Annotated in this window: 142 protein-coding genes, 1 rRNA gene, 1 pseudogene and 1 riboswitch (1 of these 145 cut by a window edge); of the genes and pseudogenes, 43 read left to right on the forward strand and 101 right to left on the reverse strand. The window is 65.6% G+C overall.

Annotated features, from left to right (window positions below):
* The 5 genes from KW843_RS16190 to maiA all read left to right on the forward strand — a co-directional run.
* On the forward strand, positions 1-260 hold the 3' end of the coding sequence (locus KW843_RS16190) for an NAD(P)/FAD-dependent oxidoreductase (protein ID WP_218296173.1). Its footprint begins 1,018 nt before the window's first position; the window shows 260 of its 1,278 coding nt (coding positions 1,019-1,278); the start codon falls outside the window, past its left edge; its stop codon occupies positions 258-260.
* A gap of 72 nt (positions 261-332) precedes the next feature.
* On the forward strand, positions 333-1,040 hold the full coding sequence (locus tag KW843_RS16195; RefSeq protein WP_218296174.1) for a fumarylacetoacetate hydrolase family protein: 708 nt from the start codon (positions 333-335) through the stop codon (positions 1,038-1,040).
* A gap of 31 nt (positions 1,041-1,071) precedes the next feature.
* Entirely contained in the window at positions 1,072-2,196 is a 1,125-nt protein-coding gene (locus tag KW843_RS16200) for a cupin domain-containing protein (protein ID WP_218296175.1), read from the forward strand.
* Positions 2,197-2,293: 97 nt separating this feature from the next.
* On the forward strand, positions 2,294-3,295 hold the full coding sequence (locus KW843_RS16205) for a tripartite tricarboxylate transporter substrate binding protein (RefSeq protein ID WP_218296176.1): 1,002 nt from the start codon (positions 2,294-2,296) through the stop codon (positions 3,293-3,295).
* Between the two features lie 2 nt (positions 3,296-3,297).
* Positions 3,298-3,936 carry a maleylacetoacetate isomerase gene (maiA, locus tag KW843_RS16210; protein WP_218296177.1) on the forward strand — a complete coding sequence of 213 codons (639 nt, stop codon included), beginning with the start codon at positions 3,298-3,300 and terminating at the stop codon, positions 3,934-3,936.
* 3 nt (positions 3,937-3,939) lie between these two features.
* Here maiA and KW843_RS16215 read toward each other — a convergent pair whose 3' ends face one another.
* On the reverse strand, positions 3,940-4,926 hold the full coding sequence (locus KW843_RS16215; RefSeq protein WP_218296178.1) for a 2Fe-2S iron-sulfur cluster-binding protein: 987 nt from the start codon (positions 4,924-4,926) through the stop codon (positions 3,940-3,942).
* Between the two features lie 97 nt (positions 4,927-5,023).
* On the opposite strand from KW843_RS16215, the gene KW843_RS16220 reads away from it, so the two are divergent.
* Positions 5,024-5,953 (forward strand): LysR family transcriptional regulator, encoded by a 930-nt coding sequence (locus tag KW843_RS16220; RefSeq protein WP_218296179.1) that lies wholly within the window; start codon positions 5,024-5,026, stop codon positions 5,951-5,953.
* A gap of 157 nt (positions 5,954-6,110) precedes the next feature.
* On the opposite strand, the gene fusA is transcribed toward KW843_RS16220, so the two are convergent.
* The 13 genes from fusA to KW843_RS16280 all read right to left on the reverse strand — a co-directional run bounded on the left by fusA (position 6,111) and on the right by KW843_RS16280 (position 23,551).
* Positions 6,111-8,144 (reverse strand): elongation factor G, encoded by a 2,034-nt coding sequence (gene fusA, locus KW843_RS16225; protein WP_218296180.1) that lies wholly within the window; start codon positions 8,142-8,144, stop codon positions 6,111-6,113.
* A gap of 707 nt (positions 8,145-8,851) precedes the next feature.
* Positions 8,852-10,504: a CorA family divalent cation transporter gene (locus tag KW843_RS16230; protein ID WP_218296181.1), complete on the reverse strand. Its 1,653-nt coding sequence runs from the start codon at positions 10,502-10,504 to the stop codon at positions 8,852-8,854.
* A gap of 286 nt (positions 10,505-10,790) precedes the next feature.
* Complete coding sequence (locus KW843_RS16235; protein ID WP_218296182.1) at positions 10,791-12,323, reverse strand: RimK family protein; 1,533 nt, start codon at positions 12,321-12,323, stop codon at positions 10,791-10,793.
* 1 nt (position 12,324) lies between these two features.
* Positions 12,325-13,437 (reverse strand): peptidase C39 family protein, encoded by a 1,113-nt coding sequence (locus KW843_RS16240; RefSeq protein WP_218296183.1) that lies wholly within the window; start codon positions 13,435-13,437, stop codon positions 12,325-12,327.
* Complete coding sequence (locus KW843_RS26810; RefSeq protein ID WP_255594773.1) at positions 13,434-13,556, reverse strand: hypothetical protein; 123 nt, start codon at positions 13,554-13,556, stop codon at positions 13,434-13,436. The genes KW843_RS16240 and KW843_RS26810 overlap by 4 nt, the downstream gene beginning before the upstream one ends.
* An 81-nt stretch (positions 13,557-13,637) precedes the next feature.
* A complete protein-coding gene (locus KW843_RS16245) occupies positions 13,638-13,985 on the reverse strand; it encodes a hypothetical protein (protein WP_218296184.1) in 348 nt (115 codons plus the stop codon).
* A gap of 191 nt (positions 13,986-14,176) precedes the next feature.
* Positions 14,177-14,881 carry a two-component system response regulator KdpE gene (kdpE, locus tag KW843_RS16250; RefSeq protein ID WP_255594774.1) on the reverse strand — a complete coding sequence of 235 codons (705 nt, stop codon included), beginning with the start codon at positions 14,879-14,881 and terminating at the stop codon, positions 14,177-14,179.
* Entirely contained in the window at positions 14,853-17,648 is a 2,796-nt protein-coding gene (locus KW843_RS16255) for a DUF4118 domain-containing protein (protein ID WP_218296185.1), read from the reverse strand. Before KW843_RS16255 ends, kdpE begins: the two co-directional genes overlap by 29 nt.
* A 59-nt stretch (positions 17,649-17,707) precedes the next feature.
* Positions 17,708-18,280, reverse strand: a complete 573-nt coding sequence (gene kdpC, locus KW843_RS16260) for a potassium-transporting ATPase subunit KdpC (protein ID WP_218296186.1) — start codon at positions 18,278-18,280, stop codon at positions 17,708-17,710.
* A 10-nt stretch (positions 18,281-18,290) separates the two neighbouring features.
* Positions 18,291-20,384 (reverse strand): potassium-transporting ATPase subunit KdpB, encoded by a 2,094-nt coding sequence (gene kdpB, locus KW843_RS16265; protein WP_218296187.1) that lies wholly within the window; start codon positions 20,382-20,384, stop codon positions 18,291-18,293.
* A gap of 9 nt (positions 20,385-20,393) precedes the next feature.
* Positions 20,394-22,199: a potassium-transporting ATPase subunit KdpA gene (gene kdpA, locus KW843_RS16270; RefSeq protein WP_218296188.1), complete on the reverse strand. Its 1,806-nt coding sequence runs from the start codon at positions 22,197-22,199 to the stop codon at positions 20,394-20,396.
* A 1-nt stretch (position 22,200) separates the two neighbouring features.
* Positions 22,201-22,299, reverse strand: a complete 99-nt coding sequence (gene kdpF / locus KW843_RS16275) for a K(+)-transporting ATPase subunit F (RefSeq protein WP_218296189.1) — start codon at positions 22,297-22,299, stop codon at positions 22,201-22,203.
* A gap of 277 nt (positions 22,300-22,576) precedes the next feature.
* Positions 22,577-23,551 (reverse strand): magnesium and cobalt transport protein CorA, encoded by a 975-nt coding sequence (locus KW843_RS16280; protein WP_218296190.1) that lies wholly within the window; start codon positions 23,549-23,551, stop codon positions 22,577-22,579.
* A gap of 182 nt (positions 23,552-23,733) precedes the next feature.
* Here KW843_RS16280 and KW843_RS16285 point away from each other — a divergent pair, with 182 nt between their 5' ends.
* Positions 23,734-24,444: a TorF family putative porin gene (locus KW843_RS16285; protein WP_218296191.1), complete on the forward strand. Its 711-nt coding sequence runs from the start codon at positions 23,734-23,736 to the stop codon at positions 24,442-24,444.
* A 156-nt stretch (positions 24,445-24,600) separates the two neighbouring features.
* Here KW843_RS16285 and KW843_RS16290 read toward each other — a convergent pair whose 3' ends face one another.
* The 3 genes from KW843_RS16290 to KW843_RS16300 all read right to left on the reverse strand — a co-directional run bounded on the left by KW843_RS16290 (position 24,601) and on the right by KW843_RS16300 (position 28,727).
* Positions 24,601-26,733: a TonB-dependent siderophore receptor gene (locus KW843_RS16290; protein WP_218296192.1), complete on the reverse strand. Its 2,133-nt coding sequence runs from the start codon at positions 26,731-26,733 to the stop codon at positions 24,601-24,603.
* Between the two features lie 174 nt (positions 26,734-26,907).
* Positions 26,908-28,440 (reverse strand): PepSY domain-containing protein, encoded by a 1,533-nt coding sequence (locus KW843_RS16295; RefSeq protein ID WP_218296193.1) that lies wholly within the window; start codon positions 28,438-28,440, stop codon positions 26,908-26,910.
* The gene (locus tag KW843_RS16300) at positions 28,437-28,727 is read right to left on the reverse strand and encodes a hypothetical protein (protein WP_218296194.1); all 291 of its coding nucleotides are present in this window, start codon (positions 28,725-28,727) and stop codon (positions 28,437-28,439) included. Before KW843_RS16300 ends, KW843_RS16295 begins: the two co-directional genes overlap by 4 nt.
* Before the next feature lie 1,398 nt (positions 28,728-30,125).
* Between KW843_RS16300 and KW843_RS16305 the strand changes: the two genes are divergently transcribed.
* Entirely contained in the window at positions 30,126-32,945 is a 2,820-nt protein-coding gene (locus KW843_RS16305; RefSeq protein WP_218296195.1) for an IPTL-CTERM sorting domain-containing protein, read from the forward strand.
* A gap of 346 nt (positions 32,946-33,291) precedes the next feature.
* Here the strand turns inward: KW843_RS16305 and KW843_RS16310 are convergent, their stop codons facing one another.
* The 4 genes from KW843_RS16310 to KW843_RS16325 form a co-directional block, all read right to left on the reverse strand.
* Positions 33,292-33,933, reverse strand: a complete 642-nt coding sequence (locus KW843_RS16310) for a glutathione S-transferase family protein (RefSeq protein ID WP_218296196.1) — start codon at positions 33,931-33,933, stop codon at positions 33,292-33,294.
* A gap of 387 nt (positions 33,934-34,320) precedes the next feature.
* Positions 34,321-36,579 carry a heavy metal translocating P-type ATPase gene (locus KW843_RS16315; RefSeq protein WP_370628512.1) on the reverse strand — a complete coding sequence of 753 codons (2,259 nt, stop codon included), beginning with the start codon at positions 36,577-36,579 and terminating at the stop codon, positions 34,321-34,323.
* A 467-nt stretch (positions 36,580-37,046) separates the two neighbouring features.
* Positions 37,047-37,607, reverse strand: a complete 561-nt coding sequence (gene cueR / locus KW843_RS16320; protein ID WP_370628508.1) for a Cu(I)-responsive transcriptional regulator — start codon at positions 37,605-37,607, stop codon at positions 37,047-37,049.
* A 103-nt stretch (positions 37,608-37,710) separates the two neighbouring features.
* Positions 37,711-37,902 carry a heavy-metal-associated domain-containing protein gene (locus KW843_RS16325; RefSeq protein WP_218296197.1) on the reverse strand — a complete coding sequence of 64 codons (192 nt, stop codon included), beginning with the start codon at positions 37,900-37,902 and terminating at the stop codon, positions 37,711-37,713.
* Between the two features lie 183 nt (positions 37,903-38,085).
* Between KW843_RS16325 and KW843_RS16330 the strand changes: the two genes are divergently transcribed.
* Positions 38,086-40,494: a heavy metal translocating P-type ATPase gene (locus KW843_RS16330; RefSeq protein WP_255594776.1), complete on the forward strand. Its 2,409-nt coding sequence runs from the start codon at positions 38,086-38,088 to the stop codon at positions 40,492-40,494.
* 267 nt (positions 40,495-40,761) lie between these two features.
* On the opposite strand, the gene KW843_RS16335 is transcribed toward KW843_RS16330, so the two are convergent.
* On the reverse strand, positions 40,762-42,189 hold the full coding sequence (locus KW843_RS16335; RefSeq protein WP_218296199.1) for a PLP-dependent aminotransferase family protein: 1,428 nt from the start codon (positions 42,187-42,189) through the stop codon (positions 40,762-40,764).
* A gap of 128 nt (positions 42,190-42,317) precedes the next feature.
* On the opposite strand from KW843_RS16335, the gene KW843_RS16340 reads away from it, so the two are divergent.
* The gene (locus KW843_RS16340; protein ID WP_218296200.1) at positions 42,318-43,601 is read left to right on the forward strand and encodes a hydroxymethylglutaryl-CoA reductase, degradative; all 1,284 of its coding nucleotides are present in this window, start codon (positions 42,318-42,320) and stop codon (positions 43,599-43,601) included.
* A 91-nt stretch (positions 43,602-43,692) separates the two neighbouring features.
* Positions 43,693-44,685, forward strand: a complete 993-nt coding sequence (locus KW843_RS16345; RefSeq protein WP_218296201.1) for a tripartite tricarboxylate transporter substrate binding protein — start codon at positions 43,693-43,695, stop codon at positions 44,683-44,685.
* Between the two features lie 258 nt (positions 44,686-44,943).
* Here KW843_RS16345 and KW843_RS16350 read toward each other — a convergent pair whose 3' ends face one another.
* From KW843_RS16350 to KW843_RS16360, 3 genes are all read right to left on the reverse strand, one after another.
* Positions 44,944-46,491, reverse strand: a complete 1,548-nt coding sequence (locus tag KW843_RS16350) for an AMP-binding protein (protein ID WP_218296202.1) — start codon at positions 46,489-46,491, stop codon at positions 44,944-44,946.
* Between the two features lie 24 nt (positions 46,492-46,515).
* Positions 46,516-47,526 (reverse strand): tripartite tricarboxylate transporter substrate binding protein, encoded by a 1,011-nt coding sequence (locus KW843_RS16355; protein ID WP_218296203.1) that lies wholly within the window; start codon positions 47,524-47,526, stop codon positions 46,516-46,518.
* 95 nt (positions 47,527-47,621) lie between these two features.
* Entirely contained in the window at positions 47,622-48,548 is a 927-nt protein-coding gene (locus tag KW843_RS16360; protein WP_218296204.1) for a LysR substrate-binding domain-containing protein, read from the reverse strand.
* A 171-nt stretch (positions 48,549-48,719) separates the two neighbouring features.
* On the opposite strand from KW843_RS16360, the gene KW843_RS16365 reads away from it, so the two are divergent.
* Both KW843_RS16365 and KW843_RS16370 read left to right on the forward strand, forming a co-directional pair.
* Positions 48,720-49,736 carry a polysaccharide deacetylase family protein gene (locus tag KW843_RS16365; RefSeq protein WP_218296205.1) on the forward strand — a complete coding sequence of 339 codons (1,017 nt, stop codon included), beginning with the start codon at positions 48,720-48,722 and terminating at the stop codon, positions 49,734-49,736.
* Positions 49,737-49,752: 16 nt separating this feature from the next.
* Complete coding sequence (locus tag KW843_RS16370) at positions 49,753-50,667, forward strand: enoyl-CoA hydratase (protein ID WP_218296206.1); 915 nt, start codon at positions 49,753-49,755, stop codon at positions 50,665-50,667.
* A gap of 310 nt (positions 50,668-50,977) precedes the next feature.
* On the opposite strand, the gene KW843_RS16375 is transcribed toward KW843_RS16370, so the two are convergent.
* The 16 genes from KW843_RS16375 to KW843_RS16450 form a co-directional block, all read right to left on the reverse strand.
* Positions 50,978-52,174: a M24 family metallopeptidase gene (locus KW843_RS16375; protein WP_370628509.1), complete on the reverse strand. Its 1,197-nt coding sequence runs from the start codon at positions 52,172-52,174 to the stop codon at positions 50,978-50,980.
* 30 nt (positions 52,175-52,204) lie between these two features.
* Complete coding sequence (locus KW843_RS16380) at positions 52,205-53,176, reverse strand: tripartite tricarboxylate transporter substrate binding protein (RefSeq protein WP_218296207.1); 972 nt, start codon at positions 53,174-53,176, stop codon at positions 52,205-52,207.
* A gap of 145 nt (positions 53,177-53,321) precedes the next feature.
* Positions 53,322-53,774 (reverse strand): TetR/AcrR family transcriptional regulator, encoded by a 453-nt coding sequence (locus KW843_RS16385; RefSeq protein WP_255594777.1) that lies wholly within the window; start codon positions 53,772-53,774, stop codon positions 53,322-53,324.
* A 718-nt stretch (positions 53,775-54,492) separates the two neighbouring features.
* On the reverse strand, positions 54,493-55,122 hold the full coding sequence (locus KW843_RS16390) for an EthD domain-containing protein (protein WP_218296208.1): 630 nt from the start codon (positions 55,120-55,122) through the stop codon (positions 54,493-54,495).
* A 27-nt stretch (positions 55,123-55,149) separates the two neighbouring features.
* Complete coding sequence (locus KW843_RS16395; RefSeq protein ID WP_218296209.1) at positions 55,150-55,845, reverse strand: EthD domain-containing protein; 696 nt, start codon at positions 55,843-55,845, stop codon at positions 55,150-55,152.
* 22 nt (positions 55,846-55,867) lie between these two features.
* A complete protein-coding gene (locus KW843_RS16400) occupies positions 55,868-57,031 on the reverse strand; it encodes an NADH:flavin oxidoreductase/NADH oxidase (protein ID WP_218296210.1) in 1,164 nt (387 codons plus the stop codon).
* 17 nt (positions 57,032-57,048) lie between these two features.
* Positions 57,049-57,981: a DMT family transporter gene (locus tag KW843_RS16405; protein WP_255591052.1), complete on the reverse strand. Its 933-nt coding sequence runs from the start codon at positions 57,979-57,981 to the stop codon at positions 57,049-57,051.
* 15 nt (positions 57,982-57,996) lie between these two features.
* Positions 57,997-59,268: a fumarylacetoacetase gene (gene fahA / locus KW843_RS16410; protein WP_218296211.1), complete on the reverse strand. Its 1,272-nt coding sequence runs from the start codon at positions 59,266-59,268 to the stop codon at positions 57,997-57,999.
* Positions 59,269-59,274: 6 nt separating this feature from the next.
* On the reverse strand, positions 59,275-60,594 hold the full coding sequence (gene hmgA, locus KW843_RS16415; protein ID WP_370628510.1) for a homogentisate 1,2-dioxygenase: 1,320 nt from the start codon (positions 60,592-60,594) through the stop codon (positions 59,275-59,277).
* A gap of 129 nt (positions 60,595-60,723) precedes the next feature.
* A complete protein-coding gene (locus KW843_RS16420; protein ID WP_218296212.1) occupies positions 60,724-61,686 on the reverse strand; it encodes an MBL fold metallo-hydrolase in 963 nt (320 codons plus the stop codon).
* 32 nt (positions 61,687-61,718) lie between these two features.
* Positions 61,719-62,429: an ABC transporter ATP-binding protein gene (locus KW843_RS16425; protein WP_218296213.1), complete on the reverse strand. Its 711-nt coding sequence runs from the start codon at positions 62,427-62,429 to the stop codon at positions 61,719-61,721.
* Positions 62,430-62,444: 15 nt separating this feature from the next.
* Positions 62,445-64,223: an ATP-binding cassette domain-containing protein gene (locus tag KW843_RS16430; RefSeq protein WP_218296214.1), complete on the reverse strand. Its 1,779-nt coding sequence runs from the start codon at positions 64,221-64,223 to the stop codon at positions 62,445-62,447.
* Positions 64,220-65,143, reverse strand: coding sequence for a branched-chain amino acid ABC transporter permease (locus tag KW843_RS16435; protein ID WP_218296215.1), 924 nt, complete (start codon positions 65,141-65,143; stop codon positions 64,220-64,222). Before KW843_RS16435 ends, KW843_RS16430 begins: the two co-directional genes overlap by 4 nt.
* Before the next feature lie 58 nt (positions 65,144-65,201).
* Positions 65,202-66,398, reverse strand: a complete 1,197-nt coding sequence (locus tag KW843_RS16440) for an ABC transporter substrate-binding protein (protein ID WP_218296216.1) — start codon at positions 66,396-66,398, stop codon at positions 65,202-65,204.
* Between the two features lie 73 nt (positions 66,399-66,471).
* Complete coding sequence (locus KW843_RS16445) at positions 66,472-67,248, reverse strand: SDR family NAD(P)-dependent oxidoreductase (RefSeq protein ID WP_255594778.1); 777 nt, start codon at positions 67,246-67,248, stop codon at positions 66,472-66,474.
* A gap of 27 nt (positions 67,249-67,275) precedes the next feature.
* On the reverse strand, positions 67,276-69,033 hold the full coding sequence (locus KW843_RS16450; protein WP_218296217.1) for an FAD-dependent oxidoreductase: 1,758 nt from the start codon (positions 69,031-69,033) through the stop codon (positions 67,276-67,278).
* A 149-nt stretch (positions 69,034-69,182) separates the two neighbouring features.
* Here KW843_RS16450 and KW843_RS16455 point away from each other — a divergent pair, with 149 nt between their 5' ends.
* Both KW843_RS16455 and KW843_RS16460 read left to right on the forward strand, forming a co-directional pair.
* Entirely contained in the window at positions 69,183-69,986 is an 804-nt protein-coding gene (locus KW843_RS16455) for an IclR family transcriptional regulator (protein ID WP_218296218.1), read from the forward strand.
* Between the two features lie 159 nt (positions 69,987-70,145).
* A complete protein-coding gene (locus KW843_RS16460; RefSeq protein WP_218296328.1) occupies positions 70,146-70,976 on the forward strand; it encodes an IclR family transcriptional regulator in 831 nt (276 codons plus the stop codon).
* A gap of 40 nt (positions 70,977-71,016) precedes the next feature.
* On the opposite strand, the gene KW843_RS16465 is transcribed toward KW843_RS16460, so the two are convergent.
* Together KW843_RS16465 and KW843_RS26815 are read right to left on the reverse strand one after the other, a co-directional pair.
* Positions 71,017-71,583: an IclR family transcriptional regulator gene (locus KW843_RS16465; RefSeq protein WP_255594795.1), complete on the reverse strand. Its 567-nt coding sequence runs from the start codon at positions 71,581-71,583 to the stop codon at positions 71,017-71,019.
* 39 nt (positions 71,584-71,622) lie between these two features.
* Positions 71,623-71,841: pseudogene (locus KW843_RS26815) on the reverse strand (helix-turn-helix domain-containing protein); the annotation flags it as partial.
* Positions 71,842-72,024: 183 nt separating this feature from the next.
* On the opposite strand from KW843_RS26815, the gene KW843_RS16470 reads away from it, so the two are divergent.
* From KW843_RS16470 to KW843_RS16480, 3 genes are all read left to right on the forward strand, one after another.
* On the forward strand, positions 72,025-73,215 hold the full coding sequence (locus tag KW843_RS16470; protein ID WP_218296220.1) for an ABC transporter substrate-binding protein: 1,191 nt from the start codon (positions 72,025-72,027) through the stop codon (positions 73,213-73,215).
* Between the two features lie 111 nt (positions 73,216-73,326).
* The gene (locus tag KW843_RS16475) at positions 73,327-75,039 is read left to right on the forward strand and encodes an FAD-dependent oxidoreductase (protein WP_218296221.1); all 1,713 of its coding nucleotides are present in this window, start codon (positions 73,327-73,329) and stop codon (positions 75,037-75,039) included.
* Position 75,040: 1 nt separating this feature from the next.
* Entirely contained in the window at positions 75,041-75,247 is a 207-nt protein-coding gene (locus KW843_RS16480; protein WP_218296222.1) for a DUF2783 domain-containing protein, read from the forward strand.
* A 215-nt stretch (positions 75,248-75,462) separates the two neighbouring features.
* Here KW843_RS16480 and glmS read toward each other — a convergent pair whose 3' ends face one another.
* Positions 75,463-77,370 (reverse strand): glutamine--fructose-6-phosphate transaminase (isomerizing), encoded by a 1,908-nt coding sequence (glmS, locus tag KW843_RS16485; RefSeq protein ID WP_218296223.1) that lies wholly within the window; start codon positions 77,368-77,370, stop codon positions 75,463-75,465.
* A gap of 139 nt (positions 77,371-77,509) precedes the next feature.
* On the opposite strand from glmS, the gene KW843_RS16490 reads away from it, so the two are divergent.
* Both KW843_RS16490 and KW843_RS16495 read left to right on the forward strand, forming a co-directional pair.
* Entirely contained in the window at positions 77,510-77,998 is a 489-nt protein-coding gene (locus KW843_RS16490; RefSeq protein WP_218296224.1) for an Lrp/AsnC family transcriptional regulator, read from the forward strand.
* 195 nt (positions 77,999-78,193) lie between these two features.
* Positions 78,194-79,252, forward strand: coding sequence for a diguanylate cyclase (locus KW843_RS16495; protein WP_218296225.1), 1,059 nt, complete (start codon positions 78,194-78,196; stop codon positions 79,250-79,252).
* A 37-nt stretch (positions 79,253-79,289) separates the two neighbouring features.
* On the opposite strand, the gene KW843_RS16500 is transcribed toward KW843_RS16495, so the two are convergent.
* The 3 genes from KW843_RS16500 to KW843_RS16510 form a co-directional block, all read right to left on the reverse strand.
* A complete protein-coding gene (locus tag KW843_RS16500) occupies positions 79,290-80,132 on the reverse strand; it encodes an ATP-binding protein (RefSeq protein ID WP_218296226.1) in 843 nt (280 codons plus the stop codon).
* Positions 80,129-81,559 carry a bifunctional UDP-N-acetylglucosamine diphosphorylase/glucosamine-1-phosphate N-acetyltransferase GlmU gene (gene glmU / locus KW843_RS16505; protein WP_218296227.1) on the reverse strand — a complete coding sequence of 477 codons (1,431 nt, stop codon included), beginning with the start codon at positions 81,557-81,559 and terminating at the stop codon, positions 80,129-80,131. Before glmU ends, KW843_RS16500 begins: the two co-directional genes overlap by 4 nt.
* Before the next feature lie 92 nt (positions 81,560-81,651).
* Entirely contained in the window at positions 81,652-82,410 is a 759-nt protein-coding gene (locus tag KW843_RS16510) for a Crp/Fnr family transcriptional regulator (protein ID WP_218296228.1), read from the reverse strand.
* Positions 82,411-82,559: 149 nt separating this feature from the next.
* On the opposite strand from KW843_RS16510, the gene KW843_RS16515 reads away from it, so the two are divergent.
* Positions 82,560-82,958, forward strand: coding sequence for a BLUF domain-containing protein (locus KW843_RS16515; RefSeq protein ID WP_218296229.1), 399 nt, complete (start codon positions 82,560-82,562; stop codon positions 82,956-82,958).
* A 51-nt stretch (positions 82,959-83,009) separates the two neighbouring features.
* Here the strand turns inward: KW843_RS16515 and fabF are convergent, their stop codons facing one another.
* Positions 83,010-84,284 carry a beta-ketoacyl-ACP synthase II gene (gene fabF, locus KW843_RS16520; protein WP_218296329.1) on the reverse strand — a complete coding sequence of 425 codons (1,275 nt, stop codon included), beginning with the start codon at positions 84,282-84,284 and terminating at the stop codon, positions 83,010-83,012.
* Between the two features lie 228 nt (positions 84,285-84,512).
* Between fabF and KW843_RS16525 the strand changes: the two genes are divergently transcribed.
* The gene (locus KW843_RS16525; RefSeq protein WP_218296230.1) at positions 84,513-85,109 is read left to right on the forward strand and encodes a TetR/AcrR family transcriptional regulator; all 597 of its coding nucleotides are present in this window, start codon (positions 84,513-84,515) and stop codon (positions 85,107-85,109) included.
* 136 nt (positions 85,110-85,245) lie between these two features.
* Here the strand turns inward: KW843_RS16525 and KW843_RS16530 are convergent, their stop codons facing one another.
* Positions 85,246-85,626, reverse strand: a complete 381-nt coding sequence (locus KW843_RS16530; protein WP_218296231.1) for a DUF2917 domain-containing protein — start codon at positions 85,624-85,626, stop codon at positions 85,246-85,248.
* Positions 85,627-85,731: 105 nt separating this feature from the next.
* Entirely contained in the window at positions 85,732-86,271 is a 540-nt protein-coding gene (locus KW843_RS16535) for a DUF2917 domain-containing protein (protein WP_218296232.1), read from the reverse strand.
* A 132-nt stretch (positions 86,272-86,403) separates the two neighbouring features.
* On the opposite strand from KW843_RS16535, the gene KW843_RS16540 reads away from it, so the two are divergent.
* On the forward strand, positions 86,404-87,399 hold the full coding sequence (locus KW843_RS16540) for a LysR substrate-binding domain-containing protein (protein WP_218296233.1): 996 nt from the start codon (positions 86,404-86,406) through the stop codon (positions 87,397-87,399).
* A gap of 97 nt (positions 87,400-87,496) precedes the next feature.
* Here the strand turns inward: KW843_RS16540 and tyrS are convergent, their stop codons facing one another.
* The gene (gene tyrS, locus KW843_RS16545; RefSeq protein WP_218296234.1) at positions 87,497-88,729 is read right to left on the reverse strand and encodes a tyrosine--tRNA ligase; all 1,233 of its coding nucleotides are present in this window, start codon (positions 88,727-88,729) and stop codon (positions 87,497-87,499) included.
* A 202-nt stretch (positions 88,730-88,931) separates the two neighbouring features.
* Between tyrS and KW843_RS16550 the strand changes: the two genes are divergently transcribed.
* Together KW843_RS16550 and KW843_RS16555 are read left to right on the forward strand one after the other, a co-directional pair.
* On the forward strand, positions 88,932-90,299 hold the full coding sequence (locus KW843_RS16550) for a M23 family metallopeptidase (protein WP_218296235.1): 1,368 nt from the start codon (positions 88,932-88,934) through the stop codon (positions 90,297-90,299).
* A 36-nt stretch (positions 90,300-90,335) separates the two neighbouring features.
* A complete protein-coding gene (locus KW843_RS16555; protein ID WP_218296236.1) occupies positions 90,336-91,448 on the forward strand; it encodes an anhydro-N-acetylmuramic acid kinase in 1,113 nt (370 codons plus the stop codon).
* Between the two features lie 39 nt (positions 91,449-91,487).
* Here KW843_RS16555 and mdtD read toward each other — a convergent pair whose 3' ends face one another.
* The 7 genes from mdtD to KW843_RS16590 all read right to left on the reverse strand — a co-directional run bounded on the left by mdtD (position 91,488) and on the right by KW843_RS16590 (position 97,901).
* Positions 91,488-92,909, reverse strand: a complete 1,422-nt coding sequence (gene mdtD / locus KW843_RS16560) for a multidrug transporter subunit MdtD (RefSeq protein WP_218296237.1) — start codon at positions 92,907-92,909, stop codon at positions 91,488-91,490.
* A 118-nt stretch (positions 92,910-93,027) separates the two neighbouring features.
* Positions 93,028-93,393: an iron-sulfur cluster insertion protein ErpA gene (gene erpA, locus KW843_RS16565; RefSeq protein ID WP_008907234.1), complete on the reverse strand. Its 366-nt coding sequence runs from the start codon at positions 93,391-93,393 to the stop codon at positions 93,028-93,030.
* Between the two features lie 60 nt (positions 93,394-93,453).
* Positions 93,454-93,852, reverse strand: a complete 399-nt coding sequence (locus tag KW843_RS16570; protein ID WP_218296238.1) for a polymer-forming cytoskeletal protein — start codon at positions 93,850-93,852, stop codon at positions 93,454-93,456.
* Positions 93,853-94,036: 184 nt separating this feature from the next.
* Positions 94,037-94,747 carry a DUF6776 family protein gene (locus KW843_RS16575; protein ID WP_218296239.1) on the reverse strand — a complete coding sequence of 237 codons (711 nt, stop codon included), beginning with the start codon at positions 94,745-94,747 and terminating at the stop codon, positions 94,037-94,039.
* 165 nt (positions 94,748-94,912) lie between these two features.
* Entirely contained in the window at positions 94,913-95,305 is a 393-nt protein-coding gene (gene rpsI / locus KW843_RS16580; RefSeq protein ID WP_005798582.1) for a 30S ribosomal protein S9, read from the reverse strand.
* An 11-nt stretch (positions 95,306-95,316) separates the two neighbouring features.
* A complete protein-coding gene (gene rplM, locus KW843_RS16585; protein WP_008907237.1) occupies positions 95,317-95,748 on the reverse strand; it encodes a 50S ribosomal protein L13 in 432 nt (143 codons plus the stop codon).
* A gap of 194 nt (positions 95,749-95,942) precedes the next feature.
* Positions 95,943-97,901, reverse strand: a complete 1,959-nt coding sequence (locus KW843_RS16590) for a serine/threonine-protein kinase (protein ID WP_218296240.1) — start codon at positions 97,899-97,901, stop codon at positions 95,943-95,945.
* A gap of 306 nt (positions 97,902-98,207) precedes the next feature.
* Between KW843_RS16590 and KW843_RS16595 the strand changes: the two genes are divergently transcribed.
* The gene (locus tag KW843_RS16595) at positions 98,208-99,095 is read left to right on the forward strand and encodes a 23S rRNA (adenine(2030)-N(6))-methyltransferase RlmJ (RefSeq protein WP_218296241.1); all 888 of its coding nucleotides are present in this window, start codon (positions 98,208-98,210) and stop codon (positions 99,093-99,095) included.
* A 9-nt stretch (positions 99,096-99,104) separates the two neighbouring features.
* Here KW843_RS16595 and KW843_RS16600 read toward each other — a convergent pair whose 3' ends face one another.
* The 5 genes from KW843_RS16600 to KW843_RS16620 all read right to left on the reverse strand — a co-directional run bounded on the left by KW843_RS16600 (position 99,105) and on the right by KW843_RS16620 (position 104,407).
* Entirely contained in the window at positions 99,105-99,698 is a 594-nt protein-coding gene (locus KW843_RS16600) for a septal ring lytic transglycosylase RlpA family protein (protein WP_218296242.1), read from the reverse strand.
* A complete protein-coding gene (metF, locus tag KW843_RS16605; RefSeq protein WP_218296243.1) occupies positions 99,698-100,549 on the reverse strand; it encodes a methylenetetrahydrofolate reductase [NAD(P)H] in 852 nt (283 codons plus the stop codon). The genes KW843_RS16600 and metF overlap by 1 nt, the downstream gene beginning before the upstream one ends.
* Positions 100,546-101,544: a TlyA family RNA methyltransferase gene (locus tag KW843_RS16610; protein ID WP_218296244.1), complete on the reverse strand. Its 999-nt coding sequence runs from the start codon at positions 101,542-101,544 to the stop codon at positions 100,546-100,548. The genes metF and KW843_RS16610 overlap by 4 nt, the downstream gene beginning before the upstream one ends.
* Positions 101,545-101,656: 112 nt before the next feature.
* On the reverse strand, positions 101,657-103,093 hold the full coding sequence (gene ahcY, locus KW843_RS16615) for an adenosylhomocysteinase (RefSeq protein ID WP_218296245.1): 1,437 nt from the start codon (positions 103,091-103,093) through the stop codon (positions 101,657-101,659).
* 74 nt (positions 103,094-103,167) lie between these two features.
* Positions 103,168-103,247: riboswitch (S-adenosyl-L-homocysteine riboswitch) on the reverse strand.
* Positions 103,248-103,309: 62 nt separating this feature from the next.
* Entirely contained in the window at positions 103,310-104,407 is a 1,098-nt protein-coding gene (locus KW843_RS16620) for a DUF2855 family protein (protein ID WP_218296246.1), read from the reverse strand.
* A 78-nt stretch (positions 104,408-104,485) separates the two neighbouring features.
* Between KW843_RS16620 and KW843_RS16625 the strand changes: the two genes are divergently transcribed.
* From KW843_RS16625 to KW843_RS16635, 3 genes are all read left to right on the forward strand, one after another.
* The gene (locus tag KW843_RS16625; RefSeq protein ID WP_218296247.1) at positions 104,486-105,148 is read left to right on the forward strand and encodes a TetR/AcrR family transcriptional regulator; all 663 of its coding nucleotides are present in this window, start codon (positions 104,486-104,488) and stop codon (positions 105,146-105,148) included.
* 83 nt (positions 105,149-105,231) lie between these two features.
* Positions 105,232-106,014, forward strand: a complete 783-nt coding sequence (locus KW843_RS16630; protein ID WP_218296248.1) for an SDR family oxidoreductase — start codon at positions 105,232-105,234, stop codon at positions 106,012-106,014.
* A 146-nt stretch (positions 106,015-106,160) separates the two neighbouring features.
* On the forward strand, positions 106,161-107,789 hold the full coding sequence (locus KW843_RS16635; RefSeq protein ID WP_218296249.1) for a peptide chain release factor 3: 1,629 nt from the start codon (positions 106,161-106,163) through the stop codon (positions 107,787-107,789).
* Positions 107,790-107,808: 19 nt separating this feature from the next.
* Here KW843_RS16635 and KW843_RS16640 read toward each other — a convergent pair whose 3' ends face one another.
* Positions 107,809-108,165 (reverse strand): hypothetical protein, encoded by a 357-nt coding sequence (locus KW843_RS16640; protein ID WP_218296250.1) that lies wholly within the window; start codon positions 108,163-108,165, stop codon positions 107,809-107,811.
* A 78-nt stretch (positions 108,166-108,243) separates the two neighbouring features.
* On the opposite strand from KW843_RS16640, the gene KW843_RS16645 reads away from it, so the two are divergent.
* Positions 108,244-109,101: an HAD family hydrolase gene (locus KW843_RS16645; RefSeq protein ID WP_218296251.1), complete on the forward strand. Its 858-nt coding sequence runs from the start codon at positions 108,244-108,246 to the stop codon at positions 109,099-109,101.
* A gap of 219 nt (positions 109,102-109,320) precedes the next feature.
* On the opposite strand, the gene KW843_RS16650 is transcribed toward KW843_RS16645, so the two are convergent.
* The 3 genes from KW843_RS16650 to KW843_RS16660 all read right to left on the reverse strand — a co-directional run bounded on the left by KW843_RS16650 (position 109,321) and on the right by KW843_RS16660 (position 112,739).
* A complete protein-coding gene (locus tag KW843_RS16650; RefSeq protein WP_218296252.1) occupies positions 109,321-110,838 on the reverse strand; it encodes an NYN domain-containing protein in 1,518 nt (505 codons plus the stop codon).
* A 285-nt stretch (positions 110,839-111,123) separates the two neighbouring features.
* Positions 111,124-112,086, reverse strand: a complete 963-nt coding sequence (locus tag KW843_RS16655) for a tripartite tricarboxylate transporter substrate binding protein (RefSeq protein ID WP_218296253.1) — start codon at positions 112,084-112,086, stop codon at positions 111,124-111,126.
* 221 nt (positions 112,087-112,307) lie between these two features.
* Positions 112,308-112,739, reverse strand: coding sequence for an Lrp/AsnC family transcriptional regulator (locus KW843_RS16660; RefSeq protein WP_218296254.1), 432 nt, complete (start codon positions 112,737-112,739; stop codon positions 112,308-112,310).
* 122 nt (positions 112,740-112,861) lie between these two features.
* On the opposite strand from KW843_RS16660, the gene ctlX reads away from it, so the two are divergent.
* Positions 112,862-113,845 (forward strand): citrulline utilization hydrolase CtlX, encoded by a 984-nt coding sequence (ctlX, locus tag KW843_RS16665; RefSeq protein ID WP_218296255.1) that lies wholly within the window; start codon positions 112,862-112,864, stop codon positions 113,843-113,845.
* A gap of 34 nt (positions 113,846-113,879) precedes the next feature.
* Here ctlX and KW843_RS16670 read toward each other — a convergent pair whose 3' ends face one another.
* The 3 genes from KW843_RS16670 to uvrA all read right to left on the reverse strand — a co-directional run bounded on the left by KW843_RS16670 (position 113,880) and on the right by uvrA (position 121,004).
* Positions 113,880-114,236 carry a hypothetical protein gene (locus KW843_RS16670; protein WP_218296256.1) on the reverse strand — a complete coding sequence of 119 codons (357 nt, stop codon included), beginning with the start codon at positions 114,234-114,236 and terminating at the stop codon, positions 113,880-113,882.
* A 232-nt stretch (positions 114,237-114,468) separates the two neighbouring features.
* Positions 114,469-114,969 (reverse strand): hypothetical protein, encoded by a 501-nt coding sequence (locus KW843_RS16675; protein WP_218296257.1) that lies wholly within the window; start codon positions 114,967-114,969, stop codon positions 114,469-114,471.
* A gap of 167 nt (positions 114,970-115,136) precedes the next feature.
* The gene (gene uvrA / locus KW843_RS16680) at positions 115,137-121,004 is read right to left on the reverse strand and encodes an excinuclease ABC subunit UvrA (RefSeq protein WP_218296258.1); all 5,868 of its coding nucleotides are present in this window, start codon (positions 121,002-121,004) and stop codon (positions 115,137-115,139) included.
* 184 nt (positions 121,005-121,188) lie between these two features.
* On the opposite strand from uvrA, the gene KW843_RS16685 reads away from it, so the two are divergent.
* Both KW843_RS16685 and KW843_RS16690 read left to right on the forward strand, forming a co-directional pair.
* Entirely contained in the window at positions 121,189-122,304 is a 1,116-nt protein-coding gene (locus tag KW843_RS16685) for an ABC transporter substrate-binding protein (RefSeq protein WP_218296259.1), read from the forward strand.
* 140 nt (positions 122,305-122,444) lie between these two features.
* Positions 122,445-123,569 carry an ABC transporter substrate-binding protein gene (locus KW843_RS16690; RefSeq protein ID WP_218296260.1) on the forward strand — a complete coding sequence of 375 codons (1,125 nt, stop codon included), beginning with the start codon at positions 122,445-122,447 and terminating at the stop codon, positions 123,567-123,569.
* 117 nt (positions 123,570-123,686) lie between these two features.
* Here the strand turns inward: KW843_RS16690 and KW843_RS16695 are convergent, their stop codons facing one another.
* The 7 genes from KW843_RS16695 to KW843_RS16725 all read right to left on the reverse strand — a co-directional run bounded on the left by KW843_RS16695 (position 123,687) and on the right by KW843_RS16725 (position 129,353).
* The gene (locus KW843_RS16695; protein ID WP_218296261.1) at positions 123,687-123,881 is read right to left on the reverse strand and encodes a hypothetical protein; all 195 of its coding nucleotides are present in this window, start codon (positions 123,879-123,881) and stop codon (positions 123,687-123,689) included.
* Positions 123,882-124,023: 142 nt separating this feature from the next.
* Positions 124,024-125,685 carry an MFS transporter gene (locus KW843_RS16700; RefSeq protein WP_218296262.1) on the reverse strand — a complete coding sequence of 554 codons (1,662 nt, stop codon included), beginning with the start codon at positions 125,683-125,685 and terminating at the stop codon, positions 124,024-124,026.
* A gap of 173 nt (positions 125,686-125,858) precedes the next feature.
* On the reverse strand, positions 125,859-126,512 hold the full coding sequence (locus KW843_RS16705; RefSeq protein ID WP_218296263.1) for a 2-hydroxychromene-2-carboxylate isomerase: 654 nt from the start codon (positions 126,510-126,512) through the stop codon (positions 125,859-125,861).
* Entirely contained in the window at positions 126,509-126,784 is a 276-nt protein-coding gene (locus tag KW843_RS16710; protein WP_218296264.1) for a DUF1289 domain-containing protein, read from the reverse strand. The genes KW843_RS16705 and KW843_RS16710 overlap by 4 nt, the downstream gene beginning before the upstream one ends.
* Positions 126,781-127,308 carry a YbaK/EbsC family protein gene (locus tag KW843_RS16715; protein ID WP_218296265.1) on the reverse strand — a complete coding sequence of 176 codons (528 nt, stop codon included), beginning with the start codon at positions 127,306-127,308 and terminating at the stop codon, positions 126,781-126,783. The genes KW843_RS16710 and KW843_RS16715 overlap by 4 nt, the downstream gene beginning before the upstream one ends.
* A 26-nt stretch (positions 127,309-127,334) precedes the next feature.
* Positions 127,335-128,243 carry a hydroxymethylglutaryl-CoA lyase gene (locus KW843_RS16720; RefSeq protein ID WP_218296266.1) on the reverse strand — a complete coding sequence of 303 codons (909 nt, stop codon included), beginning with the start codon at positions 128,241-128,243 and terminating at the stop codon, positions 127,335-127,337.
* A gap of 198 nt (positions 128,244-128,441) precedes the next feature.
* Positions 128,442-129,353: a LysR family transcriptional regulator gene (locus KW843_RS16725; RefSeq protein ID WP_218296267.1), complete on the reverse strand. Its 912-nt coding sequence runs from the start codon at positions 129,351-129,353 to the stop codon at positions 128,442-128,444.
* A gap of 88 nt (positions 129,354-129,441) precedes the next feature.
* Here KW843_RS16725 and KW843_RS16730 point away from each other — a divergent pair, with 88 nt between their 5' ends.
* From KW843_RS16730 to KW843_RS16740, 3 genes are all read left to right on the forward strand, one after another.
* Positions 129,442-130,422, forward strand: coding sequence for a 3-hydroxyacyl-CoA dehydrogenase family protein (locus KW843_RS16730; protein ID WP_218296268.1), 981 nt, complete (start codon positions 129,442-129,444; stop codon positions 130,420-130,422).
* Positions 130,419-131,255 (forward strand): 3-keto-5-aminohexanoate cleavage protein, encoded by an 837-nt coding sequence (locus tag KW843_RS16735; protein ID WP_218296269.1) that lies wholly within the window; start codon positions 130,419-130,421, stop codon positions 131,253-131,255. The genes KW843_RS16730 and KW843_RS16735 overlap by 4 nt, the downstream gene beginning before the upstream one ends.
* 88 nt (positions 131,256-131,343) lie before the next feature.
* The gene (locus tag KW843_RS16740; protein ID WP_218296270.1) at positions 131,344-132,396 is read left to right on the forward strand and encodes a tripartite tricarboxylate transporter substrate binding protein; all 1,053 of its coding nucleotides are present in this window, start codon (positions 131,344-131,346) and stop codon (positions 132,394-132,396) included.
* A 19-nt stretch (positions 132,397-132,415) separates the two neighbouring features.
* Here KW843_RS16740 and KW843_RS16745 read toward each other — a convergent pair whose 3' ends face one another.
* From KW843_RS16745 to KW843_RS16780, 8 genes are all read right to left on the reverse strand, one after another.
* Positions 132,416-132,883, reverse strand: coding sequence for a DUF3592 domain-containing protein (locus tag KW843_RS16745; RefSeq protein WP_218296271.1), 468 nt, complete (start codon positions 132,881-132,883; stop codon positions 132,416-132,418).
* A 41-nt stretch (positions 132,884-132,924) separates the two neighbouring features.
* Positions 132,925-133,845 (reverse strand): glyoxylate/hydroxypyruvate reductase A, encoded by a 921-nt coding sequence (locus tag KW843_RS16750; RefSeq protein ID WP_218296272.1) that lies wholly within the window; start codon positions 133,843-133,845, stop codon positions 132,925-132,927.
* A gap of 63 nt (positions 133,846-133,908) precedes the next feature.
* Positions 133,909-135,936: an acetyl/propionyl/methylcrotonyl-CoA carboxylase subunit alpha gene (locus KW843_RS16755; protein WP_218296273.1), complete on the reverse strand. Its 2,028-nt coding sequence runs from the start codon at positions 135,934-135,936 to the stop codon at positions 133,909-133,911.
* 2 nt (positions 135,937-135,938) lie between these two features.
* Positions 135,939-136,658, reverse strand: a complete 720-nt coding sequence (locus tag KW843_RS16760) for a DUF4126 domain-containing protein (RefSeq protein WP_218296274.1) — start codon at positions 136,656-136,658, stop codon at positions 135,939-135,941.
* Positions 136,659-136,814: 156 nt separating this feature from the next.
* Entirely contained in the window at positions 136,815-137,594 is a 780-nt protein-coding gene (locus tag KW843_RS16765; RefSeq protein WP_218296275.1) for an enoyl-CoA hydratase/isomerase family protein, read from the reverse strand.
* On the reverse strand, positions 137,591-138,100 hold the full coding sequence (locus KW843_RS16770) for a DinB family protein (RefSeq protein ID WP_218296276.1): 510 nt from the start codon (positions 138,098-138,100) through the stop codon (positions 137,591-137,593). Before KW843_RS16770 ends, KW843_RS16765 begins: the two co-directional genes overlap by 4 nt.
* A gap of 17 nt (positions 138,101-138,117) precedes the next feature.
* A complete protein-coding gene (locus KW843_RS16775; protein ID WP_218296277.1) occupies positions 138,118-139,725 on the reverse strand; it encodes a carboxyl transferase domain-containing protein in 1,608 nt (535 codons plus the stop codon).
* 22 nt (positions 139,726-139,747) lie between these two features.
* Entirely contained in the window at positions 139,748-141,484 is a 1,737-nt protein-coding gene (locus tag KW843_RS16780; protein ID WP_218296278.1) for an AMP-binding protein, read from the reverse strand.
* A gap of 209 nt (positions 141,485-141,693) precedes the next feature.
* Here KW843_RS16780 and KW843_RS16785 point away from each other — a divergent pair, with 209 nt between their 5' ends.
* A complete protein-coding gene (locus KW843_RS16785) occupies positions 141,694-142,704 on the forward strand; it encodes an AraC family transcriptional regulator (protein ID WP_255594798.1) in 1,011 nt (336 codons plus the stop codon).
* A 116-nt stretch (positions 142,705-142,820) separates the two neighbouring features.
* A complete protein-coding gene (locus KW843_RS16790) occupies positions 142,821-143,501 on the forward strand; it encodes a glutathione S-transferase family protein (protein WP_218296280.1) in 681 nt (226 codons plus the stop codon).
* Between the two features lie 57 nt (positions 143,502-143,558).
* Here KW843_RS16790 and KW843_RS16795 read toward each other — a convergent pair whose 3' ends face one another.
* Genes KW843_RS16795 through KW843_RS16810 form a run of 4 tightly spaced genes read right to left on the reverse strand, consistent with a single transcriptional unit; the run spans position 143,559 to position 146,875 of the window.
* Positions 143,559-144,977, reverse strand: coding sequence for a patatin-like phospholipase family protein (locus KW843_RS16795; RefSeq protein WP_218296281.1), 1,419 nt, complete (start codon positions 144,975-144,977; stop codon positions 143,559-143,561).
* 27 nt (positions 144,978-145,004) lie between these two features.
* Positions 145,005-145,658, reverse strand: coding sequence for an HAD family phosphatase (locus KW843_RS16800; RefSeq protein ID WP_218296282.1), 654 nt, complete (start codon positions 145,656-145,658; stop codon positions 145,005-145,007).
* Positions 145,659-145,708: 50 nt separating this feature from the next.
* Positions 145,709-146,161, reverse strand: a complete 453-nt coding sequence (locus tag KW843_RS16805) for a YchJ family protein (RefSeq protein ID WP_255591056.1) — start codon at positions 146,159-146,161, stop codon at positions 145,709-145,711.
* Between the two features lie 15 nt (positions 146,162-146,176).
* The gene (locus tag KW843_RS16810) at positions 146,177-146,875 is read right to left on the reverse strand and encodes a DUF4197 domain-containing protein (RefSeq protein ID WP_218296283.1); all 699 of its coding nucleotides are present in this window, start codon (positions 146,873-146,875) and stop codon (positions 146,177-146,179) included.
* 132 nt (positions 146,876-147,007) lie between these two features.
* On the opposite strand from KW843_RS16810, the gene KW843_RS16815 reads away from it, so the two are divergent.
* Positions 147,008-147,487 (forward strand): DUF421 domain-containing protein, encoded by a 480-nt coding sequence (locus tag KW843_RS16815; protein ID WP_218296284.1) that lies wholly within the window; start codon positions 147,008-147,010, stop codon positions 147,485-147,487.
* Between the two features lie 74 nt (positions 147,488-147,561).
* On the opposite strand, the gene KW843_RS16820 is transcribed toward KW843_RS16815, so the two are convergent.
* Entirely contained in the window at positions 147,562-148,629 is a 1,068-nt protein-coding gene (locus KW843_RS16820) for a hypothetical protein (RefSeq protein WP_218296285.1), read from the reverse strand.
* A gap of 183 nt (positions 148,630-148,812) precedes the next feature.
* Here KW843_RS16820 and KW843_RS16825 point away from each other — a divergent pair, with 183 nt between their 5' ends.
* The 3 genes from KW843_RS16825 to KW843_RS16835 are packed head-to-tail and all read left to right on the forward strand — an operon-like array spanning position 148,813 to position 151,466.
* Positions 148,813-149,466, forward strand: coding sequence for a response regulator transcription factor (locus tag KW843_RS16825; protein ID WP_218296286.1), 654 nt, complete (start codon positions 148,813-148,815; stop codon positions 149,464-149,466).
* Between the two features lie 21 nt (positions 149,467-149,487).
* Positions 149,488-149,682 (forward strand): hypothetical protein, encoded by a 195-nt coding sequence (locus KW843_RS16830; protein WP_218296287.1) that lies wholly within the window; start codon positions 149,488-149,490, stop codon positions 149,680-149,682.
* Complete coding sequence (locus KW843_RS16835) at positions 149,679-151,466, forward strand: hybrid sensor histidine kinase/response regulator (protein WP_218296288.1); 1,788 nt, start codon at positions 149,679-149,681, stop codon at positions 151,464-151,466. Before KW843_RS16830 ends, KW843_RS16835 begins: the two co-directional genes overlap by 4 nt.
* A gap of 64 nt (positions 151,467-151,530) precedes the next feature.
* Here KW843_RS16835 and KW843_RS16840 read toward each other — a convergent pair whose 3' ends face one another.
* The 10 genes from KW843_RS16840 to KW843_RS16885 all read right to left on the reverse strand — a co-directional run bounded on the left by KW843_RS16840 (position 151,531) and on the right by KW843_RS16885 (position 161,142).
* On the reverse strand, positions 151,531-152,661 hold the full coding sequence (locus KW843_RS16840; RefSeq protein ID WP_218296289.1) for an acyl-CoA dehydrogenase family protein: 1,131 nt from the start codon (positions 152,659-152,661) through the stop codon (positions 151,531-151,533).
* 42 nt (positions 152,662-152,703) lie between these two features.
* Complete coding sequence (locus KW843_RS16845; protein WP_218296290.1) at positions 152,704-153,372, reverse strand: SDR family oxidoreductase; 669 nt, start codon at positions 153,370-153,372, stop codon at positions 152,704-152,706.
* Positions 153,373-153,459: 87 nt separating this feature from the next.
* The gene (locus tag KW843_RS16850) at positions 153,460-154,092 is read right to left on the reverse strand and encodes a pyridoxamine 5'-phosphate oxidase family protein (RefSeq protein WP_218296291.1); all 633 of its coding nucleotides are present in this window, start codon (positions 154,090-154,092) and stop codon (positions 153,460-153,462) included.
* Positions 154,093-154,105: 13 nt separating this feature from the next.
* The gene (locus KW843_RS16855; RefSeq protein WP_218296292.1) at positions 154,106-155,161 is read right to left on the reverse strand and encodes a DUF695 domain-containing protein; all 1,056 of its coding nucleotides are present in this window, start codon (positions 155,159-155,161) and stop codon (positions 154,106-154,108) included.
* A gap of 46 nt (positions 155,162-155,207) precedes the next feature.
* On the reverse strand, positions 155,208-156,401 hold the full coding sequence (locus tag KW843_RS16860) for an acetyl-CoA C-acyltransferase (protein ID WP_218296293.1): 1,194 nt from the start codon (positions 156,399-156,401) through the stop codon (positions 155,208-155,210).
* 55 nt (positions 156,402-156,456) lie between these two features.
* The gene (aceK, locus tag KW843_RS16865; RefSeq protein WP_218296294.1) at positions 156,457-158,262 is read right to left on the reverse strand and encodes a bifunctional isocitrate dehydrogenase kinase/phosphatase; all 1,806 of its coding nucleotides are present in this window, start codon (positions 158,260-158,262) and stop codon (positions 156,457-156,459) included.
* 48 nt (positions 158,263-158,310) lie between these two features.
* Entirely contained in the window at positions 158,311-158,970 is a 660-nt protein-coding gene (can, locus tag KW843_RS16870) for a carbonate dehydratase (protein ID WP_010466789.1), read from the reverse strand.
* Between the two features lie 34 nt (positions 158,971-159,004).
* Positions 159,005-160,195 carry an isovaleryl-CoA dehydrogenase gene (locus KW843_RS16875; RefSeq protein WP_218296295.1) on the reverse strand — a complete coding sequence of 397 codons (1,191 nt, stop codon included), beginning with the start codon at positions 160,193-160,195 and terminating at the stop codon, positions 159,005-159,007.
* 41 nt (positions 160,196-160,236) lie between these two features.
* The gene (locus tag KW843_RS16880) at positions 160,237-160,698 is read right to left on the reverse strand and encodes a PaaI family thioesterase (protein ID WP_218296296.1); all 462 of its coding nucleotides are present in this window, start codon (positions 160,696-160,698) and stop codon (positions 160,237-160,239) included.
* A gap of 48 nt (positions 160,699-160,746) precedes the next feature.
* Positions 160,747-161,142, reverse strand: coding sequence for a MerR family DNA-binding transcriptional regulator (locus KW843_RS16885; RefSeq protein ID WP_218296297.1), 396 nt, complete (start codon positions 161,140-161,142; stop codon positions 160,747-160,749).
* 125 nt (positions 161,143-161,267) lie between these two features.
* Here KW843_RS16885 and KW843_RS16890 point away from each other — a divergent pair, with 125 nt between their 5' ends.
* Positions 161,268-162,347 (forward strand): MBL fold metallo-hydrolase, encoded by a 1,080-nt coding sequence (locus KW843_RS16890; protein WP_218296298.1) that lies wholly within the window; start codon positions 161,268-161,270, stop codon positions 162,345-162,347.
* A gap of 299 nt (positions 162,348-162,646) precedes the next feature.
* Here the strand turns inward: KW843_RS16890 and rrf are convergent.
* Positions 162,647-162,759, reverse strand: a 5S ribosomal RNA gene (gene rrf / locus KW843_RS16895).
* Between the last annotated feature and the right edge of the window lie 2 nt (positions 162,760-162,761).

A 162,761-nucleotide genomic window follows, 5' to 3' on the forward strand; every position in this document is an offset into this window, starting at 1 on the left:
TGCCCTGGTTCTGGTCCGACCAGTACGGCATGAATCTGCAGATCTACGGCGTGCCAACGCCCGCGCACCGTGTGGTGCAGCGCGGCGACCAGGCCAGCGGCGGCTTCGTGCTGTTCTACCTGGCCGGCGACGTGGTCCAGGCCGCCATCGGCCCCAATGCGGCGCGCGACCTGCGCTTCGCGCGCCGGCTGATCGAGCAGCGCAGGCCGGTCAATGTTGAGCGCCTGGCGGACCTGGGCACGCCGATGTCCAAGCTGTGAACCAGGCGCCCGTTGCTTACTGCCCAAGGCCTGAACCCACCCCACCACCACTTTCAAAAAAGGGAAACCCCGATGACCTCCACCACCTATCTCTGGACTCCACCGCCGGTCTATGCGCTGCCGGTGCGTGGCCGAAGCGAGCGCCTGCCCATCCAGCGGCTGTTTTTTGTCGGCCGCAACTACCACGCGCATGCGGTCGAGATGGGGCGCCCGGTCGACAAGTCGGTCGAGGTGCCTTTCTACTTCACCAAGGCACCGTCCACACTGGTCGAGTCCGGTGCCACCGTGGCCTACCCGCCGGGCACCCAGGACTACCACCACGAAATGGAACTGGTGGTGGCCATCGGCGCGCCCGGCTTTCGCGTGCCCGAGGCCGAGGCTCCGCGCCTCATCTACGGCTATGCCTGCGGCCTGGACATGACGCGCCGCGACCTACAGCTGGTGGCGCGCGAGAAAGGCCGGCCCTGGGACCTGGGCAAGGACGTGGAGCAGTCCTCCGTGGTCTCGGAGATCGTGCCGATGCAGCAGGCCGTCCTGAGCCAGGGCGAGCTGGCGATGTCGGTCAACGGGAAGGTACGCCAGAAGTCCGACCTGTCCAAGCTGATCTGGAACATCCCCGAGCTGATCGCCGACCTGTCCAGGTTCTACCACCTGCTGCCCGGCGACCTGATCTTCACCGGCACGCCCGAAGGCGTGGGCCCGGTGCAGCCAGGTGACCGCATCGACGGCCAGATCGACGGCGTGGGCAGCATCGTGCTCCACGTCGGCCCTGCGGAGTGACACAACGATGAATCAAGGAGACAAACCCACCATGACCACCGACCTGACGCCTTCCCCCGTGCGGCTGCATGCCGTGGCGGGGCGGGGCCAGCCCGACCCCACGCCCGCGCTGGAGGAGCTCTACCGAGGCTTCGAGCAGGAACTGCTGGTGCCGCTCTGGACCGAGATCGGCGACCTGATGCCCCGGCAACCCCAATCCAAGGCCGTGCCACACCTGTGGCGCTGGGACCGGCTGAAGGCACTGGCCGCGCAGGCCGGCGAGATCGTGCCCGTGGGCCGCGGTGGCGAGCGCCGCGCGATCGCGCTGGCCAACCCGGCGCTGGGCGGCCGTCCGTTCGCCACGCCCACGCTGTGGGCCGCCATCCAGTACCTGATGCCGGGTGAAGATGCTCCCGAGCACCGGCACACGCAGCACGCCTTCCGCTTCGTGGTGGAGGGCGAGGGCGTCTGGACGGTGGTCAATGGCGATGCGGTGCGCATGTCGCGCGGCGACTTCCTGCCGCAGGCAGGGTGGAACTGGCACGCCCACCACAACGCCGCCACCGAGCCCATGGCCTGGATCGATGGCCTGGACATTCCGTTCTCGTACTACACCGAGAGCCAGTTCTTCGAGGTCGGGCGCGAGCGGATTTCGCCCGCCGAGCGCACCACGGCGGAGCGTTCGTACTCCGAAAGGCTCTGGGGCCACCCCGGCTTGCGCCCCGTCTCGATGCCGGGAGCGCAGCCCGCCACCCCGCTCCTGGCCTACCGCTGGGTGGACACCCACCGCGCGCTGGCCGATCAGCTCGCCCTGGAGGCCGAAGGCCAGGCCGGCACGCTGAGCCCGGGGCATGCGGCGGTGCGCTTTACCAACCCTGCCACCGGCGGCGACGTGCTGCCGACGATGCGCACCGAGATGCACCGCGTGCGCGCGGGCGGCGCGACGCGCGTCCATCGCGAGGTGGGCTCGTCCGTGTTCCAGGTGTTCGACGGCAGTGGCTCCGTGACCGTGGGAGAGCGCACCTGGCACATGGCGCGTGGCGACTTGTTCGTGGTGCCGTCGTGGCAGCCGTTCTCGGCCCAGGCATCCGCCTCGGGTGCGCTCGACCTTTTCCGTTTCAGCGACGCGCCGATTTTCGAGGCGCTGCACGCCCACCGCGCCCAGACCACCGGTTGAGCCGGAGGCCTCCGGCCCGCATGCCGCGCTTGCCCACCCCACCGATCAGCCACGAAACAACAGGCCGATTCCGGCCCAATGACAAGGAGACATAGCCATGACCACAGCCATCCGTACTTCCATTTCCCGCACGGCCGCTGCGCTTTGCGCCTGGGCCCTGCTGACCGCTGCGGGCTTGCCCGGCGCAGCGGCGCAGACATACCCCGCCAAGCCCGTGCGGTCCGTCGCGCCGTATTCCCCGGGCAGCGGCCCGGACGCGGTGATGCGCATCCTCAGCGAGAGGTTGTCGCGCCACTGGGGCCAGCAACTGGTCATCGACAACAAGCCGGGCGCCAACGGTTTCATCGCCATTAGCGACGCCAAACGCGCAGCGCCTGACGGCTACACCGTGCTGCAGGTGGACAACACGCACATGGCCTTGCAGCCGCATGTGTTCAAGCAACTGCCCTACGACCCGCTGAAGGACTTCGAGCCGGTGGCACCGGTGTACTTCACCAACTTCTTCGTGGTGGTGGCGGCCAATTCGCCGTGGAAAGACGTGGGAGACCTGATCAAGGCAGCCAAGGCGGCACCCGGCGAGATCACCTATGGATCATGGGGCATCGGCAGCGTGGCCCACGTGGGTGCGGCGATGCTCGAAGCCGCGACCGATACGAAGATGATGCACGTGCCCTACAAGGACATGGGGAACGTCTACACCTCCGTCGCCACCGGTGACATCAAGTGGGCGTTCGGCACGGCGGCGACGGCCGGACCGATGTACCAGGCCAAGAAGGTGAAGTTCCTGGCGCTCGCCGCACCCAAGCGTCTGGCGGGCTTCACCGATATCCCGACCGTCGGCGAGGCGGGCGGGCCGGCGGGGTTCGAGGTGAAGACCTGGGTGGGTTTGTTCGCTCCTGTCGGCACACCGAAGGCGGCGATCGAGAAGATCAATGCCGATGTGGGCAAGGTGCTCGCGACCGCCGAGGTCAGGGAACGCCTGGCGACGTTCGGATTCGAGCCCTACATTGGCCCGCCGAGCGAGCTGATCCGCGCCATCGAACGCGATTCGCGCACGTTCGGTGATGTCGTCAAGCGCGCCAAGATCGCTCTGGACTGACCATGAAGCTCTACACCTTCTTCCGCAGTGGAACGTCCCACCGCCTGCGCATCGCGCTGAACCTGAAAGGCCTTTCGTACGAGCAGGTCGCGGTCGATCTGCGGCGCGAGGAGCATCTGGCGCAGGCCTTCAAGGCGATCAATCCACAGCAGTTCGTGCCGGTCCTGGAGACGGACGACCGCCTGATGACCCAGTCGCCGGCGATCATCGAATGGCTCGAAGAGCGCCATCCGAGTCCGCCGCTGCTCCCCACCGATGCCGCAGAGCGTGCCCAGGTGCGCGCACTCGCGGCCATCGTGGGCTGCGATATCCACCCGGTCAACAACCGGCGCATCCTGGAAGCCTTGCGCCACCGTTTTGGCGCGGACGAGGCAGCCGTGAACGACTGGTGCGGCACCTGGATCGGCGCGGGCTTCGACGCCATCGAAACACTGCTCGCGAGCGACCGGCGGCGTGGCGACTTCTGCTTTGGCAAGCACCCTACGCTGGCCGATGTCTACCTGGTGCCGCAGGTGGAGAGCGCGCGCCGCTTCAAGGTCGACCTGGCGCGCTGGCCGCGGGTGCAGGCGGTGGACCTGGCCTGCGGGCAACTGGACGCATTCCGGCAAGCCGCGCCCAGTGCGCAGCCCGATGCGGGCTGAACCTCAGTCGCCCTGCATGTAAAAGGCCTCGGCATGGATGTGGGCCGGCTCCATGCCCTTGCCCAGCGCCACCAGCGTGGTCGTCTCCACCATCGGCGGTGAGCCGCACAGATACGCATGCCAGCCGCGCAGGCTGGCGTGGTCCTGTTCGATGGCCTGGGTCACCAGCCCGCGCCGCTGCGCCGCAGGGTCCGCGCCCGAGGCCATCACCACATGCAGCTGCAGCGCAGGGTGTGCGTGGCGCAGCTGGTCCAGCCAGGTGAGGCCGTACAGCTCGCGTGGCGAGCGCACTCCGAAGTACAAGTGAATGGGGTTGCGCATGCCGGCGGCCACGGCGCCACGCACCACCGAAAGCACCGGTGCCAGCCCCGTGCTCCCCGCCACGCACAGTATCGGCCCGGTGTGCTGCTGGCGCAGATAGGCTGCACCCAACGGCCCGCTGACCTTGACGGCATCCCCTGCCTTCAGTTGATCCGCGATGTAGCCGCTGACCCGGCCCCTGGGCATCAGCTGCACGTGGAACTCCAGCAGCTCTTCGCCCGGCAAGCTCGCCATGGAATAAGGACGCACGTGGGCCGGCGTGAAAGCGATCTGCGCGTACTGGCCCGGTGAGAATGCGATCGGCTTGCTAACCTTGAGCAGCAGGCGCCGGATGTCGACCGCCAACGGCTCGATGGCCGCGACAGTGGCCTTGGCCACACGCGCCCGGTGCACCACGGCCTCCTCGGGCGCCGGCACTTCGATCGTGCAGGCCTCGGTCACATAGGTCTGGCAGGCCAGCACGGCACCGTCCATGCCGTCCAGCGGGCGCTGCTGCTCACGCCCCCCATCGAACACCTCGCCATCGAGCACCCGGCAGCGGCAGATACCGCAGCGGCCGGAGAGGCAGGAGTAGGACATCGGAACCTGCGCCGCGCGCAGGGCGTCGAGCAGATTCACGCCCGGTGCGGCACGGATCACGCGGTTAAGCGGCTGAACAAGAATGTCCATGGCGGGCGGGCTGCGAGATCATTCATGCGATTGTGCATAAGAATCATCGGCTGCAATACCATTGCCGCTTCATATCACCCGCACTGATGGAGTGGCGATGGAGTTATCTGACATCGATCTGAACCTGCTGGTCTTGTTTCAGCAACTCATGGTCGAGCGGCGCGTGTCCAAGGTGGCCGACAACATGGGCCTCACCCAGCCTGCCGTCAGCAATGCGCTGGCCAAGCTGCGCCGAATCTTCGGCGACGAGTTGTTCCTGCGCACGTCGGGCGGCATGGTGCCCACGCCCTTTGCCGAACAACTCGGCGAACCGGTCGGATACGCGCTGGGCATGATCCACAGTGGACTGAACCAGCGCATGCAGTTCACGCCAGCCACGCTCAAGCGCACCATCACCATCGGCATGACGGACATTGGAGAGATCGTCTTCCTTCCAGCGCTGCTGGAGCGCCTGGGGCGGGAAGCGCCCGGTGTGACGCTGAATACCGTGCGCAACAACGCGACCAATCTGCGCGACGATATGGAGTCTGGCAAGGTGGACCTGGCCATCGGTCTGCTGCCCCAGCTCAAGGCGGGCTTCTTCCAGCGGCGGCTGTTTCGCCAGCGCTATGTGTGCCTGTTCCGCAAGGGCCACACGCTGGACCGGCCGAAGCTGCTGCTCGCCGACTACAAGGCGGCGGAGCACCTGGTGATCGTCGCCGCGGGCACGGGGCATGGCAAAGTCGACGAGTTGATCCAGAAGGCCGGCATCGACCGCCTTGTGCGGCTGAGCGTGCCGCACTTTGTCAGTGTGGGCCACATCCTGCAAGGCACGGCGCTGGTGGCGACGGTGCCCGAGCTCCTGGCACTCAAGCTGGTCGAGCCCTTCGGGCTGACATTGCGCACGCACCCGGTCAAGTTGCCCGAGGCACCGATCAGTGTGTTCTGGCATGCCAAGGTGCATCGCGAACCAGTGAACCAGTGGCTGCGTGGCATGGTGTTCGAGCTGTTCGGCGGCGATCGCGCTGATGGCAGCGGGTCGCCGTGACCGCCGACAGTCTGGGGCCGTCCACAAGCTCGCTCCTGAACCGACGCCGCCATCCAGGCTCCCATCGCAGACAAAAAAAGGGGCGCAGACATCCGTCCACGCCCCTCCCGTCTTGCGCTGCCAGGCCATCGATTCCGGCCTATCGCGCTGATTCAATTCACGGCACCAACGCAGCCATCTCCCCCGCAGGCACCACCCCATAGTGGTCCAGCTGCATCGAGTACTGCGCACGGCCCGAAGACAATGCGCGCAGGCTGCCGATGTAGCCGAACATCTCTTTCAGCGGTACCTCGGCCTCGACCGTGGCGGCATTGCCGCGCTGGCCCTGGCCGCGCACCACGCCACGGCGACGGTTCAAATCGCCGATGCTGTCGCCCAGGTACTCGGCCGGGGTGATGACCTCGACGGCCATCACGGGTTCGAGCACCTGGGGCCCGGCCTTGGCAAACGCTTCGCGGAAGGCGGCCATGGCCGCCAGCTCGAAGGCCAGCGTGGACGAGTCACGCTCGTGGAAGCTGCCATCCACCAGCGTGGCCGCGAAGTCCACGGCGGGGAAGCCCGCCACCACGCCCGTGAGGGCGGCGCGGCGGATGCCGGCCTCCACCCCAGGGATGAACTCGCGCGGCACGGCGCCGCCGACGATGCGACTTTCAAAGCGGATGCCTTCGCCCCTTGGCAGGGGTTCGAGCAGCAACCTCACCTCGGCGAACTGGCCGGGGCCGCCCGATTGCTTCTTGTGCACATGGTGTACCTCCACACTCTTCGAAATGGTTTCACGGTAGGCCACCTGGGGGCGGCCGACCGACACGTTGACGCCGTGGCGTGCGCGCAGCTTCTCGATCGAGACCTCGAGCTGCAGCTCGCCCATGCCGGACAGAATGGTCTGGCCGGATTCGGCATCGTGCTGCAGGCGCAGGCTCGGGTCTTCGCGCAGCAGGGACTGCAGGGCCTTGGACAGGCCTTGCTGGTCCGCGCTCGCCTTGGGCTCGATGGCCACGTGGATCACCGGCTCGGGCACACTGATCTGCTCCAGCACCACGGGGTGGGCCGGATCGCTCAGGGTGTGGCCCGTCAGCGTGTCCTTGAGGCCGACGACGGCGGCGATGTCGCCCGCCACCAGCTCGTCGCGCTCGATGTGCTTGTCGGCATGCACTTCGTACAGGCGCGACACGCGCTCGGTCTTGCCCGTGCTGGTGTTGAGCACCACGTCGCCCCGGCCCAGTCGGCCGCTGTACACGCGCACGAACACCTTGGCGCCATGGTCGTCGGTGACGACCTTGAACGCCAGGGCCTTGAACGGGTCCGCAGCGGTCTCGCCGCCTTCGCGCACGATGTCGTCCGGAGAGGGCAGGTAGTCCACCACGGCGTCGAGCAAAGGCTCCACGCCGCGGTTCTTGAAGGCCGAGCCGGCCAGCGCGGGCACGAAGGTGCCTGCCAGCACGCCCTTGCGGAGGGCGGCATGCAGCACGTCCACAGCGACCTCTTCGCCGTTCACGTAGGCCTGCAGCGCGGCTTCGTCCTGCTCCACGGCGGCCTCTACCAGGCGGGCGCGTGCGCGCACGGCTTGCTCGAGCAGCTCGGCGGGCACGTCGGCTTCGCGGTAGGGCGCACTCGCGTCGTCCTTGTCCCAGATGCGGGCGCGCAGGCTCAGCAAGTCCACCACGCCACGGAAGTCGCCTTCCGCACCGATGGGGATCTGCAGCGGCACCACGCGCACGCCCAGGCGTTCTTCCATCATGGCCACGACGCGGTGGAAGTCCGCACCCACGCGGTCGAGCTTGTTGATGAAGGCGATGCGCGGCACGCGGTACTTGTCGGCCAAGCGCCAGTTGGTCTCGGTCTGCGGCTCCACGCCTGCCACGCCGTCGAACACGACGACCGCGCCATCGAGCACACGCAGCGAGCGGTTCACCTCGATGTTGAAGTCGATATGCCCGGGCGTGTCGATCAGGTTGATCTGCGTGCCCTTCCAGTGCACGGTGACGGCCGCGCTGTTGATGGTGATGCCGCGCTGTTGCTCCTGTGGATCGAAGTCCATGTGGGCCGTGCCGTCGTGCACTTCGCCGATGCGGTGGCTCTCGCCGGTGTAGAACAGGATGCGTTCGGTGGTCGTGGTCTTGCCCGCATCGACGTGGGCGATGACACCGAGGTTACGCAGATGGGCATTGCTGGTGTTGCGTGAATTTCTCATGGCGAATCTTTCAATCTCTTGCGGCTGCGCCCGGCTCTGCGAGCAGCTGCCGCCTGGTTGGCTATCTGCCAGCCCAGGCGAGATGGATTCGCCTTCAGGCTAGCGTTGAATCGGTGTTGTGCTGTCGCCGAAGCCCGGGCGCACGGAACTCAAGCTCCGGCGGCCGGGAATCGTGGCAATCAACTTGTCGTAGGTACGCATAGGTTGGGTGGTGAGAAAGTCTGAAAAAACAAAAAACCCCGGAGGTGGAGCCTGCCGGGGTTTTATGGACCGGAAGGCGCACAGCCCTCCGACACGCGATCGAGGGGCGCAACTAGGGGGTGAACGATGCCTTGATCACGTTGGTGAGAATTTTCATAAGACCGAATTATCCTCCTCGCACAGAGAGCTTGCAAGCGACCTGGCTGCCTGCCTGCGCCTGCCGCCTCCGGCTCGGGCAAAGAACTGGCTGTTGCCTGGCCGCACGGCGTTCGAAACCTGCACACGGCAGGGCCGAATCGACGTTACAGGCACAGCGGGCGGCAGGACGGCGCAACTGAATCTTGCGTGCATGCCTGTCACTGCATCGAAGGTGGATGACCGCTGTAGGCCACACAGCGACTGCCGTCACGCGCGATTTTCCAACGGATGGGTGCCATCGGCGACAACAGTCACTGCCTGGTCAAAACTCGGCGATGAACGGCCAGCAGGGGCATGGGCAGCACACCTCATTCTCCTGTGCGCCGCCACACCAGCCCCAGCGCCTTGACTTTCTGCCAGGCACTGGCGCGTTCGTCCGAAAGCACGTCCAGAAAGTCCGACAGGCGTTTGGACTTGACCATGGTGTAAACCGTCAGCAAGGTGGTCAAGGCAAACACGACGGCAAAAATCCCCAGCTTGCGGGCCGGGGGAGCATCGGCCTCGGCCAGCAAATTCATGCCCAGGAAGCCCGTGGTCACGGTGCCGATCAGGCCAAAGATGGTCACGACCGTCAGCCTGACGACGGTGTTGGCCTGGCGGCGCAGGCTGTCCGCGTCCAGGTACTGGTTCATTTCGCCAATGCGCTCCTTGACCTCCGTGTACAGCGGGTCCAGCCCGAGGTGGTTGGCGCACATGCGGAACAGGGCACGCACCTGGGCCTGTTCGGACACCTCGTGGAACCAGTAGCGGTGCGTGAAGCGCAGAAAGCCGGCAAAGCTGTCACGGATCGTGCGCTTGAAGCGGCGCACGCTGGCGGCGTCGGCAATGTCCAGGTTTTTCAGTGCCTCGGCCAGCCGGTCCGAGAACATCAGCAGCGCCGCTTTCTGGAAATGCGCAATCAGGAACAACAAGAAATGCTGGTGCCGGAACTGCGCCAGCACCCCCCGGTCGCGGCAGACAAAAAACGGGCTGTGGGCATCGCCCAGCACCAGCAGCGAATGGCCGCTGCAAAGATACCGCGTGTTGGGAGCCGCGCCACTGTGGCTCCAGAATCGGTCGTAACAAAACCGCTTTTCGAAGTCGGCCAGATGCTCTTCGGCATAGGGCAGGCTGGCGTCGTCGCTGGAGGTGGCCGCCCCGGTCACCAGGCCGAGGCGGACGAAGTCGCTGCGGCTCAGTGCGCGCGGGTTGTCCAGCGCCAGGAACGCCAGTTGCGGCATGCGGTAGTACTCGATCTGGCGATAGCGCAAGGGACCGCTGCGCTCCGAATGGTCGCTCACCAGGGGCTCCAGCAGCCAAGCCCAATGGGCGGCGATGCGCGGGGCGCGGTGGCTGCTGACATGGGCCATGAAGAGGTCGCGCTGGTTGGCGTCGGACTGGGCCAGCACCTGCCCCGCGGCGTCCAGCCACTCGGCGCTGTACAGGCAGTGCTGCGCATGGCCCTTCGCATCCCAGCTGGCGGGGTAGCCGCGGCCAAAGCGGTACAGCAGTTCCTGCGCCTGGGCCAGCGCCAGGTCGCGGGCGCTGACCTCGACATTGAGCAGCACCAGATCCAGGTCGAGGAAAAAGTAAAGGTCCACATGGACGATGTCGAGCGTGATCGGCGGCGCACCGGGGTGCAGCACCGCCCGCACGGCACTGACGTCGCTGCGCCGGAATACCCGCATCGGTGAACCTGCGGCGCTGCTGCCTTTCTGGCTGCGCCCCTCGCCGTACAGGAAGCGCTGCACGTAGGGCAAGAAGGTCACGAACTCGTTGTAGTGGCGCTCGTGAAAACGATCGCTGTCGCCCGTGAATTCATCCACCACCTCGCGCCAGGGCGAGGCCTCGCCCATGTCCGCCAGCACCTGCCAGGGCTTGGCGTGCCGCCCCTCGGAACCCCGCACCGGCATCAGGCGCAGGGGCCACAACAGGACCTGGCGCAACTCCCGCACGCAGGCGGGATAGGACTCGGTTGACATGCAGTGGCCTTTCGTCTGGTTCGTGATGCCGAGCAAAACACTTGCGGCGTGGGCACCGTGCGCCGACTGGCGGTTCATTCAGCCGTCATGGCGTGGGCGCCAGCGCCCATTTCACGTGGTGCAGCCAGGAAATCAATCCCGGATTTCCTCGCGACCTGCCGCAAACCGGGCTTCGGAAACCATGCTAACCAAAACAGCGGAGGATGGGTCCACCGCATCGGCGATCGGCCCATTTCCGAGCAGGCCCGCCGTCCGTAAAAAAACCGCCAAATGTTCCCGCGTCGAACTACCCAGGCGTCACCGCGTCAGGTTGCAAACGAGACGCGCTGCCACGCTGCGCAGTGGATGTGAATCGGCGTTCCACCTGCAGCAGGAAGTGCGAGAGCAAAGTGGAATACAGCTTGTCGCCCAATGCCGCATCTTCCATGCCAACATCGAGATTGGGGTTGTCGTTGATCTCGATGACATAGACACCAGAGCCCGTGGCCTTGATGTCCACCCCATAAAATCCATTGCCAACCAGGCGCGCGGAATTGACGGCTGCCGCCAGCACCTCTGTGGGCACATCTTGCAGCGGTACGCCCTGCACCCGCCCCTCCGTGTACTTGCCATTTGCTGTGTGCTGCAGTATCTGCCAGTGCCCATTGCACATGAAGTACTTCGCCGCGAAGACCGCTTGCCCCGCCAGAACCCCCACGCGCCAGTCAAAGTCTGTGTACATGTACTCCTGCAGCAGGATGATTTCCGATTCCCTGAGCATGCCTTTCGCAATGTCCTGGAGATGCTCAAAGCTCTCCGCCTTCTTGACACTGCGGCTGAAAGCACCATCCGGTACTTTCACCACCACGGGGTAGTCCAGCGTGTGCTCCAAGCCGGCCAGCGTGCGCCGGCTGGCCATGCGCGTCACCGGTGTGGCAATGGCATGCTCGCGCAGAAGCTCCGCCAAAAAGGCTTTGTTCGTGCAGCGCAGGATGGACACGGGGTCGTCTATGACCGGCATGCCCTCGGCGACAGCCTTTCTCGCAAACTGAAAGGTATGGTGCGTCACCGCGGTGGTTTCCCGAATGAACAGCGCATCGAACTGGGTCAGGCGGGAGAAGTCCTTCTTCTCGATAAGTTCCACCGCAATTCCCATGTCCTGCCCCACATCAACCAACTTCTTGAGCGTCCTGAGACTGGACGGAGGAAGCGGGTCATCCGGATCGTGCAGGACCGCGAGGTCCATCCGGGGCAGGGGCATGGCGACCATGGGGCGCCAGCTGCGCCGCGTGTACTGGCGGAGCGCTCGAACAAAGACCTCATCGCGCGCAGGCTCGACATCGCGAAGGTCCAACGCCTGTATTCCGCCGAGCTGCCAGTTTGCGGACTGCTCCTGCCGTTCGAGGGTGATCTCCATCAATGGACAACGGAACAGTTCAAAGCTCTTTCGAGCCAGCGGCGCCAGCACGGGGTCCTCCATGACCCCGAAGAACACATGCAAGGTCAGTGTATTCACGGAGCCGGGGATTTCCTTCAGCGGACCGACCAGTCTATTGAGCTGCACGAACGCTTCATCAGGCTGCATTCGCTTGCGCTGAAGGCTGAGTATGGTGTCCACGCTGGGGGTGACCCGGTCGCCACGCGCCTCCGCCAGCAGGGAGCAGTAGTAGCCCATGCTGAGGTAGCCATAAGTCCGGCAAAGGTTCGTGACCTTGCGAAAACGCCCCCGGGCATCCGGCTCCTCCGCCACGAATTGATCGGCGGTGATGACTCTGATCTCGGGCTCGCTCCATCGAAAGTCTGCGAGCTTCTCCACCACGATCACATGTTCTGAAGACAATTTATTTCTTTCCGGAGATGACGACCGCGGCAGTGCGCCTGCGGCGCCCGTACTTGGCGATCTTCTTGAATTCACCAAAGCTGATGGACACTCCGCCGTCCGGGTCACTGGAACGCGCCATAGGGTCCAGAAGGCGAAAAACCGCGCCGTCAAAGCCGGTGATTACCACCCAATGTGGCGTTTTCTCCCGGTGAAGCCGCCACAGACTGATGAGGACAATGGGCAGGCTTCCCATGCGCAATTGCTCAATCACGCTTTCGGGAGAGACGGGCCGGGCATGGACAGGAACGCGGTGAGCCTCCAGTTCCAACCGGAAGTCGTTTTCCACCAGCTGGATGACGTCTTTCTTGAGAGGGTCGCGCACACTGTCCATGAAGAGTGATGCGCCAGCCGCTGCATAGACCGACACGTCAAAGCCGCGGCGCAATGCCGCATGCGCAAGTCCGAAAGGACCACACCCACCATGGCCCGCCGCCATAAAGACCGTTGTGGCCTCACGCCATAGGCGGATTTCGGCGGCTTGATTGACAGGGATGGACGGGTCCACGGCAGACATGGCCATCAGCAATGCGCAGGGCCCACAGGTGAAATCCAGCGTCTGGGCGTAGTGCCGCACCCGAGAGGCGTTCCCTTCTCGCGCCCGCGCGTCGTCGAAGAGATCCTTCTGAAAGCACAAAGCGGCTTCGCCATCGCCGTAGTAGGCAAGCTTGCGGCCCATCCCCACGAATCCATGGCGAAGGAACAAGCGGTGTGCGCAGACATTGGAAGTCCTGCTCTCCAGCCTCAAAACCGCGCACCCGGCTTCTCGCGCGTCCCTGATCGCCGCGGTCAAAAGTTCACCGGCCATGCCGGAACCCCGTGCGGCAGACGCCACAGCGATCGAGTACAGGCGAGCTACAGAGGATCCCTTGCGGCGCAATACCACGCAGGCCCCCTCCAAGACTTCGCTCGATCTGCACACGAGAACGCGGGCCGACGGGCTGGCCAGCATGCGTTGCCAACTTCTGAACGAGATTCTGTCGTTCTCGAAAGCCGCGCGCTCCAGCCGATCGAGCGCGGCCAGATCGCCACGGTTCGCCGGCTCCACCTTGCTCCGATGGGAAGACGGCTTCATCGAAGACCGCGCCCGGATTTGCGCGCGCCCCGGTCAGATAGCTTCAATGCCATCCACGCGACGCCGATCGTAACCAGCAGTACCAGCAGCGCCAGCGACACATGCACCCAGTCATCCATGGATCGACCTTCCGGGATCGCAACGCCTGCGATCCGACAGCCACGCTCCCATGGATGGGGCCCACTGGATGCGGAGCGATGTCAATGGCACGGGAATTCCTCAGCACCAGCGACTTTCACCACGCGGCCAAACTCGGCGTGCGGCAACACGCGCATCACGCAGCACACGGTGTGCAATACATCCTTGCGTTGCACAAGCAAGCTGAGACTTGCCCGCTCGCGGGGCCTGTCCAGACACATTCGGTACCCCCGCAACCGGGCGCCCAGAGCCGAATGAAGTGTCTTTCGCAAGTCCTGTGCGTCGGTGCATGAAGCGACCAGGGGCAGCGCCACCAGAGAGGCCGGACCGTCGCACTCCCCGGGGAAGGGCAGCATGGCCACCCGGTGCAGGCTGATCCCTGCGTATGTTTGCAGCATGTCTTTCGCCACGGGGCCACCTTCAAAAAAAGGGGTAGTGGCATCTGTTGAACATGCACCCAGTCTAGAAAAACTGGTGTAAATCGTTCGTAAAAACTGGGGTTCGAGCCGTCAATTCGTTGTCAAATTCCGCGGCCACATCACGCGACGAGGGAAACGCGCCGGGCGCACCGCTGCAGCCCTGGAGCCCATCGCTTGTGGAGTCACACCGCGAGTCGGTACCCCACTCCCGATTCGGTCAGCAGGTGACGAGGCTGCGCCGGATCTGCCTCGAGCTTCTGCCTGAGATGCCCCATGTAGATGCGCAGGTAGTGGCTCTGGTCCGACCGCATCGGCCCCCACACTTCGCGGAGCAGCTGTTTCTGGGTGATGACCCGTCCCGAATTGGCGACCAGCACCGACAGCATGCGGTACTCGGTCGGCGTCAGGTGGACTTCAACCCCGCCCTTGCGTACCAGCCGAGCGCTGCGGTCCACCTCCACGTCGCCAAAATGAAACGCTGGCTCCACCCCATCCACGGTGAGCCCATTTCCTGTCGCCGCACGCGGACGGCGAAGATTGGCACGCACGCGCGCCAGAAGCTCCCCCGTACCAAAGGGCTTGGTGAGATAGTCATCCGCTCCAGCATCGAGTGCGGAGACCTTGTCGGCCTCATCGGTGCGCGCAGACAGGACGATGATCGGCACGGCGGACCAGCCCCGCACGTCGCGGATCAGGTCAATGCCATCGCCGTCAGGCAACCCCAGGTCCAGCACCAGCAGATCGGGCTGGCGGGTACCCGCCGCAGACAGTCCTTCGCGCATCGTCGCGGCTTCATGAACCTGCCATCCTTCTGCTTCGAGCGCACTGCGAACGAAGCGCCGGATCTGCGGCTCATCTTCAACCACCAGCACGGTACGTATTTGCATCGTATCCCGGGGCGGCAACGCCCCGCTCCATATCTTCCAAATCGGGATCGGGGGGAGGCTCTCGGCGCGGGAGCGTGATGGTGAATTCCGCCCCGCCCCCGGTTGCGCTGGCAGCGGAGATCGTTCCGCCGTGCGCGTGCACCACCGCCTTGCAGATCGCCAACCCCAGGCCCACGCCCGGCGTCGCCGATTCAGCCTGTCCCCGGGTGAATTTCTCGAACAGCAGGTGCTCCTTGCCACGCACAGAGGGTGGCAGGCCAGGCCCGTGGTCCGTCACGGTCAACACCAGACTCCCTTCTGTCGCAAACGCCTTGATGAAAACGGGCGGTGCGCCGTACTTGGCGGCATTCTCAAGCAAATTCACCAGCACGCGCTCAATGAGGACAGGATCGAACTCCACCAGCGGCAAATGGGCGGGGATTTCCGTGCGAACGGTCAACTCCTTCAGCGCGGGCTTGGCGGCGCGTATCGAGGCGCCCACGACTTCCTCGACCGACTGCCAGTCACGCCGCAAGTGGACACTTTGTCCCGAAACATCACTTTCCAGCCTGGCCATGTCCAGCAGGTTGCTGACCAGCGCGTTGAGCTGGTGCGCCTGATGCACGATGGCTTGTGCCACGGCATCGTGCTCCTCCGTCGGCAACCCCTTGAGCGATTCGGCCAGCGTGATCAGCGCCGTCAGCGGTGTTCTCACGTCATGGGAGACAGCGCCCAGCAAGGCATTGCGCAGCCGCTCGGACTCCATGTCCACCACCGCCTTTTGCGCGATGTGGACGTAGTGCACACGTTCGAGCGCGATGGCGATCTGCCGGGCCAGGGTATCGAGTTGCTGAGCCTGCTCCGGAATCAGCAGCCACCTTGGGTGCGCGGGCTCCAGTGCCAGCACACCGCGCACCCTCATGGGCGCCTTGAGGGGGACATAGCGCCATGCCTGCGCCGCCAGAGTGCTCGTGGCCAGCCCCGCGCTCTGTCCTTGCCGCAAGGTCCAGTCGGCCACACTTTTGTCAAATTCCTGCGGCAGATCATCGGGGTAGTGAAGGCGGTCCGACGCGTCCAATGCAACCACCACCGCCCTGCCGCCAAAATGCCCCTGCACAGCCGCCGCGCCGATCTCGATGACCTGGCTCGTCTCCAGGGCCGCCGACAGCTCGCGCGCAAGCTCGAACAGCGATTGGGCCCGGCGCTCCCGGCTGTTGGACACTCCGGCCGCGAACCTGAGGCCGGCTGTGAGCTGCCCCACCAGAAGTCCCACCCCCAGCATCACGGCAAAAGTGACCACGTACTGCACGTCGCTGACCGCGAAAGACAGCCGCGGTGATACGAAGAAGAAATCGAAGGCCAGCACATTGAGCAGTGCGGCCATCGCCGCAGGCACGCGCCCGAATCGCATGGCGACCCCGACAACGCCGACCAGGTACAACATCACGATGTTGGTCAACTCCAGGACGCCGTGCAACAGAGTCGCCATCAACGTGACCGCAATGCTGGCACCGAGCGCCCAGAGGAAGCCCTGCCAGCGCGGGTGTGCGGCCTCGTCGGTTTCCCTGGCCTCAACGCCGACTTTGTGGCTCCAGAGTGCCTGCGGCAACCGCCTCGAACTACCCGCGCGCGCCGTTTCCACGATATCAAGCGAGGGGGCAAGTCCCGCGATTTCCCGGCCCACCTCCCTGGTCGAAGGCCACTTCTGCCACCAGCGCCGCTGCGCAGGACGACCCAGGACCAGAGTGGCGCAATTGAGGTGAAGCGCCTGTGCAGCCAGGGCCGGCGCAACGTGGTCGCCCGTCAGCACTGCCGTCTCGGCGCCCAGCTCCTGCGCCAGTTGCAGCACGGCCAGAATCCTGTCGCGCTGCGGTGCGTCCAGCCTCTGCAGGCGCGGTGTCTCCACGTATGCGGCATGCCACTTCACATTGAGCTGCCCTGCCAGGCGCGCGGCCGCGCGCACGGTCTGCGCGGCATCTTCGTTCGGCCCGACACACGCCAGTATGCTGCCCGAGGTGTTCCAGGCGGCAGACACGCGCTCGCCAGGAGTGCCTGACTGTTCGATCCGCCATCCCAGGACGTCGTCCTCCACATGCTCAGCGGTGCGGCGCAGTGCGATTTCGCGCAGGGCAATCAGGTTGCCCTTGCGGAAGAAGCTCTGGGCCGCACGCTCAGCCTGCTGGGGGACATACACCTTCCCTGCACTCAGGCGGGATATCAGTTCATCGGGGGTGGCGTCGACAAGCACCACTTCGTCCGCGTCGTCCAGCACGGTGTCGGGCACCGTCTCATGGACCCTGATCCCCGTGATCGCACCCACGGTCCCATTGAGGCTCTCCAGATGCTGGACATTGAGCGCAGTCCACACATCGATGCCCGCGGCGAGCAGTTCCTGGACATCCTGCCAGCGCTTGGCATGGCGGGATCCCTGCACGTTGGAGTGGGCAAGCTCATCCACCAGGAGGATGGCCGGCTTGCGTGCAAGGGCCGCGTCCAGATCAAACTCAAGGAGCAGCCGGCCACGGTACTCCACCTCCTTGAGGGGCAATGCATCCAATCCCGCGAGCAAGGCCGCCGTCTCGGCTCTGCCATGGGTTTCCACGACCCCGATCAGAACGTCGCGGCCAGCGCCACGCTCCCGCTGCGCCGCACTGAGCATGGCCCAGGTCTTGCCCACCCCTGCATTGGCGCCGAAGTAGATGCGCAGCTTGCCGCGCGTGGTCTGCTCCTCCTGCGCGCGCAGTTGCGCGATCAACGCATCGGGGTCTGGGCGCTGCATGTCAGCCATGGCGTGCCTGGCTCCAAGCGGGCCCCATGGGCAAGAATGGCAAAAGGCGGGATGCGCTGCTACCGTGCATCATTCAAGGCAAGATTCAGTGCCAGTACGTTCACCCTGGGTTCGCCAAGCAGGCCCAGGAGCGGTTTTTCGGTGAGCTTGTCGACAAGGGCATTCACGCTCGCCACGGGGACGTGGCGGGCCCGCGCCACGCGGGCGGCTTGGTACTGTGCCGCCGCGACGCTGATATGCGGATCCAGACCGCTGGCGGACGCCGTCACCAGGTCCACGGGCACTGGCGCCAGATTGCCGGGGTCGGCCGCGCGCAATGCCTCCACGCGGGCCTTGACCGCATCGTTCAACGCCGGATTGAGGGGCCCCTGGTTGGAGCCTCCCGACGCCACCGCGTTGTAGGGCATGGGCGCCGTGGCCGACGGACGCCCCCAGAAATGCGCGGGATCCGTGAAATTCTGGCCGATCGACGAAGAGCCAACGGCCTGGCCATTGCGCTGCACAAGGCTTCCCGCAGCCTCGTGGGGGAAAACGGCCTGCGCCGCTCCGGTAACGGCCAAGGGGTACAGCAAGCCCGTCAGCGCGCTGAGGGCTACAAACACGACAAGTGCGGGGCGAAGAATGTTTTTCATGGAAGGTTCCTCAAATCAGCCCTACGGCCACCAGTATCCAGTCAATCAGCTTGATGCCGACAAACGGCACGATCAAACCTCCGAGGCCATAGATCGCGAGGTTGCGGCGCAGCAGGGCCGCCGCCCCCACAGGGCGATACCGCACCCCTCGCAATGCCAGGGGGATCAGGAAGACGATCACCAGCGCATTGAAGATCACGGCCGACAAGATGGCAGACGACGGGCTCGCCAGCTGCATGACGTTGAGCGCGGAAAGCTGCGGATAGGTCGACACGAAAATGGCCGGAATGATGGCGAAATACTTCGCCACGTCGTTCGCGATCGAGAACGTCGTGAGAGAGCCTCGCGTCATCAAGAGCGCCTTTCCAGTCTCAACGACCTCCAGGAGTTTTGTCGGGTTGGAGTCCAAGTCGACCATGTTGCCAGCTTCCTTGGCGGCTTGCGTTCCGCTCCCCATCGCCACGGCGACATCGGCCTGCGCCAGTGCCGGCGCATCGTTGGTGCCGTCACCGGTCATGGCCACCAGTCGTCCTTCCGACTGGTACTTGCGGATCAGCGCCAGCTTGTCCTCCGGGGTCGCCTCCGCCAGGAAGTCATCGACCCCGGCCTCCGCGGCGATGAAGGCTGCCGTGAGTTTGTTGTCACCCGTGATCATGACGGTGCGGATGCCCATGCGGCGCAACTCGGCGAAGCGCTCCTTGATGCCGACCTTCACGACATCCTTGAGTTCCACAACACCGAGCACCTGACGCCCTTCCGTCACCACCAGGGGGGTGCTTCCCCGGTACGCCACCTGGTCGGCGGCGGCCGCCACTTCGTGTGGCATGGCGCCCCCCAGCGCTTCCACATGCCGCGCAATGGCTTGCACGGCTCCCTTGCGCAGCATGGTTGCGGTCTGCCCGGACGCTTCGACGGCAGGGAGGTCGACACCGCTCATCCGCGTCTGCGCAGTGAAAGGCACAAGCAGCACGCCCTGCGGATTCTCGTCGGGGGTGCCCGAACGGCGGGCCAGCTCGACGATGCTGCGCCCTTCAGGCGTCTCGTCCGCAAGCGATGCCAGCAAGGCTGCGCGGGCCAGGCGGCCAGGTGAAACCCCTGGAGCAGGCAGGAACGCACTGGCTTGGCGATTCCCGTGGGTAATGGTCCCGGTCTTGTCCAGCAGGAGCACATCGACATCTCCTGCGGCCTCCACGGCCCGCCCCGAGGTCGCAATCACGTTGGCCTGCATCATCCGGCTCATGCCAGCCACGCCAACGGCCGACAGCAGTCCACCGATGGTGGTCGGGATGAGGCACACCAGCAGGGCCACCAGGGCCGTCAGAGAGACGACAGTCCCAGCCGCTGACGCCTGCACGCTGAAGATCGAAAAAGGCAGCAGGGTGACGGTGACCACCAGAAACACAATCGTCAATGCCACCAACAAGATCGTCAAGGCGACCTCATTGGGCGTCTTTTGCCGCTTGGCGGCCTCCACCATTCCAATCATCCGGTCCAGGAAAGACTCGCCTGGATTCACGGACACGCGCACCACGAGCCAATCGGAAAGCACGCGGGTGCCGCCCGTCACGGCGGAGAAGTCCCCACCGGACTCGCGAACCACCGGCGCAGATTCGCCGGTGATGGCACTTTCGTCGACAGAGGCTACGCCCTCGATCACTTCACCATCCAGCGGAATCACATCGCCCGCCTCCACCAGCACCACGTCGCCGCGGCGCAAGTTGGTGGCCTGCTCCGGCAGGAACGCGGAACCATGGACCGGCTCCTTGAGTTTCTTGGCCCAGGTTTCCTTGCGCAATCCACGCAAGGAGGCTGCCTGGGCCTTGCTGCGGCCTTCGGCCAACGCTTCGGCGAAGTTGGCGAACAGCACCGTAAACCAGAGCCAGACGGTGATGGCCAGCACGAAGCCCGGGCGCATGCTCGCATCCGCCGGTGCATTGAGGGCATGCAGCCACAGCAGCGTGGTGAAGATGCTGCCGATGTACACGATGAACATCACCGGGTTGCGCCATTGAACCAGCGGGCTGAGCTTGGCCAGCGCCCCCCAGAACGCTGTCCGGATCAGGACAGAATCCAGCAGAGAAGTAGAAGTATTCTTTTTAGTCATCGGCAAACCTCACTTGGCCCAGAGCATCAGGTGCTCGACCATCGGACCCAAAGCCAGGGCAGGCACGTAGTTGAGAAGCCCCACCAGAAGCACGGTCCCCACGAGAAGAACCACGAACAGCGGCCCATGGGTGGGCATGGTGCCCGCCGTCACCGGCAGGCGCTTCTTCGCGGCCAGCGAACCAGCGATGGCCAGGACGGGCACGATCACTCCAAAGCGGCCAAACCACATTGCCAGCCCCAGCAGTACGTTATAGAACGGCGTATTGGCAGACAGCCCCGCAAACGCGCTGCCGTTGTTGTTGGCGGCGGATGTCAATGCATAGAGGATTTCGGAGAACCCATGGGCGCCAGGGTTGGCAACGCCGGCCTGTCCTGCGCCCGCACTCACGGCAACCGCGGTACCCACGAGCACCAGGATCGGCGTGACCAGAATGGCGACCGATGTGAGCTTCATTTCGCGCACCTCGATCTTCTTGCCCAAATACTCGGGCGTCCGGCCGATCATGAGACCCGCCATGAACACGGCAAGGATGGCGAATACCAGCATGCCATAGAGGCCGGTGCCCACGCCGCCAAACACGACCTCGCCCAGTTGCATGAGAACCAGAGGCACCATGCCTCCCAGAGGCGTGAACGAATCATGCATCGCGTTCACGGCGCCACATGAGGCAGCGGTGGTCACGGCCGCGAAAAGCGCTGACGCGGTGATTCCGAACCGCACTTCCTTGCCCTCCATGTTCCCGCCCGATTGCAGGGTGCTGACGGATTGGTCCACCCCCAGCGCACTCCATTGCGGATTGCCGGCCTGTTCCGCCGCGACAACGGCCACGACGGCCACGACGAACATCACCGTCATCGCCGCCAGGATCGCGACGCCCTGGCGCTGGTCGCCAACAACACGGCCAAATGCGAAGCACAAGGCCGCGGGAATCAGAAAGATCGCCAGCATTTGCACGAAGTTCGTCAAGGCGGTGGGGTTCTCATAGGGATGGGCGGAGTTGGCGTTGAAGAACCCGCCGCCGTTCGTGCCGAGCATCTTGATCGCCTCCTGCGAGGCCACCGGTCCCATGGCCAGCGTCTGGGTCTTGCTGGTCTTGCCCTCCATGACCGGTGCTCCGTCGGCACCTGTCACGGGCTGGCCTGCACCATCCAGCCTGGGCACTTCATAGGCCGTCTGCTCCAGGGTTGCGACCTCCTTGTAGGCGTCAAAATTCTGGATGACGCCCTGCCCGACCAGAACGAGCGCGATCACAAAGGAGGCCGGCACAAGCACCCAAGCCGTGATCCGGGTGACGTCGGTCCAGAAGTTTCCGACATATCCCTGTCCGTCGGTGCGCCGGGCCGCAAAGCCGCGGGCCAACGCGAACGCCACGGCGATACCGGTGGCAGCTGACAAGAAGTTCTGAACGGAAAGGCCAAGCATCTGCGTGAGATAGCTCATCGTGGATTCACCCGCGTAGCCCTGCCAGTTGGTATTGGCAACAAAACTGATGGCAGTGTTGAACGACGAGTCGCCGGATACCGCCCCCATTCCCTGGGGATTGAGCGGCAGCAGGTGCTGCAGGCGCTGCAGGCCATACACCGCCAATGCACCGATGGCATTGAACGCCAACAGTGCCAGCGCATAGCCGTGCCAGTGCATCGACTGATCGGGAGCCACCCCGGCCATCTTGTAGAGCGGTTTTTCGGCCACATGCATCCACCGAGGCAACCGGCCCTCACACAGGGCGGCCAGCCATTTGCCCAACGGCCATGCCAGGACGCCAAGCGCAACCAGAAAGAGCCCGAGCAGGCTCCAGGCAGAGGTTTCCATGTCAGAACTCCTCCGCGCAGATCAGCGCGAACACGAGATAGGCCAGCAAGGCAATGGCCACAAGCGCGCCAAAGCCATAAAGCACTTCGAGGCCGATCATGCGCGCTCACCCTTGGCCGGGCCGAATTTGCCCAGCAAAACCACGGCCTCGGCCATGGCCACCCACAGAGCCGCCAATGCGGCTATCCAGATCATGTCCATCGACAACTCCTGCATCAAAACGTGTGTTTGATTCTCAGGATGTCGCTGTAAAAAGTGTGCACAGACTGGGGAGGTCGCCGTAAAAACGGCGTAAAAATGCGGCCCTTGCGAGGGCCACCGATCTACCGGCGCCTGGCGGCTGGAACCCGCGCCCCGGACGGCTCCGCACCTGTTATCTAGAGCCAGCCCGCCTTGCGAAAGCGATAGTAGAGATAGCAACAGGTGGTGGCGATGAGGGCGATCGCAGCGGCGTATCCGTAGCGCCACTTGAGCTCCGGCATGTGCTCGAAATTCATGCCCCAGATTCCCGCGAACGCCGTGCACACGGCAAACAGACTGGCCCACGCAGCCAGGCGCTTGACGACCTCGCCATCCTCGATGGTGACCATGGACAGATTGACATGGATTGCCGTCCCGATCGTGTCGCGAATGGAGTCGATGGAGGTGTTGATCCGGCCAAGGTGGTCCACCACATCGCGGAAATACTCCTGAGAGCCAGCACAGATTTGTGGCACCCGGCCACCGTGCAGCTTGGCCGCACCTTCCAGCAATGGGGCAACGGCGTGCTTGAGCAGGGTAAGGCGCTGCTTGAGTTCATAGAGCCGCCGGATACTGGTCCGCGCGACACCCTTGGTGAATATCTGTTGCTCGATCGTTTCAAGCTCCACCTCGAGGGCATCGATGATCGGGAAGTAGCGATCGACCACCGCGTCCATCAGCGCATACAGCACAAATCCCGGCCCGCTGCGCAAGAGTTCAGGCTCTCTCTCACAACGCTCCCGCACATCCCAGAAGCCTCGCTCACTGCGGTTGCGCACCGACACCACATAGTTACTGCCCACGAACACATTGAGTTCGCCCAGCCTCGTGACGGTCTCGTGGTCGCCACCCGACTCCAGGAGATGAAGAACCACAAAAAGAGAAGGCCCGTATTCCTCGACTTTGGGCCGCTGATGGCCATGGCGGGCATCTTCCACCGCCAGGGGATGCAGGCCGAACTCCTTTTGCAACTCGTCAAGTTCTTCCGGGGTGGCGTCATGCAATGCCACCCACACGAAGCACCCGGGGAGCGATATGTGCTCACGGATCTCACGGACAGGAATGTCGGCGAGCTTGGTGCCATCCTCATACACGACGCAGTTGATCAACATCACAGCACCTCACGCAACACTGGATGCCGGCGATGTTGCCAGCGCGTCACGGTGTGTGGTTGGCGATTCGTGGCGTCCGTCGGCGCTCGGCAACATTTACGGCTTTGCCCGCATTCTTTACGAACTTTATATGCACGTTTTCCTACGCTTGCACCTTCTTTTGTTTCCGCAGGATTTCCTTCATGGCCTTCTCATGCTCCAAAGTGCTCGCCACTGCGCTCTTCGCCACCCTTCCCGTGCTGGCCAGCGCCCAGCTCACCGGCAACGTCAGCCTGACCACCAACTACAAGTTCCGCGGCCAGGACCAGGACACCTCCAAGGCCAGGGCCGTCAAGCCGGCGCTGCAAGGCGGCTTTGACTATGCCTTTGGTGAATCCGGCTTCTATGTGGGCAACTGGAACTCCAGCGTGGACTGGCTGTCGGGCAACTCGCTCGAATCCGATGTGTACGGGGGCTACAAGTTCAAGGCCGGCGACGCGGACCTGGACCTGGGCGTGCTGACCTACATCTACCCCGGCAACAGCAACGGCAACACCACCGAAGTCTATGGCGCGGCCACGTTCGGCCCCCTGACCGCCCGGTACTCGCACACACTGTCCAAGGACTACTTCGCCTACGCCGGCCCCGGCTTCAAGGGCCGCAACACCGGCTACCTGAACCTGGCGTTCGCGCACGAAGTGGCCCCCAAGATCACGCTGAAGGCGTCCGTGGGTTACACCCGCTTTGGTGGCGACATCACGGCCCCCAACTTCATGGACTACAGCGTGGGCGGTGCCTACGACTTCGGCTCGGGTGTGTCGCTGGGCGCTGCGGTGGCGGGCGCCAGCAAGAAAGAATTCTTCGGCCCCGTCAACAAGTCGCGCGTGATCGTCACGCTCACCAAAGTGCTTTGACTTCCTGAGCGGCATCGCGGCCCAGCGCCTGCCGTTGCCGCGGACGGACAGTACCGGCGAGGACCCACCGCCGCGCCACAAGCGGTCCTCGCCGGTGCTTTCGAAAGTCAGGCCACGCTGAAAGGCGCCATACCTTCGGCGGGCCTGTCCCCAGCATCAGAACGACACGGTCGCAGACACTTTGAAGGTGCGCGGTGCGCCTGGCATCACAAAGCCGTCGCCGAAGATGCCGATCCAGTACTTCTTGTCGGCCACGTTTTCCACGCTGGCGTTGAAGCGCACGGGCATGCTGCCGAACCTGGTGGCGTAGCTGGCATTCAGGTCCAGGCGATTCCAGGAGGGCACGCGCAGCTTGTTGCCCGAATCCGCCCACTGCGAGCTGGTGTGGACCACGCGACCGCCCACCTTCAGACCTTGCACGGGCGTTTGCCAATCCAGGCCGATGCGCGCGCGCAGCTCAGGCGTGCCGTAGGTATCGCGGCCGGTGTTGCGCTGCTCGGATTCGATGTGGGTAACGCCGCCCAGCAGCGACAGGTCCTTGGTCAACATGCCGTACATGCTCCACTCCAGGCCGCGCAGCCGCTGCTCGCCGTCATCGACCATGCGGTTGGCACTGTTGGTGACGAAGGAGGGGCGCTTGATCTCATAGGCGCTGACGGTGTGCGTGAGCGCACCCGCCTGCAGCTTCACGCCCAGTTCGAACTGCTTGGTCTGCTTCGGTGGCAGGGCCTCACCCGTGTTGGCGTAGCCCACTCCAACAATCTGGCCGGGCTCCAGGCCTTCGGTGTAATTGCCAAAGAGCGAGACGGAATCCCCCCAGGGCCGTACCACGGCGGCGAGCATGGGGGAGAAGCGGCTTTCGCTGTATTTTTGCAGCGGCATCTTCACGGTCTGGTAGCGCCCGCCCACTGTCAGCAGCACGGTTTCATGGGCAAAGGCCATGGTGTCGGCGACGGCCAGCGAGCGGTAGTCGTTCACGGTGGTGTAGCCGGTCCACTTGGGCGCTGCGGGAAAGGTGGGCGCCACGGGGTTGTACATGTTGGTGGTGTAGCAGTAGTTGCAGGCGGTGTTGACCGTGCCTTCCTTGTGCTTGAGGACATTGGCCGAAAGCTGCAGGCGGTGCTTGACGCTGCCGGTGTCGAACTTGCCGATCACGCCCGTCTCGGCCGTGCGGCGCTCGGATTCGGTGTGGACGTTGTAGATCGCGCCGCGCGTGGTGCCGTCCGCGCCGGTGACGAAGGCGCGCGTGCCGAACAGCAGGCCGTTGCCCTCGGCCTCGGAGCCACCTATCGCGAAGTACCCTTGCCAGTCGGGCGTGAAGTCGACCTCGGCGCGGGCCAGCGCGCCGCTGTTGTCGTACTGCCCGTGCGTGCCGCGGAACATGTTGGTGTCGCCCTCGGGCGGCGCCAGCAGGCGGCCCACGCCGGGGATCTGGGCGTTGCCCAGAAAGTTGAACATGCCCGGGCTGCCGCCCTCGATCTTGGTGACGCTGCTGTACACGTCCAGCGAGAAGCGCGCGCGGTCGCCCAGGTAGTCCAGCGCCAGAGCCCCCACGCGGCGGGTCTGGTCCTCCTCCTTGGCGCCCATCTCGCCGCTGCCATAGACGCCGTTGAAGCGGATACCCAGGCGCTTTTCATCGCCGAAGCGCTTGCCCACGTCGGCATGGCCCTGCAGGTATGAATGCGTGGCGTAGGTCATCGTCAGGTCGGCGATGGGCTGCGCCAGTGCGCGCTTGGTGACCATGTTGACGGTGCCGGCCACGCTGTTGTTGGGCGGCATGCCCGAGAGCAGCACGTTCGGGCCGCGCAGCACCTCGATGCGTTCGAACATCTCCACCGGCACCGCATTGGCCGGGGCGATGCCGTACAGGCCGTTGGTGGCGATGTCCATCGCGCTCATGTCCAGGCCGCGCAGGTTGAAGTTCTGCAGCAGGTGGTTCTTGTTGGTGATGAAGACGACCGACGAGTCGTTCTCCAGCACGTCCTGCAGCGTGAGGGCCGACCAGTCCTCGGCCAGCTCGCGCGTGTAGGCGTTGACATGCACGGGCGCCTCCAGGATGGACGTGGCGCCCAGGATGCCCAGGCGCGCGCCCGATGCGGCCTTGTGGCCGGGCGCGCGGGTCGGCAGGTCTTCACGTTCGTACTTGCTGCGCACATTGACTTGCTCCAGCGTGGCGGTGGCCGTGCCGCCGTCCGCGGTCTGCCCTGCGACGGAGGCGCTGAAAGCCAGCAGCGCCAGAGCGATGGGAGTAAGCCGGCCGGTGCGGCCAAAGGATGCTTTGTTGGACATTGCTTCTTGCCGTTATTTGATACGAATGAAAATAATTCTCATTATATTTCATGTTGTAACCGACACCCCGCTGGCGACTGAGTACGGTAGGCCTGTTTCTGGAAGTCAAATTGGCCTCCAGCGCTTATGTAGCAAGCGCAGGCAGCTATGAAAATGAAGTGTTGCGCATGCACATCAGGCAGCCACGCCGACCGGATGCACCTTGGCGCGCTGGCGCCAACCCAGCCATCCGAAGAACAGTGCCAGCAGCAGGCAGGTCAGGCCCAGCAGTACCCCGTCCGGACTGGGGTTCAGCACGGCGGCCACGGGTACCAGCGCATTGCAGATCGCCGTGAACCACAACAGGCCGGGCGCAGCGCGTTCCGTGCCGCGCCAGATCGCCCAGGCGATGCAGGCGAGAAACAGCGTGTAGTACACACCCTGGTGGAGCGCGTCGATGTCGCCCACCCTCGGCGCGAACCAGTGCGCCAGGGCAAGCGTCGCGGGTAGCGCCGCAGCGCAGCCCAGGCACACACCCTGCGTGAGCGCGGACACGACACGCACATGGCGCGGCCGCCTCATGGACTGCCCGTCTTGCGGTTTGCGCGCGCGCTGGGTCCGCGTCTCTATCCACAGCAAATTCCCGGTGTAGAACAGCAGCGCACCCGACAGCCCCAGCAGCAGGTACAGGATGCGCACCGTGTCGCCACCATAGCTGCCGAAGTGCAGCGCGAACAGGCTGCTGAGGAGCGCCGTCGACGCATAGCCGCTGGCACCCGGCAGATAGTTGCGATCGTAGATTTCGCCGCTTCCCAGGTTCACGAAAGCCAGGCCGTAGCGCGAGGCGCGCTGGAAGTGCCGTTCATCCACGCCCCCCACCAGCCCCACGGGGCCGCTGGGGAGCATCACGTAGTCCAGGCCCAGGGGCGCAAATCCCGGCGCCTGCTCCTGTACGCGGCGCATGATTTCGCTCGGAGGCAGCCAGTCTGCGCGCGCCACCTGCGGCGGCTTGACACTGTCGCGCGCGACGGTGGCGCGCAGGCCTTCCTGATAGACGAACTTGTCCTGCGCCAGGTAGACCATGTCGTGTAGCCCGAACACGGCGGCGCTCAGTGCGATGACAAGGTGAAACGGCAGGCTGGCCACGCCCAGCAGGTTGTGCACATCCAGCCACATGCGCTTGAGGTTGGATCCCAGGCGCAGATAAAACAAGTCCTTCACCAGCGAAGGCAGCAGCACCACGATGCCTGACACCAGGGCCAGCGCATAGGCCAGAGACACGAGGCCGATCAGCGGCTCGGCCAATTCCAGCGGAATGGGCAGGCCACCCTTGCGATGCAGGTAGTCCACAAAATTGCCGCTGGTGTCGTCCTCGCGCGGCATGGAGTGCATGCGGTGCAATTGACCATCGTTGCCCAGTTGCCACCACACCGCGTCCTGGCCGCGCACCATGTGCGCAAGCGCGGGCTGGGTGTGGTCCGCACTGGGCCAGCGCAAACGCACGCGGCCCGTGAAGTCCGGGTTCGCGTCGAGGAAGACTTTGGCCAGCGCGTCGCCGTCATTGCTGATCGCACGGGATACGGCGGCCGGTGGCTGGGTCCAGCGGGTGATCTCGGCTTCCAGCATCGAGAACGCGCCAGCGTAGAAGGCGACGTACAACACCAGCCCGCAGAGGATGCCAACCCAGGTGTGAACCGCCAGGTAGTCGCGAACGGTCTGCGCCTTCATTGCAATACCTTCCAGGCGGTGAAAGCAGCTGCATTGGCCAGCAGGAAAACTGCCAGGCATTGCCGGCGGCTTCGGGCCAGGAATGCCGCGCACGGCACGGCCGCCCACAGCAGGACCGCCAGCCACATGGCAATTTGGTCGCGTACCGGCACATGGCTTGGCAAGAGCCCGCCGTACATCAGCAGCCAACTGAGCCACAGTGCCAATGGAAAGCCAAGAAGAAAACCCGTCAATCCCTTGAAGAGCAGATGACGGGGCGCTGCGTCGGGATCTTTGCGACGACTCATCGCACAGCTCTTTTGGAAGCGCCACGGCGCCTGGCCTGGCAGTAGCTCAGGCAGGGTATCGCCAGCATGGCCACCCCCAACACGAAGGCGATGGACACGGCCAGCCCCATGCCACTGGCGTGGATGCCACCTACAGCGACCAGCGCCGCCGCCACTCCCAACGCTGCGTACGGCCACCTCTGGTGCGACCCGTCCGCACGGGGAGTGGCGCGCAGAACCAGCCAGCCACACGCAAAGGTCAGAAGAATACCGATCAACATGTATGCAATTGAGAATAAGAATTGCTACCAATGTTAATCGGTCCCCGTGAACGCCCTGAACAGGTGCCACCACAGGGCGCTTTTCGACCCGAAAACCCGTGCCCATGCCGTGTTCATCGCCCCCGCACACAGCTCTGCGAGAGGCCCAGCCACAAGGCTTGATCACCTTCCGCGTGAATGAACCTGGCAGCACACGCCACGCCACCGAATGGAAGGCCGCATGGGGAAGGGGGCCGGTATCGAGCACATCCGGCGGTTGCCCCCGTTTGCTTCAGTGCAAAGGACTTCATCTGCGGCATGGGGGGCGCCGCACTGCCGGGGGCACCGAAGTGCAATACGTCCGTTCACAGGTGGGGCTCGCCGCACGTAGCGCAGGCATGGCCCCCATCGATCAGGCCGTGATCGAGATTGCAAACAATAGTCAATTCTCGGATTTTTGATTTATGGCGAGTTACCGTATGTGACATGAGTATTGGGCAGCTGGAGCAATTTGCCCCAACGTCCTATTTCGCCATGTCACAAAAATCGCTCGCCCCACTGATTGCACGGTTGCCTTTGCATGGGCACCTATGCGGTGCCTTGCTTGACAGCACATGACGGCTTGAAATCGCCGTGCGTGGCGGCCTGAAGAGCTGCGTCGCAGGAAGGCGCACCTGCAGTCCCCGCATCAAACCGCTGATGAGCGAAATGCCGGCGGAAATTTACTCGAGACCGTGCCGAGGGGGGTGGCTCGGCAGTGAGGTCCGCGTCCTGGCGTTCGGATGCTGTCGCACCTGCGCTGCACAGCGTCCAATCGGCGCGCTGTAGCACTTGTCGGCCACGGGTTGGGCCTGGAGGGCTGACCGGGAAACCCCGGAGGCGCCGGTTAGTTATCTGCAGATTGGCTAGTCCATTGGCGTTGGCAAGACCCTGCATCGTTTTCGGCGTATCGAATCTCGACGTGATTTCCGCACTGCCGTAACGCGCTGATTGTCCTTTGTGTGATGCCGCAGGCACTGCGCCCACTTTGGACAGTGGGCTGGATTTTTTCGCTGGGCCCCTCGTTTCATGACGCGGACCCACGATCCGAAAGTTGTTTGTTGTATGTCTGCTCACTGCTTCACCGTTCTGAGCAGCGTTTAAATCCAAAGAGGGAATCGTGTTGAAAAGAACAAATGGTTGGAGAACCATGCATGCCTTGGTTCACAAGTTCCTGCGCGGCGTGGCCGCGATAGGTGTTGGGGGGATGCTTCTGGCAGCGCATCCGGCGCACGCCGAATTCGTCAATGGCGGGTTTGAGGGCGGCACGTTTGGCAGCGAATGGATCAAAACGACTCTGCAGAACAACGGCGTGCCCACAGTTAGTACGCACACCATCAACCCCAAATCCATCAAGGATCTGAATCTTCGGGCCAATGCTGGTGACGCGGGATATGACCCCAATCTCTATACCACCACGGGGACGGCACCAGATGCCACGGACCTGTCCGTGGTGCTGGATGCAGGCGGCGCGGGCGCTCGCAGCCAACAGGATCATCTGCTCACTGGCGCCATCCCCGCTGCCTCCTTGCGCTGGCCCTTTGCTGGCAACAACAGTGCTTTGGTGAATCTGAATCCACTTGGATCCACCCAGGCAACGCGTCATATTGCCAGAAGTGGCAGCCCGACCCTGGGGAACCCGCCCGTGCAGTACACGAGCCATGCTTCCCGTGCCAGCTCCATTCGGCAACGCGCCCAAGTGACGGCTGCCGATGTGGACGCAGACGGCAAGGTACACGTTCGCTTCGCCATGACGCCCGTGCTTGACAACCCAGGATTGATCAAAGTGCTGGGCGGCACCGTGAGTGCTGCTTCCGGCTCCGCCATCGTCACAGGCACGGGGACCAATTTCACGGCCACGGTGAGCCCTGGAAACTATGTGCGTCTTGGCACAAACAATACGGATCGTCAGGTACTTTCCGTTGACAGTGACACGCAAATTACGCTGACCAGCAACGCCATCAACGTGACAAATGGTGCGGTATATGTTTCCAGCGTTTCCGGTGGGCATTTCTCCGAAGAACAGCCCTACTTTGCGGTCGAAGTGCGCAAGATCACGTCGGCCGTGGATTCCACCCCTGTTCCTGTGCCCGGTGCCCCCGCGAGCTCCCCTGGCCAGTTGTTCTTCACCTTCAACTTCTCCAACCAGCCAGGGACCGTGTGGCATGACACCACGAACAACACCCGGAACTACGCCTATTCGGAATTCATCACTTTTGACATAGCCCCCGGCAATGCCAAACTGCAGGTGGGCGACTGGATCGAGCTTGAACTGGTGGCGGCGGGTTGCTCTCCTGGCGGGCACGAAGGCCATGTGCATGTGGACAGCTTTAGCTTCAGGCTCCCCGACGTGTTGTGGGTGAGCGTCTCTGGCCCCGTGTCTGTCAGCAGCGCCAATGGCACTCAGATCACCTACACCTATACCTACACCAACAAGACCAGCGACCCAGTGAGCAACGCCACTGTGACGCCGGTGATGCCGCAAGACAATTCGGCCGTCCCTCAGAACGTGACCTACGTGTCTTCCAGCGGAGGAAACTGCACGCCGGCTTCTGGTGGCGCCACTGCCACACCGCCAACGCCAGGCGGCTCCCTGAGTTGCAACGTGGGTACGTTGGCGCCGGGGCAGTCGGGGTCTTTTACTGTCACCGTAGTTGTTCCCGATGGGGCAATGGGGCCCATCAACAACGGGAACTACACCATCGCGGGTGACGCGGTCGATCCGCTTCCCGGCCCCATGTGGAAAACGGATCTGGTCAGCCCTTCGACGCTCAGCGACATGGACGTGGATGCGGTGACTCTGAACCTGCCACCGACTGCCAATGTAGGCACGCTTTACACCGGCTCGTATACCTGCACCAACAAGGGGGCTGCTGCCGCGGATGTTGCAACATGCGATGCCGCAAACCTGCCCGCAGGCGTGGGCGTCTCGGCATGTACCGTGAGCCCGGCCAATACGCCCTGGACCCAGCCAGGTACCGTGCCTTCCGGAGAGACTGTGACATGTCAAGTTTCTGGAACACCCACCACAACGGGTAGCGTGACCGTGCATGTGACCACCGGGGCCGACAACGATCCGAATACGCTGAACAATGAACGTACCGCCATCATCGCCATCGCTGGTGTTCTACCTACGCCTGACATGGCGATCGACTTGGCAAGTATTCCGCCCTCAGGGACAGTTGGTGTGCCCTACAGCGGTAGCTTCACATGCCAGAACATCGGTGCCGCCACGGCGCTCACCGGCACCATCTGCGCCGTGGGAGGGCTCCCGGCAGGGGTGAACCAAGGGGCCTGCAGCATCAGCACAGGCGGCGCCTGGACCGCCGGAAACGCCGTACCTGCGGGGGCCTTCGTCACCTGTGCGGTGAGCGGCACGCCAACCAGCTCTGGTGGGTTGACCGTGAACGGCTCCACCGGCGCCACGGGCGACATCAATGTCGGCAACAACACAGCATCGAAGCCTGTGTCTATGACGACGGCCCCGGATGTACTGGTGGATGTGAGCGGGTTGCCTGCCACTGCAAGAGTGGGTGTCTCTTACACAGGGAGCTACACCTGCACCAACGCTGGTTCTGCCGATGCGGTGGCCAGCACGAGTTGCTCTGTCGCCGGTCTGCCTCCGGGCCTGTCCACGAGCTCCTGCACGGTCAGCCCTGGGGCCTCGGCATGGGTCGCAGGGAACGCCATTCCCCAAGGCCAGGCGGTGACATGCCAGGTGAGCGGCACCCCCACGACCTTGGGGACGGCTACCGCCAACGGCACAACGGGTGCAGCAGGCGACGGTGATACATCCAACAATACGCAGTCGCGCGTCATCGCCGTAGAAGCCAATGCTCCGGCATCGATTCCCACGCTCTCGGAATGGGGACTTGTCATGCTGTCCAGCTTGATGGTCATGATGGGCCTGATCCGTCGCAAGCGCGCGCTCGTCCCGTAGTAAATGGATTGCGTTAGGCGGTCGTCATGGTGTCCACCAATCGATAACGGTGGACACCATGGACGCGTTCAAGCTGCAATTCCTTTTCAATTGCGAAATATGTCGCCCAACTGCGCGTCCTCACTTCGGTCGGCTGCGCGGACGTCCGCTGTTGCCACGGCAGGCACGGTGCGAAGCCGACAAGCAATGTGCGCAGACCGCATAGGGCCGCGCCAAGCAGTCACACGGGCGCGCTGCCGGTGGATGCCCGTCAGCTGAGGCATATGCGCGTGAACGCAACGCGCGGGCACGCCATCCGGTTGCGTCCATTGCAGCGGCTTTTCATGGTGGCGCTGCCAGGGCCAGATCAAGGCGCAGCGGACAGCAGTTCGCGAGGAGGCTGCCAGCCCGGCAGTTGCTGGATTCGACGCAGCCAGGCACGCACGTGTGGCGGAACATCGAGCCCCACGTCATCCGCCCAGAACAGGTAGCCGCAGAGCGCGCAATCAGCGACCGATAGTTGCTCGTCGAGGATGAATGCGCGTCCGTCGCTCAGCTCGGCCTCAAGCCGCGCTATGTCGCGCAGATAGCGCGCCAGCAGCCATTCCGGTGTGCCGCCGGGATACTCCTGCGGGGCAAACTGGCGGGCAAACCGAACATGTGGCAGCGACAGGCCGAGACGATTGGCTTCCCAGAACAGCCATTCACGCACACGCGCCATGCGCTGCGGGCTCTCGCCACCCAGGCGCTGCAGGCGCTCTGCCAGCAGGCACAGAATGGCGTTGGACTGCACAAAGCTCTCCGCTCCCCACACCAGGAGCGGTACCTCATTGAAACGCGCCAGGCTGCGAAATGGCTCCGGTCGTTGTTCAGGCGACACAAAGATGTCGATATGGACATAGTCATGCTCAACCTGCCCAAACACCAATGCCAGGCGCACCTTGTTGCTATGGCCAGATTCACGGTTGCCGTAGAGGGTGATGCCGGTTGGTGTGAGCGGGGGCGTCATATCGGGTTCCTGGGAGGTATCCATCTGGGAGTCATTCTCTGTAGAGAGCATACGAGACGACCCCGTCATGCCGGATGCGGCATGTGGGCGCCGTCAGGACCACATGATTGGCCGTTCACCGCTCACCACTCATCGCAATTGGCATTGAATGCGAGTCGGCAAAAAGCCGCGCAAGCGCATCGATCAACTCGGGCCCATGGCCCACCGAGCCCCCCGGAGCGGCACCGCAGACGGCTTCCATCACCGTCGTGGTGCCCGCCAGACCGAAGCCGTCGGAAACGGGCCTGCGAGCACCGTGCATGCTGACAGGATGCCGGTTTCCTTGCTGCCTTGCGGAAATGCCGGCCAGGGACCTCCTCAGATCAACTCGGTGCCTGCGGGTCCATCTCAGCCCTTGCGAAGCCGCAGGGCGTTGGTGATCACCGAGGCAGAACTCAGGCTCATCGCCAGGGCCGCGATCATCGGCGACAGCAGCCAGCCGGTGAAGGGATACAGCAGTCCTGCCGCAATCGGTATGCCCAGCGCGTTGTAGAGGAAGGCGAACATGAGATTCTGCTTCATGTTGCCCACCGTCGCCTCGGACAGTTCCCGCGCTGTGGAAATACCCCGCAGATCGCCCTTGACCAAGGTGACCTGTGCGCTGTTCATCGCCACGTCGGTGCCGGTGCCCATCGCGATCCCCACATCCGCCTTGGCAAGGGCGGGCGCGTCGTTGATCCCGTCCCCCGCCATGGCGACAACACGGCCTTCGGCCTGCAGCCGCGACACCAGGGCCAGCTTGTCCGCAGGCTTGACCTCGCCATGGACCTCATCAATCCCCAGCTTGGCCCCCACCGCCTTGGCGGTGGTCATGCCGTCGCCCGTGGCCATGACAATGCGCAGTCCCGCCGCGTGCAAGGTCGCCAGCGCTTCCGGCGTGCTGGCCTTGATGGCATCCGAGACCGCCAGCAGGCCTTGAAGCTGGCCATCGGCCGCCAGGTACATCACGCTGGCGCCTGTGGCGCGCAAGGCCTCTGCCTGCGCAAGCAGCGGATCCGCAGAAACGCCCACCTGCTCCATGAGGACCGTGTTTCCCAGGGCGATCTGGCGCCCGCCGACCCGTCCGCGTACGCCGATGCCCGACCCGGACTCGAAGTCCTCGGGCTTGTCCAGGGCCAGCCCCTTGGCGCGGGCCGCCTGCACAATGGCGTCGGCCAGCGGGTGCTCGCTGCCTTGGTCCAGGCTGGCAGCCAGACGCAACACTTCGTCGTTGGATATGCCGGGCATGGCCACCACACGCTCGAAGGAGGGTTTGCCCTCTGTGAGCGTGCCAGTCTTGTCCACGATCAGCGTGTCCACCTTGCGCAGGTTCTCGATGGCTGCCGCGTCCCTGAACAGCACGCCACGGGTCGCCCCCCGGCCCGTGGCCACCATGATGGACATGGGTGTTGCCAGGCCCAACGCGCAGGGACACGCGATGATCAGCACGGCCACGGCATTGACCAGGCCATAGACCCACCGTGGCTCAGGACCGAACAGGCCCCACGCGAAGAGCGTGAGCAACGCGATACCGACCACGGCCACCACGAAGTACCCCGCCACCTGGTCCGCCATGCGCTGCATGGGGGCCCGTGAGCGCTGTGCCTGGGCCACCATCTGAACGATCTGGGACAGCATGGTGGCGGAGCCGACCCGCTCCGACCGGATCACGAGCGCTCCGTTGGTATTGAGCGTGGCACCGATGACCGCATCCCCGGGCCCTTTGACGATGGGCACCGGCTCGCCAGTGAGCATGGCTTCGTCCACGGCGCTGCTCCCCTCGACGACCACGCCATCCACCGGCACCTTCTCCCCGGGGCGCACGCGCAGCAGGTCACCCACATGGACGTGGGACAGCGGCACGTCGCTCTCCTGGCCGTTGGCGTCGATGCGCCGCGCCGTCTTGGGTGCCAGGCCCAACAGCGATTTGATGGCGGCCGAGGTCTGGGAGCGCGCTTTCAGCTCCAGCATCTGGCCGAGGAGCGTGAGCGAGATGATGACGGCCGCAGCTTCGAAATACACCGCCACGCGCCCCATGGCCTGGAACGAGGCGGGAAACACCCCCGGCGCAACGGTCGCGACCACGCTGTAGACGAAAGCGGCACCGGTGCCCAGGCTGATCAGCGTCCACATATTGGGGCTGCGGTTCACGACCGACTGCGCACCGCGCACGAAGAAGGGCCAGCCCGCCCACAGGACGATGGGTACCGTGAGGACCAGCTCAATCCAGCTCTGAGTCGCCATCTCGAACCACTGCAACCGGTGCCCAAGCATCGCCAGGACAGCGACCACTACTGTGAGAGGCAGCGTCCACCAGAAGCGATGCCGGAAATCCACGAGTTCCGCGTTTTCTCCCTCATCGAGCGTAGGCAGCATGGGCTCCAGTGTCATGCCGCACTTGGGGCAGTTCCCCGGGTGGTCCTGCTGCACCTCCGGGTGCATGGGACAGGTGTAGATCGTGCCGGGTTGCGCCGCTGCGGGCTTGGGCTGAGGGGCACGGTCGCTCCGCGGCGTAGACAGGAATTTTTGCGGCGCTTCCACAAAGCGTGTTTTGCACTTGACGCTGCAAAAGTAGTAGCGATGTCCTTCGTGCTCTGCCGAGTGATGCGACTGGTCCGTCACCTCCATGCCGCAGACTGGATCTTTCAACCCTGTTGATGGCGCAGGTGAATGCCCGTTATGGTCTTCGCGGTGTTGGTGTCCGTGGACCACATGATCGTGCGGTGCTGCAGCTGGCATGGATGGCCTCCCTATCGATGTGTTGAAAGTCTGCCGAGGTTATTTTTTGTCCGATTCTTCTCCAGGCGCTGTGTGGTGGGTTCGTTGTTCATGGCGTTCTCCAAGAAGTCCTCAAGATGGTGCGAGACCTTGTTGGAACGTTAAGGCTTGACACGGTGGGAATGTCAAGCGCCCACAGCGGCCGCCCTTGAGATCCAGTTCATGGTGATCGATGAGGGCTGCAAGACGGTCGTCAGCGCCATGGAGCCTGCCAGGCAAGCCGGTGCGTGAGGCCGCGCCGCACAAGAAGGCCCTGCCACGGTCGGCCACCATCGCGGCACAAGGCGATGGTTCCATGGTCCCACCCGCGGCCCGGTTCAGTGCCCCCCTCGATGTACGTGGACACCTCGCATCCACGTCATGAGATCCAGATGACTGTTCGTCGGCGCGTGGGTCGCTTCAAGGTGTGTTCTGGACGCCTTGGCTCCGCGCCGAGTGGGCTTGACGAAACTGGCGCTGTGGTTGGGCTTCGACGGACTGTCCGCCGCCAAGTTGTCCAGGATTGCGCAATGCGCATGGTCGTCGCCAGCGCACACAGAAACCAACTGCTCCAACGCCGATTTCATCTCGACAATCTCCCGCAGCTTCTCCTCCAGATCCGCCAGATGGCGCTCGGCAATCGCTTTCACCTGCCGACTGGTGCGGTGCGTGTCGCCCCATTGGCCGATCAACTCCGCAATCTGTGGCATGGAGAATCCGAGGCGGCGCGACTGCCGGATGAAACGCAGTACCGAAACTTCGCGCTCACCGTACTTTCGATAGCCAGACTCGCTGCGCTCGGCTTCTGGCAACAATCCTGTTTGCTCGTAGTGGCGGATCATCTTGGCCGATACGCCTGCCGCCTTGGCTGCATCGCCGATGTTCATGAGTGTGGTCATGGATGCTCCTGTGCAATGGAATAACCCGGTAGCCAGGACTTTCCTCCTTGCCACCGTGTCAATGTCAAGTTCCCCGGACGTTCCTTTTTTTGTCCGGACCGAATCAGGCGGGTGGGTATCCGGCCTCGGTCAGTGCCTCGGCCAGTGTCTTGCGGTCTTCCGCGCTTTGCACCGTGACCATCCGCCTGGACATGTCCACCCGCACCTTGCAGTCAGGGTCTGCCATCTGCAGCGTCTGGTTCACCATCCCCGCACAGTGTCCGCAGGTCATGTCGGGAAGTTGGAATTCGTGCATTTTTCACCTCTGGGGAAAAGTTAAGAGGTGCCCAGTCTCCGGTTTGCCACAGGGGCAAGGTCAAGTGGCCGGATGGTGGCCTGTCCAAGACATGCTGACTCGTTTGCGTCTCCCACCGTGTCAACCCTGAAAGTCCGGGCTGTGCCGGATACCGCCGGAGTTGAACACCACTTGGAGATTGCCATGAATACCCCCGTGAATGAAGCGGCCTCGTCCGCCGCCCTGTCGAGCGCACACCTGAATCTCCCGATTCTGGGCATGACCTGCGGCTCCTGCGTTGGGCGGGTTGAAAAGGCACTGAAAGCCGTACCCGGTGTCCGCGAGGTGACCGTGAACATTGCCACGGAGCGCGCCACCGTGGTGGCCGCCGCCACAGTGGCAGTCACTGCTCTGGCTGCGGCCGTGCAAAAGGCGGGATACGCAGTGGCGGAGGAATCCATGGAGTTGTTGATCGGCGGGATGACGTGCGCTTCGTGCGTTGGACGTGTCGAAAAGGCGCTGAAGGCCGTGCCTGGCGTGAAGCATGCCGAAGTCAATCTGGCCACCGAGCGTGCGCAGATTCGTTTCGATGCAGGCTTGCCACCCGAACGTCTGGTAGCCGCCGTTGCAAAGGCGGGCTATGAGGCCCAGATGGTGGATGCGAGCACTCCGGCTGAACCCGCGAATCAGTCTGCGCCTTGGTGGCCGGTCGCGCTGGCGGGGGGCCTGTCCGTTCCTCTGGTGTTGCCCATGGTGGGCATGCTGTTCGGCCAAGACTGGACACTCAACGGCTGGATTCAACTCGCCTTGGCCACGCCAGTGCAGTTCTGGCTGGGAGCGCGGTTTTACCGTGCCGGCTGGAAGGCGCTGCGTGCAGGGGCAGGAAACATGGATCTGCTGGTGGCGCTGGGTACGTCGGCCGGGTACGGCTTGAGCCTGTATCTGTTGTTCAAGCACGCCGAGCACGGCACCCCCCACCTGTATTTTGAAGCCTCCGCAGTCATCGTCACGCTTGTCCTTCTGGGGAAGTGGCTGGAGGCCCGGGCCAAGCGGCAAACCACCGAGGCCATCCGGGCGCTGCATGCGCTGCGCCCGGAGATTGCGCGCGTGCGCACTGATGCCGGTGACATCGATCTACCGCTTTCACGTGTGAAAGTAGGTGATACGGTGGTTGTTCGTCCAGGGGAAAGAGTCCCGGTGGATGGCGCCGTGATCGAAGGCGCCAGCCAGGTGGATGAGTCATTGATCACCGGGGAGAGCCTGCCCGTGGCGAAGCACGTCGGTGACAAGGTGACGGGGGGCGCAGTGAACGCGGAAGGCTTGCTGCTGGTGCGCACCACCGCCATTGGCGCTGAGTCAACCCTGTCGCGCATCGTGCGCATGGTCGAGTCGGCACAGGCCAAGAAGGCGCCCATCCAGCGGATAGTGGATGAAGTGAGTGCGGTCTTTGTGCCCGTGGTGCTCGGCCTTGCTGCCATCACACTGATGGGCTGGGGCTTCGCCACTGGCCACTGGGAGCAGGCGATCCTCAATGCCGTCGCGGTACTTGTCATTGCGTGCCCTTGTGCGCTCGGCTTGGCGACTCCCACCGCGATCATGGCGGGCACCGGTGTAGCAGCACGCCACGGTATTCTGATCAAGGATGCCGAAGCACTTGAAGTTGCCCACCGCATCGACACGGTGGCGTTCGACAAGACCGGCACCCTGACCGAGGGCAAGCCCACCTTGACGGCAGCGATACCCGCCGAAGGCCACCAGGATCAGCTGCTGCCGTTTGCGGCCGCCATTCAGAACGGCAGCGAGCATCCGCTGGCGAAGGCGGTGATGGATGCAGCGCGCATCCAGGGCGTGATCGTGCCTCGGGCCACCGAGGTCACTGCCGTGTCTGGCAGAGGTATGTCTGCTGTCGTCAAAGGACGCCAGATCCGCCTGGGAAGCACGCGTTACATGGATGAGCTAGGCGTCAACACGGCCAGCCTGACGGTGACCGCCGCACAGATGCAGCACGAAGGCCGCACTGTGTCCTGGTTGGCCGACGTGACCGATGCGCCAGAAGTGGTGGGACTCTTGGCGTTTGGAGACACCGTCAAGCCCAGCTCCCAACAGGCCATTGCCCAACTGCACCGCCTGGGCATCCAGACCGTCCTGGTCACCGGGGACAACAAGGGAAGCGCAGGCGCGGTGGCCCGCGCCTTGGGCATCGATCAGGTTCGCGCCGATGTGCTGCCGGAAGGCAAGGCGGATATCGTGGCCCAGCTCAAGGCCGGTGGCAGACAGGTGGCGATGGTGGGTGACGGGATCAACGACGCGCCCGCTCTGGCGGCTGCAAACGTGGGAATTGCCATGTCCACGGGCACGGACGTGGCCATGCATGCGGCGGGGATCACGCTCATGCGCGGAGACCCTGCGCTGATCGCGGATGCCATCGATATCTCCCGGCGTACCTACGCAAAGATCCGTCAGAACCTGTTCTGGGCATTCGCGTACAACGTGGTCGGGATTCCCCTGGCGGCATTGGGACTGCTGAATCCCATGGTGGCCGGAGCTGCCATGGCCCTGAGCAGCGTGAGTGTGGTGACCAACGCTCTCATGCTACGGTCCTGGAAGAAGTGAGGAACGACCACGGCAGAAAAAGAACCGCAGGCGCTGAGCCACCCCACCCTCGGTGCCTGGCCACCAGATATCGATCTGCCCGGAGTTCTCCCAGGCATCGCCCCCTCATGCCGAGGTAGCGCATGGTCGATTCCAGCCTGGAGTGCCCGGCACCGACAAGTGACTACCTATCTCTCGCTCAGTTTAGATATGCGTCGTTTGAGAGCCCAAACGACGAAAGCACAACGATTGAAAACCTGCAGCAAGGCTCTTGAGCATCGTGGGACGCTAGGAGGAGCCCAATTGCACCAGCGCGTTTTGGAGGGCTGTTCTGAACCTCGGGTCCATCACCGCCCCCACGTTATAGCGTGACCATGGCGAGGTCGCGGAGGTGTCAACGCTGAAAATCCTGCCCGGAGCCAACCGGATGTTGTGTGGGCGCAGCGAATCTGCAAGGGTCATCGAATCATCCACCCCGGGCATGGATACCCACAGGTAGAGGGACTGGGCGTTCTTTGCGAAGATGTTCGCTCCTACAGATTCGAACAGCGCGCGCGCACCCTCCGTCGCTTCGCCCAGCCGACTGCGCAACCGGGTCAGGTGTCGTTGATAGTGGCCTTCGCTCAACATGACATCGACGGTCCGTTCGCAATACTCAGAACTGCTCACGTGGATCAGCGCTTTCAGATCGGCAAGGTCACTGGCCAAATCCGCGCCGCAAGCAATGAAGCCCACGCGCAGTGCGGCCGAGAATGATTTTGAGAAGCTGCCGATGTAGATCGTGCGCTCGAGTTGGTCCAGAGAAGCCAGGCGTGGCGACGAGGTCGGCTTGAAGTCCGCAAGCGGATCGTTCTCAACGATCAGCAGGTCGTATTTCTGTGCCAGCTGCAGAACGCGAAATGCCTTTGCCGCGGACAGGTCCGAGCCTGTCGGGTTGTGTGCGAGCGACTGCGTAAAGAAGAGCCTGGGCCGCTGGGTGATCAACAACTGCTCCAGGGCCTCCAGGTCCGGTCCATCGTGCAGGCGTGGCACGCCTAGAACCTCAGCACTGGCCATCTTCAACTTGCCGAACAAAGGGTAGTAGCCAGGGTCATCCACCAGAACCTTGCCGCCGGGCGGCACGAAGTAGCGAATAACGATGTCCATCGCCTCATTGGCACCGTGCGTCAGTACGATCTGCCGCGGTTCGGCGCCGATCCCAAAGTCCGCGAGTTTGCGCACCAAATGCTCACGCAGCGGCGCGTACCCGAAGCGGCTGCCATAGCGGAACAAGGAGCCCAGCCCCGTGCGCACGACTTTCTGGTGGTACTTGTCCAGCCTCACATCCGAAAGCCATTCGACTGGCGGGAAGCCATCGGCGATTGCCAAGGCGCCCGGCTCGTTCTTGAGCTGCTCACGCATCAGCCAGACGATGTCCATGGCTCGCCCCAAGCTTCCCGCCTCGTCATCGGCCGCCCTGGAAGGCGGTTTGTCGACCACGAAGTACCCAGCACCGCGGCGGGGTTCAATCAGCCCACGCGAAACGAGCAATTCAAATGCGGTGACCACCGTGTTCTTGGCGTACTTGTGGAGTTCGGCCATCTCACGCAGCGAGGGCAATTTGTCGCCGACCTTGTAGGCACCGTCGCGGATCTGCCGCTCGATGTCGTCGGCGACCGCGACGGGCAAGGTAACCGATCTGGGGCGACGTGTCTGGGAGCTTCCTTCAACTGTCATTGATCAACTATGACACATCGCCGGTCTTTGCCCGGAAAGCAAACTGTTTGGCAAAACTGTACCTTCACTATTTGGTACGGCGGTTTTAAAGTTTGCCCATACCGTATCCACCACCCAGTAGACACCCAATGGTCGATTCACGACTCCCCAATTTCCGCTCACTCACCCCTGCGCAGCGCCTGGAACATGTCGCACGCATCACCAACCTGTCCGAGGGAGACGTCGCGCTCATCAACCAGCCCGGCGCGCTCAGCGTCGAACGTGCCAACGGCATGGTAGAGAACGTCATCGGAACATTCGAACTTCCGTTCGGCATCGGCGGCAACTTCCAGATCAACGGTCGCGATGTCCTGGTGCCGATGGTGGTCGAAGAGCCGTCCGTCGTGGCCGCGGCCTCGTTCATGGCCAAGCTGGCCCGCGACTGCGGCGGCTTCGAAACCTCCAGCACGGGACCGCTGATGCGTGCCCAGGTGCAGGTCATCGGCATCACCGACCCCTATGGCGCCCGCCTGGCGCTCCTGAAGCACCGTGACGAGATCCTGGAGGTCGCCAACAGCCGCGACAAGGTCCTCATCGGCCTGGGCGGCGGCTGCCGCGACATCGAGATCCACGTGTTCCCCGACACGGCCCGCGGTCCCATGGTCGTCATGCACCTGATCGTCGACGTGCGCGACGCGATGGGTGCCAACACCGTCAACACCATGGCCGAATCGGTTTCGCCCCTGGTCGAGAAGCTCACGGGCGGCACCGTGCGGCTGCGCATCCTGTCCAACCTGGCCGACCTGCGTCTGTCACGCGCCCGCGTGCGGCTCACGCCCGAAACGCTCAGAACCAAAGAGCGCAGCGGCGAAGAGATCATCGAAGGCGTGCTCGATGCCTACACCTTCGCAGCCATCGACCCGTACCGCGCGGCCACGCACAACAAAGGCATCATGAACGGCATAGATCCCGTCATCGTTGCCACCGGCAACGACTGGCGCGCGGTCGAGGCCGGCGCCCATGCCTACGCCTGCCGAAACGGACGCTACACCTCGCTGACGACCTGGGAGAAAGACACCCAGGGCGCGCTGGTCGGCACCATCGAAATGCCCATGCCCGTGGGCCTGGTGGGCGGCGCGACCAAGACACACCCGCTGGCCCGGTTGTCGCTCAAGATCATGGGCGTCAGGTCGGCGCAGGAACTGGGCGAGGTGGCCGTCGCGGTGGGCCTGGCCCAGAACCTCGGAGCGCTGCGCGCCCTGGCCACCGAAGGGATCCAGCGCGGCCATATGGCCCTACACGCACGCAACATCGCGCTGGTCGCAGGGGCAACGGGTGACGAGATCGAAGTCGTTGCCAGGCGCATGGCCGCGGAGCACGACGTACGCACCGACCGGGCGGTCGTCTTGCTTGAAGAGCTGCGCCAAAACTAAGACAGCCGCCATTGCCGGCGGGGCGGCTGATTCCGCCGGCCTCGAAGCCAGCCAGACCGTTCACCCATCTCATAACTTGGAGACTATCGACATGACACAACCTCAGGTCAAGCGCCGCACCGTGCTCGGTTCCCTCGGCGCCACGATGTTGTCAACGTGGGCGTGCCCCACGCTCGCACAGGGTGCTGTGTTCCCCCACCGTCCGATCAAGATCATCGTCCCCTGGGCTGCGGGGGGCGGCGGCGATGTGATCGTGCGCCTCATGGGCACGAGTCTTCAGAAGCGGCTCGGCCAGGCCGTCGTGGTTGACAACCGCCCCGGCGCCGTCGGAACCATCGGTAGCGTCGCGGCAGCGCGCAGCCCGGCCGACGGCTACACGCTCGTCTACGGCGGCATGGAGTCGCACACCATCGCGCCCCATGCGATGAAGAAGGCACCTTACGACCCCAAGAAGGAATTTGTTGCCATTGCGCCGCTGGGCTTCTTCCCTGCGGCCTTGGTGGTGAGCGCTTCACACCCAGCCAAGAACCTGAACCAGTTCCTGCAGATGGCCAAGGATGCCAAGACCCCGATGAGCTTCGGCTCGTGGAGCACCGCCACGTCCGGACACCTCATGATGGAGGCCCTGAAGGTGGCCAAGAGCGTCGATCTCCTGCATGTGCCCTACAACGGCACCGCGCCCCTGCTCAATGCCCAGCTGTCTCAACAGGTCGATTGTTCCATCAACGTCCTGTCGACCGTGGAACCCCACATCCGCAGCGGTACGCTGCGCCTGCTGGCGGTTTCAATGCCCCAACGCCTGCCGGAGTTTCCGGACGTCCCGACCTTGAAGGAAATCGGTCTCAATGTCGAACGGGGACCATGGGTGGGAATTTTCGGCCCGGCCGGAATGCCGGAAGACGTCATCTCGCGCGTGCACGAGGCAGTCGACGCCACCCTCAGGGAGCCAGCCATCGTCGAGCAGACCAAGAAGATGTTCTTCGTCGTCGAGCACATGGATCAGCGCGCGTACCAGAACTTCTATTTCAGCGAGATCGATCGCTGGGGCCAGTACGTCAAGACGGCCAAGGTGGCCATCGAGTGACCGTGTTGGCGTCGCTTGACGGCACGACGCTGACCGGACGGGCGACCTGCATCGCCCGGGCTTCGACCGGGTTGTTGCCCGGTCAGGAGAAAGGGTGTGCGCTCCAGGCCGGCCATGCCCGAAAAACGGGGCGCCTGTCGCTGCAGGCTGCGGCTTGCTGAAGCGCCCCGAGGCCGGTCATTCTCGCGTCTATCGGCGTGCGCCTGGCTTACCACCGGCGCACCAAAAAAAAGCCACGGGACGCGAGGCTTGCCCGCGTCAAATCAACCTCGTCTCTCGCTCCCAGAAAGGCGCTCGCAGCTTCTTCTTGTCGATTTTTCCAAAGGGGGTCGTTGGCAGCGCATCTGCGAAGATGATTTGCTTCGGTGCAATCAGCGGCCCCTTGCGTTCCCGCACGTAGGCGATCAGGTCAGCTGCCTCGGCTTCAGCCCCGTCCCGCAACACGACGAACGCCGCGACGGCTTCACCCCACGTGGCATGGGGCACGCCGATCACGGCGGCGGATGCGACAGCGGCATGCGCGGCCAGAACATCCTCGACCTCCCGCGGATAGACGTTCGAGCCCCCTGACACGATCATGTCCTTCTTGCGGTCCACAATCGACAGGCGGCCATGCGGATCGGAAAAACCGATGTCCCCGGTGTGCAACCACTCGCCAGCCAGTGCTTGCCGGGTGGCTTCCGGCTGCTCGAGATAGCCTTGCATCACCGACGGGCTTCGCACGCAGATCTCACCGATTTCGCCCGCCGCCAGCGGCTGATTGCTGTCGTCGAGAATCGCGATTTCGGCCGTCGCCATGGGGTAGCCACACGCTGCCAGGGATGCAGGATCGTCCAGATCATGATCCTTGCGGCGCAAGATCGCGATGGGGGTGCATTCTGTCTGCGCATAGACCTGGGAAAAGACCGGGCCGATGCGTTGAATCGCTTCCCTCAGGCGGTCCGGCGAAATGACGGACCCCGCATAGACCACGAGCTCGAGGCTGTCCAGGTCGAACTCCTCGAGCGGCGCATCCAGAAGCTTGTAGATCATCGTGGGCACCATCAGGGTTGCACTGATGCGCTCGCGCTGGATGATCTCCAGTACCTGGCCTGCGTCGAACTTCTTTATCAAATGGACAGTGCCGCCACGCATCAGCGTCGGTGCAATCAACTGTCCTGTGACATGGCTGATCAACGCGATCGCCAAATATTGCACGCCATCGGGCAGCTCCAGTTCGCTGTTCATGGCGATGGACATCAGCGCGACCTGACCTGCCTCGCGCACGATGGCCTTCTGGCGGCCGGTCGTGCCCCCGGTGAAATTCAACGTGCCGATCTCGGTCGCGATCGCCCGCTCGACCGGTTCGACCTGTTCATGCCGGGCGACAAGCGCCAGAAGATCGGCACCGGGTCCAGCCTCTCCCACGTGGAACACGGAAACGCCCGGGAGCGCCTCGGCGAGTTCATGGGCCCGCATTGTGAATCCATCCGTGTCGATGATCAGGACGGTAGCACCCACGTCGCGGATCTGGGACACCTGGGAGTCCAGCGAACTGAGCGGGTGCAGCCAGCTGGTGGCAGCGCCGAGCCCCTGTGCCGCGACGGACGCGCACCAAGTCTCGTACCTGTTTTCCGTCAGCAATGCGACGCGCGCGCCCCGGCGCATGCCGTGCGAACTCAGCACCGCCTGAACTTTCCCCATGAAATCGATGGCGTCTTGATAGAGAACTGCCAATTCGCCCTGGCGGAAGGCTGTGCGGCCCGGGTACTTGCGCAAGGCACGCAGCACCAACGAGAAGAAGGTGGGGGGGTGATGCAGTTTCATATGGCTAAAAATCCCGATTGGTTCTCAGTCCAGCTTGATCTTGCTGTGCGAGATCAACTCGGCCCAAAGTGCCTGCTCGCGCCCGAGATACTGCGCAAACGCGTCCCTCGATCCACCCACGGGCTCCAGCCCCAGGGCCTCGAGACTGCGCTTGCGGAATCCCGGGTCGGCGAGAACCTTGTTGACTGCGAGATTGACGCGCTCCAAGACCGCCGGGGGCGTGCCGGCAGGAGCGGTCAGCCCGATCCAGTTCTCGCCGGAGAAAGCGAATTTCTGTTCGCTGATCGTCTGCACGCCAGGGAAGAAGTCGGACCGCTTTTCACCCATCACGGCGATCGCGCGCAGCCTTCCGGTTTCGATGTACGGGGCCACCGCGACGTGCGCCAACATCGCGGACTGCACGTCACCCGCCAACAAGGCCTGCATCAACGGCGCCGAGCCGTTGTACGGCACGTGGGTCAGCTGGGTTCCAAACACACGGTTGTACTCGGTCAAGAACACGTGCGAGGTGCTGCCCGTTCCGAAAGTCCCCCAGTTGACCTTCCCGGGATTCGCCTTGTCCAGTGCAGCCAGTTCGCTGAGGTTCTTCGCGCCGACGCCGGAGGAGACCACGATCGCCGCCACCATGTTCGCCATGCGGACCACGGGAACCAGGTCAGTCTTCGGGCTATAGGGCAGCTTCGAGTACAGCTGTGGATTGAGCGACATGATGTCGCCGTTGCTGATGCAAAGCGTGTAGCCGTCGGCGGAGGCCTTCGCACACCGCGTCGTCCCGATGATCCCATTCGCGCCGGCCCGGTTATCGATCACCACAGGCTGCCCAAGCTCCTTGCTGAGCGCCTCCGCCATCGGCCGAGCGAAGTTGTCCAGCACGCCTCCCGGCGGGTACGGCACGACCAGTTGCACCGGCTTCGATGGCCACGCCTGGGAAAATCCACTCTGAAGCGTCAAAGCGAGTACAGCACCTATCGCGACCTTCACGCCATTTTTGATACACATATTCGTCTCCAATTTTGAAGTTGTCAGCAGGCGCACGTGTCCGCCAGACCCGCATATTCGCGAGGCGACGGCCTCCTGGCAATTCACTATTGGAAAACAGCAGTTTCGCCCTGCTTAACCCCCGTAACGTATCAACTCACGGTGCTCTGGCTATCGCGTGCATCCGCGCGCAGCATCTCGACGAATTCACGTGCGAACGGTGGCAGTTCCTCCAATCCTCTGATGCAGATGTACTGGGGTCGAATCGACCACTCGTCCTCCAGGCTCACGATGCGGATGTTCATCGACTTCGCATGGCGTGCGGCTGGCAGATGGGTGAGCACGCCGACGCCGATCCGTGCCTGAACCATCCGGCACAGTGCTTCGAAATTGCCGACTTGGGCACGCAGATTGATGTGTCGCCTGAGCATTTCAGCCTGCTGCAGCAAGAAGTTGTGAAGCGTGCTCGATTGGGAAAGTCCGACGTGGTCAAAATCCAGCGTCTCGGCAAAAGAAACAGAACGCCGCTCGGCCAGAGGATGTCCTGCCGGCACAGCGAGCACCATGTGATCGGTGCGATAGGGAAGAATCTCCAGACCAGTTGTGCCAACGTCTTCGAGGATCACGCCGACATCAACCACCCCTTCCGCAACCGCTCGAACGATGTCGCTTGAAAGGCGTTCCCGCAAGTCGATGCTGGTTCCGGGCCGACTTGCGAGGAACTGCTCGATCACAGGCGGCAGAAATTCACTGATGGCAGTGGTGCTGGCCATGATCCGCAAGCGCCCATCGATGCCGTCGGAGATATCAAGCATCTCGGCACGCAACAGCTCGACCTGCTCCATGATCAGCCGCGCGTGCTTGATCATCGCCTGGCCCGCGGCCGTGAGCGTCAGCCCCTTGCTGGTCCGGTTGATCAGGCGCGTGGCCACCGATTGTTCAAGTTGCTTGATCCGATTGCTCGCAGCAGGCAGCGAGATGTGGACCTGTTCGGCAGCGCGCGTGAGGCTGTTGGTGTCGGCGATGCGCACCATCAGGCGAAGGTCGGCGAGATCGAAGTGGACAGAGCGCCTGGGCATGCCCTGTGGCCGCTCCTGGGGGCGGTCTAGCATGTGGATGACCAAATGCCGTCTTCGACATCCGGCCGCCTGCACTTTTCCATGCTGAAAGTCACCTTTCGTATTGTTGAATAGACGAGCGCCTGTGCAGCGGCGATGCTCGGGGACCGACAAATGATTGGTCCCGACATCATGCATTCCACCCCCGGCATCAACAAGACTCCCCTGCCCGTTTCACCCCTGGGCCGACTGAAGATCGCGATCACGATCGACGACATGCTGCTGCTTCGAGGGGTGCCAATGGCTCCCAGGCACAGTGTGCCATCAAACATTCGCGCGATCATCTCCGCCTTGAAGTCGCATGGCGTGGCCGGGGTTTACCAGTTCTCCAACACCGCCCCGATCGAAGACGACGCGAACTTTCTGGAGGTTTTCGACACGTGGGTCGAGAGTGGCCATCATGTGGCCAACCACACGCACAACCACCCACCACTCAACTGGTTGGACGCAGACACTTACGCCCGCGATATCGAAGAGGCAGAAAAGTACCTTGGCCACTACATCAACCAGGCGCCAAGGCGCTGCTTCCGGTTCTGCATGGATCTGTGGGGCGACACCGCGTGCAAGTGCGGAGCCATCCTGGACAGGCTCGAGGACATGGGCTACACGCCGGTCCCGGTCAGCATCGGATTCCACGACATACGTTGGAATGCGGCGTACTGCCGGGTATTGAAACGCGGTTCGCCCGAGGAGGCGGCGCAGATACGTCGTGCCTATGTGGCCAGCGCGCTGCACGAGTTGCGTGTTCACGCGGCAAACGCGAGGGCGGTGTTCGGCCGCGACCCGATCCACATCTGGCTGATCCATGGCACGTCCATTGCCGCGGACTGCCTGGAGGAAATCCTGGACTGCTTTCGGGCCGCAGCAGTCGATTTTGTTTCGCTGGATGACGCCATGGGCGACCCCATGAACGCCGAGGTTCCTCCACGGATCAGTCCGGAATTCATCTTCCAGGTCGAGAAATGGGCACTTTCGCTGGGCGTCCCCGTCAGCGACCCCATCCCGTCAATCCTCGACGACATCGAAAAACTGCATCCCGCACCGGGCGAAATGCAGGCTGAGATCACCTTGCGGATGCGTGAGCACATCGCATCCGCCACGGGAGCCAAGATACAGCCGATCCCTCTTTACCCCAACCAGCAGCAATAACACAGCAGCCACTTCCATGCAGCCCACATTCTTCGACCCCCACACATACGATGGCGTGCGCTACGAGCACTTCACGCAGGACATCGTGAACATCGCGATGTCGCGACCGGCCGTGCGCAACGCGCAGAACATGGAGATGACGTACGCGCTGAATGCAGCGTTCGACCGCGCCGCGCAGGATGACGCAGTGAAGGTCATCATCCTCTCAGGGGACGGCGATCACTTTTCGGCCGGCCATGACATGGGCGGCGACCACAACAGAACCTGGCGTGACTTCCGCACGGTGGGCACCTGGGCTGCATTCGACGGCCCGGGCGTCGAAGGCCTCTATGGAAGGGAAAAGGAGATCTACCTGGAGATGTGTGAACGCTGGCGCAACCTCGCCAAGCCGACGATCGCGGTGGTGCAAGGGTCTTGCGTGGCCGGCGGTCTCATGCTTGCCTGGTGCTGCGACATGATCGTCGCGGCTGACGATGCCCGGTTTCGCGATCCAACGCTCGAGTTTGGCGTCGCAGGCGTCGAGTTCTTCATGCATCCGTGGGAACTGGGTTCCCGCAAGGCAAAGGAATGGCTGATGACCGGTGACTGGCTGACCGCTCAAGATGCAAAGCAATGCGGGATGGTCAATCAGGTTTTCCCGGCGGGTGCGTTGATGGAAAGCGCGCTGAACATCGCCAAGAAGATCGCCAACAAGGGGAGTTTCGTCCTCAAGGCAGTCAAGGAATCCGTGAACCATGCACAGGATGTCGGAGCGCGTCGCAATGCCATGATGCACGCATTCGGGCTGCACCAACTTTCGCACCACCACAACAAGCAGCAGTGGGGATTGCTGGTGGACCCTCAAGGAATCCATCCGGCTCTTCGCGAGAAAATCCGCGTCCGGTTCAATCTGCCGGCACTGCCCGGCACCAGCGACAACCGGAAATCCTGACCATTGAACGTGCCTTGCCCTTGATCCCGACGTCCTGCCGCCGACGCAGGCGCCGGACCATCTGTTGCGAACGCAGCAATGGCCTCAAGGGCGAGGCGGTGGTGCTTTTCGTCCTTGGGGCCATTCAGTTGCTGCATGCGCGCACCAAGCCAGTGGCCGCCATCTACTCCTGCAACGCTTGACTGGCTGGACGGCTGGACGGCAGGACGGCACTGCGGCATGCCGACTTCCTCGAGCCACCGGGGTAACTACCGGATGGGATCAATTGCGATTCACCGGGCGTGGCGGCTTTGTGTGGTGAGCACCTCCTCTAGCCCACTGTGGCGTAGGCGAGGTCCTTGGGGGTCTTCACCAATACCTCCGGTTCATCACCGACCACTACCGTGTCATCGAGCCTGAAACCGCCCAGGCCATACACATAGAGACCGGGCTCTGATGAGTACACCTCGCCGGCCAGCAGCGCACGGGTATTGAAAGCCATGTCCTCGGGGTACTCATGCAGCATCAGGCCCACGGCATGTCCCGTGCGATGGAACACGTGGTCGGCCAGTCCGGCCATCTCGATCACCGCCAGCGCCGCAGCGTCCATGTCGCACACGCGCCTGCCCGGACGCGCGGCGGCGACGGCGGCATCGGTCGCGGCGCGCGCGGTCTCGAAGCATTGCACCTGCTGCGCGCTCGGCGCGCCGCAGAACCAGGTGCGTTCGTTCTCCACGTAGTAGCCATTCAAGCGCGGCAGCACGAAGTTGACGATGGTGTCGCCCGGTGCAATGCGGGCGCCGCATGAAGCGCCATCGCCGTGCGGCGAGGCCGAGGCGGGGCCGGTCAACGTCCAGCACTTCATGACTTCGAAATCCTCGCCGGGGAACCGCCTCGCGGCTTCCTCTGCCATCAACGCGGCCACGGTGTGATCCACTACCTGGACCAGGGCGCCGGGCTTGTAGAGCTCGCGGTAGCGGTCCTGCGCCCAGTCCGTCAAACTGCCGAGTTCTCGCATGATCTGCAGTTCCTCGGCATGCTTGACCCATCGCAGCGCACGCATCTCGCCGTGGGAAGGGCGCACCACCAGCTCAGGCAAATGGCGCTGCGCCAGCGCCAGCACCGGGTGCGGGAGATCCACCGCTAGCCGAGCACCGGCCAAGCCGTTCGAGTGCAGCAGGCCCGCCACCACCTCGGGCAATTGCGCTGGCAAGGGCAGCCTGTTCGTGATGCGGGGGTGCTCGCTGTAGTAGTGAATGCGGTCAGCGTCCAGCCACAGGCTCTGCTTTTCCAGGCAAAAGCGCAGGTGGTGGGTGGAGAGTTCGTTCATCACCGCGAACGGTGCGCCATGGCGCGGCACAAAAAGGAACACCGGGCGCTCCCAGGGCCAGACGTCAAGCTGGAAGTTGCTCGCATACTGAAAGAAATCCGCAGTGGTGAAAACCAACGCATCAACGCGCAAGCGGTCCATCAGGGCCTGCATGGCTTGCGTACGGGCGTCGCGCACGGTGGTGGTGAGGCGGGGCACGGCGTTCTTTTCCTTCTTCGGGTTGCTTGCTTATTGCGCGATGTCGAGTTTTTTGATGAATGGCCCCCAGGCCGCAGCGTCACGCTGCACCAGCCGCTCGACCTCGGAGGCAGGCGCCGAGATCGGCTCCAGCGTCTGCGCGGCCAGGCGCTCGCGCACCTCAGGGGTCTGGATCGCTTTGTTTATCTCAGTGTTGAGCCTCTGCACGATGGCCGGTGGCGTGCCTGCCTTGGCAACGATCGAGTACCAGCCCGGCACAGCTACGTCATAGCCAAGCTCCTTGAAGGTAGGCACATTTGGAAATGCATCCATGCGCTTGTCACCTGTCACGGCCAGCGCCACCAGCTTGCCGGTGCGCACCAGCTCCGTAATGCCGCCGGGCACGGTCGTCATGACCGGCGTGTCGCCAGCCATCAGGCTGGTGGTGGCGCCCGCGCCGTTGAACGGCACATGCTGTAGCTTCATGCCGCTGCGCTCGGCCACGAGCTCCATCGACAGATGGGTCGAGTTGCCGATGCCTGCCGATGCATAGCTGATCTGGCCCGGTGCTTCCTTGGCCTTCTTCACCAGCTCGGCAAAGCTGCGCACCTGCAGCGTGGGCGAGGCCAGCGTGACGAACTGCGTGTTGGCGAACACGGCCACCCCGGCGAAGTCGCGCGCAGGGTTGTAGCTCAGACGCTGATAGAGATAGGGATTCCAGGCCAGGTTGGACACCCCAGCGAGAAAAAGCGTGTAGCCGTCGGCCGGCTGTCCCACGGTGTAGCTCGCCGCAACACTGCCGTTTGCGCCGGGCCGGTTCTCCACCACCACGCTCTGGCCCAGGCCCTTGCCGAGCTGCTCGGCCAGGGTGCGCGCCAGCACGTCATTGCCCGATCCTGCGGCCTGGGGAACGATGAGCTTGATCGGCCGCGCGGGCCAGGTCTGCGACCACGCTGGCAGCGCCAGCAAAACGCCCAAGGCGACGAGCACTTTCAACCCCGGACGACGGTTCAACGGCTTCATCATCAGCCCCTTTCAAAGAGTATGTACCGCGTGGTACAGATTGCAATGAACCGCATGGTACAGAAATCAAGGGAAAGCGCAAGTGCAAAAAAAGCGCCCGAGCCAGAAGGCGCGGGCGCTAAGCAGAAGGCGGTTCGGGTGGCAGTCAGTCAGGATGAGGCGGCTGCGCGATGAGTTGCGCGAAGTACTTGAGGGCAGCAGTGGTCTCCTTGCGGTCCCCTGTCGCCAGCAGGTCCAGCATCAGGCCACGAAATGTCGCAAGCTGCAGCCTCGCACGCAGCCGGGCCTCTTTCGGGCGCAGACCCAGTTGGTGGATCATCTGGCGTTCCAGGGGTTCCAGCCAACTTGCCACTACGTCCTGTAGGAAATCCGCATGGCGCTCAGGGTTTCGCACTGCTCGGCCATAGAGCTCGAACAGCAGTTGCATCACGGGCAAGTAGCTCTCGGTCGAGAAGCGGTCCCATGCGCGCTCGATGTTGCCTGCCATGCCGAGGTCGTTGCCCAGGATCTCACGGCGCTTGGCCACCTCGTCGCGGCGGATTTCGTGTAGCACACGCTCCCAGAAATGATCGGCCGAACCGAAGTAGTAGATGAGCATGCGGTGGCTGGTACCAAGGTGCGGTGCGATGGCCCGCAATGACCAGTCTCCGAAGCCATGCGTCAGCACATGCTGACCCGCCGCAGCCAGCAACTGACGGGCTTGTTCGCCATCGCGCCTGGAAGGCGGTGTCGCGTTACTCCCGGAATCTTTGGGAGCTTTTCCGGGCTGTGCATTGGCAGTGTGCGAAGGGGGCGTCGTCATGCAGCGCATTTTCGCAGCACGATGGCCACTCTCCTCGTCCGAGTGTTCGCGTTCGCATGCGATCAATCTTGAACGGTGGACCTCCGCTATTGCAGGGAGGCCCAAGGCGCTGCCTGGTAGATTGCCCGTTGAGCGCATAAAGCTGTCGTATGTCAGATGGGGCACAAGCGGCTGCAACCAGCCTGAAGCAGCCCATCCGACTCCCCGCAGACCTTTGCGATCTTGGCCCCAAAAGCGCCTCAACCGAGGCGCTTGGCATTTCGCGACACGGAATTCTTCCGACGGACTTTATGGTTGGAATCAACCCGTATGCGGGCCAATGAAAGTCGATAACAGGACCCCATCATCCATGCGGCTTTTTCCATGGTTGATCAAATGGGTTGTTGTCCTAGAGTCGGAAACACCGCCGAGTTCACCTTCGCACTTGTGCGGCACGCAATCACAGCGGTCAGAGTTCCACCAGGAATGCGGCAAGGAAGCAAGGATTCGCGCACCGGCACGGACAGGTGGCGCCTTACCTGATATGGAGCCGATCGACGAGATAGGCTACGCCATCTGTGGTGTACGTCTCGACCACCCGGCGGAGCCTGGACTCGGGCTCGAAAGCTTCATGAGCCTTCGCGACACTGGCGAGCCAAGCGGAAATGACCCCTGTGGGAGGTACAGGCTCCGCCCAGAGTTTCTCGCGCCGTGCAGTCGACACCGTCCAGTTCAGCACCGAACGCATCCCTGAAGCCTTATCCAGGTCTTGCAGTTCAGACCACAACGCATTGCGCGTCTCTGGCTGCGCATGGAACGGAATGAGCACCTTGGTGCATTGCTCTTGAGGTTCGTCGCCCTGCTCCTCCACAACGCACAACGTCCAACCCCTGAGGAATTGCGGCTCGTCGGCCGGAATGAACTTGGCCCCTACAACTGACGCTTGGGCCTGCCGCATGGCCTCGGCGTCGGAGAAAGACAGTTCGACGACACCATCCACGGTGAAGGCCGGCTCACCATCGCTCGCCCACAAAACCTTGTCCACCCGGTTGTGCGTGTATTTGACAATTCCATTCATCCCGAGTGCAAGCTGCGCATGAGGCCCCGCCCAATATGCACGGAAGTCACTCGTGGCCATACCTTCCCTCTTGGCCAGAAGCGTCATACGTTTCATCATCTGAAGCCCTTACCGTCAGAGAATTTGCCGCTCGGCCACCACAAACGCCGTGATTTCAGACAGAAAAGTCTTGGCATGAGCCATTGTTTCCTTGCCAGCGTCTGAACCGAACGCTGCACCAAGCGTCTCCGCGTCCTTGAACCAAAGCTCGACGATCCCGTCGATAGGAAGATCGCTGTAGGCACAGGGGCGTCCTTTCACTCGTTCCCGTCCAGTGATCACATTCTGGCGGTAGGCGCTGACGCCAGACATCTTGCGAACCAGGTCGCCGTGAGTCTTCCATTCTCGACGGAACTCCTCTTCGCTCAGGGTCGGCAGACGCTTGATGACCGACATGCGCTTTAGGAGTTGGGAGCGCTCTTTCTGTGTAGGCACCGGAATGACCACGGACTGCTCGGCGGTCACGATGTGCAAGTCACCAAGGAAATACTGCTCGTCCTGGATGAGGTCGTTCGCCAAATCGCTATCGCTGAAAGCTCGGTCAGACTGCTTTGCGTCGTCAAAAGACAGTTGCGAAAATCCATCGAAATCCCATGGCCCCCTCGCGAAGTCAATACCTCGCTGCAGTCGATCAACGACGGGGTTTTGCCAATACTCGCGCAAATTGGGCAACTGACTGGCGAGCGCTCCATGGCTATCGCGCCAATATGAATTGAAATCCTCAAAAGTCCAGTCGACTTTTTTTCGGATGAGTCCCATGCGTACCGTCATATGCGTGTCCTTCCCTTTTATGTCAGCTCTGCTGCTCGGCAGCCTCCGCACGTGCTCGCGCCAAGCCGGGTGCACGTTTTGCCAGCCATATGCCATGGCGAATGGGCCAGCGCTGGTAGTTCGAATCCATACCCAATGCACCCGCCGCGTGGTGAGCCCAGTACGGATCGAACAAGGCCTCTCGACCCAAAGCGATCAGATCAGCCTTGCCTTCTTGAAGTACGGCCTCTGCCTGAACCGCATCGACGATCATTCCAACCGCCTGCGTGGGCACATTGGCGCCATGCCGAATGCGTTCAGAGAACGGCACCTGAAAGCCCAGTCCACGTGGCACCGGAAGTGCGCGCGTTTCCTCAGTCAACCCGCCCGATGAGCAGTCGATGACGTCCACGCCGACTTTGACCAACTCGCGTGCGAGGACAACCGAATCCTCCAAGCTCCACCCGTCAACGCTGCCATCCACTGCGGACAGCCTGCAGAAGAGAGGCTTGCTGGCAGGCCAGACAGCCCGCACTCGGGTTGCCAGTTCGACCGCAAGTCTCATGCGGCCATCGAGGCTGCGGCCCCACTCATCGTCTCGGTGGTTTGAGTTCGGGGACAGAAAGCTGGCGACTAGATAGCCGTGACCGAAGTGCAACTCCACGACGTCAAAGCCCACCTTTTCCGCCCGCACTGTTGCATCGACGAAGCGTTGAATCGCGTCCTCAATCTCCTGAGCATCCATAGCTCGGGGCGGGGACCAACCTGGACCTGCAGCGAGCGCGCTGGGGCCGAGCCGCTGCCAAGGCTCTGTGTCGGCTTGCATTTCCGTGTCACTCAATGCCGCACCTCCCTCCCACAGCGGCTGGCTACCCGACTTTCTGCCCGCGTGAGCCAGCTGGACGCCAATTGCACAGTCGTTTGCGTGCACGAAATCGATCACTGCCTTCAGCGGCTCGATTTGGCTGTCATCCCACAAACCCAAATCCGCGGTTCCAATACGGCCACGCGGGTCGACAGCAGTACTTTCCGTCAAGATGAGACCTGCGCCACCGAGTGCGAACTTCCCGAGGTGAACCATATGCCAGGAAGTGGCCCGCCCCGCTTCGGCGGCATGCTGGCACATCGGAGATATGACAACGCGATTCTTCAGCTGCAGCTCTCGAAGCCTCAAAGGCTGAAACAACAGCGGCTCATGGATAGTCATGATGAAATTTGAAAGGCTTAAGAGTTCGATGAAGGCGGCACTGGCGGTCTAGTGCCGAGGAAAGTGCCGGCCATGACTGCGAAAAAGCCCACGAGGTGCCACGTAGTCAAACGCTCGTCCAGCAACATCGCAGCAAAGAGCACGCCGAAAACAGGAACCCAGTAGAGGAAGACCGCTGTGCGTGCTACACCAATAGAGGCAATGGCGCGGTTCCAAAGCAGATTACTCAAGGCCGTGGCCATCACCCCGGAGAACAAGATCAGCGCCCATTGCCACCATCCAGGGAAGATCGCCTCAGGGGCCAAGGAAGGACTTCTGATTGCCGCCTGCAGCACTAGCATCAAAGTACCAACGAGGTAAATGGACCAGCTGATGGTCAAGGGATGTAAAGAGCGGGCAAGGCGCTGCACCAGCGCCCCCCCGGCCGCAAAGCTCACCACCCCCGCCACCAGCATCAGATCGCCAATGCTCGCACTAGACAGTCCGGCGCCGGGGTGACTAAGCACTACAGCAGAAACACCGCCAAAGCCCAAAGCAACACCGAGCAGACGTTGCGGGGTCAGGCGCTCACGGAACATGATCGCGGCAAGCACTGCAGACACCAAGGGGCTGAGAGCCATGATGAGAGCGCCGTTCGTCGCAGTAGACCGCTGCAACCCCTCTGCGAAGAGCAGTTGATTCAGGTAGACCATCAGTACGCCGCACCCAACCAGGGTACGAACTTGCTTCCAATCCAGGCCGGTAACTATCTGGCGTTTCCAGACCAGAATTCCTGACAAGACAGCTAGCGCCACAACCATCCGCAAGGCTGCGAGCATGGAAGTTTCGAAGCTGAGGGTCAGCTGCTTCACCACGGTGACATTGAGCCCCCAGATCGCCATCGCGGCGATGAGGGTCACCTGCACCCCAAGTGCCCGGCGACTCACAGTGCGCGGACTTTCAGGATGCATGGGTTCCGCGCTTCTTCATGACGCCGCGACCGTGCCAGCGCAATCCCCAAACCCAATGCGCACCGCACCTTCGGCTTCGCACCACCCGCGCAGGATCAGCGTATCTCCATCTTCAAGGAAGCTGCGGACCTCTCCGTTGGGTAGTTTGACCGGGTGCTTTCCACTTGTCGTCAGCTCCATCAACGAGCCCGCCTCACTCGGATCTGGGCCAGACAGGGTCCCAGAACCCAACAAGTCGCCAGCCTGCAAGTTGCACCCATTTACAGTGTGGTGCGCTACCAATTGCGCGGGGGTCCAGTACGCCGCTCGACTGGCATTGGTTCTTGAAAGGGGCACAGGGCCCTCGCCCGCGTCGCGCATCGTTTGGGTCTGCAGAAGAACCTCAAGAGATATTGAGAATGCTCCCCTTTTGCGATTGCCGTCACCGTCAAGGTACGGGAGGGGTTGCGGGTCTTCGGGGGGCCGCTCGAACGCTACGCGAAAGGGAGCCAATGCCTCCATGGTCACCATCCAAGGGGACAAGGTACTTGCAAAATTCTTGGAGAGGAAGGGGCCCAGAGGCTGATATTCCCAGCCTTGGATATCACGCGCGGACCAATCGTTGAACAGGGCCACTCCAAAGAGATGAGACTCAGCATCTCCAATCTCGATGGACTCTCCCTGCTGATTGCCTGCCCCTACGAGCCAACCCAGCTCCAGCTCATAGTCCAGGCGCCTGGACGGCCCCAAACCAGGTACAGACATGTCGGGAGCCTTGATCTGGCCACGGGGCCGCTTGAAGGTGACGCCGCTCACACCGATCGAAGATGCGCGGCCGTGATACCCAATGGGTACCCATTTGTAGTTGGGCAGCAATGGGTTGTCTGGACGGAACTGCTTGCCCACCGTGGTCGCGTGGTGAACACTCGTGTAGAAGTCGGTGTAGTCGCCCACACGGCAAGGCACTGTGTACTCGCATTCAACCTGCGGCACCAGGGCGCCCAACCAGGTCGCACGTTGAGGACTTCCGTCACGCAAGCCTTCAGAAATCTTGTGACGCAGGGCCCTCCGATCGCTCATCGAAGCGCCCATGACGAGGTTCATGTCGTCGGTGTCAATCAAACCAGCGGCCCGAAGACCTAAGACCTGATCACCAATGGCCACGCCGATCTTCCAGTCGCCCTGACTATCCACTCGCTTGAATCGCCCGAAAGGCAAGTTCTGCACTGGGAAATCGCAGCCTGCAAGATTGGCCGAATCGACCCAGCTCTTTAGCTTCGGGTCGTGGGTAGCGTCGATGTCATACATAGTCTCTTAACTCCTTCCGGCAGGCTTGAACTGATCCTTGAGACCCGCCCAGCAGTCGGCATAGTCATGATCCAAAGGCGCCTTGCTGAGTGCGAAGGCTGAAGGAATGAAGCGATACCGGCTTTCAAACATGAACGCCAGGGTGTTGTCCAGCTTCTGTGGTGTCAGCTCCACGCTTGAGGCCTTTTCAAAGGCCTCTTCATCAGGGCCGTGCGGCACCATCGCGTTGTGAAGGCTGGCACCGCCAGGTTTGAACCCACCAGGCTTTGCGTCGTACTCGCCGTAGACCAGGCCCATGAACTCGCTCATCAGGTTGCGGTGGTACCAAGGCGGTCGGAAGGTGTCTTCCATGACGAGCCATCGCGGCGGGAATATCACGAAGTCGCAGTTCGCCGTGCCAGGCGTATCGCTGGGCGAAGTAAGCACCGTGAAGATGGACGGATCTGGGTGGTCGAAGCTGATGGAACCGATGGTCATGAAGCTGGCCGTGTCGTACTTCACCGGCGCCAAGTTTCCATGCCACGCCACAACGTTAAATGGCGAACCCTTCGCAGGTGCAATCCAGAAGTGCCCACCAAATTTCTTTATCAGCTCGCAAGAACCTGTTTGCTCTTCGAAGGCAGCAACAGGAGCCAGAAAATCTCGCGCATTCGCAAGCCCGTTCGACCCAATGGGCCCCAGTTCAGGCAAGCGAAACTGCGCACCATAGTTCTCGCACACATACCCCCGCGATGGTCCATCCGGCACTGCAACTTTGAAGACCAAGCCACGAGGCAAGACTGCAATCTCCCCGGGCCTGAGATCCAGGACGCCCAATTCGGTTGTGATGACCAACCGCCCTTGCTGGGGGACGATGAGCAATTCACCATCCGCATTGACAAATGCGCGCCTGTCCATGGACTTGTTCGCCAGGTACACCAAAGAACCAACACCCGCTTGCGCATCCGCGTCGCCATTGGCTGCCAGGGTTCGCATTCCATCAACGAAGTCGATTTCCACGCCCTCCTCGAAAGGAATGGGATGCCAGCGCATTGGCTCTGGTGCGAGGAGCGTTCCGCGATCGCCACCCGTGGTCCACAACGGTTGGTGGTATGCCTTGTAGCGCCCCGCCACCACCGAGGGCTGGCGTCGGTACATCCATGTACGGCGGTTTTCATGCCTCGGCGCAGTGAACGCAGTTCCAGAAATAAGCTCGGGATACAGGTCAAACGGAGCCCTTTGCGGGCTATTGCGCCCCTGAGGCAGCGCGCCAGGCACGGCCTCCGTGGCATGCTCGTTGCCGAAGCCACTTTGATAGCGGCGTTCCGAATTCAAGTGGTCAATCACGCTTTGCTCCTTGACAGGTATTGCGGGCCGGCAAATCCCCAGAATGCAGGGACGGACCGACCCGTCCGCACCGTCCCAAAGGTCGGTCCGAGCCGAGATAACAGATGGTTGGGGACTGAAGGAGAAACCTCAGCCTTCCAGCGTCTTCCACATTTCGATGTCGCGCTCTGCAGTCCAGATGCGTGGATCAGCGTATTGAGTCGCCTCGTCGTAGCAACGGGTTACATCGAACGGCATGCAGTGGTCAAAGATGACCCAGTGACCATATTTGGGCTTCAGCGCTGCGAATGTTTCCTTGTAGATCGTGTTCAGATCCTTGCCCGCAGAGACGCCCTTTCGCACATTCGCATACACGTCGGCAATGAATTCACCTGTCTCTGAAAGACCTTTGGCGACCTCTTCAGGAGTGGTCAGAGCCACTCCGCGTCCTGGCACCAACGCCTTTGGATTGAGGGCAGCAAGATTTTTCAGGGTTTGCGGCCAGTCCTTGAAGTAGGCGTCGCCCGCATAGGGTGTGGCGCCGAACTCGACCAGATCGCCAGACAGCAGAGCACCCTCACCAGGCAGCCACACGACGGTATCGCCTTTGGTGTGACCACGGCCGAGCTGCAACAACTGGACTTCCACCTTGCCAAGCCACAGCGTCATTTTTCCGGTGAAAGTCATCGTGGGCCAAGTCATGCCAGGGGGTACGGTCTCAACTCCCGCGAAGAGACGAGGGAAGCGACCAATTTCGCTGGCCTTGTCCTGCTCGCCACGCTCAACGATCAAATCGTAGGTGTCCTGGCTCGCAAGGATGTGATCTGAGCCGTATGCACTGGCACCGAGCACGCGCACAGCGTGGTAGTGCGTCAGAACGACGTACTTGATCGGCTTGTCGGTCACCTCGCGAATACGGCGGATGACGTCTTGCGCCATGGCCGGCGTGGCCTGTGTATCAGCCACGAGCACTGCGTCGTCGCCAATGATGATGCCGGTGTTTGGATCGCCTTCTGCTGTGTAGGCCCACGCGTGTTCGGATATCTGGCTAAAGGTGACCTTCTTCTCTTCAAGGTCGGCTTGCGAGGCAAACTTCTTGGTTTCTTGGCTCATGGGATATTCCTTCTGAAATAGATTGATGACGGTCAATGTGAGCCGAGGTACGCGGCCTTGACCTTGGGATCGTTAAGGAGTGCACTACCAGTCCCCTCCAAAGTGATGTGGCCAGTCTCGAGCACGTAGGCACGATCTGCGACACCGAGAGCCTGCTTGGCCATCTGCTCAACCAGCAGGATCGTCAGACCCGACTCGCGCAGCTGGCGGATGGCATTGAAGATGTCTTTGATGATCAAAGGCGCCAATCCGAGAGACGGCTCGTCCAGCAACAGGAGCCGTGGCTCACTCATCAGCGCACGCGAGATCGCCAACATCTGCTGTTCACCGCCCGACATGGTTCCGGACAACTGGTTCTGACGCTCACGCAATCTTGGGAAGCGGTTGAACTCTCGCTCGATCGCCGCTTCAATCGCTGCTGGATTGCGCCGGCGGGAGTAGCCGCCCAACATCAGGTTCTCGCGAACTGTCTGGTCGGCAAAGACACCTCTGCCCTCGGGCGACATGGCTACCCCCAGCGCGACGCGCTCGTGTGCTCTGACTTTCGAGACGTCCTTCCCATCAATCTGTATGCTGCCTTCGGCAACGGGTTCCAGCCCGCAGATGCTTTTGAGAAGAGTGCTTTTGCCCGCGCCATTCGCACCGATGATGGTGACCACTTCGCCCTCCCGCACTTCCAAGCTCACGCCTTTGACGGCCTGGATCGCGCCATAGGCGACCTTCACTGAATCGAGTTTCAACATAGGGTGCTTTCCAGATCAGGGGGCGACAAGAGCGTCCACCGGTTCGTCAACGCCTAGGTAGGCCTCGACGACACGGGGGTTGGCTTGCACTTCAGAGGGCTTTCCCTCTGCGATCTTGATCCCGTAGTCCAACACGATCACGTGGTCGGAGATCGACATGACGAGATCCATGTGGTGCTCCACCATCAAGATGGTCACACCGCACTTGCCAATACGGACAAGAAGATCGCCCAACTCCGCTGTCTCTTGTGGATTGAGCCCTGCAGCTGGCTCGTCAAGCAACAGCAGTTGAGGCTCAGTGGCTAGCGCCCGTGCCAGCTCGACACGGCGCTGAAGGCCATAGGGGAGGCTGCCGGCCGGTTGATAGGCCAGATGCAGCAGACCGACCAAATCCAGCAGTTGCAAGGCGCGGGCACGGGTGGCGGCTTCCTGCTTTCTAGCGCTGGGTAGCGCAAACAAGGATGCGAGAAACCCATTCGTCATGCGCGTATGGCGGCCCAGCATGACATTGTCCAGAACCGACAGATCTGCAAACAGCCGCAGGTTTTGGAAGGTGCGCCCCATCCCCATACGACAGATCGCATGCACCGGTCGGCTCGATACCTCTTGGCCAAGAAACTTGATCGAGCCTTCACTTGGATCCAGAAGACCCGTGAGCATGTTGATCATCGTGCTCTTACCCGCACCGTTGGGTCCGATCAGCGCGTGGATATGCCCACGCTGAAGTCGGAAAGACACGTTTTGAGCAGGCCGTACTCCACCGAAGTTTTTGGTGACACCTTGGGCCACCAGCAACTCGCCCTCTCCCTGCGGACCAATGCGCGTCGGAGCTGCGGATTTGATAGGCATGCCAGGGGCAGCCGCCGGCCGGCGGAACCACGTCGAAAGAAGCCCCATGACCCCTCCCGGCATGATGTAGAGCGCAAACAGCAGCAGAAATCCATAGAGAAAGTGCTGGGCTGACGGCCAACGGGCCAGAGCAGCGTCGATCACAGTCAGAACCACTGTTCCAACCAAAGGGCCGTACTGCGAGCCGGCACCACCAAACAGCACCAACAGCAGAATAAAGATCGACAGATGGAATGTGATGAAGTCGGAGTTGATGTACTGGTTCTGTTGTGCCACCAGCGCGCCAGCAATGCCACAGGTAACTGCCGCAACCACAAAGGCTATGACCTTGGCTCGATAGACACGGACGCCCACCGAAGATGAAGCGATCTCATCGGCTTGCAGTGAGAGCAGCGCCCGGCCAAAACGGCCCTGCAAAAGATTGCGCAGCAGCAGATGCGTCACCGCGCACAGGGCGATGCCCAGCCACACCCATTGCAGGGACGTAAGGGGCTGTCCGTTCCAGGTCAGTGGCTTGATGCCGTAGATACCCTGGGCGCCCCCAAAAACGTCAGTCCATTCTCCGACGAGCTTTTCGACAACGATGCCGAACGCCAGCGTCACCATCGCGAGATAGGGTCCTTTGACCCGCAAGGACGGCAGCGCGATCAGCACGCCGCAGATGCCGGAGACAACAGCTGCCAACGACAGCGCGAACCACGGGTTGATCTCCGTGCGCGTTGTGATCAACGCCACCGCATATGCCCCGGCTGCGAACAGGCCAGCCTGGCCCAGTGACTTCTGCCCTGCATAGCCCACAAGCACGTTCATGCCTGCAGCACAGAGGTAATACACGCACATCATGAAAACGATGCGCAGGTAGTAGTCATTTCCCAGAAAGGAAACCAGGCCTGCGAGAACAGCGACGGCAAGCATGACCCCGAAAAGATGTTGGCCGCGCTTCATACCTTCTCCACCATCTGCTTGCCGAAAAGACCGGTCGGCCGGAACGCAAGAACAAGAATGACAAGGGCAAAAACAGCGACCTCGCGCCACTGCGCCGACCACAGGTTCACCAGGGACTCAAGGACGCCGAGAACGAACCCGCCAATCACACAACCACGTGGATTGCTCAACCCGCCGATCATGGCGCCGGAGAATCCCTTCAGCCCCACGGTGAGGCCCATGAAAAGGGATGCCTGCGCAATAGGAGCGAGAAGGAAGCCCGAAAGGCCAGCCAGCGCAGAACTGACAACGAAAGCGCCAATCATCACTGCGTTGGTATTGATGCCCATGAGGCTCGCGACGTTGCCGTTAGCCGCAACAGCCCGCATGGCCTTGCCCACCATCGTTCGGTTCATCACAAAGTCGAAGCCGATCATGATGACAACGGCGACCCCCAACGTGAGCAGCTCCTGCGGTCGCACACCGACTCCCATGAGACGTATGACAGTGTCGCCCACCGGTCCCGGGACGACCACCGGCTTGGGGCCCCAAATGGCCAAGCCGATACTCTGGAGGATGACGCCAAAGCCCAGGGTGCTCATGACCCATGCCATGCCAGGCCGCCCAGCGAAAGGACGTACGCCAATCACATAGAGCAGCCATCCCAAGAAGCCCATCACTCCAAGGGCTGCAACAAGCGCCAACAGCTGGGCACCGGCACCAGGCTGGGCCTGGCCGAACGTAGTGGAAGTCACAGGAAGACCGAGGACGAGGAAGAGCGCGCTCATGCCGATGAATGCACCCGCGGACACGAATTCCCCATGGGAGAAATTCAAGGTCTTGGTGGTTGTAAATGTGATGCTGAAACCCAGGGCTACCAGGGCGTAGGCACCGCCCACGGCCAAGCCACTGAGAATCGCCTGCAAGAGCGCCTCTGTCATTGTTATCTCCGAGATGATTTCCTGGACTGCTTCGCGCAGTCCAGACAAGCGTTGCGCGTTATTGCTTGAAGTCCGCGCTGCTCAGCGAGTTCACGATCGGATCCGCATAGGGCATCAGCTTGCCGTCCTTCCAGCGAATCCAGACCAGGTCTTTGGCTGTCAGAGCCTCATGGTTGGCCTTGCTGAACGGCTTGTCATAAGTCTTGAGTACGCCTTGAACCGGTGCTTTCAGATCTTCCAGCGCGACACGCACAGCCGAGCCATCAAAGCTGCTGGCTTGCTTGGCAGCCGCAGCGTAGAGCTGCACCGAGTCGTAGCCATGCAATGCAAAGGAGAACGAGCCGGGCGCCTTGAGTTTGGCCCCGATGCGATCAAACAGCTTCTGCTGGGAAGGTGTACGCGTCTCGCTCACCGTGCGCATGAAGATTGGCTTCTCGGCAAGCGCCTTGCCTGCCGCATCATAGAAAGTGATGTTGTCGGCAGCCCAGGAGGTCAGCACCAAGGGGAAGTAATTTGTCTTCTCCATGCTGCGAACAAGCTGCGCGATGGGCGTCCCCTGAGCCCAGACCACCACAGTGTCCACGTTCGCGGACTTCATCTTGCTCAGCTGAGACGTCATATCGGTATCGCCCACACCGAAACGCTCAGTCGCTGCAATCTTGATATCTTGCAGCTTCGCGATTTCCTCCATGTCCTTGAGACCGCCCTGGCCATAGCCCGTGGTTTCCGCCATCAGACCGATTACTTTTGACTGGCCCGCATTCTTTTTCACGTAGGCCATCAAGGCCGCTACTTGCTCACGATCCACCATCGAGACTCGGAACATATAGTTGTCCGCACCAGGACTCATGGGCTTGGTGATATCGGTGCCCGAACCCACGTTGCCGATCACAGGGATCTTCTTTTGGTTGGCGATGTGCTTCCAGGCCATCGCATTGCCAGAGTTGGTCGGACCAAAGACCGCAGAGACCTTCTCGCTGTCGATCAATTCGCTCATGTTCTGGATCGACTTTGGAGGCGCAGAGGTATCGTCCCGCGTAACCAGCGTCAGCTTCTTGCCCAGAACGCCGCCTGCAGCGTTGATGTCGGCGATTGCGGCCTCCATGCCCAGAACCGCTGCCTGCCCACTTTGCGCCGATGGGGATGCGGACAAATCTCCGTTGTATCCAAGCTTGATGTCTTGCGCGCTTGCGGTGGCAGCAGCGACAACGCCGGCTGCCAGGATGGCTCGCTTGAAGAGCTTAGGAATACTCATGGCTGTCTCCTTTTTGGAATGGTGAACTCGGTGAGTTCTGGGTTGGAAATCTGGATGGAAACGACTCAAGGACTCAGGAGGCGAGAAACCCGCCATCCACAGGAAGCGTGACCCCCGTCACATAGGAGGCCATGCCGGATGCCAGGAAAACCACGGGACCGACCAATTCTTCGGGCTGGCCGACGCGTGCCATGGGCGTGCGCAGCATGAATTTGTCGAGTCGCTCAGGAGCCTCCCGTGTGTAGGAAGTCATCGGAGTTTCGATGACTCCGGGAGCGATTGCGTTCACCCGAACTCCGTCCTTGGCAAGCTCGACGGCGAGGGCTTGCGTCATGAGTTTGACGGCGCCCTTGGATGGTGAATAGCCCACCACGTTGGGGATTCCAGTGCTCGAGGCAATAGACCCCACATTGATGATCACTCCCCTGGTCTGCTTCAGCGCATCCAGCCATGCATGCGATGGAAGGAAAGATCCCATCACGTTGACATTCAGAGTGCGCTCGAGGTTGGACGCCACCTGGGGGCTGTCCAGCCCCTCGCGAATGATGATGCCCGCGTTATTGACCAGGATGTCGATATTGCCGATTTCAGTGGCCACAGTTTTTGCCAAGGCTTGGCAAGCATCATTGGAGGTCACGTCCAACTTGTACGCGATTGCATCACTGCCAGCGGCCCTGATTTCTGCGGCAACAAGCTTGGCGTTCTCTTCGTTCAAGTCCGTCACGACGACCCGAGCCCCTGCCTTTGCAAGGCCCTTGGCGATAGCCCTGCCATTGCCTTGTCCTGCGCCGGTCACAAGCGCGATGCGTCCATGGAGGACCTTGGGCGCCATGAGTTCAGAGATTTCCATTGCGGTCTTTCTTGGTATGTATTCGATCTATGCTGTTTGGGGTTGCAGGCGCCCAGCAGAGGTCCGATTCGGACTGGCTGTCGGTTCACTTGTTTTCCTTGCGAGCGTCTGACCGACGACATAGCCAAAAGTGAGCGCTGGACCGAGGGTGATGCCTGCGCCTGGGTAGTTGCCGCCCATGATGCTGGCGGCGTCATTGCCAACTGCATACAAGCCCTTGACTGGCTGCCGGTCCTTTGAAAGGACTTGGCAGGACTCATCGGTTGCCAGCCCTGCGAACGTCCCGATTTCACCCACAACTATCTTGATGGCATAGAACGGACCTCTATGGATCGGGGCCATGCAGGGGTTGGGCTTGACCAGCGAGTCGCCCTGATACCGGTTATAGGCGGTGCTTCCCTTGGCAAACTTTGTGTCCACTCCAGACGCGGCATCCCGATTGAAGGCTTCGACCTCTTCTTGGAGGGCGGCGGCTGGAACGCCGATGAGGCTCGCCAGTTCCTGAAGGCTGCTGCCTCGCTTCAAATAGCCACTTTTGAGATGCTTGCCAATGGGCAGAGGGAATGGAGCTACCGCCCCCAACCCATATTCGCGCAGGTGCTCGTGATCACAGACGAGCCAGCAGGTCACTTCGGCGGACCCTTTGCAAGCTTTCACGAGGTCCTGAATGAAGTCGTGATAAGACATCGCCTCGTTGGTAAATCGCCGCCCCCTTGAAGTCACGGCGATCACACCGGGCTTCGCGCGATCGATGAAGTGCGGCATAACTCCCTGGGTGCCATCCTTGCGCTGGACCACCGAGGTTGGACACCAGGCGGCCGCATTCGGGATGCTGGGATCGACCCATCCCCCTACGGATTCGCCGAGGCGCAACCCGTCACCGGTGTTCAGCGCAGGGGACGGAGTGAAGTGCTCTCGGCCGGTTGGCGCATGTGGGAACAACTGCTTGCGACGCTCGATGTCGTAGGGAAAGCCACCACAGGCAAGAACGACGCCTCTGCGCACTCGAACTTCTACTGACTTGCCGTCCCGCACCACAGTTGCACCCACGACCGCATCGCCTTCCACGATGAGTTTTTTGACCGGAGCATTCAGCCACACGGGGATGTTCAGGTCCATGCCGGCCTTGGCCAGCCGACCGGCCAGTGCATTGCCGTTGGTCAGCGTCATCCCACGGCCGTACCTGACAACATCCATGAGATGTCCGCCGAAGCGCTTGGCAACATACAAGAATGACTCGAGCGACTTGAAGGCACGCAAGAAGTGCCACAGCTCCTTACCTGATCCAAGCATCATCCCGAAAACCGTCAACTCGGGCACGGGGGGGGCGAGTTTTGAAACATAGGCTCCGAGTTCACGGGCATCGAATGGGCGGGTCACCATGGAGCGGCCACCTGGCTGGCCGCCGGGGGCCTCTGCGTGATAGTCCGGAAACACTGGCGGCATGTCGAATTGCACGCACGTTTTTTCCGTGAAGAAATCAATGGCCTTTGGCCCGTTCTCGATAAAGGCGTCTACGCGCGCGGGATCGAAATGCGTAGTGGTTTCGTGCTGCAGGTATGCCCGTGCCGCCCCTGGGGGTTCGCTGATGCCTTGCTCCCTGGCGAGCTTTGTCCCGGGAATCCACAACCAGCCACCAGACCGGGCCGTGGTGCCCCCATAGACAGGCGCCTTGTCGACAACCAGTACCTTCAACCCCTCGTACGCAGCCGTCACGGCCGCGGACATGCCGGACGCTCCAGTTCCAACTACCAAAACGTCATAGCTCGTTTCCAGCTCACTCATGGTCATCACTCCTTGGACGTAGGGGCCGCCTTTAGCGACCCAATGACGTTAGTATGGTGCTAATGCATTTTTTATAGACTAATGGTTTACCCCAATCAAATGCAATTGAATGGATCAGATACCATGCATCGACTACGGGGACATCTGTGATGGAAGAAATTGACGTGGCCCCAGACAAGGCGCGCCGAGGCATTCAAGCCATAGAGGCTGGTGGGCAGCTGCTTCTTGCGCTGGAGGCCCACGGGCACCCTCTTCCCCTCAAGAAGCTTGCCTGGGCTGCCAACATGGCTCCGGGAAAGGCACACCCCTACTTGGTGAGCCTCTCAAAACTCGGTCTGGTGACTCAAGACGCCTCAACCGGCCACTACTGGCTCGGTCGTACCGCCATGGAACTGGGTCTCCTGACGCTTCGCACCGTCAATCCCTTGCGCGAAGCCGCACCGCTTGCGGAACTGCTCGCGCAAGAAACAGGGCACAGCGTTGCACTGTCTGTTTGGGGAAATCAAGGGCCGACAGTGGTATCGCTTTTCGATGCGACCTATCCCCTTCATACCAACATGCGTGTGGGGACGGTGATGTCTCTTGCCGGAACAGCAACGGGGCGCTTGTTCGTGGCCTATCTACCTCGACAACTCATAGAAGAGTCACTGCTGGAGGATGACCGTCGCCTGGGCCCAGATATCGCAAAAACCGTTGAGCCGAGCGAACTGCAAGATATGCTCAGCTTGGTGCACGAACATGGACTCTCACGTTCCGTGGATATGCCTACCGTGGGGGTCAGCTCGTTTGCAGCCCCGGTTTTCGACTATTCGGGCAATGTTGTGATGGCGGTCACACTCCTGGGGCGTACCCGGTCATTTGACACAGCCTGGAGCGGAAACCAGGCAAAGGCGGCAAGAGCATGCGGCTCAGCGATCTCCACGCGCCTCGGGAGCCTCCGGCGCGGCGCCTGAGTGCAGAGCAAAAAAATGAACAGACGGAAACAAAAGCCCCATGGCTCCCGATTCAGCGCCGTATTGCGCCTGGTCACAGACATCCTAATGCATAAGCACTAGACTAAAAATTCATCTATGGCAAACGAGACCGCCAAATTTAACTCCAAGGACAAGACCATGGGCGCACTTGATGAAGACGGCAATGAAGGTGGTTCCGAGAAGGAGCGCCGAGGAATTCAGTCTATTGAAGCCGGCGGTCAGTTGCTTCTCGCACTGGGTGCGCAAGGTCGCCCGTTGCCGTTGAGAGAACTGGCGCGAGCTGCCGACATGGCTCCAGGAAAGGCGCACCCCTATCTCGTGAGCTTTGCCAAGTTGGGGCTTGTGACCCAGGAAGCCTCGACGGGGTTCTATTGGCTAGGCCCCACGGCAATGCAACTAGGCCTTGTGACCCTCCGCATGCTCAATCCAGTACGCGAAGCCACTCCCTTCGCCGAGCAGCTGGCGCGGGAAACTGGGCACAGCGTCGGATTGTCCGTCTGGGGAAATCAAGGCCCGACGATGGTCTTCCTCTTTGACGCCATCTATCCGCTGCACACCAACATCCGTACTGGAACGGTAATGTCCCTTGCCGGTACTGCGACTGGTCGATTGTTCGCCGCATACCTTCCCGCGAAACTGATCGAAGAGTCGTTGCTGGAAGACGAGCGGCGCTTAGGGCCGGACATTGCGAAACCCGTCGACACGGAAGAACTGCAGAGAATGTTGATCGAGGTGCGCAAGCATGGGGTATCGCGCTCGGTCAACAACCCCACCCCTGGTGTTTGCTCCTTTGCCGCGCCCGTCTTTGACTATTCAGGCAACATCGTCCTGGGCGTCACGCTCATGGGGCGCTCAAGGTCTTTTGACACGGACTGGAATGGCACCCAAGCCACAGCCGTGCGCGCATGCGGCCAAGAGGTATCCAAACGCCTAGGCGGACCTTCAAGAGCCTCTCTGGATCCGCGCTGACATCCATTGGCCGGGATGGCCTGCCGCTGGCGAGGTTCACCTACGCCTTCCTGAATCCGAGCCTCTGCGAGATAGCGAGGGCACAAGTGCGCAGGGCCACGGCCATCGGACCATTCCAATCAGGGTCAAAGGTACCCGTAGGGCCCATCATCGTGATAGTCAGGGCAATCGCGCCGGAGTAGTCAAAGACTGGTGCCGAGAACGAAACAATCCCCGGCGTTGGATGATTCACCCCTCGCGACATTCCCCGCGCCCTCACCTCCTCGATCAGATCCTCAACCGCCTTGCCATCAAGCGGATGGGCAATGTCAGGGCCCAAACGGATGTAGTCATCCTGAAGCATCCGGTCGATCAATGGCCTTTGCAAATAAGCTGAATACACCCTGCCGGTTGCTGTATTGGCCAGCGACATCACCGTTCCGGTACGGATGTTGGTGTTGATCGGGTACGCAGCGTCGATCAGGCGAACGATGACGGGCCCGAGGTTTCCCCAGACCGCGATCGCAACCGTGTGCCCGGTTTCAGCAGCCAACGCCTCCGCCATGGGCGTCGCTTCGCGAATGGGATTGAGAGTCTGCAGCCCGGTGAGCCCCAATTGGATCGCCATAGGTCCCAGCAAGTACTGACCAGTTACGGGGTCCTGTGCCACGAGCCCGATCTTCCCAAAGCTCACCAAGTAGGGATGGATCTTCCCGGAAGGCATGCTGACAGCCTTGGTCAGGTCCCTGAGGGCCATAGGCCTTGGCTCAGAAGCCAACACCTTCAGTATTTCCCCCCCCACCTCTATTGACTGGATTCCACGGCGCTCACGGCCACTAGGGTGCGACGGACTCAAATCGTCATCTTGCGGGGCAGTCAGTTTCATAGGGCGAAATCATAGGCCCAATCAGACAGGCAGGCGAAATTCAACAATGACTAACGCACTTGCATAGGGTAAATACTAGTTATAGTTTAGCGAGCTAGATAAATACTAGCGTCTGACAGCGCGGAGTGCGTGATTCACATCCGCCAACTCGGCGCATCCGCCCTTTTTCACTCGGAGACAAACATGAGAAACCTTCTGACAGCACGTCGACTGGCCCTTGCGGCAGTTGCATTCGTTTCACTGGCAGCCGCAGCGCAAGACATCAAGCTGGGGTTCAACGGTGACCTGTCTGCCTCGCCATCTGCACAAAGCGGGGCGGCAGGCGTGCTCGGAATTCGCGCCGCTATTGACGACATCAACGCTGCAGGGGGCGTGCTTGGCCGCAAGCTCACACTGGTGATCCGTGACGATCAATCCCAGCCACCCAAATCGATCCAGAACATGAGCGAGTTGATCGACAACGAGAAGGTGGTAGCCGTGCTTGGCCCCACCAACTCTGGGAACGCGATGGCCTGGAAACACATTCCCAATCAGAAAAAAGTTGTCTCCATGGGCATGATCGGCGGCGGAACCGACATCACCAAACCGATGAGCCCGGGTGCTGAAAACTACATGTTCCGCGTCTCCATCGTTGACAGGGAGCAGGTGGTGGGTTTGATGGCCTATGCGAAAAAAGCGGGAGCCAAGAAGCTCGGCCTGGTGGCGGAGACCACGGGTTATGGCCAAGGTGGGCTCAAGGACATGACCGAGATCGCAAAGCTGCAAGGCCTGGATGTCGTTGCCACGGAGAGATTCGCTGTTGGTGACACAGATATGACCTCACAGCTGAGCAAACTCAAAGCAGCAGGTGTGGACACGCTCGTGGTTTGGGCTCAGGGAACGCCCACTGGCCAGCTGGTCCGCAGCATGGAGAAGGTCAACTATTTCCCGAATGTCCTGTCATCCTGGGCCGCAGACAACATCACGTTTTATGACGCGGCGGGCCAAGCCTTGGCCGAAAAGCCAATTTTCATGCGCACCATGGTTGATGCCGTCGCCCCCAAGCAGAAGGCCCTCTTTGAGCGCACCAAGGACAAATTGGCCGCAGCAAGTGCATTTCCGTTCGTCGCCCATGGATACGACGCAACGCTGCTGCTGGTAGCCGCCATCAAGCAAGCGGGCTCCACCGACGGAGCAAAGATGCGCGAGGCACTGGAAAACCTGCAAGCGCCGATCGATGGCATCAAGAAGACTTATGAACGCCCCTTCTCGCCGACAAGTCATGAAGCACTGACCGCTAGCGACTTCGCTTTCGTCAAATGGACAGGGGGCAAGCTCACTCAGGTGAACGATGCAACGACCAAGTTGCTGCAATCGCCTGATTTCAAGCGCTAGATGCCGTCGCAGGCCCCATCGGCAGCTGCTTTGCTGGGGCCTCCGCCTTCGATTGGCTTATCGCGCCTAGGCGCGATGCCACTGGAATTCAGTCCCCCGCAGAAGCACCCAATGAACATCCTCGAACTTCGGCCCGACATGTCAGGGCATGAGATACAGGCACTCAAGTTTGCCTACGAGCCTTCGCCCGACCAGCGCAATGAGCATCCTACGCACCACCCTGTCGTTGTCATCGGCGCTGGGCCAGTGGGTCTCAGCCTCGCCATAGACCTCGCTCAACGCGGACAGAAGGTCCTGCTGCTGGACAACGATGATCGGCTGTCGAACGGATCGCGCGCCATCTGCTTTGCCAAGCGCACACTGGAAATTTGGGATCGATTGGGCGTGGGCGACGCCTGCGTCGACAAGGGCGTCTCGTGGAATGTGGGCAGGCTGTTCCGCGGCAGCGAGCAGGTATACCAATTCGACCTGCTGCCGGAACAGGGCCACGAACGCCCCGCCTTTATCAATCTTCAACAGTACTACGCAGAAGCGTACCTGCTGCAACGAGCAACCGCGCTTCCCAATTTGGAAATCCGCTGGAAGAACGCTGTGGTCGCCTTGGATCAGATAGAGGGCGAAAACGGAAAAGTCATTGTGGGAGTCGATACGCCAGATGGCCCGTATCAAGCGACTTCCGACTATGTCGTCGCGTGTGATGGTGGACGGTCCAGCGTTCGCGCGCTCATGGGTCTTGAGAGCAAGGGGCAGGTATTCCAGGACCGGTTCCTGATCGCCGATGTCAAGATGACTGCGGACTTCCCCGCCGAACGCTGGTTCTGGTTTGACCCACCTTTCCATCCGAACCAGAGCGTCCTTCTACATCGCCAACCCGACAACGTCTGGCGAATCGATTTCCAGCTCGGGTGGGATGCAGATCCAGACGAAGAGAAGAAGTTGGAGCGAATCACTCCGCGCATCAACGCAATGATGCGTCAGGCGCTTGGCCGACAAGTCCCCTTCGAACTGGAATGGGCGAGCGTTTACACGTTTGTTTGTCTACGCATGGAGCGCTTTCGTCATGGCAGAGTGATCTTTGCAGGAGACAGCGCCCACGGAGTTTCGCCGTTCGGAGCCCGCGGCGCGAACTCTGGCATTCAGGATGCGGAGAATCTCGCCTGGAAACTGGACGCTGTCCTCAAAGGGAAAGCGACAGCGCTGGCGGCTGAGGCCCTCCTGGACAGCTACGGCACCGAACGTGAATACGCCGCAGACGAGAACCTGCTGAACTCAACCCGCGCCACCGACTTCATCACCCCAAAAAGCGAAATCAGCAAGCAGTTTCGCGATGCGACCCTTGATCTCGCAACCGAATTTCCATTCGCGCGTCAACTGGTCAACAGCGGGAGACTGTCTGTTCCGGCTACTTTGGAGACCTCGCCTCTGAACACTCCAGACAGCGAGAAATTCGACTCGCCGATCCGTCCGGGTGCCCCTGCCGCAGATGCCCCGATAACCCATGCAGGAAAGACAGAATGGTTTCTGCGGCAATTGGGTCAAGACTTCACATTGGTGGTCTATTCGAATGAAATACCTGCCGACCTTGCTCAAACTGAAGTTGACAAGGTACTGGTGGTGACCGGAGTGACATCACTGCAGGACGGTCCAGGTCTCAGGGTGATCTGCGACAACGAAGGTCTGTTCGCCCGCCGCTACGACGCGCGCCCCGGCAACGCATGGTTGATGCGCCCCGACCAGCATGTATGCGCGCGCTGGCGTGCACCTCGAGCCGCAGACGTCGGGGCCGCATTGCTGCGAGCTCTCGGAAGCCCCATCCAGGACTGATATGAATCTCATCACGACACCGAACTTCGAAGCCGCGGACGAATTCTATGAAAGCTTGATAGAGACGCATCGCGAGCTCGACCTGACGCAGAGCCACGAACTAAACATAAAGCTCGTGCTATTGCTCGCTAACCATGTAGGAAAGCGTGATGTATTGTCGGCCGCACTGACCGCGGCGCGACGCAACACCTGCGCTGAAAAACCATAGGCCAGCGCGATGCGGGGGAAATGGGGTGAAGGTGACCTGCACCGGCCAGGATGGTTGAGGAACTGTTCATCAGCGAGCCCGCGCCGATCGCCATGCGGGGTTGTCCACAACGAGCTACCGGGAACCGCCCAAGATGACCGAGGCAGCTGCCTGGCTGAGCGCGCGCATCGTCGAGCTGGTCTACCAGCGCCGGCGCTTCGGCCAACACCCCGCACTCACTCCACCGTCACGCTCTTCGCGAGGTTCCGGGGCTTGTCCACATCCGTCCCCCGCGCGCAGGCCGTGTGATACGCCAGCAGCTGCAGCGGCACCACGTGCAGCAGCGGGCTCAAGGGCCCGTAGTGCTCGGGCATGCGGATCACGTGGATGCCCTCACTGCTCTCGATGCGGGTGTCGGCATCGGCCAGCACGTAGAGCACGCCCGCGCGGGCGCGCACTTCCTGCATGTTGCTCTTGAGCTTTTCCAGCAGCGCATCGTTGGGGGCCACGGTGACCACGGGCATGGCGCTGGTGACCAGGGCCAGGGGGCCGTGCTTGAGTTCGCCCGCCGGGTAGGCCTCGGCGTGGATGTAGCTGATTTCCTTGAGCTTGAGCGCGCCTTCGAGCGCGATGGGATAGTGCAGGCCCCGGCCCAGGAAGAGCGCGTTCTCCATGCGCGCGAAGTCCTCGGCCCAGCTAATGAGCTGCGGCTCCAGCGCCAGCACGGCCTGCAGGGCCACGGGCAGGTGGCGCATGGCCTTGAGGTGGGCGGTTTCCTGCGCTTCGGTCAGGCGCCCCTTGGATTGGGCCAGTGCCAGCGTCAGCAGGAACAGGCCGGCCAGCTGCGTGGTGAAGGCCTTGGTGCTGGCCACGCCGATCTCCACGCCCGCGCGCGTGATGTAGGCCAGCTTGCATTCACGCACCATGGCGCTGGTGGCCACGTTGCAGATGGTGAGCGTGTGCGCCATGCCCAGGCTCTGCGCATGGCGCAGGGCGGCCAGGGTGTCGGCGGTTTCTCCGCTCTGGCTGATGGTGACGACCAGCGTGCGCGGGTTGGGCACGCTGGTGCGGTAGCGGTACTCGCTGGCCACCTCGACCTGGGTGGGAATGCCGGCGATCTCCTCGAGCCAGTACTTGGCCGTGCAGCCGCTGTAGTAGCTGGTGCCGCAAGCCAGGATCAACACGCTGTCGATCTCCTTGAACACGCGCCAGGCGGCAGCGCCGGGCTGGCCGTGCTGGCCCGCGCCATCGAACAGCTCGGGCACGATGCCCTCCACGCCTTCGAGCGTGTCGGCGATGGCGCGCGGCTGTTCGAAGATTTCCTTTTGCATGTAGTGGCGGTAGGGGCCCAGCTCGGCCGCGCCGCTGTGGGCCAGCACGGTGCGCACGGGGCGCTGCGCCGGGGTGAGCGCCTCGCGGCCCTTGCCCACGATCCAGTAGCGGCCCAGCTGCAGGTCCACCAGGTCGCCCTCTTCCAGGTACACGATCTGGTCGGTGACGCCCGCCAGGGCCATGGCGTCGCTGGCCAGGAAGTGTTCTGAGCCATCCTTGCCCACGCCCAGGATCAGCGGCGAACCCGCGCGTGCGCCCACCACGCGGTGGGGTTCGTCCTTGTGCATCACGGCGATGGCGTAGGCGCCGTGCAACTGGGCAACCGTGGCCTGCACGGCATCGAACAGGTCGCCGCTGTAGTGGCTGTCCACCAGGTGGGCGATGACCTCGGTGTCGGTCTGGCTGGTGAACACGTAGCCGCGCGCCTGCAAGGCGGCGCGCAGCTCCTCGTGGTTCTCGATGATGCCGTTGTGCACCAACGCCACGCGCCCCGGGGTGCCCGCCGCATCGCCCGCGCCGTGGCTGAAATGGGGGTGGGCGTTGTGCACTTCCGGTGCCCCGTGCGTGGCCCAGCGGGTGTGGGCAATGCCGGTGGCGCCATCCACATGGTCGGCCTGCACCTGTTCAAGCAGTTCGGTCACGCGGGCCGTGCTGCGCGCGCGCTGCAGGCCGGCGGGGCGCGCCGCGTCCAGGCTGGAGGCGTGCACGGCCACGCCGCAAGAGTCATAGCCCCGGTATTCGAGCCGCTGCAGGCCCTGCACGAGGATGGGAACGATGTTGCGCGTGGAGACCGCGCCGACGATGCCGCACATGGTGGTTGCCCTGGTTGGAAAGCGATGGGGGCGATGGTAGGCGGCACAGCAAGAAATTAATGATTGATATTCATCTTGTTTTGGACTTTAATTTCACCACCAATCATTGATGAAATTTTCAATCAATTTTACTTAAAATATGGAATCCATAGCACTCGACCTCGTGGATCTGCAGTTGCTCAACCTCCTGCAAACCGACGCCGCGCAAAGCAACCAGTCCCTGGCCGAGCGGGTGCATGTCTCCCCGCCCACCTGCCTGCGCCGGGTCAAGCGCCTGCAGGATGCCGGGCTCATCGAGCGGCAGGTCGCCATCCTGCAGCCCGACCGGCTGGCCGCCCTCCAGGGCCACGGGCTGGCGTGCATCGTCGAGGTGTCGCTGGACCGGCAGGGGGCCGAGCAGCTCGACGCGTTCGAGGCCCGCGCGGTGGCGGACGCCGCCGTGCAGCAGTGCTGGCGGGTTTCGCCGGGGCCGGACTTCGTGCTGGTGGTGCACACACGGGACATGCCCGGCTACCTGGCGCTGTCGCAGCGGCTTTTCACCGGCAACGCCAATGTGCGCAACGTCAAGGCTTTTTTCGCCACCCGCAGGGCAAAATTTGATACAAAAGTGCCGCTATCGCTGGATTGACAAGCGCTATAAGCTATATTTTTCATAGCAATCACCTGCTTGGCGCATCCCCCGCCAGTTCCCCCGCTGGGCGCCATGCCTTGCTGGCCTCTTGCCCCGCGGCAAGGTAAGCTGCCCCAGACCTCCACCCTCCAGCCCGCCGGGCTTCGCGCGGTACCGCATGCCGGCGGGTCCGCCAGAGGCGCACCAGGACCCATGCCCACACCCGAACGCCAGATGCCCCGCCGTATCTACCCGCTCCGGGTCCTGGGCATGGGGCTGGGCGGGATGGTGGTGGGTGTGGTGCTGTGGGAGCGCCAGGCCTCGTTCCCGGCCTGGGCGGCGCTGGTGCTGGCCGCCCTCGTCTGGCCCCATGCGGCCTGCCTGCTCGCGCGGCGCAGCGCCGACCCCTACCGCGCTGAAATCCGCAACCTGCTTGCCGACTCGGCCATGACGGCCGCGCTGGTGCCGCTGATGCACTTCAACCTGCTGCCCAGCGCGCTGCTGGTCACGCTGACGATGGTGGACAAGATCACCACCGGCATCGGCGGGCTCTGGGCCCGGTCCATCCCGGTGATGCTCGCGGCCGGTGTGGCCAGCGCGGTGGCCACCGGCATGCACTGGGCGCCCGAGACCTCCATGCGGGTGATCGTGGCGTGCCTGCCGGTGATGATGCTGCATACGCTGTCGGTCAGCGTGGTGAGCTACCGGCTGATCCGCAAGACCGCGCGGCAGAACCAGCAGCTGGACGAGCTGCGCCGCGTGGACTCGCTGACCGGCCTGTACCGGCGCGGCCACTGGGAGGAACAGGCCGAGGCCGCATTGCGCCACCACCACGCGACCGGCGAACCGGCCTGCATGCTGATGATGGACATCGACCACTTCAAGCACATCAACGACGCCCACGGCCACACCGTGGGCGATGAGGCGCTGCGGGCGCTGGCCCATGTGGTGCGGGGCAATGTGCGCGCTGGCGACTGCGCGGGCCGCTACGGCGGCGACGAGTTCGCCATCATCCTGCCCGGGCTGCAGGCCCGGGACGCGATGGCCATCGCCCAGCGCATCCGCGAGCAGACCGAGGGCACGCGCCTGCGCAACCTGCCGCAGCTGCGCTTTACCAGCAGCATCGGCGTGGCGCCTGCCCAGCGCGGCCACGCCAGCGTGCGCGAATGGACCGATGCGGCCGACGCCGCGCTCTACGCCGCCAAGAACGCCGGGCGCAACCGCGTCTCGGGCGGCCCGGACGCTGCCGCGCCACTGGTGCCCGCCGCGTAGCGCCGGGCCCGCGGCCTGCCCACGGACAACCGCGGCCTCAGGCGCGCGATGGCGCGGCAACGGCAGCAACAGCCGCCGAGCCCGGCCACGCCACCCGCACCGTGCAACCCGCCCCGGGCAATGCGGTGGCCGTGATGGCGCCCCCGTGGCGCTGCGCGATGGCCTGGCACAGCGCCAGCCCCGCGCCCACGCCCTCGAACTCGCTCTCGCGGTGCAGGCGATGGAACACGCCGAACAGGCCGTCGGCGCGCGCAGGATCGAAGCCCGTGCCGTTGTCCTGCACGGTGAACACGACCTGCCCCGCCTGCGCCGCCGCGGGGTCGGATTCGGCCTGCACCGCGATGCACGGCCGCGCGCTGTGGCGCGTGAACTTGAGGGCATTGCCCAGCAATTGCACCAGCAGCTCCTGCAGCAGGGCGGGGTCGGCCTGCAGCGTGGGCAGGCGGGTGGCATCCGCGGTGCGCCAGTCGATGGCGCGGCCCGCCTCGGCGGAGGCCAGGGCGGCACGCGCCCGGACCACGGCGTCCGCCAGCGGCACCGGCTGCAGGTTCAGCGGCGCCCGCTGGGCACGCGCCATCGCGAGCAGGCCGTCGATCATCATCCCCATGCGCCGCGCGGACTGGTCCATGGTGCCCAGAAAACGCAGCGCCTCCTGCACCGCAGCCGACTGCGCGACGTCCGGCGGCAGGTCGCCCAGCACCTCGCGCACCAGCGTGCCGTACGAGGTCACGTGCCGCAGCGGCGCGCGCAGGTCGTGCGAGACGGCGCGCAGAAACTCTTCCTGCGCCGCCGCCATGCCGGCCACCTGCTGCTGGCTGCGTGCCAGCTCGGCGCGCAACAGCTGCAGCTCCTGCCCGGCGGTGGCGTCGGAGGGTGTCATGGCCTGGGCAGCTTGGCGGGGCGCGCCCAGTTGGCGATGCTCACCTGCTTGCCGCGCGCCACGCTGAGGGCGCCCGGGGCCGTGCTCTTGGTGATGGTGCTGCCGCCGCCCACGGTGCCGCCCGCGCCAATGGTGACGGGCGCCACCAGCACGCAGTTGCTGCCCACGTGCACGTCGGCCTCGATCACCGTGCGGTGCTTGTTGGCGCCGTCGTAGTTGGCGGTGATGGCGCCCGCGCCGTAGTTCACGCGCTCGCCCACCGTGGCATCGCCCAGGTAGGCCAGGTGGTTGGCCTTGGCGCCGTCGGCCAGGGTGCTGTTCTTCACCTCGACGAAGTTGCCGATGTGCACTTCGCGGCCCAGCTGCGCGCCGGGGCGCAGGCGGGCGAACGGGCCGATCAGCGCACCCTCGCCCACCGTGGCGCCTGCCTTTTCGCCGTCGATGTGGGTGAAGGGATGGACCACCGCGCCCGCAGCGATGCGCGCGTTGGCGATGCAGCAGTGGGCGCCGATGCTCACGCCCTCGCCCAGCTCCACGCGGCCGGTGAAGACGCAGTTCACGTCGATCTCCACGTCCTGCCCGCACACCAGCTCGCCGCGCGCGCCGGTGCGGGTGTCGTCGCGCACATCGAACCGCGCGGGGTCGGCCAGGCGCACGCCCTGCTCCATCAAGGCCCGGGCTTGGCGCAACTGGTGCGCACGCTCCAGCTCGGCCAGCTGCAGCGGGCTGTTCACGCCCGCCACCTGCAGCGCATCGGTGATGCGGTGGGCCGCCACGGGCACGCCATCGGCCACGGCCATCGCGACGATGTCGGTGAGGTAGTACTCGCCCTGCGCGTTGTCATTGGTCAGGCGGGCCAGCCAGCCGCGCAGCAGGCGCGCGGGCACGGCCATGATGCCGCTGTAGACCTCGGTGATGGCGCGCTGGGCCTCGCTCGCGTCCTTGTGTTCGACGATGCCCCGCACCCGGCCCTGGCCATCGCGCACGATGCGGCCGTAGCCCGTGGGATCGGGCAGCGTGACGGTGAGCAGCGCGAGCTGCCCGCCGGCCGAGGCCGCGACAAGCGCGCGCAGCGTGTCGGCCTGCGTGAGCGGCACGTCCCCCGACAGCACGACCGCCGTGCCGTCGTCGCGCAGGTGCGGCACGGCCTGCAGCACCGCGTGGCCGGTGCCGAGCTGGGGTTCCTGGCGCACGAATTTCACATCCAAAGTGCCCCCAGCGCTTGCTGTGCCTACGCTGGCAGCTTCCACTTCTGTAGCACCATGGCCGGTGATGACGATGGCGCTGCGCGCCTGCAGGTGCGCCGCCTGGTCGAGCACGTGGTGCAGCAGCGGGCGCCCGGCCAGGCGCTGCAGCACCTTGGGAAGCCGGCTTTTCATGCGCGTGCCCTTACCGGCCGCCATGATGAGGATGTCGAGTTGCGTCATGGATCTTCTGGGGGAGATTCGATACCGGGCGGGAAGCCCCGCGCAGGCTGGGCCACGATTATCGGCTGCGCCCGCCCGTGCCCGGCAATCCGCTACAGCAGCGGCATCAGGCGGGGCGGCCTGTCGTAGTACTCGGCGATGCGCGCGAGCGCCCGGGTGTTGAGCAGGCGCAGCCGCCCGTTCCTGATTTCATGCAGGCCCAGGGTGGCCAGCCGCCGCAGGGTCTTGTTGGTGTGCACCAGCGACAGCCCGAGCGCATCCGCGATGTGCTGCTGATTCAGCGGAAACGCCACGGTGCCGTCGGCCTCCACCAGCCCGATGCGGTCCAGCCGCCGGTACAGGTGCATCAGCAGCATGGCCACGCGTTCGGTGGCGTTGCGGCGGCCGGCGGTCAGCAGGTTGTCGTCCACATGGCCCTCCTCGTGCGCCGACAGCCAGGTGATGTCGTAGCCCAGGCGCGGGTGCTCGCGAAACAACGCCCACAGGCTGTCGTTCTGGAACACGCACAGCGCGCAGTCGGTGAGCGCCTCGATGCCATGGGTGGACACCTCGCCAAACTCCTGCTGCAGCCCCACCAGGTCGCCCGGCAGCAGGAAGTTCAGGATCTGGCGGCGCCCGTCGCTCAGCGTCTTGTAGCGAAACGCCCAGCCCGCATACAGCGTGAACAGCCTGGCATTGACCTCGTTCTCGCGCACCAGCGCGCCACCGGCCTCCACGGCCAGGGTGGTGGTGCGAAAGCCTTCTATGAAGTCCAGCACCTCGGGCTTCACCGCCGTGAATGCCCCCGTTGCGCGCAGCCTGCATTCATGGCAGGTGGGCGGGCAGGCATGGGTGGGCAGGCTGGGGTTCATGGCGTGGCGGAGGGTGGGGAGATTTTAGGGACTGCGGCCGGCATTCCAAGGGCTCCACGATGCCACGGCCCCGCCCGGTGGCGCGATAGTTACATGTATGTCTTTTGACATTGCACAACCACCGGGCGCTCCCTACATTGGGATCGTCTATGAAACCCAGCCCCGACCTCTACGAAGTGCTCTACGTGAGCACCCTCGCACCCGACCAACCCACCAGCGTGGTGGCCGAGGTCGCCGGGCGCGCGCGCCTGGTGAACGCGCAGCTTGACATCACGGGGCTGCTGATCTTCGACGGCCAGCGCTTCTGCCAGCAGCTGGAAGGCCCGCAGAAGGCCGTGCTCAAGCTCATCGAGCGCATCCGCAACGACCCCCGCCACATCAACGTCGAGGTGCTGCACAACGGCCCGCTGGCGGCGCGCCGCTTCCAGCAGTTCAGCCTGGCCTTCAGCACGGTGGAGGACGTGGATGCGCTCGCGCGCATGGAACGGCTCGACGGCGAAGCAGCGCTGGCCGCGTTCGAGTCCATGCGCAGCCAGCTCGTCCTCTGACACGCGCCCACGCGCCGGCCCCCATGGGCCCCTGCGGGGGCTGAAGCCGCGTCATGCGGCGTCCGGCCAGCGCCGCAGCAGCAGGCTGGCGTTCACCCCGCCGAAACCAAACCCGTTGAGCATGGCGTGCGTGAGCGCCATCGGCCGGGGCCGCAGCGCCACCATGTCCAGCCCCTCGGCCAGCGCATCGGGCGTGTGCAGGTTCAGCGTGCCCGGCACCACCTGGTCGCGCAGCGCCAGCGCCGTGAAGATGGCCGCCACCGCTCCCGCCGCCCCCAGCAGATGGCCGGTGGCCGACTTGGTGGAGCTGATGGCCACCTGCGCCCCCGCGCCAAACACCCGGCGGATGGCGGCCAGCTCGCCCCGGTCGCCCACACCCGTGGACGTGGCGTGCGCGTTCAGGTGCTGCACGTCCTGGGCCGTGAGGCCTGCCTGCGCCAGGGCGGCCCACATGCTGCGCGCGGCGCCGTCACCGTCTTCGGGGCCCGAGGTGATGTGGTACGCGTCGGCCGACGTGCCGTAGCCCACCAGCTCGGCCAGCGGCCGCGCGCCGCGCGCGAGGGCATGGTCCAGCGCCTCGATCACCAGCATGCCCGCGCCCTCGCCCATCACGAAACCGTCGCGCTGCGCATCAAACGGCCGCGAGGCCTGCTCGGGCGTGTCGTTGAACGCCGTGCCCAGGGCCTTGGCCGCCGCAAAGCCGCCCAGGCTCACGCGGTCAATGGCCGCCTCGCTGCCGCCGCACAGGGCCACGTCGGCCTCGCCGCTGCGGATCAGGCGCGCGGCATCGCCAATCGCCTGGACGCTGGCGGCGCAGGCGGTGACCGGCGCGCCCAGCGGCCCCTTGAGCCCGTGGCGGATCGACACCTGCCCCGCCGCCAGATTGACCAGGAACGACGGCACCGTGAACGGCGACAAGCGCTGCGGGCCGCGCGTATCAGTGGTGCGCACGGCCTCGGCAATCGCGCCAAAGCCGCCAATGCCCGAGGCGATCACGGTGGCCGTGCGTTCGCGCGCCCGCTCGTCGGCAGGCGGCCAGCCGGCCTGCGCCAGCGCCTGCTGCGCCGCGCCCAGCGCAAAGGGGATGAAGCGGTCCATCTTGCGCTGGTCCTTGGACGAGACGACGGCATCCACGTCCCAGCCACCTTCGGGGTCTTGAGCGACATCCGGCACCTGCCCCGCCACCTTGGCGGCAATGCCGTCCGTGACAGCGTCCGGCAGGCGCGACAGGCCCGAGCGCCCCGCCAGCAGGCGCCGCCACACCAGTTCCACACCGCAGCCCAGCGGCGACACCAGGCCCATGCCCGTGACCACGACGCGCCGCATCAGGCCACCGCCTTGTCGCAGCACACACCACTCCACACCTCGGCACCACGGCCGCCATGGATCATCTTCTTCATGGATTCACCTCGTAGACAGATTGGGCGCAGCACCAGGAACCGGTTCCAGGGCACTGCGGCGACGCACGGAAACGATCCGCGCCTTTATGATTGCAGCCGTCATCATAAAGGCATCACCACTTTTTGCGTACGATCGCAATCAATAAGAGGCAGCATGAAGGTTTCCAAAGCACAGGCCGCCGAGAACCGGCAGGGCATCCTCGACGCGGCCTCCCGCCTGTACCGCGAGCGGGGGCTGACCGGCGTGGGCGTGGCCGACATCACGCGCGACGCCGGGCTCACGCATGGCGGGCTGTACCGGCATTTCGCTTCCAAGGACGCGCTGGTGCAGGAGGCCTGTGCGCGGGCGTTCGACTGGTCCATCGCCCCGCTGGACGGCGCCACCCCGAACACCACGGTCGGTGAGCGCATTCAGAGCTACCTCTCGCCCCAGCACCGCGACTCGCCCGGCACGGGCTGCCCGGCCGCCGCGCTGGCGGTGGACGCCGCGCGGGCGGGCTGCGAGCTGTCGGAAGTGTTCGCCCAGGGCATTGAGCGCAACATCGGGCGTTTTGCCCAGCTGCTCTGCGGTGGGGACGCCACCGTGCAGCCCCAAGACCGCGCCCGCGCCATGCAGGTGCTGGCCACCATGGTCGGCGGGCTGGTGCTGGCCCGCGCCACCGCCGCGGCGCGGCCGGCGTTGTCGGATGAAATATTGACGACGTTGCAGGCCCAGTTGATCGGGCTGCTGGGCGACGGCGACGCACGCTGACAACCTGGCGCTCACCCATTGCTATCAAAAAAAGAGCTGCTGGCGCTTGACTATCAAGCGCCAGCAGCTCTTTGAAGCTCTATTGCACACCCGAACACCGGCGGGGCAGGCCCCTCTCCGGATCAGGCCGGAGCCCTCAGGCGCAGCAGGCGGCGTCGCCCCAGGCGGGAGCCCCGTTGCCCACGGATGCGCGGCGCCACCACGATGCAGGGCGGGCACTGGCAGCCTCGCCGCGCACCCAGCGGTACTGCAGGCGGCGGCCGTTCAGGGGTTCCACCACCACCGACTGGCCCGCGGCGACCTGCAGCGACTGGCCGGCGCACAGGAACACATCGCTGCTGTCGCCCAGGCCCTTGCCCAGCGTCACCCAGGCCTGGCCTTCGGCGATGCGCAAGGTCATCGCGGCCCTGGGGACCAGGCTGACGGCGGCGCCAGCGGCCACGGTGCCGGCGCCAGCGGCCGAAGCGCCCACGGCGCGGGAAGATGCGAACAGATGAAGAGCGTGAGAGGTTGTCATGGCATTCTCCGGGTTAACCCTAGTAAGACCGTATGGTGCGCGGCTTGCAGAACAACGTCCAATGAAAAGCACGGCACCGATTGATGCTTTTCCTGCATGTAGTCCTCAAGCGGGCCTGCGCTGTCCCTGTGGCGCTATCCGATTGAGAGCAAAGCGGGCCAGGCCAGCAGCAAACCGCCCGCCCGCGCCCGTCACCTCCGCCAACGCAGCGCCCAGGGCACGCCCGCCCTGCCCCAGGGCATGCCCCAGGTCGCGCAGCGGCTGCACCACGCCACATTCCCAGTCGCGGGCGGCCAGGCTGTGGGGCAGGGTCGTCGCCGGGGCGGCCGCGCCATCCCAGTGGAAGGCCACGGGCTCGGTGCCACCGCCGGGGTTCCAGGCCTCCATCACCACATGCTGGCCCGGCGCGACAGCCAGCTGCTCGCCCGCCCGCAGCAGATGGTCGGCCGTGGCACCGGGCAGGTCCGCCAAAGACCCGCTCAGGGTGAGCCAGACCTGCCCCTGGGCAATCTGCAGCACGCCATGGGTGTGCGGGCGCAGCGACAGCGCCTGGCCCGTGGCCAGTTTCCAGCAACCGGCCGCAGATCGGCCAGCCAGGCTGGCGTGCACGGATTGTTGCGATTCCAGAACGTTGCGGGGGGACATGACAGGCTCCTTGGCTTCGATGAAAAGGTGTTTCGGAGACTGGATAGTGCGCTCGGCGGCACACACAGTCCAATGAAAACGCGGTACGCTATTCATTCCGCCAACGCATGAATCGCATCCAGGACACCTGCCATGGCCTCTGCCGAATACTCCCCTGCCGTCCTTCGTACCCGCCCCGTGGCCACCGGCCATTGGCGCGCCTTTCTCGCCGTGGCCAAGCACCTGAACTTCCGCGCCGCCGCCGACGAGCTGGCGCTCACCCAGTCCGCCGTGAGCCGCCAGATCCAGGCACTGGAAGAAGAAGTGGGCGTGGCGCTGTTCCTGCGCCACACGCGGGCGGTGGAGCTGACCAGCGCGGGCGCGCAGCTGCAGCGCGCCGTGGCCCCGGCGCTTGAGCGCATGGACGCCGCCGTGCGCCTGGTGCGCCAGACGGCCGGGCGCCGCAGTGTGGCCATCACCACCTGGGCCAGCTTCGCATCGATGTGGCTGATCCCGCGCATGGAGGAGTTCCAGCGCGACAACCCGGGCATCGACATCCGCATTGATGCGAGCGACGTGCCGGTGGACCTGGAAACCTCGGACGTGGACCTGGCCCTGCGCTACAGCATGCCGGGCGCGGGCACCCTGGGCGGACAGCGCCTGTTTGGCGAGCAGCTGGCCGTGGTGGCCAGCCCCTGGCTACTCAAGAGCGGCAAGCCCCTGCGCACGCCGGCCGATGTCACCCAGTTCACGCTGATCGAGGCGGGCGACGCGCACCGCAGCCAGCACCTGGAATGGCTCAGCTGGCGCCGCTGGTTCGACGCGCGGGATTTGGCCAAGCTGCAGCCCGAGCGCTGGCTGTATTTCAACTACGCCCACCAGATCGTGCAGGCCGCCCTCGCCGGCCAGGGCCTGGCGCTGGCGCGCATGCCGCTGATTGCCGATGCACTGGCCGCAGGCGACCTGGTGGAGGTGCTGCCCGGCCACCGCATCGACTCCCCGCTGGCCTACTGGCTCATGGTGGGGCCCCGCAGCGCGCAGCGGCCGGAGATCAAGGCGTTTTGCGCCTGGCTGCAGGTGCAGGCCCAGGCCACGCGCGAGGCGATCGGGGATGTGCCGGACCCGGACCTGAACGACAACCTGGACTGACCACAAAAAAAACGCTGAACCCGGCTGGGTCAGCGCTTTTATTTTGATAGCTACTCGCGCTTATTCATCAAGCGCCAGCGGCCAATTTGACTGAAAATCAGGCCAAGGTCACCCGTGCAAACTTGCGCTTGCCCACCTGCACCACGTAGGTGCCGGCGCCGAGCTTCAGGCCCTTGTCGCTGACCACGCTGCCATCCACCCGCACGCCGCCGCCGTCGATCAGGCGGTTGGCCTCGCTGCCGGACGGCGCCAGGTTGGCCTGCTTGAGCAAGGCACCGATGCCCAGCGGCGCACCCGACAGGGACACTTCGGGGATCTCATCGGGCACGCCGCCCTTGCTGCGGTTGATGAAATCCTGCTCGGCCGCATCGGCCGCCGCAGCGCTGTGGAAGCGCGCGGTGATTTCCTTGGCCAGCATCACCTTCGCGTCCTTGGGGTTGCGCCCGCCCGCGATCTCGGCCTTGAGCGCGGCGATCTCGGCCAGGCTCTTGAACGACAGCAGTGTGTACCAGTCCCACATCAGCGTGTCGCTGATCGACAGCACCTTGGCGAACATGGTGTTGGGCTCTTCGGCAATGCCGATGTAGTTGTTCTTGGACTTGGACATCTTGTCCACGCCGTCCAGGCCCACCAGCAGCGGCATGGTGAGCACGCACTGCGGTTCCTGGCCGTATTCCTGCTGCAGGTGGCGGCCCATGAGCAGGTTGAACTTCTGGTCGGTGCCGCCCAGCTCCAGGTCGCTTTTCAGGGCCACCGAGTCGTAGCCCTGCATCAGCGGGTACAGAAACTCGTGCACCGCGATGGATTGGCCGGTGGTGAAGCGCTTGTGGAAATCGTCGCGCTCCATCATGCGCGCCACGGTGTACCGGGAGGCCAGCTGGATCATGCCGCTCGCGCCCAGGGGCTCGCTCCACTCGCTGTTGTAGCGGATCTCGGTGCGCGCGGGGTCCAGCACCATGCTGGCCTGCTTGTAATAGGTCTCGGCGTTCACCTTGATCTGCTCGGGCGTGAGCGGCGGGCGCGTGCTGTTGCGGCCGGAAGGGTCGCCGATCAGGCTCGTGAAGTCCCCGATCAGGAAGATCACCTGGTGGCCCAGATCTTGCAATTGCCGCATCTTGTTCAGCACCACCGTGTGGCCGATGTGGATGTCGGGTGCCGTGGGATCGAGTCCCAGTTTGATGCGCAGCGGCTGGCCCGTGGCCTCCGAGCGCGCCAGCTTCTTGCCCCATTCGTCCTGCGGCAGCAGTTCCTGCACGCCGCGCAGCGAGATTTCAAGGGCCTGTCTTACACCATCAGAGACCGGGGTTGTTGTAACAGCAGATTGATTCATAAGGGTTTTTTGGGATGTCTAGACAGCATGCACCGCTATACTTCAGCCCACATTGCTTGAGGCGGATTCTAGTAGGCCCGCCGTTTCGACCTGTTTTCACGCTGTCGCATGGCCACATGCCTGGCAGCCTGTGTTCCTGGCCTCGCCCCGCCGTCGCAACGGGGGAGTTTCAGGAAGTCACGCTCACCCTGGGGATAGACCTTTGATTCACGGCCTCACTACGGTCCGCACCGCCAGCACCGCTTTGCTTGACCGGCTGTCCCGCACGATCCAACAACATCCCAAACGCATCACCGCCGCTGTCGCAGCCCTGCTGCTGACGGGCGGCGGCGGCGCGTTCGCCGTGGCGTCCTTCGCCCCCGACCCGGCCGAGCTGCCGGTGCGCATGGTGAGCTACCCCGTCGAATCGCTGGCCGAAAACCTCGTGCTGGGCGAGCTCGACGCCCCGGGCTTCTCGCTGTTCCGCTCCGAACAGGTGCGCAGCAGCGACACCCCCGAATCGCTGCTGCAGCGCCTGGGCGTGGCCGACCCGGCCGCCGCCGCGTTCATGCGCGGTGACACTCCTGTCCGACAAAATGTGCTCGGGCGCACCGGCCGTGCCGTGTCGGCCGAGACCACCGACGACCACCGCCTGACCCGCCTGACCGTGCGCTGGGTGCCCGACGACAGCGGCAGCTTCCGCCGGCTCATCGTCGAGCGCAACGGCGACAAATTCAGCTCCCGCATCGAAACCGCCAAGATGACGGTGGGCAGCCGCCTGGCGGGCGGCATCATCCACAGCTCGCTGTTCGCCGCCACCGATGCCTCCAACATCCCCGACGGCGTGGCCGTGCAGATGGCCGAACTCTTCTCGGGCAACATCGACTTTCGCCGTTCGCTGCGCAAGGGCGACCGCTTCTCGGTGGTGTATGAAACCCTGGAAGCCGACGGCGAGCCCCTGTCCAGCGGCCGGGTGCTGAGTGCCGAGTTCGTCAACAACGGCAAGACCCACCAGGCCCTGTGGTTCCAGGAGCAGGGCGCCGCCAAGGGCGCCTACTACACGCTCGACGGCGAGAGCATGCGCCGCGCCTACCTGACCTCGCCGGTCGAGTTCTCGCGCGTGACCAGCGGCTTCAAGATGCGCATGCACCCCATCCTGAAGACCTGGCGCGCTCACCTGGGCACCGATTTCGCGGCCCCCTCCGGCACCTCCGTGCGCACCGTGGGCGACGGCGTGGTCGAGTTTGCCGGCGTGCAGAACGGCTTTGGCAACGTGGTCTTCGTCAAGCACCGCAACCAGCACGTCACCGTGTACGCCCATCTGAGCCGCATCGACGTGCGCCAGGGCCAGTCCGTAGAGCAGGGCCAGACGCTGGGCGCCGTGGGCGCCACCGGCTGGGCCACCGGCCCCCACCTGCATTTCGAATTCCGCGTGAACGGCGTGCACCAGGATCCGCAGACCATCGTCGCCCAGAGCGAAGCGGCGGCCCCCGTCTCGGCGGCCGGGCGACCCGCGTTCGAGCGCCTGGCGTCCAACATGCGCATCCAGCTGTCCGCTGCGGCGCTTGTCGAACAGGCCAGCGCAGACTGAGCCGCTGGCAGCATCCGCGCGCACATCCCCCGGGCCATGTCTGATCTGTACATCGGCCTGATGTCGGGCACCTCGCTCGATGGCATCGACGGGGTGCTGGCGGATTTTTCCGGCCCCCGCATGGTGGTCACGCACCACGCCAGCATGGCGTTCGCGCCGGAGCTGCGGGCGGAACTGCTCGCCCTGAACACCCCTGGCAGCAACGAGCTGCACCGCGCAGCGCTGGCGGGCAATGCGCTGTCGCGCGCGTATGCCGAGGTGGTGCACGCGCTGCTGGAGCGCAGCGGACAGCCGGCCAGCGCCATCCGCGCCCTCGGAGCCCACGGGCAGACGGTGCGCCACCGCCCCCAGGAATTCGACGGAACGGGCTACACCCTCCAGCTGGGCAGCCCCGCCGTGCTGGCGGAACGCACGGGCATCACCGTGGTGGCGGATTTCCGCAGCCGCGACGTGGCCGCCGGCGGCCAGGGTGCGCCCCTGGTGCCCGCGTTCCACCAGGGCGTGTTCGGCCGCGCGGACGAGACCGTGCTGGTGCTCAACCTCGGCGGCATCTCCAACCTCAGCGTGCTGGGTGCCGGGGGGGCCAGCGTGATGGGGTTTGACTGCGGCCCCGGCAACGCGCTGATGGACCACTGGTGCCAGCAGCACACCGGCCAGCCTTTCGATGCGGACGGTGCATGGGCCGCGAGCGGCCAGGTGCTGCCGGCGCTGCTGGCCTCGCTGCTTGACGAACCCTTTCTGCACAAGCCCCCGCCCAAGAGCACGGGGCGCGACCTGTTCAACCCCATCTGGCTCGCGCGGCATCTGCAGCCATGGGCATCGGCGGACCCCGTGGACGTACAGGCCACCCTGACGGAATACACCGCCCGCGCTTGCGCCATCAGTGCCAATAGCTATCAAAATAATAGCAACACCCTGGCGGTGTGCGGTGGCGGCGCCCTGAACACCCACCTGATGGCGCGGCTGCAGGCCGCATGCCCCGCCGTGCGGGTCGTCGCCACCGATGCGCTGGGCCTGCCGGCCCTGCAGGTCGAGGCCGCGGCTTTTGCCTGGCTGGCGCGGCAGGCGCTGCACGGGCAGCCCGGCAACCTGGCCAGCGTCACCGGGGCCGTGGGCGCCCGCGTGCTGGGCGCGGTCTACCCCGCCTGATCCGGGCCGGGCCTGGCGGCCCCTTCCCCGAAACCACCTTCAGCCGTGGTCGGTGGCGTCCGCCGTGGCTGCGGCCCGGCTGCCGGCGCGGTCCTGGGGCGACAGCTGCCAGAAGATGCCCGCCGAGGCCACGGTGATGAGCCCCATGCATGCGAACGTGGCCTGGAACGCCCTCAGCGTCTCCTGGGCGCCGCCGGCAGGGAAGAAATCAGTGAACGCAGCCAGCACCGCCCCTGCGGCCGCCACGCCCATTCCCATGGCCACCATCTGCACCATCGACAGCAGGCTGTTGCCGCTGCTTGCCATGGCATGTTCCAGGTCCTTGAGCGTCACGGTGTTCATGGCGGTGAACTGCAGGGAATTCACGGCGCCAAAGACCGCCAGCTGCGCCACATGCACCCACAGGGGCTGCGTGGGAGCGGCCAGGCCAAAGCTGGCCATCGTGACGCCCACGAGCAGGGTGTTGCCCACCAGCACCTGCCGGTAGCCGAAACGGGTGATCAGCGGCGTGGTGAAGCGCTTCATCGACATGCCGGCGATGGCCACGGGCAGCATCATCATGCCGGCCTGCAGGGGCGAGTAGCCCATGGTGACCTGCAGCAGCAGCGGGACCAGGAATGGCATGCAGGAGCTGCCCAGACGCGAGAACAGGTTGCCCAGCAGACCGATGCGCAGTGTGTCAATGGAAAAGAGCCGCGGCGAAAACAGCGGGTCGGCCCGCCGCGCCGCGTGCAGCCAGTAGGCCACCAGGCTGGCCAGCCCGAAGACCATCAGCACCAGCACGCCCGCCTGGCGCAGCCCCATGCTGGCCAGGCCGTCCAGCGCCAGCGAGAGCGACACCATGCCGAAGGCGAGCATCAGGTAGCCCGCCAGGTCGAAGCGGGGCACGAAGGTCACGGGCTCGCCCGGCATGAAGCGCAGGGTGGCGATGCAGCCCACCAGCCCCACCGGCACATTGATGAGGAAGATCCAGTGCCACGACGCCGCCTCCACGAGCCAGCCGCCCAGCGTGGGGCCGATCAGTGGCCCGATCAGGCCCGGAATGGCAACGAAACTCATGGCCTGCAGGAACTGCTCGCGCGGAAAGGTGCGCAGCACCACCAGCCGCCCCACCGGCAGCAGCAACGCCCCGCCCAGCCCCTGCACCACGCGCGCCGCCACCAGCTGGGTCAGGCTTTGCGCGAGCGCGCAGCACACCGAACCCAGCACGAACAGCACGATGGCGGACAGATAGACGCGCCGTGAACCAAAACGGTCGGCCAGCCACCCGGAAGCCGGTATCAGCATGGCCATGGCCAGCGAATAGGCCACCACCACCGACTGCATGCGCAGCGGGCTTTCTCCAAGGCTGCGGGCCATGGCGGGCAGCGCGGTGTTGACGATGGTGGCGTCCAGCGTCTGCATGAAGAAGCCGATGGCCACCAGCCACAGGAGCACTTTCAGGGATCTGTCTTGCTGCATGGCACGCCAGGATGGCTTTTCCAGGAAAACGAAAAGGGGTATCCCCATGAAAAAAGCCGCCCGTCCGGGCGGCTTGTCGTTTCATTCCGTGCCGCTGGCGCGGCGCAGAGGCCCACCCTCAGGCGGAGAAGCTGGAGCCGCAGCCGCAGGTGGTGGTGGCGTTGGGGTTCTTGATGACGAACTGGGCGCCCTGCAGGTCTTCCTTGTAGTCGATCTCGGCGCCGACCAGGTACTGGTAGCTCATGGCATCGATCAGCAGCGACACGCCATTCTTGGTCATGGTGGTGTCGTCTTCGTTGGTGATTTCATCGAAGGTGAAGCCATACTGGAACCCCGAGCAACCGCCACCCTGCACGAAAACGCGCAGTTTCAGGTCAGGATTGCCCTCTTCGGCGATCAGGTCCGCCACCTTGGCCGCCGCGCTGTCCGTGAACAGAATGGGGGCGGGCATTTCGGTCTGGATGTTTTCGGCAACAGCGCTCATGGGGTACTCCGGGTTCAATGTTTGCGGTGAATAGTACTGCAGACCGCTCGGGAATTCAGTTCACTGGCTGTTTGACGCTAACTTCAGTGGGGGCTTTTCCTCCACCAGCACGGCCACAGGGCACATCTGCCCGGCGATCACGGCGCCCTGGTGCATCTCCAGCGCCTTGTAGTGCACATTGCCTGTGATCTTGGCCTTGGGCTGCAGTTCCAGCAATTCTGCGGCATGCACGGGACCCACCACCTGCCCGTTGACGATCACATGGTCGGCGTGCACCGCACCCTCCACCCGGGCCGTCTCGGAAATCACCAGAATGCTGGACTGCTCCGATCCCGCGCGGATGTCCCCCACCACCTCGCCATCGATGCGCATCCCTTCTGCGAAGTGCACATCCCCCTCGATCCGGGTGCCCTGGGCGACCAGGCTTTTGATCGGTGGCTGCTTTTTGCGGGAAAACATGGGTGAGAACTCCTGAAAGGACACGCTCCGGCCGAAAGGAGCGTGCGGATGGGAAACAACGGATGCCGCCAGGCCCACGGCGTACCGGCGCGGCCTCTGCGCGGGCCCGGCGCTTGCGGCGGGGGCCTCTCTCGACGACGACAGCCTGGCCGGGGCCATCGCGGGCGCCTTGCGGGTGCTCCTACTAGTCGATGGCCATGGCCTGCACGGCGCGCACTGTCGTGCCTTCCAGCACGCGGGCGGTCACGGTTTTTACCACGGCGCTGGGCGGCAGATCGAGGACCCCCTCGATGCGCCGGTACTGCTTGACCTGCAGGGGCTGCCCCTGGGCCGGCTGGGTCTGCGTCCAGGGCTTGCCGTCCTGGGTGCCTGCCAGCACCAGTTCCAGCCGGCCATTGAACTCGGGCGCATTGCGCGCGGCCTGGATCACCAGGACCTGCCAGCGCAGCTGCATCCCTCCCAGCACTTCGGCCTGCAGGCTGCGAATCGCGAGCCCTTCGGTCTTTGCCGCGGGAATCAGCTTCTCGAAAAACCCCAGGTCCTCGCGCAGCGTCCGATTGTCCGCCTCGAGCTGTCGCACCTGCGCCATCAGGCTTTCCTTGGCGGCCCGCTCGGTCACGAGCAGGCTCTCGGCCGTATGGGCCACCGTCTGCTGCTCCTGGCCCACGCCGCGCAGGCGGGCCACCTCCGCGCGCAGCTGGAGCAATTCGTCCCGGGAAACGGAGTCCAGGCCCGCGATCGACTTGCCGAACTCGAAGGCCCACAGCGCCACGGCCGCGCAGAACCCGAAAACCACCGCCAAGGCCAGCCAGCGCAGGGGCCAGGGCAAGGCGCTGCGGATGGCTACCCGGGGGGCGCTGATCGTCAGCCGGCGGCGCAGAAGGCGAAGGCGCATGGTGAAAACAGGGGAGTCATCGGGGAGGCCCGGGAGAAAAGAGCGCACCTTAAACGAAAAAACCGCCCGGAGGCGGTTTTTGCTCTGTAAAGCAATCCAGGACGGAGCGCTTTGCAGGGGTTGGACATCCGCCCAGGGGCGGGTGTCCGGCAGTGCACAGCCAGCTTAACGCTTGGAGAACTGCTTGGCGCGGCGTGCGGAGTGCAGGCCGACCTTCTTACGTTCGACTTCACGTGCATCGCGCGTCACGAAGCCGGCTTGGCTCAGGACGGGCTTGAGGGATGCGTCGTAATCGATCAGGGCGCGGGTGATGCCGTGGCGGGCAGCGCCGGCCTGGCCGGATTCACCACCGCCGTGGACGTTGATCTGGATGTCGAAGGTTTCGACATGGTTGGTCAACGCCAGGGGTTGCTTGGCAATCATGATCGAGGTTTCGCGGCCGAAGTAGGACTGGATGTCCTTGCCGTTCACCGTGATCTTGCCGGAGCCTTTTTTCAGAAACACGCGGGCGACGCTGGACTTGCGACGGCCGGTGCCATTGTTCCATTCACCAATCATCTCAAGGCTCCTTAGATTTCCAGCACTTTGGGCTGCTGGGCGGTGTGGGGATGCTCAGCACCACCGTACACCTTGAGTTTCTTGATCATCGCGTAGCCAAGGGGGCCCTTGGGCAGCATGCCCTTGACGGCCTTTTCCAGCGCGCGGCCGGGGTGCTTGGCTTGCATGTCGCGGAAGTTCGTGGCCGTGATGCCGCCGGGGTAACCCGAGTGGCGGTAGTACACCTTGTCCAGGGACTTGGTGCCGGTGACCTTGAGCTGGGCGGCGTTGATGATGACGATGAAGTCACCGGTATCGACGTGAGGCGTGTAAATGGCCTTGTGTTTGCCGCGCAAACGGAGAGCAACTTCGCTGGCTACTCGTCCGAGGACCTTGTCGGTCGCGTCAATCACAAACCACTCGTGCACAACCTCAGCGGGCTTGGCGCTGAAAGTAGTAGTCATGAGTTTTCTCTTATGAAGAGGGTTTGGCGGGTCCTTTTCCACGGTCGGTGCTTCTCTGAAGGAAGCCTCTTAGGTGGCGAAAATGTCTCCGCCGCGGGACCACAAAGCGCTGCGAAGCCCTCGATTATACGAATTTGCGTGCCAGGGGCGCAAGCCGCCCGTGCGCACAGTGCTCCAGGCCCCGGCGGCCACCCTCAGTTGGGGGTCTGGCGGCGGCGCTGCTCCTCGGCCTCGTAGCGGCGGCGGTTTTCCACGCACACGGCCTGCCCCGCCTGCGACGGCTTCTGGCATTCCTGGTGGATGCACATGGGCCGCGCCAGAAAATTGGCGTCGGCACAGGCCTCCTGCGGACTGGGCACGCGCGGCGGCAGCGGGCGAGGCTTGGGCTCGGCCACGACCGGGGGCGGCGGTGGCGGGGGTTCCTCGTGCACCACGGCCTGCACGGGTGCGGGCTCGGGCGCCGCGCGCTTCGCGGTCCGGGGCGGCGTGCGCGGCGCGGAGGCCGGAACAAAGGCAGGCGCAGGCAGGGATGCAGCCACCGCAGCGCCCGCCGCGCCGTCAAGGGAAGCCACCGCAGCCGGCGCGCTCGCAGCCATGTCGGCCAGCGCGGTCTCCACCAGGGCGGGCGGCGTGGCAGCCGGCCGCTCTGCCATCTCGGTGATGATGTCGTCGTGCGGCGCCTTGCTGCTCTGGGCCCAGCGCAGTCCTGCCGCCGAGGCCACCACGGCAAAAACGGCCACGCCCAGCCAGACCACCACGGGGGAGCGCCGCGCCGTTCTGGCCGTCTTGCTTGCGGCACGGGGAACCTCACGCTCCATCGGCCGCGGCCGGTGATCGTGCGCATGCCGCGCGGCGGCCCCGTGCCGGTGGCCGGCCGCAGGGTCGTCATAGCGGGAGTCGTCGGCCACGACGGTATCCCCGGCGTCGATGAAGACCGTGTCTCCAGCCTCGGCGGCCACCGTGTCCGGCCCCCCGAGCATCACGGTGTCGCCGCCGGCCGCGGCCTCCTCCCCGGAGGGGTCGTCCTCGCGCGCATCGCGGGCGGGCGCCTGCGCCACGGCGCGCGGCGCCTGGGGCGGTATCTCCACCACGCTGCTGGCCGCGGACGTCACATCCACCGTGGGCGTGAGCAGGCCCGGGCCGGGCTGGTCGGCGGGCTCGACCCAGATGTCGCCCAGATCGGCACGGAAATCGAAATGTTCGCTTCCTTCCGGCGCGGACGTCATCTCCATGAGCTGCAGGAACGCATCGATGCTCTGCGGCCGGTCCTCGGGCTTGAGCGCCAGGGATTGCGCGATCGCCGCCACGAAGGGCGCGGAATATTCCACGCCGAACTGGCGCTTGACGGTTCTTGCCACCCGGGAGAACGACACCATGCGATCACGGATGGAACGCAGGGTCGCGGGCAGCGGCGTGTCGTTGCACAGGCAGCCATGCACCACGGCGGCCAGGGAGTACAGGTCGCTCCAGGGGCCCTGGCGCAGTTCCTCGTCGCCGTCGGAATACTGCTCGATGGGTGCGTAGTTCACCTTGAGCACGGCTGTGTGCTTGCGGTCCTGGTCATTGATCGCATGCCGGGCGGCGCCCAGGTCCAGCAGCACCGGAGGGCCACTGTCCTGCAGGAAGATGTTGTCAGGCGAAATGTCCCGGTGCAGGGTTTTCCCGTCGTGCAGCACCCGCAGGGCGCCGAGCACCGACCACAGCACCTTGCGCAGCCAGATCTCGGGGGGCGGGGTGCGCATCTGGGCGCGGGCCTGCTTGAACGTCATGCCGGTGTACAGCGGCATGACCATGTACGCGGTGTTGTTGGCCTCCCAGAAGCGGAACACCTTCACGAGCGAGGGATGGTCGAACTGGGCCAGCAGGCGCGCCTCTCCCACGAAAGACGCCAGCCCGGCATGGAAGGTCTGCTGGTCGGACGACGACCGCACCCACAGCGACTGGCCCTGCGCACGGCCCGCCAGCGCCGAAGGCATGTACTCCTTGATCGCCACCGCCCGGTGCAGAGAATGGTCGAAGGCCTTGTAGACCATGCCGAACCCGCCCACGCCAAGGAGCGCCAGGATCTCGAATTCCGCGAGGCGGGTGCCGGGGGGCAGCGCATCCACATGGCTGACACCACTGGCAGAGGCTTGGCTGGAACTTGCGATCATGGTGAAGAGAATGGGGCGTGAATGCGGGCTTCGGCGGGGGATTGTGAGCGAACGGGTGCCAAGGCCGTTTTCATCGCAATCATGAAGCATGCCAGCATGCATGACAGAAACAAAAGGCTTCCGGTCTGCCAAAAAAGTTACACACCCTGGTCAGACAAGCGCCGATTGTGCCGCGCCATGGGGACAGGCAGCGCCCGGGCCCATGACAAATTCGCATCGGATCATGACCGCGCGCCCGGGGCCTGCCGCCGGGCCATGGCCCCATCGACTGCGCTGCGCCGGGGGCGCACTCGTTACCATAGGGCCATGTTCAGTTATCGCCACGCCTTCCACGCAGGCAACCATGCCGATGTGCTCAAGCACACGGTCTTGATCGCCGCCTTGCAACACCTTACCGAGAAAGACGCGGCACTGACCGTGCTGGACACCCACGCGGGCGCGGGACTGTACCGGCTCGATGGCGACTATGCCAGCACCAGCGGCGAGGCAGCGGACGGCATCGTCCGGCTTTTTGCACCCACCGCGCCCGCCCTCACGCCCGCCCTGCAGGCCTATGTGGACATGGTCCGCGCCTTCAACCAGGGCAGTGCGCTGCGCGTGTACCCGGGCTCCCCGTTCATCGCCCAGCGCCTGCTGCGCGGCCACGACAAGCTCAAGCTCTTCGAGCTGCATCCCACGGACCTGCGGGCGCTGGCGGGCAACGTGGCCCAGCTGGAGGCAGGCCGCCAGGTGGCCGTCCTGCACGAAGACGGGTTTGAGGGGATCAAGAAATTCCTGCCCCCGCCCGCCCGCCGCGCGCTTGTGCTCTGCGACCCCAGCTATGAAATCAAGAGCGACTACGCCAAGGTGCTCGACATGGCCGCCGACTCGCTCAAGCGTTTTGCCACCGGCACCTATGCGTTCTGGTACCCCATCATCCCGCGCCCGGAAGCCCACGACCTGCCGCGCCGCCTCAAGACGCTGGCCACCAAGGCCGGCAAGGGCTGGCTGCATGCCACGCTCACGGTCAAGAACAGCAAGCTCACTGAAAACGCCGCGGGCGACGTCAAGCGCCCCGGCCTGCCGGCCAGCGGCATGTTCCTGATCAACCCGCCCTTCACCCTGAAGGCGGCGCTGAAGACCGCGCTGCCGCAGATGGTGGAATTGCTGGCGCAAGACAAGCACGCCACGCACACGCTCGAATCCGGCGGCTGACGGCGGCGGTCAGGGGGCGGGGCAGTCCCGCTCGCCCTCGTCCAGCGCAAAAAGCTCCACGGGCTTGAGCCCCAGGCCCACCATCCCCAGCACCTCGGCGGCCCCCCGGCTCAGGTCGATCACGCGGTTGCCCGTGTGCGGGCCCCGGTCGTTGATGCGGACCACGACCGAACGGCCCGTGGCCTGGCTGCGCACGCACACGCGCGAGCCGAACGGCAAGGTGGGATGCGCCGCGGTGAGCGCCTTCATGTCGAAGGGCTCTCCGCTGGCCGTGCGGCGCTTGTGGAACTTCGCGCCGTACCAGGAGGCCAGGCCCACCTCGTCGGCGGGCAGGCGCAGCTGCGGGGCCTGCGGGCTTTCGGTGCCATCCTCCCGCCCACCGGGGCGCGACGGCGGGTCGATCAGCATGGCCTCGCCCGGCACGCTCAGCAGGTGCGGGGCCAGTGCGTCGGCCTCGGCGGACAGCCCTTGCGCGCGCCCCCAGGACGAGCAGCCCCACACCGAAACACCGCAGCAGACCACCCCGAGCACCTTCCACCACAGGGCGGCCCGGCGGCCCTCCACCGGGCCCGTCAGCGCGGCATCGCCGCGCGGCTGGCGCATCAGATCCCCAGCCGGCGACAGATCTCCAGCGTCGCGGCACTCTGGTTCATCGTGTAGAAGTGCAGGGCCGGCACGCCGGCACTGCGCAACCGGTCGCACAGGTCGGTCACCACATCCAGGCCAAAGGCCTTGATGCTCGCCGTGTCGTCGCCGAAAGACTGCAGGCGCAGGCGTATCCAGCGGGGAATCTCGGCGCCGCAGGCGTCCGAGAAGCGCATCAGCTGGGTGGAGCTGCCGATGGGCATGATGCCGGGCACCACGGGCACATCGGCGCCCAGGCGCTGCGTGTCTTCCACGAAGCGGAAGTACGCATCGCTGTTGTAGAAATACTGGGTGATCGCCGAGTCCGCTCCGGCCTGCACCTTGGCGATGTACGCCTTGAGGTCCGCCTCGGGCGACTTGGCCTGGGGGTGGACCTCGGGGTAGGCCGCCACCTCGATATGGAAGTCCCGGCCGGTCTCCGCACGGATAAAGGCCACCAGGTCGCTGGCGTAGTGGAACTCCCCGCCCGCGCCATAGCCGCTGGGCAGATCGCCGCGCAGCGCGACCAGGCGCTTGACGCCCATGTCCTTGAGCATGGCAAGCTGCTCGCGCACGGACTGGCGCGTGGCGCCAATGCACGAGAAGTGCGAGGCTGCGCCGACCCCCTCGGCCAGGATTTCGCGCACCGTGCCAAACGTGCCCTCCTGCGTGGAACCGCCCGCGCCGTAGGTCACCGAACAGAAATCAGGGTGCAGCGCATACAGCTGCTGGCGCGCGGTGCGCAGCTTGTCGGCCCCCTCCGGCGTCTTGGGCGGGAAAAACTCGAAGCTCACCGGGAAACCGATGCCCTGGGCATTGGCAGCAATCATGTGGCCCTCCTCGCATAAACAAAAAATTCACGGTTGCCGTCGCCGCCCTGGATCGGGCTGTCCAGCCAGGCGTGCACCGCCAGGCCCAGTTCGGCGCAGCAGTCACGGATGCGCTTTTCCACCACGGCGTACAGCGCCTCGTCGCGCACGATGCCGCCCTTGCCCACCTGGCCGGGCTGCAGCTCGAACTGCGGCTTGACCAGCATGAGCAGGTGGCCGTCGGGCCGCAGAAATGCGGCGATGGCAGGCAGCACCAGGGTCAGCGAAATGAAGGACAGGTCGCCCACCACCACGTCGAACAACGGGGTCGTGTCCACGCCCGCGCATTCGGCGCGGCGCCGGCGCTGGACGGGCAGCGTGCCCAGCGCGCGCGCCTCGGCACGCTGCGCGCGCTCGGACTTGAAGGCTTCGATGTCCTGGTCCTTGGCGTCGCCGCTGTCATCGTAGGCGTCGTCCACCAGCCCGCCGTTGCGCATCCAGCTGTAGGGCGCCTCGGGCTGGGTCTCGTTGTCCTCGTCCACATCGACGGCTTCGGAGAGCGCGTCCTCGCACGCCTGCTGCAGCGCCTCGGCGGTCAGCGAGCGCGCATTCACGCCCTCGACGCAAACCACCCGCAGATCGCTGCGCAGCCGCTCGTGCAGCTGGCCGTGGCCCACGTCCACGCCGACGACCTGCGCCGCGCCCTGCTGCAACAGGCAATCGGTGAACCCGCCGGTGCTCTGCCCCACATCCAGGCAGCGCAGCCCGGCCACGGGCAGGCCCGTGGCCCCCAAGGCGCCTTCCAGCTTGAGCCCGCCGCGCGAGATGTACTTGGCCTCGGCATCGTCCAGCAGCTTCACCTCGGCCACGGACGGGATGTCATCGCCGTTCTTGGCCACCTTCTGCCAGGGCGCGAGCGGCGACAGGCGCCACTCGACGCCTGCAGCAATCAGTCGCTGTGCCTGCGAACGCGTGGCCGCATGGCCGGACTCCACCAAAAAAACATCTGCGCGCATGCGTCACTCTCTCGTCAATCGACGATGGATTTCATAGCCAAAATGGCTTCTACCGCTTTATCACAAGCGCTGGCCGCTCCCAAAAAAGGAGCAGCAACAGCCACCCGCACGATCAGTAGCGGTACGTGTCGGGCTTGTACGGGCCTTGCTTGGGCACACCGATGTAGGCGGCCTGCTCGTCGGAAAGTTCCGTGAGCATCGCGCCCACCTTCTTGAGGTGCAGGCGCGCCACCTTCTCGTCGAGGTGCTTGGGCAGCACGTAGACCTTGCCGTTCTCGTAGTAGTCGCTGTGGGTGAACAGCTCGATCTGGGCGATGGTCTGGTTGGCGAAGCTCGACGACATCACGAAGCTCGGGTGGCCCGTGCCGCAGCCCAGGTTCACCAGGCGGCCCTTGGCCAGCAGGATGATGCGCTTGCCGTCCGGGAAGATCACGTGGTCCACCTGGGGCTTGATCTCTTCCCACTCGTACTGCTCGAGCGTCGCGACCTGGATCTCGTTGTCGAAGTGGCCGATGTTGCAGACGATGGCCTGGTCCTTCATGGCCTTCATGTGGTCGTGGGTGATCACGTCCTTGTTGCCGGTGGTGGTCACGAAGATGTCGGCCTTGTCGGCGGCGTATTCCATCGTCACGACCTTGTAGCCTTCCATCGCGGCCTGCAGGGCGTTGATGGGGTCGATCTCGGTCACCCAGACCTGGGCGCTCAGGGCGCGCAGGGCCTGGGCAGAGCCCTTGCCCACGTCGCCGTAGCCGGCCACGCAGGCCACCTTGCCGGCGATCATCACGTCGGTGGCGCGCTTGATGCCGTCCACCAGCGACTCGCGGCAGCCGTACAGGTTGTCGAACTTGCTCTTGGTCACCGAGTCGTTCACGTTGATCGCGCGGAACATCAGCGAGCCCTTGGCCGACATTTCCTTCAAGCGGTGCACGCCGGTCGTGGTCTCTTCGGTCACGCCGATGATCTGCGCGCTCTTGCGGCTGTACCAGGTCGGGTCCACGGCCAGCTTGGCCTTGATGGAGGCGAACAGGCAGGTTTCTTCTTCGCTGGTGGGGTTGGCGATCAGCGATGCGTCCTTTTCGGCGCGCTTGCCCAGGTGCATCAGCAGCGTGGCGTCGCCGCCGTCGTCCAGGATCAGGTTGGGGCCTTCGCCTTCGCTGCCGGCGGGGCCGAAGTCAAAAATGCGGTGGGTGTAGTCCCAGTATTCGGCCAGGGTCTCGCCCTTCACGGCGAACACGGGCGTGCCGCTGGCGGCAATCGCGGCGGCGGCGTGGTCCTGCGTGGAGAAGATGTTGCACGAAGCCCAGCGCACCTCGGCACCCAGGGCCTGCAGCGTCTCGATCAGCACGGCGGTCTGGATCGTCATGTGCAGGCTGCCGGTGATGCGGGCGCCCTTGAGCGCCTGCTTGGCGGCGAATTCCTCGCGGATGGCCATCAGGCCGGGCATCTCCGTTTCGGCGATGCGGATCTCTTTACGGCCCCAGGCGGCCAGGCCGATGTCGGCAATGATGCAGTCGGTGTTGACGACCGGGGCGTTGACGCGTGCGTTCATGATGGTGTGCTCCAAAGCATGTTTGAAAGACCACATTCAGCGCGGGGATGAGACGGAAGGCTCACCACACGAGAAGTGGATGAGCGTCGTTGCTAGATGACTCCGAGCCTCACGCCCCGCCAGTGCTGGGGACGCTGCAACGCTCCTCGGATCGGCGGATTATAAAAGCAAGTGCGGGAGGCGAGGGAGCGCCCCGCCTCGATGCCTTGGGCCGCGCTACGGCGCCAGCACGACCACGTGGCCTTCCTGCGGATCGATGCGGCCCGCATGCAGGTCCTCGACCAGGGCCTGCGCCGCCGCGAAACCCTGGTGTTCGCGCACCCGCATCCAGGGCTGGTGCGCGCTGCCGACGCGGTCGATGAACGCGCGCTGGGCGGCATTGAACTTCTGGTTGACCAGCTCGGGGCCCCAGTCCGCATTGCGCTTCCTGATCTGCACCGGCGCGAAATAGAACACGGGCGCGGGCCCCGGCAGGGCCGTGTCGCGTAGGAAGTGCGTGTTCTGCGCCGACCCCGCATAGCAGTCGTACACCAGGGCATCGCCCAGGTGGTGGTGCACGCGCGAGCGCAGATCCTCGTCGCCCGAGAAATCGACATACAGCGTGGGCACACCGGCATCCAGGGCCTCCAGCTCGCCATACGCCACCGTGCGCTGGTAGCAGCCCAGGCCCTGCACGAAGGCACTGTTGCGCGGCGCGGTGAGCCCCACGCGCTCGATCTGCCCGGGCCCCTCCAGGCAGAACGCGGTGCCGTAGGCCGTCTTGCTCGATGCGCTGGAGAACAGCAGCCGCCGCGCGCCGAAAAATCCGTTGTCCTGCAGGAAGTCCGCCAGCATGAACGAGGTGATGAACAGCGGCCGCACCAGCATCTGGTAGTTTTCATCGCCCGCCCGGTATGCCGGGTCGGCGCTGGTGCGCGTGTACTGGTTGTAGGCCGAGGTGAGCGACTGGCGGTGCTCCGCGCCGTCGTAGAAGCCCCGGGCCGTCACGCGCACGGGCGCCATGCGCACATGGCTCGCAATGGGCCAGTAGCCGTAGAAGCGCTCGCCCACGGCCACGCCCTGCACGCCGGAGGCCACCACGTCGGCAAAGCCCCACACGGGCATGTGGCCCCAGCCCGCTTCGCCCGTGGGGAAAAAGTCCCAGTACTTCATCGCGTCGCCAAAGGCGGCGTAGGTGATGTTGTTCGTGGTCACCGCCACGCGGTCCACGCGCAGCAGGGCCTCGCCGGGCTGCAGTGGAGCAAGGGGGAGCTCCTCGGTGCGGGTGTGATTCAATGCATTCCTGTCGGTCAACAGGCGGGTGAGCAGCGTCATGGGAAGTCTCCGTTTCAAGGGTGAAAAAACACTCAGGGCACTGTATGGCGCCCTGCCGCCGCGTGGGTTCGGAAACCGGTGAACCCGCCGCGCAAGACCCTTGCCGCCAGCTCCAGCGCGGCCCCCAGGCCGCTCAAGCGCCCCCGCCAGGCCCGGGCGCGCTTCACGGTGCAGGCCATCTACGACGCCTTTGTTCGGATTTGGCAACGCGACGGCTGGGACAAGCTCACCACGCGCAACGTGGCGCTGGAAACCGGCATTTCCGTCGGCACGCTGTACGACTATTTCCCCAACAAGACAGCGCTGCTGTCGGGCTATGTGCGCCACTGCGTCGAGGCCCTGCTCGCCGCCATCGACCGCGAGGCCGTGCAGCCCGAGGGCCTGCCATGGACGCAGCGCATCCACCATCTCGTGCGCCTGGTGGGCGGCGTGGATGCGCCCGGGCTGCCGCCCTTCCACCCCGACATGCTGGCGCTGGAGGCGCAGATGGCCGAGCCCCGGCACCACCGCCGCGTGCACGAAGAGCTGGCCGCCGCCTGGGGCCGGGTGATTGCCGCCTGCACCGACCTGCCCCGCCCGCCCGGGCAAGCACTGCTGCAGGCGTTGCACCTCTCGGCCTGGGGTGGGCGGCGCTATGCGCTGCTGCTGCAGCTCGATCCCGCCGCCATGCGGCAGTGGGCCGACGGTGTGGAGCAACTGTGCTGCGCCGCCATCGTGCAGGCCGCCAGCGCGCCGGGCTGAAGCCCTGTCACCTGCGCGGCTGCCTTGCCCCGCGGGCCGCCCGACACTGGCGCCCTCACCAAAAAACACCAACGGAGCACTGCATGGACCCCAAGGACAAGGTCATCATCGTCACCGGCGGCGCCAGCGGCATCGGCCGCAGCATCGCGCGGCGTTTTGCGCAGGAAGGCGCCCGCGCCGTGGTCGTGGCCGACCTGCACCTCGCGCCCGCACAGGCCGTGGCCGACGAGATCGGTGGCCTGGCCGTGCGCTGCGATGTGTCCAAGGAGGCCGACATCCAGGCGCTGGTGGCCACCACGCGCGAGCGCTACGGCCGGGTCGATGCCTACATCTCCAACGCCGGCATCCTGGGCCGCCCGGGCGGCATCGAACTCGAGGACCCACTGTGGGACGCCATGTGGAACATCCACGGCATGGCCCACGTGTGGGCCGCACGCGCCGTGGTGCCCGAGATGGTGGAGCGCGGCGAGGGCTTCTTCCTCGTCACGGCCTCGGCGGCGGGGCTGCTGACCATCGTCGAGTCCGCCCCCTACGCCGTCACCAAGCATGCCGCCGTGGCCTTCGCCGAGTGGCTGCGCATCGCCTACGGCCGCCGGGGCGTGGGTGTGGCCTGCCTGTGCCCGCAGTCGGTGCAGACCGCCATGGTGACGGGCGATGGCGGTTCGGCCTCGCACGACGGCATCCTGCCGCCCGAACAGGTGGCGGGCGACGTGCTGGCCGCCATGCAGGACGGGCGCTTCCTGGTGCTGCCCCACCCCGAAGTGGCTCAGTATTTCCGCAACAAGGGGCAGGACTACGAGCGCTGGCTGGGCGGCATGCAGAAGATGTATGCCCGGCACGCCCAGGCGCAGGCACAGGCCAGCTGAACGGAAACGGGCGTTGAAGAACGGCCGGAAGAGGGTTCGCAGCGGGCGCCGGTAAAATCGCCGCTTCCGGGCGCCGCTGCGCCTGCCGCGCCGACTGCCGCAGAGTCCTGCCGCAGCGCGCCCTGCCCCTCTTCTGGAACCCCCCTGTGTCCTACGCCTCAGAAACCCGGCGCCGCCGCACCTTTGCCATCATTTCCCACCCCGACGCCGGTAAGACGACGCTGACGGAAAAGCTGCTGCTGTTCTCGGGCGCGATCCAGATCGCCGGTGCCGTCAAGGGCCGCAAGGCCAGCCGCCATGCCACCTCGGACTGGATGGAGATCGAAAAGCAGCGCGGCATCTCGGTGGCCTCGTCGGTGATGCAGATGCTGTACCGCGAACACGTGATCAACCTGCTCGACACGCCCGGCCACAAGGACTTCTCGGAAGACACCTACCGCGTGCTCACCGCCGTCGATTCGGCGCTGATGGTGATCGACGCGGCCAACGGCGTGGAAGCGCAGACACGCCGCCTGATCGAGGTTTGCCGCCAGCGCGACACGCCCATCATCACCTTCGTGAACAAGATGGACCGCGAGGTGCGCGACCCGCTGGACATCATGGACGAGGTCGAGCGCGAACTGGGCATGCCCTGCTGCCCCATGACCTGGCCCGTGGGCCAGGGCAAGGCCTTCGGCGGCATCATCAACCTGCGCACCCAGACGATGACGGTGTTCGAGTCCGGCAGCGAGCGCCGCCCGCAGGACTTCGAGGCCATCCCGCTGTCCGACGAGGCCACGCTGCGTGCGCGCTTCGGCGCCGAGTTCGATGCGGCGCTGGAGAGCATGGAACTGGCCGTGGGCGCATCGCCCGCCTGGGACCACGAGGCCTTCCTGGCCGGCAAGCTCACGCCCGTGTTCTTCGGCTCGGGGGTGAACAACTTCGGGGTGATGGAAGTGCTCGACGCCCTGGTGGACATGGCCCCGCCGCCCGGCCCGCGCGTGAGCACGCTCGAGGTCAACAAGCAGCCCGTGGTCAAGACCATCCAGCCCGAGGACGAGGGCTTCGCCGGCGTGGTCTTCAAGGTGCAGGCCAACATGGACGCCAACCACCGCGACCGCATCGCCTTCGTGCGGGTGGCCTCGGGCAAGTACATGCCGGGCATGAAGCTCAAGGTGCAGCGCACCGCCAAGGAACTGCGCCCCACCAGCGTGGTGACCTTCATGAGCCAGCGCCGCGAGGCGGTGGAAGAAGCCTACGCGGGCGACATCATCGGCTTCACCACCCACGGCGGCGTGCAGCTCGGGGACACCATCACCGACGGCGCCAACCTGCAGTTCACCGGCCTGCCGTTCTTCGCGCCCGAGATGTTCATGACCGTGGTGCTCAAGAACCCCCTGCGCACCAAGCAGCTGCAGCAGGGCCTGGCCCAGCTGGGCGAGGAAGGCGCGATCCAGGTCTTCAAGCCCGACGCCGGCGGCAACATGCTGCTGGGCGCCGTGGGCCAGCTGCAGTTCGAGGTGGTGCAGCACCGCCTGAAGGCCGAGTACGACGCCGACGTGCGCCTGGAAGGCTGCCAGTACACGGGCGCCCGCTGGATCACGGCCGACAACGCGGCCGACCTGCGCGCCTTCACGGACGCCTACCCGCTGCGCCTGGCGCACGACGCGGCCGATACGCTGGCCTACCTGTGCACCAGCCCCTATGACGTGCGCCTGGCGCAGGAGCGGTTTCCCAAGATCCACTTCCACCCGCTGCGCGAGCATGCGGGCCTGGCCCTGCAGAAGGCGGGCTGAGCGGCGTTGCGGGGCGGCCTCAGGGCCGGTACTCCCACCCATGGGGATTGGTGTCCTTCTGCAAGCACAGCGCCAGCCCCAGCGCCGTGACCGACCCGCTGAAGCACACGAAGGTGGTCTGGTGGGTGCCCCACTCGCGCTGGCAGTGGTGCAGGAAGCCGGCCTTCAGGCGGCCCTGGCGGTGCTCTTCGGCCAGGGCCAGCACGGACGGGTTCCTGGCTTCGGCCTTGAACTCCACGACGAGGTCGCGCCACTCCGGGACCAGGCCATCGAGCTTGCCGGCCGCGCGCTGGCAGACGGCCGCTGAATCGCCGTGCGCCCGCGCCATGGCGGGGGCCGCAGCGCAGCACCCCGCCCACATGAAGAAGAAGATCAAGGCCCCACGCTGCACGACAACTATCTCCCGGACAATGGCGCTCTCTTGCGCAAGAGCCGCAGCATAACGACATACCGCATGCAAGCCCTGAACCTTTGGCCCCCGGAGGCCCGCCGCGACCTGGTGGGCGTTTTCACCGACATCGACGACACCCTGACCACCGAGGGCGCCATCACGCCCGACGCGCTGCAGGCGCTGGCCGACCTGAAGGCGGCGGGCCTCGTGGTCATCCCCATCACCGGCCGGCCGATCGGCTGGTGCGAGCCCTTCATGACCGCAGGCGCGGGCGCGGCCTGGCCCGTGGATGCGATGGTGGCGGAGAACGGTGCCGTGGCGTTTGCGCGGGGCCCGGGCTCCGGGCAGCCGCTGGCCAAGCGCTACCAGCAGGACGCCGCCACGCGCAGCGCCAACCAGGCGCGCATGCGCGAGATCGCGGCCCTGGTGGCGGCCGAAGTGCCCGGCGTGGACTTGAGCAGCGACAGCGCGGGGCGCGAGACGGACATCGCGTTCGACTACGCCGAGTTCGCCCGGCATACGCCCGACACCGTGCAGCGGGTGCTGGCCGTGCTGCAGCGCGTGGGCATGCAGACCACGGTGAGCAGCATCCACATCCACGGCTGCTTCGGTGATTTCAACAAGTGGCAGGGCGCGAACTGGATCGTGCGCGCGCTGTGGGGCCGGGACCTGGCGCAGGAGCTGGACCGCTGGGTGTTCGTGGGCGATTCGGGCAACGACCAGGCGATGTTCGAACACTTCACCCACAGCGTGGGCGTGGCCAACATCGCGCGCTTTGTGCCGCAGCTGCGGCACCTGCCACGCTATGTGACAAAGAGCGAACGCGGCGCGGGGTTTGCCGAGGTGGCGCGGGCCATCCTGTCGGGCCACGGGCGCGGCCAGGCGCCGAGCGCCCAGCGAGCCACCCCTGGGTTTGAATGAAAACACCCCCTGGCACTTGATAGGCAAGCGCCAATAGCTATATATTTTATAGCAAATTAACCGCCCGACCCCACGCGGGTGCGCGGGCAGGCGGCGCGCCAGGACATGTACCGAAGGCCGCGCCGCAAGGCGCCCGGGCGCCTTGCCGCGTCGGCATGCGCTGCTGCACGGCCAGGCGGCTCCGTGGCAACTTTGGCAGGCTTGGCAAGCGTCGCAGGCCTATTCGGCGGGCTGGGGCGGCTTGCCCGCCCCGCGCGGTTTGCGCGCGCGGGTTGCCGCTGCCTTGGCGGGCGCGGCCGCAGGGGCCGCCGCCTTGGACGATGGCGCGGCCGGGGCCCCGGCATCGGCCTGCGCTGCGGCGCCCGCCGCGCCGGCCTTGCGCCCGCCGCTGCTCTTGCGCGGGGTGGATGCCGGGCGGCGGCTGCGGGGCGCGGGTGCCGGCACAGGGGCATCGGGCAGCGCATCGCTCGCGGTCCCTTCCGCCGCCGGCGCCGCCACGGGCGCCTGCACGTGCACGCGCACGGGCTCCTCGTCCGCGAGGTCCTCGCCCTCCTGCGCCGTCTCATGGCCGGATTGCGCCTGGGCCGTCACGGGCGCCGGCAGCTGCTGGCGAAAGTAGCTGCCCACCGGGCGCTCCGGCAGCGCATCGTCGCGCGCGCCGGAAGCCGGCGGCTCGGCACGGGTTTCTGCCGGCAGGTCCTGGCGCGCATCCGGCGGCATCGCCCCGGCGCGCGCAGCGGCATCGCCCCGGCGCCCGCGCGAACGACCGCCACGCCCACCGCCCTCGCTGCCGCCAGCGGATGCCTCCGGCACCGACGCGACCGCATGGAAATCATGGCGGAAGTACCCCGCCCCGCCCTGCCGCTCGGCGGGCGCGTCGGCTCGGCCCACGGGCTCGGCCCCCGTGGCCGCGGAACCGTGGCCACGGAACACATACGCGCCCGATTTCTCGTCGCGCCCGAACTCCAGCAGCCCCCGCGCCTGCGCTTCTTCGAGCAGGTTGCCAAAGGTGCGAAAGCCGTAGTAGCCCTCGCTGAAATCGGGCTTGCGGCGCTTGATGGCTTCCTTGAGCACCGAGGCCCAGATCTTGCCGCTGTCGCCACGCTCGGAGGTCAGGGCCTCGAAGGTCTCCACCGCCAGCTCGACGCCCTGGGCGCGGCGCACCTCCTGGCTTTCCTTGCGATGGCGCTCTTCCTCGGGGGACCGGCGCGGTGCGGGTGCCGCGCCGGGGGGCTGGCGCCGGGCCAGCGCGCGCTGCTTCTCGCGCACGAGGTCGTCGTAGAAGATGAATTCGTCGCAGTTGGCGATCAGCAGGTCGGACGTGGACTGCTTCACGCCCACGCCGATGACCTGCTTGTTGTTCTCGCGCAGCTTGGACACCAGCGGCGAAAAGTCCGAGTCGCCGCTGATGATGACGAAGGTGTTGACGTGCGACTTGGTGTAGCACAGGTCCAGCGCGTCCACCACCAGGCGGATGTCGGCCGAGTTCTTGCCCGACTGGCGCACATGGGGGATCTCGATCAGCTCGAAATTCGCCTCGTGCATGGTCGCCTTGAAGCCCTTGTAGCGCTCCCAGTCGCAATAGGCCTTCTTGACCACGATGGAGCCCTTGAGGAGCAGGCGCTCCAGCACGGGCTTGATGTCGAACTTTTCGTACTGCGCATCGCGCACGCCCAGGGCGACGTTTTCAAAGTCGCAAAACAGGGCCATGCTGATGCTGTCGGAGGGGGATGCCATAAATGCTCGCGGTGTTCCGTTCAATGTTGGGACGGATCATCACACGGAACGTCATACGCCCCTCCAGAGGCCACGTCGCGGTACCGATGAATAGCTTGAGCGCGGACCTTCAGTGACAAAAGTTTGCCAGCGAAACGTCGTAACTGGCGCGTCCCAGGCCAGTGCCCCCGCGCAAGGGCCGCCAAGCCGCTTGCGGCGCTTCACTTCCGTGCGCTGGGGGCGTCCCCCTCCCGCCAGCGCAGCGAGAGAGGGGGAAGCGGCGCAGCCGCTCAGGGGGAGCTCACTTCAACTCGGCTTTGCCAGGCCCAGCTTTTCGACCAGCGCCTTCTCGCGCGTGAAGGTGTCCTGCGCGAATTTCTTGTACGCCGCCGTGCTCATGTACATGGGCACCATGTCGTAGCGGGCCAGGGCCGTGCGGTAGCTTTCCTGCTCCATGGCCTGCTTGAACGCGTCGTGCAGGCGCTTGACCACCGCATCGGGCGTGCCCTTGGGCGCGCCGATGCCAAAGGGCGAGTTCTGCACCAGGTTCAGCCCCAGCTCCTTGAGCGTGGGCGCATCGGGGAACTTGGCCAGGCGCTCGGCGCCCCAGGTGTTGAGCACGCGCAGCTTGCCGGCCTCGACCTGCGGCGCAAAGCCGGTGGAGTCGGCCGCCGCCATGATCTGCCCGCCCAGGATGGACTGCATGAGGTCGGCGCTGCCCTTGTAGGGCACGTGCAGCAGCTCGATGCCCAGCTGCTGCGCGATGAGCTCCATGGTCAGGTGCGGGCTGGTCATGGTGCCGGTGGATCCGTAGCTGAGCTTGCCGGGGTTGGCCTTGGCCCAGGCGACGAAGTGCGTCCAGGTCTTGAGCGGCGAGTCGGCGGGTACCACCAGGCCGAACGCATAGCCCGTGACGTTCAGCACGTAGCTGATGTCCTTGACCGGGTCCCAGTTGATCTTGGTGGTGTAGGGCAGGCGGAACACCCCGAGCGGGATCTGCGCCACCGTGTAGCCATCGGCAGCGGCCGATTGCAGCGCCTGCGCGGGCAGCGTGCCGCCGGCGCCCGGCTTGTTCTCCACGATCACGGGCTGGCCCAGGATCTTGCTGGCGTTGTCGGCCAGGGAGCGCATGGTGATGTCGGTGGGGCCGCCCGCCGGGAAGGCGATCACGAGCTTGATGGGCTTGTTGGGAAAGCTCTGGGCCTGAGCCAGGAATGCGGGGGCGGCGAGGCTGGCGGCTCCCCATTGGATGATCTGGCGGCGTTGCATGGCGGGCTCCTGAAAAGGCAAAACGAAGACCCCTTCATTGGACTGCAGCCACGGCGGCCAGGGCATGCGGAAACCCCCTAGCCGCTGTCGCCAACGCGGCACCCCTGGGCCGCGTTTCGCGCCTCGGTGCCACCGCCAGGGGCGGCGGCCGCCGCCGCTCGCCCGCGCCGCGCCGGTGGGGCGAGCATGGGCCGGAATGGGCTGTCCGCCAACCCCGGGGTTCAAGCCTTGTAGGTGGACAGCAGGATGCTGGTCTCGGTGTTGGCGATGCCGGGCGTGAGGCGGATGCGGCCCAGCGCCGCGTCGAACGCCTCCAGGCTCTCGGCGCGCACCTCGGCCACGATGTCCCAGCGGCCGTTGGTGGTGTGCAGCGTGCCCACCATGGGCTCGCCGCGCAGCGCGCGGATCACCTCGGGCGCGGCGTTGCCCTCCACCGCGATGCTCATCCACGCGCGGATGCGCTGCGGTTCGGAATCCGGCCGCAGGCGCACGGTGTAGCCCACGATCACGCCGCCCTCCTCCATCTTGTGCAGCCGGTTCTGCACCGTGCCGCGCGATACGCGCAGCTTCTGCGCGAGGGTGGCCACGGGGGTGCGCGCGTCGGCGCGCAGGATGCTGAGGATTTCCCGGTCGGTGTCGTCCAGCCTGTTCATAGTGGGCCTCATTGCTATCAGAGTGGCAGATTTTGCAGCATTTTGACCAGTTCTAAGGCTATTGGTTGGCGTGGGCTGCCAGCAAAATTCTCCCACCCCCTTCCTTGCACCCATCCACCGCCATGCCCACACCTGCTTCCGCCCAGGCCCCCCGCGCCGTCGTGATGGTGCGCCCGCACCACTTTCACCCCAACCCGGAAACCGCGCACGACAACGCCTTCCAAACCCGGCCGTGGAACGCCACCGCGGCAGAGACGGCGCTCCAAGCCCATGCCGAAGTCACGCAGGCCGCCGCGCGGCTCGAAGCCGCGGGCGTGCGCGTGCACCTGTTCGAGGACCGGGGCGAGCGCCACGCGCCGGACGCCGTGTTTCCCAACAACTGGTTCTCCACCCACGCGGGCGGGCACGTGGCCGTGTACCCGATGTACGCCGCGAGCCGCCGGCGCGAGCGCCGCAGCGACGTGCTGGACCTGCTCAAGGCCGAGTACCGCGTGCAGGACGTGATCGACTACTCGGGCCTCGAGGCCGACGGCATGTTCCTCGAAGGCACGGGCGCCATGGTGCTCGACCACATCTCCCGGGTCGCCTACACCGCGCAGTCGAACCGCGCCGACCCCGTGGCCCTGGAGCGCTTTTGCACCCACTTCAACTACGAGCCCATGGTGTTCGCCACCGCCGACGCGCGGGGCCAGCCCTGCTACCACACCAACGTGATGCTCTGCGTGGGCACCGATTTCGCGCTGGGCGGGTTCCACATGATCACCGACCCGGCGCGGCGCGAGGCCGTGCGCGAGCGCCTGCGCGAAACCGGGCGCGAGGTGATCGAACTGAGCGCGGCGCAGATCGCCGACTTCGCAGGCAACGCGCTGGAACTCACGGGCGCCCAGGGCCGCGTGCTGGCCCTGTCGTCGCGCGCGGCGGCCAGCCTGGCGCCCGCGCAAAAGGCCGTGATCGAGCGCAGCGCCCGCCTGCTGCCGCTGGCCGTGCCCACCATCGAACTGGCCGGGGGCTCGGTGCGCTGCATGCTGGCGGGCATCCATCTGGCGCGGCGCCATGCCCCCGCACCCACGGGCATTCACATCGAAATGGCCACCAGCGCCGGATGAACAAGCGCGGCGCGCTATATATTCAATAGCAAACTCAATCCCGGGAAGGCGGCGGCAACGCCTGCGTGTGCAGCCGCGCATCGCACCCCACGCCCGAGGCGATCCAGCGCCGCGCCAGCGCCGACAGCGCGCGCACGGCCCAGGGGTGGGCCAGGCCGGTCACGCCGCCGGGGTCGGCCACCATGCCGCACCAGTAGCGCTGGTCGGCATCGCTCCAGCGCAGGGCCGTGCACGGCCCCGTGCGGCGCCGCGACACCAGCATGCCCAGCGGGCAGGGCTCCGCCAGGCAGCACAGCCCGCAGCCATTGCAGGGCGCGCCTTCCGGGGGCTTGGGCGGTGCCTGGGTGTGCAGCCACACCACGGCGTGCGGACCAGGGGATTGTGCGGGCATGGAGAAAGCGGATCGAATGGACCGCGCGCAGCGGCCTCGGGCCGCAGCGCTCAGGCCTGCATTGTGGCGCCATGCACGCATGGGCGCGTGGCGCGCCCGCAGGCCGGCCGCAGGGGCATGCACGCAAAAAAGCCCCGCGCGGCCGGGGCCACGGGGGCTGAACCGGTCGAGAGGACCGGGAGAGGGAGACAAACAAGGGGGAGCGAGCTGCCCCGAAATCAGCAAGGGCGCATCAGCATCCCAGCGGGCGGTTCGGGCGCATGGGGACGATGCCCGAAACCCGCAGCGTGGCGTTGGAGCCGTCGGTGGCGGTGAGCGTCTTGCCGGTGAAGCGCACCTGGTTGCTCTCGCGCACCACGGCCGTGTCGGTGGGCTCGCCGCTCGCGTATTCCTTGCCATCGAAGGTCAGGAACACCTGGTGCAGGCCGGTGGCGTCGGGGCGGTAGCGGATGTCGCCAAAGGCCGTGGCCGACGATCCCACCTTGTTGGCACCGTCGAAGCGGAAGGCGCACAGCTCGGGCACGGAACCGACAGGGTTTTCCTTGTCCACGTCCGTGAGGTTCAGCGTGCCGTTGCCATACACGCCGTTGAGGCCGTCCAGGGTGGCGCTGCTCACGGTGAGCACGCCGGGCTCATTGCTGGGCGTCGGATCGTCGTCATTGCCGCCGCCGCAGGCGACCAGCAGAACGGAGGTGGCTGCAAGGGCAGCGCAGGTCTTGAGCAGTGATTTCATGGTGATGGGTCCGTAGGAGTTGGTGGAGATGTGCGGGGCCGCTGCGCCTGGCGCCAACCCCTGCACTGAATCCTAGAAACCTCACCCCGCGCCGCGCGTGCGCCATGTTCCGCGCCGTGCGTAGGACATGGGCCGACAGTGGCGTGCGCCACCGCCGGGCCCTCCGGTCACCGCGCCAGCACCGCCGCCAGCGCCTTGCCGGTGTGCGTGCCCAGCCGCACCACCTCTTCCGGCACGGTGGCCGCCACGATGCGGCCGCCCTCCCTGCCCCCTTCCGGGCCGAGGTCGATGATCCAGTCGGCCTCGGCGATCACGTCGAGGTCGTGCTCGATCACCACCACGCTGTGGCCGCCGTCGACCAGGCGGTGCAGCACGCGGATGAGCTTGTCCACGTCGGCCATGTGCAGGCCCACCGTGGGCTCGTCCAGAACGTAGAGCGTGTGCGGCACCTTCTGGCCCCGGCGGCCCACCTCGTCGCGCACCTTCGTCAGCTCGGTCACGAGCTTGATGCGCTGCGCCTCGCCGCCCGAGAGCGTGGGCGAGGGCTGGCCCAGCGTGAGGTAGCCCAGGCCCACGTCCTTCAGGAGCTGCAGCGGGTGCGCGATGGAGGGCATGCTGGCGAAGAACTCCACCGCCTCGTCCACCTCCATCTGCAGCACGTCGCCGATGCTCTTGCCGCGCCAGGTCACGGCCAGCGTCTCGGGGTTGAAGCGCGCGCCGTGGCAGGTCTCGCAGGGCACCTTCACGTCGGGCAGGAAACTCATCTCGATGGTGCGCACGCCCGCGCCCTCGCAGCTCGCGCAGCGGCCCTCGCCGGTGTTGAAGGAAAAGCGCCCGGCCGCGTAGCCGCGCGCCTTGGCCTCCAGCGTTTCGGCGAACAGCTTGCGGATGGTGTCCCAGAAGCCGATGTAGGTGGCCGGGCAGCTGCGCGGCGTCTTGCCGATGGGGGTCTGGTCCACTTCGAGCACGCGGTCGATGCTCTCGAAGCCCGACAGGCCCGTGCAGCCCACCAGGGGCGGCGCCTTGCCCGCGTCCATCGCGTCGCGCCCGGCCTTGGTGGCGCGCTGCTGCACCCAGGCCTGTACGTTGGCCAGCAGCACGTCGCGCGCCAGCGTGGACTTGCCCGAGCCGCTCACGCCCGTGACGGCCACCAGGCGGTGCAGCGGCACGGTGGCCGTCACGTCCTGCAGGTTGTGCAGGTGCGCGCCGTGCACGGTAAGCCAGCGGATCGCGGCGCGCGCCTTGGCATCGGCCAGCGCATCGGCCGTGAGCGCCGCCGCCGCCGCGGCCCGCTTCTTGACCGCGGCGCTCTGCCGGCCCTTGGGCACGTCGGCGGGTTCGCCCAGCGCGAGGGCCTCGGCGCTCAGCTCGCTCGGCAGCATGCTGCGGCGCAGCTGCAGCGGGTGTTTCATGGCGTGCAGCAGGTAGCGGCCGGTCTGGGATTCGGGCGCGCCGGTGATGTCGTCCACGCTGCCCTGCGCCACCAGCCGCCCGCCGCGCTTGCCCGCGCTCGGGCCGATGTCGATGATGTGGTCCGCGCGGCGGATGGTGTCCTCGTCGTGCTCCACCACCACCAGGGTGTTGCCCTTGTCGCCCAGCTTGTGCAGGGCGTTGAGCAGGATCTGGTTGTCGCGCGCATGCAGGCCGATGGTGGGCTCGTCGAGCACGTAGCACACGCCCTGCAGGTTGCTGCCCAGCTGCGCGGCCAGGCGGATGCGCTGCGCCTCGCCGCCGCTGAGCGTGGGCGCGCCCCGGTCGAGCGTGAGGTAGGACAGGCCCACTTCCTCCAGGAATTCGAGCCGGCTCTGGATCTCGGGCACGAGGTCGCGGGCGATGTCGGCCTCGCGCCGGCTCATGCCGCCTTCGATCTGCAGGGTCTCGATCCAGCGGCGCACGTCCGTCACCGACAGCGCGGCGATGTCGGTGATGCCGATGCCCGCGAACCGCACCGCGCGCGCCGTGGCGTTCAGGCGCGTGCCCTGGCAGCTGGGGCAGGCGGTGTCGGCCAGGTCTTCCACCTCGGGCTCGGCGAAGGTCTGCTCGCGGCCCTTTTCCTTGTCGTCCTGCACCGAGTCGTCGAACACCTTGCGCTGGTCGCGGGTGAGCTTGACGCCCGTGCCCACGCAATCGGGGCACCAGCCGTGCTTGCTGTTGTAACTGAACAGGCGCGGGTCCAGCTCGGCATAGCTGGTGGCGCACACGGGGCAGGCGCGCTTGGTGGAAAAGGCCTGCAGCTGGCCGATGCCCGCCGTGGGCTGGCCGCTTTCCATGGCGGCGCGCAGGTCGCCGATGCTGCTGAGCACGTGCACCACGCCCTTGCCGTGCGTGAGGGCCTCGGCCAGCGAGGCGCGCAGCAGCGCCTCGTTCCCTGCGGACACCTCGACGCTGGCCACGGGCAGTTCGATGGTGTGCTCCTTGAAGCGGTCGATGCGCGGGAAATGGGTGGTGGGCAGGAAATTGCCGTCCACCCGCAAATGCGTGTAGCCGCGCGGCCGCGCCCAGTCCGCCAGTTCGGTGTACACGCCCTTGCGGTTCATCACCAGCGGCGCGAGCAGCCCGATGTGCTGGCCCCGGAACTGCGTGAGCAGCTGGGCGGCGATGCTCTCGGGCGTCTGCGGCTGCACGGCCGCGCCGTCCTTCACGCAGTGCTGGGTGCCGAGCTTGACGTACAGCAGGCGCAGGAAGTGCCACACCTCGGTGGTGGTGCCCACCGTGGACTTGCGCCCGCCGCGCGACAGGCGCTGCTCGATGGCCACGGTGGGCGGTATGCCGTACACCGCATCCACCTCGGGCCGGCCGGCCGGCTGCACGATGGACCGCGCATAGGCGTTGAGCGATTCGAGGTAGCGCCGCTGCCCCTCGTTGAACAGGATGTCGAACGCGAGCGTGGACTTGCCCGAGCCGCTCACGCCCGTGACCACGTTGAATTGGCCGCGCGGGATGTTCACGCTCAGGTTCTTGAGGTTGTGCTCCTTGGCGTTGACGATTTCAATGGCGTTTTTGGCCGCTGGCGCTTTATCCATGAGCGCAGAGCGCTCCTGTTTTCGTAGCGCCGCGGCTTTTTCGTGCACCGAGTGGCCGCCGATGCCCAGCGTGAGTTCGTAGTCGCGCAGCGCCAGGCCCGTGTGCGAGGTGGCGTGCTGGCGCACGTCCTCGGGCGTGCCCTCGGCCACGACGAGGCCGCCCGCGTCGCCGCCCTCGGGGCCCAGGTCGATGAGCCAGTCGCTCGCGCGGATCACGTCCAGGTTGTGCTCGATGACGATGAGCGAGTGCCCCGCGTCGATGAGCTTGCGCAGCGCGCGCATGAGCTTGGCGATGTCGTCGAAGTGCAGGCCCGTGGTGGGCTCGTCGAACAGGAACAAGGTGCCCTTGCGCGCTATCGTCTGGCGCGACTTGCTTTGCACGCGGGCCGCTTCCGCCAGAAAGCCCGCCAGCTTCAGGCGCTGCGCCTCGCCGCCGCTGAGCGTGGGCACGGGCTGGCCCAGCGCCACGTATTCGAGCCCCACGTCCACGATGGGCTGCAGCGCGCGGATCACGTCGCGGTCGGCGGCGAACAGCGCGGCGGCCTCGGCCACCGTGAGGGCCAGCACGTCGGCCACGTTCAGGGCCCTGCCGCCCCGCTCGATGGTGATCTCCAGGATCTCGGGCCGGTAGCGCTTGCCGTCGCAATCGGGGCAGCGCAGGTACACGTCCGACAAAAACTGCATCTCCACATGCTCGAAGCCCGAGCCGCCGCAGGTCGGGCAGCGCCCGTCGCCGCTATTGAAGCTGAACTTGCTGGCGGTGTAGCTGCGCTGCCTGGACAGCGGCGCCACGGCGTACAGCTCGCGGATGCTGTCCCAGGCGCCCACGTAGCTCACGGGGTTGGAGCGGGCCGTCTTGCCGATGGGCGACTGGTCCACGAACACCACGTCCGAGAGGTGGTCCGCGCCCAGCATGCGGTCGTGCGCGCCCGGCGTGTCGGTGGCCTTGCCGAAGTGGCGCAGCAGCGCGGGGGCCAGCACGTCCTGGATCAGGCTCGACTTGCCCGAACCGCTCACGCCGGTGACGGTGACCAGGCGCTGCAGCGGGAACTCGACCGACACGTTCTGCAGGTTGTGCTCGCGCGCGCCTTCCAGGATGAGGCGCGGCGTGGACTCGGTCACCATGCGCTTGAAGCCGAAGCCCACGTGCTTGCGCCCGCCCAGGTAGGCGCCGGTGAGCGTGTCGGCATGGCGCAGGTCGGCCGTGGTGCCATCGAACACGATCTGCCCGCCCAGGCGGCCGGGGCCGGGGCCCATGTCGATCATGCGGTCGGCCGCGAGCATCACGGCCGGGTCGTGCTCGACCACCACCAGGGTGTTGCCCGCGTCGCGCAGGCGCAGCATGGCCTCGGTGATGCGGTGCATATCGCGCGGGTGCAGGCCGATGCTGGGCTCGTCCAGCACGAACAGCGTGTTGACCAGGCTGGTGCCCAATGCGGTCGTCAGGTTGATGCGCTGCACCTCGCCGCCGCTGAGCGTGCGGCTTTGGCGGTCCAGCGTGAGGTAGCCGATGCCCACGTCGCACAGGTACTTCAGGCGCGTGGTGATTTCTTCATGCAGGAGTTTCAGCGCCTGCGCATCGCCACCGGCCGCGGCGTCGCCCACAGGCAGCTCCATGCGGTCGAAGAAGCGGCGCAGCCGGTCGATGGGCAGCAGCATCAGGTCGTGCAGGCACAGGCCGGGCAGGGCTTCGAGCTGCTCGCGCGACCACAACACGCCCTCGGGCATGAAGCGGCGGGCAGGATCGACCGCGGCGTCCGCATCCTCCTTGCTGCCCACGCGCCAGAGCAGGCTCTCGGTCTTGAGGCGCGCGCCCGCGCAGGTGGGGCACGGCGTGTAGCTGCGGTACTTGGACAGCAGCACGCGGATGTGCATCTTGTAGGCCTTGCTCTCCAGGTACTCGAAGAAGCGCTTGATGCCGTACCACTGCTTGCTCCACTGCCCGTCCTTGTAGCCCGGCGTGCCGCCGATGACCCATTTCTTCTGGTCGTCGGTGAGCTTGTACCAGGGAGTGTCGCGCGGGATGCCGGCCGCCTCGGCATGGCGCATGAGGTCGTCCTGCGCTTCCTTCCAGGCGGGGGTCTGGATGGTCTTGATCGCGCCCGCGCGCAGCGTGAGCCTGTCGTTGGGGATCACGAGGCCGTAGTCCACGCCGATCACGCGGCCGAAGCCCCGGCAGCTCTCGCAGGCGCCCACGGCGGAGTTGAACGAGAACATCGAGGGAATGGGGTCGCTGTAGCGCAGGTCGCTGTCGGGGCAGTGCAGGCCGGTCGAGAAGCGCCACAGCTCGGGCTCGCCCTCGTCCACGAGGCGGTACACGTTCAGGCGCCCCGTGCCGCGCTTGAGCGCGACCTCGATGGCCTCGACCACGCGCGCCTTCTCGGCGTGGCCCAGGCGGAACCGGTCGGCCACCACATCGAGCACCTTGCGCGGGCCCGTGGACGTGGCCACCTCGCGCTCGGCCTGCACCTTGGTGAAGCCGCTGGCGGACAGCCACTGCTCGACCTGCTCGGCCGACGTGCCGCCCGGCAGCTCCACGGGGAATGTCAGCACGATGCGGGGGTCGCCGGCCTCGGCGCCGCGGCGCTGCAGCTCGGCGTAGATGGTCTCGGGCGAGTCGTGGCGCACCGGCTGGGCGGTCTGCTTGTCGAACAGCTGTCCGGCGCGCGCGAACAGGAGCTTCAGGTGGTCGTTGAGCTCCGTCATCGTGCCCACAGTGGAGCGGCTGGAGCGCACGGGGTTGGTCTGGTCGATGGCGATGGCGGGCGGCACGCCCTCGACCTTGTCCACCGCCGGCTTGTCCATGCGGTCGAGGAACTGGCGCGCGTAGGCGCTGAAGGTCTCCACGTAGCGGCGCTGGCCCTCGGCGTACAGCGTGTCGAACACCAGGCTGGACTTGCCCGAGCCGCTGGGGCCGGTGACCACGGTGAGCTCCCCCGTGCGGATGTCCAGATCCAGGTTCTTGAGGTTGTGCTGGCGTGCGCCGCGGATACGGATCAGTCCCTGGGTCATGGAGGCAGTCTTTTTCGAGGGTGAGGCGGGACATTCTAGGCACCGCCACGGACCCCGTCCGGCCATGCCGCAATAGCCCCTGATCGCACATCTGCTGACAAGTCCTGTCACACCTTCGGGTTATGCCGATTCGCAAACCGAGGACATTTGTCTAGAGTGGCCGGACAATTCAAAGGAGACGACCATGCACACATGGACACAATGGGGAGCCGCGACCGCCCTGGCCGCCGCGCTGTGCGGCACCGGCCATGCCCAGATCCTGATCGGCCAGACCGCGGGCTTCTCCGGGCAGGTGGCGGCGGGCGTGAAGGAGACCACCGATGGCGCCCTGCTGCACATCGAGGCCGTCAATGCCAAGGGCGGTGTCCACGGCCAGAAGATCGAGCTGACCTCGCTGGACGACAAGTTCGACCCCAAGCTGGCCGCCGCGAACGCGCGCAAGCTGATCGAGGAGAACAACGTGTCCGCGCTGTTCCTCACGCGCGGCACGCCCCACACCGAAGCCATCATCCCCCTGCTGGAGAAGCATGGCGTGGCGCTGGTGGGCCCGTCCACGGGCGCGATGGTGCTGCACCAGCCGGTGCGCAAGTACATCTTCAACGTGCGCGCCACCTACCAGCGCGAGGCGGAAAAGGCCATGACCCACCTGGCCTCCATGGGCATTTCGCGCATCGCCGTGGTGTACGCGGACGACAGCTTTGGCGCCGACGGCGTGGCCGGCGCCCAGAAGGGCCTGGCGGCCGCCAAGCTCACGCCCGTGGTGCTGGAAAAGTTCGACCGCGCCAAGCCCGATTTCGCGCCCATCGCGGCCAAGGTGGCCAAGGCCGATACCCAGGCCGTGCTGATGATCGCCTCGGGTTCAGCCGTGGTGGACGCAGGCAACGCGCTGCGCGGCGCGGGCTCGGCCGCGCAGATCGTGACGCTGTCCAACAACGCCTCGGGCGGCTTCATCAAGAGCCTGGGGAACAACGCGCGCGGCGTGATCGTGACGCAGGTGTATCCCAATGAGCGCGCGGTGACCTATGCCATGGTGAAGGAGGCCCAGGAACTCGCGCGGGCCAAGGGCCTCACCGAGATCACGCCCGCCATGCTGGAGGGTTTTGCCGCGGCCAAGGTGCTGGTGGAAGGGCTCAGGCGCGCCGGCCCCAAGCCCAGCCGCGAAAAGATCCATGCGGCGCTCGAGAGCATCCGGAAGCTGGACCTGGGCGGCCTGGAGGTCTCCTATGGCCCGGACGACCACACGGGCCTGGACTTCGCGGACTTGTCCATCATCGGCACCGACGGCAAGTTCCGCCGCTGAAGTGTTGCGAAATACCCGCAAACCCGGGAAGAAATTGTTGACAAATCAGTGAAAACACCCCCTGGCCGCTACGCACTTCTACGGATGCCCTGCGGTGCCCAGTCCCTAAACTCGGGCACCTCAATGAAGAGAGGAGCACCATGACAGTCCCTGGCACCCTTGCGAAATGCGCCGCCGCGCTGCTCACCCTGGCGCTCGGCGCGGCCCAGGTCCACGCGCAGATCCTCATCGGCCAGACGGTGGGCATCACCGGCTCCGCCGCCGCCACGGTGGCCGAATCCATGCGGGGTGCCGCCCTCTACCTCGACCACGTCAACAGCAAGGGCGGCGTGGGCGGCCAGAAGGTGGAGGTCGTGTCGATGGACGACAAGTTCGACCCCAAGCTGACGCTGGAGAACACCCGCGCCCTCATCGAGGAGAAAGGCGTGATCGGGCTGTTCATGACGCGCGGCACGCCCCACACCCAGGGGATCATTCCGCTGCTGGAACAGCATGCCGTGCCGCTGGTGGGGCCCTCCACGGGCGCCATCGCGCTGCACCAGCCGGTGAACAAGTACATCTTCAACGTGCGCGCCCCCTACCAGCGCGAAGTGGAAAAGGCCATCACCCACCTCAACACCCTGGGCATCAAGCGCATCGGCGTGGTGCATGTGGACGACACCTTTGGCGCCGACGGCCTGGCGGGCGCGCAGTCCGGGTTCAAGGCCAACCAGCTGGAAGCCCTCTTCGTCGAGAAGTTCGACCGCGCCAAGCCCGACTACAGCGCCATCGCCCCGCGCGTGGCACAGAAGGAGCCCCAGGCCATCATCTTCATCGGCACGGGCGCGGCCGTGGTGGACGGCATCAAGGCGCTGCGCGCCGCCGGCGCGACCGGGCAGATCGTGACGCTGTCCAACAATGCCTCGGGCGGCTTCGTCAAGGCGCTGGGCGAACAGGCCCGGGGCGTGGTGGTCACGCAGGTGTTCCCGTCGGAGCGGTCCTTGAACTACGCGGTGATCAAGGAGGCCATGGACCTGGTGCGCGCCAGGAACCTGGGCGAGCTGACCCCCGCCATGGTGGAAGGCTTCGTGAGCGCCAAGGTGCTCGTGGAAGGCTTGAAGCGCGCGGGCGCCAAGCCGGACCGCGCCAGGCTGCAGGCCGGGCTGGAGAGCATCCGGAAATGGGACCTGGGCGGGCTGGAACTGAGCTACAGCGCCACGGACCACAGCGGGCTGGATTTCTCCGACCTGTCCATCATCGGAAGCGACGGCCGCTTCAAGCGCTGAGCAAGGCCCCCGCAAAAGAAAAAAGCCCGAAGCCAGTGGCTTCGGGCTTTTTCATGGAGGCCCGCAGGGCCCCGGGGCACGCACCCCGCGTCCCGGGGCCGCCATGGACTCAGCGCATCACTGCGCGCTGGCGGCCGAAGCCGGCGCCGACGCGGGCGCAGCCGCCGCCGGCGCGCTGGCCGCAGGCTCGGGCGCATGCACGGCATCGGCGCCGTGCTTCTCGCCGCCCATGTCGGCCTTGTCGCCCGCCTTGATGATCACGTACATCGACAACGCGGCGAACAGGACGAAACCAACAACAATCTTCCACATATCAATATCTCCTTGGATGGGTTTGTTCAATCAAGGGGCCTGGAGCGCGGCGTTGTAGGTTGTACTGGTGCAGCACAAGCCCCTTGATGGAACACAGGGCCCGACCCTTGCGGGGCGGGCCCTGCACACCGATCAGAAACGGTCAGTCGTTGGCGTAGATGTCAACGTCCTTGGTTTCCTTGACGAACAGGCCGCCGATCACCACGGTGGCGCCCGCGATGATGATGGGGTACCACAGGCCGTTGTACATGTTGCCGGTCTGGGCCACGATGGCGAATGCCGTGGTGGGCAGCAGGCCGCCGAACCAGCCGTTGCCGATGTGGTACGGCAGGGACATGGACGTGTAGCGGATGCGGGTGGGGAACATTTCCACCAGCATGGCGGCGATGGGGCCGTACACCATGGTCACCAGCAGCACCAGGTAGGTCAGGATGACCGTGACCATGACCTTGTCGATGCGGGCGGGATCGGCCTTGGTGGGGTAGCCGGCGGCCTTCAGCGCATCGGCCACGGCCTTCTTGAACTCGCCGTCCTTCTTCTTGGCTTCGTCAGCGGGCAGGCCCTTGCTGGAGTACGAGGTGATGACCGTCTCGCCGATCTTGATCGAGGCGGGCGTGCCGGCGGCGGACGTGGCGTTCTCATAGCTCACCGAAGCGCCAGCCAGAACCTGCTTGGCGATGTCGCACGAGCTGGTGAACTTGGAGGTGCCGGTGGGGTTGAACTGGAACGAGCATTCCTTGGGGTCTGCCGTCACGATCACCTGGTTCTTGGCCTGTGCTTCGGCCAGGGCGGGGTTGGCCGCCTTGGTCAGCGCGCCGAACACGGGGAAGTACGTCAGCGCGGCGAGCAGGCAGCCCGCCAGGATGATGGGCTTGCGGCCGATCTTGTCCGACAGCGCGCCGAACACGATGAAGAACGGCGTGCCGATCAAGAGCGACACGGCCACGAAGATGTTGGCGGTGGCGCCATCGACCTTCAGCGCCTGCGTCAGGAAGAACAGCGCATAGAACTGGCCCGAGTACCACACCACGGCCTGGCCGGCGGTCAGGCCCACCAGCGCCAGGATCACGATCTTCAGGTTCTTCCACTGGCCGAAAGACTCGGTCAGCGGCGCCTTGGAGGTCTTGCCTTCGGCCTTCATCTTCTGGAAGGCGGGGGATTCGTTCATCGACAGGCGGATCCAGACCGAGATGGCCAGGAGCAGGATCGACACGATGAACGGGATGCGCCAGCCCCAGTCGGCGAAGGCTTCCTCGCCCATGGCCGTGCGGGTGCCCAGGATCACCATCAGCGACAGGAACAGGCCCAGCGTGGCCGTGGTCTGGATCCAGGCCGTGTAGGCGCCGCGCTTGCCGTGCGGGGCATGCTCGGCCACGTAGGTGGCCGCGCCGCCGTACTCACCGCCCAGCGCCAGGCCTTGCAGCAGGCGCAGTGCGATCAGGATGACGGGAGCCGCCACGCCGATCGATGCATACGTGGGCAGGATACCCACGATGAAGGTCGACAGGCCCATGATCAGGATGGTGACCAGGAACGTGTACTTGCGCCCGATCATGTCGCCCAGGCGGCCGAAGAAGATGGCGCCGAAGGGGCGGACGATGAAGCCCGCGGCAAACGCCAGCAGCGCGAAGATGAACGCCGAGCCGGCATCCAGGCCGCTGAAGAACTGCTTGGCGATGATGGCCGCGAGCGAGCCGTACAGATAAAAGTCGTACCACTCGAAAACGGTGCCGAGGGACGACGCGAAGATGACCTTCCTCTCTTCGGGCGACATCGGCCGCGGTGCGGGATGAACGGTTGCCATGGTGTGTGTCTCCTGTTGGTTGTTCAGACCGCGCTGCGGCGGGCTGCACGCATTCTTGGAGATGGCACTGACCACGCTCTGACGCGAAACCAACACGAGCTTTCACCAAACTGACCGCTCTCTGACAACTTAGGGTGAAACCCGCAGCGCCCCTTTCAGCATCCGGAAATCGCTCACACCTTGCCGGGTAAACCCGATGGGAGCTGGCTGACAGCCTCCCAGCCCGGACCGTCGAACCACGCGTCGCCGTCGAGGTACGCGCGCAGCATCGGCAGGCCGTCGAGGCCCCAGAACAGCTTGCCGTCCACCTCGAACGCCGGCACGCCAAAAACGCCCGCCGCCTGCGCGGCTTCGGTGTTGGCGCGCAGCAGGGCCTTGGGGCCATCGCTGGCCGCATCCTCGCCGGGCCGCAGCTGGTCCGCGAGTTGCGTGGCCAGATCGGCCAGGCGCGCCGGGTCGAGCGCATCGTGCCCGCCCTGCCACACATGGCGCAGCACCGTGCCGGCCACGAAGCGGTTGATGTGGCCGTCGTCGCTGCAGGCCAGCGCCGTGCGCAGCAGGGGCAGCGGGTTGAACGGATGGCGCGCGGGCATCTGCAGCGGCGTGCCCTGCGCGTGGCCCAGCCAGGTCACATGGCGGTAGGTCCAGTCGCGCTTGGGGGCGATGCCCGCCGGCCCGGGGTTGGCATGCTGCTGCAGCAGCGCACCCAGCAGCACGGGCTGGTAGGCCACGCTGTAGCTCAGCCCCTGCAGCGCCTCGGGCAGGCGCTCGAACGCCAGCCAGGCGTAGGGGGACACGAAGTCCAGGTAAAAGGTGATGCGCTTCACGGCGATGTCTCCTGTGCCTTCTGCGGGGCGGCCGGGATGCCAGCGCGGCCCAGCAGCTGCGCCCAGATGCCCCGGCGCAAACTGGCGTCGGCACGCGACCAGATGCGGATCTCGTCGAGCGTGCGAAAGCAGCCTTCGCAATGGCTGCGGTCGGGCGACATGCGGCACACCGAGATGCACGGCGAGGGCACGGGCTCCATGCTCCGGGCATCAAAATGGCCGCCAGCGCCCAACTGGCGGGCGCGATCAGCTAGCAAATCAATAGCATTCATGCGGCGGGCTGCACGCTGGTGTCCACGGGCGCCTGCACCACGTCGACCACGGGCGCCCCGGTCAGGCGCTGCAGGTCGCCCGGATGCAGCGCAAACACGCTGTGCGGATGCCCGGCCGCCGCCCACACCACGTCAAAGCGCAGCAGGTCCTGGTCGATCAGCGTGACGGGCGGCGTGGCATGCGCCACGGGTGACACGCCGCCGATGGAAAAACCGGTGCGCGACTTCACGAACTCGGCGTCCGCCCGGCCGATCTTGCCGCCCACGTGGGCCTCGACCTTTTTCTCGTCCACGCGCCGGTCGCCCGACGTGACCACGAGCACGGCCACGTCGTCGCTCTTGCGCCGGAAGATGATGCTCTTGGCCACCTGCCCCACGAGGATGCCCAGTGCATCGGCCGCCTGCTGCGCGGTGCGCGCGGCGTCGTCGAGCATCTGGGGCATGTGGGGATGGCCCTGCGATTGCAGCGCCGCGGCCACGCGCTGCACGCCGTCCGGCAAATTCTTCAGTTCAGCTCCGCACACGGTAGTTTTCTCCTGCGCCGATGGCGCTATCCCGCGCGTTTGGTCAGCAGTGCATTCGCTGCGCGGGAATTGGGTTTACGGTTCAGGAAGCCACTGATGTAGGCCCCCGCATCGATGAGCTTATCAAGATCGATGCCGGTCTCGATGCCCATGCCGTGCAGCATGTAGACCACGTCTTCCGTCGCCACGTTGCCCGTGGCGCCCTTGGCGTACGGGCAGCCGCCCAGGCCCGCCACGGAGGACTGGTAGTTCCACACCCCCAGCTCCAGCGCGGCCAGCGTGTTGGACAGCGCCTGACCGTAGGTGTCGTGGAAGTGGCCAGACACATCGTCGATGCCGAAATGCTTCAGCGTCGCTTCCAGCGCGCGCTGCACCTTGCGCGGCGTGCCCACGCCGATGGTGTCGGCCACGTCCACGCGCTGCACGCCGATGCCCTGGAGCAGGCCGGCAAGGTACTCCACGCGCCCGGGGGCGATCTCGCCCTCGTACGGGCAGCCCACGGTGCAGCTCATCGCGCCGCGCACGCCGATACCGGCCGCCAGCGCCGCCTCGACCACGGGCGCGAAGCGCTCGATGCTCTCGGCGATGGAACAGTTGATGTTCTTCTGGCTGAACGCCTCGCTGGCCGAGCCGAAGACCACGATCTCGTCGGGCCGGTCCGCCACCGCGGCTTCATAGCCCTTGAGGTTGGGCGTGAGCACCGAGTAGCGCACGCCGGCCACGCGGTTCACGCCCTGCATCACCTCGTGGTTGTCGGCCATCTGCGGCACCCACTTGGGGCTCACGTAGCTCGTGACTTCGATCTCTTTGAGGCCCGCGTCCTGCAGGCGGTGCACCAGGGCGATCTTGACGTCGGCGGGCACGGGCGATTTTTCGTTCTGCAGCCCGTCGCGCGGACCGACATCGATGAGTTTGACGCGAGAAGGAATGCTCATGGGCGGCTACCTGAAAGAAAGGGAAACGGGAAACAGGCCGGGCCCTGGCGGCGGCAGCGCCCGGGCGGCGCCGCTGCAGCCCGGGCACCACGGCCGGGAACAGGCCTTCTATTGTCCGGGCTTCGCGGGGACGGCACCACCCCATATCCTGCCAGACCCTTCCCCGCTCCTGCCATTGCGGCGCCGGCGTCCGGGGCCTCAGCGTGCAGCCCCCTCCTCCATCTCCTGGCGCAGCAGCGCCACCATCTGCACCGCCGCCAGCGACAGGCGCCGCCCGCGCAGCGTGACCAGGCCGATGGGCCGGCGCAGCGAGGGCAGCTTGAGCGGACGGGCCACCACCTCGGGCCGGCGCACGACCTGCGCGGCCAGCTCGGGCAGCGCGCTCACGCCCAGCTGCGCCGCCACCATGGCCGCGATGGTGGCCAGGTGCTCCACCTCGTAGCGCGGCGCAAAGCGGATGCGGTGCGTGAGCAGCGCCTCGTCGGCGTACTGGCGCACGCTGGTGCCGGCGGGCATGGAGATGTGCGGCAGGTCCGCCACGTCGGCCCAGCCCAGGGCACCGCGGCCGCGCGCCAGCGGGTGGGCGCGGGCCAGCAGCAGCACGAAGCGGTCGGACGACAGCGGGGTGTAGTCGAGGTCGGCATACGCCGGGTTGGCCGCGGTGAGCGCGAAGTCCACGCGCCCTGCGCGCACCATGTCGAACGCCGGGCCCGCCAGGCTGTCGAACAGCTCCAGGTGCACGCCCGGGTGCCCCGCCGCAAAGCGCGCGAACGCACGGGGCACCACGCCCGCTGCCAGCGACGGCAGCGCCGCCAGCGCCAGCCGCCCCACCTGCACCTGGGCCACGGCCTGCACGCGGCGCACGGTCTCATCCATCTGGTGGCGCAGAAAGCGGGCCTGCTCGGCAAACACCTCGCCCGCCTGCGTGAGCTGCACCGTGCGCGTGGTGCGGTCGAACAGCCGGGCGCCCAGCATCTCTTCGAGCCGTGCGAGCGTGCCCGACACCGCCGACTGCGACAGGTGCATCTGCAGCGCGGTGCGCCGAAAGCTCAGCGTGTCGGCCAGCGCCAGGAACACATCGACCTCGCGGGCCGACCAATTGATCTTCATGGCCGATCAGTCTATCGAAAAATACGTCTGGACCGCGCAATGCCGCCTGCCTAGACTGCACCGCAAGACAACACAAGGAGACAGCAGCATGGACATCAGTTCGCCGCGCAATGCACGCACGGTGGTCGTGGGCGGGGGCACCATGGGCGCCGACGTGGCCGTGGTCCTGGCCCGCGGCGGCGCCCGGGTCACGGTGGTGGACCCGCACACCGCGCGGCGCGATCTGCTCTTGCCGCACATTGCCGCAGAACTCGACGCCGCCGGCCTGGCCACGAGCGCGGGCCCGGTGGAGGTGTGCGCCAGCCTGCAGGACGTGGCCTGGGACGGCGTGGTGCTGGTGGTCGAATGCATTACCGAACAGCTGGCCGCCAAGCAGCAGCTGTTCGCCGAGCTGGTGGCCCTGGCGCCGGCCAGCGCCGTGCTGGCCAGCAACAGCTCGGGCTTTCCGATCAGCGCCATTGCACAGGGCCTGCCCAGCGCGCAGCGCATGCTGGGCCTGCACTTCTTCATGCCGGCGCACCTGGTGCCGCTGGTGGAGGTGGTGCTGGGCGAGCGCAGCGACCCCACGCTGGGCCAGTGGCTGCACGGCTTCATGCGCCGCTGCGGCAGCGTGCCGGTGCTGGTGAAGAAAGACAAGCCGGGCTTTCTGGCCAACCGCATGCAGCATGCGCTGTCGCGCGAGGCGTTTGCGCTCATCGACGAAGGCATCGCGTCGCCCGAAGACGTGGACGCCGCCGTGCGCTTTGGCTTTGGCTTCCGCTTCCTGGCGGCGGGGCCGGTGCTGCAGCGCGACCACGCGGGCATCGAGGTGCACTGCGCGGCCGCGGCCACCATGTATCCCACGCTTTCCAACACCGACGTGCCCGCCCAGGCGCTGCGCGACCGCGTGGCCAAGGGCGAGCTGGGCATGAAGACCGGCAAGGGCTTCTTCGACTGGCCCGAGGACCGCAAACGCGCCGAGCGCACCCGCTACGACACGCTGCTGCGCCAGGGCCTGGCCCTGCTGGCCAGCGAGCTGCCTGCCATCGAGCCCGCCAGCACACACACCACGCCGGGAGCCACGCCATGAACGCCTCCAGCCAATGGCCTGACCCGCTGATCGTCACCGTGGCGCCCAACGGTGCCTACAAGCTGCCCAGCGACCACCCCGCCGTGCCGACCACGCCGGCCACGCTGGCCGCCACCGCCAAGGCCTGCCTGGAGGCGGGCGCGGCCATGATCCACATGCACATCCGCGACGCCCAGGGCCGCCACAGCCTGGACGTGGACAGCTACCGCGAAGCCCGGCGCGTGGTGCAGCACGCGGTGGGCGATGCGATGGTGGTGCAGGTCACGAGCGAAGCCGCAGGCGTGTACCGTGCCCCGGCGCAGATCGCGATGGTCGAGACGCTGCAGCCCGAGGCCGTGTCCATCGGCCTGCGCGAGATCGACCAGCCCGAGATCGGCGAGACGGGGCTGCAGCGCTTCTTCACCGGCCTGGTGCAGCGCCGCTGCATGGTGCAGGTCATCCTGTACGACGTGGCCGACCTGCGCCGCTGGCAGGCGCTGCGCGCCAGCGGCGTGGTGCCCGATGCGCCGTGGTTTTTGCTGTTCGTGCTGGGCCGCTACAGCGCGGGCCAGACCTCGAGCCCGCGCGACCTGCTGCCCTTCCTGGCCGCCCACGACGGGCCCGAGCCCTGGGCCGTGTGCGCGTTCGGCGCGGCCGAGAACACCTGCATCACCGCCGCCGCGGTTTTTGGCGGGCATGCCCGCGTGGGGTTCGAGAACAACCTGCTGCGCAAGGACGGCAGCACCGCGCCCGACAACGCGGCCCTGGTGCGCCAAGCGGTCGAGGCCGCGGCAGCGCTGGGGCGGCCGCTGGCCACGGCGCGGGACATCCGCCAGCGCTTCGGCGCGGGCTGAGCCCCTTGCACGCCTCTGCACTTCCTCATCCCCCATCCACCCCATCAGCCCGCGCCAGACGGGCCTTCATCCATCCGCAGGAGACACCATGCAACAACACCCCACCGCCCCCGCTCACGCCCCGCAGGCACTCCAGGCCACGCGGCGCACGGCCATCCGCCTGGCGCTTGCCGTGCCCGCCACCTGGGCCCTGGCCCTGGGCATGGCAGGCCACGCCGTGGCCCAGGCGGCCCCGGCCGCCTTCCCCACCAAGACCATTCGCTTCGTGGTGCCCTACCCGCCCGGAGGCCCCACCGACCTGATGGCGCGCATGCTGCAGCCCGAGCTGCAAAGCCGCCTGGGCGTGACCGTGGTGGTGGACAACAAGGGCGGCGCGGGCGGCAACTCCGGCAGCGCCGAGGTGGCCAAGCAGGCGCCCGCCGACGGCCACACCCTGCTGCTGGCCGCCAGCGGCCCGATGGCGGTGAACCCGTCGCTGTACGCCAGCATGCCGTTCAACCCACTGACCGACCTGGTGCCCGTGGTGCAGCTGTCGGCCTTTCCGCTGGTGCTGGAAGTGCACCCCTCGCTGGGCGTGAAGACCTTGCCGGAACTCATCGCCATGGCCAAGGCGGGCAAGCCGGTGCTGAGCTTTGCATCGGCCGGCAACGGCACGCCGCAGCACCTGGCGGGTGAGCTGTTCAACACCACCGCCCACGTGAAGATGGGCCACATTCCGTACCGCGGCGCGGGCCCCGCGCTCAACGACTTGCTGGGCGGCCAGGTGAACGTGATGTTCGACATCGTGGGCAGCTCGCTGCCGCACCTCCAGTCGGGCAAGCTCATCCCGCTGGCGGTCACGTCGGCCGAGCGCGCCAAGGTGCTGCCCAACGTTCCCACCATGGCCGAAGCGGGCGTGCCGGGCTACCAGATCACCGGCTGGCACGGCATCGCCGTGCGCGCGGGCACGCCGCAGGCCACCGTGGACAAGCTCAACGCCACGGTGAATGCGATCTTCAAGGAACCCGCCTTCCGCGCCAAGTGGGAGGCCATCGGCACGCCGGTGGTGGCGGGCACGGCCGCAGACTTCGGCGCGCTGATCAAGGCCGACGCGCAGCGCCTGGGCAAGCTGGTGCGCGATGCGGGCGTGACGATGGATTGACGGGCTGCCAGCCAGGGGCTCAGGGCGGTGGGGCCGCGGCCCTCGGGCGCAGGCGCAGCAACAGCCAGCCCGCCGCCATGCCCACGGCACCGAACAGCAGCATCACGACGCCGATGAAGCTCCTGATCGTGGTGGAGCTGCTGATCTCGGCCTGCGCGGGGTCCTTGGCGGGATAACGCACCGTGACCGCCTCGCCGACCTTGTGCACCGCCTGAAGCTGGCGCGCCACCGAGTCCGTGAAACGCAGGGTTCGCCCGTCGCCCGCCACGAATTCCACGATGCTCTTCCGGGCGAGCGCCTTGCGGTGGGAGGGGCCGACAAAGGTCTCCTCATGCGCCACCACGCGGCCCTGGGCGGTGAGCGTGCCGCCCAGCAGGCTCATGCCCGAGGCCAGCAGCCACGCCGCGCCCAGCGCGGTCAGGGCACCGGGCACCAGCAGGAACCAGCCCAGGAAGCCAAGCAAGCCGCGAAAGGTTGACGTGTTCATGCCCCCATTTTCAACGCTGGAGACACCGCCGGCCAGCGGCCTCAGTACCCACGCCCGGGGTTCACCACGCCAGCGACCGCCTCGCCCCGCTGCAGCGCGGCCATCTTGCGCGCGATCTGGGCAATGCTCTCCTCGCGCAGCGTGCGCGCCGAGGTGTGGGGGGTGACGGTGATGCGCGGGTGGCTCCAGAACGCGTGGCCCGCGGGCAGCGGCTCGGTGCGGAACACATCGAGCGTGGCGCCGGCCACGTGGCCGCTGCCGATGGCCGCCAGCAGGTCTTCGTCCACGAGGTGCGCGCCGCGCGCCACGTTGATGACGTAGGCGCCCGGCAGCAGGCGGCCCAGCGTTTCCTTGTTGATGACATTGGCCGTGTCGGGCGTGAGCGGCAGCAGGTTGACCAGCACGCGGCTGGCCGCCAGGAAGTCGTGGAACTGCTCCGCGCCACTGAAGGCGCGCACCCCTTCGATGGCCTTGGGGCTGCGGCTCCAGCCGTTGACCGGGAACTCGAACTGCGCCAGCGCCTTGGCCACGCGCTCGCCCAGCACGCCCAGGCCCATCACGCCAATGGGGTAGTCGCCACGCAGGCGCGGCTTGCGGTAGCCCCAGCGCCCGGCCGCCATGTCGGCCTCGTAGCCGTCGAACTCGCGAAAGTGGCGGATGACCGCATGGCACACGTACTCGGCCATCTGTACGGCCATGCCCGCATCGTCGAGCCGCACCACCAGCGCACCGGGCGGCAGGCGCAGCTTGAGCAGCGCATCCACGCCCGCCCCGATATTGAACAGCGCCTTGAGGCCTGGCTGCTCGTCCATGAACTGCTGGGGCGGCGCCCAGACCACGGCGTAGTCGCCCTGCGGCGCGCCGGGCTGCCACACGGAAATATCAGCGCCGGGCAATGCGGCGGAAAGCCCCTGGAGCCAGGGGTCGGCCTTGGTGTCGGTACAGCAGAAGGTGATTTTCATGGCGCCCAAGCGTAACGGCATTGCCCCCCGCGCGCTGTCGCATGCGGGGTGCCCTGCGGCCGCCTACGCCTTTTCGGCCACCACCAGCTTGAGCAGCTCCGCGCCTTCGGTCACCTGGTCGCCCGGGGCGTACAGCAGCTCCTGCACCACGCCGTCGGCGGGCGCGGCAATGGTGTGCTCCATCTTCATGGCTTCCATCACCGCCAGCGGCTGGCCCTTGGTGACGGCATCGCCCGCCTTGACGGCAAAAGACACCACCTTGCCGGGCATGGGGGCCGTGAGGCGCCCGCCTTCGGCCGCTGCCTCGCCCGCATGGGCCAGCAGGTCGATGGCGGTGATCTGCGTCGCGCCGCGCGGGGTGAACACATGGTCCACCTCGCCCTGGGCGTACACCGCAGCGCGGGTGCGCTGGCCTGCGAACTGCAGTTCGATGGCGCCGCCTTGTTCCGCGAATTCCAGCGGCCCTGCCACGGCCGCATCGCCCTCGCCAACCGCCAGGTGCAGCGCGCCGTCACGTTCATAGGTAAGCCAGGCCTTGGCGTGCTCGCCGCCAAACTCGAACTCGAAGCGGCGGCGCGTGAGCGCGTGCGAATGAAAACCGTCGCGGCGGCTGAAGGGGTCCACGCCTTCGCTGGCGCGTTCATGCAGCACCGTCTGCGCCACGGCGGCTGCGGCGGCCAGGGGCAGGCCCACCGGCTCCTGGTGGAACAGCACCGCCTGCTCGCGCGGGATCAGCGCGGTGTCAAGCTGCGCGTTCGCAAACGCACCGGTGCGCGCCACGCGGCGCAGGAACTGCACGTTGGTCGCCAGGCCCACGATGTGCGTCTGCGCCAGGGCCTCGTCCAGCCGCGCCAGCGCCTGCTCGCGCGTGTCGCCGTGCACGATGAGCTTGGCCACCATGGAGTCGTAGAACGGGCTGATCGCATCGCCCTGGCGCACGCCGGAGTCCACGCGCACCGCGCCCCGCTCGAAGGTCACGCACTCGGGCAGCGCGTACACGTTGAGCGCGCCGGTGGCGGGCAGGAAGTTGTTGTCGGGGTTCTCGGCGCAGATGCGCGCTTCGATCGCATGGCCGGTGATGCGCAGCGCGTCCTGTGTCAAAGGCAGCGGCTCGCCAGACGCCACGCGCAGTTGCCACTCCACCAGATCGAGCCCCGTGATGGCCTCGGTCACCGGGTGCTCCACCTGCAGGCGGGTGTTCATTTCCATGAAGTAGAACTTCATCTGGTCGGGCCGCTCGTAGCCGCCCGGCTGCTCCACGATGAACTCCACCGTGCCCGCGCCCACGTAGTTCACGGCCTTGGCAGCGGCCACGGCGGCTTCGCCCATCTGCGCGCGCAGTTCCGGCGTCATGCCGGGGGCGGGGGCTTCTTCCAGCACCTTCTGGTGGCGGCGCTGCACGGAGCAGTCGCGCTCGAACAGGTAGACGCAGTTGCCGTGCGTGTCGCCAAACACCTGGATCTCGATGTGGCGCGGGCGCTGCACGTATTTTTCGACCAGCACCGCGTCGTCGCCAAAGCTGTTGATGGCCTCGCGCTTGCACGATTCGAGCGCGGCGGCGAAGTCCCCGCTGTGGTCCACCGCGCGCATGCCCTTGCCGCCGCCGCCGGCGCTGGCCTTGATGAGCACGGGGTAGCCAATGCGGTCGGCCTCGCGTTGCAGCAGGGCCGGGTCCTGGTCACTGCCGTGGTAGCCGGGCACCAGGGGCACGCCGGCCTTTTCCATGAGCTGCTTGGACTCGGCCTTGAGGCCCATGTCCTTGATGGCCGAGGGTGGCGGGCCGATGAAGACCAGGCCTGCGGCCGCGCAGGCGTGGGCGAAGTCCTCGTTCTCGGACAGGAAGCCGTAGCCCGGGTGGATGGCCTGTGCACCCGTGGCCTGGGCGGCTTCGATAATGCGCTCCCAGCGCAGATAGCTGTCCTTGGGCGCGCTGCCACCGATGTGCACGGCCTCGTCGCACACGGCCACGTGCTTGGCCTTGGCGTCGGCATCGGAGTACACCGCAACGGTCTTCACGCCCAGGCGCTTGGCCGTAGCGGCGACCCGGCAGGCGATCTCGCCACGATTGGCAATCAGAATCTTTTTGAACATTTTTAAGCCACCTTGGCAGAACCAGAAAAGAAAGAAGACAAGCGCCGCACCACGGCGCGCAGAAACTTGAACAGCACCACCAGGAGCAACACCGACACGGCCACCATCAGCACCAGTGCGATGCCGAAGGCCACCGGGTGCTGCGTGGCGAGCCACACCACGGCCACCACCAGGCCGTCTTCGAAAAACGACAGCAGCCAGTTGGAAAACGGCTCGGGCGAGGTGTTGGCCGCCGCGCGCGTGGTCATCTTGGTGGCCATCGACGTGGCGGCCAGCGACCCGCCCAGCAAACCGGCCACCACGCCCATGGTGGCGTTGTCAGCGCCGAACACGCCCGCGGCCAGCAAGGCACCGCCGGGCACGCGGATGACGGTGTGCACGGCGTCCCAGGCGCTGTCGATCCACGGGACCTTGTCCGCAAAAAATTCGACCAGCATCAGGCCGCCCGCCACCAGCAGCACCAGCGGGTTCTGCAGCACGTGCAGACCGGGGGGCAAGGGCATCCAGCCCATGGCACCCATGCCGCCGACGAGGAACACGACCGCGTACAGCCGAAAGCCGCTGGCCCAGCCCAGCGCGGCGGCCAGCGCCAGCAGGCTGGGCATGTCCAGCTGCGCCGTGGCACGCGCCGCGCCCGCGGCCACTTCGCGCGCGGTGCCGGCGTCAACATGCAGCCCCAGGGTGTGGAGCCACTGCACGATGTTGAGCCAAAGGGTGTCCATATCAGTCCTCCACTGCGCTCTGCACTGCCTCGTGCCTCAGAGACCGCCACGGCGCCATGCCAGAGATGCCGAGCAAGGGCCGCCCCGCAGCGATGGCATCGTCCCCCTGCCGCGAAGCGAGAGAGGGGGAAGGCGCGAAGCGACTCAGGGGGTGTTTCATAGCCAGTTCGGCTTGCGCTTGTTCAGGAAGGACTGCACGCCCTCCTTGCCCTCGTCGCTGGCGCGGATGTCGGCAATGCCCTGCACGGTGGCGGCGATCAGGCCCGCGTTGACTTCCCGCTCGGCCACATCCATCACCAGCTTCTTGCATACGCGCACGGCGTTGGGACTGGCGCTGGTCAGTGCTTTCAGCAGTTCGTCCACCTTGGCGTCGAGCTGGTCGGCCGCCACGACCTCGTGCACGAAGCCGATGCGCAGCGCCTCGGCCGCGCCAAAGCGTTCGGCCGTCAGGAAATAGCGGTGCGCGGCGCGCGCCCCCATGGCACGGATCACATAGGGGCTGATGGTGGCGGGGATGAGGCCCAGCTTCACCTCGCTGAGGCAAAACCCCGCCGTGTCCACCGCCACCGCCATGTCGCACGCGGCCACCAGGCCCATGCCGCCCGCGTACACATCACCCTGCACGCGGGCGATGGTGGGCTTCTCGCATGCGTAGATCACGCGCAGCATCTCGGCCAGCTTGCCGGCGTCGGCGATGTTTTCGTCGCGCGTGTAGTCGGCCATGCGGCGCATCCAGTTCAGGTTGGCGCCCGCGCAGAACGCGGGCCCTTCTGCGGCCAGCACCACGGCGCGCACATCGGCACGCCCGCCCACCTCCATGAAGGCGGCGGTGATCTCGGCGATGACTTCGTCGCTGAAGGCGTTGCGGATCTCGGGCTGCGTGAGCGTGATGCGCGCCACGGCGCCGGTGTGGGTGATGGACAGGTTCTGGCTCATGGCTTGGGCGGGTTTTGCAGGAAGTAGACAAGGTCCAGCTCGGGGCTGGACTGGCCCAGGGCGGTCAATGCGGCGGTGATCTGGCCCCGGTGGTGCGTGCCGTGGTTGAACACATGCGCCAGCGTGGCCGCGAACGGCAGCGATGCCGCCGTGCCGCGCATGGTGGTGTAGTCCAGCGTACCGTCCCAGCGGCCTGGGGCGAACGAAGCGATCAGCGGTGCCCAGCGGGCCGCGCCCTCGCGCAGGCGGGCATCCAGCCGCGCGCGGTCGCTTTCCAGTTCGGCGTCCAGCGCCATCTTGGGCGAGGTGCCTTCGGCAAACCGCACGAACCACAGATGGTGTTCGCCCACCAGCAGGTGGTTGAGCGTGCCATGGATGCTGTGGAAGAACAGGCCCACATCGCTCCGGTAGGCCTCTTCAGGCAGCGCCCGCACGGCATCGAGCAGGCGCGCCGTGGCCCACACGTTGTAGCGTGCGAGCTGGGTGAAGTGGGCGACGGCGTCCATGGCGGCTCCCGGCACGGTCACATGCGGAACAGGCCGAACCTGGTGTCTTCGATGGGCGCATTGCGCGTGGCCGCCAGGCCCAGCGCCAGCACGCGGCGGGTGTCGGCCGGGTCGATCACGCCGTCGTCCCACAGGCGGGCAGTGGCGTAGTAGGGGTGGCCCTGGTCTTCGTACTGGCGGCGGATGGGTGCCTTGAAGGCTTCTTCTTCCTCCATGCTCCACTGCCCGCCCTTGGCCTCGATGCCGTCGCGCTTGACGGTGGCGAGCACGCCGGCCGCCTGCTCGCCGCCCATCACGCTGATGCGCGCGTTGGGCCACATCCACAGGAAGCGGGGCGAGTACGCGCGGCCGCACATGCCGTAGTTGCCGGCGCCAAAGCTGCCGCCGATGATGATGGTGAACTTGGGCACGCTGGCCGTGGCCACGGCCGTGACCATCTTGGCGCCGTTGCGCGCTATGCCTTCGTTCTCGTACTTGCGCCCGACCATGAAGCCGGTGATGTTCTGCAGGAACACGAGCGGGATCTTGCGCTGGCAGCACAGCTCGATGAAATGCGCGCCCTTCAGGGCCGACTCGCTGAACAGGATGCCGTTGTTGGCGATGATGCCGACCATCATGCCTTCGATGCGCGCGAAGCCCGTGACCAGCGTGGTGCCATAGCGCGCCTTGAACTCGTCGAACTCGCTGCCATCGACGATGCGGGCAATGATCTCGCGCACGTCGAAGGGCTTGCGCGTGTCCACGGGGATCACGCCATAGAGCTCTTCCGCTACAAATTTAGGAGCTATCGGCGCTTGATCTGCGTGCGCTATAGCCTTATTTTTATTCAAGTTGCGCACGGCATTGCGAGCCAACTGCAACGCGTGCATGTCGTTCTGCGCCAGGTGGTCGGCCACGCCCGACAGGCGCGTGTGCACGTCGCCACCGCCCAGGTCCTCGGCCGTGACGACCTCGCCCGTGGCGGCTTTGACCAGCGGCGGGCCGCCCAGGAAGATGGTGCCCTGGTTCTTGACGATGATGGACTCGTCGCTCATGGCCGGCACGTAGGCGCCCCCGGCCGTGCAGCTGCCCATGACTACGGCGATCTGCGAGATGCCCATCGCGCTCATGTTGGCCTGGTTGAAGAAGATGCGGCCGAAGTGGTCGCGGTCCGGAAAGACCTCGTCCTGGTTGGGCAGGTTGGCGCCGCCGGAGTCCACCAGGTAGATGCAGGTGAGGTGGTTCTGCTGCGCCACTTCCTGCGCGCGCAGGTGCTTCTTGACGGTGAGCGGGTAGTAGGTGCCACCCTTCACCGTGGCGTCGTTGCACACGATCATGCAGTCCACGCCGCTCACGCGGCCGATGCCGGCAATCAGCCCCGAACTGGGCGCATCGTTGTTGTACATGTTGAGCGCGGCCAGCGGGGCCAGTTCCAAAAACGGCGTGCCCGGGTCCAGCAGCATCTGCACGCGCTCGCGCGGCAGCAGCTTGCCGCGCGCGGTGTGCTTGGCGCGGGCCGCCTCGCCGCCGCCCTGGGCGACCTTGTCGAGCTGGGCGCGCAGGTCGTCCACCATCGTGCGCATGGCGGCGGCATTGGCCAGGAAGTCCGCCGAGCGGGCGTTGAGTTGGGTGTCGAGAATGGTCATGCTGTGTTGCTTCTTGTGTGTTTCACGCGGTCTTGGCTTCGACCAGACCGAGCTGATCCTTCATCTCATCGCGGATCTTGAACTTCTGGATCTTGCCCGTCACCGTCATCGGGAAGCTGGTGACGAAGCGGATGTAGCGCGGCACCTTGTAGTGCGCGATCTGGCCCTTGCAGAAGGCGCGGATGTCGTCTTCGGTGGGCTTCGTGCCCGGCTTGGCGATGATCCAGGCGCAGAGCTCCTCGCCATACTTGGCATCGGGCACACCCACCACCTGCACGTCCTGCACCTGCGGGTGGCGGTACAGGAACTCTTCGATCTCGCGCGGGTAGATGTTCTCGCCGCCACGGATCACCATGTCCTTGATGCGGCCGACGATGTTCACATAGCCCTCGGCGTCCATGGTGGCGAGGTCGCCGGTGTGCATCCAGCCGCCTTCGTCGATGGCTTCGCGGGTCTTGGCATCGTCGCCCCAGTAGCCGTGCATCACCGAATAGCCCTTGGTGCAGAACTCGCCGCGCTGGCCGATGGGCACCACGGCGCCGGTGTCGGGGTCCACGATCTTGACCTCCAGGTGCGGCTGCACCTGGCCCACGGTGGAGACGCGCTTGTCGAGCGGCGTGTCGGTGCTGCTCTGGCAGCTGACCGGGCTGGTCTCGGTCATGCCGTAGGCGATGGTGATTTCGCGCAGGTTCATCTGCTCCACCACGCGCTTCATCACCTCGGTGGGGCAGGGAGAGCCCGCCATGATGCCGGTGCGCAGGGTGGACAGGTCGAACTCGGCGAACCGCGGGTGGTCCAGCTCGGCGATGAACATCGTGGGGACGCCGTGCAGGCCGGTGCAGCGCTCGTCCTGCACTGTCTGCAGCACGGTGAGCGGGTCGAACCCGTCGTTGGGGTACACGATGGTGGCGCCGTGTGTCAGGCACGCCAGGTTGCCCAGCACCATGCCGAAGCAGTGGTACAGCGGCACGGGGATGCACAGGCGGTCCTCGGGCGTGAGCTTCATGCATTCGCCGATGAAGAAGCCGTTGTTCAGGATGTTGCGGTGCGTGAGCGTGGCGCCCTTCGGGAAGCCCGTGGTGCCGCTGGTGAACTGGATGTTGATGGGGTCGGTGGCCTTGAGCGTGGCGGCCACCTGGGCCAGGCGCGGGTCGGCCGCATCGCCGCGCGCGATCAGGTCCGAAAAGCGCAGCAGCCCGGGCCCGTCGGCGCCCTGGCCCGCCTCGTCGATCCACACCACCGTGTGCAGGTGGGGCAGCTTCACCGCGCCCAGCTGGCCCGGCTGCTGGTGCTGCCACTGGGGCGCCAGCTCGCGCAGCATGCCCAGGTAGTCGCTGGTCTTGAAGCGCGCCATGGTCACCAGCAGCTTGCAGCCCACCTTGTTCAGGGCGTATTCGACTTCGGACGTGCGGTAGGCCGGGTTGATGTTGACCAGCACCAGGCCCGCCTGCGCGGTGGCCAGTTGCATCAGCACCCATTCGGCGTTGTTGTGCGACCAGATGCCCACGCGGTCGCCGGGCACCAGGCCCTGGCCGAGCAGCGCGCTGGCCAGGCGCTGCGCCTGGACCTGCAGTTCGGCGTAGGTGTAGCGGCGCCCCTGGTGCACGCTGACCAGCGCCTCGCGCCCCGGCTGGCGGGCCACCATGCCGGCAAAGAAGTCGCCGATGGTCTGCTCGATCAGCGGGACGCCGCTGGCGCCACGGGCGTGGCTGCCGGCGAGAGGGGCTGCGGCGGCAAAGGCGGCAGGGGTCGTCGTCATGTTGTGTCTCCTTGCATGGCTCTCCCTCCCGCGTGCGGCGGCGGGGCGGCGATCCGTAAGCATAGAAGCCCTGGTCCGGCCCTGGTTGCCACAAAGGTTGCAAATCGTGCCACGCATCGGGCACACTGCCTTGTGTGAAACCCGTTGCCCCCACCCCCGAGCCGGCCTGGCAGGCCCTGGCCCCCGCCAGCGCACCCGCCGTGACGCCCATGGCCTTCGTGCGGGCGATCGCGCTGGCCTACGAACGCCGGGGCATGGGCCCCGAACGCGCCCTGGCGCAGGCACAGATCGCGCCGGAGCTGCTGCACGATCCCCATGCCCGCATCACCGCCTGGCAGATGGAGCAGATCTCCGATGCCGCCATGCAGGAGCTGGACGACGAGGCCCTGGGCTGGTTCAGCCGGCGCCTGCCCTGGGGCAGCTACGGCATGCTGGCGCGCGCGTCCATCAGCTCGCCCAACCTGCAGGTGGCGCTGGCACGCTGGTGCCGCCACCACGGGCTGCTCGCGGACGATATCGCGCTGCACCTCACGGTCCAGGGCGGCACCGCCACCCTGGGCATCGCCGAAGCACGCGACCTGGGCGCGTTGCGCGAGTTCTGCCTGGTCTCGGTGCTGCGCAATGCACACGGGCTGGCCTGCTGGCTGGTGGATTCGCGCATACCGCTGATCGCCGCCGAGTTCGCGTTCGCCGCGCCGCCGCATGCGGACGCGTACGCGGTGCTCTTCCGCGGCCCGGTGGCCTTTGGCGCCCCGCGGACGGCCATCCACTTCGATGCGCGCTACCTCAGCCTGCCCCTGCGGCGCGACGAGCAGGCCCTGCGCCAGATGCTGCAGCACGCCCTGCCCCTGACGGTGCTGCAGTACCGGCGCGACCGGCTGCTGGTGCAGCGCGTGCGCCAGCTGCTGGGCGCCCCCGTGGCCGGGCAACTGGCGCATGCGCTGCCCCAGCACAGCGCCGAATCGCTCGCGGGCCTGCTGCATGTGTCGCCGCGCACGCTGCACCGCCAGCTCAAGGAAGAAGGCGCCACGCTGCAGGGCCTGAAGGACGAGGTGCGCCAAAGCCGCGCCGTGGACCTGCTGCACCGCACGGACCGCCCCATCAAGCAGGTGGCCGAGGCGGCGGGCTTCGTCAACGAGAAGAGCTTCATCCGCGCGTTCCGCGGCTGGACGGGGGACTCGCCGGCGGAGTTCCGGCGCAAGGCGCGCAACGCCGCATGAAGCGGTGCGGCGCTGCGTGACGAGCGTCGCCAGGACGGCACCGGCCAGCGCACTTTCGCCACCCGCCACTACACTGGCGGGCCCGGTCACCACACCGCCATGCCCCCACCGCACCAATGATCCATCTGTACCACTGCGTCAGCGCCCGCTCCTTCCGCCCGTTGTGGATGCTGGAAGAGCTGCGGCTGCCGTACGTGCTGCACATGCTGCCGTTTCCGCCGCGCGCACACGCCCGCTGGTTCCTGGAAGAGAACCCGCTGGGCACCGTGCCGCTGCTGGTGCAGGGCAAGGCGCCACACCAGGTGCGCATGACCGAATCGGCCGCCATCTGCCAGTACCTGGCCGCCGCGCACCCGGACGCCGGGCTGGACGTGCGCCCCCCCGACCCGGCCTTTGGCGCCTACCTGAACTGGCTGCACCTGGGCGAGGCCACGCTCACCTTTCCGCAGACGCTGGTGCTGCGCTATGGGCGTTTCGAACCCGCGGACCGCAAGCAGCCCCAGGTGGTGGAGGATTACAGCCGCTGGTTCCTGGCGCGCCTGCGCGCGGTGGAGGCCGCCGTGGCCCGCAGCGACTACCTGTGCGCGGGCCGCTTCACGGCGGCCGATGTGTCGGTGGGCTATGCGCTGCTGCTGGCCGAGCACCTGGACCTGGAGCCGCAGTTCGGCGAGGCCACGCGCGCCTACTGGCAGCGGCTGCAGCAGCGCCCCGGCTACCAGAGGGCCCTGGCGGCGCAGATCGAAGCGGCCGAGGACCAGGACGTGCCCACCACCCCCGCGCCCGACACGCGGCCCTGAGCCAGGGACGAAAGGCCTGCCCGCGCGGGCTGTCGGCCTACCGGCCCCGCGCCTCTGTCACTGCGACGGCTGCGGCGACCTGGGTGCGCCGTGCAGCAATGACTGCACCAGCGCGCGGAACTCGGGCGAATGCCGCAGCACGCTGCCGCCGGCCTCGATGAGGTCGGTGACCTCTTCGTGGGAGATGGAGAACGCCGTGGGCACCTGCAGCAGGCGCCGCCGCGCCACGTCGTCCGGCGCGTCGCGCAGGTTCACGGGAATCACATGGATCTCGGCATCGGGCGCGAAGGCATCGCCGCTGCCCGTGGAGCCCGCGGCCAGGGCCTGGCGCCACTGCTGGGTGATGTCGCGCAGGAACTCCTGCGTCTCGCGCGTGGCGCGTGCGCCGGTGCCGAACAGCAGCGCATCCACCACCTGGGCCATGTTGGGCACCTGGTCGCTCATGTCGATGTTGACCGACGGATCGCGCTCCGCGTTCACGGTGATCAGCACCAGCTTGCGGATGGTGGCGGGCGGGATGCCCACCTCGCTGAACGTCTGGCGCAGGCCGCCGCCCGCCAGGGCCCGGTCCAGCAGGCGCTGCACGCCCAGGTTGTCGGCCAGGCCACCGTCCACCAGGTGGATGTAGGGCTTGCGCTGCGCGTCGGTGTAGCTCAGTTCGTGCGCGCGGTACAGCCGGGCACGGTAGTCGCCAGCGGCCGCGGCGCGCGCGCTGGCCGTGGAGCCGGTGCGGCGTTCAGGGCACTGGTCGGCGTAGTTCTTGAGCGTCATCGGGCTGAGCAGCAGCGGCACGGCCGACGAGGACGCGACCGCAAACGACAGCGGCACCTTGCGCAGGTCCGAGCAGATCAGCGTGAACTGCTCCCAGGTGAACTCGAAGCCCGTGCCCAGCGACATGTCGGTGGCGGTGATGAACAGTTGCGGGTGGCGCGGGCGCCGCTCCACATCGCCGAAGGTCAGCCCGCCGTACAGGTCGTCCAGCCGCCGCGCGAGCAGGTGGGTGCGGCCCAGCCAGGGCGAGGTCAGGTCCACCAGGTTGCCGGGCCGCAGGGCCTGGGTGATGAGGCTGTTCTGGAAGTTCTGCCGCAGGAAGTCGTGCTCGAACCGGGGCAGCCCCTCGATGCCATGCGCCGCGAAGTAGGCGGCAACAATGCTGCCGCCCGACACGCCGCTCACCACGTCCGTGGCGTCCAGCAGGGTGGTGTCCCGCCCATTCCAGCGAAAGCGGGTCTGCTGCATCTCGGTCAGCACGCCGAAGCCGAAGGCGGCCGCGCGCGCGCCGCCGCCCGAAAGCGTCACGGCCACCAGGATGGTGGGGTCGCGCTCGGACTTGCGCACGGGGATGTCCCGGTCTTCGGGCGGCAGCGGCTCGTTGATCCAGGGGCGCACCGACGAGCAGCCCATGAGAACGCCGAGGGCCGCGAGCGCGGCGCAGTTGCGTAGCCACCGTGGCAGCTGGCTGCTGTGCTTGGGCATGGCGTGTCCTGGTGCGAACAGCAGCGGTCAGCAGCCCAGCAAGGCCGGCAGCTCGGCCATGCTGCGAAACACCTCAGACGCCCCCGCCGCGCGCAGGGCCTCGCCATCGTCCAGCGGCGCATAGGCAAACACCGTGGCGCCCGCCGCCACCCCCGCAGTGACGCCCGTCACCGTGTCTTCGACCACCGCGCAGCGCAGGGGCTGCGCCTGCAGCGCGGCGGCCGCCGCCAGGTACACGTCCGGCGCGGGCTTGGTGCGCGGCATTTCGTGGCCGCTGAAGATGCGGCCCTCGAAGAAGGGCGTGAGGCCCACCTTGGCCAGCTGCATCTCCACCTTGTGCCGGTCGGCCCCCGAGGCGCAGGCGATGCGCCCGCCGTGGTGCGCGTGCACGCGCTCGATGGTGCCGTGGATGTGCTCGATGGCCGTGAGGCGCTGGTCCAGCTCGGCATTGCGCCGCGCATAGAAATCGGCCATCCATGCATCGGTGAGCGGCCGGCCGGTGTGGGTCTCGATGCGGGCGGCCTCGCTGCGCACGGTCTTTCCGATGAAGATGCGCATGCACTCCTCGGCGCTCAGGGCCCAGCCGGCCTCCGCGAGCATGTCGCGCAGCACGCCGTTGGTGATGGGTTCGCTGTCCACCAGGACCCCGTCGCAGTCGAACAGTATTGCTTCAAATTTCATAGCTTATGGCACTTATGGATAAAGGGCTTGAGGTCATTTTCATGCAAACTTCAACCGTGGACATCGCCATCCACATAGAACCAGCGCCCGCCTTCGCGCACGAAGCGGCTGGTCTCGTGCAGGCGCACGGCACGGCCGCCCACGCGGTAGCGCGCCACGAACTCGACTTCCGCACGGCCTTCGCCCGTGGCGCGGTGGCCGCGCACCGCAAGCCCGAGCCACCGCGCGCCCGCATCGAAATCCATCGACGCGGGGCGCGTGGTGGGGTGCCAGGTGGCCTGCAGGTACTCGGCCCGCTCGCCCACGAACGCGGTGTACCGGGACCGCATGAGGCTTTCGGCGTCGGGCGCGGGCGCCGCTTCCAGATGGTCCACATAGCGGCCGCAGCAGTCGGCATAACGCAGCACGGCGGCCGTGCCGCCGGCGCGCCGGCCCGCGGGCGCCACGGTGCGTCCGCACGGGCAGGGTGCGCTGTCGGCCAGGGCCATGGGCGGGGTGCGCATCGCGGTGAACGGCGATCAGCGCAGCGCGCCGAACACCTTGCGGGCGATGGCACTGCCCGCGCCGGCCGGGTCCTGGCGGATGCGGCGCTCTTCCTCGCCGATCATGGTGTACAGGCCATCGAGCGTCTTGCCGGTGACGTACCGCGCCAGGTTGGCCTCTTCGGGCTTGAGCAGTCCGAAGCCCGCGGCCTTGCCAGCGAAGGCGTTGTACTTCTGGGTGAGGCCCACCTTCTCCGTCGCCTGGTCCACCACCGGCAGGAAGCGCTCCCCCAGCGGCACGCGCGTCTTCTCGGCGAAGAAGGCCGTCACCGAGGTGCTTCCTCCCGCCAGGATGTTCTTGGCGTCCGTCACCGTCATGTTCTGCACCGCGCCCACGAGCAGGTCCTTGCCCATGGGCACGGCGGCCTCGGCGGCGCGGTTGATGGAGGTGACCAGCTCATCGACGCGCTTGCCCTGGCCCAGCGACTTCATGACCTTGGCCGCGTCGTCCAGGTAGCCGGGAAGCCCGATGCGCACCTTGGGATTGCCCAGGAAACCGTCGGGCCGCCCCAGCAGCGACACCGCGGCCTGGGCACCCTGGCCCAGCGCGGCCTTGAGGCCACCCGTGGCATCCGCATTGGAGAGATCGCCCAGCGACAGGGCCCAGGCCTGCTGCCAGCTGGCGCACAGCAGCGCCCCCAGGGCACTGGCTTGGTGGAATTGGCGGCGTTGCATGGAGGTGTTTTCTTTCTGTGAAGGGACCGGGGCCGCACGGGGTGTGGGCCGGCCTGGCAGGTGGCATGTCCGGGATTTTCGCTCAGCGCCGTAGACTGGCACGCGACACAACCCTCCAAGAAGGAGCCTGCAATGTGGGAAATGAATGTGCCGTGGTGGGAGTTCGTGCTGCGCGGCGTGGTGGTCTATGTCTTTTTGCTGGTGTTCCTGCGCCTGACAGGCAAGCGGCAGACAGGGCAGTACGCGCCGTTCGACCTCGTGCTGCTGCTGATCCTGTCCAACGCGGTGCAGAACTCGATGAACGCGGGCGACAACTCGCTGGTGGGCGGGCTCGTCTCGGCCACCACGCTCATCGGCTGCCACGTGGTGCTGGCGCAGCTGACGTTCCGCTTCGCGTGGATGGAGCGGCTGATCGACGGCACGCCGCGGGTGCTGGTGGAGCAGGGACAGGTGAACGCCGACCTCCTGCGCAAGGAGCTGCTTTCACCGGACGACCTCGAGGCCGCGCTGCGCGCCAGCGGATGCCTGCACCTGCACGAGGTGGAGCGCGCGACCATCGAGACCAATGGGCAGATCACGGTGGTGCTGCGGCGCCGGGGCAGTGGCGGCTGAAATTCCGCCCCCGCCCCCGTCCAGCCGCCCGGCCGTGCCCGCGGGCCGCCACGGCCCGCAGGGAGCACGGGGGTTCAGTTCTGGGTGTAGCAGGCCTTGTTCTGGATGGAGATGTCGGCCGAGGCCTCCACGGCGGCGGCCGAGCCGAACAGGCTCGGGTTCTGGTCGCCCAGCGGGCACAGATAGGGGCCCTTGCGCGCCCACACGGTGCGCGAGGTCAACCCCGTGACCTGGGCCCAGCTGCCCCAGAAGGCGGCGAGCGTGGGTGTCGCGCCCGTGCGGTCAAACGTGAAATTGCCCCCATCGCCCCCTTGCCCGCCAATGACCGCGCCCGCGGCGGTGCAGTTCCCGTCGGAGTAGGTCGCCACGCCCAGGCTGACCGTGGCCCGGGTCTCGCCTTGCCGCACGATGCGCCACAGCGACCGGCCCCATTGGCCCGGGCCGATGGGCGTGCAACGCTCCTGCTTCCAGTCCCCCTGCGGCAGTGCCACGGCCGTGGTGCAGGCCACCTCCACCGAGCCGACATGGGCCGAACCCACCGTGCCGCTGCCGTTGCGCACCGCGCAGTTCTGGCCTGCGGGCGGGGTCTTCACCGTGACGGCATAGGGGCTGCCCGTGGCCACCGCCGTGGAAAACGCGAAGCCACCGTTGCTGGCCAGGGACAGGTCATCGCCGCCGTTGTTCTGCAGCACCACTGCGCCGCCCGCCAGGCCCGATACCGAGCCCCCCACCGTGAAGGTGGCCGCCGCCAGGTTCTCGCAGCGCACCTGCACATCGCCCACGTTCGCGGTGGCGGTGCCCGTGCCTTGCGCCACGGCGCAACGCTGGCCGCCGGGCTGCGTCCTGACGGTGACGGCATAGGCCACGCCGCGGTCCAGCCGGGCCGCGAACACAAAACCGCCGTTGGCGCTCAGGGCCAGGTCATCGCCGCCATTGTTCTGCAGGGTCAGCGCCTTGCCGGCGCCCAGGCCGACCACGGAGCCCCCCACGGTGAAGGCCCCGGCCGTGGGCGGGGGCGTGGTGCCGCCGTCGCCATCGCCGCCCCCGCAGCCCGCCAGCAACACCGCGGCCAGCCCAAGAGGGGCCCAGCGGACTGCGGGCCGTGCGTGGTGCCGGGTGAACTTTGCGCTTGTGGGGGTCATGAACGGAAACCTCCTGGGTGGTGAATGAATGGGTGAAACGGGGGCGGATTCTGTGCGGCACGCCGCCCGCCGCAAAACCCTACCGAGGTAGGGTTTGCGCGCCGCCCCTTCCGGTCCACACTTGGCAGAATTTGCTTTGCTGCGGCATCCTGGCGCCCGGCGCCGCAGCGCCCCCCGGCCCCCATGTCACCCTATGCACTCATCCTGGACGACCACCCGCTGGTAGCACGCGGCGTGGCCGAATTCCTGCGCTTGCGCCTGCCCTACCTGGAGGTGGCCGTGGCCGGGTGCGCCGATGACTTTCTGCCGCTGGTGGCCACGCGGGGTGCCCCCGCCATCGCGCTCGTCGACTTCTGGCTGGCCGAAGGTGCCGCGCTGGGCCTGATCGCGCTGGTGCGCGAGCACTGCCCCGGCACCGCGCTGGCGGTCGTCAGCGGCGACGACGACCCGGCCATGATGGAGCGCGTGCGCCAGGCGGGCGCGCACGGCTTCATCCACAAGCAGACTCCGCCAGAGATCTTCGCCCAGGCGGTGGAGGCCCTGCTGGGCGGCCTGGCCTGGTTTGTGCCCGCCCCCCCCGGCAACCAGCCCCCGCGCAGCCGCGACCTGCCGGTCACGCCTGCCGAACTGGGCCTGTCGGTGCGCCAGGGCGAAATCCTGGCGCTGGTGCTGCAGGGGCTGCCCAACAAGCGCATCGCGCTGCAGTACGACCTGTCGGAGAGCACGGTCAAGGAGCACATGAGCGCCATCCTCCTGCGCCTGGGCGCACGCACCCGCGTGGAGGCCATCACGGGACTGCGCGGGCGCCGGCTGGTCCTGCCCGATCCACCCGCCTGAACACCGGCCCGCCCGCGCCCCATGCCACTCCAGTTCTTGCCGCGCCGCTGGTTTCCCCACCCCCATCCCCGCGCCGGCACCGGACCGGGCGAGCGCGGCCAGGTGCGCATCCCGGCCTGGACCGCGGTCCACGCCCGCGCGGCCCTGGGCATGTGGCGGCAGGTGCGCCGGCTGCGGCGCCGCCGGGAGGCGGCGGCCACCTTCGCAGGCACATGACGCCCAACACCAAGGCCCCGGGCCACGCGCACGGCGCGCCCAGCGCACAAGGCTGGCTGCTGCTGCTCGAAGCCTCTTTTGCGCGCCTGCGGCTGGGCATGTCGGTCATGCCCGCCATGGGGCTGCTGTTTGGCCTGCTGCTGGGCTGGCAGGGTGGGCAGGCCATGCCGCTGCTGGCGTGGGGAGGCGCATACCTGCCCGTGTTGCTGTTCGTGGGGTGGGGCCACCGGCAGTACCGGCGCGAACGCGCCTTGCGGCCGCCCGAAGTCCTGCTGCCCCCCTGGACCCGCCGCGTGTGCTACCTGGCCCTGGTGCACGGGGTAGGTGTTTCACTCTCGATAGCGTTGTCGCTGGGCCACGCCAGCTACGAATTCATGCTGTTGCTGCATATCACGCTGGCGGGCATTCTGGCCGCCAACGCAGCGCAGATGACCGCCACGCTCGCTGTCTACCGCATGTATTTCGTGGGTGCGGTGGGTGGGCTGGCGATGATCCCCTGGGCGTTTCCGGCGCAGTGGCCGTTTGTACTGCCCATGACGCTGGTGATGGCCGCCGTGATCTACCGCAGCGCCATGAACTCGCACCGGTTCTTCGTGCGCCAGGTGGTGCTGGAAGAGCGCAGCCGCGACCTGGCCGAGCGCTACCGCGAGGCCAGCGACGCGGCCGAAGCCGCGCTGGCCGAGAAGAACCGGTTTCTGAGCACCGCCGCTCACGACCTGCGCCAGCCCGTGCACGCCATGGCGTTGCTGGCCGAAGCCATTGCGCTGCAGGGCCAGGACCACCCGCACATCGGCCCCTTGCTGGGCCAGTGGCGGCTGAGCATGCACTCGCTCAGCCAGATGTTCGACGCCCTGCTCGACCTGTCGCGCATCGAATCAGGCACGGTGGAGCTGCGGCCCGCGCCCGTGCCGCTGGCCCACCTGTTCGACGACCTGCGCCACCAGTTCGTCACCGAAGCCACCGCGCGCGGGCTGGCCCTGCGCATGCGCCCGCCCCCGGCGCACGCCACGGTGCTGGCCGACCCCGCGCTGGTGCGGCAGTCGCTGGCCAACCTGGTGCACAACGCCTTGCGCTACACACTGCGGGGCGGGGTGTTGGTGGGCGCACGGCAGCGCGGTGGCCACTGGCGGCTGGAGGTGTGGGACACCGGCGAAGGCGTGGCACCACAGGAGCAGGCCGCCATCTACCAGGCCTTCTACCGCCCGCAGAGCGCGGGGCACCTCCACCGCGAAGGCCACGGCCTGGGGCTGGCCGTGGTGGCGCGCTGCGTGGCGCTGATGGGTGCACGCCAGGGCATGGCCTCGCGTCCGGGGCGGGGGTCGTGTTTCTGGATCGAGCTGCCGGCCACGGCCGCGCCTGCGCTGGCGCCCGACGCACGTGGCACCGCCGCGCCACGCACCTGGCCCCGCCTGCAGGGCCGGTGCCTGGTGCTGGACGACGATCCCCACGTGCTGCGGGCCTGGTCGGCCCTGCTGGGCGGCTGGGGCATAGCGTTGCGCACCGCCCGCACCCCCGGCGAGGCCCACGCCCACCTGGACAACGGCTTTGCACCGCAGGCCATCCTGTGCGACCAGCACCTGTCGTCGGGCGATAGCGGCTTTGACGTGCTGCGCGCCCTGCTGGAGCGCTGCCCCGCCGCGCGCGGAGCCATGGTGAGCGGCGAGTTTGACTCACCCGCCCTGCACGAGGCCGATGCCGAGGGCTACCTGGTGCTGCGCAAGCCCGCGGATGTGGACGCGCTCCATGCGGTGCTGGCCCAGTGGCTGCCGCCGCAAGAAACTTGAACAAAACAGGCCCTGGCGCTTTCCCATTCTGCGCCAACAGCTATTCAATTCGTAGCAATCAGCATCAAGCCAGCGCACGCTGAATGATGATCTTCTGCACGTCGCTCGTGCCTTCGTAGATCTGGCACACGCGCACGTCGCGGTAGATGCGTTCCACCGGGAAGTCGTTCACCACGCCGTAGCCGCCCAGGGTCTGGATGGCGGCGCTGCACACGCGTTCGGCCATCTCGCTGGCGAACAGCTTGGCCATGGCGGCTTCCTTCAGGCAGGGCCGGCCCGCATCGCGCAGCGCGGCGGCGTGCCAGATGAGCTGGCGCGCGGCTTCGATCTGCGTGGCGCAGTCGGCCAGGCGAAAGCCCACGGCCTGGTGGTTGAAGATGGCGGTGCCGAAGCTCTCGCGCTCTTTCGAATACGCCAGCGCCGCATCGAAGGCACTGCGTGCCATGCCCACGCTTTGCGCGGCGATGCCGATGCGGCCGCCCTCGAGCGCGCCGAGGGCGATCTTGTAGCCCTCGCCTTCCGCGCCGATCAGGTTTTCGGCCGGAATGCGGCAGTGGTCAAAGTTGATCTGCGCGGTGTCGCTGCTGTGCTGGCCCAGCTTGTCTTCGAGCCGCGCGACCACGTAGCCCGGGTTGCTGGTGGGCACGAGGAAGGCGCTCATGCCCTTCTTGCCCGCGCCCTTGTCGGTCACGGCGATGACGATGGCCACGTGGCCGTTCTTGCCGCTGGTGATGAACTGCTTGACGCCGTTGATCACGTATTCGTCGCCCTGCCTGACGGCCGTGGTGCGCAGTGCCGAGGCATCGGAGCCCACATGCGGCTCGGTCAGGCAGAACGCGCCCAGCATCTCGCCACGGGCCAGCGGCGTGAGCCAGTCGCGCTTTTGCTGGGCGTTGCCATAGCGCATGAGGATGGCGTTGACCGGGCAGTTGGTCACGCTGATGGCGGTGCTGGTGCCGCCGTCGCCGGCCGCGATCTCTTCAAGCACCAGCGCGAGGGTGACGTAGTCGAGGTGGGCGCCGCCAAATTCTTCGGGCACGCAGATGCCATACGCGCCCAGCGCGGCCAGGCCCTGGTGCGCCTCCTTGGGAAAGTGGTGTTCCTTGTCCCAGCGCGCGGCGTGGGGCCACAGCTGTTCCTGCGCGAAGTCGCGCACCGCGTCGCGGATCATTTCCTGGTCTTGGGTCAGCAGCATCGGGGTTGTCTCCAGAAGTCGTTGTGGGTTCGGTCGAAAGAGTTACCAGTGGGTGGCGCGGCGGCCGTCGTGGTGCAGCAGGCGGCCCTTGTCGGCGGCGGTGACGCCCGCCACGGTGGCGCGCAGGCCGCGTACGCTGTCCTGCACCGTCAGCGCGGCGCCTTCGCCGCCCATGTCGGTCTGCACCCAGCCGGGGTCGATGGTGATGAGCGTGGCGCCTGGGTAGTCATGCTGGGCCGCGGCCACCGCCATGTTCAGCGCCGCCTTGCTGGTGCGGTACAGCCAGGAGCCGCTGCCCGGCACGCTGCCAATCTGCGACATGGACGAGGACAGGAACGCGAACACGCCCTGCGCGTCGGCCACCAGGGGCGCGACCTGCGGCAGCGCCTGCATGGCGCCCAGCACGTTGGTGTGCATGACGGCGTCGAAGTCCTGCTGCGTGGGCGGCGTGAGCGCGTTGGGACGGCGGATGACGCCCGCCACGTACCAGGCGGTCTCGATCTTTTCGCCGTCCAGTTGCCAGGCCAGCCCGCTCACGCTGGCGGGGTTGGCCACGTCCACGGTGAGCACCTCGGCGCCCAGGGCCTGCACCCGTTCGCGGCCCGCGTCGTCGCGCACGGTGGCGATCACGCGGCGGCCCGCCTCGGCGTACTGGCGCACCAGCTCCAGACCGATGCCGCGCGATGCGCCGATGACAAGTATGGATTTCATGGTTGAAATTTGGATTGAATTGGGCCCTGGCGCCTATATATCAAGCGCCAATAGCTATCAAAATAGTAGCAATCACTCTCAACACCCTCAAGCGTCGCCGAGCTGCTGCTCCTGCGCCAGTTGGGCGCGGTAGCGTTGCAGCATCGCCACTTGCGACTCAGGCTCGGTGGCGAGGCCCATCTGGTCGTGGATCATCTGGCCCATGGTGGGTAGCGCGGCGCGGTCCACCTGCGCATCAGCCGACCACAGCCGCGAGCGCATGAAGGCCTTGGAGCAGTGCAGATACGCCTCGGCCACGCGCACTTCGATCACTATCTTTGGGCGCTGGCGCTCGGCCGTGAAGAAGTCGGTGTACAGCGCCTCGTCGCGCAGGCGCGCCGTGCCGTTCACCCGCAGGGTTTCGTCCACGCCCGGAATCATGAACAGCAGGCCGATGCGCGGGTCGTCGAGCAGGTTGGTCAGGGTGTCGAGCCGGTTGTTGCCCCCCGCGTCGGGCAGCAGCAGGGTGTGCGCATCGGGCGACTTCACGAAACCGGGCGCACCGCCGCGCGGCGAGGCATCGAGCAATGCGCCATGGAGGCCACCACTGGCCACCACGCAGAACGGCGACAGGGCAATGAAGCGCTGGCAGTGCGCATCCAGCTGCGGTTGCTGCTTGTGCAGGGCCCGCTCGCTTGGGGCGGCATACAGGGCGCGCAGCTGCTCGGTGGTTTCGATCATGGTCGCGTCCAGGTCAATGCGCGGCAAATTCGAAGTAGCCGGACCACGCCGGGTCATAGGTGGTGGACAGCACCAGCGACTCGGCCTCGTCCCGCAGCAGCAGGGGTGCCAGCGCCTGCCTGGCCAGTTGCTCGTCGCCCACGTAGTAGACGGCCTTGCGGCGCCCGGCACGGGTCAGGGTGTAGGCCAGGATGCCCAGCTGGGGCAGCTCCAGCAGCGTGGCGGCCTGGTCCTGCAGCGCCTGCACGGCGGCCAGCTCATCGCGGTCCCCCACGGCCAGGTCCAGCACCAGCGCGTGCGACAGGTCGGCGCGCATGGCCACGGGGCTGGCGCTGCGGTTGACCATGACAATGGCGGTGTCCTCGCGCACCCCGGGGCCTTCGTCGTCGTCGCCATCTCCGGGCTCGCCGCCGAACGCCAGCGTCATGCCCGACCAGTCGTGTTCACCCGCCGGGAAGTCTCCCGTGCGGCCCAGCGTCTCGACCCAGTAGCGATCAAACACCGGAGGCAACTGGCTGAGTGGGACCCACTGCGCCTGCGGGTCGCCAGCCTGCCCGACAAAATCCACCGCCCCCACCTTGACGGCGAAGTCGTACTCGCCGAGCACATGGTCGAGCATGATGAACGCCATGTTGCGCGCATGGTCCTGGTAGTCGCTCGGGATCTCGCGGCCAAAGCGGATCTCCAGCGCGGCCTGCCCGCCATCCTGGTCCAGGGCGATGAGCACCTCGGACGTGGCCAGCTGGAAACCGTCCATGCCGATGGGAAAGTCCGGCTGCGTGGTGCGCTCGCGGAACGCGCGCACGCGGTAGTTCTGCAGCGCGGGCGCGGCCGCCACCGCCTGCATCAGCAGTGGAAATTTTTCGGTGCTGCCGTGGGCGGTGACGATGAGGTCCACCACCGCATCGCCGTCGCCGCCGGACATCTCCAGCGCCAGGCCGCCCAGGTGGCGCTCGATGAGCGCGTTGGCGGACTCGACCCGCTCGCGCAGCGGCTGGGCCTGGAGCGATGCCTGGGCATCGGAAAACGCGCGCCAGAAGGCGGTGATCTCGGGAGAGGGTGCGGTCATCACTGTCCTTGTGAAAAGAGCCAAATCATCCCATCTCCCTCCCGCATCAAACGAGTTCCAACGCCACCGCCGTGGCTTCGCCGCCGCCGATGCACAGCGTGGCCAGGCCCTTGGTCAGGCCCCGTGCCTGGAGGGCATACATCAGCGTGACCATGATGCGGGCGCCGCTGGCACCGATGGGGTGGCCCAGGGCGCAGGCGCCGCCGTTCACGTTGACCTTGTCGTGCGGCAGGTCCAGCTCTTTCATCAGCGCCATGGGCACCACGGCGAAGGCCTCGTTGATCTCCCACAGCTGCACGTCGCCCACTTCCCAGCCGGCCTTGGCCAGCGCCTTCTGCGTGGCGCCCAGGGGGGCGGTGGCGAACCACTCGGGCTCTTGCGCGTGGGTGGCGTGGCTCACGATGCGCGCCAGCGGCTTGGCCCCGAGCTTCTTCGCGGTGGATTCGCGCATCATCACCAGCGCGGCGGCGCCGTCGTTGATGCTGGAGCTGGATGCGGCGGTGATGGTGCCGTCCTTCTTGAAGGCGGGCTTCAAGGTGGCGATCTTCTCCAGCTTGACCTTGCCCGGGCCTTCGTCCACCGACACCACGGTCTCGCCCGCGCGGGTCTTGACGGTGACGGGCACGATCTCGGCCGCGAACGCGCCGGACTCGGTGGCGGCCTTGGCGCGCTGCACGCTGGCCGTGGCGAACGCGTCCTGCTGCTCGCGCGTGAACTGGTACTTGGCGGCGCAGTCTTCGCCAAAGGTGCCCATGCTGCGGCCTGCTTCATAGGCGTCTTCCAGGCCGTCGAGCATCATGTGGTCGAAGATGCGGTCATGGCCCAGGCGGTAGCCGCCGCGGCCCTTCTGCAGCAGGTAGGGGGCGTTGGTCATGCTCTCCATGCCGCCGGCCACCATCACGTCGTGCGTGCCGGCCAGCAGCATGTCGTGCGCCATCATCGCGGCCTTCATGCCCGAGCCGCACATCTTGCTGAGCGTGACCGCGCCAGCGCCCTTGGGCAGGCCGCCCTTGAAGGCCGCCTGGCGTGCGGGCGCCTGGCCCTGGCCGGCCATCAGGCAGTTGCCGAACAGCACCTCGCCCACGGCGTCGGGTGACACACCGGCGCGCTCGATGGCGGCCTTGATCGCGGCGCCGCCCAGGTCGTGCGCGGCCAGGCTGGAAAAGTCGCCCTGCAGCGAGCCCATGGGGGTGCGCGCGGCGCCGACGATGACGATGGGGTCTTGGGTGGATGCGGACATGGTGCAAATCTCCTGGGAAGGGTTCAGACGAAAGTCGGGGGTTGAATGAAATGGACTACCGGGCCGGCGCGCCCTGCGCGAAGCGCCGGTCCGTGTCGTAGGGAAAAACGTCGAACATGTGGCCCGCCTGGATGCGCTCCTTGTGCGACTGCCAGAACGCGGCGTCGAGCAGGTCGGCGTGGTGCGACATGAACACCTCGCGCACGGCGTCGTTGCCGAGCAGGAAAGGGCCGAAGGTTTCGGGGAACACATCGCGCGGGCCCACGCTGTACCAGACCTCGCCGCTCATCTCTTCCTCCTCGTTGCGCGGCGTGGGCACGCGGCGGAAGTTGCAGTCGGTGAGGTATTCGATCTCGTCGTAGTCGTAGAACACGACCTTGCCATTGCGCGTGACGCCGAAGTTCTTCCAGAGCATGTCGCCGGGGAAGATGTTGGCGGCCACGAGGTCCTTGATGGCGTTGCCGTATTCGATGACGCTGTGCTCCATCTGCTGGCGCGCACGCGGGTCGGAGAGCCCGGTGTCAAAGGCCTCCTGCAGGTAGATGTTGAGCGGGATCATGCGCCGCTCGATGTACAGGTGCTTGATGATGACTTCGGTCTGGCCGTCGCCATCGCGGTCGCTGATCTCCAGCTGGCTGGGGGCGAACTTCTCGATCTCGGCAATCAGTGCATCGTCAAACCGGTCGCGGGGAAAGGCCACCTCGCTGTACTCCAGCGTGTCGGCCATGCGGCCCACGCGGTCGTGCTGCTTGACCAGCAGGTACTTGGCCTTGATCTGCTCGCGCGTGGTTTCCTTCTGGTGCGGGAAATAGTCCTTGATGAGTTTGAACACGAACGGAAAGCTCGGCAGGTCGAACACCAGCATCACCATGCCCTTGATGCCGGGGGCGATGCGAAACTGATCGCTGGAATGCTTCAGGTGGTACAGGAAGTCGCGGTAGAACAGGGTCTTGCCCTGCTTGGCCAGGCCCAGCGCGTTGTAGATCTCGGCGCGCGGCTTGCGCGGCATGAGGCTGCGCAGGAACTGCACGTAGGCGCTGGGCACCTCCATGTCCACCATGAAGTAGGCGCGGGCGAAGCTGAACAGCATCTGCATATCGTCTTCGCCGAACAGCGCGGCGTCGATGAACAGTCTGCCAGCATCGTCGTGCAGGATGGGCAGCGCAAACGGCACTTCGTTGAAGCCGTTGATGATCTTGCCCACCACATAGGCGCCCTTGTTGCGAAAGAACAGGCTGGTGAGCACCTGAATCTGGAAGTTGGCGCGCAGCCGCACCTTGTCGAGACGGCCGCGCACGGCGGCCACCACGCAGGCACTGTCTCGCGCCAAGTCCGCAAACTCGCGTTGCAACTGGAAGTTCTCGATGATGGTCTGGAACGTCTCGTGCAGATTGTCGCGGGAGGGGTAGTACGCGCGGTAGGTGGGGCGCGCTGCGGGCTCTTCGTTCTCGATGTATTCGGTGCTGACCGCAGGCCGCACGAAGATGAAGTCGTTGTGGAAATGCGTGCGGTGCAGGATCTTGGTCGTGACCGAGTTGAAGAAGGTCTCGGCCAGTTCGGGCTGGTGGTGGTTGACCAAGAGGCCGATGTAATGCAGCTTGATCTGGTGCCACACGTCCATGGGCTGCGCGCCCGCGCTGAATTCCTTCTCCAGCCGGCGCACGCATTCTTTCACGCGCAGGTCATAGAACTCGATGCGTTCGCGCTGCGCCCGCTGCTGGCCGTGCCAGTCGCCGGTTTCGAAGCGGTGCTTGGCCCGCGCCGACTCGGTGCGGAACAGCCGGTAGTGCCGGTTGAAACCGTCCATCATGGCCTTGGCAATGCCGTAGGCCTGGGGAGCATCAAGCCGTTGCGGGAACATGGCAGTCTTTCAGCGCAGGCATCGCAATGCGGTCAGGCAAGAGGCGGGCTATTGCCTTTTGACGGCAGCCACACCGGCGATCGCCGCCTTGTACAGCGAGTCCAGGCCTTCGGTGCTGCCCACGGACATGTGCAGGTTGTTGATGAGACCGTCCTTGAGCCCATAGCACCAGCCGTGCAGCGTGACCTTCTGGCCCCGTCCCCACGCATCGAGCATCACCGTGGTCTGGGCGATGTTGACCACCTGCTCGATGGCGTTGAGTTCGCACAGCACGTCGTGGCGCCACTCCGGGGCGGTGGCGGCAATCAGGTCGCGGTGGCGGTCGCGCACGTCCTGCACATGGCGGATCCAGTTGTCGGCCAGGCCCACGCGCGTGCCTTCCAGGGCCGCCAGCACGCCACCACAACCATAGTGCCCCACCACCATGAGGTGCTCGATGTGCAACTGGTCCACCGCGTACTGGATGGTGGAAAGACAGTTCAGGTCGGTGGGCACCACCACATTGGCCACGTTGCGGTGCACGAACACTTCGCCCGGCTCCAGGCCCGTGATCTGGTTGGCGGGCACGCGGCTGTCGGAGCAGCCGATCCACATGTACTTGGGCTTTTGCTGGGCCAGCAGGCTGGTGAAGAACCCGGGCCGCTCGCGCTCCATCTGGGCCGCCCAGGCGCGGTTGTGAACAAACAGGTCGTCGATCGAGGAGGGCATGTTGTCCTTGGAGAGTCAGTGAAAGAAGTGAAGCTCAGCAGGTTTCGGCAAACAGCTCGCGGCCGATCAGCATGCGGCGGATCTCGCTGGTGCCCGCACCGATCTCATACAGCTTGGCATCGCGCCACAGACGGCCGAGCGGGTATTCGTTGATGTAGCCATTGCCACCGTAGATCTGCACGCCTTCGCCTGCCATCCAGGTCGCCTTTTCCGCGCACCACAGGATCACGCTGGCGCAGTCCTTGCGCACCTGGCGCACGTGGTCGGTGCCGAACATGTCGAGGTTCTTGGCCACAGTGTAGGCAAACGAGCGCCCCGCCTGCAGCACGGTGTACATGTCGGCCACCTTGCCCTGAATGAGCTGGAACTCGCCAATGCTCTGGCCGAACTGCTTGCGGTCGTGAATGTACGGGATCACGTTGTCCATCACGGACTGCATGATGCCCAGCGGGCCGCCGGTCAGCACCGCACGTTCGTAGTCCAGGCCGCTCATCAGCACCTTGGCGCCCTGGTTCAGGCCACCGAGCACATTCGCGGCGGGCACTTCGACATTGTTGAAAACCAGCTCGCCCGTGTGGCTGCCACGCATGCCCAGCTTGTCGAGCTTTTGCGCAATGCTGAATCCCGGCATGCCTTTTTCGATCAGGAAGGCCGTGACGCCACGCGCGCCCATTTCGGGTTCGGTCTTGGCGTACACCACGAGGGTGTCGGCATCCGGACCATTGGTGATCCACATCTTGTTGCCGTTGAGCAGGTAGTAGCCCCCCTTGTCCTCGGCCTTGAGCTTCATGCTGATCACATCAGAGCCCGCGCCCGGCTCGCTCATGGCCAGCGCACCCACATGCTCGCCACTGATGAGCTTGGGCAGGTACTTGGCCTTTTGTGCCTCGCTGCCGTTGCGGTTGATCTGGTTCACGCACAGGTTGCTGTGCGCGCCGTAAGACAGGCCCACGGAGGCGCTGGCGCGGGAGATTTCCTCCATGGCCACCATGTGGGCGAGGTAGCCCAGGGCGGCGCCGCCATATTGCTCGGGCACCGTGATGCCGAGCACGCCCAGGTCGCCCATCTTGCGCCACAGGTCCATGGGGAACTGGTCGCTGCGGTCGATCTCGGCCGCGCGCGGCGCGATCTCGGCCTGCGCAAAGTCGCGCACGGCATCGCGCAGGGCATCGATATCCTCGCCCAGTTGGAAGTTGAGGCCAGGCAGGTTGGCGGGAATGCTCATGGTGAATGTCTCCTCAAAACAGATTGTGGAAGGTGGCTTGTTCAGCCTTGGATGTTGTCGCGCCCGGTGACGGCCATGAGGGTGCACCCCATGGTGGCCACCAGCTTTTCCTGGGAGTTTTCTATGGCGAAGGCACGGCCCTCGCACACGGTGATGGTGCGGCCGGGCTTCAGCACCCGTCCCTCCATGCGAAAACGCTGGCCCTTGGCGGGGGCCAGCAGGTTGATCTTGAATTCGATGGTGAGCACGGCGGCGTCGGGGCCCATCAGGGTGAACCCCGCATAGCCACAGGCCGAATCCAGGGCGGTGGCCACCATGCCGGCATGCAGGAAGCCATGCTGCTGGGTAAGTGCCGGAGCCCATTCGAGCTCGATGTCGACCGCCCCCGCCGCCACGCGGGCCAGGCGCGCGCCCAACGTCTGCATGGCGCCCTGAAGGGCGAAGCTGGCGCGCACGCGCTCCGCGTAGTCAGCGCACCGGGGCTCAAGGGGGGGCGTGCTCAAGGCAATCTCCTGATCAGCATTTACGTTTACGTAAACGTCAATTATGAATCATTTTTGCTTTTCGACCTTCAGCAGGAGTGCCCGCGCCTCGTTTTCATGCTCCTGGACCTCCTCCAGATTGGCCTGCAGGTCAGCCATCTGTTCCTCGAGCTGCTTGCGATGGACGACAAGCACATCCAGAAACTTGCGCAGCTGCACGCCCGTGTCGCGGGGACTGTCGTACAGGTCGATGATCTCCTTGGCCTCCGTCAGCGACAGCCCCAGTCGCTTGGCGCGGAGCGTGAGGCGCAATCGGGTCCTGTCACGGGCACTGTAGACGCGGTTTCGGCCCGCTGGTCCCGTGCGTTCCGGTTGCAGCAGGCCCATGTCTTCATAAAAGCGGATCGCCCGCGTGGTGAGATCAAACTCTTTGGCGAGATCGCTGATGGTGTAGGTGTTGGCCATGGTGGGTACTGCGTGCAGCAAGGTCGGTTTCGCACAGGAGACAGCCCCGCGGCCGCAGCTCCCTACAATGCATCGGATGCATGACGTTTACGTTAACGTCAATGCTAACCCATACCACGACCGCCATGAACCCACTCGAACACCAGATCCACTACCCGCTTGGCGATGCACTCCCTCCGCAGGGGGGCACCATGGAAGTCGCACCTGGCGTCAAGTGGATCCGCATGGGCTTGCCATTCGCGCTGGACCACATCAACCTGTGGTTGCTGCGCGACCGGCAACCCGACGCCGACGGCACCATGGTCAGCGGCTGGACGGTGGTGGACTGCTGCATCGACAGTGCGACCACGCGTGCACAGTGGGAGCAGGTTTTTGCGAGCAGCCTGGAAGGGTTGCCGATTTTGCGCGTGATCGTGACCCACATGCATCCGGACCACATCGGGCTGGCGCATTGGCTGTGCGACCGATGGAAAGTACGCCTTTGGATCAGCGCCACCGACTACAACGTGGCGAGAACCGCGGTATACGACCGCAATGGATTCGGTGGCGAGGCCAGCGCCGACTTCTATGCCCTGCATGGCATGCAGGATGTGGAATTTCTCCAGCATGTCCGGGGACGCGTGTCGTACTTCCCGACCCTGGTGCCCGCCCTGCCGCCGACCTTCCGCAGGCTTATGGAAGGTGATGTCATCGAAATCGGTGGCCGCGATTGGCAGTGCATCAGCGGGTACGGGCATGCGCCTGAGCACATTGCCCTGTATTGCGCGGAATTGTCCTCCCTGATCAGTGGCGACATGGTGTTGCCGCGCATTTCCACCAACGTCAGCGTCCACGCGGCAGAACCCGAATCGGACCCTCTGCGGCTTTTTTTGGCCTCCCTGCTCCGGTACCTCGCATTGCCGGCTGACACGCTTGTGCTGCCGTCTCATGGCAAACCCTTCCAGGGATTGCATGAACGCATCCAGCAACTGCAGAACCATCACCGGGATCGGCTGGCAGAAATCCTGGAGGCTGCGAAATCGGGCCCTTTGTCAGCGGCGGATGTGCTGCCCATCATGTTCAAGCGAAAGCTGGATGCCCACCAGATGACCTTTGCGATGGGCGAGGCACTGGCCCATCTGCACCTGCTGTGGTTTGACCGCCAACTGCATCGGGTTCTCGACGCCGCTGGCGTTCACAGGTTTGAAACCCCACGCAAGCATTGAACTTGCGCGAACCGCCGGTGCATTGGAGCTCAGGCGTCTTCGTCACACGTGTGGGTGGCGCAGTGGTGGAAAGGCGCTGCCCCGTATAGGCAGGTGCCGCAGAGTGATGAAGAAGACGTGTGGCGGGTTTTTCGCGAAGCGGGGGCACAAGAGCAGGGTGAGTCCATTCCATCAGACGCTCATAGAGCTCACCAAGGTCCAGACCTGCAGAGAACCCAGCTGAATGGATGCTTGCTTTTCGCCGCCCCCAAAGCAAAAAACCCCAGTCATTGCTGACTGGGGTTTTCTGGGCTGTAAGAGCCTGACGATGACCTACTTTCACACGGGAACCCGCACTATCATCGGCGCAAAGTCGTTTCACTGTCCTGTTCGGGATGGGAAGGAGTGGTACCAACTTGCTATGGTCATCAGGCA

The organism is Acidovorax sp. sif1233 (assembly GCF_019218755.1).
Taxonomy (GTDB): Bacteria; Pseudomonadota; Gammaproteobacteria; order Burkholderiales; family Burkholderiaceae_C; genus Acidovorax.

Excerpts from the sequence above, each read along its gene's own strand:
- can (WP_010466789.1), bottom strand. The coding sequence starts at position 158,970 with ATGCCCTCCTCGATCGACGACCTGTTTGTTCACAACCGCGCCTGGGCG.
- KW843_RS16430 (WP_218296214.1), bottom strand. The coding sequence starts at position 64,223 with ATGAAGCGCGGCCAACATCTTTTCGGGGTCATGCTTGCCGTCGCTGTT.
- KW843_RS16670 (WP_218296256.1), bottom strand. The coding sequence starts at position 114,236 with ATGCCCGCACAATCCCCTGGTCCGCACGCCGTGGTGTGGCTGCACACC.
- KW843_RS16460 (WP_218296328.1), top strand. The coding sequence starts at position 70,146 with ATGGGCGCACTTGATGAAGACGGCAATGAAGGTGGTTCCGAGAAGGAG.
- KW843_RS16330 (WP_255594776.1), top strand. The coding sequence starts at position 38,086 with ATGAATACCCCCGTGAATGAAGCGGCCTCGTCCGCCGCCCTGTCGAGC.
- KW843_RS16285 (WP_218296191.1), top strand. The coding sequence starts at position 23,734 with ATGGCCTTCTCATGCTCCAAAGTGCTCGCCACTGCGCTCTTCGCCACC.
- KW843_RS16470 (WP_218296220.1), top strand. The coding sequence starts at position 72,025 with ATGAGAAACCTTCTGACAGCACGTCGACTGGCCCTTGCGGCAGTTGCA.
- KW843_RS16360 (WP_218296204.1), bottom strand. The coding sequence starts at position 48,548 with ATGCCCAGGCGCTCTGTCCACTTCGATCTCGCCGACCTTCGCCTGATG.
- KW843_RS16755 (WP_218296273.1), bottom strand. The coding sequence starts at position 135,936 with ATGTTCAAAAAGATTCTGATTGCCAATCGTGGCGAGATCGCCTGCCGG.
- KW843_RS16750 (WP_218296272.1), bottom strand. The coding sequence starts at position 133,845 with ATGAAAATCACCTTCTGCTGTACCGACACCAAGGCCGACCCCTGGCTC.
- KW843_RS16325 (WP_218296197.1), bottom strand. The coding sequence starts at position 37,902 with ATGCACGAATTCCAACTTCCCGACATGACCTGCGGACACTGTGCGGGG.
- KW843_RS16300 (WP_218296194.1), bottom strand. The coding sequence starts at position 28,727 with ATGAGTCGTCGCAAAGATCCCGACGCAGCGCCCCGTCATCTGCTCTTC.
- tyrS (WP_218296234.1), bottom strand. The coding sequence starts at position 88,729 with ATGAATCAATCTGCTGTTACAACAACCCCGGTCTCTGATGGTGTAAGA.
- KW843_RS16745 (WP_218296271.1), bottom strand. The coding sequence starts at position 132,883 with ATGAACACGTCAACCTTTCGCGGCTTGCTTGGCTTCCTGGGCTGGTTC.
- KW843_RS16205 (WP_218296176.1), top strand. The coding sequence starts at position 2,294 with ATGACCACAGCCATCCGTACTTCCATTTCCCGCACGGCCGCTGCGCTT.
- KW843_RS16790 (WP_218296280.1), top strand. The coding sequence starts at position 142,821 with ATGATCCATCTGTACCACTGCGTCAGCGCCCGCTCCTTCCGCCCGTTG.
- KW843_RS16455 (WP_218296218.1), top strand. The coding sequence starts at position 69,183 with ATGGAAGAAATTGACGTGGCCCCAGACAAGGCGCGCCGAGGCATTCAA.
- KW843_RS16700 (WP_218296262.1), bottom strand. The coding sequence starts at position 125,685 with ATGGCAACCGTTCATCCCGCACCGCGGCCGATGTCGCCCGAAGAGAGG.
- fusA (WP_218296180.1), bottom strand. The coding sequence starts at position 8,144 with ATGAGAAATTCACGCAACACCAGCAATGCCCATCTGCGTAACCTCGGT.
- KW843_RS16535 (WP_218296232.1), bottom strand. The coding sequence starts at position 86,271 with ATGTCCCCCCGCAACGTTCTGGAATCGCAACAATCCGTGCACGCCAGC.
- KW843_RS16510 (WP_218296228.1), bottom strand. The coding sequence starts at position 82,410 with ATGAACCCCAGCCTGCCCACCCATGCCTGCCCGCCCACCTGCCATGAA.
- kdpA (WP_218296188.1), bottom strand. The coding sequence starts at position 22,199 with ATGGAAACCTCTGCCTGGAGCCTGCTCGGGCTCTTTCTGGTTGCGCTT.
- ahcY (WP_218296245.1), bottom strand. The coding sequence starts at position 103,093 with ATGAACGCACGCGTCAACGCCCCGGTCGTCAACACCGACTGCATCATT.
- aceK (WP_218296294.1), bottom strand. The coding sequence starts at position 158,262 with ATGTTCCCGCAACGGCTTGATGCTCCCCAGGCCTACGGCATTGCCAAG.
- KW843_RS16515 (WP_218296229.1), top strand. The coding sequence starts at position 82,560 with ATGAAACCCAGCCCCGACCTCTACGAAGTGCTCTACGTGAGCACCCTC.
- KW843_RS16435 (WP_218296215.1), bottom strand. The coding sequence starts at position 65,143 with ATGACAGAGGCGCTCTTGCAGGCGATTCTCAGTGGCTTGGCCGTGGGC.
- KW843_RS16390 (WP_218296208.1), bottom strand. The coding sequence starts at position 55,122 with ATGACGCTTCTGGCCAAGAGGGAAGGTATGGCCACGAGTGACTTCCGT.
- KW843_RS16495 (WP_218296225.1), top strand. The coding sequence starts at position 78,194 with ATGCCCACACCCGAACGCCAGATGCCCCGCCGTATCTACCCGCTCCGG.
- KW843_RS16335 (WP_218296199.1), bottom strand. The coding sequence starts at position 42,189 with ATGACAGTTGAAGGAAGCTCCCAGACACGTCGCCCCAGATCGGTTACC.
- KW843_RS16890 (WP_218296298.1), top strand. The coding sequence starts at position 161,268 with ATGAACCCACTCGAACACCAGATCCACTACCCGCTTGGCGATGCACTC.
- KW843_RS16315 (WP_370628512.1), bottom strand. The coding sequence starts at position 36,579 with ATGGAGGTGACGGACCAGTCGCATCACTCGGCAGAGCACGAAGGACAT.
- KW843_RS16345 (WP_218296201.1), top strand. The coding sequence starts at position 43,693 with ATGACACAACCTCAGGTCAAGCGCCGCACCGTGCTCGGTTCCCTCGGC.
- KW843_RS16650 (WP_218296252.1), bottom strand. The coding sequence starts at position 110,838 with ATGGCATCCCCCTCCGACAGCATCAGCATGGCCCTGTTTTGCGACTTT.
- KW843_RS26810 (WP_255594773.1), bottom strand. The coding sequence starts at position 13,556 with ATGGATGACTGGGTGCATGTGTCGCTGGCGCTGCTGGTACTGCTGGTT.
- maiA (WP_218296177.1), top strand. The coding sequence starts at position 3,298 with ATGAAGCTCTACACCTTCTTCCGCAGTGGAACGTCCCACCGCCTGCGC.
- KW843_RS16655 (WP_218296253.1), bottom strand. The coding sequence starts at position 112,086 with ATGCAACGCCGCCAGATCATCCAATGGGGAGCCGCCAGCCTCGCCGCC.
- KW843_RS16685 (WP_218296259.1), top strand. The coding sequence starts at position 121,189 with ATGCACACATGGACACAATGGGGAGCCGCGACCGCCCTGGCCGCCGCG.
- KW843_RS16350 (WP_218296202.1), bottom strand. The coding sequence starts at position 46,491 with ATGAAACTGCATCACCCCCCCACCTTCTTCTCGTTGGTGCTGCGTGCC.
- KW843_RS16255 (WP_218296185.1), bottom strand. The coding sequence starts at position 17,648 with ATGGCTGACATGCAGCGCCCAGACCCCGATGCGTTGATCGCGCAACTG.
- KW843_RS16610 (WP_218296244.1), bottom strand. The coding sequence starts at position 101,544 with ATGCGCGCAGATGTTTTTTTGGTGGAGTCCGGCCATGCGGCCACGCGT.
- KW843_RS16805 (WP_255591056.1), bottom strand. The coding sequence starts at position 146,161 with ATGCGCACCCCGCCCATGGCCCTGGCCGACAGCGCACCCTGCCCGTGC.
- KW843_RS16630 (WP_218296248.1), top strand. The coding sequence starts at position 105,232 with ATGGACCCCAAGGACAAGGTCATCATCGTCACCGGCGGCGCCAGCGGC.
- KW843_RS16660 (WP_218296254.1), bottom strand. The coding sequence starts at position 112,739 with ATGAACAGGCTGGACGACACCGACCGGGAAATCCTCAGCATCCTGCGC.
- KW843_RS16370 (WP_218296206.1), top strand. The coding sequence starts at position 49,753 with ATGCAGCCCACATTCTTCGACCCCCACACATACGATGGCGTGCGCTAC.
- KW843_RS16815 (WP_218296284.1), top strand. The coding sequence starts at position 147,008 with ATGTGGGAAATGAATGTGCCGTGGTGGGAGTTCGTGCTGCGCGGCGTG.
- KW843_RS16830 (WP_218296287.1), top strand. The coding sequence starts at position 149,488 with ATGCCACTCCAGTTCTTGCCGCGCCGCTGGTTTCCCCACCCCCATCCC.
- KW843_RS16340 (WP_218296200.1), top strand. The coding sequence starts at position 42,318 with ATGGTCGATTCACGACTCCCCAATTTCCGCTCACTCACCCCTGCGCAG.
- KW843_RS16215 (WP_218296178.1), bottom strand. The coding sequence starts at position 4,926 with ATGGACATTCTTGTTCAGCCGCTTAACCGCGTGATCCGTGCCGCACCG.
- KW843_RS16695 (WP_218296261.1), bottom strand. The coding sequence starts at position 123,881 with ATGTGGAAGATTGTTGTTGGTTTCGTCCTGTTCGCCGCGTTGTCGATG.
- KW843_RS16800 (WP_218296282.1), bottom strand. The coding sequence starts at position 145,658 with ATGAAATTTGAAGCAATACTGTTCGACTGCGACGGGGTCCTGGTGGAC.
- KW843_RS16730 (WP_218296268.1), top strand. The coding sequence starts at position 129,442 with ATGGACATCAGTTCGCCGCGCAATGCACGCACGGTGGTCGTGGGCGGG.
- KW843_RS16845 (WP_218296290.1), bottom strand. The coding sequence starts at position 153,372 with ATGAAATCCATACTTGTCATCGGCGCATCGCGCGGCATCGGTCTGGAG.
- KW843_RS16785 (WP_255594798.1), top strand. The coding sequence starts at position 141,694 with ATGGCCTTCGTGCGGGCGATCGCGCTGGCCTACGAACGCCGGGGCATG.
- KW843_RS16600 (WP_218296242.1), bottom strand. The coding sequence starts at position 99,698 with ATGCGCCAGCCGCGCGGCGATGCCGCGCTGACGGGCCCGGTGGAGGGC.
- cueR (WP_370628508.1), bottom strand. The coding sequence starts at position 37,607 with ATGACCACACTCATGAACATCGGCGATGCAGCCAAGGCGGCAGGCGTA.
- KW843_RS16295 (WP_218296193.1), bottom strand. The coding sequence starts at position 28,440 with ATGAAGGCGCAGACCGTTCGCGACTACCTGGCGGTTCACACCTGGGTT.
- KW843_RS16720 (WP_218296266.1), bottom strand. The coding sequence starts at position 128,243 with ATGAGCATTCCTTCTCGCGTCAAACTCATCGATGTCGGTCCGCGCGAC.
- KW843_RS16570 (WP_218296238.1), bottom strand. The coding sequence starts at position 93,852 with ATGTTTTCCCGCAAAAAGCAGCCACCGATCAAAAGCCTGGTCGCCCAG.
- KW843_RS16885 (WP_218296297.1), bottom strand. The coding sequence starts at position 161,142 with ATGGCCAACACCTACACCATCAGCGATCTCGCCAAAGAGTTTGATCTC.
- KW843_RS16385 (WP_255594777.1), bottom strand. The coding sequence starts at position 53,774 with ATGCTCATCTACTACTTCGGTTCGGCCGATCATTTCTGGGAGCGTGTG.
- uvrA (WP_218296258.1), bottom strand. The coding sequence starts at position 121,004 with ATGACCCAGGGACTGATCCGTATCCGCGGCGCACGCCAGCACAACCTC.
- KW843_RS16850 (WP_218296291.1), bottom strand. The coding sequence starts at position 154,092 with ATGATCGAAACCACCGAGCAGCTGCGCGCCCTGTATGCCGCCCCAAGC.
- metF (WP_218296243.1), bottom strand. The coding sequence starts at position 100,549 with ATGATTGCTGCCAATGCCCAGGGCATCGGTTTCCCGGTGAGCTTCGAG.
- kdpF (WP_218296189.1), bottom strand. The coding sequence starts at position 22,299 with ATGATCGGCCTCGAAGTGCTTTATGGCTTTGGCGCGCTTGTGGCCATT.
- KW843_RS16690 (WP_218296260.1), top strand. The coding sequence starts at position 122,445 with ATGACAGTCCCTGGCACCCTTGCGAAATGCGCCGCCGCGCTGCTCACC.
- KW843_RS16835 (WP_218296288.1), top strand. The coding sequence starts at position 149,679 with ATGACGCCCAACACCAAGGCCCCGGGCCACGCGCACGGCGCGCCCAGC.
- KW843_RS16525 (WP_218296230.1), top strand. The coding sequence starts at position 84,513 with ATGAAGGTTTCCAAAGCACAGGCCGCCGAGAACCGGCAGGGCATCCTC.
- KW843_RS16765 (WP_218296275.1), bottom strand. The coding sequence starts at position 137,594 with ATGAGCCAGAACCTGTCCATCACCCACACCGGCGCCGTGGCGCGCATC.
- KW843_RS16310 (WP_218296196.1), bottom strand. The coding sequence starts at position 33,933 with ATGACGCCCCCGCTCACACCAACCGGCATCACCCTCTACGGCAACCGT.
- KW843_RS16820 (WP_218296285.1), bottom strand. The coding sequence starts at position 148,629 with ATGACCCCCACAAGCGCAAAGTTCACCCGGCACCACGCACGGCCCGCA.
- KW843_RS16645 (WP_218296251.1), top strand. The coding sequence starts at position 108,244 with ATGCAAGCCCTGAACCTTTGGCCCCCGGAGGCCCGCCGCGACCTGGTG.
- KW843_RS16725 (WP_218296267.1), bottom strand. The coding sequence starts at position 129,353 with ATGAAGATCAATTGGTCGGCCCGCGAGGTCGATGTGTTCCTGGCGCTG.
- KW843_RS16840 (WP_218296289.1), bottom strand. The coding sequence starts at position 152,661 with ATGCTGCTGACCCAAGACCAGGAAATGATCCGCGACGCGGTGCGCGAC.
- KW843_RS16855 (WP_218296292.1), bottom strand. The coding sequence starts at position 155,161 with ATGACCGCACCCTCTCCCGAGATCACCGCCTTCTGGCGCGCGTTTTCC.
- fahA (WP_218296211.1), bottom strand. The coding sequence starts at position 59,268 with ATGTATGACATCGACGCTACCCACGACCCGAAGCTAAAGAGCTGGGTC.
- KW843_RS16200 (WP_218296175.1), top strand. The coding sequence starts at position 1,072 with ATGACCACCGACCTGACGCCTTCCCCCGTGCGGCTGCATGCCGTGGCG.
- KW843_RS16420 (WP_218296212.1), bottom strand. The coding sequence starts at position 61,686 with ATGAGCCAAGAAACCAAGAAGTTTGCCTCGCAAGCCGACCTTGAAGAG.
- glmU (WP_218296227.1), bottom strand. The coding sequence starts at position 81,559 with ATGACGCAACTCGACATCCTCATCATGGCGGCCGGTAAGGGCACGCGC.
- KW843_RS16555 (WP_218296236.1), top strand. The coding sequence starts at position 90,336 with ATGTCTGATCTGTACATCGGCCTGATGTCGGGCACCTCGCTCGATGGC.
- KW843_RS16875 (WP_218296295.1), bottom strand. The coding sequence starts at position 160,195 with ATGAGCATTCCCGCCAACCTGCCTGGCCTCAACTTCCAACTGGGCGAG.
- kdpE (WP_255594774.1), bottom strand. The coding sequence starts at position 14,881 with ATGCAAATACGTACCGTGCTGGTGGTTGAAGATGAGCCGCAGATCCGG.
- KW843_RS16540 (WP_218296233.1), top strand. The coding sequence starts at position 86,404 with ATGGCCTCTGCCGAATACTCCCCTGCCGTCCTTCGTACCCGCCCCGTG.
- KW843_RS16595 (WP_218296241.1), top strand. The coding sequence starts at position 98,208 with ATGTTCAGTTATCGCCACGCCTTCCACGCAGGCAACCATGCCGATGTG.
- KW843_RS16480 (WP_218296222.1), top strand. The coding sequence starts at position 75,041 with ATGAATCTCATCACGACACCGAACTTCGAAGCCGCGGACGAATTCTAT.
- KW843_RS16795 (WP_218296281.1), bottom strand. The coding sequence starts at position 144,977 with ATGCCCAAGCACAGCAGCCAGCTGCCACGGTGGCTACGCAACTGCGCC.
- KW843_RS16425 (WP_218296213.1), bottom strand. The coding sequence starts at position 62,429 with ATGTTGAAACTCGATTCAGTGAAGGTCGCCTATGGCGCGATCCAGGCC.
- KW843_RS16290 (WP_218296192.1), bottom strand. The coding sequence starts at position 26,733 with ATGTCCAACAAAGCATCCTTTGGCCGCACCGGCCGGCTTACTCCCATC.
- kdpB (WP_218296187.1), bottom strand. The coding sequence starts at position 20,384 with ATGACTAAAAAGAATACTTCTACTTCTCTGCTGGATTCTGTCCTGATC.
- KW843_RS16240 (WP_218296183.1), bottom strand. The coding sequence starts at position 13,437 with ATGAAGCCGTCTTCCCATCGGAGCAAGGTGGAGCCGGCGAACCGTGGC.
- KW843_RS16710 (WP_218296264.1), bottom strand. The coding sequence starts at position 126,784 with ATGAATGCTATTGATTTGCTAGCTGATCGCGCCCGCCAGTTGGGCGCT.
- fabF (WP_218296329.1), bottom strand. The coding sequence starts at position 84,284 with ATGCGGCGCGTCGTGGTCACGGGCATGGGCCTGGTGTCGCCGCTGGGC.
- KW843_RS16620 (WP_218296246.1), bottom strand. The coding sequence starts at position 104,407 with ATGACGCTGCTCACCCGCCTGTTGACCGACAGGAATGCATTGAATCAC.
- KW843_RS16825 (WP_218296286.1), top strand. The coding sequence starts at position 148,813 with ATGTCACCCTATGCACTCATCCTGGACGACCACCCGCTGGTAGCACGC.
- ctlX (WP_218296255.1), top strand. The coding sequence starts at position 112,862 with ATGCCCACACCTGCTTCCGCCCAGGCCCCCCGCGCCGTCGTGATGGTG.
- KW843_RS16775 (WP_218296277.1), bottom strand. The coding sequence starts at position 139,725 with ATGACCATTCTCGACACCCAACTCAACGCCCGCTCGGCGGACTTCCTG.
- KW843_RS16475 (WP_218296221.1), top strand. The coding sequence starts at position 73,327 with ATGAACATCCTCGAACTTCGGCCCGACATGTCAGGGCATGAGATACAG.
- KW843_RS16440 (WP_218296216.1), bottom strand. The coding sequence starts at position 66,398 with ATGAGTATTCCTAAGCTCTTCAAGCGAGCCATCCTGGCAGCCGGCGTT.
- KW843_RS16445 (WP_255594778.1), bottom strand. The coding sequence starts at position 67,248 with ATGGAAATCTCTGAACTCATGGCGCCCAAGGTCCTCCATGGACGCATC.
- glmS (WP_218296223.1), bottom strand. The coding sequence starts at position 77,370 with ATGTGCGGCATCGTCGGCGCGGTCTCCACGCGCAACATCGTTCCCATC.
- KW843_RS16395 (WP_218296209.1), bottom strand. The coding sequence starts at position 55,845 with ATGACGGTACGCATGGGACTCATCCGAAAAAAAGTCGACTGGACTTTT.
- rplM (WP_008907237.1), bottom strand. The coding sequence starts at position 95,748 with ATGACTACTACTTTCAGCGCCAAGCCCGCTGAGGTTGTGCACGAGTGG.
- KW843_RS16230 (WP_218296181.1), bottom strand. The coding sequence starts at position 10,504 with ATGTCAACCGAGTCCTATCCCGCCTGCGTGCGGGAGTTGCGCCAGGTC.
- KW843_RS16365 (WP_218296205.1), top strand. The coding sequence starts at position 48,720 with ATGCATTCCACCCCCGGCATCAACAAGACTCCCCTGCCCGTTTCACCC.
- KW843_RS16530 (WP_218296231.1), bottom strand. The coding sequence starts at position 85,626 with ATGACAACCTCTCACGCTCTTCATCTGTTCGCATCTTCCCGCGCCGTG.
- KW843_RS16500 (WP_218296226.1), bottom strand. The coding sequence starts at position 80,132 with ATGACACCCTCCGACGCCACCGCCGGGCAGGAGCTGCAGCTGTTGCGC.
- KW843_RS16735 (WP_218296269.1), top strand. The coding sequence starts at position 130,419 with ATGAACGCCTCCAGCCAATGGCCTGACCCGCTGATCGTCACCGTGGCG.
- KW843_RS16195 (WP_218296174.1), top strand. The coding sequence starts at position 333 with ATGACCTCCACCACCTATCTCTGGACTCCACCGCCGGTCTATGCGCTG.
- KW843_RS16380 (WP_218296207.1), bottom strand. The coding sequence starts at position 53,176 with ATGAAGCCGTTGAACCGTCGTCCGGGGTTGAAAGTGCTCGTCGCCTTG.
- KW843_RS16860 (WP_218296293.1), bottom strand. The coding sequence starts at position 156,401 with ATGTCCGCATCCACCCAAGACCCCATCGTCATCGTCGGCGCCGCGCGC.
- KW843_RS16770 (WP_218296276.1), bottom strand. The coding sequence starts at position 138,100 with ATGGACGCCGTCGCCCACTTCACCCAGCTCGCACGCTACAACGTGTGG.
- kdpC (WP_218296186.1), bottom strand. The coding sequence starts at position 18,280 with ATGAAAAACATTCTTCGCCCCGCACTTGTCGTGTTTGTAGCCCTCAGC.
- KW843_RS16400 (WP_218296210.1), bottom strand. The coding sequence starts at position 57,031 with ATGACTATCCATGAGCCGCTGTTGTTTCAGCCTTTGAGGCTTCGAGAG.
- KW843_RS16590 (WP_218296240.1), bottom strand. The coding sequence starts at position 97,901 with ATGATCGCAAGTTCCAGCCAAGCCTCTGCCAGTGGTGTCAGCCATGTG.
- rpsI (WP_005798582.1), bottom strand. The coding sequence starts at position 95,305 with ATGATTGGTGAATGGAACAATGGCACCGGCCGTCGCAAGTCCAGCGTC.
- KW843_RS16490 (WP_218296224.1), top strand. The coding sequence starts at position 77,510 with ATGGAATCCATAGCACTCGACCTCGTGGATCTGCAGTTGCTCAACCTC.
- KW843_RS16405 (WP_255591052.1), bottom strand. The coding sequence starts at position 57,981 with ATGCATCCTGAAAGTCCGCGCACTGTGAGTCGCCGGGCACTTGGGGTG.
- erpA (WP_008907234.1), bottom strand. The coding sequence starts at position 93,393 with ATGAGCGCTGTTGCCGAAAACATCCAGACCGAAATGCCCGCCCCCATT.
- KW843_RS16220 (WP_218296179.1), top strand. The coding sequence starts at position 5,024 with ATGGAGTTATCTGACATCGATCTGAACCTGCTGGTCTTGTTTCAGCAA.
- KW843_RS16780 (WP_218296278.1), bottom strand. The coding sequence starts at position 141,484 with ATGACGACGACCCCTGCCGCCTTTGCCGCCGCAGCCCCTCTCGCCGGC.
- KW843_RS16450 (WP_218296217.1), bottom strand. The coding sequence starts at position 69,033 with ATGAGTGAGCTGGAAACGAGCTATGACGTTTTGGTAGTTGGAACTGGA.
- KW843_RS16740 (WP_218296270.1), top strand. The coding sequence starts at position 131,344 with ATGCAACAACACCCCACCGCCCCCGCTCACGCCCCGCAGGCACTCCAG.
- KW843_RS16280 (WP_218296190.1), bottom strand. The coding sequence starts at position 23,551 with ATGTTGATCAACTGCGTCGTGTATGAGGATGGCACCAAGCTCGCCGAC.
- KW843_RS16760 (WP_218296274.1), bottom strand. The coding sequence starts at position 136,658 with ATGGACACCCTTTGGCTCAACATCGTGCAGTGGCTCCACACCCTGGGG.
- KW843_RS16675 (WP_218296257.1), bottom strand. The coding sequence starts at position 114,969 with ATGAAATCACTGCTCAAGACCTGCGCTGCCCTTGCAGCCACCTCCGTT.
- KW843_RS16575 (WP_218296239.1), bottom strand. The coding sequence starts at position 94,747 with ATGCGCCTTCGCCTTCTGCGCCGCCGGCTGACGATCAGCGCCCCCCGG.
- mdtD (WP_218296237.1), bottom strand. The coding sequence starts at position 92,909 with ATGCAGCAAGACAGATCCCTGAAAGTGCTCCTGTGGCTGGTGGCCATC.
- KW843_RS16465 (WP_255594795.1), bottom strand. The coding sequence starts at position 71,583 with ATGGCGATCCAATTGGGGCTCACCGGGCTGCAGACTCTCAATCCCATT.
- KW843_RS16810 (WP_218296283.1), bottom strand. The coding sequence starts at position 146,875 with ATGCAACGCCGCCAATTCCACCAAGCCAGTGCCCTGGGGGCGCTGCTG.